Raw genomic sequence first — 217,001 nt, forward strand, 5'->3', positions numbered from 1 at the left:
AACGCCGAAAAGGGTTTTGGCTTCATTGCCCCGGATGACGGGTCGGCCGACGTTTTCGCCCACTACTCGGCAATCGCTTCCAGCGGCTACCGCTCGCTGGACGAGAACCAGAAGGTCGAGTTCGACGTCACCCAGGGCCCGAAGGGCCCGCAGGCTGAGAACATCCGCCCGCTCTAAGCTTTCAGGAAGACCCGGCCTGCCGGAACACTTCTCCTAGAAGTCCGCAGCAGCCCCTCCGGAGTAATTCTCCGGAGGGGCTGCTGTCTTTCTTCTGCATGCTGTCTTTCGTCTGCACGCTTGCACCAGCCGCCGCTACACTTTGATGGCACCAACCCCCACCGGAGGCACCCCCTTGATGGTCGAACAACTGATGGCCTTCGCGCTGACCTGCCTCGTGGTGGTCCTGGTTCCCGGACCGGACTTCGCCCTGGTCCTGAAGAACGCCCACCGCGGCCCCGGGTCGGCCGCATCGACTGCCGCCGGCATCATGGTCGGCAACACCATCCTTGCCCTCCTCGCCGTCCTTGGCGTCACGGCCCTTCTGTCGGCGTCCGAAGTGCTCGGCGCCATCATCCGGATTGCCGGCGCGGCGTACCTTCTTTACCTCGGCGTTGGCGCCCTGCGGGAAGCCTTCGGCCGTGGCCGCCGTGCTCCGGAGCCGGAAGGGGCCCCGGCCGCCGCTGGCGGGCTCCGGTTCCGGGGTGACTCGCCCTTCCTGCAGGGAGTGGTGAGCAACCTGCTCAACCCCAAAGTTGCCGTCTTCTACCTGTCGCTGTTCCCACAGTTCAACCTGGGAGCGCTCCCGCCGCTGGAACAGCACGCGTTGATGGCCGGCATCTTCCTGGCCATCGCCCTGGTCTGGTACGTCGTGCTGGTCCATGCCCTCAAGCGGGTCTCCTCCGTCCTGGCCCGGCCCCGCGTGAAGCGGGCTGTCACCGCCGGATCCGGCGCCGTGCTGGCCGGCGTGGGCGGGACGATCCTGACCAAATCCCTGGTCTCCGCCTAGGCCTACCCCACGTGGACCCAAGGCCGCCTGGTGACATCGGGTTCGGCCTCACGCAGCACCTCGCGGGTGACCGGCGCAATTTCCCCCTCCCCGAACGCGAGGAAGCGCAGCAGGTTGGTCAGCGGGTTTCCCTCGGTCCAGCGGAAGTAGATGTGCGGCATCAGGCCGGTCACGTCCCGGATGTGCAGCAGCACCGACGCGATCGTGTTTGCGACCGCCGGGCCATGCACTTCCAGGATCCGGTAGCCGTGCCTGGTGATGCCGCGGACCTCCAATTCGGTTTCGAAGTCCGAGGAATCGTCGACGACGACCTCCAGGAACACGGCCCGGTAGTCCAGGGGCAGGTGGCTGACCTCAATCGCGGACTCCAGCTTCTGCCGGTATGCCTCCGCGCTGAGCCGCAGCGGCTCGTGGGCCACAATCCGGAGCGGGCCGTCCAGTTCATCGGACATAAACTCAAGCGCCTGCCGGTCCAGGTGGACGTGGGTGGCGTGCAGCTCGAAGGAGCGGCGGGCACGCGAGAGCAGTGAGATCACGATGATCCCGAGGATGAAGATCGACGCGATCCGGAGGCCCTCCGGGCGTTCGATGATGTTGGCCACCGTGGTGTAGATGAAGACGACGGCGATAACGCCGAAGCCGATGGTGCGTTTGCGCTGCCGCTGGCGGCGCGCGGACAGGGTCACGGCGACCGCCGCGGAGGTCATCAGCACCAGCACGCCGGTGGCGTAGGCGCCGCCCTGGGCGTCGACGTCGGCGTTGAACAACCAGGTGATCAGGAACCCGATCAGGGTGAACACCAGGACCAGCGGGCGCACGGCCCGGGCCCAGCCGGGGGCCATCCCGTACCGGGGCAGGTAGCGCGGCACGAGGTTCAGCAGCCCGGCCATGGCGGAGGCGCCGGCGAACCAGAGGATGGCGATCGTGGACAGGTCATAGACGGTGCCGAAGCCCACCCCCAGGTGCTCGTGGGCCAGGAACGCCAGCGCCCGCCCGTTGGCCTGGCCGCCGGGCTGGAACTCCTGCGCCGGGATCAGCACCACGGTGGTGAAACTGCTGACGATCAGGAACGTGCTCATGATCAGCGCGGCCGTGGTCAGCAGCTTCCGTGCGCCCTGGATCCGTCCCGCAGGGTGGTCCTCCGTGTCGTCAGCGTGGCCCTTGATCTGGGGCATCACGGCGACGCCGGTCTCGAACCCGGACAGGCCAAGCGCGAGTTTCGGGAACACCAGCAGGGCGAAGCCGACTGCCAGCAGCGGGTTGCCGTGCGAAGTGGAGATGGCCTGCCACCAGTTGTCCACCGCCACGGGATGGGTCAGGACCTCCCAGAGGGACGCCGCGACCACCACCACGTTCAGTCCCAGATACAGCCCGACGATGACGACGGCGACGCCGATGGCTTCCTTGAAACCGCGCAGGAAGACGGCCGCCAGCAGGGCCAGCAGGATCAGGGTGATGGTCACGTTCTGGCCCTGCAGCCACCCCGGCGCCATCGGGTTCTGGACCAGGTGCGCGGTGGCGTCGGCGGCCGAGAGCGTCATAGTGATCATAAAGTCGGTCGCGGCGAAGCCAAGCAGGACCAGCACAAAGAGCTTCCCGCCCCAGCGCGGCATCAGCCGTTCCAGCATGGCGATGGAGCCTTCGCCGCGGTGGCTCTCCCCGGCCACGCGCCGGTAGACGGGCAGGGCGCCCAGCAGGGTGATCGCCACGAGGACCAGGGTGGCCAGCGGCGAAATGACGCCGGCGGCGAGCGCGGCGATGGCGGGCTGATAGCCGAGGGTGGAGAAGTAGTCCACACCGGTCAGGCACATCACCTGCCACCAGGTGTGCTTCTTCTCCTCGGCCGCGGGGACTCCGCCGGGGCCCTGATGCGAGCCCTTGCTGTCCTGCAGCCCCACCAGCAGCCATTTCCGCAATGCGGTCTTCCGGCCGGGACGCGGCGCCGACGGGTCAGCCGGCGGCCTGCTCAGGGTTGTCATGATCTTCCTTTCCTCGCGGCGCCCCTCACGGGCGGACGCCGCACTGTGGCTCTCAATTGCGAAGCTAGCAGCGGCCCGGCCCGCAACCACCACCCCGGGACGGATCTTGATAATTCCTTGACGCCGCACCCCGGCGCCGGACCAGGGCCGGAATGGAAGAATGACTGCATGGCACGTGGAACGCTGCGCATTTTCCTGGGATACGCCCCGGGCGTCGGCAAGACGTTCGCCATGCTCCGCGAAGGCCACCGGCTCCGCAGCGCCGGCGAGGACGTGGTGGTCGGCATCGCCCGCGACCGCGGCCGCCGCGATACCCGGGACCTGCTGGCGGGCCTTGAGCTGACCGATCCGCGGCGGGTTCCCGCCGGCGGGATCGAGGTCGAGGAACTGGACCTCGACGCCGTCCTGCACCGGGCACCGGCCACCGCCATCGTGGACGAGTACGCCCACTCAAACGCCCCCGGCAGCCGGAACGCGCACCGCTGGGAAGACATCGACGAGCTGCTGGCCGCCGGGACCAACGTCCTCACCACCCTGGACGTCCACCAGCTGGCCTCCCTGGCCGACGTCGTCAGCGGGATCACCCGGGGCCGGCGGGCGGAGACGGTACCCGACGGGATCGTCCGGCGGGCCGACCAGCTCCAGCTGGTGGATCTCTCCCCGGACCTGCTCCGGCAACGGCTCGCTGCGGGAAAGATTGTGCCGGCCGACCGGATCGACTCTGCCCTGTCCAACTACTTCCGTCCCGGGAACCTGGCCGCGCTCCGCGAACTGGCGCTCCTGTGGCTCGCGGACCGCGTGGACGAGGGCCTGGCAGCCTACCGGGAAGGGAACCGGATCGACGCCGGCTGGCCCACCCGCGAGCGGGTGGTGGTGGGACTGGCCGGCGGAGCCGACGGCGAATCCCTGGTCCTGCGCGGCGCCCGGCTGCTCAGCCGGGTCACCGGCAACGACCTGCTGGCCGTCCACGTCAGGGCCGCCGGGACGGTGGCCGCCGAGTCGCCGCAGGCCCTCGATGCCCAGCGCCAGCTGGTCCAGGACCTGGGCGGCAGCTACCACGTGGTGGTCGGTGAAGACCCGGCCGAGGCCCTTCTTGATTTCGCCCGGAGCGTCAACGCCTCCCAGCTGGTGCTGGGATCGGCCCCCAAGAACGCCTGGCACCGTGTGGTGACCGGCCTGCGCGGCGGCGCCCTCGTGGGACGGGTACTCCGCGGGGCCGGCGGGATCGACGTGCACCTGGTGCCGCTGGAAAGCCCGCAACGGGGCCGCCGGCCTGGCCGGCAGGGCGAGCTGGGCAGGCTCCGGGTCATGGTCGGTTTTGGCCTGGCGGTGCTGCTGCCCGTGCTGCTCCAGCTGTTCCTGGAAATCAACCCGGACAAGAACCTGGCCACATCCATGCTGCTCCAGCTCACCGGGTCCGTCGCAGTGGCGCTGGTCGGCGGGCTGTGGCCGGCGATCCTCGCGGCGTTGTGGAGCAGCCTGCTGGTCAACTATTTCTCCACCCCGCCGGTGGGCAATTTCGCCATCAGCGACGCCCAGAACGTCCTCGCCCTGGTGGTGTTCGTCGGGGTGTCCGCGGCCGTCGCCGTGGTGGTGGACCTCGCTGCCCGGCGCTCCAAGGAGGCCGCCCGGGCGCGGGCGGAAGCAACCACCCTGGCCGAGCTGTCGCGCGGCGCGGCCGGATCGGAGGACACTGTCACCGGCCTACTGGAACAGGCCTTGGACGTTTTCCAGGTCCGCGGCGCGGCCTTGTACGGCCTCGCCGGCGGTGAGTCCGACGACGGCCCGGCGGCGACGACGGGGCCGCGGTGGCGGCTGCTGGCCGGCGTCGGGGACGTTCCGCCCGTAACCGCCGACGACGCCGCTGCCGCCTCCGACCCTGCCGCTGCCGGTCCGCACGGGGACACCGCCGTTGCGGGCCCGCACGGAGACAACGTCGAACAGATCAACCCGGCCACGCGGCTGGTCCTTTCCGGCCGCGTGCTCCCCGCCAGTGACCGCCGACTGCTGGGCGCCTTCGGTGTGCACCTGCTGGCCCAGCTCGAGAACCAGCAACTGCTGGCCAGCCGCAGCCAGCTCCGGCGGCTGGCCGAGAGCAACTCCATCCGGACCTCACTGCTCCGCGCGGTCTCCCACGACCTCCGGACCCCGCTGGCCGGCATCAAACTCGCCGTCGGCGGGTTGCGCCAGACCGGCGTCCGCTACACCCGGGAAGAGGAACAGGAACTGCTCGAAACCATCGATGAGTGCTCGGACCGGCTCGATGCCCTGGTGGGCAACCTGCTGGACATGTCCCGGATCACCTCCGACACGGTCACCCCGCTGCTCCGCCCGACGCGCTGGTACGAGGTGGTCAGCGGCGCCCTGCACGGGATTGACGCCGGCCGGGTCCGGGTGGAACTGCCCGCCAACATGCCCGAGGTGGATGCCGACCCCGGGATGCTCGAACGCGTCATCGCGAACATCGTCGAGAACGCCGTCAAATACGCCCCGCACTCGGACATCGTCCTGACGGGCACCGCGGGCGGTCTGGGCGCCGGCGCAGTCGCGGGCCGCCCCTCCGGAGAAATGCGGATCATCGACCACGGCACGGGGGTCCCCGCGGAGCAGGTCGTGGAGATGTTCCGTCCCTTCCAGCGGCTGGACGACGCGAACCGAGCCACCGGCGTCGGCCTCGGGCTGGCCGTCGCGAAGGGGTTCACCGAGGCGATGGGCGGCCGGCTGACCGCGGAAACCACCCCCGGCGGCGGCCTGACGATGGTGGTCAGCCTGCCGCTGTCCGAGGGTGCGCCGGTCGCTGAGCGGCCCGAGCAGGCACCGTTGGAGCCGCAATCCGCCCTGCTGGGACGCCACCACGCGCCGCCGATCCTTTCCTCCCCCACGGACATGCCATGACCGCCGTCCTGGTGGTCGACGACGACCCGTACCTGCTGCGGGCCCTGCGGATCACGCTGCGCGCCCACGGCTACGACGTCACGGCGGCCGAGGACGGGCAGTCCGCGCTGGCGGCCGCGGCCCGGACCCCGCCGTCGCTGGTCATCCTGGACCTGGGCCTGCCGGACATGGACGGCGCCGCCGTCCTGGCGAAACTCCGGGGCTGGAGCCAGGTCCCGGTGCTGGTCCTGTCGGCCCGCCACGGCTCCACGGACAAAGTGCAGGCGCTGGACGCCGGCGCGGATGACTACATCACCAAACCGTTCGGGCTGGACGAACTCCTGGCCCGGCTGCGGGCCCTGCTGCGGCGCAGCGCCGACAGCAAGGAACCGTCCGTCGTCGCCACGGACGCGTTCACCGTGGATCTCGGCAAGCACCGCGTCACGCGCGCCGGCGAAGACATCCGGCTCACCCCGACGGAGTGGAAAATGCTGGAGGTCCTGGTGCGGAACCCCGAGAAACTCGTCACCCAGCAGCAGCTCCTGTCCGAGGTCTGGGGTCCTGCCTACGCGAAGGAAACCAACTACCTTCGGGTGTACATGGCCCAGCTCCGCCGCAAGCTCGAACCCGACGCCGCCGCTCCCCGGCACCTGCTGACCGAGGCCGGGATCGGCTATCGGTTCCTGCCCTGAGCACGGGTAGGATGCCGGGCATGGACCAAAAAGCGATACTGCACCGCTACCTGCGCCTGCGCCGGGAAGAACTGCTGGCCAAGCTGGACGGACTGGACGAATACAGCATCCGCCGCCCGCTGACCCCCACCGGAACCAACCTCCTGGGCCTGGTCAAGCACGTGGCCAGCGTCGAGATCGGCTACTTCGGCGAGGTGTTCGGCCGTCCCCACGGCCAGCCCCTGCCCTGGCTGGACGACGACGCCGACCCGGACGCGGACCTCTGGGTCACCGCCGATGAAACCCGGGACCAGATTGTGGAACTGCACCGCACCTCTGCGGCCCACAGCGACGCCACCATCGAAGCACTTCCCCTCGACGCCCCGGGCGAGGTGCCGTGGTGGCCCGAGGAACGCCGGAACGTGACCCTGCAGCAGATCCTGGTGCACATGTGCGTCGAAACGGCCCAGCACCTGGGCCACGCGGACATCCTGCGCGAACTCATCGACGGGACCGCCGGGAAGGGCCCGGGCGACCCGAACCTCACCCCGCGCACTGCCGGGGACTGGGCCGAACACACCGCCAGGATCGATGCTGCCGCGCAGGCCGCTTCCTCGGTTTCCGGAAGCGCAGCGCCGCAATAGATACTTGGGCAATGAATATTCACAGCGCTCTCGCCCGGGAGAACGCTCGGCAGCCGCCGCTGCCCGAGGTCCCCGCGCAGATGCGGGCCGTTTTGAACGGCATCCCGGCGATGGTCGGCTACTGGGACCTCGACCTGCGCAACCGGCTGGCGAACGACGCCTACCGCGAGTGGTTCGGCGTTTCCCCCGAAGAATTGCACGGCATCCACATCCGGGATCTGCTCAGCGACACCGTCTACGAGGCCAACCAGGGCTACATCCAAAAGGTGCTCGACGGCGAGCCCCAGCTCTTCACGCGCACGCTCACGGACGCCTCCGGCACGGACCGTTTCACCGAGGTCTCCTACATCCCGGACCTGCGCGACGGCGGCAACGGCGGGGTGCAGGGCTTCTTCGTGATGGTCACGGACATCACCGAGCGGGTCCTCGCCGAGCGCCGGCAGCAGCGGGACACCGACCGGTACCGCGCACTGGCGCGCAGCGTCCCCGGCGTCTTTGTACTGCTCTTCGATTCCGACCTGCGCTACCTGATCGCCGAAGGCCAGGAGCTGGAGTCCTTTGGCCACCGTTCCGACGAGCTCGAAGGCCGGCTCATCCACGAGGTCCTCGACGGAGCCCTCGCCAGGGAACTGGAGCCCCGCTACCGCGCCGCCCTGGCCGGCCAGGAGGTCTCCTGGAACCGGAAAATCGGGCCCCGCACCTACCGGCTCAAAGCCGGACCGGTGTATTCGGACAACGACGCCACCGCGGGCATGGTGGTGGCCGTCGACATCACGGACCGGCTCCGGCAGGAACACATGTGGTCCGGCCTGCACGAGATCGCCACCGCCGTCGCCCGCAACGCCGCCCCCGCCGCCATCTCGGAGCGGGTCGCCTTTATTGTCCGGGACCTCTTCAGCGTGGATTCGGCCGCCGTCGTCCGCTTCACCGGTCCGCTGGCGGCCGAAATCGTGGCGATGGCGCCGGCGCTGCCGCCAACGCTGAGCCGCACCCATGTCTTCTCGCCGACCGACATCTCGGCCACCGTCCGGGTGGCCGTGACCGGCAAACCCGCCCTGGTGGTCTACAGCCCGGAAGGCGGACCGGCCGCGGAGCAGATGCGGGCGGGCGGTTTCCAGTCCGGGGCCGGGGCGCCCATCCGGGTCCACGGCAGCCTCTGGGGTGTGTTGAGCCTGACCTCGAAGTCCAGCGCCGGCGTCACCGAGGCCATGCTCGAACGGCTCGCGCAGTTCGCCGAGCTGGTGGAGATCGCGATCGGCAACACCGAGGCCCGCGCCAGCCTGGAGCTGCAGGCCACCACGGACGAACTCAGCGGCCTGCCCAACCGGCGCGCGCTGGAACAGCACCTCTCGCACGAAATCGAACTGGCGGCGTCGCGCGGAACCAGCCTCAGCGCCGTCGTCATCGACATCGACCACTTCAAAAAAGTCAACGACACCCACGGCCACCTGATGGGCGACGTCGTCCTCGCCGCCGTCGCGGACCGGCTGCGCGGCGTCGCCCGCCAGGACGAGATCGTGGCCCGCTTCGGCGGGGAGGAGTTCGTCTGGCTGATGCCCGGGACGGAAGGCGCGGAGGCCCTCATCGCGGCCGAACGGGCCCGTGCCGCCATCGAAACGGAACCGTTCGGGGAGGTCGGATCCATCACAGTCTCGGCAGGGGTATGCGAACTTCGGGACGCCGGCAGCCACAGCCTGCTGGCCTGCGCGGACCGGGCCCTGTACGCGGCCAAGCACGCCGGGCGGAACCGCAGCGAGCGTTACGGCGCGGCCGGCCAGGCTTCCTAGACGAACGCCGACTTCCCGGTCACGGCGCGGGCCACGATCAGCGAATTGATCTCGTAGCTGCCCTCGTACGTGTACAGGATCTCGGCGTCGCCGAAGAGCTTGCCCATCTCGAAGTCGCTGCTGATCCCGTTCCCGCCCATCAGCGAGCGCCCCATCGCGACGGAGGCCCGGGCCAGCCGGGTGGTGGTGGACTTCGCCATGGCCGCCTGCACCATTTCCAGCTTGCCCTCCTGCTGGATCCGGGCCAGCTGGGCCATCAGGGCCAGCGAGACGCTCGCGTTGCCCAGGATCTCGGCCAGCTGCTGCTGGACCAGCTGGAAGCGGGCCAGTTCCTTGCCGAACTGCTTACGCTCCAGCGCGTAGGCCCGGGCGACGTCGAACGCGGCCAGCTGGATACCGGCGCCCTGCCAGCCCACCCAGGCGCGCGAGTCGCGGAGCAGTTTGTTGGCGCGGGAAAAGTCGGTGGCGCCGGGCAGTAGGTTCGCTTCCGGGATCCGGACCTCGTCCAGTACGATGTCCGCGTTTTGCATGATCCGCAGCCCGATTTTGTTGGCGATCTTGGTGGCGGTGTACCCGGGGCGGTCCGTCTCGACGATGAAACCCTTGATCTGCTGGTCGGCGACGTCGCGGGCCCAGACCAGCGCGAAGTCGGCGATGGTTCCGGCGCCGATCCAGCGCTTGGCGCCACTGATCACCCATTCGCCGTCCTCCAGCCGCGCTGTCGTGGACAGGCCGCCGGCGATGTCCGAGCCGTGGTCGGGTTCCGTGAGGGCGAACGCGCCCAGCTGGCTGAAGGCGGTCAGTCCGGGGAGCCAGCGGGCCTTCTGCTCCGCCGAGCCGAGTTCGTCGATCATCCCGACGATCAGTTCGTTGTGGATCCCCACGAGGGCTGACAGGGAGACGTCCGCCCGGGCCACCTCCACGTACATCAGGCCCTTGAAGAGCTTGGAAGTCCCGTCCGTCTGCAGGCCGCCGAGGCCGTACTTGCCCAGCTCCGCCAGCAGCCCGAAGGGGAACTCTTCACGGTTCCAGTAGTCGATGGAGGCCGCGCGGATCCGGGTCTGCAGGAACTCCCGGATCTCCTGGTACCGTGCCCGTTCGTCGGCCGGCAGCAGGTCCACGATGTACATCAGGTCCGCGTCCGGGAACGGGGGTGCTGCGGGGGGTGCGGCGGGCGGTGCGGCCGGTGCCGGCGCCTGCGCCGTCGCCGTGGCCGGACCTTCGGCGGAACGCTCCCCTGTACGCTCCCCGGCGCTGCTGCGGCCGGTGGCCGCCTGGACGGCGGTCTGTCCGCTGGCACTTCCTTGTGACTGCACAGGCACGTATCCCTTCGTAATGTGCGGCGCATTGGCAGCAACATCGGCTCTTCCAAACCCTTGGATGTCCTAGTATATTGCACAGTGACATTGATCACTAGGGATGTGAATCACAAGGCCAGCGGCGGCCGTCACCGGACCGCCCGGCTGAGACCGGCTGCGAAAGGTGCGCCCATGACCGTCACCGAGGAATTCCGCGCTGCGAGGGACCGGCTGCTGGCCCTGCGCGGGGACTACACCGCCGCCCGCGAGGAGTTCCAGTGGCCGCGCTTCCGGGAGTTCAACTTCGCGCTCGACTGGTTCGACACCATCGCCGCCGACCCGGCCAAAGCCGACCGACCGGCCTTGGTGATCGTGGAGCAGGACGGCACGGCCACCCGGCGGAGCTTCGCGGACCTCGCCGCCCGCTCCGCCCAGGTGGCCAACTGGCTCCGCAGCCAGGGCGTGCGCCGCGGGGACCGGATGATCATTATGCTCGGCAACCAGGTGGAGCTCTGGGAGCTGATGCTGGCCGGCATCAAGCTTGGGATCGTGATGATCCCGACCACCACGCTGATGGGCCCGGACGACCTGAAGGACCGGGTGGAACGCGGCGGAGCCAACTGGGCCGCCGTCGGAAGCGCCAACATCGACAAGTTCGCCGGCGTGCCCGGCGACTACACGCTGATCGAGATCGGCGGGAACGACGCCGGCGGGACCGCGCAGGCCCTGCAGTACCGCGGGGCCGACGGCGCGGCGAAGGACTTCGTCCCGGACGCGCCGACACTGGCCGACGAAACCCTGCTGCTCTACTTCACCTCGGGCACCACGTCCAAGGCCAAACTCGTGGAGCACACGCACACGTCCTACCCGGTGGGCCACCTCTCCACCATGTTCTGGATCGGGATGGAACCGGGTGACGTGCACCTGAACGTGGCCTCCCCCGGCTGGGCGAAGCACGCCTGGTCGAACGTCTTTACGCCCTGGATCGCCGAGGCCTGCGTTTTCATCTACAACTACGACCGCTTCGACGCGAAGGCCCTGATGGAGCAGATGGACCGCGAAGGGGTCACCAGTTTCTGCGCCCCGCCCACTGTCTGGCGGATGCTGATCCAGGCCGACCTCACCCTGCTGAAGAACCCGCCCACCAAGGTGGTCTCCGCCGGCGAGCCGCTCAACGCCGAGGTGATCGACCAGGTCAACCGCGCCTGGGGCCAGACCATCCGGGACGGTTTCGGCCAGACCGAGTCCACAGTCCAGATCGCCAACACCCCTGGCCAGCCCATCAAGATCGGCGCCATGGGGAAGCCGCTGCCCGGCTATGACGTTGTGCTGGTGGACCCGGCCACCGGCGCGGAGGGCGACGACGGCGAGCTCTGCCTGCGCCTGGACCCGCGCCCCGTGGGGCTGATGAAGGCCTACTACGGCGACCCGGAGAAGACCGCGGAGGCCTTCCGGGACGGTTACTACCACACGGGTGACATGGCGAGCCGGGACGAACGCGGGATCATCACCTACGTGGGCCGGGGCGACGACGTCTTCAAGTCCTCCGACTACCGACTCTCTCCCTTTGAACTGGAGAGTGTGCTGATCGAGCACCCGGCGGTGGCGGAAGCCGCCGTCGTCCCCTCCCCCGACCCGCTGAAACTCTCCGTCCCCAAGGCCTTCGTGGTCCTCGCCGCCGGACACGAGCCCGGACCGGAGCTCGCCGAGGACATCCTGCGCTACTGCCGCGAGCACCTGGCGCCGTTTAAACGGATCCGCCGGCTGGAGTTCGCGGAACTGCCCAAGACGATTTCCGGCAAAATCCGGCGCGTGGAACTGCGCCACAGCGAGGAACTGCGCCACGGGCCCGGCGGCCTGTCCACCGGCCTCGGCATCGGCATCGAATACTCGGAGGCGGATTTCCCCGCGCTGAAGGGGCAGGGCTAGGCGTGGGCACGCCGCTGCCGCGGGATCCTATCGCCGACGCCCAACGGAACTGGGAACGGCACGGGTGGGCCGACGTCGCCGCCCCGATGGCGGCAATCACGGCGATCATGCGGACCCAGCAGATCCTGCTGGCCCGGATCGAGGCCGCGCTGAAGCCGTTCGGGCTGACGTTCGCGCGCTACGAACTGCTGGCCCTGCTCAGCTTCGCCCGCAGCGGCGCGCTGCCCATGAACAAGGCAAGTGCCCTGCTCCAGGTCCATCCCACCTCGGTGACCAACGCCGTCGACCGCCTGCAGGACGCCGGCCTGGTCCTGCGGTCCCCGCACCCCACCGACGGCCGGACCACCCTGATCGAACTTACTTCGGAGGGCCGCACCCTCGCCAAACGGGCGACGGCGGTGCTCAACGCGGAGGTCTTCGGCCAGTCGGGGTTCGCGGACCCGGACGTGGAGCAGCTGATCCGCATCCTGGGCCGCTTTCGGAGCAATGCCGGGGACTTCAGCGGCTAGGCCATACACTTCCCTTGCGGGGCCCGTCGGCCGGATGGACCCGGAGCTGAGGAGAACGCAATGATTCCCGAGATCAACATCTGGGCGGTACTGCTGGCAACCTTGTCCAGCATGGTGGTCGGGTCCGTCTGGTACACGCCCAAGGTGTTTGGCAACTACTGGATGCGCGTCGCCAAGGTCACGCCCAGCGGAGAGGCCCGGGACGCCGTCAAGCCCATCCTCATCACGCTGCTGGTAAGCCTGGTCAGCGCCTGGGTGCTGGCCGGATCCGCAGCCATTTCGCAGAACTTCTACGGCGGCAACTTCCTGGCCAACACCCTGGTGACCGCCCTGATCCTGTGGGCCGGGTTCACGGCGGCCCGCTTCATCACGCACGACGCCTTCGAGGGGCGCCCCGTGGGCCTGACGGTGCTCAACTGCGCCCACGAATTCGTGACGCTGATGGTGATGGCCCTGATCATCGGCCTGTTCGGGATTTCCGCCACGTAGGTACCCGCGGACTGGCGGGGCTGGTCGCCGGGGCAATGCGCGTCGGCGATACGCATCCGACCCAGCGACGCTCAAATAACCCGGCGCTACGGGTATTTCCGCCTCGGGAGGGCTTTTCCGCGTCGCAAAGGGGTTTGCTGGTCGCCGGGGCAATTGCGCGTCGCGGCGGCGCGGGTCCCCGCCTAGACTGGGTTGGCGGCCGGAGCGGCAGGCGCCCGGCAGTGTGGGACGGCGCCCGGAGGAGAGCTGCACATGGAATTCGACGAATCGTTCTGGGACGAACGGTACCGCGAGCACGGCCTTCACGGGTCAGTGTGGAGCGGGCAACCGAACGCCCAGCTGGTGGCCGAGGCCTCGGATCTTAGGCCGGGTTCCGCGCTCGACGTCGGGGCAGGAGAAGGCGCCGACGCCGCGTGGCTGGCCCGCCGCGGCTGGCGGGTGACGGCGGTCGATATCTCGTCAGTGGCCCTGGCCCGGGCAGCCGCCGCTCTCGACGACGAACCGGAGACCGCCGCCCGGATCACCTGGCTGCACGAGGACCTGACGGCGTCGCCGCCGCCGGCCGGTACTTTCGACCTCGTCTCGGCGCAGTATCTGCATTTGCCGGCACCCCAGCGGGAGGGCGTGTACAGCCGGCTGGCCGCGTCCGTCGCTCCGGGCGGGACACTGCTGATCGTGGGCCACCACCCCGCGGACCTGGAAACGTCAGTGCGCCGGCCCTCCACCCCCGGGTTGCTCTTCACCGCCGAACAGATCGCGGCGGACCTCGACCCGCTGGAGTGGGAAATCCTCACCTGCACGGCCCGGCCGCGCGCCACCAGCGATGCCGACGGCGCCCCGGTGACGGTCCAAGACTCGGTTCTCCGCGCCCGCCGCCGGGCATAACGGGCCGCCCGCGGGCTGGCCAACCCGGGCGGCTACCGGGCCGCGCCCAGCCGCTCGCGCAGGCCGGCCGCGAGCCCGGCGATGGTCAGGAGATCGAACAGGCCGCCGCCGACTTCCACCAGTCGGCGGCGCTTGACCCCGGCGAGCCGGAGCCTCAGGTGAACCCGCGTCCCGGCCACCGCGCCAGCGCTCTTGGCCGCGCCAGCGCTCTTAGCCGCCCCAACCGCGCCCTCCGCCCCATTCTGGAGCGGCACCGGCCGCAGCACAATTGCCCAGCTGATCCGCAGCGCCCCGCGCTGCGACCGGTGGACCAGGGCACGCGGCGGATCCACCGTGACGATTTCAAACGTGGCGCCGGGGCCGCCCCAGTCGGGAATGACGTCGCCGGGCCGGAGCCCCTGCAGCGCCGGGTCAATGGTGCGGAGCGCCCGGCGGCCGGCCGGGAGGACGGCTTCGACCCACCGGGGCAGGTACCAGCCGGACCGCTGCTTACCCAGCTGCACCATCCACGGCCAGACGGTCCCGGGCGGCGCCGGCAGGTCGAACCCCCGGTCCATCACCACATCGGCGTCGGGTACCAGCCCGTCCCCGGGGAGCAGGGCATGGGTCTCGTCCGCTGAGGCCCCGACGCCCAGAAAGCCGGTGTTCACGGCAACCTACCGGTGGTTGAATTCGGGCTGCCGCTTCTCGCTGAACGCGGCCATGCCTTCCTTCTGGTCCTCGGTGGCGAACAGCGAGTGGAACACACGGCGTTCGAACAGCACACCCTGCGCCAGTCCGGTTTCGAAGGCTGCGTTGACCGCTTCCTTGGCCACCATCGCAACGGGTTTGGACTTGGACGCGATGACCTCGGCGGCCTTCACGGCTTCCTCGACGACGTCCGCGGCCGGCACCACGCGGGACACCAGGCCGGCGCGCTCGGCCTCATCGGCGTCCATAAAACGGCCCGTGAGGATCATGTCCATCGCCTTGGCCTTGCCGACGGCGCGGGTGAGCCGCTGCGACCCGCCCATCCCGGGGAGGACCCCTAGGTTGATTTCGGGCTGGCCGAACTTGGCGTTGTCCCCGGCAATGATGAAGTCGCACATCATGGCCAGTTCGCAGCCGCCGCCCAGGGCGAACCCGGAGACGGCAGCGACCACGGGGATGCGCAGCCGGGTGAAGTCCTCCCAGCCGCGGAACCAGTCCGCCGCGTACATCTCCATGTAGCCCTTGGACTGCATCTCCTTGATGTCGGCGCCGGCGGCGAAAGCCTTGGCCGAACCGGTCAGCACTACGGCCCCGATGCCGGGATCGGTGTCCATCGCGGACACTGCGGCCACGAGCTCGTCCATGGTGTCCTTGTTCAGGGCGTTCAGCGCCTGGGGCCGGTTGAGCGTCACGACGCCCACGCGGCCGCGGCGCTCCACCAGGATGTTTGTGTACTCGGTCATGCCTGTCCCCTCGACTGCTGGTCGGTTTTGTCCCGGATGTCGGTGATGATGCCGGAGAAGTCCCGCCCGGCACCGCCTTCCGCGGCAAACGTATCGTAAATTTCCGAGGCCAGCGGTCCCAGCCGGGCGGCGACGCCGGTGCTTTCGAGCGCGTTGAGCGCCAGCTTCAGGTCTTTGGCCATCAGCGCCCCGGCGAAGCCCGGCTGGTAGTCGCGGTTCGCCGGGCTGGTCGGCACCGGTCCGGGGACGGGGCAGTTGGTGGTCAGCGCCCAGCACTGGCCTGAGGCCGCGGAGGCGACGTCGAAAAGGGCTTGGTGCGTCAGGCCAAGCTTCTCGCCGAGGACAAAGGCCTCGCTCACGGCGATCATCGAGACGCCCAGGATCATGTTGTTGCAGATCTTGGCGGCCTGGCCGGCGCCGTGGCTGCCGCAGTGGACCACACGCTTGCCCATAACTTCGAGCATCGGCTTGACGGCGGCGAAGTCCTCCTCCAGCGCGCCGACCATAAACGTCAGGGTCCCCGCTTCGGCGCCCACCACGCCGCCCGAGACCGGAGCGTCGACGGCCCGGTGGCCGGCCTCGACGGCCAGGGCGGAGGCCTCGCGGGCCTCGTCCACGTTGATGGTGGAGCAGTCCAGGAACATGGTTCCGGGTTCCGCCGCGGCCAGCAGGCCCGGTCCGCCGTCAGCGCCGCGGTAGGCGTCAAGCAGGTGTTTGCCACTGGGCAGCATGGTCAGCACGACGGCGGCGCCCGCCACGGCCTCCGCGGCGGTGTCCGCGGTGGTGATCCCGTGGGCACGCGCGGCTTCCAGCGCTGCGGGCACCACGTCAAAGCCGGTAACGGTGTAGCCGGCCTTGACAAGGTTGACGGCCATCGGCCCGCCCATGTGGCCCAGACCAAGGAAGGCGAAGGTTCCTGCCACGGGCGCGGGGGTCTCCGGCGCTGCGGTCTCAGACATTGTTTTTCTCCTTCGGAGCGAGCTGCAGTTCACGGTCACCGAGCGGGGCGAAGTAGGCCTCGACGTCGTCCTGGCGTACCTCGGCGAGGCTGGCCGGCGTCCAGCGCGGGGTGCGGTCCTTATCCACCACCTGCGCGCGGATGCCTTCGCGGAAGTCGGTGCCGGCCAGGAAGCGCAGGCCCACGCGGTACTCCTGTGCCAGGGCGTCCGCCAGGCTCAGGCCGCGCGCGCGCCGCAGCGATGCGAGGGCCACTTTGACCGCCGTCGGGGACTTTGCCTCGATTGTCTCGGCCACGTCCGCGGCTTCCCCGCCGACGGTGCGCAGCCGGCGGAGGATTTCCCCGGCGTCGTCAGCCAAATAGCAGGCGTCGATCCATTCCTGCTGCGCGGCCAGGACCGACGGCGGGGCGTCCTCGGCGAACCGGGCGACGGCGGCGTCCACCGGTTCGGTTTCGAGCGCCTCGGCCAGATCCGCGAGTTGCCCGGCGGGGACAAAGGTGTCCGCGAGTCCCAGGAACAGGGCGTCGGAGCCGCTAAGGTGGGCGCCGGTCAGGGCCGCGTGCGTGCCGGTTTCGCCGGGCGAGCGGGAGAGCAGCAGGGTCCCGCCGACGTCGGGCACAAAACCAATGGTGGTTTCCGGCATGCCCATCCGGGTGCGTTCGGTGACGATCCGGACCGAGCCGTGCGCGGAGATCCCCACCCCGCCGCCGAGGACCAGCCCGTCCATAAAGGCCACATAGGGTTTGGGGTATTCGGAAATCAGCAGGTTCAGCCGGTATTCGACCGCCCAGAAGTCCGCGGTGGCGTCACCGTCGCCGTCCACCATGTCCCGGTAGATGGCCACGATATCCCCGCCGGCGCACAGGCCGCGCTCACCGGCCCCGCGGACCAGGACCGCGGCGACGGCCTCGTCGTCCGCCCAGAGGGTGAGCTGGTCCAGCATTGCCGCAGCCATCCCGGCGGTCAGCGCGTTGACGGCTTTGGGCCGGTTCAGGGTGACGACGCCGAGCCGGCCGCGGCGCTCGAACAGGACTTCTGCGCCGTCGGCCGCCTGCTCCGTCATCAGCTGCCTTCCGGCATCACGAAGCTGGCGCCCTGGCGGATCCCGGAGGGCCAGCGGGTGGTGACGGTCTTGGTCTTCGTGTAGAAGCGGAACGCGTCGGCGCCGTGCTGGTTGAGGTCACCGAAGCCCGAGGCCTTCCAGCCGCCGAAGGTGTAGTACGCGATGGGCACCGGGATGGGGACGTTGATGCCCACCATGCCCACCTGGACGCGGCTGGCGAAGTCGCGGGCGGCGTCGCCGTCGCGGGTGAAGATAGCCACGCCGTTGCCGAACTCGTGCTCGCTGCAGAGCCGGAGCGCCTCATCGTAGTCCTCGGCGCGGAGCACGCTGAGGACCGGGCCGAAGATCTCCTCCTGGTAGATCGTCATGTCCTTGGTGACGTTGTCGAAGAGCGTCGGACCCACCCAGAAGCCGCCGTCGTAGCCGTCGACCTTCAGGCCGCGGCCGTCTTCAAGCAGGGTGGCGCCCTCCTCGACGCCGGCGGCGATGTAGCCCTCGATCCGTTCCTTGGCAGACGCGGCGACCACCGGGCCGAAGTCCGAGTCCTTGGCCAGGCTGTGGCCGACCTTGAGGTCCGCGATGCGTTCCTGCAGCTTGGCCACGAGCGCGTCGCCGGTCTTTTTGCCGACGGGGACGGCGACGGAGATGGCCATGCAGCGTTCCCCGGCGGATCCGAAGCCGGCGCCGATGAGGGCGTCCGCGGCCATGTCCAGATCGGCGTCCGGCATGATGACCATGTGGTTCTTGGCGCCGCCAAAGCACTGGGCGCGCTTGCCGTTCGCGGCGGCCGTGGCGTAGATGTACTGCGCGATCGGGGTGGACCCGACGAAGCCGATGGCCTGCACGCGGGGGTCTTCCAGCAGCGCATCCACGGCTTCCTTGTCGCCGTTGACCACGTTGAACACACCGTCCGGCAGCCCGGCCTCGGTGAACAGCTCGGCCAGCCGCAGCGGCACCGACGGGTCCCGTTCGGAGGGCTTGAGGACAAAGGAGTTGCCGGCGGCCAGGGCCGGCCCGGCCTTCCAGAGCGGGATCATGGCCGGGAAGTTGAACGGTGTGATGCCAGCGACGACGCCGAGCGGCTGGCGCATGGAGTGGACGTCGATGCCGGTGCCGGCGCTGTCGGAGAACTCTCCCTTGAGCAGGTGCGGTGCGCCGGCGGCGAATTCCACCACCTCGATGCCGCGCTGGATGTCACCCTTGGCGTCCAGGAAAGTCTTGCCGTGCTCGGAGGAGAGCAGGGTGGCCAGTTCGTCCATGTTCTGGTTGACCAGGTCCACGAACTTGAGCAGAATCCGGCCGCGGCGCTGCGGGTTCATCGCGGCCCACTCCAGCTGGCCCTTCTCCGCGTTCGAGACCACGTTGCGGACCTCTTCGGCGCTGGCCAGCGGCAGCCGGGCCTGGACCTCGCCGGTGCAGGGATCGTAGACGTCGCTGAAGCGCCCCGAGGTGCCCTCGATGTGCTGTCCGCCGACGTAATGGGAAAGCTCACGAACCATGATGGAATGCTCCTTTGCATGTGACCTAGATCATCTCTGCACCCGAATATACTCGGACTTCCTACTAATTTCCAGAGTGCTCCGCCGCCGCGGACAGCCGCCCCCGCCGGTCCCGGCAGCGCCGCCCCGCGGCCAAGTTCGGTAAGTTAGGACCTGTGAAGATTGCTACCTGGAATGTGAACTCGCTCCGTGCCCGTGCCGACCGCGTGGAGGCATGGCTGCAGCGCACCGACTGTGACGTCCTGGCCATCCAGGAAACCAAGTGCAAGGACGAGAACTTTCCCTGGGAACTCTTCGAGAGCATGGGCTACGAGGTGGCCCACTTCGGCCTGAGCCAGTGGAACGGGGTGGCCATCGCGTCCCGGGTGGGACTCGAGGATGTTGAGCGCACCTTTATGGACCAGCCCTCCTTCGGCAAGGGCGGCAAAGACGAGGTCCAGGAGGCCCGTGCCATCGGGGCCACCTGCGGCGGCATCCGGGTCTGGAGCCTCTACGTCCCGAACGGCCGGGCACTTGATGATGAACACATGCCCTACAAGCTGAGCTGGCTGGACATGCTCCGGGAACACGCCGAGGGCTGGGTCCGGTCCGACCCGGCGGCCCAGATCGCCCTGATGGGTGACTGGAACATCGCCCCGCGCGACGAGGACGTCTGGGACATCGACTACTTCCGCTCCGCGGGCCTGACCCATGTGAGCGAACCCGAACGCGCCGCCTTCCACGCCTTCGAGGCCGCCGGCTTCACCGATGTCGTCCGCCCCCACACTCCGGGCCCCGGGGTCTACACCTACTGGGACTACACCCAGCTGCGCTTCCCGAAGAAGGAAGGCATGCGGATCGACTTCGTCCTCGCCTCCCCCGCCCTCGCCGACCGGGTGACCGGCGCCTCGATTGACCGCGAGGAGCGCAAGGGCAAGGGCGCCTCGGACCACGCCCCGGTGATTGTAGAGCTGGCCGGCTGATGACCGCCCGCCCGGCAAGCGCAGGCCCGCAATGACGGGCAACCTCTACCGGGGCCAGGCCGGGCTGCCGTTTTCCTCCACGCTCCGGGTCTACGAGCCGCTCGAGGCCTTCCCGGCCGAGCAGCAGCGTGCCCTGCGGGACGCCAGCGCCCGGTCGGAATCACGCGCGGCCGTCGAAAACGCGGAGCTGCTGGCCTCCCTGGGCCGCATCACCCGCCCGGGCGGGGACCCTTTCCCCACCGGGCAGACCGACCTGGTGCGGATCCTCGCTGTCAGCGGCCCCACCGGTTCCGGCGCCACCGGGAACCCCGGCTCCCGCAACGACGACGGCGTGGTGCCCGCCGCGCTGCTGTATTGCCCCAGCCAGCTGGTGCTCCGGGCCGGACTGGCCGCCAACGCCCTGATGGAAGGCATCCACGGCCCGCTGGCCCAGCTGCTGATCCCCGAAGAGCAGCGCGATCGCCACCAGGAGCGCATTGACCAGGTCAAGGCCCGGGAAGGGACCGGGCGGGTCCACACCCGTGCCTCCACCTGGGGGATCCCGTTCAGCTGGTTCTGCCTCTTCCAGGAATCGGACCCCACGGATGTGGTGGAGGCGGGCGGCCGGATTCTCACGGTGCGCATCCGGGCCACCCTCGGCGCCGCCCTGCAGCGGGTCCGGCACGCCGTCGCGCACCTGGCCCTCGCGGCGCCGGACCTGGACATGCTGGAGGACCTGACCCAGCTCACGGAGTGGCTGGAACTCTTCCACCCCGGGTCGGTGGTCGAACTCGACTACGGCGCCGTGGCGGACAAGGTCTACCCGGACGATTCGCCGCTGGATGTCAGGCTGGGGATCGAGTGCCTGGCCGAGGGTGACATGACCGGAGCTGCGGCCGCCTACCGCCGGCTTGCCTCCCGCTGGATTCCGATCCGTCAGTTGGCCCGCGCCTCCTGAGCATGGCGTGAGGGCAGCGGCGGGGCCGCCGTCGTATCCCGGACAATCAGCCGGTGCGGCGCCACGGTGGAGTGCACCGACCCGGCGATCCCGTCGAGCTCATCAAGCAGCATCTTGGTGCCGAGCTCGGCTTGTTCATCCGGGCGCTGGCCGACCGTGGTGAGGCCGATGGCGGCGGAGAATTCGTGGTCGTCGATGCCCACCACGGAGAGATCCTCCGGCACACGCACCCCGGCGCGGCGGGCTTCGAAGAGCACGCCCATGGCCATCTCGTCCGAGGCGCAGAAGATCGCCGTCGGCTTGGGCCCGGGCTGGTCCCACAGCCGCTGGAAGGCGTCCTGGCCGCTGCGGACGGTGAAGTCCCCCCACTCGTCCCACTCCGGCCGGACGTCCAGGGCTGCCTCGGCCATCACGTCCTGGAAGGCTTTGATGCGCACCCGGGGAACGTCGAAGTTCAGGTCTGTTTCGTCGTCGCCGTGCAGCAGCGCGATCTCGGTGTGGCCCAGGCCGATGAGGTGCCGGACCGCCGTGGCGGCGGCCTCGTAATCGTCGATCCCGATGTAGGCGCAGCCCTCGACGTGGCCGCCCACCACAACCAGCGGGATGTCGATCTTCTGCAGGTGCTCGAGTTCCTCGCTGCTAAGGGCCATACAGAGGACCAGGAGGGCGTCGATCTGCTTGTAGACCATGGTTTTGCTGAACAGGCGTTCCCGGTGGCTGCCGTGCCCGCCGAGGTTGAAGAGCGAGAGGTTGTACTGGCGGCCGTGCAGTTCCCGGTCGGCGCCCTCGATGGCCTTGGAGAAGAACCAGCGGCTGACGAACGGGGCCAGCACGCCGATGGTCCGGGTCCGGCCGGTGGCCAGCCCGGATGCCGAGGAGGAGGCCACATAGCCCAGGGCCTCGGCCACGGCCAGGATTTTCTCCCGGGTGGCGGGTGAGACCCGGGGCAGGCCGCGGACGGCGCGGGAGACGGTGGCGGTGGAAACGCCGGCCGCGGCTGCGACGTCCTCGATACTGACGCCGGAGTGTCCGCCGCGTTGCGCCCTGTCAGTTGTCCGTGCCACCGTGTCCCCTTGTCGACCGGCAGCAGGTGCGCTGCCGGCGTGCCGCCCCCACGGCGCCCATCGTTCCTAGTCCAGTGCCGCCGCCCTCACCGCCGCCGGGATCCGGTGCGGCCGGGCAAACGCCGCCGCAGCCGGACCATCCCATAGAGGGCCAGCAGGGTTGCGAGCAGTCCCAGCGCCCAGCCGAGGGCCGGCTGGGCGGTCACCTCCATCCAGACGGTGACCGCCAGCAGGACCACGGCCCAGAAGCCCAGGAACCCGATAATGATGTCGAAGTCCTCGCCCGAACGCACCCTGCGGTGCGTCGGGTGGATTTCGCCCTGGCCCTGTCCGGGTGCCATCAAGCTGCCGCCACAGCCATCACTTGACGGCACCGGCGGTCAGGCCCGCGACGATCTTGCGCTGGAAGACCAGCACCAGGATCACGAGCGGGATGGTCACGATGGTGCCGGCCGCCATGATCGCGGTGTACGGGATCTGGTTGGGCTGCGCGCCGGCGAAGCTCGCGATCGCGACGGTGACCGGCTGGGTCGCGTCGGACGAGAGCTGGCTGGCGATCAGGAACTCATTCCACGAGGAAATGAACGCCAGGATGGCCGTGGTGAAGATAGCCGGCGCCGCGAGCGGCATGATCACCTTGCGGAATGCCTGTCCCTGCGTGCAGCCGTCCACCCGGGCCGATTCCTCCAGCTCCCACGGCATTTCGCGGAAGAACGAGGTCATCGTATAGACGGTCAGCGGCAGCACGAACGAGATATTCGGGATGATCAGGGCCTGGTAAGTGCCCATCCAGCCGATGTTGGTGAACAGCTGGAACAGCGGGGTGATGAGGGCGACGCCGGGGAACATGGATGCGCCCAGGATGAAGCCGAGCACCAGGTACTTGAACCGGAAGTTCAGCCGTGCCAGCGCGTAGGCCGCGAAGACGCCGATGAGCAGCGACACCACGGTGACTACAACACCGATGAACACGCTGTTGAGCAGTGCCTGGCCGAAGTGGTTGCCGAACGACGTGTCGAACGCGGTCTTGAAGTTGTCCAGGGTCACGTGCGACGGCAACACCGAGGTGTCGTAGGTGAACCCCACGTCGCGGAACGCCGTCACCACCATCCAGTAGGCCGGCGCCAGGCACCAGATCAGGATGACAACCGCACTGATGTAGGTGCGGCCCTGGGCCCATTTCTCCCGGTTCTGGGCCGTCTTGCGCCCCCGGTCCTGCTGCGCGCGCAGCTCGGTCGCGGCGGTGGTCATTTCTTCCCCTTACTAGCGCCGGTCTGCTGCTCCACAACATTCGCGCCAAGGAAGCGCACGAAGATGAAGGCGACAAGGAAAATGATGATGAACGTGATGGTCGATAGCGCCGCCGCCACGTTGAAGCCTTGCCTGATCTGGTTAATCACCAGGATCGAGAGCGTGGTGGTGTTGTTGGCCCCGCCGGTGAGGATGTACGGGAGGTCGAACATACGTAGCGCATCCAGGGTGCGGAAAAGGATGGCCACCATCAGCGCCGGCTTCACCAGCGGCAGGGTGATCATCCGGAACCGCTGCCAGGCCGATGCGCCGTCAACCTTGGCTGCCTCGTACACCTCAGCGGGAATCATCTGCAGGCCCGCCAGGATGAGCAGCGCCATAAACGGCGTGGTCTTCCAGACGTCGGCAATGATGACCGCCCACTTGGCCGGCCACTCACTGCCGGTCCACAGAATGGAGGTGTTGAAGAGCTTGTTGGCGATGCCCTCGAAGGCGAAGATGAACAGCCACAGCTTGGCCGTCACGGCGGTGGGGATGGCCCACGGCACCAGCACGGCCGCGCGGACCATGCTGCGGCCCTTGAAGGTGCGCGCCATGATGATGGCCATCCAGAAACCGAGCACGGTTTCCAGGGTGACCGTGACGATGGTGAAGAAGAAGGTGGTGGCGGTCGCGGACCAGAACTGGGAGCCGAGGGTGCCCGGCGGGCAGGCCACGCTGCCGCCGTTGGGCGACGTACACTGCTGGCCGAGCCAGTTGACGTAGTTCGTGAAACCGGCCGGGCCGCCTTCGGCGAAGAGGCCGGTGGCCGGGTCCAGCCCGGCGTCGGCCTGGAAGGACATGATGATGGCGCTGACGATCGGGTAAACAATGACGACGGCCAGCGCGATGATGGTGGGGGCGAGCAGCCACGAAGCCCACTTACCCTGGCTCGCGATGGCGTTGTCCTCCCCCACCCCCTTCGGTGCGTGGTGGGGTTCGACCCCGCCCGACGCCGGCTTCTTTACCGGCGTCGGGCCCAATTCGGTTGCCATAAGTGACTACTTTGTCTGGGTTTCGATGGACTTCTGCATATCGGACAGCGCTGCGTCCACTGCCTTCTCACCCTTGATGGCCGAGTATGCGTTGTCCTGGATGGCCTTGGTAACGGCCGGGTAGAACGGGGTCACCGGACGCGGGACGGCGTTCTCAATGGAGGTCTTCAGCACGGGCAGGTACGGCAGCTTGGCGACCAGTTCCTTGTCGTCGTAGAGCTTGCTGAGCACCGGGGCGAGGGAGCCCTGCGTGGCGAAGAACTTCTGCGTTTCTTCGGTGGTGAGGAACTTCAGGAAGTCCAGCGCGGTGGCCTTGTTCTTGGAGTAGACGCTCATGCCGGCGCTGTGGCCGCCCAGGGAGGAGGCGCCGGGGCCGTCCTTGCCCGGGAGGGCGGTCATGCCGAGGACGTCCTTGACCTTGGACGAGCCTTCGGTGGTGGCCAGGTTGTAGACGTACGGCCAGTTGCGCAGGAACAGCAGCTTGCCGTCCTGGAACGCCTGGCGCGATTCCTCTTCCTTGTAGGTGATGGCTTCCTTGGGGATGTTGCCGTCCGCGTAGGCCTTGGCGAGGTTACCCAGGCCGGTCTTGGCTTCCTCGGTGTTCAGGCTCGGCTTGCCGTCCTTGTCGAGCACGGACCCGCCGAAGGAGTTGATCGCCTCGGAGGCGTTCACGGTGAGGCCCTCATACTTCGAGAACTGGCCGGAGTAGCATCCGATGTTCTTGGCCTTGGCGATGGAGCACATGCCCATCATTTCGTCCCACGTCTTGGGCGCGGTGGGGACGAGGTCCTTGCGGTAGTAGAGGATGCCGCCGTCGGAGGACTCCGGTGCGGCGTAGAGGGTGCCCTTGTAGGAGGCGGCCTCGAGGGTCGGCTTGAGCATACCGGCCGTGTCGAGGGCCATCTTGTCCTTCAGCGGCTGGAGCCAGCCCTTGGCCGCGAACTCGGCGGTCCAGACGACGTCCACGCTGACGACGTCGTAGTTGGCGTTCTTGGCCTGGAAGTTCTGTACCAGGTCATCGTGCTGCTGGTCGGCCTGGTCAGTCTGCTCCTTGAACGTCACCTTCTCGTTCGGGTGCGCCGCGTTCCACTTTTCGATCAGTGGCCGCACAACGTTGCTGTTGTCCTTGCCCTGTACGTAGGTGATGGGGCCCCGGCCGTCCAGGTTTGCTGCCGCGTCGCCGCCGCCCGCGGAGGTACCACCGCCGCCTCCACCGCCTGCACAGGCAGAGAGGGAGAGGGCCAAAACACCGGCCGCGGCTACGGGAAGTAGGTATTTACGGGTTTTCATGCAGGTGCTCCTCGCTGAGTACCGGATCGGACCGGTGGTGCAGTTGGTGTGGTGGCAATCACACTAGCGACCCTGCAGCGAGGAATGCAAGCGTTTACATTAAACCTTTATGCAACGGAGACCGGTGCGGGCCGGTCTGGTGCTGGTGTTCCGCGTGGGGCGAATGTTTCCTGAGCCTTGGCGCGGGGGCCGGCAGGGGCGTTGTCAGCGGACGCGCTCGGCGCGGCCGAACCGGGACCGCGCGCCGGCACCGAGGTGGATCAGGACAGGGGTGCGTTTGCCGACGACGGCGTCGAGGGCCTCGACCAGCGCCGACACCTCGGCGGCGAGGGCGTGCGGCGCGACACCCTGGCGGGGCTGGACCCGGATCCGAAGGGCCGGTTCGCCGTCGAACTCATAGGTCCCGACAGTGGCGCCGGCCAAGTCCGGCCGGTCGGCCAGGGCGGCCCGGAGGGCCTGCTCCGCCACACCGCCGCCGATCCGGACGTTGCCGGGGACATCCCCGGCGTCGTCCTCGGCGACCAACAGGTTGGCCCGGCCCTTGCCCTGTTGGGCAAGCCAGGCGACCATGGCCGCGATCACGGCCAGCAGCAGGACCACGATGAGGATCCAGAGCCAGCTTTCAGGGCGGCCGGGGATGCGGGTCTGGTCCACGAGTCCGCGGACCCCGCTCCATGCCCCTGCCGACCAGCCCTGCCACCAGCGGCCGACGGCGGGCACCGCCGCCAGCAGGATCAGCAGCCCGCCGATCACCAGCAGCTTGGCGCCAAGGATGCCGAGCAGTATCCGGTTGAGGATCCTGGGTGTGCTGTTCACGCGCCGATCACCCCTGACGATGCCAGGTTGACCCGGACCTCGGGCCGGGGTGTGAGCGCCATGTCCGTGAGCTCTGCCTCCACGGCGGCCCGGATGTCCGCCCCGCGAAGGGGCACTCCGGAGGTCGGCCGGACGTTGACCAGCACCTGCCGCCTCGAGACCACCACCATCACCTGTTCCTGGGTGACGTTGGCGGCGAGCCGGGCGCGCCGCGCCAGGGCGGAGGCGATCACCTCATCGTCGACCACGACGCCGGCCCGCGGATCGGACAGCACGTGGCGGGCACGCCGGCCGGGCAGCACGGCGTTGAGGAAGAAGAACAGACCGGCGGCCAGCAACACCGCCCCGGTGACGCCCAGCAGCAGCGGCGGGACGCCGGCGGGCAGCTCGGTGACGCGCTCGGCCGCGGTCTGCGGGTCGATGAGCCACGGCGGCTGACCGACCGCGCGGACGGCGGTTTCCAGCAGGGCGTAGCCGCACAGTCCGATGACCAGGATGGCCGCAATGACGGAGGCGGCAGCCCTGGACGAACTGGTTTCCCGGGCCAGGACCTTGGCCATCCCGGGGGCGGGGGTTCCGGCGTCCGGTCCGGACACGGGGTCCGACGCCGGGACGGCCGGCCCGGTTCCTGCGTCGCCGTACTGGCGCTCGGCTGCCTGGCTCACCGGACCCGCCCTCCCTCTGTGATGCTTGCTCCGCTGATGCGGATGTCCACCCGGCTAAGCTGCGCGCCGCTCAATTCGGTGACCCGCCGCAGGATCTCCGCTTTGGCGGCTACGGCACGGTCCCAGATGGGCCCGCCGAAGGCCGTGACGCGGTCCGGATCACGGAGCACCGAGGACAGCGACGGGACGGCGATCGGCGTGACGAGCGAGAGTGCCAGCAGGCCGTCGTCGTCCGTCCAGTCGGCCCGCACGTCGGGTGCCGGCACACCCAGCGCTTCGGCAGCAGCGGCGCGTGCCACGCTGGTCAGCGCCTGGGTGCTGATCCGGTTGTGTCCGGCCAGGCTTCGTCCGGTGCCGTCAGTCATGAGGAGGAACGCCGGCCCGTGATGGCGTCGACGACGCCGCGCAGGTCCAGTTTCCCTTCCGCCGCGCGGCCCAGCAGGGCTCCGATAGCCATAAAGAGCAGGGATCCGAGGAAGCCCCAGACCCCGAACGCGAAGGACATAAAGGCAAGGAAAGCGCCGGCTGCGATGCCGGCTACGGTCAGGTTCACTGCAGGGCCTCCCTCACGGGACGCACGTCTCCGGTGGCCGCCGGCTTGGGCGGTCCGGGGACGAAGACGTCATGGATTTCGATGTTCACTTCAATGACTTGCAGTCCCACAAGTTCCTCCACCGCGGCGTAGACGGCGGCGCGGATCTGGTCCGCGAGAGGGTGCAGCGGGGTGCCGTAGAGGGCCACGAGGTCAATGTCGACGGCCACCTGGGTCTCGCCCACCTCGGCACGGACGCCGGCGGCGTGATCCGGGCTGCCCACGGCGTCGCGGATCGCACCCAGGGCTCGGGAGGGCCCGGTGCCCAGGGAGTACACGCCCGGGACCGAGCGGGCGGCGATGCCGGCCACCTTGGCGACGGCGGCTTCTGAGATCACGGTGCGGCCGGTGGCGGTGGACGCCGCCAAGGGCAGCCCCGGTTCCGGCAGGCGCATCTCCGGCAGGCCTGCCGCCGGACCGGCAGCCGGGTCGGCGGATTGAGGATTCTGGTACTCCATGAGGCACTCCCCCTTCTCTTTGACACCACCCTAGCCCTTGGCGCCCACCGCAGGGCCTCATCTCCGGGATTTCCGGAGCGGCCCGGCCGCGGGAGCGGCCTACTTGCAGTTGGCGCCGATCCAGCCGGTCACTGGGGCCATGGCGGCCTGGAACTTGCCGCTGGAGAAGACTGTCTGGTCGCTCAAGCCGGCCAAGGCCACCTGGTTGAGCTTCGCGAAGGCGGCCTTGAGGCTGTCCGGAACCTGCTCCGCGGTGCGGCTCAGTTCGGCCTTGTGCTGTTCGAGTTCGGCGGTCTTGCCCTGCGCGGCGGAGAGCGGGAGCAAGGACGCCCCCGTGGCCTGCTCGGAGATGGTCTTGCAGGCCTCGGCCGCGGTCGCAAAGTCACCGAAGGGTCCGGAGGTCTTGGTGGGGGTGGCGGTCGCCGTCTGCGCGGGGGCCGACGACGGCGGGGCCGCAGCTTCCGGCGCCGAGCACGCGGTCAGTGCCAGGGCGGCCAGGAGGGCGGTAACGGTCAGCTGGTGTGTAGTTTTCTTCACAATCACTTTTCTGGTCGAGATTGCGCCGCAGGCCGCCAGGGGGCGGTCCGCGGCGGTGGCGTTCTTCCCCAGCGTGCGAGTCTAGCCGTGGCGGCCGGCGTGTCCCCAACCCGGGTGCCGTCGTCGACGGGCCAACATGCGATGCCCGGTCAGGGCTGCGGGAGCCCGGCGGGTGGAGAAAGGCGGGCGGCGAGTCCGGTCAGCAGGATGGTGATTCCCTCGTCCAGTTCGCCGGCGCCGTCGTAGTCGGCCAGGACCGGGGCCAGCGCACGCAGCCGCGGGAACTCCTTGGGCGGTAGCCGGTGCAGGCCCAGGCGGAGCACGGCCTCGTTTTCATCCGGATCCACAATGAATTCCTGCAGTTCGTTGAGGATGTGTCCGTAAAGGTAGCCGTAATAGGCGCGGTAGACGTGCAGCGCATCTGCGGGGGCAAATCCGGCGTGGATCAACAGGGACAGAATCTGTTCGAGCGGCCGCAGCGTTCCCAGCGGCCGCAGCCCCAGCGGCGTCGACAGCGGCCGGGTCACCAGCAGGGGCACCACGTTGGGGTGGCGGAGCGCCAGCAGGCGGAGATCGTGGGCGGTGCTGCGCAGGTGCGCCTGCCAGTCAGCGGCGCCGGCATCGATCACCAGCTCATTCAGGACCAGTTCCGTCACGCCGTCCAGAAGCGCGGCCCGGTTTTCCGCGTACCGGTACAGGCTCATCGGGTCCCGGCCCAGCCGCTGTCCCAGCCGGCGCATCGTCAGTGCTTCCAGCCCCTCGGCGTTCACCAGGGCCAGGGCTGCGGAGATAACGAGTTCGCGGCTAAGCGGCTTCCGCTGGCCGGGTGCCTGGTTCTCGTCGCGCGTCATGGGATTCCGTTTCGAGTGGGTGCGGCAATTCGCCGTTTGGCGAGAACCGCATTGCTTAATGCGTAGTCTACGCCTAGAGTCTACAACGTAGGGTTGTTGTTTCGGCCGGTCTCTCCAGACCGGATGGCAACGCCCACCCCGGGAATTAGCTGCACAGTCAGCGCACCGGGAGCACCACGCCTCAGCGCCGCGTGCACGAAGTTGAGGCTCCCGCTGCTATAGCCACATGGCGGCGCCCAATGCACTCCGAGGAAATGAGCCGATCATGGCAACTTCTCACTACGACCAATTCCTGCAGGAAGCCATCACCCGCGATCCTGCATCCAACCACGCCATGGGCCGGGACCGCCTCTACGGCCTGTACACAAGCTGGTGCGTCCTTGGCGAGACCACCCCTGGCCCCGAAAATGCCTTCTGGGCCGCAATGAAGAAAAAGCGCATCCACCCCACCCGCACCGGCCTACGGATGACTGGCACGGCCGCGGCCGATTACATCCTCACCAGCTACCCGGACATGGTCTGACCCCAAAGACCGCCCGCGAATCGGGTCCATAGGCCGTTACCTCAGGCAACCGGACCGACTATGATCCGGTCATGCTCAATCCTGCAGGTGGCCGCGGCGCGCCTGAAAACCCGACTTCCGGCGCCGGCCCCGTTGTCGCGGATGCCGGGCCGGGGGGCCCCGGCCATGGCTTCCGGCGGCTCTACGACGTTCCGGAGCGGTTGACGCCGCCCCAACGCTTCGAGCACTGGCGCCACTGGTACAGCCAGGCGGTGGAAACGCCCGTGCGGCTGGAAGCTACCGGCCCCGTTTCGCCGCATTTTTCCCCCACCGCCACCAGCTTCAGCGGGCCCGGGTTCAGCTTGATTGAGCTCCGGAACGGGCCTGCCGCGGGTGCGTGGGAGGCCAACGGCGACCTGGATGATCTGCGGCTTGCGTATTTCGTGAAGGCGCCTTCCGGGACCTACAACTTCTCGGGCGAACCGGTCTCCATCCAGTCTCCGCGGGTCCGGTTCCTTGACCTCACCCACGGCGGCAAGTTCCGCGCCCCGGCGGGCATGCACGTTATTCAGCTCAACCTTGCTAAATCCGGCCTGGGCGTGGACGGGGTGAGGGCCACGAGGCTGGCCGAGGTGGAGAACCTCATTCAGCATCCTGTGCTGCGCTCCCTCCTGATGCCCCTGCTCTTGAACTGCAGGGCCGCGGGGATGGAAGCGCATGCGGAGGCCGCCAGCGCCGTCCTGCGCTCCGCGGTGACCGCGCTGACCTCGTCCTTGCTCGGCGTCCCAGCCGCACCGGAATCGCTGGCGCCCTCGCAGCGGCTGGCGGTCAAGAACTACCTGGACAGGAACTACGCCTCGGAAAACATGGGTTCGGAAGCAATAGCGGACCACTTTCACGTGTCCCGGCGCACCCTGTTTACCCTGTTCGAAGGCGAGGACGTGGGGATCGCCGCACGGGTCCGGCTCCTGCGGACCGCACGGGCCCTGGAGTTGCTTCGTGACCCGGAGTGGCGGCTCCAGACCGTGGACCGGATTGCCGCTACGGCAGGTTTCGCCAACACGCAGGCCCTGCGACGGGCGCTCAAGGATGTCACGGGCCTTGGGGTGCGGGAATTGCGGGAAGACCACAAAGCGCTCGAGGAGCGACTTGCCGCGCTCCGGCGAACGCTCGGCGCCTGAAGGCGGCAGCGACCCCGGTCCCCCCAATGACGACCGGGGGCACTCCCTACCCCCGCTGTTGGAAGCCTAAATCAGCCTTCGGGCCGCCGTCCCGGGCAGGGCACAAGGCCGCACGAAGTGATCGAAATTCGGGGAGAAACGCATTATCTGAGCCATCGGGCGTTCAGCGACGACGACGGCGGTGCGCCGGCCGGAACGCGGCCGCACCCGCCGCCTTTGGAAGTTTTTAGGGCGCGAGATGTCGCACCGCTGATCGCCGACATGGCCCAGGAGGGGAAGAGGTGGCCGGGCGACTGCATTGGGGGGTCAATCGCCCGACACATTTTGGATTATTCGCCGTCGCGGCCGGTTTGTCCACGGTGTTTTTCTTCCCACACTCTCGGACCCAGAGTGGCCCTGCCAAGGGTGGTACTGACGGAGACTCCCTCAGCGCCGAATGCGGCCGTAGCGTGGTGGGACGTTGCAATTCCCCGGATAGTGAGAGCAGGCCCGCATGAACATCGAACCCACCAAACCCACCGGCAAGAACCCCCCCGAGCAGTTCGTCGGTGATGTCTGGCTGGATCCCATCGCGCTGCCGCACGAAACCGACCAGCGCATGGTGGTCGCCACGGTCCGCTTCGCTCCCGGCGCCCGGACTGCGTGGCACTCCCACGCCCGCGGGCAGTTCCTCCGTGTCACCCAGGGCATTGCCCGGTTCGGCGGACGCGACGGCACCATCATTGAAGTCCACCCCGGGCAGACGCTGTACACCCCGCCGGGCGAGGAGCACTGGCACGCCGCGGCACCTGGCTGCTTTATGGAGCACATCGCCATGCTGGAGAACGGCGATGACCCCGCCAAGACCACCACCTGGCTTGAGCACATCACGGACGACCAGTACAACGGCACCCGCCCCTGATACCGACCGACCCGCAAGGAGACCAATCATGCACACACGTACCCTCGGACAGGGCCTGACCGTCTCGGCCGTCGGCCTGGGCTGTATGGGCATGTCGCAAAGCTACGGGCCCAACCCGGGCAGCCGTGAGGACATGATCGGCGTCATCCGCTCCGCCGTCGACCTCGGGGTGACCTTCTTCGACACGGCCGAGGTGTACGGACCCTACGTGAACGAAGAACTCGTGGGTGAGGCCCTGGAGCCGATCCGCAGCCACGTCCAGGTGGCCACCAAGTTCGGCTGGCGTATCGAGGGCGGCAAAAGCGTGGGCCTCGACAGCCGGCCGGAACAGGTCCGCCGGGTCGCCGAGGCCTCGCTGCGGCGGCTGCGCACCGACGTCATCGACCTCTTCTACCAGCACCGCGTCGACCCCGCCGTGCCCATCGAGGAGGTCGCCGGCACCGTCGGTGAGCTAATCGCGGAAGGCAAAGTCCGGCACTTCGGGCTCTCAGAGGCGTCGGCAGGAACCATCCGCCGGGCGCACGCGGTGCAGCCGGTGACGGCGGTGCAGAGCGAATACTCGCTCTGGACCCGCGACCCGGAGGCCGAGGTGCTGCCAACGCTCGCCGAGCTGGGCATCGGGTTCGTGCCGTTCAGTCCGCTGGGCAAGGGCTTCCTCACAGGCACCGTCAACACCGCCACTGCCTTCGCCGACGGCGACGTCCGCGCCACCATTCCCCGCTTCACCGAGGAGAACCGGTCCGTCAACGCCGCACTCGTCGGGCACGTCACCGGCCTCGCCAGCAGCAAGGGAACGACGCCGGCGCAGATCGCCCTGGCATGGCTGCTCGCCCAGCACCCATGGATCGTGCCGATTCCGGGCACGCGCAGCACCGCCAGGATCGAGGAAAACGCCGGCGCCACGGCGGTGGCCCTGTCCGCGGACGACGTCGCCGACCTCGACGCCCTCGCCGGGCGGATCGGTGTGCAGGGCGCCCGCTACAACAGCCAGCACCTGAGCTACGTCAACCGCTGACGCCAACAGGCCCGCACCTACCCAGAAACCCCATGACCCAAACACACCCCAGCCCCGCCCGCTCCACCGCCCCCGCCCAAGGCCGCGGCTTCATCGCGGCCACCGTGTCATTTGTTTCCGTGTTCGCTGCGGGGGCCTCGCCAATACCTCTGTACGACGCCTACCGGAAAGCCGACGGCCTGACGAACGACCAGTTCTCGCTGGCCGCCGTCGCCTATTTTGTCTGCGCCGTATTCGCCCTGGTGTTCCTGGGCCGGCTCTCGAACCACTTCGGCCGCCGCCCGGTGTCCCTCGCCGCGCTGCTGATTGCAGTCGCCGGCTGCCTCACGTTGCTGGCGGTCCACAGCTTCCTGCCGCTTCTCGCCGGCCGCGCCCTTCAGGGACTCGCGGCCGGCCTGGCATCCAGTGCCATCGGCGCGTACGTCGTCGACACCGCACCGCGTCGCCCACCATGGCTGGTCGCGGCCGTCACCACCGCCGCTGCGACTATCGGGCTCGCCCTCGGCGTCTTCCTCTCCGGACTGCTCGTCGAGTTCGCAGCGGCTCCGCGTGCACTCACCTATTGTGTGTTTGCGGCGCTGCTGCTCGCCTGCGCCGCAGCCCTTGCCACCCGCCCCGAAACCGTTCCCCGCGCCCCCGGCGCCTGGTCCTCGCTGAAGCCGCACCTGGCGGTGCCGGCCGCGTCCCGCCCCTACCTGCCCCTGGCGTCGGCCATCTTCGTCGCCACCTGGGCCTTCGGCGGCTACTTCACGTCCTTCGGGCCCTCCATCGCCGCGGACAACCTCGGCTCGCACAGCCCCCTGGCCGCAGCCGCCGTGTTCGCCTCCTACATGGCGCCCGGTTTCCTCGGCGGTTTCATCGCCGGCCGCTTCACCCCGGCGGCCGCCCAGCGGACCGGGATGACGCTGGTCGCCGTCGCCGGCGTCGGCCTGACGGTGGCCAGCACCGCCGGAATCCTCGGACTGTTCATCGGGGCAGGCGTCGCCGGCGGCATCGGGATGGGCATCGCCACCTCGGGCAGCATCAACACCCTCCTGCCCGAGGCGCTCCCCCGGGAACGCGCGGGCCTACTCGCCGTGATCTACTCCATTTCGTACACCGGATCGGCAGTCCCCAGCCTCATCGCCGGGCAGGCCAGCCGGGTGATCAGCCTCCCGGTCATCACCGCCGGCTACGCCGTCCTCGCCCTGGTGGTCTGGATCGGAACGCTTGTTGCTGCCCGAAGCCCCCGGGCAATCCCATCCCACAGCAGCTAGGCGGCCGGTCCCCGCACCTGCAGGGGAATTGCCGCCCTTGGACTAGCGTGGGAAAAAATTCGCCGCCGCCTGTCGTTTTGACGGTGTCCCGGGCGTCGTACTGGTGTAGCGACCGCCAAGAAGGAGAGAAATGAAACACCTGCTCTTGATCCCGAACAATGCCGACACCTGGAACGCGCTCCCCGAGGCCCGGATCAACGCGATCATGCAGGCCCACACCACGCTGCAGCAGGAACTCAGGGCCTCGGGCGAATTCGTGACGGCCCATGAGCTTAGCGAGGAGGCGAAGTTTGTCTCCTCGGACGGCGGCCGGCCCACAGTCACCGACGGGCCCTTTGTGGAGACCAAGGAATTCCTGGCCGGGTACTACATCGTGGACTGCGTGGACATGGACCGGGCGGTGGAAATCGCGGCCAAGCTCGGGGAGGCAGAACTGTGGCCGATCGAAATCCGCCGGATCGACGCATAACCACGGCGCCGCCGGCTGACCACACTTTCACCTGCTGTCAGGTGGCTTCGAGGACGAAGAAGATGAAGGACAGGAATGCCGACTTCTCACCGCTCAGGATGCGCGGCGGAAGGAGCTCTTTGGGCGTGTCCGGAACCGGCTCTGGTTCGCTGACGGCGGCCACGCGGTAGCCGGCCGCCGTGAACGCGCTGAACATCGCGTGCAGCGGGCGGTGCCAGAAGGTCAGGACCGCCGGTTCGCCGTCGAACTCGTAGTCCTCGGAGTACTGCCGGATGGCGAAATAGTCTTCGGCCGGTTGGGTGACGACGGTGACCGTGGGGTGGTTGACCGACAGGATCAGGCGGCCGCCGGGCTTCAGCACACGCCGGAGGTCTTCGAGGGGCGCCGACCAGTCCTCGAGGTAATGCAGCACCAGGGAACAGACGACGTCGTCGAAAGAGTTATCGGGGAACGGAAGCGGCCCGCCGAGGTCGGCCACGTGGAGGTCCGCGGCCGCCCCCAACCGCTGCCGCGCAAGCTCGAGCATCGCCGGGCTGGCGTCGAAGCCGGTGACGGCCGCGCCCCTGGCACTGAGGGCAGCCGAGAGGGGCCCGGAGCCGCACCCGGCGTCCAGGATCCGGCGGCCGTCGACATCGCCGGCGAGGGCCAGCATCGCCGGCCGCTCGTAGTAGGCGTTCAGGAGGCTGGAGTCATTCTCGGCCGCGTAGCGCTCGGCGAAGTTGTCGTAGTGGTTGGCCTTCACGGAAACCCGCTCTCAGGAGAACACCGCTGGTCGTTACGGTCAGCCCGATCGTAACAACACGGCCGGCGGCGGCTGGCCCAAGGTGAACGACGTGGCCGCCTTGAAGCACGGGGGCATGCCCGGGCAGCCGGGCCTAAAAAATAGGCGCGGCACGGATTGGCGGGGCATCAGACCCGCTGAGGAGTCGTACCCTTAGCCTCAGGCGGGACTCTTCACCGGGGCCAGCGGTTCCGTGCCAAATTCCTGGCGCGGCCAGCTTCCCCGCTGGTTTTCACTGTGAAGAGATCGGACCATTTGCTGTGGCATGGACTCCGGACCGGAGGTCATTCATTTTGACCGCCGCCGCCCTGGCACTGACCGGCTGCGCCCCTGATCGCCAAGGAACCGGGACGGCCGGACCGGACGTACCCCGCCGGGCGGGACCGCCGCGGGTTGATACCCCGGGCAAGAGAGCCGCGGCCGCGGCCCACATCGGCACTCCCTCCCCAACCGCTGCACCGTCGGATCGGTCTCCGGCGGACCTCCCTGCGCGGCCGGGACCGATGTTGACCCGGAACCAGGTGACGGCGGCGTCCGCCGGCCACGCCGCGACGTACTGGGGACTGGAAGCGCCCGGGGTGCTGACCCGGCTGCCCCCGGCAACCGCCGGGGTGGCGCTGACGTTCGATTTTTGCGGCGGGATAAACGGCACTGGAGCGGACCTGGCCCTCCTGTCCGTCCTGCGGCAGCAGGAGATCCCGGCCACCTTGTTCCTGAACTCCCGGTGGATCACCGCCAACCAGGCGCTGGCCCAGGACCTGGCCGCTGGCCCGCTCTTCGAACTCGCCAACCACGGAACCGCCCACCGCCCCCTGTCCGTCACAGCTAGGAGCGCATACGGGATCCGGGGCACCAGGAACCCCGACGAGGTCTCCGCCGCAATCGTCCGTTCCCTGGGCGTCGTCCCGGTCGGATTCAGCATCAACGGCGACGCCGGCGCCACATTTCCCGCCGCGACGGTCACTCGCGAGATATCCCGGGCACGGGCGGGTGACATTGTCATCGCCCACGGCAACCACCCCGCCGGTGGCACCGCCGCCGGGCTCACGCACGCCCTGGCCCTCATGAAGGACCGAGGCGAGACCTTCCTCCCGCTCCCCCGGACAAGTAGCACCTGATTTCACCGGGGGTTTGTGCGGGAGACAGGACGCGAGACAACGAAAAAACCCCGCCGTTCCCGTGTAAACACTGGGAACTGCGGGGTTCTAGCTGGTGGCTCCGACCGGCGTCGATCCGGTGACCTTTCGATTTTCAGTCGAACGCTCTACCAACTGAGCTACAGAGCCTAGGTGACATGTCACCTTGACGGCCGGAATTTCTTCTGGCAATCAGAGCGACCCTGACGGGACTTGAACCCGCGACCTCCGCCGTGACAGGGCGGCGCGCTAACCAACTGCGCTACAGGGCCTTACTTTTACTACGTTTTCCTGCTGTTTCTTGCATCTTGCGGAATCGCTTCCGCAATTTTTCAAGGCCTTTAGCCTACCAGACTTTTTCATCCGGCTTGACCAGTTTCCTTGCGTACCCCCAACGGGATTCGAACCCGTGCCGCCGCCGTGAAAGGGCGGTGTCCTAGGCCGCTAGACGATGGGGGCCAGGACGCCATCCGGTAAAACCGCGTGAACAAGGGCAAAATGTAGGGCCGAAGCCTGCCGTTTTTGTTCCCTTCGGGTTCCTCCGAACTGGACCTATAAAACTATAGGGCCAAGTTCCGGAATCTCCAAAATCCCTCCCTCCTCCCGGGAATAGGCTCTGGACACAGCCACTGTGGCTGTGCAATTGATGGTCGGATGGACGCCACTGCTGCCCTCAACGAGATCGCCTTCTGGCTCGAACGTGAACGCGCCACCACCTTCAAAGTGCAGGCATTCCGGAAGGCGGCCGAACTCATCGGCGGCCTGGCGCCCGCCGAGTTGGCGGCCCGCACGGCCGACGGCCGGCTGAAGCGGACGAAGGGCATCGGCAACAGGACGTTCGCGGTCATTGCCCAGGCGGTCGACGGCGGCGTCCCCGACTATCTGGCGGACCTGCGCGAGCGCGGCGCCGCTCCCCTGGCCGCGGGCGGCCAGGAGCTGCTGGCGAACCTGCGCGGGGACCTGCATATGCACAGCAACTGGTCCGACGGCGGCTCGCCGGTCGAGGCCATGCTGGACGGGGCCCGGATGTTGGGCCGCGAATACGTGGCCCTGACCGATCATTCCCCCACGCTCCGGATCGCCAACGGCCTGAGCGAAGAGCGGCTCGCCGCGCAATTGGAGCTGATCGCCACCATCGAGGAGCACCGCCAGGCAGCGCCGGCCGGGAGCAAGGCTGCGCCTGCCGGTCCGGCGCAGCCCCGCCTGCTGGCCGGGATCGAGGTGGACATCCTCGAAGACGGGACGCTCGACCAGGCTCCGGAACTACTGGACAGGCTGGACGTGGTGGTGGCCAGCGTCCACTCAAAGCTCCGCTCGGACCGGAAAACCATGACCCGCCGGATGCTGGCCGGGATCGAGAACCCGCACACCAAGGTGCTGGGACACTGCACGGGCCGGCTCCTGAACGGCAGCCGCGGAACCCGGCCGCCGTCGGAGTTCGACGCGAAGCGGGTGTTTGCCGCGTGCGCGGAGCACCACGTGGCCGTGGAGATCAACGCACGGCCGGAGCGGCAGGATCCTCCCGATGAGCTGATCCAGCTGGCCCTCGACGCCGGCTGCCTGTTCAGCATCGACAGCGACGCGCATGCTCCGGGCCAACTGGACTTTCTGCAATACGGGGCGGAGCGGGCCGCCCGGAACGGCGTCCCGGCGGAGCGGATCATTACCACCTGGCCCGTCGACCGGCTCCTCCAGTGGACCCGCGGGGAGCACTGACCCGCCGGCCCGCGGCGGCAGCGGCGCTCAGGTCAGCAGCAGGACGGCGAGGGTAACCATCACCACGGCGATGCCGGCGTCGAGCACCCGCCATGCCGTGCGGCGCCGGAACAGGGCCGTCAGGAACCGCGCCCCCACACCGAGCGCGGTGAACCAGGCGATGCTGCCCAGCCCGGCCCCGGCGGCGAACCACCAGCGCCCCGTCTCGCCCTGCGCGGCCGCGAGGGAACCGAGCAGCAATACGGTGTCGAGGTAGACGTGCGGGTTCAGCCATGTGAAAGCCAGGCAGGTGCCCAGCACGGCGCCCCAGCTGAGGATCTTGTTCCCTTTCTCCGGATCCAGCTGTTCGCCGCGGACCGCGCGCCGTGCCGCCAGCAGCCCGTAGGCCAGCAGGAAGGCCGCGCCGGCCCACCGGATGACCACCAGGGCCGCCGGCGCCCGGTCCAGCAGGACTCCTATCCCGGCGACGCCGAGGACGATCAGCACGAGGTCGGACACGGCGCAGACCGCCACCACCAGGGCCACATGGGAACGCTGGATCCCCTGGCGGAGGACGAAAGCGTTCTGCGCGCCGATGGCAACAATGAGGGACAGGCCGGCGGAGAGGCCGGACAGCAGGGGAACGATCACCAGTCCACGGTAGGTCCCGCACCAAAATGAAACCAGTTAAAGTTTCTCCACATACATAAGATGAGCTAATGATCAATATCGCCCCCGAGCAGGCCCGGACATTGGCGGCCATCGTCGCGCTCGGTAGTTTCGACGCCGCGGCCGAGCACCTCTCCGTCACCCCGTCGGCCGTCAGCCAGCGGATCCGCGCCCTTGTGGCCGCCGTCGGCCGCCCGGTGCTGACGCGGGCGCGTCCGCCCGGCCTCACGGAGTCCGGGCAGGCCGTGGTCCGGTTCGCCCGGCAACTGGAGCTGCTGTCGGCTGACCTCGCCGAGGAGCTGCAGCCGGGCGCCGGGTCGCAGCTGGTCCGCCTGACACTGGTCATTAACAGCGATTCCCTGCACACCTGGGCGCTTCCGGGGCTCGCGGCGGTCGCGGGACGGGTCCAGCTCGAAATCCTCCGCGAGGACCAGGATTACTCCCTGGAACTCCTCCGCAGCGGCGCCGCGGCAGCCGCTGTCACCACCACCGCGAAGGCCGCACCCGGCTGTTCCTCCCGGCGGCTCGGCGTGATGCGCTACCTGCCGGTCTGCACGCCGGACTTCGCCGCCCGGTGGTTTCCCGACGGGGTTTCCGCGCACACCCTGGCCGTGGCTCCCGTGATGGTCTTTGACCGCAAGGACGATCTCCAGGACCGGTACCTGCGGTCGGTGGGCACTCCGGTCCCGCGGCCGCCCCGGCACTTCGTCCCGGCGGCCCATGAGTTTGCCGAAGCCATCCGCTGGGGGATGGGGTGGGGGCTGCTCCCCGAGATTGAAGCCGCCGAGGAACTGCGGGACGGCGCCCTCGTGTCGCTGGATCCTGCAGCCCATGTGGACGTGCCGCTGCATTGGCAGCAGTGGCGGCACGGCTCGGCCGCACTCGACGAAGTCGCGGCGGCGATCCAGGCCGCCGCACGTCCGCTCCGCTGAGCCGGAGGCCCGGCGCCGCGGTTTGGCAGGAACTCGACTAGACCTGACCGATTTCCGCCAGCCCCGGTGTCCGTCCACCGGCTAGATTGGCACCATGGCAACAACCGCCGAGACAGGCACCCCCCACCCGGACCACTCCCAGCCGGACAGCACCCACGAAGCAGCCTCACATGCGGCACCCCCGGCCACATCTCCGGCCCCGATCAAGACCGGACAGATCAGCCGGCTCGGCATCGCAGCCGTTGTGGTGACGGTGGTGCTCTGGGCGTCGGCCTTCGTCGGCATCCGGGCAGTCGGACCCAGCTTCTCCCCCGGGTCCTTGACCCTCGGGCGGCTCGCAGTCGCCGCCGTCATCCTGGGCCTGGTGGTGCTGCCCCAGTTCCGGAAGTCCGCCGTGCTGCCCCGGGGGCGCGAGTGGTGGCCCATCCTGGCCTACGGTGTGATGTGGTTCGGCGGCTACAACCTGGCCCTCAACGCCGCCGAGCACATGCTCGACGCGGGCACCGCGGCCCTCCTGATCAACGTCAACCCCATCCTCGTCGCCGTGATGGCCGGAATCATCCTGAAGGAAGGCTTCCCGCGCTGGCTGATCATCGGCAGCCTGGTGGCCTTCGGCGGAGTGGCGGTTATTGCCCTGGGATCCGGCCAGCGTTCGACGGCGGATGTCGCCGGAGTGCTGCTGTGCCTGCTCGCCGCAGCCCTCGCGGCGGTCAGCGTGATCGTGCAGAAGCCTGTCCTGCGCAAGTTCCCCGCCGCCCAGGCCACCTGGTTGGGGATAATGGTGGGCGCCGTCTGCTGCCTGCCCTTCAGCGGACAGCTCGTCACCGAAGTGCAGGCCGCACCCCTGTCGGCAACGTTGGGGCTGGTCTATTTGGGCGTCTTCCCCACCGCCATCGCCTTCACCACGTGGGCCTACGCCCTCTCGCTGATCGACGCCGGCCGGCTGGCCGCCACCACCTATCTGGTCCCGGGCACCACCATCCTGATCTCCTGGCTGGTGCTCGGCGAAATTCCCACTGTCTGGGGCCTGGTGGGCGGCGTGATCTGCCTCGCCGGCGTCGCCCTGACCCGGCGCCGCTCCCGGCCCGCCGCGGGCTCGCGGAGCAGGGCCTAAAGTGTGGGGATGACCGGCTCCCTGCCTCCCGGCTTGCCCATTGTGCCCGGCGGCGGCGGCCCCACGGACGACGGCGGCGGCCCGTTCCCGATGTCCGAGGACGAGTTCGAGACCGCGGTGGGCGAGGCCCTGGACCGGATTCCGCACGAACTGGCCCGGACCATGACCAACGTGGCCGTCTTCATCGAGGATGACTACACCCCGCAGCCCGGGGAGGATCCGGACACGGTGCTGCTGGGGCTCTATGAGGGGGTGCCCCTGACCGAGCGGGACTCCTGGTGGGACGCCGGCTCGCTGCCGGACCGGATCACCATCTACCGCCGGCCCATCCTGGAGCTCTGCGCCTCCCGCGAGGACGTGGTCGAGGAGGTGACGGTGACCGTGGTCCACGAGGTCGCCCACCATTTCGGCATCAGCGACGAGCGCCTGCACGAACTCGGCTGGGGCTAGCCCCCGGGCTCCTTCTGCAGCCGGATCGGGCGACACGCCCGCCGCAAATCCGACCAAATGACATTCTTGTTGTTTATGTTACTGATGTGACCTTTGTTGCCAAAGTTGCATTTGGCACGTAGCCTCGTGCCTGCTGGGCGATCCGCAGAGGTGGCATTTTTATGTGCCAATTTCAGACCTCGCTCGTTCCAGCCTGACTGCAGCGAGGTTTTCCATGGCTTGGACCCGACCCGGCGGCAGGGCTGCGGCCCTGGGCACCGCCGTCGTACTGCTTGGTACGCTGGCGATACCCGCACAGGCCTCGCCGGCGACGTCCGTTTCCGCCATCCGGGTGCCGGCTACCGAGGATCTCCCCACGCCGGGCGACATCGCTGCCGCGAAATCCAATGAACACGCCACGGCGGACCAGGTGACCCGCATCGACCGCATCCTGGCCGAAGCCTCCGCCGCCAAGGAGACGGGCCTGGCGACCTCGCTCGCTGCCAACAACGCCTACGCGGATGCCCTCGTGGAGCTCGGCGTCCGCCGGGATGCCGCGGCGCTGGCCGAGGCAAAAGCCACCGCCGCCGAAGCCGCGCAGGCCAAGGCACGCAAACTGGTCGGCCAGCTGGCCGGGGACCTCTACCGCAACGGCGGTATGACGCCTGCCCTGGACAGCCTGGTCGGCGGGGACGGCCGGGCCCTCCAGCAGGCCGCAACCCTGGAAGCCCTGGCAGCCAACCGGAGCCGCGCTTTCCAGGAGTCGGAGACGGCTGCGGCCGCGGCACAGTCCGCGCAAGATGCAGCGGCCGACGCTGACCGGGCCGCCGACGACGCCGCCCGTACGGCGGAATCTCGCAAGGCCGACGCCGAACGCGCCGACGCGGACCGGCTGAAGGCGGTCTCCGACGCTGCGGCACAGCGGACGGTCCTGGTCAGCCAACTGGCGACGCTCCGCAACACCACGGTGGCCCTGGAGGCGGCACGGGTGGACGCCCTGGACCGGCAGCGCCAGCAGGCCCAACTGGCCGCACTGACGGCCGCGCCCGCGTCCGGCGGGCAATCCGCCCCGGACGCACCCCCGGCACAGGCCGGTTCCTCGCCGGCAGCCCCGGACCGGCCGGCCGCCCCCGCGCCGCAGCCGCCCGCAGCAATTACCCCGGCCCCCGTGGCGCCCGTGGCCCCCGCGCCTGCACCCGCTCCCGCGCCCGCTCCTGCTCCTGCACCTGTTCCCGCTCCTGCCCCCGCCCCCGCTCCCGCGCCGTCGCCGGGCGGCTCTAACGAGGTGGCCATTTCGTCCGCCCTCGGCAAGGTGGGCGCACCGTACTTCTACCTCTACGGCGGGACCGGCGCCCGTGGTTTTGACTGCTCCGGCCTGGTCCAGAACGCCTTCGCGGCCGCCGGGAAGAGCCTGCCACGCACCGCTGCCGAGCAGTTCGCGCAGGCGCCCGTGAAAGTACCCCTGTCCTCGGCCCAACGCGGGGACCTCCTGGTCTGGGGCTCGGCGCCGGGCTTCTACCACGTCGCCATCTACCTTGGCGGGGGCCGGGTGGTCCAGGCGCTGAATCCGGAGAGCGGGATTACCGTGACGGACCTGGCGTCCATGGCCGGGATGCAGCTGTACCCGTACGCCGCCCGGTACTGACCAGCGCGCCGGGACTTCTTCGACGGCCGTCCTAACCGTGGGCGGGCAGTGCGTCTACGAGAGCACGTCCTTCGTCGCGAAGCGGGCGTAAGCGAGGGAGCCGAACACGGCCAGATATGCCCCCTGCAGCAGTGCGTTGGCCCCGAACGAGTCCCACACGACCGGCAGGCGCAGCAGGTCGCCGAAGTCCAGCCAGCGGTGGCTGAAGAGCCACGGATGCAGCCAGTCCAGCTGCGGCAGGGCGTCCGCGACCTGGGACACAACGGCCAGCACCACCGTGGCGGCCATCGCCCCGACGGGCACGTCGGTGAGGGTGGACATAAACAGGCCGATCGCTGAGAGCCCCACGAGGGACACGGCCAGGTAGGCGGCGATCAGGAGCAGCCGCACGAAGGCGTCGGCGGCGCCGATGGTGTCCCCCGACAGCAGGGTCACGGGCCCCACCGGGAACAGTGCGGCCCCTATCCCGGCTCCGACCAGGGCCACGGTCAACGGCGCGACGACGGCGAACACGACGGCGCCCGCATACTTGACCACCAGCAGCCGGACCCGCCCGGCCGGGGCAGCCAGCAGGTACCGGAGGGTCCCGAGCCCGGCCTCGCCGGCCAGGGTGTCGCCCGCCACCACTCCGATGGTGAGGGGCAGGAACAACGGAACAGCCACCAGCATGGCGGTGACGCCGACGAACAGGCCGTTTTGGCTGATCCGGTCCAGGAAAGCCGGGCCTCGTCCGGGCGGCACGGCTGAGGAAAGCCGGACGGCCAGGGCAATCAGCACGGGGATGGCAGCCAGGGCGAGCAGCATGGCCCAGGTCCGGCGCCGGCGGAAGAGCACGGCCAGCTCGGAGCCGAGCAGCCGCAGCCCCGGCGTGCGGCGGCCAGCCGGTGCCGCTGCTGGCACTGCTGCAGGCGCGGGTGCCGGTAGCGGTTCCGGCAACGGTTCACTGGGCAACGTCGAACCCCTCCCCCGTCAGCTCGACGAAGCGGTCCTCCAGGCTGCCCTGTTCCACGGTGAAGCCGCGCACCCGGACACCGGCCGCCACGAGGGCGGCCACCAGTTCCTCCGGCGCGGGCTGGCCCGCACCGGGCCCGGCCGGCAGCGGCGCCGTCAGCGCCTCGCCGACCGCCCCGGAACCCCCGCCGTCGGGATTCCAACCGTCCGCGGTCAATCCCAGGCCGGCCAGTACCCCGGCAGCAGCGCCGGGGTCGGGGGTGAGCAGGCGGATCCTGGCCCGCCCGGCACGCCGGAGTTCCGGCAGCGGGCCCTGGGCGACCAGCCGGCCGGCGCTCATGATCGCCGCGTGGGTGCAGATCTGTTCCACCTCGGCGAGCAGGTGGCTGGAGACAAAGACAGTGGCCCCGTCCGCGGCGAGGGAACGCACCAGGTGGCGCACCTCGCGAGTGCCCTGCGGGTCCAGGCCGTTGGTTGGCTCGTCCAGCACCAGCAGCTCCCGCGGCGCCAGCAGGGCGTTGGCAATCCCCAGCCGCTGCTTCATGCCCAGCGAATATGCCCGGACTTTTTTGTCCGCCGCGTGGGCCAGGCCCACCCGTTCCAGCGCCGACCGCACCCGGGCCCGGCGCGTCCCCGCCGCGGTTTCCGGGTCAGCGGCGTCGAACCGGGCGAGGTTGGCGGCCCCGGAGAGGAAAGGGTAGAAGGCAGGACCTTCCACCAGCGCCCCGACCCGGGGCAGGACGCTGCGGAGCTGCCGCGGCATGTCCTCGCCCAGGACACGCACTGAGCCGCCCGACGCCGCGGCCAGGCCCAGCATGATCCGGATGGTGGTGGTTTTCCCCGAGCCGTTGGGGCCCAGGAAACCAAAGATGGAACCTTTGGGGACGGCGAGGTCCACGCCGTCGACTGCCAGTTGCCGGCCGAAGCGTTTGCTCAGGCCGCGGGTTTCAATGCTCAGCTCGGTGGATGGCGCGACGGCGGTCACCGGGCGGCGGCCGCGGCCTGGAGCCGATCCAGCGGGACGGACCCGGCGAACACCCGGCCGTCGTCGAGGATCAGCACGTTCACCAGCGCACTGGAGAGCAGCCGGCCGCCGGCTACTGGGACCGCCGCCCTGGCCAGCAGGGATGCAGCCGCGCCCGGTCCGCTGGTTTCCGGGGCGCCCGTCTCAGGACCGCCGGATCCGGGGGCGCCGTTCCCGTTGGCGCCGGCTCCGAGGGCACCGGCCGGCAGTTCGACGACGGATTCCCACCCGGTGCCGGTGACTTTGGCCCGGTTCTTCATCGGTTTGGCGGGCTCTTTGGACATCCTGTTATGGTCCTTCGCGGCCGCGCCGGACCGGTCCTTCGTAGCTCCCGGCTTGTGGTCCGGGACCGGGATCTCCTTGACGGTGGCGCCGGCGGGCGGGCTGAACCGGAAGAGCGCCGGGTCCGGGGTATCCAGGGACAATTTGGTGAAGGCTACGCTGAACGCCGGTTCCGACTGCCCGCGGGAGGTCACCTCGACGCCCAGCGGCATACCGTTTTGGCCGTCCACCGAGATCTCGACGGATTCCAGCAACGTGACCTGTGACCGGGGTTTGAGCTCCAGCTGGTACGCCGCGCGCCCGGCCACCTCGGTGTCCGGCCCGACCGTCACCTCGCTGCTGCGGTCCAGTTTGGCAAGCAGCTTGGCCGCCAGCGCATCGGGGGTGGGCATTGCGTCCTTCCCCGGCGCGTGCCGGGTCCCGGCTCCGGCCGGAAGGACCGCGTGCTCGGCGGTGTTGTCCTTGGAGTTGTAGACCCAGACGTCGTTCCCGTGCCGGACGAGGTCGCGCTCGGCCAGCCGGTCCATCACCTGGATGCGGGCGTTGTCCGCCCCGTCCCGGTAGACCCGTGCGGTGTGCGGTGCGGTCAGCAGCTCCAGCCACGCGGTGTCTGCAGTTGCCGTGCCCGGCCCGGATTGGGGAAGTGCCGGGAGCCCCAGGCTGGAGGTCTGTTCCAGGGTTCCCGAGTAGGACGCATCCCGGTGCTGCGCGATCAGGGCGAGCACCTGCTCCGGCGTCTTGGCGGGCAACGGATCCCCGGCGCTGGCGGGCAGGGACCCGGCGAGCGCTCCGGCGGCGATCACGGCAGGAACGGTTGCGGCCGGCAGCCAGCGCAACCAGGTGCGGGTCATAACGACCGCACTCCAACATGGCAACTCATAAATCAACAGTACGCCCGGAACGGGGGGCTGCGACCGTCAGCGGACAGATTCCTCCGGCGGCCCCGCAGCGGGCCGGCCGGCGGCCGGCGGCGGCTCCGGGACCACGGTTCCGGCGCCGCCGTCGACCGTGACGCGTTGCCCGGTTGTGATCAGCGAGGTGGCGTCGGGGACGCCCACCACGGCCGGGATGCCGTACTCCCGGGCGACGACGGCGCCGTGTGAGTTGGGGCCGCCCATTTCCATCACGAGCCCGCCGGCCGTGAGGAACAACGGGGTCCAGCCGGGGTCGGTGGAGGGGGCCACGAGGATCTCGCCGGGCTCCAGCCGCGCCCCGAGAGGCTCGAGGATCACGCGGGCGGCGCCGCTTACCGTGCCGGCCGAGGCAGGACTGCCCGTCAGCACACCGGGTACTCCTGCCGCTCCCCCGGCAGCGGCGGACTGCACGGCCTCGGGTTCGGTCCCGTCCGAAAGAAGGACCCGGGGGATGTGCCGCCGGCCAAGTTCGTGGTCGTAGGCCTCACGGCGCCGGGCCACCAGCTGGTACAGCACCTCTCCGGCGAGTGCTGCCCGGACCTCCACCAGGTCGAGGAAAAAGACGTCGTCCGTGGCCCCGATACGGCCCGCCGCCGCCAGGTCACTGCCGATGGCCCGCAATTGCGCCCGCACCGCGGCGAGCGCTTCAACAATGTGGTATTTCGGGAGTTCGCGCAGGCCGGCGAACATCCGGACGCGCCGGAGCGCAGCGCGCACCAGTGCACCCCGCAGCCTGCTCCGTTCTCCCGCAGCCGCGGCCAGGCGGTCCACCTGCGCCTCGGCCTCGCGCGCAGCCTTGCTGAACTGCCGGTCCGGGGCCTGGTCCGGGTCCTCCAGCCGCAGGTAGTTGGCCAGGACGCCGAGGATGTGCGCCGGGTCGTCGGACCAGCGGGGCATCCCCAGGTCTATCTCGGCCACGGCCCGGTGCCCGTAACGGCCCAGGAAACCGGCCAGCCCGGACTGCACGACGGCGGGCAGGGAGTGTTCGCGGTAGCGCCGGGCGAGCTCCTGCACCCCGGCGCCGGGAGAAGCCTCGGCGAACACGGCGGCCCCGGCGGCATCCTCCCGGATGGCCATGGCGAGGTGCCAGAGGGCCAGGTCCATCTCCGTGGTGACGTTGTCCGGGAGCCCGCGCAGGACCGGCTGCAGCGCCCCCGGCCCGGCGGCTGAGCCCAGCAGCTTCCCGGCGGCTGCCAGCAGGGCAAAGCCCAGCGCCGGCACCGGCAGGATATTGGGCACCACCGGGAACAATTCACGGCCGAGGATGCGCTCCACGTGGTCCAGCCGCTGCTCCGCCGTCGAACCGGCCGGAACCACCAGGGCGGCGCGGAAGCGTTCACCGAACGCCTCCACCCGGCGCAGCGCGGCATTCGGCCGGAACAGCGCCCGGAGCAGGGACTCCGGGATCCGGGCCCGCGCCGCCACGGGGACCACGTGCCGCAGCAGCCGCCACGGGGACCTGCTGGTCACCGAGAACCGCGGGTCATCGAACAAGCCTCGCAGCACCGTGGCGGAACGGGCCTCCATCACGTCAAAGACCCGCGGAACAATAGCCCGCCCGACGCCGCTGCGCGCCACCGCGGTCAGGTCAAAGAACAGCCGCTGCCCGGCCTGGACGTAGGGTGGCGGACCGTCGTGGGGTACCGGCACCTCAAAGTGCGCGGCCCGTGCCACCGACGCGGCGATCAGCCGGAAGCCCGCCAGTCCCATGGGGGTCAGCGGCCGGGTCAGGCCCTGCGCCAGGCTGAAGCACAAGTAGACGCGGGTCCCGTTGTGGACGGCGGCCCGCTCGGGCAGCGGATACAGGGTGGTGATCGGCCGTGACTGCGTCAGCCACACCCCGCCCGCGTCATCGATTGCCCATTCGATGTCCTGCGGGGCACCGAAGTGCAGTTCCGCACGGCGGCCCAAGAGCTCGAGCGCCAGCAGCCCGGCGTCGTCAATGCACGGTTCCGCGCCGGCGGCCGGCTGGACGATCCGCTCGGTGCCGCCGCCCGGCAGCGCCCGGATGGCCACGCCCTTGCTGCCGATGCGGCGCTCCAGGATCCTGCGGGTCGCACTGTCGACGACGAAGTGGTCCGGGTTGACGGCCCCGGACACCACCGCCTCGCCGAGCCCCGGACTGGCCTCGATCACTGCCTCGTGCCGGCGGCCGGTGACAGGGTTGGCTGTGAACAGGACGCCGGCCACGGTGGCGTCTACCATCGCCTGGACCACCACGGCCAGCGACACCGTGTCCGGGCTGATCCGTTGGGTGGCGCGGTAGCTCACGGCGCGGTCGGTCCAGAGGGAGGCCCAGCACCGCCGCACGGCGGCCAGGACATCGCCGGCCCCGACAACGTTCAGGAACGTGTCCTGCTGCCCGGCGAAACTGGCGAAGGGAAGGTCTTCGGCGGTGGCCGAGGACCGGACGGCGACGGCGGCGTCCGGTCCCAGCGCGGCGTAGGCGTCGCGGACGGCCCCGGCAATATCGGCCGGGATCTCCGCGGCCAGGACCAGGGCGCGGGCGTCGGCGGCCAGTGCGGCGAGCGCCGGGAGGTCGTCCGGGGCGGCCGCGGCCAGTGCGGCGTGGACGGCGTCCAGGCCGGCGGACGACGTCGCCTGCCGGTACGCCCGGGTGGTCAGGCAGAAGCCCGCCGGGACCGGGAGCCCGGCACGGATCATTTCCCCGAGGTTGGCGCCCTTGCCGCCGACCTCCGGCAGCAGTGCGGCCTGCTCCAGGCCGAGGACCAGCCGGGGCTGCGGCCCCGGCCCGCCGGGAACGGGTGACTGGCCCATCTGCCGCTCCTTCCTTCGCTGCGAAAGCGCCTGCCCCGGGGTGCGGGGCTGTTAGTCCCCGAGCATGGGTCCGAAGCTGGGCCTGTCGGCCAGCCGCGGGTCCTCCCGGTCCGGGACCACCATCACGGGGCCCTTGGCGTGGTGCAGGATGCCGTCGGAGGTGGATCCCAGGAGCATCCCGGCGAAGCCGCCGCGGCCGCGGGTGCCCACGACAACCAGCTCGGCGTGCCGGCTGGCCTCGACCAGGATGTCGATCGGGGACCCGTCGACCAGCTGGGTGGTGACCTCCAGCCGCGGGTAGTGGCTCTTGAGCCAGGCGACGCCCGCGTCGAGCTGGACCCGGATATCGGCGAACAGGGCTTCGCGGTCCATTGGGGCCGGAACCCAGGCCAGTGAGCCGCTGTACTGCGGGACGGCGCACACCAGGCGCAGCGGTGCGCTGAGTCGTTCGGCCTGGGCCGCGGCCTCGAGGACCGCCACCCGGGCCTGCTCGGAACCGTCGACGCCCGCCACCACCACGTTTTCAACGAGCTGCCGGCCGGACTTCTCACGCTCGGCCCGGACGTGTTTGTCGTCAGTGGTCTCGCCCAGCCGGTCACCGCAGATCAGCGGCACGGTCACCGTGGGGCATTTGGCGTGGGCGGGCAGTGCGCTGGAGACCGAACCGAGCAGCCGGCCCACAAAACCGCCCCGGCCGCGGGTGCCGAAGACCAGCAGCTCGGCGGTTTCGGTCATCTCCAGCAGGACCCCGGAGGCGTCGCCGTTTTCCACCGAGGCGTCGACTTCAATGTTGTAGCGGGCCACCTTGTCGAGTGCCTGCTTCAGGATGGCTTCTGCGCCCTCGCGGATCACCGAGTCGTCCACCGTGGCGTAGCCGCCGTCCAGGCCGGATGCCGCGAAGACCGGGACGGAGTATGCGGTGACAATGTGCAGCGGCCGCCGGCGCCGCTCGGCTTCGCGGGCAGCCCACACCAGGGCGCAGTGGCTGTGGTCCGAGCCGTCGACGCCGACCACGATTCCCCGGGGCGCGGGGCGCTCGCCGGGGGCATCGCCCACCGGATCCGGATGCACCTGTTCTCGGGCCATGGGGTCCGCCTCCTCGCGATACGTGGCTGTGTTGCGGCTATTCTGCCAGATCAGTCCTGCCGTGCGCGCCACCGGGGGCACGGGCAAGGTTTACCGGGTGTTTACACGGCCGGCTGCCGGCACACATACGCGGGGATACGGGGCCGGAGGGGCTCCGCCGCCCGGCGGGAGGCCGCAAAATCCGCGCGGTTCCGGGGCAAACAAGCACGTCTGATGACCCCCTAGGCACGGCCGACAATCTTGGGTATTCTCTGAGGCATTGCCGAACCGAGATTCGTCTTTCAGATCGCCGACTTCCCCGGGAGCGCGACCGGACGGATTGGCGGAGAAGCGTTCCGGGCACTGGCCCGGGATGACCCATTTTTCGAGGAGGACCCCGGAGTGTCGAGCATGCCTGTGTGCGGCGGAATCGAGCGGACCAACACTGTGGTCATCGGTACGGGTCTGTCCGGTCTGGCGGTCGCCAGTGAGCTGCAACGCCGCGGCGTGGGCGCCATTGTGGTGGACGGGCTGGACCTGCTCGGGGCCGGGAATCCGGCCAACACCTCATCGCTGCAGCGGTGCGACGCCGCGGACGCCGCGTCCCTGCGCGAGCGCAACGAGATCCTCCGGCACCTGCGCAACTACGCTGCCAGCCACAACCTCGATATCCGCAGCAACGTCCGCGCCCTGCAGCTGGACCATCTGGGGGCCGACGGCGGATTCGCCGCGGACGGATTCAGCGGGTTCCAGGGCGCCGGTTTCGACGCGCCCGGGCTGCCGGGCCCGGCCCAGCAGTGGGCCGTGAGCACCCCCAATGGCGTCCTGTACGCGGACCATCTGGTCCTCACCCGCTGCGCGCACAGCCAGTTGCGCCGCATGCTGGCCGAGCTCGGGGTCGCCGCGGGACAAAACCTGATGGCCGCCATGCACGCGCTGGGCATGTACCTCGTGGGGGTCGGCGAGCTGATTACGCCGACGCCGAAGGAAGCCCTGCGCCAGGCCAAGCTGGTGGGGCAGGCGATTTCGGCGAAGGTCCACCCGGAGGGGATGCCGGTGCTGCTGTCCGGCGGGCTGGCCCTGCCGGCCTGAGAGACCGACTCTTCCGACGCCGGCTGGCGCCCGCTGGCGCCAGCTGCTGCTATCGGCGTCCCTGCGCCTCCGTCAGCTTTTGCTGCTGACGTCCGTCCCATCGTCGTCGCCGGCAGCGTCAGCCTCGCCGTCGTCGCCGTCCTTCAGGCGCCGCTTCGCCATCAGCCCCAGCGTCACCAGGATGCCGACCGCCACGGCGACGAACAGCACGATGCTCCAGGGGAAGGGTTGGGAGGCGTCGGGCACTTGCGTGGGCGCGATGGTGGTGCCCGGGGGCGCGGTGCCCAGGGTCGGAACCGACCCGCCCGCAGTTCCGGCTCCCGCCGTCGAACCTCCGGCCGCTGCGGTGGCCGTAAACGTGAAGGTACCGTCGATCGGGTGCCCGTCCGAGCTGGCCACCCGCCACTGCACGGTGTAGGCGCCGGCCGGAGCGCCCGACCTGAGCTTCTGCGAGACCACGTTGTCCACGATCTCCGCCGCGCCGTCGGCCCAGTTGGTTCCGCCGGCGTCGTTGACCTTGATCTGGGTGCCGAGCGCCAGGGGATGGTTGCTGAGCGTCAGCGATACCGCGGCCGGCGGAACGGGAACTGTCGCGTTCGCAGCCGGGCTGGTCGACTCAACGGCGTCGTGGGCCGACGCCGGACCGGCACCCAGCAGTGCGGTGCCCAGCAGGACCACCGCCACCGTAAGGAGGCCCAGCAGGGCGCCCGGAAGTTTTCGGATGAAACGCATGGCAGGCCCGCTCCTCGTGTTGGCTTCCTTACAGACTAGGCGAGTTTGGCGGGTGGGCGCCGTCACGCCTAATAGGATTTAGCTAACACCCCTTTTCCCTCCCGGAGGACCAATGCTTAAGCAGGGCTCTGCACTCGACCGGTATTTCAAGATTTCCGAGCGGGGGTCGAACTTCTCCCGCGAGATCCGCGGCGGGTTCGCCACCTTCTTCGCCATGAGCTACATCGTGGTGCTGAACCCGTTGATCCTCTCCGGGCCGGACTCGTCCGGCGGAACCCTGGGCTTCGCGGCCGTGGCCGCCGTGACCGCCTTTGTGGCCGGCATCCTGACCATCCTCATGGGGGCCTGGGCCAAGCACCCCTTCGCGCTGGCCACCGGCCTGGGCGTCAACGCGTTCGTGGCCGTCACGGTCGCCACCAACCCGGGCCTGACCTGGCCGGACATGATGGGCCTGGTGGTCCTCTCCGGCGTCACCATGCTGATCCTGGTGCTGACCGGTTTCCGGACCGCCGTGTTCAAGGCCGTCCCGGAGGGGCTGAAAACGGCGATCGTGGTGGGCATCGGCCTGTTCATCGCCCTGATCGGCCTGGTCAACGCCGGCTTCGTCCGCCGCATCCCCGACGTCGCGGGCACCACCGTCCCGGTGGGCCTCGGCTTTGACGGCAAGCTCCTGGGCTGGCCCACGCTGGTGTTTGTGGTGGGCCTGATCCTGACCATCGCCCTGGTGGTCCGCAAGGTCAAGGGCGCCATCCTGATCGGCATCATCACCTCGACCATCCTGTCCGTGATCCTTGAATTCACCCTGCACATCGGCCCCAGCTTCGACGGCAAGAACTTCAACCCGCAGGGCTGGTCCCTGGTGGCGCCCAAGTTCACCGAGTGGGCCGCCCCGGACCTCTCCCTGATCGGCAAGGCCAACCCGTTCGGCGCCTTCGAGCACCTCGGTGTGGTGGCCGCGACCCTGCTGGCCTTCGTGATCCTGCTGAGCATCTTCTTCGACGCCATGGGCACCATGGTCGGCCTGGCCACCGAGGCCGGCACCATCGACAAGGACGGCAACATCCCCAACGTGGACCGGGTCCTGCAGATCGACGCCCTCGGCGCGATCGTAGGCGGCGGCGCGTCCGTTTCGTCCAACCAGATCTACGTTGAGTCCGGCGCCGGCATCGGCGAAGGCGCCCGCACCGGCCTGGCTTCGATCGTCACGGGCCTGCTTTTCCTGGTTGCCATGTTCTTCACCCCGCTGATCAACCTCGTGCCGTTCGAGGCCGTGGCCCCGGCGCTCGTCGTCGTCGGTTTTATGATGGTCTCCCAGGTCGGCAAGATCGACTGGCAGGACTGGGGCATCGCGATCCCGGCCTTCCTGACCTTCACCCTGATGCCGTTCACCTACTCGATCGCCAACGGTCTCGGCGCCGGGTTCATCTCCTTCGTCGTCATCCGCCTGGTCCAGGGCCGTGCCCGCGAAGTGCACCCGCTGATGTGGGCCGTGGCCGCCGCCTTCCTGCTGTTCTTCGGCATCGGCACCATCGAGGCTGCGCTCGGTATCCACTAGGACCCGGCTTCCGCCTTCCCGCCCGCCGAGTTGGTACTTCGCAGCAGTGTTTCGCCAAAACATCGCTGCGAAGTGCCGACTCGGCGGCGTTTAAGCGTGGTTTCCGGGATTTCGGACACCCCGACGGCGGCGCTGCTGGCTTTCCGGGCCCGGCTGCGGTGAGCTTGGAGCATGCTTTCCGCCGCCCCCCTCACTGATGTCCCGCCGCAGCCCTGGACAGGCAGGTTCGACGGCGACGGCGCTGAACACCGCCGCTGGTGGCAGGCAGTGTCGCCCTGCACCGCGGACCGGCTCGCCGCGGCGCGGCCGGCCGTCATCCTCGGCTTCGGCAGCGACGCCGGGGTGCGCCGGAACAAGGGCCGGACCGGGGCAGCGGCCGCGCCGGCCGCCATCCGTGCCGCCCTCGGCCCGCTGGCCTTCCACCTGGACCGGGACGTCCTCGACGCCGGCGACGTCACCGTGGACGGGGACGCCCTGGAGGCCGGGCAGGAGCGGGCGGGCCGCGCCATCACGGGGCTGCTCGACGCCGGTGCACTGCCCGTGGTCCTGGGCGGCGGGCACGAGACCGCGTTCGCCAGCTACCTCGGCGTCGCCGGTTCCGCGGCCATCCGCGGCGGCGTCCGGCTGGGCGTGCTCAACCTGGACGCCCACTTCGACCTCCGCGATGAACCGGTGCCCAGCTCGGGAACCCCGTTCCTCCAGATGGCCCGGGCGGAAGCCGCCGCGGGCAGGGAACTGCAGTACGCCGTCGTCGGAATTTCCGAGCCCAACAACACCCCTGCGCTGTTCCGGACGGCCGCGGAACTCGGGGTGGACTACCTGCTGGACGAGGACTGCGCGCCGGACGCTGTGCAGGACTTCGTGGCGGGTTTCCTGGACCGGGTGGACGCCCTGTACCTGACCATCGACCTGGACGTGCTCCCGGCATCCGTGGCGCCCGGCGTCAGCGCCCCGGCCGCGTACGGTGTCCCGCTGCCGGTGATCAGCGCCGTCTGCCGGCAGGTCGCCGCGAGCGGGAAGCTGCTGCACCTTGACGTCGCGGAACTGAACCCGGAGTTCGACGTCGATGGCCGCACCGCCAAGGTCGCAGCCCGGCTGATCAACACCCTCCTGCGCTAACCGCCAGCCCGGGCCAGGCCCGAGAGATCAGGGGATCAGATGGCCGTGTGCGGCGCCTGGCCCTCGTCGCCGTGCTGTTCGACGGCCCGGCGCTGCCGCAGGCGGTCGAGCCGGTTCATCACGGGCGCGGTCGTGGCGCCGTGCAGCACAATCGACAGGGCCACCACCAGCCCCACGAACGCCCAGAGCTGTTCGGCCTGCGCGCTGAAGTTCCCGTGGCCGAGGGCGAAGGCGAGGTAGTAGAGCGAGCCGATGCCGCGGATGCCGAAGAAGGAAATGGCGGTCCGTTCCCGCGGGCCGGTCTTGCCCCGCGCGAGCCCGGCCCAGCCGGCCAGCGGGCGCACCAGCAGCAGGAAGGCCAGCGCCACGAGCACCTCGGCCCAGCCGATGCCGGCCAGCAGGCCGCGGGCGATCGACCCGCCCAGGAGCACCAGGATCACCACGGTCATCAGCCGCTCGAGCTGCTCGACGTAGGAGTGCATCACCCGGTGGAACCCGTGGGTGCGCTCGGCGGCCCGGATGGTGACGGCGCAGACGAAGACCGCCACGAACCCGTAGCCCTCCAGCATCTGCGTCACGCCGTAGGCCAGGAACGTCGCCGCCAGCGCCACGAACCCCTCGGAGTGGTCGGAGAGCCGCACGCTCTCGTGCCGGGCCCCGAAGAAGAGGCGCCCCAGGAGTTTCCCGGTTCCCAGACCCAGCACCACGCCGATCCCGATCCGCCAGAGCACGTCCATGGCGAACCAGTGCCCCAGCCAGTCCGTCGTCCCGGCGCCGGCCAGGCTGATCGCGATGGCCAGGTAGACGAACGGGAACGCCAGGCCGTCGTTCAGGCCGGCCTCGGAGGTCAGACCGAACCGGATCTCGTCCTCGCGCTCGGTTTCCCCTTCCTCGTCGGCCGGCTCCCCCACCTGCACCTCGGAGGCGAGGACCGGGTCGGTCGGGGCGAGCGCGGCGGCCACCAGGAGTGCCGCGCCCAGGCCGAAGCCCAGGAACCAGAGCCCCAGCAGCGTCAGGCCGACGATGCACAGCGGCATGGCCAGGCCGAGCATCCGCCAGGTGGTGGACCACGCCCGGCGGCCGAGCGGACGGTCGAGCGCCAGCCCGGCGCCCATAAGGGAGATGATGACGCACACTTCTGTCAGGTGGGTGACGAATTCCCCGTGTTGCAGCGGGTCGGGGTCCGGCAGTGACGGAATTACGGTGAAGGCCAGCATGCCGGCGCCCAGGAACACCATGGGCATCGAGAGGGGCGCGTTGCGCAGCAGTTTGGGCAGGACAGCCGCGATGAACACGGCAACACCGGCCGCGGCGAAGACAATACTGGGAGCATCGAACATGCGTGCGTTCTCCTTCCGATCCCGGGCGCCGGCCCGGAATGGGTCGGGGCGCCGTTCCAACGGAACGGCGCCCCTCGCCTCAAAACATATACCGCCTTCTGCACACTATCTGCTCAGGGCGGGGACGCCACGCCGGACAGACTAGAATGTAGGGTGGCCAACCGGCCTGATTCTAGGAAAGACCAGTTAATGAACACACACACCATGCAGACCCAGGCCTCTGACGCCACGTCGATCAAGCTCTCGTTTGCCAGCGCCCACGAGGTCCACCACGGCCTCGAGAAGGCCGTCAACACCCTTATCGCGTCGGCCGTCCAGGACCGCCGCTGCGGGATCCGGGTTACCCGCCACGAGCCGGGCGCCTACACGGTAGCGCTCGACGAAACGGTTCCTTTCGGTGAAACCCACGAGGACATCGCCGCCTAGTCTGGCGGCACACGCGAACCAGTTTGGCGGCACACACGAAGGGCCGGTGGGGATACTCCCCCACCGGCCCTTCGTTTTTGCCCGGCCGCGCTGAGCCGCGCTGCTTCGCCGCAGATACCTGCAGGTACCTAGCTGCGCCGCACCTGCACGCCGTCGGACTTCAAAAACAGCTGCGCCTCGGACGGGGTGCCCGGCACCAGCCACAGCACGTTGCCGCTGGATGACACTTCTTCGACTTCCCCGGCCGACAGCACCTGGGCGTGCTTCAGGATTTCCACCCGGTCACCCGCCTTCAGGCTTTTCCAGTCGGAAACCGTGGCGGCGAACGCCGTGCGCCTGGACAGGACAGTCCCGCGTGCTTTCATGAACTTCTACCCCTTTGTAGGTTCCTGCCACAACATCTTTGGTGTGGGCTTACTCATATTTTTACTACACTTCCCGGGCCCCCGCCGACCGTGTCGCCGAACATTTCGGGGGCGCCGGGAAATCCCCGCGTGCCGCGTATTTTCTTTGCCGTCAGGCCAGATTTCCGACGGCGGATTCGGCGGCCGCCCGGACCTTCCCGGAGGCGACCAGCACGTCCGCCGCTTCCAGTTCGGGTGACAGGAACCGGTCCGTGCCCGGGCCCTCCACCACGGAGCGCAGCACGTCGATGACGGCGGCGCCGGCCGGGCCCGGGGTGAGCTCCCCGCCGGAGAGCTGTGTCCGGATGTCCAGCGCGCGGGCCGAGGTCACCAGTTCGATCGCGAGGACCCGGCGCAGGTTCTCCACCGCGCGGCGGAGCTTGCGGGCCGCGTGCCAGCCCATGGAGACGTGGTCCTCCTGCATCGCCGAGCTCGGGATCGAGTCCACTGACGCCGGTACGGCCAGCCGCTTGTTGTCCGAGACCAGCCCGGCCTGCGTGTACTGGGCGATCATCAGGCCGGAATCGACGCCGGGATCGGCGGCGAGGAATGCCGGGAGGCCGTGTGAGCGGGCCGGGTCCAGCATCCGGTCGGTGCGGCGCTCGGCGATGGAGCTCAGGTCCGCGACGGCGATGGCCAGGTAGTCCAGGACATAGGCCACCGGGGCGCCGTGGAAGTTGCCGTTGGAGCTGACCCGGCCGTCCGGGAGCACCACGGGGTTGTCGATGGCGGCGGCGAGCTCGCGGGAGGCCACCAGGGCCGCGTGGTCCACGGTGTCGCGGACTGCGCCGGCCACCTGGGGTGCACAGCGGAGCGAGTAGGCGTCCTGGACCTTGGTGTCGTTGATGCGGTGCGAGGCCACAATCGGAGAGTTGGACAGGACCCGCAGCATGTTATCCGCCGAGGCGGCCTGCCCCGGATGCGGCCGGAGCGCGGCGTGCAGCTCGGGCAGGAACACCTGGTCCGTGCCGAGCAGCGCCTCGACGCTGAGCGCGGCGGTGATGTCCGCCGTCGTCAGCAGCTGGCGGAGATCGGCGATGGCCATCAGCAGCATGCCGAGCATGCCCTCGGTGCCGTTAACCAGCGCCAGGCCTTCCTTCTCGGCCAGGGTGACCGGTTCGATCCCGTGCGCGGCGAGGAGCTCGGCGACCGGGCGGGCACCCTTTACGCCGTACAGTTCCCCGTCCGGGCCAGTGGCTTCGCCTTCACCCATAAGGACCAGCGCGCAGTGCGAGAGCGGGGCGAGGTCGCCGGAGCAGCCGAGGGAGCCGAATTCGCGGACCACGGGGGTGATGCCGGCGTTCAGGACGTCCACCATGGTCTGCAGCACCACGGGACGGACCCCGGTGCGGCCGGAGGCGAGGGTCTTGGCGCGCAGGAACATGATGCCGCGGACCACTTCGCGTTCCACGGCCGGGCCCATACCGGCGGCGTGGCTGCGGATGAGCGACTTTTGCAGCTGGGTGCGCAGTTCGCCGGGGATGTGCCGGTTGGCCAGCGCCCCGAAGCCCGTGGAGATGCCGTAGGCGGGGACGTCGCTGTGGGCGAGGTCGTCGATGTGGGCGCGGACCTTCGCGACGGCGTCGAGGGCGTCCTGGGCGATGGTTACGTGCGCGTCGAGGCGGGCGACGGCGACGACGTCCTCGGGGGTCACGCCGCTGGAGCCGAGGGTGACGGTGAGCGGTGAGTGGGTGGTGAGGGTCATTGCGACCTTCCTAAATTTGAGGGTGGGGGCTGGGTTAGCGGGTTTCCAACATGGGGATGCGGACGCCGCGTTCGTTGGCGACCTCGACGGCGCGGTCGTAGCCGGCGTCGGCGTGGCGGATAACGCCCATGCCGGGGTCGTTGGTGAGGAGGCGTTCGAGCTTCTGCGCGGCGAGGTCGGTGCCGTCGGCGACGGAGACCTGGCCGGCGTGGATGGAGCGGCCGATGCCGACGCCGCCGCCATGGTGCAGGGAGACCCAGGTGGCGCCCGAGGCGGTGTTGAGCAGGGCGTTGAGCAACGGCCAGTCGGCGATCGCGTCGGAGCCGTCGGCCATCGCCTCGGTCTCGCGGTACGGGGAGGCGACGGAGCCGGAGTCCAGGTGGTCGCGGCCGATCACGATAGGGGCCTTGACCTTGCCTTCCTTGACCAGCTGGTTGAACAGCAGGCCGGCCTTGGCGCGTTCGCCGTAGCCGAGCCAGCAGATGCGGGCCGGCAGGCCCTCGAATTCAACGCGCTCGCCGGCGGCGTCGATCCAGCGGTGCAGGTGCTTGTTCTCGGGGAAGAGTTCCTTGATGGCCTTGTCCGTGACGGCGATGTCCTCCGGGTCGCCGGAGAGTGCCACCCAGCGGAACGGGCCGAGCCCCTCGCAGAACAGCGGCCGGATGTAGGCCGGGACGAAGCCGGGGAACTCGAATGCACGGTTGTAGCCCCCCTTGCGGGCCTCGTCGCGGATGGAGTTGCCGTAGTCGAAGACCTCGGCCCCGGCGTCCTGGAATTCGACCATGGCCTGGACGTGCTTGGCCATGGACGCCTGGGCCTTCTTGGTGAAGCCCTCGGGATCGGCGGCGGCCTCGCGGTGCCATTCCTCGACGGTGATGCCCTCCGGCAGGTAGCTCAGGGGGTCATGCGCGGAGGTCTGGTCCGTCACGATGTCCACGGTGAGCTCGCTGGCGTTGTGGCGGCGCAGGATTTCGGGGAAGACCTCGGCGGCGTTGCCGACGTAGCCCACGGACCAGCCGCGGCGTTCTTCCTTGGCTTTGAGGACCTTGGCGATCGCGGTGTCGAGGTCGGTCTCGACCTCGTCGAGGTAGCGCTTGCCGGCCCGGCGGCGCAGGCGGGTCTCATCGACGTCGACGATCAGGCAGGCGCCGTCGTTGAGGGTGACGGCGAGCGGCTGGGCGCCGCCCATGCCGCCGCAGCCGCCGGTGAGGGTCAGGGTGCCCGCGAGCGTGCCGTTCTCGTCCCCGGTGAGTTTCCGGGCGATCGCGGCGAAGGTTTCGAAAGTGCCCTGCAGGATGCCCTGGGTGCCGATGTAGATCCAGGAGCCCGCGGTCATCTGGCCGTACATCATGAGGCCCTCGGCCTCGAGGCGGCGGAATTCGGGCCAGTTGGCCCAGTCGCCGACCAGATTGGAGTTGGCCAGCAGTACGCGGGGCGCCCATTCGTTGGTCCGGAAGACACCGACGGGTTTGCCGGACTGGACCAGCAGGGTCTCGTCCTTCTCCAAGGTTTCCAGGGTGCGGGTGATCGCGTCGAACGCCGCCCACGAGCGGACGGCCCGGCCGGTGCCGCCGTAGACCACGAGGTCGTCCGGGCGTTCTGCCACCTCGGGGTCCAGGTTGTTCATCAGCATCCGCAGCGGGGCCTCGGTCTGCCAGCTCTTGGCGCTGAGCGTGGTGCCGCGGGCTGCTTTGACCGGGCGGGCACCGGTGGTGAAATCGGCGGGTGCCATGGTGGCTCCTTCGTATCTGGTGTTCGGGAAGAGGTTCTGTATCAACTAAAGCCTGTCGGCCGCACCGGAAACAGGGGGTTCAAACGGGTACTGTCCGGAATGCCAGACCCGACCGGCCGCGCTAAAGCGCCGGTTCCCGGACCCGGAACGGAGCCTAGTGCGCGCTGGTGGGGCTGGGGCGGCCGTGGATCCGGACGGAGAGGTCATCGGCGACTTTTTTGACCCGCGCGGCGAGGACCGGCCACTGTTCGGCGGGCAGTTTGTCCTCCAGGAATGTGACGGCGACGGCGGCGGTCGGCCAGCCGGTGTGGTCGGTGACGGCGGCTGCGATCGATCCGAATCCCGGGGTCACCTCGCCGTGCTCGGTGGCGTAGCCCCGCTGCCGGACCTGGTCCAGGTGGGAGGACAGCACCGAGTACTTGGTAATGGGCGTTTCCGTCTCATGCCGGGCACTGAAGGCCGCGGCGTTCGGGTACAGCGCCCGGACCTGGGACTTCGGCAGCGCGGCCAGGATGGCCCGGCCGCTGGCGGTGAGGTGGCTGGGCAGCCGGACGCCGACGTCGGTCACGAGGGAGGGCCGGTTCTTGGCCCGCTCCTCCACGATGTAGAGCACGTCCCGGCCGTGCAGCACCGCCAGGTGGGCGCTCTCGCCGATGACATCCACGAGTGTCGCGAGCATCGGCCGGCCCAGCCGCGAGAGCGGTTCCTGCCGGGAGTACGCGGAGCTGAGCTCGAAGGCGCTGATGCCGAGCCCGTAGCGCTGCTCCTCGTGCAGGTGCAGCACAAAACCGTTGGCCTCCATCACCCCCAGCAGGTGGTAGACGCTGGAGCGCGGCAGCCCCAGGGACGTGGCAATGTTCGACGCCGCCATCGGCCCGCGCTTGGAGGCCAGCAGTTTCAGGATGCGCAGCGTGTTCTCGGCCGCTGGCACCTTGGAGGCGGGCCTGGCGGCTGCCGCCTTAGGCTCGACGGCGGGTGCCTCCGCGGGCAGGGTGGTGGTGGTCATGTGGTCCTCTTCAGCATCGGCCGGTGTCCGGTATCCCGTACTTAAGCATGCCTCCGGATGGTGCCAGCCGGGAGGATCCCGTTCGCACGCGTGTCTGGAATCCCAGACAATCCTGCTGCCTGCTGGGCGGAAGGAAGCTCCGCGGCCGGAGCCTCCGGAGCGGGCGCAGCGTCCAAGTATCCCGCGCCGCCGCCCAAGTGGTGCCGGGCAGGGAAGGGGTAAACGTTACTCGTGTGACTGGTGGGACCGGAGCCTAGGGTGGCTGCACGGGGGCACCGGAACGGCGGCGGTCAGGCTGGGGAGCCCGCATCACCCGGGCCGGGCCCCCGCGAAGGATGTCGGTTCGCGGGCAAGGAGCACTCCCATGGGTCATTCACAGACGGCAGGCACGCGGTCTGCGGGACGGCTCGGCCGGGTCCTTGGCCGCGCCGCACACACTCTTCGCGGCGAGCGGGTCCCGTTCCGGATCGGCCAGGTGGTGGTGGGCGACGACCCCTTCAATGGCCGCCGGCAGGGGACCGTGGTGGCGGTCAGGGCACCGTTCGTGGGGCTGCGCATCCCCGGGACACCGGCCGGAACCCTGATGTTCTTCGATTACCGGGACGTGCGGTCCGCCGAATAGGCGGGCAGGCGGGCCCGCCGGGAGGACCGCAAGGCCACCCGGCCACTCCGGCCGCCCCGGCCTTAAGACGGAAGACCCGCCCGGGCAGGAATGCCCGGGCGGGTCTGCAGCCGATCCCTGTTGCGCAGGGTTAGCGGGCGGACCAGCCGCCGTCCATCGTGTAGCTGGCGCCGGTGACCATACCGGCGTCGTTCGAGGCCAGCCACGCCACCAGGGAGGCGACCTCCTCCGGCTCCACCAGGCGCTTGACGGCGGCCTCGGTAAGCATGATCTTGGTCAGCACCTCGGACTCGGGAATGCCGTGTACCTTGGCCTGGTCGGCGATCTGCGACTCCACCAGCGGGGTGCGGACGTAGCCGGGGTTGATGCAGTTCGAGGTGACCCCGTGGGCGCCGCCTTCCAGGGCCGTGACCTTGCTGAGCCCCTCGAGGCCGTGCTTGGCGGACACGTAGGCCCCCTTGAACGGTGAGGCCCGGAGCCCGTGGACCGAGGAGAGGTTGATGATCCGGCCGAACCCGTTGGCGTACATGTGCGGCAGCGCGGCGCGGATCAGCAGGAACGGCGCTTCCAGCATGAGGGTGATGATGCGGCGGAAGTCGGCCGGATCGAACTCCTCGATCGGGCTGATGCGCTGGATCCCGGCATTGTTGACCAGGATGTCGCAGTCCAGGCTGAGCGTCTGCAGGGCCTCGACGTCGAGCAGGTTGACGGCCCAGGCGGTGCCGCCCACCTCGTCGGCGAGGGCGGTGGCGGCGGCCTCGTCGACGTCGGCGACCACCACCTTCGCTCCCCTTGCCGCGAGGGCGCGGACGCTGGCCGCGCCGATCCCGCCTGCACCGCCGGTGACCAAGGCCTTGCGGCCGTTGAGCGTATTTTCCATTACCCAGCCTTCCAGTTCAGAGATTCAGCGTGATCAGAGTCAAGCACGTCGGGGTGATGCGGGTCAGCGGCTGGCCGCGACGGCCAGGCCTTCGCGTTCGGCGTCGGCCCGGTCAACGTCCTCGAGGGCGACGCCCTTGGTTTCCTTGAGGCTGAGCACGGCCACCGTGGTGATGGCGCACGCGACAACGAGGTAGATGGCGGTGGGCAGCCAGGATCCGGTGTCCTTCAGCCACGCCGTGGCCAGGAGCGGCGCCAGCGAGCCGGCGAAGATCGAGGTGACCTGCGAGCCGAGGGAGACGCCGGCGTAGCGCATCCGGGTGGGGAACAGCTCGGACATCAGGGCGGGCTGGCCGGCGTACATAAAGGCGTGCAGGCACAGGCCGATCGTCACCGCGAGCACGATGATCACCGGGTTGCGGGTGTCGAACATTGGGAACGCGAAGAACGGCCAGGTGGCCCCGGTGATGGCGCCGACCAGGTAGACCGGCTTCCGGCCCCAGCTGTCCACCAGCCGGCCCACCTGCGGGATTACGAGGAAGTGGATGACGTGGGCGATCAGCAGGGCCAGCAGCAGCGAGGAGGTGTCGTACTTGTGGACGGACTTCAGGTAGACGATCGCGAAGCTGACCACGAGGTAGTACATGATGTTCTCGGCGAAGCGCAGGCCCATGGCCTGCAGGATGCCCTTGGGGTACTTGCGGATCACTTCGCGGACGCCGAAGCTCACGGCCTGCTCCTGCTCGAGCTGCGCCTTGGCCTCAAGGAAAATCGGCGACTCGGAGACGTGGGTGCGGATGTAGTAGCCGACGAATACGATCACCGCGGAGAGCCAGAACGCCACGCGCCAGCCCCAGCCGAGGAAGTCGGCGGCGCTCAGGACGTTGGACATGATGAACAGGACCAGGGTGGCCAGCAGGTTGCCGACAGGGACGGCGGCCTGGGGCCAGCTGGACCAGAAACCGCGGGACTCGTTGGGGCTGTGTTCGGCCACGAGCAGCACGGCGCCGCCCCATTCACCGCCGAGCGCAAAGCCCTGGATGAAGCGCAGCGCAACCAGCAGCGCCGGGGCGAGGTAGCCGATGTCGACGAAGCCCGGCAGGCAGCCCATCAGGAAGGTGGAGACACCGATGATGACAATGGTCAGCTGCAGGGTGGGCTTGCGGCCCAGCTTGTCGCCGATCTGTCCGAAGACGACGCCGCCGAGCGGGCGGGCCACGAAACCGACCGCGTAGGTCAGGAAGGCCTGGATGATGCCGTCGAGCTCGTTGCCGGAGGCGGGGAAGAAGTACTTGCCGAACACCAGGGTGGCGGCGGTGGCGTAGAGGAAGAATTCGTACCATTCGACGACGGTGCCAACCATGGATGCGGCGACGATTTTCTTGAGGCCTGCGCCCTTGGGGGCTGCGGCGGGGGGTGTTGCGGAGCGTTGGTCTACGCTCATGTCGATCTCCTTAGTGTCCACGATGACACGCGCTGTGATGCACGGCACTGAAAATGGGCCTCATCGAGTATTGCCGCAGATTTAGTGCGGTTCAATAGCCAAAGCGGCACCATGTATGTGCAGAATTGCAGATATGAACGCTAACCCGGATGACCTGCTGGTCCTGCTGGCCGTCTCCCGTTCGGCAAAATTCACGACGGCAGCCCAGGCCCTGGGCCTGAACCACACCACCGTCTCGCGCCGGATCGCAACCCTTGAAAAGGCCCTTGGCGGCCGGGTGCTGTCCCGGGCCGCCGGCGGCTGGGAGCTGACCGAGCTCGGCGCCGCCGCCGTCGCCGTCGCGGAACAGGTGGAGGGCGCGGTGCGTTCGCTCGAGCAGCCCGGAACGACGCCGGACCCGGTCACCGGCGTCGTCCGCATGACGGCCACCGACGGTTTCAGCGCCTATATCGCCGCCCCGGCGGTGGCCCGGCTCCGCCGGCACCACCCCGGGCTCAGCGTCGAAATCATCACGGTGACGCGGCGGGCGTTGCAGCAGCGCTCCGGGCTGGACATCGAGGTGGTGGTCGGCGAGCCACAGGTGCACCGGGCGGAGGCGGCCCGGCTGGGCGAGTACATGCTGGGTATGTACGCCTCGCGCAGCTACCTGGCCGAGTACGGGACCCCGGCCTCGGTGGAGGAGTTGAAGGCGCATCCGCTGGTGTATTTCGTGGACTCCATGCTGCAGGTTGATGACCTCGACGCGCCGCGGCGGCTGGTGCCGACCATGCGGGACGGGCTGAGCTCCACCAACGTGTTTGTCCATGTTGAAGCGACCCGCGCCGGGGCTGGAATCGGCTTCCTGCCGTGCTTCGCCGCGGACCTGCATCCGGACCTGGTCAGGCTGCTGCCGGACGAGTTCGCGGAGCGGCTCCCCTACTGGATGGTGCTGCGGCCGGACTCGATGCGCCGGCCGGCAGTGGCCGCCGTCGTCCAGGCCCTGCGTGAGCAGACGGACGCCCACCGCGAAGCGCTCATGGGGCGCGGCGGCTACGCATCGATTGCTCCGTAGGCACCGTTTTGGGGCGTAAAAAGGGCAGTTACGGAGCAGTCGGCGACGACGGCGTCGGGCCGGGTGCCGCCGGTGCCGTCGCCGGGGACGCCGGGGCTTCGGGGTCGTGGCGGACGGCGGCACCACCGGCGAAGGCCCGGACCTTGGCGTCGTTCCAGATGTGGGCGGGCACAGCGCCGCCCAGCAGGCGCCGGGCCAGGCCCGGGTCCTCGTCGAACGGCAGGTCGCTGCCGGCGATGATCATGTTGCCGTAGCGCCGGCCCTTGAGCATGGCGGGGTCGGCGATGATCATGGTGTGCGCAAAGGCCGCGGCAATGGTGGCGGCGTCCTCGCGGGCGTTGCGCAGGGCCGGGGCGTCGCCGGAGTTCACCACGTAGATCCCGCCCGGGGCCAGGACGCGCCGGGCGTTGGCGGTGAACTCGCTGGTGGTCAGGGGCCGCGGGGTGACGGAGCCGGCGAAGACGTCCCGGATGATGAGGTCCCGCGTTTGTGGCGTGAGGGCCTCGGTCACTTCCCGCGCCTCGCCCACACGCAGGCGCAGGAGCGGGGCCTTGGGGAGGTCGAACCAGCCGCGGACGTACTCGGCGAGCTTGCCGTCCAGCTCCACCACCACCTGGCGGGCCTCCGGATAGGCAGCATGGAAGTAGCGTGCCAGCGAGCACGCCCCGCCGCCCAGATGCAGGGCGCGCAGCTTGGGCCGCCCCGCCGTCGGCCAGCGCGACTCCACCAGGGCCGCGATCCAGCGCATGTATTCGAAGTCGAGGAACAGCGGATCGGCGAGGTCGATGTGGGAGCTCATCACGCCGTTGATCCGCAGCAGCCACCCGGTGGAATTGTCCTGGTCCGGGATCAGCTCGCAGTCGCCGGTGTCGATGTAGTAGACGCCCGCGGCGGGACCGTCCGGGCGGGTTCCCTTGGGCACATCCACCACTCCCGGCGTCGAGGTTCCGGCGTTGCGGCCGGCCGCCCTGCCCCGCTTTGCCATCAGGCGCCCGCCGTTCCGTCCATGCTTCAACCCTAACCGGCGGGAACCCAGCAATTTCAAAATGGACCTTGCAACCAGATGCCAAGCATGCTTACCATCTAAAGGTAATCATGCTTACTATTCGCGTTCGGCGCTGCCGGTGCTCCTCCCCGGCGGCAGATCTACAAGGAAAGAGAGCGACGATGACAGAGAACCAGTGGCCCCAGGACAGCGGCTACGGCACGCCGGGAGCGCCAGCGGGCACCCAGTTCGGCGCGGAGCCGGAGCTGCGGCCAAGCACAGCTTTCCCGTCGGCCGCAGGGTCGGCCTCCAAGACGGACACCGCCAAGGACGAGGCCGGCGAAGTGAAGCGGCAGGCCGCCGATTCGGCGCAAAACGTGACCGAGACGGCGAAGGCCGAGGCCGCGAACGTGGCCGGCGAAGTCAAGAGCAACGCCAAGGACCTCCTTAACCAGGCCCGGAGCGACCTCACCGCACAGGCCGGGACCCAGCAGCAGAAAGCCGCCGAGGGCCTGCGCTCCATCTCCAACGAACTCCACACGATGGCCGCAGCCTCGGACCAGCCCGGCGTCGCCACCGACCTCATCCGCCAGGCCGCGGAGCGGTCCTCTTCAGTGGCCTCATGGCTGGACAACCGTGACCCTGGGTCGCTGCTGAACGAAGTGAAATCCTTCGCCCGCCAGCGTCCGGGCACCTTCCTGCTGGCCGCCGCCGGCGCCGGCATCCTCGCCGGCCGTCTGAGCCGCAGCCTCAGCGCGGGAGCTCCGGACACGGCCGCGACGGCCTCGTCCCCGTCAACCCGGCCGGCCGCCCCCATCACCCGGGTTCCCGATGCCGGCGTCGCGGTCCCCCCGCCGCCGGTTACCTACCCGGAAACGACGACGGCGGGCGCCGCCGGAACCTACCCGGAGACCACGCCGGCGGGCGCCGAGACCTACCCGCCCAGCCCGCTCGATGGTTCCGGCACCCAGGCGGACCCGTGGGCCAACGACCCGCTGGCCGCCGATCCCTACCGTATTGACCCGGCCATTGATCCCGACCGTAAGGATCCGTTCGACGGAGGCCGTCGATGAGCAGCGAGATGCCTACGGGCGCCCCGATGCCTCCAACCGAGGCCCACGTCAAAGCCGAAACCAACTCCCTGGGCGATCTGCTCGGTGACGTTACGCGGGACATGTCCACCCTGATGCGTCAGGAAGTGGAACTCGCGAAAGCCGAGCTGAAGCAGACCGCCGGCCGGGCCGGCAAGGGCAGCGGCATGTTTGCCGGTGCCGGCATTGCGGGCCACTTCGTCCTGCTGTTCCTCTCCCTYGCCCTGTGGTGGGGACTCGGAACGCTGATGGGGCTGGGATGGTCCGGCGTCATAGTCGCAGTCCTCTGGGGCATCATCGGCGCCGTCCTGGCCTCGGTGGGGCGCAAGGAACTGAAGGCCATCAAGGGTATGCCGCAGACGGCGGAGACCCTCCAGGAGATCCCCCCGACCCTCAAGCCCAGCCACTAGAGCGAGGAAAACACCATGAGTGAGAACCCGGATGCCATCCGCGCAGACATCGAAGCAACCCGCGCCCGGCTCGGCACCAACGTCGATGCCGTCGCGGACAAAGTGACCCCGTCCCACATCGTCCAGCGCCAGACGGACAAGGTAAAGGACGCAGTCTTCGGAGTGAAGGAGAAAGTCATGGGAGCAACCGACCACACGGCCGGCAACGTGCACTCCGCCGGCGGCAGCGCCGCCGCGCACCTGAGCGACGCCGGCTCTGCCGTCGCCGACGCGCCGCACCAGGTAAAGGTAAAGGCCCAAGGCAATCCCCTCGCCGCCGGTCTTATCGCCTTCGGCGCTGGCCTTCTCATGTCCTCGCTGGTCCCTGCCAGCCAAAAGGAACGCGAAGCGGCCGACGCGCTGAAGACGGCCGCCGAGCCGCTCACCACCGAGCTGACCGAAGCCGCGAAGCACGTGGCCGAGGGCCTCAAGGAGCCTGCCCAGGACGCCGTGGAGAACGTCAAGGCCACGGCCACCGACGCCGCCCAGAACGTCAAGGGCGAGGGCCAGGTTGCCGTCGCCGACGTGAAGGACCGCGCGGCCGACGCCAAGGACAACGTCCAGCAGGCCTAGCCAGACCCGGCAGACGGCCGGCTGCCCCGCTGACGCGTGTGGGCAGCCGGCCGCTGCGCTTAACCACGAAAGAAGATTCCGATGGCCAAGAACCACACTCCGGCTCTTACCGGCTCCATGGACGACGCCGAAACCGCCGAGAGCAGCACCGCCAAAGCCCGCACTGCGCCCGCACCGGATGACTCCCGCAAGCCGGAGCGCCCCACGGATGTCAGCAAGCCCTCTTGGAAGTACATCGCCAAGAAGACGCTTCGCGAGTTCACCAAAGACCAGTGCCCCGACCTGGCCGCGTCGCTGACCTATTACTCGGTGCTCTCGATCTTCCCGGCCCTGTTGGCGCTGGTTTCCCTGCTGGGCCTCTTCGGAGACGCCCAGAAAACCACATCGGCGCTGCTGGACATCGTCCAGGGGATCGCGCCGGGCGAGACGGTCAAGACGCTCCGCCCGGTGGTGGAGGAACTGGCCGGCTCATCGGCTGCGGGCCTGACGTTCATCCTGGGCCTCCTCACCGCACTCTGGTCCGCCTCCGGCTATGTCGGGGCGTTCGGCCGGGCCATGAACCGCGTGTACGAGATCGACGAGGGCCGGCCCTTCCTCAAGCTGCGCGGCACCATGCTCGGCGTCACGGTCGTCAACCTGCTGATCGTCGTCGTGCTGGCCGCGATGCTCGTGCTCAGCGGGCCCGTGGCGGAGTCCGTCGGGAACATCATCGGCCTGGGCGCGGCCTTCCTTGCCGTTTGGAACATCGCCAAGTGGCCGGTGATGCTGGTGCTGGTGATTGTGGCGATTGCCATCCTCTACTACGCCACCCCCAACGTGAAGCAGCCGAAATTCCGCTGGATGAGCATGGGATCAGCCATTGCCCTCGTGGTCTTCCTGGTGGCTTCCGTGGCCTTCGGTTTCTACGTGGCCTACTCCAACAGCTACAACAAGACCTACGGGGCCATCGGTGGGGTGATCATCGCGCTGCTCTGGCTGTGGATCCTGAACATGTCGCTGCTGTTCGGCGCCGAGTTCGACGCCGAAACCGAGCGGGGCCGCCAGCTCCAGGCCGGCATCGAGGCCGAGGAGACCATCCAGCTCCCGCCGCGGGACACCAAGCAGAGCGACAAGCTGCAGGCCAAGGAGGAAGAGGACATCCGCCGCGGACGGGAGCTGCGGGAAGAACACAGCGGCCGCAGTCCGCGGGACCAAAGCCCCTAGCCGCCGGGGGCCTCGCCGGTTGTAATAGGCACACGCACCGCTGGGGGTGCTACGTCCGCCTAACCGGGAGGATCCATGCCGGCGCCCGCAGCAGGTTCAGGTAGAGCCGCCGTCGCCGTGGGCTATGACGGCTCCGAATCCTCGCAGCTGGCCGTCCGCTGGGCCGCCGAGTACGCCGCCGCCCATGATCTTCCGGTCCGTGTGGTGCACGCCTGGGTCTGGCCGATGTTCACCAAGGACCTGGGCCCGGTCAAGGGTGTTGCCGGCAGCGGCCTCCGCCACTCGGCGGAGGCCATCCTCGCCGAAGGCGTCGGCCTGGCCTACGGCGTGGACCCGGGCCTCGCCGTCGAGGGCGTGATGGAGGCTGGACTGCCGTCGAAAGTCCTGCGGGAGGCGGCCGACGGCGCGGCCCTTCTGGTGGTGGGCAGCCGCGGGATGGGCGGGGTCCTCGGCCACCTGGCCGGATCGGTGTGCCTGGAGCTCGCCGGCGTCGCCCCGTGCCCGCTGATGGTGGTCCGCCGGCCGCACCTGCCCGGCCGGCCCGTCTTCGCCGGCATCGACGCCGAACCCGGCAGCTCGGCGGTGCTGGCTGCCGCCGCCGGGTTGGCCGCCGCCACCGGCGCCGAACTCAGGCTTATCCACGTGGACCCGGGCCGCGGCGGGGAGGGCACGGACCACGGCCGGCACGCCCCGCTGCACGGCCAGGAGCTGTTGGATTACGCGCTGGGGGCGGCCGAAAAACTTGCCCCGGCCCTGCCCGTCACCGGAACCCTGAAAGAGGGCCACGCCGCGGCCCGGGAACTGGTGGACGCCGCCGAGGACGCGGATGTGCTGGTGCTCGGCACCCACCACCGCGGGCGGGGCATAGGCAACACAGTTTCTGCAGTGCTGCACAAGGCGGCCTGCAATGTCATGATTACCCGCTGATTCCGGGCTCCGGGACACGCGGCCGCCGCACCCGGGATCTGGAGTCGGGCCAGAAAGGGAGGCTCCGTGCGAGCCTGGTGGGTTGCGCAGCCGGGACCTATCGACACCGGTCCGCTGCTGGCCGGCGAGCGCCCCGACCCCGTCCCCGGCCGCGGGGAGGTCCTGGTGCGTGTCCGGGTCTGCGGGGTGTGCCGCACCGACCTGCACTTGGCCGAGGGTGACCTGGCGCCGCGGCGTCCCGGAGTTATCCCCGGGCACGAGGTGGTCGGGGAGGTCATTGGCAACGGCGCGGGCGCCACCCGGTTCCGGCACGGCGAGCGGGTCGGCGTGGCGTGGCTCGGCGGGACGTGCCGTTCCTGCCGTTTTTGCCTGCGGGGCCAGGAAAACCTGTGCTTGTCCCCCACGTTCACCGGCTGGGACCGGGACGGCGGCTACGCCGAGCTCATCACGGTCGCCGAAAACTTCGCCTACCGGGTGCCCGATTCTTTCCGTGATGAGGAGGCGGCGCCGCTGCTGTGCGCCGGCATCATCGGCTACCGGGCCCTGCTCCGTGCCGAGCTGCCCATCGGCGGGCGGCTGGGCATTTACGGCTTCGGCGCCTCCGCCCACCTGGCCGCGCAGCTTGCGCTGAACCAGGGGGCCAGGGTGTACGTGATGACGCGGTCGCCCGCGGCGCAGCGCCTGGCCCTGCAGCTCGGGGCCACCTTCGCCGGCGGCGCCGACGACGACCCCCCGGACCCGCTCGACGCGGCCATCCTGTTCGCCCCGGCCGGCAGCCTGGTGCCGCCCGCGCTGCGGGCCCTGGACCGGGGCGGAACCCTCGCCGTCGCCGGCATCCACCTCAGCGAGATCCCGCCACTGGACTACGCCGCGGACCTGTTCCAGGAGCGGCAGCTGCGCAGCGTCACGGCCAACACCCGGGCCGACGGTGAGGAGTTCTTCCGCCTCGCCGCGGAGATCCCGCTCCGGCCCACCACCGTGGTCTACCCCTTCGACGCCGCCGACCTTGCCCTGCAGGACCTGGCCGGCGACCGGGTGACCGGCGCCGCAGTCATCCGCGTTGCCCCGTGACCGGCTGCGGGAATTCGTGCTGCTCCCCGGCCCGGAGCAGGATCTCGCGGTTCCCCACCCGGACCAGGACGGGGGCCGCGTCCCCCGGGGCGGCGGCCACCAGCAGCCGCCCGGTGTCCAGGTGCACAGCCAACAGCTGGTCGCGGTAACGGACGCTGAAGTCGACGCGGCGGAGCTCGGCCGGGAGCCGCGGCGTGAAGCCGAGGGCGTCGCGGGTGATCCGCAGCCCCGCGAAGCTGCGCTGGACAACGTCGATCGTGCCGGCCATGGCGCCCAGGTGGATGCCCGAGCTGGTGGTGCCGCCCTGGGTGTCGTCCAGGTCCGCGTCCAGGGCCTCCCGGAAGGTGGCCCAGGCGCGTTCCGGATCGCGCTGCGCGAGGACCGAGGCGTGGGCCACCCGGCTCAGGGTGGAGCCGTGCGCGGTGCGGGCAAGGTAGAAGTCCACGGTCGCGGCCATCTGCTGCGGGGTGACCGGGTACCCCAGCCGCCCCAGGAACCCCACCAGCTGGTCCTCGCCCAGGAGGTAGAACAGCATCAGGACGTCCGCCTGTTTGGCCAGCCGGTAGTGGTTGGTGCTGTCCCCCTCCGCCTCCAGGATCAGGTCCAGCCGCTCAATGTTGCGGTACCGGCGGCGGTAGCCGGCCCAGTCCAGTTCCCGGAGCCCGCCGTAGCCGGCGAACTGGCTGATGATGCCCCCGCCGTGGAACGGCACGAACATCCGCCGGCTCAGGGTCGCCCAGCGCGCAATCTCGGCCGCGGTGATGCCCAGCCGCGCCCGGAGGTCCGCCATGTCAAAGCCCTGGACCGACCGCATGATCCACTCCGCCTGGTCGAAGACCCAGGCGGCCATGACGTTGGTGTACGCGTTATCGTCCAGGCCGCCGCCCGGACGGTCCGGCGCACCGGTGTGGTACTCGTCGGGGCCCATAACGCCGCGGAGGTGGAACCTGTCGCCGGCGGCGTCGTAGTCCGCCATGGAGGCGAACAGGCGTGCGACCTCGACAATCAGTTCCGCCCCGTGCCGGGTCAGCCAGCCGCGGTCCTGGGTGGCTTCGAAGTATTGCCATGCGTTTGCTCCGGGCCAACGCCTCGGCGGCTGATATTGAGCTGAGCCAGGAGCAGCTGGACGCAGTCTCGGGGCTGGGCGCCCATTGAGCCGCCACAGTCCGGACGGACAGCCTCAGTTGCCGGCGGCGGCAGGCCTCTGGCGGCCCAGCGAGCGCAGGTACGCGCCGAATCCCTGCGGCGCCCGCGCCTGGGTCCGGCCGGAGGTCACCACCCGCATGGTGTCTGTGGCGAGGACGGTAAACGCGAGGCCGCGCAGGCTCTGGACCAGGGTGCGGTCCTCGTGGGATTCCAGCGGGGAGAAACCGCCCGCGGCGAGGTAGGCCGAGGCGCGGACACCGAAATTTGCCCCGTAGATGTGCGGGTGGTTTTCCTCGAAGGGGTGCCGGTCGAGCCAGCGGCGCAGCAGCTCGGGATCCATCCCGGCGGGATCGGGTTCCACGGATCCCAGCACGGCGTCGGCGCCGGCTTCGGCGAACTCGAGTTGACGCAGCAGCCAGTTCGCCGGGACCTGCGAATCGGCGTCGGTGTTGGCCAGCCACGTCCGCCCGGGCCATGGCAGCGGTGTGGTGCGCTGGCCTGGGGTGCGCCGCGGGGGTTTTAGCACGGCCGCGCGAACACCGGCGGCCCGGCTCGCCCCGGCGCTCCCCAGCCGGACTTCAAGGGCGCTGAAGCGCGGATCGGCGTCGACGTACCGTGCGGCGATAGCCGCGGACCCGTCGGTACAGCTGTCCAGGACCACGGTTACCCGGACGGCGACGTCGGGCCGCCGGCGCTGCAGCTCGTCGGCGGCGCACTGCACCGCCGCAAGCGCGCGCTCAAGATGCTGGTCCTCGTTGTGGGCGGGCATCACCACGGCGATGGCGTCGATGCCGGGCCGGCGTTGCGGGGCCAGGGCGGAGGCCGCCTGGCCGCTCACGGGAGCGGCTCCGGGGCCCGAAAGACCTCCAGCACGAAGTCGCGCTCCCGGTACTGCCCGGCGTCGGCCCACCCAAGGTGCTGGCGGGCAGCGGCGTGGACCGAATCGCCGTCGAGCTCCCAGCCGTCAATCGGGTGCCGCCAGTGGCACAGCGCCAGGGTGCCGCCGGGCAGCAGCGCCGCATCGATCCGCGCGAACAGTCCGGACAGTTCCTCCGGCGAGAGGTAGTAGCCCACCTCGGAGACCACAATCAGGTCAAAGTTGCCCTCCGGCCAGCCGTCCGGCACGGTAAGGTGGCGGGTCCGGGCGTCCGGCAGGTGCGCCAGCCGCCGCGCGGCGTGCGCCAACGCCGCGCTGCTCGCGTCGACGGCCACGAAGCTGCCGCAGCGTTCCGCGAGCTCCACGCTCAGGGTTCCGATCGAGCAGCCGATTTCCAGCCCCGCGGAGTAGTTGCGGCCCGGCAGCGCCGCGAGCGTCAGGGCCCTTTTGCGGTGTTCGTACCAGCTGGTGGTGTACTCCCAAGGGTCCTCGGCGCGGGCGTGGACCGCATCAAATAAGCCCTCCGCGTCCGCTGCGGCGTAGCCCCGGCCGGCTCCTGCGGGCGCCTGCGGGCGCTGCCAGGCGAAGGTCTCCCAGGTCCGGGAGAAGTGCTCCAGGAACGGCGCCGGGAGCAGCACCTCATCTCCCGGCTGCCCGGAGAGCGGCAGAACCTGGGAGGTGTGCGCCGCCATGGCCTGCGCCTTGGCGTGCTGCTCCGCCGGAGTCAGCGGGAGCCGCAGCCAGGTCTGCCAGGCCGGGTCCTGGGCGCCCGCCCACAGCCAGTACCAGACGGGGTACTCCAGCAGCCCGTGGCCTGCGGCGGCGGCCGCTTCCGCCGCGGCCGAACCCAGGGCGTCGTGGTCCGTGTGCCCGTCGTTCCGGTAGGGCGCCACGAGCACGATCCGGTCCGCGGGCAGGCCGGTGGCGGCGGCAGCCTCCCGGACCGCGGCAAGCACCGCCGCCCGGTGGCCGGCGAGTTCCCCGTCCGGGAGCCCGAGGTACCGCCAGCCGGCATCCGGGACCAGGACCCCGAGCGCCCCGGCGAATTCGCGCAGCCGCAGCTGGGCCAGCTCCGCCGGGGTGGTGCTGGGCGAATCGGGGTGCGAGGATTCCCCGGCCGTGCAGAGCACCACCCGTACGTCCGCGCCGAGCCTTCTCAGCCGGGCCATGAGACCGCCGGCACCGAGGGATTCGTCATCCGGATGGGCGGCCAGGACAATAAAGGCCATGCTGGCCAGCCCGGCGTCGTCCAGCGGAAGCTCGGTCAAAGCGGAGAGACCGCTCTGCGCCCACTCGGCCTCGCTGGTTCCGGCGTCCTGGTGCGAAAAGGTCACCATGCGTGGTCCCCCTTGAACGTCAGGGCACCCAGCTGGGCGTCGTCGCGCATCGCGTGGTGCTGCCGGATGTAGAGCGCGAGGTCGGCCATCCGTTTGCCGTAGCGCCGGTCGAACGCCAGCGGCCCCGGCCCGAGGTTCTGGCTGACCAGCGCCTGGATGCGTTCGACGGCGGTGGCCACACTGCCGCGGATGCGCAGCGCCTCACTCCAGGCGCCCGGTCCGGAAAGTTCACCCGCGTCGATCCGGGCCGCCGTCCGGGCGAGGTACTGGGTGAGGCCGGCCAGGGTGCGGTCGATCTCGCCGAGGTGCGCGAGGGCCAGCTGGTCCGGTTCGCGGCCGGCGTCAGCGGACTTCTGCAACGCGTCCAGGTAGCCGCGGGCCACGGCGACGGCGCCGCCCAGCCAGCAGGCGGCGACCCCCATCCCGCCCCAGGCGAAGCCCGGACGCCGGTAGTACCAGCCGTCGCCCCCCAGCGGGACGGCCGGGACTGAAGCAAAGTGCACCGTGCCGCTGGGGATTTCGCGCAGCCCCAGGCTGGTCCATTCGGGGTCCGCGAAGCTGACGCCTGCGTCGTGCAGGTCCACGGCGAAGGCAGCACGGCCGCCGCCGTCCAGGTGCGCGGTCACCACGGCGTGGTCGAGTTGCGCGGCGATGGAGCACCACGGTTTGGAGCCGGTCAGCACGACGCCTGCGGCGTGGTCCTCGGCGTTCAGGGCCAGCCCGGGCCCTTCAGCGGCGAAAACCCCCCAGGTGCCCTCGAATCCGACGACGGCGCATCCGGCGCCTGGTTGTTGTTCGCCCGGCGGGGCAGCCGCCTGGGCGAGGATTGCCCCGGCGTCCAGGTGGGGTTCGAGGATGCGGCCGGCGGCAACGTCGACGGCGGTCACTGAGGCCAGGAGCTCCCAGAGGAAGGCGGTCCGGCCGCCGCCGGGCCGGGGCGCGGCCGCTCCCGCATCCGTGGCAAGGGCCAGAAGGGCAGGCACGTCCCCGACGGCGGCCTCGGCGGCGGCCAGCAGCGGCCCGAGTGCGGCCAGCTCGTCCGGCGCGGAACTGATCCGCACAGGCCCGGGGTGGGGGGCATTCTGGGTCGGGCTCATTCTCTGGCCTGCTCCTTTGCGACGATGGTCCGTGCGGTAAGTGCTGTCAGTGCCGGAACGGCTGCCGCAGCAGTCCGCCGGCGAACTCTAAGCATACTTACCATTGTGCAGGGCCGTGTCGCGGGGAACCTACCGGACCAGGGCGAGGGCAAACCCGTCCCAGCCCTTGGAGCCCACGGTCTGGATGACCGTGGCATCCAGCCGGGGGTCCGAGCCCATCATCTCCAGCGAGGCAACAATCCCCGGGGCGTTGACGGGGTCCAGGGCCGGCTCGAGGACAGCGCCCTCCCACACCACGTTGTCCATGACCACCGTGGTGCCCGGCCGGCCCAGCCGGATGGCCCACTCCAAATACTGCGGGTTGTTTTCCTTGTCCGCGTCGATGAACACAAAATCAAAGGGCCCGGCCCCCTCTTTTTCCAGCGCGGGCAGCGTGTCCAGGGCCGCGCCCACCCGGATGTCAACGAGGTGCCCCAGCCCGGCGTTCTCGAGGTTGGCGCGGGCCACCTCGGCGTGCCTGGGCTCGTATTCGCAGGTGACCAGGCGGCCGCCGTCGGGCAGGCCCTCCGCCATCCAGAGGGTGCTGAACCCCGCCAGCGTTCCGATCTCCAGCACCCGGCGGGCGCCCGAGAGCTGGACCAGCAGCTTCAGCAGCTTGCCGGCGTTCGGGGCGACTTCGATGGGCGGCAATCCGGCGTCGAGGGCCGCCGCGGCGGCATGCCGCAGCGAGTCGTCGGGGCGGATTACGGCACCGGAGAGGTAGTCCTCGACGGCGATCCAGCGGGACGTGGGCTGATGCTCGATCATGCGGCCAGTCTTCCAGCTGGGTCCGCCGGTGGGTAGGCCCCAAAACCACGGGTCGGCCCCATCTGTATAGTTGTATACAAGTATATTTTTTAGCGGGAGAGCACAATGTCAGAGGCACAGGCACGCAACACCGGAGCCCACTACGTATATGGGGAGCTGAAGCGCCGCATCCTGGACCTGGAACTCAAACCCGGGGAGCGCCTGTACGAGCCAGCCATGGCTGCCGCCCTCCGGGTCAGCCGCACACCGCTGCGTGAAGCCATCCGGCGGCTCATCTCGGAAAGCCTCCTTGAGCAGCAGCCCACCGGCGGCGTGGTGGTGCCCGCCCTCGACGAGACGGTCATTTCGGAGCTCTACTCAGTCCGCGCCGCCCTGGAATCCCTGATGGCCCGCGAGGCCTGCGCGAAGGCCACAAAGGCGGACATCGAGGCGCTGGAGGGAATCGTCGAGCGGAACGCCGCCCTGGTGCACTTCGCCGATGAAACCATGAAGCACGGCACGGCCCTCCACGCCAAGATCGCCAGCATCGCGGGCAACTCCTGGGCGCGGCGCTTCCACGACCAGATCAGCAGCCAGATGGAGCGTTACCGGTACTTCACGAACAATGCCCAGCAGCGCAGGGACGTGGCGCTGGCCGAGCATCGCGTCCTGTTGGACGCGATCGCCGGCGGCGACCCTGAGGAAGCCGCCCGGATCGCGTTCAGCCACGTGATCGGCGCGAAGGACGAAGCCCTGCGCGCCATCTCCGGCCGCGACCTCTCATGATCGACAACCTCGGCCGCGGCTCGGCGACTGCACTCCTGATTCATTCGGCCCTGATCCAGGCGGTGACCTTCCTGGTCCGCCCCGCCGCGACATACCGGGCGCTGGAGCTGGACGTTCCGGGTTTTGCCTTGGGCCTGCTAGCGGCCAGTTATGCGGTGTTCCCCCTGCTCCTTGCCGTCCCGACCGGCGGTCTGGTGGACCGGCTGGGCGAGCGACGGCTCATGGCCATTGGCTCCGCCGTCGTCTTGTCCTCGTCCGTGTTTCTGGTGCTCTGGGGTACCTCGGTCCCGGCGCTGGTGGCCGGGACCTCCCTGCTCGGCGCGGGCCAGCTGGCCTGCGTGGTGGGCCAGCAGGCCGTGGTGGCCAACAATGCGTCACCGGCTCGGATGGATTCCGCGTTCGGCTTCCTCACATTCGCCGCCTCGCTGGGGCAGGCGCTTGGTCCCTTGGCCATCTCGCTAGTGGGCGGCGCGTCCATCCGGCCCGACACGCAGGCGATTTTCCTGCTCGCCGCGGGCATGAGCCTGGTGATGTTCGTGACGACGTTTGGTGTGTCCGCGAAGGTCAGCAGCGGAAACCGCAGGGTCAGGGCGGCCGACGGCGGCCCGGGCGGTGTGCGGTCCCTGCTGCGGACCCCCGGGGTGGTCCAGGCGCTGGCGACGAGCGCCGCCGTCCTCGCCGTCGTTGACCTGACCGTGGTGTACCTGCCTGCGCTGGGTACCGAACGCGGCCTCACGGCCGCCACCGTGGGGCTTCTGCTCACGGTCCGGGCCTGCTTCTCCATGGTCTCCCGGCTGGGGCTGGGCGCGGTCTCCCGGGCGCTGGGGCGGACCCGCCTGCTGGTGCTGAGCCTGGTCCTTTCAACGGCAGCCCTCGCGGTCGCCGCCATACCGATGCCCGAATGGCTGCTGTTTGCGGTCATGGCGGCGCTTGGCCTGGGCCTGGGCATCGGCCAGCCCCTGACCATGTCCTGGCTCTCGTCGCGGGCCCCGGACGGGCAGCGCGGACGTGCCCTGGCGCTCCGGCTTGCCGGGAACCGGGTGGGGCAGGTGATCCTGCCCAGCGCCGTTGGTGCCGTCGCGGCGGGGCTGGGCGCGGGCGGGGTGTTCCTGGCGTCGGCCGCCGTGATCGGCGGGACGCTGCCCCTGGTCCGCAGTGTCAGGCTCGACGGCGAGCCGGACTAGGGACTCGCGGCTACTCCCCCAGCGCCTGTTCGAGCCGGTCGAGCTTTCCGGTCAGTTCGCCGGTGTAGCCGGGCCGGATGTCGGCCTTGATCACCAGGGAGACGCGGCTGCCGAAGCGGCCCACGGCCTCGGTGGCCCGCTTCACGACGTCGAACACCTCATCCCAGTCCCCCTCGATGGTGGTGAACATGGAATCGGTGCGGTTCGGCAGCCCGGATTCCCGGACAATCCGCACGGCCTCGGCGACGGCTTCGTGGACCGAGGCGTCATCCGCCCCGGAGCCGGCGGGCGCGTTCGCGGGGAGGCCGGAGGGTGCGACAGAAAATGCAAGCAACATGGCTTTAGTCTGCCACGCAGAACGCGGCGGGCAGGCTCCGAACGGGGACCAGCCCGGCCCGCGACACGTCACAAAGCGCGGTACCGGCCGGTAACAGGTTTCCTCAACCTTTGCGTTGCTAACCTGAGCAAATGAACCGGGGAGTAGACCGCAGGCCGCTCCGAGCGGACGCTGCACGCAACGTGAACAAGATTATTGCCGCGGCCCGCCAGTGTTTCCGCGAGCATGGCCCCGAGGTGCCGTTGCAGACCATCGCCGTCACGGCGGGCGTAGGCCCGGCCACGCTGTTCCGCAATTTCGCGGACAAGGAAGAACTCGTCCTCGCGGCCCTGCACCAGCAACTGAAACTGGTGGTCAACCCGGTGATCGACCAGGCCCTGGCCGGCCCGGATGCCGCCGAGGGCCTGTTCCGGGTGGTCGAGGCGCTGATGGGTGTTGCCAGCAACGAGGCCAACCTGCTGGGCGCGGTGGCCGGCCGGCGCGGTGTGCTCACCGGGATCACCGGCGACCTGATCGAGTCCGTGGCCGTGCTGCTGGGCCGCGGCCAGGGCCAGGGAACGCTGCGCAGCGACATTTCGATGACGGACATGATCCGGCTGATGGCCATGCTGATCGGGGTGGTGGACACCATGGAAGCCGGATCGGATGCGTGGCGCCGTCCGGTGGCCCTGGTGGAGGACGCCATCCGCGCCGAGCGGCCCGACCGTCCGCTGCCGGCCCAGTCGCTGGTGCCCGGCACCACGTACGGGACGGCTTTCGGCGTCGGATTCGGGGCAACCTACGGGACCACGTACCGTTGACCCCATGACGTGGGAAACCGCTGCCGGCGTGCTGGGCGGCCTATTGCTGGTGTATGCCGTGCTGTTGCTGCTGCTGTGGGGGTATGCCCGCCGGCACCCCGAGACGGTCACCATGAAGGATGCCCTGCGGCTCCTCCCGGACCTGCTGCGCCTGATCCGGCGGCTGCTGGCCGATGGCACGGTGGCGGTGGGAGTCCGCGTCCGGCTGGCCCTGCTGCTGGTGTACCTGCTGTCCCCGATCGACCTGGTGCCCGATTTCCTGCCCGTGATCGGCTACGCGGACGACGTCATTATTGTTGCCCTGGTGCTGCGCTCGGTCATTGCCCGGGCCGGCGTGGACGCCGTGGAACAGCACTGGCCCGGCACCCCGGAGGGCCTGCAGCTGATTCTCAAGCTGGCGGGGCTTGGCACGGCCCGGTAGCCGGCCCGGCTAGCCCCGGAAGTCCGCGGGACCGGGCCCGGAGTCGAACCGGTGCAGGATTTCCTCGGCGACGTCGCGCAGTTTGATGTTTCGGTTGTTGGAGGCACGGGTCAGGAGGGCAAAGGCTTCGGCCTGGGAGCACCGGCTTTGGCCCATCAGGATCCCGGACGCGAGGCTGATGATCGAGCGCGACTGCATGGCCTGCAGCAGGTCCCGGTTGGCGGCCTGGGTGGCGGCGATCCGCACCGCGAGGCGCGTCGCCCGCCCGGCCATCTCGGCGAACGCGGTGCAGCGGCTGGCGATGCCGGCGTCGAAAACGCCGGACCCTGCCGCATAAAAGCCCAGGGACGCCTTGGCGTTCTTCTCCAGCCCCAGGCCGATGCCCAGCAGGCTGTGATGGCCCCGCAGTGCCGCCGCCCGGAGGTACTTACTCCACCGCCCGTCCGCGGCGGCGTCCCGGACCACCGCCGAACCGCCGTGTTCCAGCACTTCCAGCCCGGGGCCCTGCAGGAGACGGTCCTGGAGCTGTTCGAGCACCAGCGCCTCGGGGCAGGAGCCGGCCAGGATGGTCGCGTTCCTGGGCCGCCGCAGCCGGACCGAACACCGCACGGGGCCTCCGACAATCTCCTCCGCGAAGTCCGCAGCGGCACCGGACAGGCGCTCGGCGAAGGCCTGGAGGTCGGCGCTTTCCAGCACCAGGTCCTGCAGGCGGTCCGAAAACTGAGGCTGCATCAATCCTCCGCGGGTTTGTCCTTGGCCTCGTGCTGCTGATGGGCCTCCTGGAGGTGCTGCTGCAGTTTCTCCTCGGCGTCGCGGCGTCGGCGGGCCATCTCCCGCAATTCCCGGGTGGATTCGGTGCCGGGGGAAACGAAGTGTTCATGCGGCTTCGAGTGCTGCTCCTTGCCGGAGGCGGCCGCGTCGGCGGGGTCCGGGCCGGGGGCAGCCGGGGTCGGAGCGTCGTTGTCAGTCATCATCAGATGCTCCCACCGGGCATCCGGTCCAGCTAGGGACTAAAGACCGTTGAGGAAATGGATCCGCGTCAGGGCCAGCCGAGCAACCGGAGTCCGGCCGCGGCGCCGGCACCGGCCAGGACCACCACCAGGAACGGGGCACGGAACCAGAGGGCGATCGCCGCGGCGGCGAGGGCACCCAGCCGGGCATCCAGGGCCAGGGACTGTCCTGACGCGACCGTGTTGACCACCGTCAGGGACGCCAGCAGCCCGATTGTCATGGTGCCCGCGACCCGTGACATCCGCGGATTGCGCAGCAGGCTGGCGGGCACAAGGTAGCCCACCAGCTTCCAGGCGTACGCCAGCACGCAGGAGAGCAGGAGCCAGAGCCAGAGCGTCATGACGCCTCCCCCCGGCGGCCGTGGAGGCGCCGGTCAGCCTCGTGCTGCTCGGCGTAGGGGTCGACGTCGGGCTCCAGCCCTTCGTCGCTGCGGCCGTGGCTGAACCAGCCAACCAGTGCCGCGACGAACGCGGCGACCAGGATCGGCACGCCGGCCGGCACGAACGGGAAGGCCAGGACGGTGGCGAGGGCACAGACGACGGCGATCGCGACGGGTTCACGGCCTTTGAGCCGCGGCCACAGGAGGCCAAGGAACGCCGCAACGGCGGCGCCGTCGAGCCCCCACTGTTTCGGGTCCCCGAGCGCACTCCCGGCCAGCGCTCCGATGGCGGTGAACAGATTCCAGAGAACGAAGATGCCGATACCCGCGGTCCAGAAACCGCGGCGCTGCTCCACGGGGTCGGTCTGGCCGGTGCTGGTGGCGGTGGATTCGTCGATGGTGACGTGGGCGGCGGCGAACCGGCGCCAGCCGCGCGGCTGCAGCAGGGCGTTGAGCTGCATACCGTAGATGCCGTTGCGCATCCCCAGCAGGGTGGCCGCGCTCATGGCCGCGACCCCGGAGCCGCCGCCTGCCACGACGCCGATGAACGCGAACTGCGAGCCACCGCTGAAGAGCAGCAGGCTCAGGGCCATGGTCTGCCAGAAATCCAGGCCGGACGTGACCGACAGCGCCCCGAAAGACACCCCGTAGAGCCCGGTGGCGATGCTGATGGAAAGTCCCACGCGCACCGCCGGGGACTGCGTGAACTTCACCGGAGCCGCTTCGGCGCCGGTTTTGTCAGGCTCCAGGCCCAGGCGATGAGGGGTGCCTGCAGCGGTAGGCGGATGCTGTGCACCCGCCGTTGCGTCGGGGTTCCCGCCGGGCCGAAGGCCGTACGGAGCGCGTCGAGGTGCCCGGCGAGGAAGGCCGTAAACATTACGGCCACACCGGAGGCCGCAACGCGGCGGGTCTGCGGGACCAGGAGTCCGGCCGCGGCGCCCGCTTCCGCGAACCCGCTGACGGCCACCCACTCCTCGCGGGACAGCACGGCAAGGGGGCCGTTGGACCGGGTGCCGGAGTCGTCGCGGCAGAGGTACCCGGGAACCACCTGCGCAAAGAACTCCGGGTCGCGGAAGTGTTTTGCCGCACTGGCAAGCAGCAGTCCGCTGAGGGCGGCCGCGGAAAGTGTCTGGGTGGCCCGGGGTGACCAGCGGAAAGGCATGGAACCATGCAACCACAGCCGCGGCGCACCGGGTAACCGGGCCTGTAACCTGCCCGCCGGCGGGCCACCCGCCGCCGGACGGCAGGCGCTGTGACCTGCGAAAATGGGACTTTGCGCAGGGGTCCGCCGGGCCTCAGCCGGAGTACCTTGTTGACTATGAGCAGTGTGGTGGAGCTGACCGGCGTCGTGAAACGGTTCGGGGCCGTGACGGCTCTGAATGGACTGGACTTCGAGGTGGCTGCCGGGGAGGTGCACGGCTTCCTGGGCCCCAACGGTGCCGGCAAATCCACCACGCTGCGCCTGCTGCTGGGAATGCTGCGCGCCAACGCCGGATCCATCCGGGTTTTGGGCCTCGATCCCTGGCGCGACGTGGCCACGCTGCACCGGCGCCTCGCCTACGTTCCCGGCGATGTCTCCCTGTGGCCCAACCTCACCGGCGGTGAGGTCATCGAGCTCCTCGGCCGGCTGCAGGGCGGGCAGGACCGGGCCCGGCGCGACCAACTGCTGGAGTTGTTCGAGCTGGACCCCACGAAGAAAGCCCGGACCTACTCGAAGGGCAACCGGCAGAAAGTGGCCCTGGTGGCCGCACTGGCCACGGACGCCGAGTTGTTCCTGCTGGACGAACCCACCAGCGGCCTGGACCCGCTGATGGAAGACGCCTTCCGCGGGTGCGTCCGCGAGCTCAGGGCGCAGGGCCGGACCGTCCTGCTCAGCAGCCATATCCTCAGCGAGGCCGAGGCGCTCTCCGACAGGGTCAGTATCATCCGGGCCGGCCAGGTGGTGGAATCCGGTCCCCTTGAACAGCTCCGGCACCTGACCCGCACCTCGGTCACGGCCGACGTCGCCGCGGTGCCGCCGGAACTGGACCGTTTGGCGGGGGTGCACGACGTCGTCGTGGCCAACCACCGGATCAGCGCCCAGGTGGATCCGGCCGGCCTGGGGCCGTTCCTGCAGGCCCTGACCGGCGCCGGGCTGCAGGCCCTCACCAGCCGGCCGCCGACGCTCGAGGACCTGTTCCTGCGGCATTACGGCTCGGGCAACGGTGCGGACGTGCCGGGTTCCGGGAACGACGCCGAGCACTCCGCCGCCGCCGGTTCCGGCCGCGCGGCCGCCCGCGGACGGGGAAGCGGAGGGACGGGGGCCGGGGATGCCTGAGACGTTGGCCGGCACCGGGATGCTGGTGCGGCTGGGGCTGCGGCGGGACCGCTGGCTGCTTCCCGTGTGGGTGTTCGGGTTTGCCCTGGTGGCGTTCTCCACCTCGGTGGCCGGCGCGGACCTCTACCCGGACGTGCGCAGCCGGATTGAGGCCGCCAACGCCCTGAACGCCACCGCCTCCATGGTCGCGATGTTCGGACGGATCTACGATCCCGCCTCGCTGGGCGCCCTCTCGCTGATCAAGTACACCGCGTTTATGACCGCCATCCTCGCGGCCCTGATGGTCATCCTCATCATCCGCCACACCCGCGCCGACGAGGAGAGCGGCAGGCTGGAACTGCTCGGGGGCGGCCGGCTGGGACGCGACGCCGCCCTCACCGCGGCGCTTGTCATCGGCCTCGTCGCGAGCCTCGGCGTCGGGTTGCTGTCGGCCGCGGCACTGGCCGCCGGCGGGCTGCCCGCCGCGGGGTCCCTGGCGTTCGGCCTGGGCTGGGCCGCCACCGGGATGGCGTTCAGCGCCGTCGCCGGGGTCGCGGCGCAACTGACCGCGAGCGCACGTGCCGCCACCGGCCTGAGCGTAGGCGTCATCGCCGTCACTTACGGCCTGCGCGCGGTCGGCGACCTCGCAGAACCCGGCCCGTCAGTGTTCTCCTGGCTCTCCCCGATCGGCTGGAACCAGCAGATCCGGGCCTTTGCGGGCGACCAGTGGTGGGTGCTTATCCTGCCGGTCGCGCTCTGCGTGCTGCTGATTCCGGCGGCTTTCGCCCTGCGGGCGCGCCGGGACCTGGGCGCCGGGCTGCGGGACGAGCGCCCGGGGCCGGCCGTCGGCTCATTGACAGGCGTCTTGGCCCTGGCTGTGCGCCTGCAGTACCGGGTGTGGCTGGCGTGGGCCGTCGCGTTCGCCGTGTTCGGGGTGGTGATCGGGTCCCTGGTGGGAAACGTCGAGCAGATGCTGAGCTCCCCGAATGCCCGCGACCTGATCGCGCTGCTCGGGGGCGCCTCGGCGCTCCGCGACGCCTTCCTTGCCGCGGAAATCAGCATCATGGGCCTGCTCGCCGCGGCCTATGGCGTGTCGGCGGCGAACCACCTGCGCGGCGAGGAGTCCGCGGGCCACACCGAGGCGTTGCTCGGCACGGCCGCCACCCGCATCCGCTGGGCGGGCAGCCACTTCGTGTTCGCGCTGGCCGGGGTGGCCGTGCTGATGGCGCTGGCGGGGGTCTGCATCGGTGCGGGCGCGGCGGCCGCCGTCCAGGACTCCGGGCTGGTGGGCCGGTCCGTCGTCGCCTCGCTGGCCCAAATACCGGCGGCGTGGGTGCTGACCGGCGTGGCGCTGGCGGTGTTCGGCTGGGCGCCCCGGTTGGCCGGCGCGGTCTGGGGAGTGCTTCTGGGCTTTGTGGCGCTGGGAGAGTTCGGGGTGCTCTGGAACGCCCCCGGCTGGCTGATGGACCTCTCGCCGTTCCGGCATTCTCCGCTGCTGCCGGTCGGTGCCGATGCGCTGCCGGCCCTGGCGGCCCTGACCGTCACGGCCGCCGGCCTGGCCGCGCTGGGGTTCCTGGGCTGGCGCCGGCGTGACCTGGCCGCCTAGCTGTAAGTGCCGGTGCCGCGACGTCTGCACAGCCACATGGCGACTTTTGGCCGGGAAATACGCCGTCAGGGGTACCTTTGAGGAGTTGCAGAAGGTCTCGGCGATTGATGGGGATGGGATGTGGTCATGGCACCGGTGACTGTCGACGGCGGAAAAGGCAGTGTCGAACTGAGCGACGGCCGCTTCGTCCACCTGCGCTGGCTGCCCAAGATCGACATCCTCGTTGAGGATGCGCGGGCCGCCATGGCGACAGTCAACGAGGTCTGCCAGGGCTCGGAGTACCCGATGCTTGTGGACATGGAAGCGGTGGCGTCGGTGAGCCGGGAGGCCCGCGCCGTTTGGTCCATCCCCTGCAGCGCCTCGCGCATCGCGTTGCTGGGCCGCTCACCTGTGGACCGCGTCCTGGCGAACTTCTTCCTCGGGGTGCACATTCCGCCGTGCCCCACGCGGTTTTTCACCTCCCGCAGCGAGGCATTGGATTGGCTCCATGTCGACCGCTGACCGGCCGGCCGCGCCCGCTACGGGGCGCACGACGGCGGACCGGACCGCCGCCGTCGAACGCTCCTTTCGAAGACGCGACCACTCGCATGGGAGTTGATGACCCGCGGCTTGAGCAGCTGGTCGATGGCATCGTCCGGCTCGCCGCGGGCGAACTGGCCGCACGCATCGAGCCGTCCGAGCTGGGCGACGCGATTGACGCCGTCATCACCGGTATCAACCTCCTGGCCGAGGAGCTCGGCCATATCCACGCGGAGCTGGAAGATCGGGTGGCCGCCCGCACGGCCATGTTGCGCAGGACCCAGGTAAAACTGGAGTTGATGGCCAAGACGGACGCGTTGACCGGGCTCGCCAACCGGCACCTGCTCAGCGAGCGCATCCACGAGGCGATCGTCGGCGCCGGCGACGGCGTCAGCGTTCCGGCGGTGCTGGTCCTGGACCTGGACACCTTCAAGGCCATCAACGACGCCCTGGGACACAGTGCCGGGGACGCGGTGCTGACCGAAGTGGCCAGCCGCCTCAACTCGGTGGTGCGGATCTCCGACACCGTTTCGCGCCTGGGCGGCGACGAATTCGCCGTCCTCATCAAAGCTGCCAGCGAGGAGGAAGTCCTCCACATCGCGCACCGCGCCCGGGACGCGCTGCGGGAGAGCATCAGGATCGGCGCCGAAACCGTGTGGACGTCGGCCAGCATCGGCGTTTGCGTCTTCCGGCCCGGTAACTCACCGGAAGAACTGATCCGCAACGCGGACATTGCCATGTACCAGGCCAAGGCCGCCGGCCGGAACAAGGTCATGCTGTTCCATCCCGACATGCTTAACGCCGTCCAGGAACGGTCCCGGATCACGGCCGAGCTCCGGAGCGCCGCGGCCGGCGGGGAGCTGGCGCTGCTCTATCAGCCGGTGATTGAGCTGGCAACGGGCAAAGTCGCCGGCGTCGAGGCCCTGGTCCGGTGGCATCACCCCGTGCACGGGACCATCATGCCGGACCGTTTTATCGGCATCGCTGAAGAAACCGGCCTGATCCTTGAGCTGGGCCGTTGGGTCCTGAACGAGGGAATCGCTCAGCTTGGCCGCTGGCGGGACGCCGCCCCGGACCTGCCGGACTTTGGCGTGCACATCAACCTGTCCGCCGCCGAGCTCCTGCGCAGCGACCTGGTGGACGACGTCCGGGAAACCCTGGCCAAGTACAGCCTGGACCCGAGCCGGCTGGTCCTGGAGATCACCGAGACCGTGCTGATGTCCCGGGGCGCCGGCGAGGAACAGGTCCTGGACCGGCTGCGGGCCCTGGGCGTGGGCCTGCAGATCGACGACTTCGGAACCGGCTACTCATCCATCAGCTACCTCAGGTCGCTGCCGGCGGACACTGTGAAAGTCGACCAGTCGCTGATCAAGAACCTGGAGTCCGATCCGCAGCAGCAAAAGTTTGTGGCCGCCGTCCTGCAGCTGATCTCCTCCGTTGAGCTCAAAGCCATCGTGGAAGGCATCGAAACGGCCGGGCAGGCTGCCCAGCTGCAGGCCATGGGCTGCCTCTACGGCCAGGGCTACTACTTCGGCCGCCCCATGGCGGCCGACCAGATCCTGGACCTGCTCCGCGGCCCGGGACTGCGCCGATAGAGTTAGGCCATGTCCAAGTTCTGGCACCACGTGCTGATGGTCCCCACCGTGGTGCGCCTCGCCTCGAAGGCACCGAAAGACCCGAACACCGCGTGGGACCGCTACTGGACCGGCATCAGCAGCACCGGCCGCACCGGGGATGTTCTCTGGGACTCCGGTTCCGCGCTCGAGCACAACCAGTACAGCGCTCTGGTCCTTGACCACTTCGACCCGGCCCTGCCGGTGATCGACGTCGGCTGCGGCAACGGCACCCACACCCGCTGGCTGGCCGGGCTCTTCCCCGGCACCCGGGTCCTCGGGATCGACGTGTCGCCGGGCGCCATCGACCGGGCGGTCATGGAGGCCCGGGACGTGCCCAACGCCGAGTTCCTCGTGCTGGACGCCACCGAACCGGGCGCAGGCGAGGCCCTGCTCGAACGGCTGGGACCCGCCAACGTCTTTGTCCGCGGCGTCTTCCACGTCCTGAAAACCGATAAACAGGCGGCCCTGGCCGCCAACCTGCGGACCGCGGTGGGAACCCGGGGGCGGGCGTTCCTGACCGAGACCAACTTCCTGGGCAGCAGCCTCGACTACCTCTCCGAGCTGGGCGCGACACACCACAACGTGCCCCGGCAGCTCCGGCGGGCGCTCGAGAACCTCCCCCGGCCGGGACGGTTCGGCGCGCCGGAGCGGCAGGGTGTGTTCCCGGCGTCGGACTGGCAGCTGATCACGGACGGCCCGGTGAGCATCGACGTCGTCCCGATGAATCCGGGCGGACTGCCGCAACAGGTCCCCGGCTATTTCGCGCTGCTCTCAGGCGCCTGACCAGCGCTGCTGCTCCGGATACCGGCCGGCGCGATGGCCTAGTCGGGCGAGCGGTGCAGGACGAATATCCCGCCGTAGGCGGGCTGGTCCGGCCTCTGCCGGTCGCTGTCCATGTACTCGCTGAGCACGGCGTGGATCCGCGTGGCCACGTCCTCGGCGTCGGCGTCGGAGAGGTGGAGGACAAACCGTGACAGGCTGGCCAGGGCATCCGGGCCAGCCTCGGCCAGCTCCTCCCGGAACGCTTCGAGCGGAGCCAGCGGACCGTCCGGGCCGGCATCGCGCAGTGCAGTGTCCAGGTTCCAGGACCGCCCGGTGGACCGGTAAGGCTTCTCCAGCGCACCGCTCTCCCCCGTGCGGACATCGGCGGGCTCAAGGAATCCGGCCGAGAGCAACTGACGGACGTGGTAGAGCATGGTCCCCGGGTCCTGGCCCAGCCGGTCCGCGAGCTGTTTGTTGGTCAGCTCATGCAGCCCGCACAGGCGCAGGACGCGCAGGCGCAGCGGGTGGGCGAGGGCTTTGATTTCGCGGGCGTTCGCGGTGGGATTCTTGGAGTCCGCTCCCGTTGGCTTGGCGTCCGTCATGGATCGATCCTACAACTGATGCACTAAATTCAACCCCCTTGAATTTTCTCAATCAATAGGGGATGGTTCAGCTATGACAACCGACGCCGTACAGGCCAAGACCCGGGACCGGGCACCGCTCGGCGCTTCTTACTGGAAGCTGTGGACTTCCTCCGGCCTGTCCAACCTGGCGGACGGCGTCTTCAAGATCGCCCTGCCCCTGCTGGCCATCCAGCTGACGCAGTCGCCCACCCTGATTGCCGGATTGAGCGTCGCGGCCACCCTCCCGTGGCTCCTCTTCGCGCTCACCGCCGGTGCCTTGGCCGACCGGCTCGACCGGCGGAAGCTGATGCTGTGGGCCAACCTCAGCCGCGCCGTCCTGCCGGCCCTGCTGATCGCCGCGCTGCTCCTGGGCTTCGGGTCCATCTGGGCGCTGTACGCCGTCGCGTTGCTGGTGGGGGTCGCCGAGACGTTGTACGACACCTCGGCGCAGTCGATCATGCCGCAACTGGTGGGCCGGGATCAGCTCTCGCGCGCCAACGGCCGGCTTTACGCCGTCGAGCTCACCACCAACCAGTTCGTCGGCCCGCCACTGGGCGGACTCCTGGTGGGCCTTGGCGTGGCCGCGGGCTTCGCCGTGCCGGCCGCTCTGTGGCTCGCCGCCGTCGGAGGCCTGTTCCTGGTCCGGGGGACATTCCGGGCTGAACGGGAGCAGAAGACCACCCTGCGGTTCGACATTGCCGAGGGTCTGCGGTTTCTGTGGCACCAGAAAATTCTCCGCACCCTCGCGATCATGACCGGGGTGTTCAACTTCGCCTCAAGTGCGGCGTTCGCGGTCCTCGTGCTGTTCGCCGTGGGGCCGGCGTCGGCCATGCGGCTGTCCGAGGCCGGCTTCGGCCTGCTCCTGACCGCCTCCGCCGTGGGTGCCCTCATCGGCTCGCTTGTTGCCGAGTGGGCCGAGGCCAGGCTCGGCCGGCCGATGTCCCTGGCCCTCACGATCGTCGGCGGCGCGCTCTTCGTGGGCGCCCCCGCCATCACGGACAACCCCTACGTCCTGGCCGTCTTCCTCTTTGTCGGCGGCATGCTGGTGGTGCTCTGGAACGTCATCACCGTGTCCCTGCGCCAGCGCATCACCCCGAACCGCCTCCTCGGCCGGATGAACAGCGCCTACCGGCTGCTCGCCTGGGGCACCATGCCGCTCGGGGCGGGGGCCGGCGGCCTGCTCGCGCAGTGGCTGGGCCTGCAGGCCATGTTCGGCATTATGGGTGCCCTGACCTTGGCGCTGCTCGTGATGATGCCCGTACTCACGGAGAAGGCCATCGCCGCGGCGGAAAGTCCCGCGTGAACGGCACGCCAACGGCCCCTGCAGCTAGGCTCTAGGCCTATGGGGTGAGGGGGAATCATGGGCACCGCTGACGACGGATCGCCGGCAAAGGAGGCGAAGCTGCGCCACTATCCGGCGTTTGTCCGGTTCTGGCTGGCCTCCACCGTGTCCGACTTCGGCACCTACATCACCACCCTGGCCCTCTCCGTCCTGATCCTGGTGACGCTGAACGGCACGCCCATGGACCAGGGCCTGGTGAATGCGGCGCGATGGGCCCCCTACCTTCTCTTCGGCCTGGTCGCCGGCGTCTGGATTGACCGGTTTCCGCGCCGGACGGTCCTGATCGGCGGAGACCTCGGCCGCGGCCTGATCCTCGCCACGGCGTGCGGGGCAGCGCTGACCGGGATCCTCACCATCCCCGCGCTGGTGGTCCTGATGTTCGTTTTCGGAACCCTCGCGCTGACCGGCGATGCCGCGTACCAGAGCTTCATTCCCCAACTGGTCCCCCGGCCGCTGTTGGTCCGGGCGAATGCCCGGCTGCAGCAAAGCGACACCGTGGCACAGACCACCGGAAGCGCGGTGGCCGGCGGCCTGGTGGCCCTGATCACCGCCCCTCTGGCCCTCCTGGTGGATGCGGTCTCCTATTTCTTCTCCGCCGCGGCGCTCTTCACCCTGGAGCAGCCGGCAGGCCGGCTTCGGCCCCGCGGCGGGGAACAGCTCCGGCACAAGATCGCCGAGGGCCTGCGGTGGGTCTACCGCCATCCGCACCTGACGCCCCTGGTGTGGAGCACCCACATCTGGTTCATCGGGTCGGCCATCCTCGGAACCGTCCTGCCCACCCTGGTCCTGCATGACCTCGGGCTGGGGGCACTCGGGCTGGGACTGGTGATGGGCTGCGCCGGGGTCGGCGCCGTCGTGGGGACAACGCTCTCCACCCGCCTTGGGGACCGCTGGGGTACGGGCCGGGCCATCGTGGCCTCGCGCCTGGTCGAGCCACTGGCTATAGCTGTGGTGGCCCTTTCGCCGCTCGTCGCGGGCGCCGCCCCTGCCGGCGGGGCCAACACGCCACCGCCGGACTGGCCCGGAGAACTGTGGGCCGCATTTGTCCTGGCCGGCGCCGGGCAGCTGCTGTTCGGCCTGGCCATGGGGGTCGAAGGGCCGCTGGAGATGGGCTACCAGCAGGCGGTCACCCCGGACCGGCTTATCGCCCGGATGAGCGCCACCAGGCGGTCGGTGAACCGCGGAATGATCGTCGTCGGAGCCCCGCTGGGCGGCCTCATCGCCGCGCGCGCCGGGACGGATGCCGCGCTCTGGGTGGCCACAGCCTTCCTGGTGGCGGCCGTGCTGGTCCTGCTGTTCTCGCCCTTCAGGGACGCCCGGATCGAGGTTCAGCAGCTCACCGACGAGGAAGCCGTGGCACCGTAGCGGCCCGCCTGGCGTCAGCCGGCCATGGCTTCAGCCCGCCCGGCGGACCATCTCGGTAATCCAGACGGGGGCGAACGGCGGGGTGCAGCCTGGCGGCGTCGGATAGTCCTTGAGTACTTCCAGGCGTTCGCCAATTCCGATGGCGCGGCTTCGCTGCCCGGCGTGCTCGATGCCGATCTGCGCCAGGCAGTGGTTCATGGCCCACTGCAGGCGGTCCGGGGCATCCTTCATCTGCGCCTCGATGATGTCCAGGAGCCCGTCCAGGTCGAGGCCGGCGGGGTCCTTCGCGACCCGCTCGGTGGTCAGCGCCCAGCCGGCACTGGCGACCACCGGGTCCGGATCGGAGAACCAGCGCTGCCGCAGCTCCTCGGCGTGCGGGTTCTTCTTCACCACATAGTTCACCAGCCAGTCGTGCACCTTCGGAGCATGCGCGGCCCGCAGCATGCCGTCCAGTTCGTCGGGACCGAACGACGCCGGGCGGCAGACCAGGATGGCCAGGAGCCGGGCGGGCGTTCCGCCGGTTTCCCATAACCGGACGGCGAGTTCCTGCTGCGTCTTCAGCCGCTTGGCGATGGCGCGCAGTTCACTGAGCTTCACGCCGTGATCGTCGCCGTGTTTTTCGTTCACCCGCCGGACCTTCGGGTCCTCGAGCAAAGCCAGCTCGGCCAGCACCGCGTCCACGGACGCCGGGTCCGCTGCTGCCTTGGTCATGCCCGTCTCCTGTCCGGCAGCGGGCGTCGCCCGCCGCCAAGAATCCGCCGCCTCTAGACCCCAAGCCTAATCTCACCCGGCTAGAGCGGCGCCAGCACCCGGGCGAGGACGTCGGCGGGCCGGTTGGTGGTGATCTCCTGGATACCCAGCTCCCGGCACAGGTCGACGTCGGCCGCCGAGTCCACTGTCCAGACCCGGAACCGGCGCCCGGACTCGAGCCAGCGCTTGACGGTGCGGGCATGCCCGCGCACGTAGCTGATGCCGGGCCCGGCCAGTCCCACGCGGCACTCGTCGAGGATCTGTTCGCCCTCGGTCTGCGCAGCCTTGAGGACGTTGGCCACGGCGCCGCCGGTGAGCGCTCCGAGGCCCAGTTCCTCCCGGAGCTCCTCTACGTTTACGTCGTCGATGAGCTGGCAGACGGCCTCGGCCGGAACGGACTGCAGCAGGTGGTTCACCGAGTCGGGGCTGAAACTCATAAAGGACACCCGGATGTTGTCCAGCCGCGACGTGCCGCGGTCCCAGCCCTCGGCCTCGAGGATCTCCAGCACCCGGTCCTCGAGCTTGAGCTGGTAGGGGCTGGGGTGCTTGAGTTCGATTGCCAGCCCGATCTCCCGGCCCGCCAGTCGCAGGATGTCCAGCAGCTCCGGGAGCGTCAGGAACTGCTCGGACCGGGCGCCGTACTCCTCCGGAATCCGGGCGCCCTTCCACGAACTGAAGTCCAGTAGCCGCAGTTCGGCCAGGGTCCGGTCCGCGACAGGGCCGGTGCCGTCCGAGGTGCGGTCGAGGTTGGCGTCGTGGAGCAGCACGGCGTGCTGGTCGCGAGTGAGGTGGACGTCGCATTCGACGCCGTCGGAGCCGTCGGCGATTGCCTGCAGATATGCGGCCCTGGTGTGCTCGGCGAAGGCGCCGCTGGAGCCCCGGTGGGCATAGATCAACGGGCGGGCGGCGGCGGAGTCCTCGGTGCTCATGCTGACACGTTAGCGGACGCCGGTGGCCGGTGCCGGGCTAGGCTGGGCACATGCAGGTGAACACTGAGCGACCCGTCCGCCCCGCTGCCGCCGAAGCGGGCGTCGAACACACGCTGTCCGCCGCGGATGCCGGCAAAGCCTCGGCGCTGCGGAAGATGAAGCTGGTGGCCGTCTCCCTGCTGATCGGCATGGCTGTGATCTTTGTTGTCGCGTTCGCCTTGCAGAAGCAGTACCCGTGGCTTGAGTACGTCCGGGCCGCGGCCGAGGGCGGCATGGTGGGCGCCCTGGCCGACTGGTTCGCCGTCACGGCCCTGTTCAAATACCCGCTGGGCCTGAAGATCCCGCACACCGCCATCATCCCGCGCCGCAAGGACCAGATCGGGGCGTCGCTGGGCGAATTCGTCGAGACCAACTTCCTCTCCGAACAGGTGGTGAAGGAAAAGCTCGCCAGCATGGACATCGCAAGGAAAGTGGGCGGCTGGCTGTCCGGGCCGGGCGGCCCGGAGCGGGTGGCCAAGGAGGGCGCCGCCGTGATCCGCGGTGCGTTCACGGTCCTGAACGACGACGACGTCCAGGCAGTCATCGAGGGCATGGTCCGCAAACACCTGCTGGCTCCGCCGTGGGGGCCGCCGGTGGGCCGGCTCGCCGAGCGGGTGTTCGACGACGGCCACCACCACGCGCTCGTGGACCTGCTGGTGGACCGCACGGTGGACTGGGTGCGGGACAACCACGAGACAGTCAACCGGCTGGTCACGGACCGCTCCCCCACCTGGGTGCCCAACTTCGTCGACGGGCTGGTGGGCGACAAGGTGTATCTGGAGATCCTGAAGTTCACCCGGGCGGTGCAGTCGGACCCGCAGCATCAGGTCCGGGTCTCCATCGACAAGTACCTCCAGGAGCTGGCCCGGGACCTGCAGCACGATCCGGTCATGATCGCCCGCGCCGAAGGGATCAAGGCGCAAGTGCTGGGCGATCCTGAGGTCCGCGAACTGGCCTCGCGCACGTGGGGCACGGTCAAGGCAGCGCTGCTGGCCGCCGTCGACGATCCGCACAGCGAGCTGACCGTCAAGTTCAAGGCCGCAGTGCACGACTTCGGCACCCGCCTGGTGGTCGACCCCGAGCTGGCCGGCAAGGTCAACACGTGGATCGGTGACGCCGCCGGGTATCTCGTAAACAACTACCGCGCGGACATCGCAGGCGTCATCACCGACACCGTCGCCCGCTGGGATGCCGAGGAAACCTCGCAGAAAATCGAACTGCAGGTGGGCAAGGACCTGCAGTTCATCCGGATCAACGGCACCGTGGTGGGCGCCCTGGCCGGGCTCGCCATTTTCACCGTGGCGCACCTGCTCTTCGGCTAGGGTCCGGCACGGGCCAGAAATATTTGGGTGTCTCCTCGCCTTAGCAGCGCAACTGCCGCACCCCTTCGTCTCGAAACCCTAGGGATTCGAGCCACTGAAGTTATGAGACACATGGGTCCAGGCGCCCAGGTATGCAAAGGGGCGCCGTTTCGGGCTGAAAGCCTCGGGACATGAGGAAAGCCCCTCGGGAGGGGCTTTCAATGGGAATGGACGTGCTTGCGTGGATTGGTCAGCGGTGACGCGCTCCTAGGACTCATGTCGTTTGCGGCGGAAGGTGTGCCGCCGCCAATTTGTAGCAAAGCTTTCCGTCCAGTTCCCGCGGTCGGATCCACACTTGGTAGCCTTCCGCTGCGGCGAAAAGTTCTCGTCCGTTCCTGCTGTCGGGAGCCAGCCACAGGGCGGAAGAATCGGGCATGACGTCCTCAACAATCCCTGCCCGGACGACCGAGAAGTCCTTGCGGATTTCCACCGGTGTACCGACCAGCCGACTCCAGTCATGGTAGGGGTATGGGTTAGCAGTCATCTTCGAACCTCGTTTCTCGGGCCTGGCGCCGGGATTTTCGTCGTACGCCCGGATAGACGTAGCGGGGACCGGGCACCACTCCCCTGAGGGCTTGAGGGTTCTTGAAGTCGTGTCCCCCGGCCCTGCAGGCGCAGGGACTTCGTTAGTGGAGGTGGCTCCCACCGTTGATGTCGATAGTGGTGCCGGTGAGATATGCGGAATCCTCGGAGGACAGGAAGGTGATGACTGCGGCCACTTCGTCGGTGGTGGCGTTTCGGCCAAGGGGGATGCCGGCATTGATGGCGGCTTCCTGTTCCTCAGTGCTGCCGACGCGGATGTTGGTGTCCACAGCCCCGGGGGTGATGGCGTTGATGGTGACGCCGGTGGTGCCGAGTTCGCGGGCGAGTGCCTTGGTGAAGCCAAGGATGGCGGCCTTCGCGGCGGAGTAGGGAACCTTGCCGAACACGCCCCCTCCACGCTGGGCAGAGACAGAGGACATGTTCACGATCCGGCCCCAGCGGTTGGCGATCATGTCCGGGAGGAACGCCTTGGTCACCAGGTAGGTGCCGGTGGCGTTGACATCCATGATCTTGTGCCAGAGCTCCAGAGTGGTTTCGAGGAACGGGACCGGGGAGGTAATGCCGGCGATGTTGGCCAGGGCGCCCACCGGGGGAAGATTGCCCTGCTTGACCTCGGCCGCTACTGCGGCCTGGGCGGTGATGACGGAGGCTTCGCTTGCTACGTCGATTTCGTGCCCGAAAGCGGGGACGTCGAATTCGTTGCCGATCTCGGTTGCGACTTTGGCAGACTTCTCGCCATCGAGATCCAAGATCACGACCGCCCACCCCTGACTGGCGTAGCGGCGGGCAGTGGTGATGCCGATGCCGCGCTCGGAGGTGGCCCCGGTCAGGACTGCGGTGCGCTGGTTGGTGTGGCTCATTGTTGCTCCTTGAAAACCTAGGGGGTATTGCGTTCGGCAGACAGAGCGACCCGCCGGTGTGACTCGTCGGCGAGACCGTCCTAATTTGCAGGGTGATGTGAATCACTGTAAGCCAACCGACTGTCAACAGTCAACTCTAGACATTGACTGTTGACAGTGTTCATGACCTGCGTCACTATTGTTCGTGTCAGGTTTGTTAACAGTCGACAGCGTTGGAGCCCCGAGCCCCTCGCTCATCGAAAGGGACGAAACTCCATGAGCAATGAAGCTCTGAAAATGCGGGGCCATGTACACGGCACCAAGGACGCCAAAAGGGTCGCCATTGGCTCCAGCGTCGGCGCAGTGATTGAGACGTATGACTTCATCGGCTTCGGCACCGCAGCGGCGCTGTATTTCGGAACGGCCTTCTTCCCCGGCAGTGACCCGGTGACCGGGACGCTGGCCGCATTCGCCACCCTCGGCGTCGGCTTTGCTGCCCGTCCGATCGGCGGCATCATCGGCGGCCATCTCGGCGACAAGCTCGGCCGCAAGCCGGTGCTGGTCTCCTCCCTTATTCTCATGGGAATTGCCACCTTCGTCATTGGACTGCTCCCCACCTACAGCCAGGTCGGCCTGCTGGCCCCCGCCCTGCTGGTGTTCGTCCGCATCGTCCAGGGCTTGGCCTTCGGCGCGGAATGGGGTGGCGCCATCCTGATGAGCTACGAACACGCGCCTTGGAAGTCGAAGGGCAAGTTCACAGGCATGGTCCAGGCCGGCTTCCCGGTCGGGCTTCTGCTGGCCAACCTGGTTTTCCTCTCGAGCGCACAGCTCGGCGGCGAGCTGACCTGGCGCATCCCGTTCCTCGCCAGCATCGTGCTGGTGATCGTGGGCCTGATCATCCGTTCCAAGGTCCCCGAGTCCCCGGTCTTCGATGAGGTCAAGGACTCCGGCACCATCGTGAAGTCCCCCATCGTGGAGGTCATCAAGACCGACTGGCGGAACATCGTCAAGGGCATCGGGCTGCGCATTGCAGAGACCGCCGGCTACGCCGTGTCTATCACCTACATGATTTCCTACCTGAACACCCAGCACCTGGCGGACAAGACCCAGACCCTGCTGGCCCTGTGCATCGCCTCGGCAATCGGCATCTTCGCCACCCAGGCCTGGGGAGCGCTCACCGACCGGATCGGCCGGCGGCCGCTCTATGTGTGGTCCTGCGCCTTCGCCCTACTGTTCGCGATTCCGATGTTCCTCATGGTCAACACGGGAATGTTCTTCTTCATTATCGCCACCCTCGTGATCTCCTACGCCGTCTGCCAGAACTCACTCGCCGGCGCCCAGGGCGCGTGGTTCCCCGAGCTGTTCCGGGCCAACACCCGCTCCTCCGGGGCTTCGCTGGCCTACCAGATTTCGGCCACCGTCTCCGGTTTCACCCCGTTCATCACCACACTGCTGTTCGTGAGCTTCGGCTGGATGGGCCCGGCGCTGCTGTTCGCCCTCTACGCAGCCATCGGACTCTTGGCCGCCATCAACACCAGGGAAACCTGGGGCAAGCGTGAGCGCGAGTTCGCTGACGAAGCCACCAAAAGCACCCCCAACATGGTGAACGCTTGATCACCGCAACGACCCAGACGAAATCGGAGCTAACAATGCCAACACTTACCGCCGAGCGCGTGGACCAGGACCGCGTGACGAAAATCAGCGCCGCGGCCTACCGGATACGGCACCACGCCCTGAACATGGGGGAGGTGCAGGGACAGGGCTACGTGGGCCAGGCACTCGGCGCAGCGGACATGCTCGCCACCGTCTACGGGGACCAACTGAACTTCCGCGCCGAGGACCCGCACTGGGAAGCCCGCGACCGGTTCCTGCTCTCCACCGGCCACTACGCCATCGGCCACTACGCCGCGTTGGCCGAGGCCGGAATCGTGCCCGTGGAGGAACTGGAGACCTACGGCTCCGATGACTCACGCCTGCCCATGTCCGGGATGTCCACCTACACCCCCGGCATGGAAATCTCGGGCGGCTCCCTGGGCCACGGCCTGACCATCGCCGTCGGCATGGCCCTGGGACTGCGCCACCAGGGCTCGAACGCCCGAGTGTTCAATTTCCTTTCCGACGGGGAACTGGACGAAGGCTCCACATGGGAGGCCGCCATGGGGGCCCACCACCACCAGCTCGGCAAGCTCACCGCGATGGTGGACATCAACGCCCTGCAGGCGGACGGCAAAACAGATACCGTCCTGCGGACCGAACCAGTGACGGAAAAATGGGAAGCGTTCGGCTGGTACACCCAGCGGGTGGACGGGAACGACGTCAGCGCGCTGCTGGCGGCATTCGACAACGCCGCCGCCCAGGCCGCCGCCGTCGGACGCCCCTCAGTAATCCTGTGCGATACGAAGGTCGGCCGCGGCGTTCCGCTGCTGGAGAACCGCGAAAAGGCGCACTTCATGCGCATCGAAGAACACGAATGGCAGACCTGCCGCGAACAACTCACCGCCGGCTACGAAGGAAAGGCTTCAGCATGAACACCACCACCGAGGCCCCCGACACCGCCACAGCGGCCAAGCCGAAGCTGAAGACCTCGGCGATGATCGCGTCCTTCGCGGATGCCGGCCAGAAGACCGATTCCGCACCGTTCGGGCACGCCCTGGTCAAGGCCGCGCAGGAAAACGACAAGATCGTGGGCCTCACCGCCGACCTGGGCAAGTACACCGACATGCACATCTTCGCCCAGGCCTTCCCGGAGCGGTTCTTCCAAATGGGCATGGCCGAACAGCTGCTCTTCGGCGCAGCCGCCGGCTTCGCCGAAACCGGGCTTGTCCCCTTCGCCTCCACCTACTCGGTGTTCGCCGCCCGGCGTGCCTACGACTTCCTCTGCTTGGACAGCGCCGAACCGAACCTGAACGTAAACATCGTAGGCGGCCTTCCCGGACTGACCACAGGGTACGGGCCCAGCCACCAGGCCACCGAGGACATGGCTATCTTCCGTGGTATGCCCAACCTGACCATCGTGGACCCCTGCGACTCGATCGACATTGAACAAGCCGTACCCCAGCTGGCGGCCAGCGACGGCCCGACCTACCTGCGCCTGCTGCGCGGCAACGTCCCTACCGTCCTCGACGAGTACGGCTACACCTTCGAACTTGGCAAGGCCAAGGTTCTGCGTGGCGGCAACGACGTCGTGTTCATCTCCTCCGGCCTGATGACCATGCGTGCCCTTCAGGCCGCCAAGGCACTTGCAGCCCACAACGTTGACGTCGCGGTCGTCCACACCCCGACCATCAAGCCGTTCGACGCCGAAACGGTCCTCGCCGAGATCAACACCGACCGCCTCGCCGTCACGCTGGAAAACCACTCTGTTATCGGCGGCCTGTTCGAAACGGTGGCCTCCGCCGTCGTCACCGCGGGGGTGGGCAAGCGCGTGGTTCCCGTGGCGCTGCCGGACCAGTTCCTCGACGCCGGCGCCCTGCCCACCCTGCATGACCGCTACGGCCTCGCCGTGGACCGCATCGTCGCCAAAGTCCTCGCCGAACTCAGCTGACCGCCCGGGATTGGCTGCTCAGAACTCAGAAAGCACGGCCCCGGCGCCCGCCGGAGCCGTGCTTTCTGCCGTATCATCAAACAACCAACTGTAAACAGTCGACGTATAACACTGAGGACGGGCCATGGCCGGAACGACAGCCCCGCTGCTGGGATTGCAGAAGCAGAACCTGCGCGAGCAGGCGGTTTCAGCACTGCGCACCGCCATCACCAGCGGAGAGCTGGAGCCCGGACGGCACCTGGTCGAAACCGAACTTTCGGAAATGCTGCAAATCAGCCGAGGAACGCTGCGTGAGGCGCTCCGCCAGTTGGAACAGGAAGGTCTGCTGTCCTCGGGCCCGCGCGGCCGACTCTCGGTACGGCACCTGGACGGAAAAGAGATCCGCGACATTTTCGCCGTCCGGGCCGCCCTCGAATCTCTGGCCGCACGCACCCTGTGTGAGCTCGCTGACCGCGAAGCTGCGATCGCCTCCCTGCACCTGACAGTTGACGCAATGGAGGCGGCTCAGAACGCGTCATTGGAAGAGCGGATCGAATCCGACATGGAATTCCACCGGACCCTGTGCCGGCTGACCGGAAATGAAACACTGCTCCACTCCTGGGAATCACTGGAGGGATCCATCCGGATGTCCATCATGTTCGCTGGGCGGGAAAAAGGAGTCAGGAACATGGGCGTGGATCGGCACCGCGAGATCGTCGCGGCCATCGAAACCGGTGACGCCACCTTGGCCCGCAAAACGATCCGCGAGCACATGGACGGAGCCGCGGACAACCTCGTCGCCTAGGTGTACGCAGAGGGCAGTCCCTTCCACCTTCATACGGCGAGCAATGCCGCTACAACCAGCTCTTCACGGTAACGCGGCCACGAATTGCTGTGGGTTGCACCGCACAATCAGAGGCGCTTCAATCTCCGTGCGCCGATCCCCCAGCAGCCGTCCGTCATGCGACTTTCGGCGGTATCGCGGTCTGTTTGCGACCCTATTTGGCGCCGACGCCAAGAATCTAAGGACCCGCTGCCTAGCGGCGCGTGGCGTGTAGCTGAGGCCCGCCAGGCTCCGTGACATGCCTTCCTCCCGGACTGTTTTGATCTCTCTACTCGCCATAGCCGCCGGCTACGCGGTGATCTTCGGAGCCGTGAACCTGCAGCGCCAGACCGAAGGCGGCAGCTTTCATAGGACTGTGGGTCGAATCTGGGTTGTTGCTATGTACGTCGCGGTTCTGACCTCGTTCGGACTCAGGACCATCGAAGGCGGGTCAATTGGCTCCACGCACTCTCGGCGCTGACCGTCTGAACACTGACGGCCAGGACTGCGGGCCATCTCAAAGAAAACATCAAGGCCACCGAAGTTTCATGACCGGAAGCTACTCCGGCCTAATCGGCGCCTTTGTGGGCCTTCTGGCAGTGGCATCGCGCCGCATTTCCCAGCTCGCCATCTATGATCTACCCCTCAGTGGGCTGCTGATCGTGGCCCTCCTCGGCACGGCCGCAATGACACTCTTTGGTATCGCCCAATTCGGCAAGACACAGACGTTCTCAAGCGCCTGAAAAGGGATCCCTAAACGAACGCAAGGGGGACCGCCGGGCCAGATCCGGGTAATACACTCGATGCAAGAAGTCAGCTGAAAGGAAACACGAAATGACCGGAGTTGGTTCGGTATTTAGTCGGGAACCTGGTATCAAGACGTTCTACCTTATTGACGATGCATCTGCCGCAGGGTCCTATGATCTGTTGCAAGATGAAAGGTATTCGACAGTCGTTGATGAACTAATAGCGGGTCGGGATATAAAGGCGATTGAGGTTTACTGCGAGGTTACCGGCGGAAATATCGCCGAGGGCAAGGCTGCGGTAGACGAATTCCGCTACTTACTCAGCGGGAAGTAGTTGGATTGATTCGAGCCCGGGCGCTTTTCGACAGGCGGCCCGCGACCAACATCACGGCAAACGACGGCGCTGTGCTCAAGCCCCGAGACACGGCCGTCGCCTACCTAGTGGCGGTGCCAGGTAGCCGTGCCGCAAGCCGGTCGTCGAAAGCGCAGCCTGGCAGAAATTCTTCCTTCGGCGCTGTTGCTCGCCTTTAAAGGCACGTTTACCCTGCGCTATGAAATGCACGGTGAAGGTGCCCTAACCGCTACCCTCCGGACCGTCTTTCGTCGGAATTTCTTGGGATCCTCCCGACGGGGCGATTCTCATAACTACGTCTCGAAACCTTTTGGCTGAATCGTTGTATCCGACGTCGGTTATGAGACAGCCATCGGGCAGCCATGACAAAACTCATCCGCATGCACGCGTTTCAACGCGGCAGCAGTCGACCGAGCGGCAGCAGGCAGTTCTTCTGGCCTGAGGAGCACTGCCGGCTGGCCCCCTCCGTTGATCGCGGCGCATCCACCCGCCCCTGCCCATCGGCCGGTCGCGGCAAAGGCATGGGGGCAGCCCGGCGGCTGTCAGACTGGCGGCGCGGCTCAGGCGGGCGCGACCGTGGCCCGGGGCCGGCCGTGCAGGGCGAAGACCGTGAAGGCCAGCGCCGCGAGCGCCGTGACCACCAGCAGGAAGAGCCCGATGGAGTAGCTGTGGGTCGCGGCGTCGTACGTGGCCCCCATGACCAGCGGCGGGAAGTACCCGCCCAGGCCGCCGGCGGCGCTGACCACCCCGCTGATGCTGCCCACCTTCCCGGCCGGGGCCAGCACCCCCACCCAGGCGAACACGCCGCCGGTGCCCAGGCCCAGGGCCGCCGCCATGGCCACGAACGTCAGGCCGGCGGGCACATCGCCGTCGGGCTGCAGGTTCACCACCCAGGCCAGCAGGGCGACGCCGGCCAGGGAAAGCACCACCACGGGCTTGGGGCCGAACCTGTCCGCCAGCACCCCGCCGACCGGCCGCGCCAGCACGGCGGCAAGGGCGAACCCCGCCGTCCGGGCACCGGCGGCGCTCGGATCGAAGCTGTACACGTCCCGCAGGTAGGTGGGCAGATACGTCGCAAAGGACACGAAGCCGCCGAAGACCACGGCGTAGAGGAAACACATCTTCCAGGTGACCGGTGTCTTCGCGGCGTCGAGGAGTTTGGGCAGCACCGGGGCGTAGTTCCGGCTCCAGCCCGGCGCCTCCCGCATCAGGAACCATACGAGCGCCGCCATAACGGCCAGGACCCCGGCGATCAGCAGGTGCGTGGGAAAGTAGCCGATCCAGGCCACAAGCCGCGGGTTCAGGAACGCGGCCAGGGCCGTGCCTCCCATCCCGGCACCGAAAACTCCGGTCGCGAAGCCGCGCCGGGAAGGTTCGTACCAGGCGCTGACGAAGGGGATGCCGACGGCGAACACCGTCCCGGCGATGCCGAGGACCAGGCCCGCGCCGAGCACCAGCGCGAAGGAGCGGATGGTGCCGCCGACGGCCACCAGCAGGATCGGGACAATGGCCGCCAGCAGGACGAAGCTGAACAGGACCCGGCCTCCGTACCGGTCCGTCAGGGCCCCGACGACGATCCGCCCGAGCGAGCCGACGAAGACCGGCATCGCGACCAGGATGCCGGTGGTGGCCGGGTTGAGCTGGAGGTTTTGGGTGTAGAAAGCCCCGAGGGTGGCCACGGAGTTCCACGCCCAGAAGCCGGCCACGGAGGCCGCGGTGGCGAGCACGAGGTTGAGCATCCGGCCGTGCGGGACGGCCGCGGCGGGGTTCGCTGTTCCGGCCACGGGGGCCTCCTTTCGGTGGGGCGGGGACTCGGGCGGGTCCGGTTACCGGTTCCTGGTATCCCGGTCCCGGGTTCCGACGGCGGACCAGCCGCGCCGGGCGGCGGTGCCGGAGGGCCGCGGGGCCCCGGCGCTGTTCCGGCCCCGGGTGCCGCCGGCCGCAACTGGGGCGCGGTCCCGGGACCGGTACACGATGTAGGGGCGGAAGAGGTAGTGGAACGGCGCGGTGAAGGCGTGGACCAAGCGGGTGAACGGCCAGATCACAAAGAGCGCCATGCCCACCAGGGTGTGCAGGTGGAAGGAAAACGGGGCTGCCGCCATCGCCCCAATGTCCGGCTGGAAGATGAACAGCGACCGGAACCACGGGGCCACGGTCTCACGGTAGTTGTGGCCGTGCTCGCCCTCGAACACGCTCGCCAAAGTGGTCCACAGCCCGAACACCAGGGCCGCCGTAAGGACGACGTACATGGTTTTGTCGTTGGTGGTGGTGGCCATAAAAACTGGGCCGGTGGTGCGGCGGCGGTAGATCAGCAGGAGGATGCCGCCCAGTGTGCCCACCCCGGCGATGCCGCCCACCAACAGGGCATTCAAGTGGTAGAACTCCTGGCTCATTCCCACGGCCTGGGTCCACGCCATGGGGATGACCAGGCCGAAGAAGTGCCCGGCGATGACGGCGAGCAGGCCGAAGTGGAACAGCGGCGAGGCGATCCGCAGCAGCCGGGATTCGTAGAGTTGCGAGGAGCGGGTGGTCCAGCCGAACTGGTCGTACTTGTAGCGCCAAACCAGGCCTCCCACCAAAACCACCACCATCACGTACGGCAGGACGCCCCAGAGCACAATGTCCAGGGTGGAAAGTGCGGCTGCCGGGTCGGTCCCGGTCTCGGCTGCGAGCATGGTCAGGCCCCTTTCACGGGCAGCAGGCGCGGGTCGTAAGGGTCCAGGCCCACCGACTCGGCGGGGGGTCCGTAGCCGGCCATCCGCATCACAGCCTGTTCATCCGCGGGCGATTTCCCGGGCAGGGTGGCGCAGATGGCCTGCAGGATCCGGGCGTGCGGGAGCTTGTCACGGAGCAGCCCGAGCCGCAGCATCTCCAGGCTGGCCCGGAACCGGCCCAGCAGGCCGCGGCCGGCGTCGAGGTCCACCAGTGCGGCGAACTCGAGCACCATGGGCAGGTAGTCCGGGAGTTCCCCGTGGGTGTCCACCAGGATGTCGCTTTGCCGGTAGGTCTGCTTGAAGTTCCCCAGCACCTCGCCGCGGCGCCGGGTGTCGCCGTCGGTCCAGTAGGACAGGTGCAGGGCGTGCCGCTTGCCGAGGTCGAACTCGCGGACGTAGTGGGCCTGCACCTCCATCAAGGGCCTCGTTTCCAGCAGGTCCAGCACCTCGGCGAAGTCGGCCACCGCCCCGGGAAACTCGGCGAGTGCGGCCCGCATCAGCGGCACCTTCCCGGTCAGGTCCTCGTCCGGGTAGGACAGGCACCAGGCGGCCGCCAGGTAGACCACCTGCTCGCGGCGGCTCATGGCTGGTCCTCCGCCGCTGCCAGGGTGTCCGGCTCCGGTTCCGGGCCTTTCGGCGGGAAAAGCCCCTGAGGTGCACCCGTCCCGTCCCAGTTCAGCAGGTTAACCCGCCCCCGCAGCGTGGTCTCTCCGGGGGCCGCCCCGGAGGTCTGCCGGTCCCGCAGGGCGTGGAAGGTCTCCACCGCGACGGGCACGGGACGGCCGCTGGCTTCCCCGAAGGGCGAGGAGTCCTGCATGCCGGGGCCGCCGTCGAAGTCCAGCGAGCACCCCATTTCCTCAAGGTCGTGGGCCTGTTCCACGTGCGCCTTGGGAATCACGTACCGCTCGTCGTACTTGGCGATCGCCATCAGCCTGTACATCTCGTACATGCTCTGGCTGTCCATCCCCACGGTTTCGGGGATGGCGTCGTCGGGGTCGTTGCCGAGGCTGATGCCACGCATAAAGGAGCGCATCGCCGCGAGTCTCCGGAGTACCGCGGCGACCCGGTCCGTGTCCCCGGCGGTGAACAGCTCGGCAAGGTATTCCACCGGGATGCGCAGGGCGTCGATGGCGCCGAAGAGGTTGCCGGCGTCCTCACCGTCGTGCCCCTGGTCCCGGAGCAGGTCCACCACCGGCGACAGCGGCGGCACGTACCAGACCATGGGCATGGTCCGGTATTCCGGGTGCAGCGGCAGCGCCACCTTGTAGACCTTCGCGAGGGCGTAGACCGGCGAGCGCCGCGCGGCGTCGATCCAGTCCTCGGGGATGCCCTGCGCCCGCGCCTCGGCCTGCACCGCGGGGTCCTCCGGGTCCAGCAGCACGTCCATCTGGGCGTCGTAGAGTTCCTGCGGGTCGGTGACGGCGGCCGCGGCGGTGACGGCGTCGGCGTCGTACAAAAACAGCCCCAAATACCGCAGCCGGCCCACGCAGGTCTCCGAGCACACCGTCGGCAGCCCCACCTCGACCCGCGGGTAGCAGAAGGTGCACTTCTCGGCTTTCCCGGTCTTGTGGTTGAAGTAGATCTTCTTGTACGGGCAGCCGGTGATGCACTGCCGCCAGCCGCGGCACCGGTCCTGGTCCACCAGCACGATCCCGTCCTCGACGCGTTTGTAGATGGCCCCGGACGGGCAGGAGGCCATGCAGGACGGGTTCAGGCAGTGCTCGCAGATCCGCGGCAGGTAGAACATAAACGTCTGCTCGTAGGCGAACTTGATCTTGTCCTCGGACTCGCGCCGGACCTTTTCCACGATGGGGTCCAGGTGGCCGTGCTCGGCGGAGCCGCCGAGGTCGTCATCCCAGTTCGCGGACCAGGTGATCTTGGTATCCTCGCCGGTGATCAGGGACTTCGGCCGGGCCACGGGGAAGTCGTCCCCCAGCGGGGCGTCCACGAGGGTTTTGTAATCGTAGGTCCACGGCTCGTAGTAGTCCTTGAGCTCCGGCTGGACCGGGCTGGCGAAGATCCCGAGCATTTTCTTGACCCGGCCGCCGGCTTTGAGCACCAGTTTGCCGCGTTTGTTCAGCACCCAGCCGCCGTGCCACCGCTCCTGGTCCTCGTAGCGGCGCGGATACCCCTGGCCGGGGCGGGTTTCGACGTTGTTGAACCAGACGTACTCGGTGCCGGCCCGGTTGGTCCAGGCCTGTTTGCAGGTCACGGAGCAGGTGTGGCAGCCAATGCACTTGTCCAGGTTCATGACCATGCCCATCTGGGCCATTACACGCATCAGTACTGCACCTCCTGGGACCGGCGCCGGACGGTGGCCACCATGTCCCGCTGGTTTCCGGTGGGGCCAAGGTAGTTGAACGCGTACGCCAGCTGGGCGTAGCCGCCGATCAGGTGCGAGGGTTTGACCAGCAGCCGGGTGACGGAGTTGTGGATGCCGCCGCGCCGTCCGGTGGCCTCGGATTTGGGGACGTCGATGGTGCGTTCCTGCGCGTGGTGGACGTAAACCACCCCGGCGGGCATCCGGTGGCTGACGATCGCCCGGGCCACGAGGACGCCGTTGATGTTCAGGCACTCCACCCAGTCGTTGTCCTTGACCTCGATCGCGGCSGCGTCGGCCGGGCTCATCCAGACCGTGGGTCCGCCGCGGGAGAGCGAGAGCATCAGCAGGTTGTCCTGGTATTCGGAGTGGATGGACCATTTGGAGTGCGGCGTCAGGTAGCGGACCACCACTTCCATGGACCCGTCGCGGCCCAGTTTGGGTTCGCCGAAGAGCCGGTGCATGTCCAGCGGGGGCCGGTAGATCGGCAGGGCCTCGCCGATATCCCGGATCCAGTCGTGGTCCAGGAAGAAGTGCATCCGCCCGGTCAGGGTGTGGAAGGGCTTGAGCCGCTCGATGTTGATGGTGAAGGGCGCGTAGCGCCGGCCGCCGGTCTCCGAGCCCGACCATTCCGGCGAGGTGATGACCGGGACCGGGCCGGCCTGGGTCTGGGCGAAGGTGATGAACTTTTCCTCGGAGCCTTCGGACAGGTCCGCCAGTTTCCGGCCGGTCCGGACTTCCAGATCCTTGAACCCCTGGACGGACAGGGCACCGTTGGTGGTGCCGGAAAAGGCCAGGATGGCTTCGGCCAGCTTCGCGTCGGTGTCCAGCGCCGGCCGGCCGTCGGCGGCGCCGCCGAGCATCACGCCGTTGGCTCGCCGGAGCCGCTCCAACGGGCCGGCGAGTTTGTAGGTGACGTTCTTGACTGTGAAGCCCAGTTTGTCGGCCAGCGGCCCGACGGCGGCCAGCTTGTCCGCGACGGCGGTGTAGTCCCGCTCCACCACGGAGAAAATGGGCATGTTCTGTCCCGGGACCGCCGGGATGGACCTGTCCCGCCAGTCCCGGACCGTCCCGCCGGGCTGGGCGAGCTGGCCGGGGGTATCGTGCTGCAGGGGCACGCTGACCAGGTCTTTGCGGACGCCCAGGTGGGTTTTGGCCTGCCGGGAGAATTCCTCCGCGAGCAGGTGGAAGGTGTCGAAATCCGTTTTGGTTTCCCACGGCGGGTCGATCGCGGGGGTAAAGGCGTGCACAAACGGGTGCATGTCGGTGGAGGAGAGGTCGTTCTTCTCGTACCAGGTGGCCGCGGGGAAAACGACGTCGGAGAGCAGCGTGGTGGAGGTCATCCGGAAATCGGCGGAGACCAGGAGGTCCAGTTTCCCCTCCGGGGCGTGGGCGTGCCATTTCACGTCGCGGGGTTTAAGGACCTCGGCGTTGTCCTCCCCCAGGACGTTGTGGTGGGTGCCCAGCAGGTTCCGCAGGAAGTATTCGTTGCCTTTGGCGGAGGAGCCGAACAGGTTGGAGCGCCACAGCACCAGGGTCCGGGGCCAGTTTTCCGGGGCGTCCACGTCCTCGATCGCGGGGTTCAGGGTGCGGTTCTTGAGGGCCTCCGCGATGTACCCGGGGGTGTCCGCCGCGGTCCCGGCGGCGACGGCGGCCTCGGCCTCGTCCGCGAGGTCCAGCGGGTTCCGGTCGAACTGCGGGTAGAACGGCATCCAGCCGAGCCGGGCGGACTGGGCCATGGCGTCCGCGGTGTGCATGCCGTCCAGGGCGCCGGTGGAGAGCGGGGACTTCAGCGCATCGGCCGAGTAGCCGTCCTGCCGCCACTGGCCGGTGTGCATGTACCAGTAGCCGGTGCCGATCATGGTCCGCGGCGGCCGGGACCAGTCCAGCGCGTTGGCCAGCGAGACCCAGCCGGTGGCGGGGCGGGCCTTTTCCTGCCCGACGTAGTGCGCCCAGCCGCCGCCGTTGCGGCCCAGGCAGCCGGTCAGCATCACGAGCGCCAGGACGGCCCGGTAGGTGGTGTCGCCGTGGAACCACTGGCAGATGCCGGCGCCCATGATGATCATGGACCGGCCCTTGGATTCCTCGGCGTTGCGGGCGAACTCGCGGGCCACCCGGATGCAGGCCTGCGCGGGGACGGAGGTGATCTCCTCCTGCCACGCCGGCGTGTAGGGGGTCCCGGCGTCGTCGTACCCGGCAGCCCAGTCCCCCGGCAGCCCCTCCCGGCCGACGCCGTACTGCGCCAGCATCAGATCGAAGACGGTGGTGGCCAGTTCCCCTTCGAGTTCGACGACGGGTACCCCGCGGCGGAGGACGCTGCCGTTGCCGCCGGCGTCCTCGAAACAGGGCAGCAGGATCTCGGCGCTTTCCCCGGATACCTCGCGGAGGGACAGTGCCGGTTCGATGCCCTCAAGGTCCAGGTTCCATTTGCCCTCGCCGCTGCCGGAGTAGCGGAACCCCATGGAACCGTTGGGGACGGCGGGGCGTCCGGAGGCTTTGTCGAACACAACGGTGCGGAAGGCCGCGTCCTCGGCAAGCGACTCGGCCGGCAGGTCCTGTGCGGTGAGGAACTTGGCCGGGGTGAGGGTGCCGTCCCCGCGCCGTTCCAGCCGGACCAGGAACGGCAGGTCGGTGTACTGCCGGACGTAATCGGTGAAGAAGGGGACCTCGCGGTCGACGAAGAATTCCTTGAGCATCACGTGCCCCATCGCCATGGCCAGCGCGGCGTCGGTTCCGGCCTGGGCGGGCAGCCACTCGTCGGCGAACTTGGTGTTGTCGGCGTAGTCGGGACTGACCGTCACCACCTTGGTGCCGCGGTACCGCACCTCGGCCATCCAGTGCGCGTCGGGGGTGCGGGTGACCGGGACGTTTGAGCCCCACATCATCAGGTACCGCGCGTCCCACCAGTCCCCGGATTCGGGGACGTCGGTCTGGTCCCCGAACACCTGCGGGCTGGCCACCGGAAGGTCGGCGTACCAGTCGTAGAAGGATGTCATCACCCCGCCGATCAGCTGGATGAAGCGGGTGCCCACTGCGTGCGACACCATGGACATCGCCGGGATGGGCGAGAACCCGGCGCAGCGGTCCGGGCCGTAGGTCTTGATGGTGTTGACGTGGGCTGCGGCGGCGATTTCCACGGCTTCCCGCCAGGAGACGCGGACCAGGCCGCCCTTGCCGCGGGCCTGCTGGTAGCGGCGGCGTTTCTCCGGGTCCCCGGCGACGTCCGCGAAGGCGAGCACGGGGTCGCCCAGCCGGGCTTTGGCCTCCCGGTACATTTCGACGAGCACGCCGCGGGCGTAGGGGAAGCGGACCCGGGTGGGTGAGTAGGTGTACCAGGAGAAGGCCGCCCCTCGAGGGCAACCCCGGGGCTCGTATTCGGGACTGTCTGGGCCGACGGAGGGGTAGTCGGTCTGCTGGGATTCCCAGGTGATGATGCCGTCCTTGACGTACACCTTCCAGGAGCAGGAGCCGGTGCAGTTCACCCCGTGTGTGGAGCGGACCACCTTGTCGTGGCTCCAGCGGTCCCGGTAGAAGATGTCGCCCTTGCGGCCGCCTTCCCGGAACACCGCCCTGCCGTCCGCGGTCTGGTCCCACTTCGTGAAGAAACGGCCCAGCTTCAACATTGCATCCGAGGCGGGTCCGTCCAACCCCGCGGCGCCTTCGGCAGTCATGCCCCCAAGCTAGGGGCCACCTATCGGCTTCGATAGGGCCTTACGGCACTGGGGGTCCCGGGGCGTGCGGGCCGCATGAGACCCGCTGCGAGGGCCTAGGCGAAGGGTTCGAGTTCGACGCCGGCCTTCTCCAGGGCGGCGCGGATCGCGGCGGCCACCTCGACCGACCCGGGGGTGTCCCCGTGCAGGCAGATAGAGTGCGGCGTGCGGGTGACCACGGTGCCGTCGACCGCGAGGACTTCGCCCTTGAGGGCCAGCCGGAGCGCCCGTTCGACGATCTCGTCGGGATCCTCAATGACGGATTCCTCCTCCTGGCGCGGCACGAGGCTGCCGTCCGGGAGGTACGCGCGGTCGGCGAAGGCCTCATGGAACACCGGGTTCCCGGCGTCCCGGGCGATGCCCAGCAGCGCCGAGCCTTCCAGGCCGAGGATGGGCAGTCCCGGGTCGTAGGCCTGGATGGCGGCGACGACGGCGGATGCCTGTTCGGTGTCGTGCGCCGTGCGGTCGTAGAGGCCGCCGTGCACCTTGACGTAGTCCACCGAGGCACCCACGGCATGGGCCACGCCGTCGAGCGCGCCCAGCTGGTAGAGCACGGCGCCGAAGAGGTCGTCGAAAGTCATGTCCAGGGAGCGCATGCCGAAGCCGGCGAGGTCGGGGTAGCCCAAGTGGGCGCCGACCCGAACATCGAGTTCGTAGGCGGAGCGGCAGGTGTCCAGCATCGTCACGGGGTCCCCGGCGTGCAGGCCGCACGCGACGCTGGCGCTGGTGACCAGCCGGAACATCGCGGCGTCGTCGCCCATGGTCCAGGAGCCGAAGGACTCCCCAAGGTCAGCGTTAAGATCCAAGGGTTTCGCCTTCCACTACTGGCCCGGCGTCGGCTGTCCCGGTGCCGGGTTTCAGCTCTCCGGGGATGGTCTCCGGCATGGGGCCGAAGGCTTCCTTGGCGTTCTCGACGACGGCGCGCCCCATCATCCGGTTGCCGACGCCGCCCACCACTGCGCCGACGCCAAAGGGCAGCGCCCGGCCCAGCAGCGCGGTGCCCTGGCGCTTGAGCAGGTTCTGCAGGAAGGCCCGCTGGATCCGCTCCCGGACCGACCCGAACCCGATCATCGGCGCACGGCGGGCGAAGAGGGTTCCCCAGGCCTGGGTGGGTCCGCGGCCCTGGCCGGCAGCCTGCCCGCTGAGCGAACTCAGCAGCGCCGTGCCTTCTTCGCCGAGCATGATGGCCATCACCACGGTGCTGGCCTTTTCCGGGTCGACCATCCGCACCCCGTGCAGCTCGGCCAGCGAGGTGGCGAACAGGGCGGTGGCTTCGAGGAATCCGACGGTGGCGGCAGCGGAGAGGCCAAGGGCGGCCACGGTGCCGACGCCGGGGATCACGGCAGAGCCGCCCACGAGGGCGCCGCCGCCGGTGACGGCGGTCAGGTAGTTGCGTTCCAGGATGGCGGCGAGCTGCGCCGCGGTGGCGTGCGGGTGTTTCCGCTGCAGCCGGCGCAGGTTCGCCAGCACCAGCGGCCGCTGGATTTCTACGGCGCGCAGGAGCATGTTGTGGACGCCGGGCTTGGGCTTGCCGTCGGCGTCGAACATGGCGCTGTGGGCGGTCTTCTGGGCAATTTTCATTGCCGGGTTGCTGCGCTTGGCCATCATCGCCTCTCGTGAACCATAAGGGTGCTGAACATTGTCCAGCATTAACTCTAGGCCACACACCATCCGGCCGCTCCGGGACGGCGGCCCCGGGCCCCCGCCGTCGGGCTACGCCGCTAAAGCACCCAGGATTCGGCGAGGGCCAGGAACGCCGAGGACGACGGGCCCAGCGGGCCCGGGTAGACCGCCGGGGCGCCCGGCCATTCCACCCCGAATTCCACGAGCCGGCCGGTGCTGCAGGGCAGGTAGACGTTGCTGAGGGCGGCGCTGCCGGCCCCGAGCTGGAAGTCCGGCGCCGCGAACTTCCTCCGGTCAAGGACGCCGGTGATGGCCAGTTCCGCCTTGGCCCCTGTGGCGCGGAAGCCGGTGGCGGGATCCACCACCACGGTGAACTCGTCGTGGGTGTGGCTGATCCCGGTCAGCGGAAAGCGGGCCGCCTCCGGGAAGAAGCGGGTGAGCTCGGTGGCCAGGGTTTCCGCGAGGGCTGCGTTGGGGCCGTAGCTGCGCCAGCCCTGCAGGGTGGCCACCAGCAGGGCGTTGCCGGCACCCCAGCGCGACCAGTCGGCCTGCCAGAATGTCGCGAAGCAGCTGGCGGCCTCCCCCGGAAGCTGGGCGCCGCCGGCATCCGCCGGGTGCAGCGCCAGCCCGGCGTTGATCCCCACAAAGGCAAGGCTGCGCCGCGCCGGTGCGGTGGCCGTGTTCTCCATGAGAGGAGCCTAACGGGACGGCGCCGCTCCCACCCGCTGGACACGGACGGCGCCGCCGCGGCGGCTAGTTGACGGCGCGCACCACCGGGATGGACGCCGTCGCCGGCCCCGGGAACACTGTGGGTTCGGGGCTCGCGACGGCGTGCAGGGGCACCGTCACGGGGTCGCTGCCCACCGTGAACCGTTCGCCGCGCACCTCGATCTCGAGCGGGGCACCCTCGCGGGTGGTCAGCCGGATTGCGGCGTGGTCCAGTTCGACCCGCAGCAGGCCGCCGCGGAGCTTGAGGTGGAAGGCTAACCCGTCCCATTCGGCGGGCAGCCTCGGATCGAAGTACGGCACCTCACCCTGGTCTCGCAGGCCCGCGAACCCGCTGACCAGCGAGCTCCAGACCCCGCCGGTGGAGGCGATGTGGACGCCGTCGATCGTGTTGCCGTGGGTGTCGTCCAGGTCGATGAACACGGCGTGGGTGAAGTGGTCCAGCGCGGCCTGGCCGTAGCCGACCTCGGCCGCCATGATGCCCTGCACGCAGGCAGACAGGGTGGAGTCTCCGGTGGTGATGGGGTCGTAGAAGTCGAAGGCTCGGCGCTTCTCCTCGGCCGTGAAGTCCTGCCACTGCAGGAACATCGCCAGGACCGTGTCCGCCTGCTTGAGGACCTGGTGCCGGTAGATCACCAGCGGGTGGAAATGCAGCAGCAGCGGGTACTTGGACCGCGGCGTGTCCCAGTCCCACGGCTCCAGGGTCATGAAGTCGTTGTCCTGGGAGTGGACCTGGAGGTCCTCGTCGAACGGGACGTGCATCCGGTTCGCGGCCTGTTCCCAGAGCTCCCGTTCGGCCGGGTCGATCCCCGGGTGGTCCAGCGCCGCGGCCGTGCGCAGGTTAAAGCGGGCCATAACGTTGGTGTACAGGTTGTCGTTGACGACGGCGGTGTATTCGTCCGGGCCCGTGACGCCATGGATGTGGAACAGCCCGTCCTTGCCAAAGAAGCCCAGGGAGGCCCACATCCGGGCCGTCTCGATCAGCAGGTCGGCGCCGAGGGTTTCCTTGAACTCCGCGTCCCCGCTGGCCCAGATGAAGCGGTTGGTGGCGAAGGCGATGGCGGCAGCGATATGGAACTGTGCCGTGCCGGCGGCGTAGTAGGCGCTGGCTTCCAGGCCGTTGATGGTGCGCCAGGGGAACAGGGCGCCGTCCACACTGAGCTCCTTGGCGCGGACCCTCGCTTCGGGCAGCAGCTCGTGGCGGAACTCAAGGACCTGCCGGGCGTTGCCCGGGTTGGTGTAGGTCAGGTAGGGCAGCAGGTACACCTCCTGGTCCCAGAAGTAGTGCCCGTCATAGCCGGAGCCGGACACGCCCTTGGCCGGGATGCCGGCCACGTCGGCGCACGCCGTGGCCTGGGCCAGCTGGAAGAGGTTCCAGCGGATGGCCTGCTGGAGTTCGTCCTGGCCGCCCACCACAATGTCGCTGGTGGTCCAGTAGTCGCGGTAGTGCGCCGCGCTTTCGGCGAAGATCTCGGCCACCGGCAGCAGGGACCGTTCGGCGGTGTCGGCCAGGTCCTCGTCCGCTGAGCGTCCCACCGCGTAGCTGACGCTCTTCTCCAGGAGGAACGGCACCTCCGGGCTGACGGCCAGGACGTAGCGGACACTGCTGTCGTCCTGGTCCGTCTGGGTGTCGAAGGGCTGCACGCCGGCGGAGGTCCAGTGATCCACGGCCATGCCGAGCCGCTGCTTGGACTCGGCCGCTTCCCAGGCGAGGCGGAGCGAGCCGTCGGAGCCGTCCAGCCGCAGCGGAAGCAGCACGCGGCCGGCGTGGCGGCCTGCGCGGCGGGGATCGTGCGCGGAGTGGTCCTCCACCGGCTGGTCCTGCCGGTTGACCACGGCCGAGGTCACATCCGCGGAGATGTCCCGGTCGGCGGCGACCTCAAGGGAGATGCCCAGGGCGCCGCGGGCCTGATAGCCCACCGCACGCCGTTCCGTGGTGGTCACCGTGGCGCCGGAGCGGCACTGCCAGACGATCCGGCATTCGTAGACGCCGGTGGCAAAGTCCACGCTGCGCCGGTAGTCCAGCACGGTTGATTCCTCGAGGCTGAGCATCTCGCCGTCGATGACCACCACAAAGTTGTTGGCGTCCGGGACGTAGAGGATGCGCTGGCCGGTGCGGGCAAATCCGTACGCGTTTTCCGCGTGCTTGATGTCCCAGATCTCGTGGAAGCCGTTGATGAAGCTGCCCGGAAGTTCGGCGTCGGCGGCGGCCCAGTGGGCGCCGCGGATGCCGAGGTGGCCGTTGCCCAGGCTGAACAGGGTCTCCAGCGTTCCGGCGTTGCCCGGCAGGTGGACGGTTTCCACGAGCTGCCAGGGGTCATTGGGGAACCTGGCGCGGTCCGAGGTGATGAGAGCCATGGTTGGGGTCCTTTGGCGGTGACGGTTGTGCGGGTAGGTGCGGGTGGGTGTTGCCGGTGATCTGGCGGGCTAGAGCAGCTCGGCCAGGTCGTTGACCACGAGGGTGGCGCCGGCGTCGAGCAGGGTCTTCCGCCCGGCTCCGCGGTCCACGCCGATGACCGAGTGGAAGCTCCCCGCGCTTCCAGCCTGGACACCGGAGACGGCATCTTCGACGACGACGCATTCCTCGCTGGGAAGCCCCAGCAGCCGCGCCGCGTACTGGTAGGTGTCCGGCTTCGGCTTGCCGGGCAGGCCTTCGGATACCGCGACGACGCCGTCCACCACCACCGGGAAGTAGTCCGACAGGCCGGCGGCCTTGAGCACCGGGACGGCATTCCGGGAGGAGGAGACGACGGCGAGTTTCAGGCCGCGCTGGAGCGCCGCTTCAATGAAGCGCAGCGAGCCCTCGTAGGGCTGCACTCCGCCGGCGGCAACGATGTCGTTGAAGACCTTGTTCTTGCGGTTGCCAAGGCCGTGCACGGTGTCGTGCGCGGGGTCGTCATCCGTCGGGCCCTCGGGCAGCACAATGCCGCGCGAGGCCAGGAAGTCACGGACGCCATCGAAACGCGGCTTGCCGTCGATGTGGTCGAAGTAGTCGCTTTCGCGGTAGCCCTGCGCTTCCGGGACGGTGGCGAGGAAGCCGTCGAAGAGTTCCTGCCAGGCGCGTTCGTGCACCACCGCGGTGGGGGTCAGGACGCCGTCGAGGTCGAACAGGATGGCGGTGGCGCCGGCCAGCACGTCGGCCGCGCCGGGGGCGCTGTTGGAAATCTCAGTCATGGGGCGGAGGTCCTTTCAGACGGTCGCATGGATCGTGTGTGGGAAATGATGGGCGGGGCCGCCGGGGCGGGGCGGCCGGTGGCCGTGGCGGCTGCGTTGCCGGGCTTGCGGGTTTCTGCCGGGACCGGCTGCGGACGACGGCGGTCCTGCTGCCGGGCCGGGGTCCCGGCCCGGGTCACGGCCGGGGGTCCGGGATGCCGGAGCGGGCCGGCGGTCCGGGCCGGCGGAGATCAGCGTCGGCGTCGGGTACTCCTGCGCTCGATCAGCTTGGTCTCCAGCAGGTGCGTCGCCGGCGGATTCGGCAGCCCGGACCGGTGGAGCCGTTCGATCAGCAGGTTGGCTGCGAAGGCCCCCTGGTCGGCCACCGGCTGCGCGATGGTCGTCAGCCCGAGGAACCAGCTCATTTGATGGTCGTCTATTCCAATGATGGAGACGTTTTTCGGTGCTGACAAACCGAGATCCCGCAGGGCCATGAGCGCGCCAAACGCGGTTTCGTCGCAGCCGGCGAACACCGCGGAGGGCATCCGGCGGTTTTCGATCAACTCCGTCATGGCCCGGCGCCCACCCTCGATGCTGGATCCGGCGTCGAGCACCAGGTCCGGATCCACGGTGAGCTCGTGCTCCGCCAGGGCCCGCTCGAATCCGCGCCGCCGGGCATCGGCGGTGTCCACGGACCGCTCCCCCGGTTCCCGTCCGGCCAGCATCGCCAGGTCCCAGTGCCCCAGCCCGAGCAGGTGCCCGGTGGCCCGGCGCGCCGCTTCTTCGTTGTCGATTCCCACGTTGTCCCACGGGACGCGGTTCATGCCGACGCTCGCGACGGCGAGGCCTGAGGCTTCCAGCGCGGCGATCTCATCGGCGTCGAGGGCCACATTGAGGAGCAGGACACCGTCGACGCGCTGGGCGAGCCCGGCCAGGTCGCCGAAGATCTTGCGCTGCACGCTGGGCCGGTTGCGGAGGCTGATGAGCACGGTGTCGAAGCCGCTGTCCGCGAACACTTCCTCCGCGGCCTCGACGGCCTGCGCGAAGAACCACGCGGTGGCGGTAGGGGCGATGATGGCCACGGCACCGGTGGTTCCCCCGGCGAGCCTTGCAGCGGCGGAGGATGCCTTGTAGCCGAGCTTGGCGGCGGCGTCGGCGACCTTGGCCTGTGCCTGTTCGGACACGTTGGGCAAGTCCCGGAGGGCGCGGGAGACGGTGCAGATGGAAAGCCCGGAGAGGGCGGCGACGTCCTGGATTGTCACGCGTGGAGCCTTAGCCATGCGACACGGGCCTGGACCTTTCTTCCCCCTGGAGTAGTGGGCCGGATCAAAATGGCCAAAGTAAACTGTAAACGCTTATAAATTCGCTTCGCAAGTGGTGGCGGCCGTTCCCGGGGTGAATTCTTTTGGGGCCAGCGGGCCCGGGTTCGCGCGGCCCGCCGGCCCGACTGCTGGGGCGGCGCGGGAGCTCAGACTGCTGGGACGGAGCGGGAGCTCAGCCCAGTACGTAGTGGCGCAGGAACGCGCCGACGTCCACGAGTTCGGCACGGGAGATCGAATGCCCCATCCCGGGGTAGCTGCGGGCCGTGAGCTGGGTGTTCAGGTCCAGCCACTCCTTGGTGTGCGCGGTGGCGTCGTCGTTAATCACCGGATCGTTCTTGTCCCGGCCCCAAAAGAACGGCGGCCGCGTGCTGAACGATTCGCTCATCGCCAGCAGCTCGTTGTCCAGCACAAAGCCGGACAGCCCGACGACGGCGCGGAATCCCTCCGGCCTGAGCCGCAGCAGGGTGCTCGCCATGGCCATGCCCTGGGAATAGCCGAGCAGGGTCACGCTGCTGTGCCGGGCCTTGACGCCGTCGATCCAGCTGAAGACGGAGTTCGTCGCAGTGATGACGTCGGCAAAGTCGTGGGTGAGAAAGTAGTCCAGCAGGAACCAGCCGTAGTCGTCGCCGATCACCTTGGGTCCGCGCAGGGCCGCGCAGGTGAACTGCGGCGGGAGGCTGGGGAAGAGCTCCGCCATCCGGGTTTCGTCCGTGCCGTAACCGTGCAGCATCACCAGCAGCGGGGTCCCCGCACGTTCGGGCTCCGGCTTCGACCAGATGACAGTGTCCATGCGGCAAGCCTAGCCAGCGGCAGGACCGGGCGCCGGAATGCCGGAGCCGGCGGGCCGCCGGGGCTCGAAGCACCCCGTCCCCGTCGCGCCGGCACCCCGATTACGCCCGGTTTTCCGGCGAGGCGGGGCCAAAATCGTTGAAACGACACGTACCGGGCTGTAGCGTGACGCTCGTCAGCATGCTTAGCACCACCTATCGGTCCTGACCGGACATCAAGGAGCAAGTCATGAGAATCGGTTCCTCCATCTTCCTCATCGCCATCGGCGCCATCCTCGCCTGGGCCATCTCGCCAGGATTGATTCCCAATGTGGACCAGACCATGATCGGCTACATCCTTATGGTGGTCGGCGTCATCGGGCTTGTCGCGTCGCTGATCCTCGCTTCGCCGGGCCGCAGCCGCACCCGCCGCGTGAGCGAAACCCGCTCCGTCGTCGATCCCAACACCGGCGAGACCATCACCCGCAACGAGAGCCGCGACGCCGGCATCTGATCCGCCGCGCCTTCACACCAGGCTCGCGGCTCCGGCCGCAAACACACCTCGAACTGACCCGCACGCCGGGCCGGACCACCAAGGTCCGGCCCGGCGTCCGGCGCTTAACGGACCCCGCGAAACCAACCAGCACCTTCCCGCGGCATTGCGAGCTCACGGGCCCGATCCTGTGAGGGACATGCCCATCCCTCGGCACGAAGGTTGGACATAACCCATATATGTCCACTCCCTAGGCCAACCAATGGACATGTCCGTCCCGGCCTGCCTCTAGAAACGGGCATGTGCATCCGGCTGTTCTAAAGAACCGACATGTCCATCGGTCGGCGCGGAGATTGAGCATGTTCATTGCTGCGGGCCGGGAATGCGCATGTCCGCAGGCCAGGGATGCGTATGCCCGAGGAGTGCGCCCAAGGATGGGCATGCCCATCTCTCGTCACGACGGTTGGACATAGCCCATATATGCCCACTCCTCGGGCCAAACAATGGGCATGTCCATCCCGGTTCGCCCCGAGGAATCGACATGTCCATCGGTCGGCGCGGAGAACGGGCATGTCCATTGCTGCGGGCCGAAGAATGGGCACGTCCGCAGCCCAGGATGTGCATGCCCAAGGGGTGGGCTCCACAATGGGCATGTCCGTCCCGGGACCCCAGCGATGGGCATGTCCGTCCGGCCGGGAGGGGCCCGTTCTGTGTTCCTGTTGTTTTTCATTGACAAAGCCACAAGAACACAGATAAAGTCAATCAATTCCACTTAGCTGTGATGGGGGTCACCGAAGCCGGGCGGAAGGAGCAGCATCCGAACCAGCATTCGCAGTAACCGTCGCAATGGAGGGCACGTGTTCGCCGAGGAACGCCAGCAATTGATCGTGGAGCTCGTCGCTGCCAGCGGCCGGGCCAGCGTCACGGACCTCGCCGAGCGTTTTAGCATCACCACGGAGACGGTCCGCCGCGACCTGGCCGCCCTTGAGATCGCCGGCACTGTCCGCCGGGTCCATGGCGGCGCGGTGTCACCCGAGCGGATCAGCACCACCGAGGAAAGCATCACCGAGCGCACCATCCAGCGGCCGTCCGAGAAGACCCGGATCGCCCAGGCCGCCCTCGCGCTTATCCCGCAGGGCCGCTCCGGCAGCATCCTCATCGACGCCGGCTCCACCACCGAAGTCCTCGCGGAACTCCTTGCGGCCCGCACGGCCGGCGGCCGCTCGACAACAGGCACGGCAGCAGCCGCCGGAACCACGGCGCCCGCATCAACCCAGTCCCCCGGCGACGGCGAGCTCGTGGTCATCACCCACGCCCTGCCCATCGCGGGGAAGCTTTCCGGCGAGGCGGGGATCGGGCTGCACCTGTTGGGCGGGAAGGTCCGCGGGCTGACCCAGGCCGCCGTTGGGCAGTCCACCGTGGAAGCCGCCCGCCGGATCCGGCCCGACATCGCCTTCGTCGGCACCAACGGCATCTCCGCAACCTTTGGACTCAGCACACCCGATCCTGAAGAAGCAGCCGTCAAGGCCGCCTTCGTCCAATCAGCCCGCCGCATTGTGGTGCTGGCCGATTCCACCAAGCTGGACGCTGAAACGCTGGTCCAGTTCGCCTCCCTGAAAGATCTGGACACCGTGATTACAGACTCCCAACCGAGCCCGGACCTCGCCGCGGCACTCGCGGACGCCGGAGTGGAGGTGGTGGTCGTATGATCGTCACCTTTACGGCCAACCCCAGCCTGGACCGCACCGTGGCCCTGCCCGGACCGCTGCTCCGGGGCGAAGTCCAGCGCGCCGTTTCCGTCCGGCAGGAGTCCGGCGGCAAGGGCGTCAACGTCTCCCGCGCCCTGGTCGCCTCCGGCCTGAAAACCATCGCCGTGCTTCCGGGCGCGGAGGCGGACCCGGTGCTGGCCGGGCTGCGGGACACAGAGGTACCGTTCGCGGCCCTGCCCATCGGGGAGCCGCTGCGCAGCAACGTGGCCCTCACCGAGCCGGGCGGCGTGACCACCAAGGTCAACGAGCCCGGGCCGGTGCTGAGCGGGGAACAGCAGGAGGCCCTGATCGGGCTGTTGCTGGATTCCTCCCGCGGCGCCAGCTGGGTTGTCCTGGCCGGTTCCCTCCCGCCGGGTGTTCCGGCCGACTTTTACGCCACCGTGACCCGGCGGCTGCGTTCCCTGCACGACGGCTCAGAGGCACCCCTCGTCGCCGTCGACTCCTCCGGCGAACCCCTCGCCGCCGCGGTCTCCGGGGACGCCCCGGGGAAACCGGACCTGCTCAAGCCCAATGCCGAGGAACTGGTGGAACTGGCTGCCGCAGCCGGCTTCGCCACCAATAAGTCCGCCGAGGAACTCGAGGCTGACCCGGAGGCTGCCGCGGCGGCCGCCGGCGCCCTCGTCCGTTCCGGAGTGGGCGCCGTACTCGCAACCCTTGGTTCCAAGGGTGCGGTGCTTGTGACGGCCGACGGTGCGTGGCTCGCCACGCACCCGCCGGTCAAGGCGGTCAGCACGGTCGGCGCCGGCGATTCGTCGCTTGCCGGCTACCTGCTCGCCGCCAGCCAGGGCGCCGCCCCGGCCGATTGCCTGCGTCAGGCGGTGGCCCATGGTGCCGCCGCTGCTTCCCTGCCCGGGTCCACCGTCCCGGCAGTGCACCAAACAAACCCCGCCGCCGTAACCATCACGGCCCTGAAGAAGGATTGACAGTGACCCAGCTCATTACTACCGAACTGGTCGAGCTCGACCAGAATCTGGGCAATACGCCCGAGGACGTGATCCGGCACCTGGCAGGCAGAGTTGCGGCCACCGGACGCGCCACCGAAGTCGAGGGGCTTTTTGCCGACGCCTTCGCCCGCGAGTCCAAGACCGCCACCGGCGTGCCCGGCGGCATCGCAATCCCGCACTGCCGTTCGACGGCGGTCTCCGAGGCCACGCTGGCCATGGCCCGGCTGTCCCGGCCCGTTGATTTCGGCGCCAAGGACGGCCCCGCCGACCTCGTCTTCTTCATCGCGGCCCCGGAAGGCGCGGACCAGGAGCACCTGAAGCTCCTCTCCAAGCTGGCCCGTTCGCTGATCAAGAAGGACTTCACCGGCGCCCTGCGCGCCGCCGGCACGCAGGCCGAGGTGGTGGAACTGGTCGAGGGCGCCCTGGCGGACAAGCCGGCCAGCCACGCCGCCGATGTCCCGGCCGACGCCGCACCCGCCGCCGGTGCAGCAGCCACCGCCGGGGCCTCCGGCACGGCCGCCGCCTCCGGCACTGCTCCGCGTGCCAAGCGCCTGGTCGCCGTCACGGCCTGCCCCACCGGCATCGCGCACACCTACATGGCCGCCGACTCGCTGGTGGCCGCGGCCCGGGAAGCCGGCGTGGACCTGCAGGTCGAAACCCAGGGGTCCTCCGGGGCCAAGGCACTCGACCCCGCCGTCATCGCCGCTGCCGACGCCGTGATCTTCGCCGTCGACGTCGACGTCCGCGGCAAGGAGCGCTTCGCCGGCAAGCCCGTCATCAACGCCCCGGTCAAGCGCGGCATCGACGAGCCCGACAAGATGGTCCAGGAGGCCCTCGCCGCCGCGGACAACCCGCACGCCCGCCGCGTCCCGCACTTCGGCGCGGAGGAACAGGCCGAGCATGAGGCCGAGGAAAAGGGCGAGCACATCGGCCAGAAGCTGAAGAAAGCCCTGCTCACCGGCGTCAGCTACATGATCCCGTTCGTCGCCGGCGGCGGTCTGCTGATCGCCCTCGGCTTCCTGATGGGCGGCTACCTGATCACGAAGTACGCGGACACGATCGTTGTCCAGAACAGCCTCTTCAACCTCCCCACCGAGTTCCCGGACAACGCGTGGGGACCGCTCGGCGCCTACCTCGGCGCCGTGCTGTTCAAGATCGGCGCACTGTCCCTGGGCTTCCTGGTGCCGGCACTGGCCGGCTACATCGCCTACGCGATCGCTGACCGTCCCGGCATTGCTCCCGGCTTCGTCGCCGGTGCGGTCGCAGGGTTCATGGGCGCCGGCTTCCTCGGCGGCATCGTCGGCGGCCTGCTCGCCGGTTACATCGCCCTCGTGATCGGCCGCCTGCAGGTCCCCCGCTGGCTGCGTGGCCTGATGCCTGTCGTCATCATCCCGCTGCTCGCCTCGCTCGTGGCCTCGGGCCTGATGTTCCTGATCCTTGGCGGCCCGATCGTCGCCATCACCAAGGGCCTGAACGCCTGGCTGTCCGGCCTCACCGGCGCCGGCGCGATCGCCCTCGGCGTGATCCTGGGCCTCATGATGTGCTTCGACCTCGGCGGACCCGTCAACAAGGTCGCCTACTCCTTCGCCGTCGCCGGCCTGGGCGCAGCGTCCCTGGACAACCAGGCACCGTGGCAGATCATGGCGGCCGTTATGGCCTCCGGCATGGTGCCGCCGCTGGCCATGGCCCTCGCCTCCACCGTCCTGAACAAGAAGCTCTTCAGCCTCGCCGAACAGGAAAACGGCAAGGCGGCCTGGCTGCTCGGGGCATCGTTCATCTCCGAAGGCGCCATCCCGTTCGCCGCGGCCGACCCGCTGCGCGTTATCCCGGCCAGCATGGTGGGCGGCGCCGTCACCGGGGCCATCTCGATGGCCGCGGGGGTCGGATCCAAGGCCCCGCACGGCGGCATCTTCGTCTTCTTCGCGATCGATAACTTCCTGATGTTCGTCGTCTCGATCGCGGTGGGCACTGTGATCACCGCCCTGTCCGTGATCGCCCTCAAGCGCTGGGCAGTCAAGAAGACCGTTGATACGGTTGAACCGGTTCCAGTAACCGTCTGAGCCGGTCCGCGACAGACCTTCCCAAGCTGATAATCCCAAGCTGAACCCAAGGAGCAACAATGACCGAACGTAACGCCACCATTGCCAGCCGCGTGGGGCTGCACGCCCGCCCGGCCGCCATCTTTGCCGAGGCTGCAGGCGAGTTCGATCTCGACATCACCATCGCCCGGCTCGGCGAGCCGGAAGATGAGGCCATGGACGCCGCCAGCATCCTGTCCCTGATGAGCCTGGGCGCATCGCACGGCGAAGTTGTGGTGTTGCGTGCCGAGGGCGACGGCGCGGACGCCGCCCTGGACCGCCTCGTCCAGATTCTCGAGACGGACCACGACGCCGAATAGCAGCACCGTCCGGCGCCAGCGCCCGGACACCTAACGGTGCACGAAGGCCCGGCCACCCCCGACGAGGGATGGCCGGGCTTTTGCGTTGCTTGTCAGTACCCGGTGGCCCGGCTAGTTTGGAAACGCGCGGCGGCACCGTCCGCCGGCCGTCCAGATGGTCCCCGGCCGAAGGAGATGACAGCAATGCCCACGAAGAAGGGTGAGCCCCAGGGTTCTGAAAGCCCGAGCATCAAGGACCCGGAAGTCTACGAAGCCCTGCTGAAGGACGGCGCATCGAAGCAGAAGGCGGCCCGCATTTCCAATGCCGCCGCTAAACGTGGCCGTTCATCGGTCGGCCGCAAGGGCGGGAAGTCAGGCGACTACGAGGACTGGACGGTCCCGCAGCTGCGGGACAAGGCCAAGGAGATCGGGCTCAAAGGCTACTCGGCCAAGAACAAGAGCGACCTCATCTCCGCCCTGCGGAACTCCTGAGCCGATGACGGCGCGGCCGCGGGCGGACCCGGGTTCAAGCCCCCTTGCGCGCCTCCCCCTTGGCGGTGCTGCTCTTGGCTGCGGCGCCCGCCTTGGCCGTGCTGGTCTTGGTGGCGCTGCTCCTGGCCGTGCCGCTCTTGGCGGCGGCGGTCTTGGTGGCCGGCTTGGCTCCCGCTTCCTTCGGGGCAGCCTTCGCCGTGGCCTTCACGGCGGCCCGCGGGGCAGCCTTGGCCCGGGTCGCTTTAGCCGGCGCAGCCTTCGCCCCGCCGTCGTCCGCAGCGTCAGCAGCGCCGCCGTCGGCGTCGTCGGCAGTCCGGGTGCCGGCGCCCGCCGCACCCCGCTTCCGCTCGATGCTGCGCTTCAGCGCGTCCATCAGGTCGATCACCTCGCCGGATCCGGCCTCCGCGGCCGGTGCGCCGAAGGTCTCCTCGGTGTCCAGCGATTCGCCCTGGTCGATCTTGGCGTCGATCAGCTGCCGCAGCTGCAGCTGGTAGTCGTCGGTGAACTGCTCGGGCTCGAAGTCGGCGGCCATCGAGTCCACCAGCGCTGCGGACATCTCCCGTTCCTGGGCCGAGATCCGCACGCTGGTTTCCAGCGCCGGGAAGTTCGCCTCACGCACCTCGTCGGCCCAGAGCAGGCCCTGCAGCACCAGGACATCGCCGCGGATCCGCAGCGCGCCCAGCCGGGTCTTCTCCCGGAGCGCGAACTGCACGATCGCCACCCGGTCGGTGTCCTCCAGCGCCCGGCGCAGCAGCACGTAGGCCTTGGGCGACTTCGCGTCCGGCTCGAGGTAGTAGCTCTTTTCGAAGGTCATGGGGTCCAGCTGCTCGGCCGGCACGAACTGCACCACCTCGATCTCGTGGCTGTTCTCCGCGGGGATCGATTTGAGCTCCTCGCGGCTGAGGATCACGGTCCGGCCTTCGTCCTCGTAGGCCTTGTCGATGTCCTCGTAGTCAATGATCTTGCTGCAGACCTCGCAGCGCCGCTGGTAACGGATCCGCCCGCCGTCGGCGTTGTGAACCTGATGGAGGCTGATGTCATGGTCCTCGGTGGCGCTGTAGACCTTCACCGGCACGTTGACCAGGCCGAACGCGATGGCGCCTTTCCAGATGGCTCTCATGGCTCAAGTGAACACCAGAGCCGCCCGGAGGTGAAGTCTTTTGGCTGAGGGCAAGCAGCGCGTACGGGTCGAAGGCAGGGAACTGGTCCTCACCAACCTGGACAAGGTGATGTATCCGGAGACCGGAACCACCAAGGCCGATGTGCTCGCATACTACGCCGCCGTGGCGCCGGTGCTGATTCCGGCCGCGGCAAACCGGCCGGCTACCCGGAAGCGCTGGGTCCACGGCGTTGGAACCGCGGCGGCACCGGGCGAGATGTTCTTCCAGAAGAATCTGGATCACTCCGCGCCGGGGTGGGTGCCGCGCGGCTCCATCACGCACAAGGAGCGGACCATCCAGTACCCGCTGGTCAACGACGCCGCCACGCTCACCTGGCTCGCCCAGATCGCGGCGCTGGAAATCCATGTTCCGCAATGGCGGGTGGATTCGCACGGCAACGCCATGCCGCCGGACCGGCTGGTGCTGGACCTGGATCCCGGCGACGGCGCCGGCCTGGCGGAATGCGTGGAAGTGGCCGTCCTGGCCCGGAGCATCCTGCAGGACGTCGGCCTGGATCCGGTCCCCGTCACCAGCGGCAGCAAGGGCATCCACCTCTACGCCGCGCTGGACGGGACCCAGAGCTCGGATCAGGTCTCGGACTTCGCCCACGAGCTCGCCCGCGCCCTGGAAGCGGACCACCCGGACCTAGCCGTGAGCGACATGAAGAAGACCCTGCGCACCGGAAAGGTGCTGGTCGACTGGAGCCAGAACAACGCGGCGAAAACCACCATCGTGCCGTACTCGCTGCGCGGCAGGCTCCGGCCCACGGTCGCCGCGCCCCGGACCTGGCGGGAGCTCCGCTCACCGTCCCTGCACCACCTCGACTACCAGGAGGTGATGAAGCGGCTCAAGGCCGGCAAGGACCCCTTCGCAGCCATCTCGGGCGCCCCGCACGGCCCTTCCCCGACCTCCCCGACGGCGGCCGGCGGCCACCCGGGCATCCCCGCCGGCACCCCCGGCGACTCCGGCGGCGGTGACACCGACCCCCGCCTGGAAACGTACCGCGCCAAGCGGAACGCATCCGCCACCCCGGAACCGTTCACGGCAGAGCAGCACCGCGGCAACGGCGACGGCGGGACGTTGCGGGAGAGCTTCGTTATCCAGGAACACCACGCCAGCCGCCTGCACTTCGACTTCCGGCTGGAGCGCGACGGCGTACTGGTCTCCTGGGCGCTGCCCAAGGGGGTCCCCACCACCAAAGCCAAGAACCACCTGGCCGTCCAGACCGAGGACCACCCGATGGACTACGCCGCCTTCGAGGGGACCATCCCGAAGGGCCAATACGGCGCGGGCACGGTCAGCATCTGGGACAGCGGGTACTACGAGTGCGAGAAATGGATCGCCGGCAAAGAGGTCATCGCCACCCTCACCGGCCGGGAGGACGGCCCGCTGGGCGGCACCCGGCGTTTCGCCCTGATCCACACCGGCCAGGCCAACGACCAATGGCTCATCCATCTCATGGACGCCCCCGGGCACGACCAGCACCCGGCCCCGGCCCGCCCGCAGTCAACGACGGCCCATGCCCAGCCGGCGAGCGCCGCACCGGACCCCGCCGGGCTGGCACCGATGCTGGCCAGCGCCGGAATCCGCGCCGACCTGCCCGGCAAGGACTGGCAGTTTGAACTGAAGTGGGACGGCATCCGGGCGCTGGTCCTGGGCGATGCGGAGCGGATCCGGCTGATCAGCCGCAACGGCAACGACATGACCGCCAGCTACCCGGAACTCACGGACCGTTCCTGCTGGCCGCCGCAGGACTTCGCCGCCGACGGCGAGATCATCGCCGTCGGGCCCGCCGGCAGACCGGACTTCGGACTGCTTCAAGGCCGGATGAAGCTGACCAAGGCCGCCGACGTCGCCAAAGCCCGGGCCGCAACACCGGTGCGCCTGATGCTGTTCGACCTGCTGACCGACGGCGGCAAGGACCTCCGCCGCCTCCCCCTCCGGGACCGGCGGACACACCTCGAGGCTTTCCATACCGGCGTCGGCGGTTCCGGGGACGGCGGAGTCCGGGCCTTCCCGGTGGAGCTGTCCGCGGTGATCGACGCCGACGTCGGGCACCTGCTGGAAAGCGCCGAGGAACTCGGCCTGGAAGGCGTGATGGCCAAGCGCGTCGATGGCCGCTACGTCGGGCAGCGGAGCCGGTCCTGGTTGAAACTGAAGTTTGAAAAGACCCAGGAGGTGGTGGTGGGCGGCTGGCGGCCAGGCAACGGCGGCCGCAGCAATTCGGTCGGGTCGCTGCTGCTGGGCGTGCCCGAGGGCAAGTCGCTGCGCTACGTGGGCCGGGTGGGCAGCGGCTTCAGCACCCGTGAACTCAAGGAACTGCGGCAGCAACTGGACGCGATCCCGCGTAAGACCTCACCCTTCGCCGAGGTTCCCGCGGAAGACGCCGCGGACGCCCGCTGGGTGTCGGCCCGGCTGGTCGGAGAGGTCACCTTCGGCGACTGGACCGGCGGTGGGAAGCTTCGGCACCCGGTCTGGCGCGGCTGGCGCCTCGACAAGGCGCCGGAGGACGTGGTTGTTGAGGAAGCCGCCGCCGAACACGACTGAGGGCCCGCCGTGACGGGCCCTCGCGTCCTAGTTGTGGTGCGGGCTCTGCCTAGTTGTGGTGCGGGATCTGCGGCCGGCTTTGCCGGTGCATGGCCGCGTCGGCCACCTGCTGGCCCTGCTGCCCGCGGGAAACGTCCCGGTCCTTCGGATGGCGGTGCTTGCCGCTGCCGTCCGGCCATTCGTGGCCGTCAGCCGCCGACGGCGGCTCCGGGCGCCTGGACTCGGGCCCGGGTGCCTCGTCCATGGATTCCGCAAGATGACTGGCTACGTCCGGCTCGATCTCTTTCGAGTGATGATCCGCCATGGGCCTTCCTTTCTGCGATGAAATGAAGCGTCCCCCAATCGTAGGTCTGCGCCCGTGAGATGTCTCTAGGCTAGGGGCATGGAATACAGGACCCGCCAGGCCACCCCCGATGACGCCGACGCCCTGGTCCGGATGCACACCGCCGTGCACGAGGAGTGCTACGGGCACCAGCTGCCGGCCCGCTTCTTCGAGGACCGCCGGGCCACCATCGACCTCCGGGTGGAACGCCGCCGCCCCTACCTGGCCAGCGCAGAGCCGCGCATCATCGCCCTGGATGAGAACGACGAGATTGTTGGGTTCGCCGACGCCGGCCCCGGCCGGGACGAAGACCGGCCCGGGCAACTGGAGCTGTACTCCTTCTACACTTTCCGCCGGACCTACGGCTCCGGGCTCGGCTCTGCCCTGCTGGCAGCCGCCATCGGCACCTCCCCTGCGTACCTGTGGGTGCTCGAGGACAACCCCCGGGCGCGGGCGTTTTACGCCAAGCACGGGTTCCGGCCCGACGGCGGACGGAAACTGTTGCCGGCCGAGTGGTCGGCTCTGCCCGAGATGCGCCTGGCCCGGCCTGCCCTGGAGAACTGAAGCGGCGCCCGCACGGCCCCAAAACCGGGCTGGTAGGGGACCGCGGAGGGGCACAAACGGGCCCAAACCGGACCAAAAACTGGCCGCGCCGGAAAAAATTTGCGGGGAAACTAAGCGAACTGCCTACTTCCCAAGAACCACGCGGATAAATCGGCCATTGGCGTGCCCCGAATAGCACCCTCCGGAGCCCCGAAAACGGAGGATCATACGGCACCAAAATCGGAAACTCCAGAGGAATCCCGTAAAATTGAGAGCCTGCCCGGAGCGGGGCAGCTACAAGTCGCAAGCAAATGATCTCCCTAGGAGCTTTCCAAATGCCCACAGACCGAAGCAGGACCGACTCTTCCGCAGGCGTTGTTAACGCCGGCGGGACTAACCAAGGCGCACCACAGGGCGTCAAGAAACCGAAGCTGCGCCGACGTCGGCTCCGCGAGTCCGACGTCAACGTCGTCGACCGCCCGATGCTCAAAAAGGCACTCGGCGGCACCATCGTCGGTAACACCATGGAGTGGTACGACGTCGGTGTGTTCGGTTACCTGATCACCACCATGGGCCCGGTATTCCTGCCGGAGGCGGACAAGTCCGTCCAGACCCTCTTCCTTCTCGGCACCTTCGCCGCCACCTTCATTGCCCGCCCCCTCGGCGGCGTTGTGTTCGGCTGGCTCGGCGACAAGATCGGCCGGCAGAAGGTCCTCGCCGCGACCCTGATGATCATGGCCGCCAGCACCTTCGCCGTCGGTCTCCTGCCCGGCTACGCCCAGATCGGTATCTGGGCCGCCGTCCTGCTGGTTCTCTTCAAGCTCATCCAGGGCTTCTCCACCGGCGGCGAGTACGCCGGTGCCACCACGTTCGTGAGCGAATACGCCCCGGACAAGCGCCGCGGATTCTTCGCCAGCTTCCTGGACATGGGCAGCTACCTCGGCTTCGCCCTCGGCGCCGCCCTGGTGTCGGTCCTGCAGCTGACCCTCGGCCAGGACACCATGGAGCAGTGGGGCTGGAGGATTCCGTTCCTCCTCGCCGGCCCGCTCGGCCTGATCGCCGTCTACTTCCGTAGCAAGATCGAGGAATCGCCGCAGTTCCAAGCCACCCTGGACGCCCAGGAAAGCCTCGCCAAGGACGCCACCGCGTCCGACGCCGCAGCCTCCAAGGGCCCGGTCGGCATCGTCAAGGCCTACTGGCGCTCCATCATCGTCGCGATGATCCTGGTGGCCGCAGCCAACACTGCCGGTTACGCCCTGACCTCCTACATGCCGACCTACCTCACCGAGTCCAAGGGCTACGACGAGGTCCACGGCACCCTGCTGACCATCCCCGTGCTGGTCATCATGAGCCTGTGCATTCCGCTGACCGGTAAGCTCTCGGACCGGATCGGCCGCCGCCCCGTGCTGTGGATCGGCGCCATCAGCACCATCGTGCTGGCCACCCCCGCCTTCCTGCTGATCGGCATCGGCGAAATCTGGTCCACCCTGGCCGGCCTCGCCCTGATCGCCTTCCCGGTGACGTTCTACGTCGCAAACCTGGCCTCGGCCCTGCCGGCCCAGTTCCCGACCGCCAGCCGTTACGGCGCGATGGGTATTGCGTACAACTTCTCCGTGGCGATCTTCGGCGGCACCACCCCGTTCATCGTCGCCGCGCTGATCAACGCGACCGGCAACGACATGATGCCGGCCTACTACCTGATGGCCACCTCGGCGATCGGCACTGTGGCGATCTACTTCCTGAAGGAATCGGCCCAGATGCCGCTGCCGGGCTCGATGCCCAGCGTGGACACGCAGGCGGAGGCCCGCGAACTGGTCAAGACCCAGGACGAGAACCCGCTGATCGACCTGGAGCACATGGACATGCCGCTCAGCACGCCTGAGGGACACAACGGCGACGCCGGAAGGGTCCCGGCGCCGGCCTAATTTCCGGCCTGCCGGTCCCGAACGTGTAGTCCGAGCCCCGCCCACAAAGGTCCGTCCGTACGCTTTCCCCTGGGAAGCGCGCGGGCGGGCCTTTTGGCGTTGGGAGCCCCGCTGGCCTACTTCGCCCGCCGCGGGGGGCCGGCGACCAGCCGGGCCGGCAGGAGGCGGGTCGCCGCGACGAGCACCTTGTAGCGTTTGCTCGGAATGGAGACGGCTTTGCCCTTGTCGTTATCGGCGAGGCCCTCGCGGACCACCTGTTCTGCCTGCAGCCACATCCAGGACGGGGCCACGGTCTTGTCCATACCCATCCGGTCGTGGAATTCGGTGTGCGTGAAGCCGGGGCAGACGGCCGTGACTTTGACCCCGTGCCCGGCGTAGGCCAGATTGGCCCAGCGGCTGAAGCTCAGCAGCCACGCCTTGGCGGCCGAGTATGTTTCGCGCGGCAGGAACGCGGCCACGCTGGCGACGTTGATGACGCGGCCCGACTGACGCTGCAGCATCCCCTGCAAGGCGGCGTGGGTCAGCTCCAGGGCTGTCTCGACGTGCAGCCGGAGGTGCCGCTTCTCCTCGCTCACGTCGTTATCGGCAAAGGAACGCAGCAGGCCCATGCCGGCGTTGTTGACGAGGATTTCGACCGGACGTGCCGGATCGCTCAACCGGGCGACGACAGCGGCCACGCCGCCGTCGTCCACCAGGTCGGCGGCGAGCGCCTCCGCCCGGATCCCGTAGCGGTTCTCCAGCTCGGCGGCGCTGGCCTGCAGCCGGGCGGCGTCGCGGGCCACAAGGACCACGTTGTGTCCCTGCTCGGCGAGCTGGCGGGCAAACTCGGCCCCCAACCCCGCCGTCGCGCCGGTGATCAGGGCGGTGGTTGCCGTGGCGGACGGGCTCGGAGCTGGTGTGTTCATGGCCACAGCCTAGCCCCGCGCCTCCGGGGTGTCAGGCCAGTGCCGGTCCCGCCGCGAGTTCGCCTTCAGCCGGGCCTTCGGGTGCGGCCTCGACGACGGCTTCGAAGGCCGCGACGGGCTCGGCGGACCCGACGGAGCCGTCCGGGTCGACGGAGCCGTCCGCATCGGCCGTCCGGTAGCGCTGCTGCAGCTCTTCGGTGGCAAGTTCATACCAGGTATGCGCGCCGAAGCTGGGGCTCGGGGTGTCCAGGTGCTGGTAGAGGGCGTCGGCGAGCTGCCCGAGGGCCGTATCGGACAGCGCCGCCACAGTGGCAGCCGGGTCCAGCGTCCCCTCGAAGTAGTCGGAGAGCTCCAGGCCGTCGATGAGGCCGGAGGCCGCGGCCGGAAGGGCATCCGCGGGCCCCTGCTCGACGCCATCAAGGCCGTTCACCTCGGTCGGGAGCTGGCCGTGCACGGTCCCGCCGATGTCGCTGTCCAGGCCCGCCAGGACCTCGCCGCCGGAGCCCACATGCAGCAGGCAGATCGGCAGGTCGGCCGGCTCGTTGAGGCTCAGGCGGAAAGATTCGGCGCCGCTCGGCGCAATCCCGACGGCCGCGGCCACGGGGTCACCGCCGGGCACGGGATCCTGGGCGGCGGCGAGCTGCCGGAGGTACAGCAGGATTTCGGGGTCAAGGTGGGAGGCGCCATGCAGATCGATGCAGACGTCCGCTCCGGCGGCCAGGCGGCTGGCACGGCGAACAATGTGCAGCAGGGCGGGGTAGCTTGCCTGGGTCAGGCATCCGGTGACTTCGAGGGTCACTTGTCCGGGATCAACATCCACACGGACAAGCACACGCAGTTTGTGGTTCACGGGGTTCTCCAATGATACGTCCATGAGCCAGCTGCATAACTCAACCCCAACACTACGAGGTTGTCGCTCCGGTCACAAGCTATGCCCCGGCGGGCGCCTGCTCGGGCCAGTCAATGCACTGCTCGTAGGCATCGTGGTGGCGCAGGTACCGGTAGATGTAGGGGCAGTGCGGGATGATCCGCTTCCCGGACGCAACAACGTCGTCCAGGGCGAAGTGCGCCAGCACCCTCGCCAGGCCCTGGCCCGCAAATTTCTCGGCCGTCTCGGTGTGGATGAAGTCCACGTGTCCCGGCCTGTCGATGTAGCGCACCTGGACCGCGAGCTCCCCGCCCACATGCAGCTCATAGCGGTGCAGGGCATCATTTCGGGTGGTGGTGACGTCCGGACTGAACGTGTCTTGCGTTTCTGCCGAGTTCTCCGTCATGGTTCGAGATTGGCACTTAAAGGCGGGTGTGGCAATGGCCGTCCGGCGTCGGAAGCGCCCGCTCCGTGCGCTGTCCGGTCCGGGATGCGGCCCAGCAGCAGGGCTGCCAGGGCGAAGCATGCCGCGCCGCCGCCAAGGAGCCCCAGCGTGAGGCCGTTCAGTGCCGCGTCGGCCACCGGAATGAAGACGACGACGGCGGCAGTCACCACGGCCGCTGCCGGCCGGGCCCGGACGTGGTCCGACGTCGGAAGTTCCTCGAGCCGCCCGAACAGCACCACCACCGGCAGCAGCAAACTGATAACGGCGGCCAGCGCCAGCGGCCGGGTCCACCACCAGGCCGCCGTTCCGCCGGCCGGCTGCCGAAGGTCCGTGAGCAGGAACAGGCCCGACATACCGGCGAGCAACGGCAGGTGCCACAGGTAGACGGTCATGGAGCGCCGTCCCGCCCGGGCAAGGACCATCCGGACCGCGTCCAGCGTCCCGACCCGGGTGATCAGCGGCCGCGCCAGTTGCAGGCAGGCGGCCTGTGAGACGCCGAGAAGGAACAGCGTCAGGTTGGGCGGGTTGAGGTTCACCAGCATGTTTCCGGGGTAGAGCCGCAGTAAGACCAGGACGGCGAGGACCAGGTTGCTTCCCACCGCAAGGGCGACCAACCGCGACGTCGCCAGCCCCTGGAGCGAGCCGTCGGCGACCACAACGCCCAGTTGCTGCACGGCGCACCAGAGGAACACCATGTTGGCGTAGGCCAGCCCGGGCAGGGCTGCGCGGAGGCAGTCCACGGCCACCACCAGGGAAACGAGGGCGGCCAGGGTCAGCCACGGCGCCCGGGCGTGGAGTGCCGAGAGCCAGGGCAGGTTCAGTTGTGCGGCGAGGTAGGCGGCCAGGAACCACAGCGGCATACCCGCGCCGGCGGCGAGCAGTTGGATCACCTGCGGGTCCACGCCGCTGAGCCGCGCCGCCCAGAGGGCCGTGAACATGGCCGCCAGCAGCACAGCGGCCGGGCGGATCAGCCTGAGCAGGCGGCCCTGGACGAACTCGAGGGCGCTGCCCCCGCGGGCGCGCAGCCGCCGCCAGGAATACAGGCCCGTCACGCCGCCGGCCACGAAAAACAGCGGCATCACCTGCAGCACCCAGACGACCGGCTCGAACCAGGGCTGCTCCCCCAGGGTGTTGGCCGAGGTCACGGTGCCGTCGGGATGCAGCACAGGGCTGACCATCAAGGTGTGCCCGGCGACCACCAGCGCAAGGCAGAAGAACCGGACCAGGTCCAGGACCGGGTCCCGCTCCCGGCCGGCCGTGGCCGGGGTGCCTGCGGGCTGCTGCATGGCCCTCCTTGCCCGTGGGGCGCGGTTGCCGCCGGATCAACCGGCCGCTCTCCCTCCATTTTCTGCCTTGCCCGGGGGAACACAAGGGGCCGGGATCAGCAGATCCCGTACGGGCTCAGGCGAGCGAGAGGAAGAGCTTTTCCAGCTCGGCGCGGTCCAGGCTGGGGTCTTCCTGTTGCATGCACTGTTGCAGGCCGGTCGCGATAATCGAGAAACCGGCCTTGTCCAGGGCGCTGGAGACGGCGGCCAGTTGGGTCACGACGCTCTTGCAGTCGCGGCCCTCTTCGATCATGCGCGTGACCGCCGCGAGCTGTCCCTGGGCGCGGCGCAACCGGTTGATAACCGGCTTCATGTCGGCGGGATCGAGTTCCATGGGTGCCTCCGGACGTTGAGTGGATTCATTCCATGATATACCCCCCTTGGTATCCGGCATACCCGGGCGGGTATATCATGGAGTCCTCCAAGGGCCCGCTTGGCCGCGGGATCACCGCTTTTCGGGCCCTAAGTACCTAGTAGTAACAAGCCCGCGGGTGTCATGCTGGGGACGTGAACGCGGCCAGCTTCGGGAATCCGGTGATGGCTCGAAAAGGCGCCTCCGGCGCCCACCCGGGCCCCTGGAAACGCTACGTCGCCCTGGGAGACTCGTTCACCGCCGGCCTCGGCGATCCCGAGCCGCAGAGCCCGGGCGGGATGCGGGGCTGGGCGGACCGGATCGCCGAAGAATTCAGCACCGTGCGGCGCGACTTCTCCTACGCCAACCTGGCGGTCAACGGCCTTGTCCTGCAGCAGATCATCGACCAGCAACTGGCACCGGCGATCGCCCTGAAACCGGACCTCGTCACCCTCTCAGCCGGCGGCAACGACCTCGTCTTCCACCGGCGGGATCCCGATCGGCTCGCCGTGAGCCTGGACGCTGCGGTGGCGGCGCTGGCGTCCACCGGCGCTACCGTGGTCCTGTTCACCGGGCCGGACTGGGGGGACACTCCGGTCTTCGGCCACATCCGGGGCAAAGTGGCCGTCTTCAACGAGAACATCCGGACCATCGCCGCCCGCCACCACGGCGTGATCGCCGATCTCTGGTCCCTCCGGCAGTTGAGCGATCCGCAGATGTGGGATCCGGACCGCCTGCACTTCTCCCCCCTCGGCCACCACACCATCGCCGGAATGGTCCTTGACTCGCTGCAGGTGCCCCACAGCCTCAAGCCCCTGCAGCCCAAACCGCTACCCGCCGGCACTTGGCGCGAGACGCGGGCCGGGGACCTCGCCTGGGCCACGCACTATCTCTTTCCCTGGATGATCCGGCGGGTCCGGCCCCGCGACGGCGAGGCTCCGCCGGCCGCCAAACGCCCCGAGCCCGGGCCGGTTTTTGGTTCCCCCGCCAGCACCGCACGACCCTAGTCCGGCCGCGCCGCGTCAGCTAGTCTGCAGGAACGGCCCGGCCACGGGGCGGAGACCCAGACCAATGACGATCACGAGGAGCCACGTTGTCTAACCACACCTACAGCATTTCTGAAATTGTCGGGACCTCAACCGAGGGCGTCGATGACGCGGTGCGCAACGGCATCGCCGAGGCCGCTAAGACACTCCGCAACCTGGACTGGTTCGAGATCAAGGAAATCCGCGGGCACCTGGACAACGGGCAGGTGGCCGACTGGCAGGTCACCATCAAGCTCGGGTTCCGTCTGGAGCGCTAAGGTCCGGGAGGGCCGGGATGCAGTACACCCAGCTGGGCCGGTCCGGCCTGAAGGTTTCGCGCCTCTGTTTGGGCACCATGAATTTCGGTCCGCAGACCGCGGAGCAGGACGCACACGCGATCCTGGACGCCGCGCTGGATGCCGGAATCAACTTCGTCGACACCGCCAACGTCTACGGCGGGTCCAAGCGCCGCGGCTGGACCGAGGAGATCCTGGGCCGCTGGTTCGCCCGGGGCGGCGGCCGGCGGGAGCGGACCGTACTGGCCACCAAGGTTTTCGGCACCATGGCGGACCGGCCCAACGAATCCCGGCTCTCGGCCCTGCACATCCGCCACGCCCTCGACGCCAGCCTTCGCCGGCTCCAGACGGACCACATCGACCTCTACCAGTTCCACCACGTGGACCGGACCACGCCCTGGGAGGAGATCTGGCAGGCAGTCGACGTCGCAGTGCAGCAGGGCAAGATTGTGTACTCCGGCAGCAGCAACTTCGCCGGCTGGCACCTGGCGCAGGCCCAGGAAGCCGCGGCGCGGCGGCACTCCAACGGCCTGGTCAGCGAGCAGTCCATCTACAACCTGCTCACCCGCAACGCCGAGCTCGAGGTGATACCCGCCGCGCAGCATTACGGCCTCGGGCTCCTGCCATGGTCCCCGCTGCACGGCGGCCTGCTGGGCGGGGTCCTCAAGAAGGAACAAGAAGGCGTCCGCCGGGCCCAGGGCCGCGCCGTTGAGGCCCTCGGCAAACACCGGAACCAGATCCGCCGCTACGAGGACTTCGCGGACGGGCTCGGCTGCGGGCCCGGCGAGCTGGCCCTGGCATGGCTGCTGCACCAGCCGGCAGTCACGGCGCCGGTGATCGGCCCGCGCACCCGGGAGCAGCTGGATGCCGCCCTCGGGTCGCTGGCGCTGGAACTCGACGCCGGCGCCCTGGAGCGGCTCGATGCCATTTTCCCGGGGCACCGGACCGCCCCGGAGGATTACGCCTGGTGAGCTGCGCCGGCCGACCAACGCAGCCCTCCGACGTCGGCCTCCGGACCCGGCCGGGAGGTGTCAGCAGCCAAAATTTCCTGTGAATAGCGGGGTTTTGCGGATTTTTCCCCGTTCCGAGTGGCGTTTTGATAGTAAGCATGATTAGTATTTACTCAGAAGGATGAAGCGCACCCGGCAACCCGGGTGTCTCCTCAATGAAAGAGAAGGGCCAATAAAATGGGTTTTTTCGCATTTCTAATTCTGGGTCTTATTGCCGGAGCAATCGCTAAGGCTATCCTGCCGGGTCGTCAGGGTGGTGGATGGCTCATCACGCTGGTCCTCGGTGTAGTAGGCGCTTTCTTGGGCGGCTGGCTCGGCGGCCTGATTTTCAATCGCCCGCTGGGCGGGTTCTTCGATCTTTACACGTGGATCCTCGCAATCGTCGGCGCGCTGATCGTGCTTGTTGTTTACGGCATGATCACCAGGCGTTCGCACCGCTAAAGCGGTGAGACCGGAAAACCGGTCCCGGGATTAATTCCTGGGGCCGGTTTTTTGGTACTTGGCACGGTTCCAAAAGCAGCAAAAGCACCGATCTCAAGAGCATCAGGAGCAGGAGTACAGCATGAAAGCCAGACTTCTTTTCGGTACCGGCCTCGCGGCTGGGTTCGTCCTCGGATCCCGTTCGGGGCGGGCGGCCTACGAAAAACTCAAGGCCCGGGCCGCAGGCCTGTGGGAAAGCAAACCAGTCCAGGACAAGGTGGCCGCCGCCACGGAAGCAGTCAAGGAGAAGGCCCCCGAGGTTTCCGGCCAGCTCACCGAGGCCGCCCGCCGCGCCGGCACGGTGATCAGCTCCGCCGTCCACCGCGACGATTCGTCCGCAGACGACGGGAACGCCACACCGGCAACCGGCTCGGGCAGCGCGATCCCGGCTCACAGCACCCACCCGGGAACGCCTAACTTGGGCAGCTCCGGCGGCGTCCAAGCCGCCGGCGACCTCAAGGCCGACGACTCCGGGTCCGACACGCCCGCGGAGCCAGGCAAGCACTAAAGGTTTCGCCGAGAGCCCCGGCCCGGGCAGCACCGTCCGGGCCGGGGCTTTGGCGTGCTATCCCGCGGATCCCGCCACCACCCCGGGCCGGGGCTTTGGCGTGCTATCCCGCGGATCCCGCCACCACCGTCGCGTCCCTCCGCCGGGAACTGTAGGCGCGGCCCGTGAGCCCGCAGGCGGCAAATATTTCCAGCGTTAGCGGCGCCTGGCGGCGGCTGGTCTCGACCAGGAGGTGGCCGCCGGGGGCCAGCCATTCGGGCGCCCCTTCCGCGACCCGCCGCTGCAAGTCCAGGCCGTCGGGGCCGCCATCCAGGGAAGCCCGAGGTTCGTGCAGGCGCGCCTCGGGCGGCATGGCCCCGATCATCCCCGAGGGAACGTAAGGCGCATTCACCGCCAGGAGCTCCACCCGGCCGCGGAGGCGGCCCGGCAGGGCACCGTATAGGTCACCCTCGTGGACCTCACCGCCCAGCGGAAGGACATTCCGCCGCGCGCAGGCAACAGCGGCGGGGTCGACGTCGGCCGCGTGCAGTTCCAGGGGCCCCGCCGTAGCCGCGAGCGCCGTCCCGACGGCGCCGGAGCCGCAGCAGAGATCCACCACCACCGGGGCCCCGCTCCCCCGGCGCCCACCCAGCACCCTGGCGGCCCGCCGGACCAGATACTCGGTCCGGCGGCGGGGTACAAAAACCTGCGGATCCACAGCGATACGGAGGCCACAGAACTCCGCCCAGCCCAGGACATGTTCCAGGGGCAGTCCGGCCACCCGCTGCCTGACCAGCGCCTCAAGGTCGCCGGGAGTCGCCGCGGCCGCCGCCAGCAGGGCCGCCTCGTCCTCGGCGAAGACGCAGCCGGCAGCGCGCAGCCGCAGAACCAACTGCGCCTGCGGAACCACGTCCGGCACCGACCTCACCACCCTTCGACGCGGCAGCCGCCGCCGTCTTAGTGGGCCCATTCTCGTGGGCCCACGTCCGTGAGCCCATGCTATCCAAGGGGCTGCAGCAGCGGGGAGCCGTTCTCCCGCGGCACACCGGCCAGCCGGCCGGACCGCCAGCCGGACAGGCGGGAAAACAGCGGGGCCGGCATACGCAGTCTGCGTATGCCGGCCCCGCTGTTTCGGACGGGTTTTGGGTCAGCCCACAAGTCGCAGGGACGGTCCCGGGCGGGTAAGCCTGGTGGCCAGCTTGAGCGCGGCCGCCGCGGCAGGCCGGCCGGCGGGGTCCATGGCAGTCATGGCAGTCAGCAGGGACTTCCAGCCGGAGCCCAGGCTGGCCGGGATCTCCGGAGCCCGCAGCGTGCGCGCCACCAGCGATTCCACGGGCGTCCCCGGGTAGGCCTTTACACCGGTGAGGCACTCAAGCAGCACCAGCCCCAGCGCGTAGATATCCGTGGCGGCGTGGACGGGTTTTCCGGCCGCCTGTTCCGGGCTCATGTAATGCACGGTTCCTGACGAGTCGCCGGGTTCCGGGGCCGTGCCTGCCGGGGTTGCGATCCCGAAGTCGGCGATTCGTACCGAACACCTCCGGAGCGCACTGAGCAGGATATTGGCAGGTTTGATGTCCCGGTGGACCATGCCCCTTGCGTGGACGTGCACCAGCCCGGACAACGCGGCGGCGGCCCAACCGGCCACCTCCGCCGGGTCCGAGGGGCCATTACGGAGCCGTTCGGCGAGGCTGCCGCCGTAGGCGAATTCCTCGACCAGGAACGGCCGGCCGGCCCATGGGTCGCCCGCCGGCACGGTGCCGGCGGCAACAAAGCCGACGACGGCGGGGTGGTCCAGGGAGGCCAGGATGCGCGCTTCAGCGTGGATCCGGTTGGCATGCTTCTCCGCGGGCCCTTCGGCCACCTTGATGGCGACCGTGCGGTTACTGCTGAGGTCCGTGCCGCGGAAGACGGTGGCTGTCGCGCCGCGGCCCAGGAGTTCATGGACCAGGAATCGGCCGGCCGGAGCGCCTGGCATCGGCAGGACCTTGGCATCGAGCCCGGCTCCGGACGCGACGGGGACCGGGACGGGGTGGAGTTCAGCCGGGACGGGGACGGCGAGGATGCTCATGAAAGGGCTGCCAGCGCATGGGGCGTGTGGATGACGCCGTCGAGCTGGAAGCCGCAGGAGCAGCGCCAAACGGGCGGCAGCTGAGCGGTTCCGGCGTCGAACGAATACGCGGACGCGGCGACCAGCGCCGGCTCCGTCCATTCCATCGCCGTCCCGCAGTGGCTGGGCGCATTGTCCGCCGGATTAGCGGGCCCAACGGCGGCCGGTGCGAGCGGTTCTGCCGGGAAGTGCGGCGCGGAGAACGGGGCCGCACCGGCTTCCGGACCGCCGTCGATCGTCAACAACTCAGTCACGACTCCTCCACGCAAACGATTATCTGACACAAGTAGTAAGCATACATATAACTAGCTCAACTAACTAGTTAAGGTGGCTAGCTATTTTGTCAGCGTCCTGCGGCAGGGTCAGTGGCTGGCTGTGTGCTCGTCGAGGGCTTCCGTCATCCGCCGGAGGAAGCCCACCACAATGCGGCTTTCGTCCGGGGTGAGCTCCTCGGCCACAGCCAGCATCCTGCGGTGCATTTCGCCCAGTGTGGCCCGAACCTCGGAGTCCGTTGCCGAGGTGGGGACGATCACCAGGGAGCGGCGGTCGGTGGGGTGCGGTTCGCGGCGCACGTGGCCGCTGCTGACGAGCCGGTCGATCAGGGAGGTGGTGGACGCCGTCGTAATCCCCAGGGTGCGGCTGAGATCCTTGGGGCCGACCCGCTCCCCGGCCGACTGGGCGCGCAACAGGTAGCGCAGGGCCAGCAGGTCGGTCTCGCCCATACCCATGGAGTCGCGGGTGGAGCGCCGGGTCGCAACCTCGGCGGCCCGGTAGCCGCGCAGCGCCTGGAGGACGGCGGTGGGTGGGTCGAGCCGCTCATCCGGCCCATACCAGTACCCTGAGGCTGCAACGCTGTCCGAAGTCATCCTATAATCCTAGCCGAACTTATAACTAGACAGACGTACTTCATCGCGGCCACCTTCCGGCCCGGGACGCAAAAAACCCCCGGCTTCCTGTCGCCAGGATGCCGGGGGTTTTTCCACTCTTCGCTAAAAGAGTGGGCCCTGTGGGGATCGAACCCACGACCCACGGATTAAAAGTCCGATGCTCTACCAGCTGAGCTAAAGGCCCCAGCCGGCAACCCCGACGGCGGGAATTCCTGCCGTCGGCGGGCACGCCGGCCCAGTCCATTTCTGGACGTTAACACTGTACCCCAGAGATCCGTTCGCTTTGTCACCCTGCGCCGCGCGCCGTCGTCGTCCGCTCCCGGTCCTTTGCCCCGGGGGTAGGGGCATGCTCGATTCCCGGAATGCACAGGAGTAGCGTGGTGGCCATGAGCGAGCAAGCAGGAGCCAGCAGCCCGGGACCGCACCGCCACCACAAGCCCAAGCCCTTCGCGCCGATCGATTTCGAGCCGTTCGCCGGCGGCGCCGATCCGGCCCGGGTTTCAGAGGCGGCCCACCTCGCGGCCCAGGCCCTCGTCCGCCGCGGGCGGGACAGTGACGATCCCAAGGTGACGCGGCGGCTGGTCAAACTGGCCGACGAACAAGGCCTCGATTCCATCGCCGAAATGTGGGCGGAAAGTCCGGCACGGTCCCTTCCGGGCGCCCTGTGGCGGCTCTACGCCCTGCGCGCCGCCACCATCCGGGATCCCGAGCGGATCTCCGTCTACTTCAAGGCCGGCAAGGACACCGCCCAGGTGGCCCATGTGGTGGCCGGTGCCGCCGAACCTCCGGGGGCCGATGAAATGAAGTCGATGGCGGACGCCATCCTCTCGGGCGCATTCGACGGCGAATTCGATGTGGCCCTGGAACGCTCCGCCGCTTTCTGCCGGGTGGTGGCACTGGGCCAGGCCACGCTCGCGGACGGCGCCGAGCACAGCAACGCGAACCACGCGAGCAAGCTCACACGCAATTCGCACCTGCTGGTCAAGACCGCCGAGGACCTTGAGCACGCCGCCAACGCCTGGCGCCTGGGCGAGCTGGACTAGTCCCCGGCCGCACCGGCGCGGCGCCGTTTTCCGCGGCTTCGCACTGCTTTGCGCCCGCTTCTACGCCCGCCCAGGATCGGCTGTCAAGACGCACGACGGAGCCCGGCTGTCAATGTTGACTTGGTCCCGCTGACGTAGAAAACTAAAGGCGGTGCCGAGCCGCGAAACCCCCGGGCTTCAACATTTAGCCGCCTAGAGCGGCCTACCGCCGAGAGGCGTATCCGGTTCGGCACCATTTTCATGCCCTCCCCCGGGGCAAGCGGTTCCCGTAGTGCGATTTGCTGGCAGTAAAGTATTTCCCATGCGCGGGTCACGTTCCACGGCCGGCAGTCCATACCCGTGTAAGCGTCGTCCGGAGACCGGTACCCCCACGTGAAGCTGCGCCTTTTCCCCCAGGAGCCCGCCGGGCTGAACCTGCTGTCCCAGATGGCCCACCAGATCGCCGTGGCCACCGGGACCCTCTCGGAGATCCTCGGCGCCCCCGCCACGGAGCACTCCCGCCTCGTAGAGGACATGCACGATCACGAGGCGAAGTCGGCGGAGCTGCACTTTGCCCTCCTGACGCACATGCGGACCAGCTTCCTGAACCCGCTCCCCCGCGAAGACATGTACGCGCTCTCCCGCTACCTCAACGAGGCCATGGAGAAGCTGGACGCTGCGGCGGACCTCGTATTCCTCTACAAACTCGAGCGGTTGCCCAAGCGCGCGGCCGACCAGCTGGAGATCATCAGCCGGCAGGCCGAGCTCACCGTCGAGGCCATGCGCCAGCTGAACAACCTGGACGACCTCGAGGACTACTGGATCGAAGTCCTCCGGCTCACCAAACGCGCGGAGCGGACCCACCGGGTCTGGGTGGCGGACATGCTCAAGGACATGAAGTCGGCCCAGTACGCCCGCAACCGGGATATCGCTGACCAGCTGGTGGAGGTCACCAAGGACATGCGCCGGATCGCCACCCAGGTTGGCAGCATCATCGTCAAGGAATCCTAGAGTGGCGGTGGCCTTCTTTGCCCTGGTGGTTCTCTTCGCCGGGGCATTCGCCTTTCTGAACGGCTTCCGCGACGCCTCGTCCTCGGTTGCCCTTGCCGTCCGGACCCGGGCCCTGACCCCCACCGTCGCCGTGCTCCTGGCCGGGCTGTTCAACTTCATCGGCGCCGGGCTAAGCGCCGCCCTGGCGCTGGAGGTCAGCCGGACGTGGGTGGTCCTCCCTCCGGGCGGGAACGGCCTCACCATCCTCATTGCCGGGCTGCTCAGCGCCGTCCTGTGGGGCATCTACACCTGGTGGCGGGGCATCCCGTCCTCGTCCACGCACGCCCTGGTGGGCGGCCTGGCCGGGGCCGGCGTCGCCAGCGTTGCCGTGGGCGGACACTCGGTGCTGGGGGTGGACCAGTCGCTGCTCGTCCAGGTGGTCCTGCCCCTGCTGCTCTCCCCCGTCATCGCCTTCGCCGGAGCCTACCTCCTGGTCTGGCCGGCCACCTGGGCGGCCCGCTACACCCCGCCGAGCGTGGTGAACAGCCGGTCCCGCCGCGCCCAGGCCATCGCCGCAGGCGCCGTAGCCTTTGGCCACGGACTGCAGGACGGCCAGCGCACCAGCGCCGTGCTGATCCTCGGAATGCTGGGCGCAGGCTTCCCCGTGGGCGACTCCACGCCTGTCTGGGTGGCCCTGGTGACCGCGGGCATGCTGACGGCAGGGACCCTGGCCGGGGGCTGGCGGATCTCGTACACCATCGGCTACCGGCTGGTCCGGGTTGACCCCCTGCACGGCTTCGTGGCGCAGTTCTTCAGCAGCGTCATCCTCCTGGTGGGCGCGATCGGCCTGCACTGGCCGATCTCCACCACCCACACGGTCACCTCGGCCGCGCTCGGGGCCGGGACCAACCAGGGATACGCGGCCACCAACCGGCGGCTGGTGCTCCGGATCCTCGCGTTCTGGGGGCTCACGCCGGTGCTCACGGCCGCGGTGGCCTTCGTCCTGGAACTGGCCCTCTCACCCCTCGCGGGGTTCTAGGGACCTCTCTGGCTTCCAGGACCCCGTCGGTTGCTCCGTAAGTGCCCTTTTGGGGGACCAAAACGGCATCTGCGGAGCAGTCGATGGCGGGGCGGGGTTTATCCGAAGCGGCCGGAAACGTAATCCTCGGTGGCTTTGACGGTGGGGTTGCTGAAGATGGTGTGCGTGTCGCCGTACTCGATCAGCTTGCCGGGCTTGCCGGTGCCGGCGATGTTGAAGAACGCGGTCTTGTCCGAGACGCGGGCGGCCTGCTGCATGTTGTGGGTCACGATCACCACGGTGTATTCGTCCTTGAGCTCGTTGATGAGATCCTCAATGGCGAGCGTGGAGATCGGGTCCAGCGCGGAGCAGGGCTCGTCCATCAGGATCACCTGCGGCTCCACAGCAATGGCGCGGGCGATGCAGAGGCGCTGCTGCTGCCCGCCGGAGAGGCCGGAGCCCGGCTTGGCCAGGCGGTCCTTGACCTCGTTCCAGAGGTTGGCGCCGCGCAGGGACCGCTCCACCAGGGAGTCAGCCTCGCCCTTGGAGATCTTCTGGTTGTTCAGCTTCACGCCGGCCAGGACGTTGTCCCGGATGGACATGGTCGGGAACGGGTTGGGCCGCTGGAAGACCATGCCGATCTGCGAGCGGACCGTCACGGGGTCCACGCCGGGGCCGTAGAGGTTGTCGCCGTCGAGCAGTACTTCGCCCTCCACCCTCGCGCCGGGGATGACTTCGTGCATCCGGTTCAGGGTGCGCAGGAAGGTGGACTTGCCGCAGCCCGAGGGGCCGATGAAGGCGGTGACGGACTTGGCGTCGATGTTGATGTTCACGTCTTCTACGGCCAGGAATTTGCTGTAGTAGACATTCAGGTCTTTGACGTCGATGCGCTTAGACATGCTGTTCCTTCACTTGTGGAGATAGGGACCGGGTGCCGGCCGTGGCCTAGCGGCCGGCCTTCGGGGCGAAGATGCGGGCGACCAAGCGGGCGGCCAGGTTGAGCAGCATCACGAGGATAATGAGGACCAGGGCCGCGCCCCAGGCGCGCTGGTCGGAGGGACCCGGGTTGGACGGCGACGTCGGGTTGAGGATCTGGGTGTAGATAAAGGTCGGCAGCGAGGCCATCCAGCCGCCAAAGACGTTGTTGTTGATGGACGTCGCGAAACCGGCGGTGACCAGGATCGGAGCTGTCTCGCCGATCACACGGGCAATCGCCAGGGTGACGCCGGAGGCGATACCGGAGATCGCCGTCGGGATGACCACCTTGAGGATGGTCCGCCACTTGCGGACGCCGAGGGCGTAGGCGGCCTCGCGCAGTTCGTTCAGGACGATCTTGAGCATTTCCTCGCTGGAGCGGACCACCACCGGGATCATGAGGACGGAGAGCGCGACGGCGGCGACGGCGCCGGTTTTGGTGCCGGGGCCGACGACGACGAAGAAGAACGCTGCGGCGAAGAGGCCGGCCACGATCGAGGGGATGCCGGTCATCACGTCGACGAAGAAGGTGATGGCCCGGGCCAGTGCTCGGTCCTCACCATATTCGACCAGGTAGATCGCGGTCAGCAGGCCCACCGGCACGGAGATGACCGTGGCCAGCAGGGTGATCTGCACGGTGCCGATCAGCGCGTGGTAGATGCCGCCCAGGACCGGGGCGCCTTCTTCGGCGGCCTTGTTGTCGAAGGCGCCGGTGACGCCGTTCATCGACGTGCCCAGGAAGCCGGGGTCGACCAGGCCGGGCAAGCCCTTGACCAGCACGGTCCAGATCACGGAGATCAGCGGGAGCAGGGCGATCAGGAAGGCGCCGACCACCAGGCAGGTGGCCAGCTTGTCCTTGGCCCTGCGGGAGCCTTCGACGACGGCGCTCCAGCCGACGAGGCCGGCGGCGAAGAGCAGCGCTGAGACGATGCCCCAGCCGAAGGCGTTAAAGCCGACCAGTGCCAGGATGGCGGCGCCGATGACCAGGGCGAGGGCCAGGACAATGTAGGGCGCGGCCTTGGGAAGCTGGCCCTTGGTCAGGGCGGAGCGTTTGCGGACCGGAGTCAGGGTGGAGGTCATCTAGTTGGCTCCCGAGAATTCTTTGTGCCGGGTGATGATCCACCGGGCAATCATGTTCACGCCGAGCGTGATGACGAACAGCACCAGGCCGGCGGCGATCAGCGTGCTCACCTTCAGGCCGCTGGCTTCGGGGAAGTTCAGCGCGATTTCGGCGGCGATGGTCTGGTTGCCGGACTGGATCAGGCTTGCGGTCAGCGCACCGGAGGACAGGACCAGGGCGACGGCCATGGTCTCGCCCAGGGCGCGGCCCAGGCCCAGCATCACGGCGCTGACGATTCCGGGGCGGCCGAACGGCAGTACGGCCATTCGGATCATTTCCCAGCGGGTGGCGCCGAGCGCGAGGGCGGCTTCCTCGTGCAGCTTGGGGGTCTGCAGGAAGATTTCGCGTGAGAGCGAGGTGATGATCGGCAGGACCATAACCGCCAGGACGATGCCTGCGGTCAGGATGGTTTTGCCGGTGGCGGAGGCCGGCCCCTGGAAGATGGGCAGCCAGCCGAGGTTCTTGGCGAGCCAGTCGTAGGCGGGCGCGATTTCCTTGGCGAGGAACGCCGCACCCCAGGCGCCGTAGACGACGGAGGGGATGGCGGCCAGAAGGTCCACCACGTAGCCGAGGCCGGAGGCCAGCCGGCGCGGGGCGTAGTGCGAGATGAAGAGCGCGACGCCGATGGATACCGGGGTGGCGATGACCAGGGCGATGACGGCCGCGATGAGCGTGCCGATGACGATCGGCCAGATGTAGGCGAAGAATCCGTTGCCGCCCTGGATGTCGGCGGCGGGTGCGGTGAACGCCGGGATGGCCTGGACGACCAGGAAGAGCGCAACGCCGAACAGCACAGCGAGGATCAGGCAGCCTGCTGCGAGGGTGGCCCCTGAGAAGACTTTGTCCCCGGCACGTCCTGCGCCCTGGGGTTTGGTCAGGGAGGTGGAGGTCATACCCGGCCCTTCGGTGTTGGTGTTGCGGAAGTGCGAAAACTGGAAAACTGCGGGAACGCGGCTAAGTTCCCCGTCCCGCCGGGCGGCGGGGCGGGGAACTCAGCGGTTCAGTTCAAACCTTACGACTTGACCTTGATGGATTCGACAGCCTTCACAGCCTTTTCGGCCAGGGTGGAGGAGATCGGAGCCGACTTGGCGGACTCGGCGGCAGCCTTCTGGCCCTCGGAGGAGAGCACGTACTTCTCGAAGGACTTGACCAGGTCTACGGTTTCCTGCTTGTCGTAGGTGCTGCAGAGCACGTGGTAGGAAACCAGGACAACCGGGTAGGCGCCGGATTCGGTGGTGGTGCGGTTGAGCTTGATGGCGAGGTCGTTGGCGCTACGGCCTTCGACGGGCTTGCCCAGGTCCACGGCCTTGGAAGCGGCTTCCGGGGAGATCTTGACGAACTCGGAGCCGACCTTGATCTCGGCGGTGCCCAGCTTGCCGCTGACGGCAGAGTCGTCGGCGTAGGTGACCGCACCCGGGGTGTCGGTGACCGTCTTGACGACGCCGGAGGTGCCCTTGGCGTTCTCGCCCTTCAGCGAGGACGGCCACACACCATCGGCCTTGTCCTTCCAGACATCGGGAGCCGCGGCGGAAAGGTAGTCGGTGAAGTTCTTGGTGGTGCCGGAGTCATCGGAGCGGTTGACCGGGGTCACCTTGAGGTCCGGGAGCTTGGCGTCCGGGTTCAGGGCGACGATGGCGGGGTCGTTCCACTTGGCGATTTCGCCGCGGAAGATCTTGGCCGCGGTGGGGGCATCGAGCTTGATGTCCTTGACGTCCGGGATGTTGAAGGCGATGGCGATCGGCGAGATGTAGACCGGAACCTCGACGGCGCCGTCGGGGCCGCACTTGTCCTTGGCCTTGGCGAGCTCTTCGTCCTTCAGGTAGGCATCGGAGCCGGCGAACTGGGCCGAGCCGTCGAGGATGGCCTTGCGGCCTGCGCCGGAACCGTCCGGGGAGTACTGCACGTTGACGCCCTGGTTCGCGGAGGCGAAGTTGGTCTTCCACACGTCCATGGCCGCGCCCTGAGCGGAGGAACCAATGCCGGTCAGCGTGCCGGTAACCTTCGGGCCCGACGCCGCAGCGGTGCCTGCCGAGGTGTTGGTTGCGTTGTCCGAACCGCAAGCGGTGAGCGCGAGTGCGCCGGCTGCGATAACAGCGATGGCCGCGTTGCGGCCGAAGCGTGATGCCTTCACTAGATGTACCCCTTCCAGGGTTATTCAGATGCGTGCCGGACCGGAGACGTCCGGGCGATAAAGACGGTGGGTACGGTTTGTACCTCTATCGAAGTTAAGGGCCCCAGGTGAAGGGAAATGTGGCCCAAAGTGAACGACAGGTTAACGACGTCGGACCATTGGTCGACAACTGACGGTTCGCAGTTGCGTCAGCTGCGTCACAGTCGTAGGGGCCGGTGGTGCGCAACCCGGCGGTCCCCGGACTGCAAATAGACTGGGGGCATGGCCGCCGCTACTGGATTCACCGCAAGCGCACGATTCCTGCGCGGCCGGGTCCGCACCGGGTTCATCCGGAGCCGGAAGTCGCTGGTACCGGCCGTCCAAATGACGGCCTGCGCGGTGGGGGCCTACGCCTTCGCCGAGTACGTCCTGGGCCACACCGGGCCGCTGTTCGCCGCCACCTCCTCCCTGATCGCACTGGGCTTCTCCCGCGATCCGCGGCTGCGGCGGGTCGTGGAAGTGGGCCTAGGCTGCACCATTGGCATTGTGGTGGGGGACCTGCTCCTGCACTGGCTGGGCGCCGGAATCTGGCAGGCCGCCGTCGTGCTCCTGTTCTCCATCCTGCTGGCCCGGTTCCTGGACAGCGGGACCATTTTCACCACCCAGCTGGGCCTGCAGTCCCTGCTGGTGGTGCTGCTGCCGGCGCCGGCCGGCGGGCCGTTTACCCGGAGTATCGACGCGGTGGTGGGTGGCGGGTTCGCGCTCCTGGTGACCTTCCTTATCCCCAAGGACCCCCGCCGCGAACCCCGCAACGACGTCAAGAAGCTGCTGCACGAACTGGCGGAGGTGCTCCGAGAGTGCTCCGCCGCCCTCACCAACAGCGATTCCACCCAGGCGTGGCACGCGCTGATCCGGGGCCGGAACTGCCAGCCCATGGTCGACGCGATGCGCCAGACGCTGCGTTCCTCCGGGGAGGTCGCCACACTGGCCCCCGCCTACCGCCGGTACCGGGACGAGCTGGACCGGCTGGCGCAATCGGTGGACTTTATCGATCTGGCCCTCCGTAACAGCAGGGTTTTCGCGCGTCGGCTGACCAGCGCCATCAACCACGCCGCGCTCTCCGACGAGGCCACGGAGAACATTGCCGAGGTCCTCCAGGAGACGGCGGCGGCGATCGATGAACTGGGACTGGGCCTGGCAGAGGTCAACGACAGTGTCCGCCGGGCCCACCTGCGCACGGCCCGGGTGGAACTGAGCGAAACCGCGGGCCGGCTGCACCCCCGGCTGCTGGACGTGCAGCGGCTCGAGGGGGAAACCGTGGTGATGCTGTTCCGCCCCCTGATGGTGGACCTGCTCGAGGCATCCGGCCTGGACCCGGACGACGCCCGGGACCTGCTTCCCGCCCTCTAGGACCGCACCGTGCGGCCGACCCGAACCGCACCGGAATGTCAGCGCCCGCGGCTAGGGTGGAGCAATGGCAACAAAGACTTCCCGGGCCGCCAAGGCACCGGGCTATAAATGCGCGGAATGCGGCTGGACCACAGCCAAGTGGGTTGGCCGCTGCGGCGAGTGCCAGGCCTGGGGCACGGTGGAAGAGACAGGCGCCGCGGTGGCGCGGACGACGGCGGCCACCACCGTCCTGGAGCCGGCCCGCCGGATCGCCGAGGTGGACGCGACGACGGCGGCATTCCTTCCCACCGGGGTGGATGAACTGGACCGGGTGCTGGGCGGTGGCCTGGTTCCCGGTGCCGTGATCCTGCTGGCCGGCGAGCCCGGCGTGGGCAAGTCCACGCTGCTGCTGGACGTCGCGGCCAAGTTCGCCCGGACCGCGCAGGACGTCCTGTATGTCACGGGCGAGGAGTCCGCGGCGCAGGTGAAGCTGCGGGCGGACCGGATCGACGCCGTCGCCGAGTCCTTGTACCTCTCCGCCGAAACGGACCTCGGGCAGGCGCTGGGGCAGGTGGAAAAACTCGAACCCCGGCTGCTGATTGTGGATTCGGTCCAGACACTCAGCAGCGCCGACGTCGAGGGCAGCGCCGGCGGCGTCTCCCAGGTCCGGGAGGTTACGGCCTCGCTGATTGCCGCCGCCAAACGCCGCAATATGACCACCCTGCTCGTGGGGCACGTGACCAAGGACGGTTCGATCGCCGGGCCCCGGCTGCTGGAACATCTGGTGGATGTTGTCTGCCAGTTCGAGGGTGAGCGGCACTCCCGGCTGCGGCTGCTGCGTGCCGTGAAAAACCGGTACGGCCCCACTGACGACGTCGGCTGCTTCGACCTGAACGAGGACGGCATTGTGGGGCTGGCGGATCCCAGCGGCCTGTTCGTCTCGCGCACGAAGGATCCCGTCTCCGGAACGTGCATCACGGTGACGCTGGAGGGCCGCCGGCCGCTGCTGGCCGAGGTCCAGTCCCTGCTCGCCGAAAGCGCCAACGCGCAGCCGCGCCGGGCCACCAGCGGCCTGGACAGCTCCCGGGTGGCGATGCTCCTGGCCGTGCTGCAACAGCGTGCCGGCTGCCTGCTGCATAAGGATGACTCCTACGTCGCGACCGTCGGCGGTGTAAAGCTCAGCGAGCCCGCCACCGATCTTGCCGTGGCCCTGGCGGTGGCGTCCGCGAAGGCCAAGAAACCGCTTCCCCAGCGGCTCATCGCGTTCGGCGAGGTGGGCCTGGCCGGTGAGGTTCGTCCGGTGCCCGGTATCAACCAGCGCATCCAGGAGGCCCACCGGCTGGGGTTCACCCACGCCGTGGTGCCTGCCAGCCCGAACGGCCCCGGCCCCGTCCCGGCCGGGTTCTCCGTCCGCGAGGTGGGCCATCTCGCCGAGGCCCTGGGGTTGCTCATCAGCTGACGGCAACGGACCGCCGGGCCGCTCAACGACGGCGGCGGCCCCTCGCGTGCCGCGGGACGACTTAGGACCCTAGCGCCCACCCCCGCTCCGGCGCACCATGGGAGCAACAGCTTCTCGGAGCGGAGGGACCGGACATGATGTGGGGTTACGGGCAGAACCTGTGGTGGATGTGGCTCTGGGGCATGATGCTCCTGGTCGGAATCGCTGTGCTTGTGCTGCTGGCGGTGCGGGTCTTCGGCGGTACCGGGCACGGCCTGCCTCCGGGCCTGGGGCATCCGGGAGTCCCGGGCCAGCCCGGACACCCCGGCGTCGCCGCCCACCCGGGCCAGCGCGGCCCGGGCCAACCCGGACCGGGTCCGGGGTTCCCGGCCGGCAAAAGCCAGGCCCGGCTGATCCTCGACGAACGCTTCGCACGGGGTGAGCTCACCGTGGAGCAGTACCGGGACCACGTGAAGGAACTCGGCGAGGGCCCGTAGTGGTCCCGACGGTCCAGCCGCACGGACATCACGGGCATGATGCGGAGCAGGCGGGCGGCGACGATGACCATCTGGTCCACAGCCACGGACAGCACGCGGGCCACAGCGTGGCGATGTTCAGGAACAGGTTCTGGCTGACCCTGGCGCTGTCCGTCCCGGTGGTGCTGTTCAGTCCCATGTTCGGTGACCTGCTGGGCTACCGGCCGCCGGAGTTTCCCGGCTCGGCCTGGATTCCGCCGCTGCTGGGCACGGTGGTGTTCCTCTACGGCGGCCAGCCGTTCCTGAAGGGCGGCCTCACCGAGCTGACGTCCCGCCGGCCGGGCATGATGCTACTGATCGGCATGGCCATCACCGTCGCCTTTGCCGCCTCGTGGGCCACCAGCCTGGGCCTTGGCGGCTTTGACCTGGACTTCTGGTGGGAACTGGCACTGCTGGTGACGATCATGCTGCTGGGGCACTGGCTCGAGATGCGTGCGCTCGGCTCGGCGCAGGGTGCGCTGGATGCCCTGGCTGCGCTCCTTCCCGACGAGGCGGAGCGGGTCACAGATACCGGCACGGAGACGGTCAAAGTTTCGGAGTTGGCCGCCGGCGATACGATCCTGGTCCGGCCCGGCGGCAGGATGCCGGCCGACGGCACTGTACTCTATGGCCGTGCCGACTTCGACGAATCCATGATCACCGGTGAATCCAGGACCGTCCTCCGCTCCCCCGGCGACGCCGTGGTGGCGGGAACCGTCGCCACGGATAACAGCGTCCGGGTCCGGGTCTCGGCCATTGGGGCGGACACCGCGCTGGCCGGAATCCAGCGCCTCGTGGCCGAAGCCCAGGCGTCCTCGTCGCGGGCCCAGGCCCTGGCTGACCGGGCCGCGGCCTTCCTGTTCTACTTCGCGGCCGGCGCCGGTGTGGTGACGTTCGCGGTCTGGACCCTGCTGGGCAGCGTGGCCGACGCCGTTGAACGCACCGTGACCGTACTGGTGATCGCCTGCCCGCACGCCCTCGGCCTGGCCATCCCGCTGGTCATCGCGATCTCTACGGAACGGGCGGCCCGCGCCGGGGTGCTGATCAAGAACCGGATGGCGCTGGAACGGATGCGCACGGTCGACGTCGTGCTGTTCGACAAGACCGGAACGCTGACGCAGGGCGCCCCGGAGGTCCGCGCTGTGACCGTCCCCGCAGGGGAGAAAGAGGAGCATATCCTGGCCCTCGCCGCCGCCGTGGAAGCGGACAGTGAGCATCCCGCGGCCCGGGCGATCGTCCGCGCAGCCCGCGGACGCGGCCTTGGAATCCCCGCCGCCACGGACTTCACTTCGCTGACCGGCCGGGGTGTCAGCGCCCTGGTGGAAGGCAGGCGGCTCCACGTGGGCGGCCCGGCGCTGCTGCGGGAACTCGGCGCCGCCGAACCCGCCGAGCTGGCCCCCACCACTGCCGGCTGGGCGGACCGGGGTGCGGCCGTGCTGCACGTCATCGAGGGACGCCGCGTGCTCGGAGCCTTGGGCCTGGAGGACGCGGTCCGTCCGGAGTCCGCGCAGGCCGTGGCCGCGCTGCAGCAGCGCGGCATCAAGGTTGCCATGATCACCGGTGACGCCCGGCAGGTGGCGGCGGCCGTCGCGGCGGAGCTGAACATTGACGAGGTCTTCGCCGAGGTCCTTCCGGCGGACAAGGACCAGAAAGTCGCCGAGCTGCAGGGCCGCGGCCTGAAGGTGGCGATGGTGGGCGATGGCGTCAACGACTCCCCCGCCCTGGCAAGGGCCGAGGTAGGCATCGCCATCGGCGGCGGTACGGATGTGGCCGTGGAGTCCGCGGGGGTGGTCCTGGCCGGCAACGACCCCCGTGCGGTGTTGTCCATGGTGGACCTGTCCCGGGCCAGCTACCGCAAGATGTGGCAAAACCTGGTCTGGGCCACGGGCTACAACGTCATCGCCGTGCCCCTGGCCGCCGGGGCCCTGGCCTTCGCCGGGGTTGTGCTCTCCCCCGCGGCCGGCGCCGTCCTGATGTCCGCCTCGACCATTGGGGTGGCCCTCAACGCCCAGCTCCTGCGGCGCCTGCACCTCAATCCGGCCCGGGTCGGCTAGGCGCCCGCCATGGCTGCCGCCTGCCCCACGCCGCCGTTCGGACGGAACTTCGCCCGGATGGGCCCGCGGATGGACGCGCGCGGGGCCGCGGCCCACCGGCGGCGCCTCGTAGCGGGTGCGCAAGGCGCCGTCGTCGAAATCGGGGCAGGCTACGGCGCCACTTTCCCGCACTATCCGCCCGCGGTCACCGGAGTCATAGCGCTGGAACCGGACCCGACGCTCCGGGCGCTGGCAGTCACGGCCGCGGGGGCCGCGCCGGTGCCGGTGACAGTGCTCGACGGCGTCGCGGAGGCACTGCCGGCGGCGGACGCGTCAGTGGACGTCGTCGTCGCCAGCCTGGTGCTGTGCAGCGTGGCCGAACCGGCGGCCGTCCTGGCCGAGACCGTCCGGGTCCTCAAGCCCGGCGGGCGGTTGCTGTTCTACGAGCATGTCCGCTCCACGCACCGCCTGGCGGCCCTGGCGGAGGACCTGCTGGCACCGCTCTGGAGCCGGCTGGCCGGGGGTTGCCACCCGAACCGGGACACCACGGCCGCCATAGTGCGGGCCGGGCTGGCCGTGGAGGACCTGGAACGGTTCGGGTTCGCGGCGCTGCCCGGCAACCCGCCGCTGGCGCACGTGCTCGGCTCGGCCGTCAAAGGCTGAGCGGCTCGGGACCGCAGGCACCGGGGCCGCGGGTACCGCCTAGGCCTTCTTCGGCGGCAGGGCGAGCTTGAAGATCTTCGCCCAGGTGGACCCGACCTGCTTCCAGATGGGGCCGGTGGTGTAAGGCAGGCCGTAGCGCTGGCAGATTTCCCGCACCCTGGGCGCCACTTCGGCGTAGCGGTTCGAGGGCAGGTCCGGGAAGAGATGGTGCTCGATCTGGTGCGAGAGGTTGCCGGTCATCAGGTGCATGAACTTGGACCCGGAGATGTTAGCGGAGCCGATCATCTGGCGCACGTACCAGTCGCCGCGCGTCTCGCCGTCGACCATTTCCTCGGTGAACGTGTCCGTGCCGTCCGGGAAGTGCCCGCAGAAGATCACCGCGTGCGCCCAGACGTTGCGGACCGCGTTGGCGGTCAGGGTGCCGTACAGCGCCTGCTTGCCCGATCCGCTGAGCATGGCGACGGCGGGGGTGGCGGCATAATCCTTGGTGAACTGCTTGAGGGCCTTGCGGCCCAGCGCCTTGAGGTCCTTAGTGAGGGCCTCCTTGGACTTCCTGCCCTCGCGGTAGTCGACGAGCTCGAGGTCGTAGATGGCGATGCCCCACTCGAAGACCGGCGCGAGCAGCGCGTTGTAGAGCGGGTTGCCCAGGTTGAAGGGCTTCCATTCCTGCTGCGGGTCCATCCGCAGGAGGTTGTAGCCGATGTCGTTGTCCTTGCCCACCACGTTGGTCCAGCGGTGGTGCAGGTCGTTGTGGGTGTGCTGCCAGGAGCGGGCCGGTGTGACGAAGTCCCATTCCCAGGTGGTGGAGTGGATGTCCGGGTCGCGCATCCAGTCCCACTGGCCGTGCAGGATGTTGTGGCCCAGTTCCATGTTTTCCAGGATCTTGGCGAAGCTCAGCAAGGCCGTTCCAGTGGCCCAGGCGGCCTTGTTCTTGCTGACCAGCAGCGCGGCGCGGCCGGAGATCTCGAGTCCGCGCTGGATCTTGATCATCCGGCGGATGTAGGCGGCGTCATCGGAGCCGCGCTTGGCGAGGATCTCGTCCTTGATGGCATCGAGTTCGCGGCCGAGTTCAGCGACCTGCTCGTCGGACAGGTGCGCGGCGGCGGGCGGCCGCAGCAGCGGGCTGCCGGTCTCGGCCAGGGCCCCGGGCCGCTTCTTTACGACGGCGGCGCCTGCAGTTTCAGTGTCCGGCTTGTCAGCAAGTGTGGTCATAGGGTGGTTCTCCTCAGAGGTCGAGGTTAACGGGTCCGGCGGCTGCCGAAACACACGTCTGGATTAGTTGGCCCGGCTCGCCGTGGACTTCGCCGGTGCGCAGGTCCCGGACCTGGCCGGCCCGCAGCGGGATCAGGCAGCTGTGGCAGATACCCATCCGGCAGCCGCTGGGCATCAGCACCCCGGCGTCCTCGCCGACGTCGAGCAGCGGTGTGCTGCCGTCGGCGTCGACTTCGCGGTCCGAGGCCTCGAAGGTGACCAGTCCGCCGTCGTGCCCCGCACCGCCGGCCAGGCTGGTGCTGAAGCGTTCGATCGTCAGGGTTGCGGAAGGGTCGCTGCCGGGCTCGGCCGGGAGTTCCCAGAGGGCCTCGGCGTCGTCCAGGAAGCCCTCCGGGCCGCAGGCGTAGGCGGCACGCTCACGCCAGTCCGGGCACAGGGTGTCCAGTCCGGCAGGGGTGGTGAAGTCCAGCCGCCCCTGTTCGCCGGTAAACCAGTGGATGACCTTGAAGTTCGGGAACTGGTCCGCGAGCTCGGAGAGTTCCTCACGGAAGATGGCATCGGAGGCCGTCCGTGCCGTGTGGATGAGCACGACGTCGGCGTCCGGACGGCGCGGGACCAGGGTCCGGACCATCGACATCACCGGAGTGATGCCGCTGCCGGCCGTCAGCATCAGCAGCGGGCGGGGGTGCTCGGGGAGGACGAAATCGCCCTGCGGCGGCGCCAGGAAGAGGATGTCGCCGGGCTTAGTAGTGCGCACCAGCGTGCCGGAGACGGCACCCATGTCCGTCACGGTGATGGCAGGGTCCTCGCCTGCGGGGGCGCTCAGCGAGTACGAGCGCCAGTGCCTGACGCCGTTAAGCTCGACGCCGATGCGGGCCCACTGGCCTGCGCGGTGCGCTTGCCAGCCTCGGCCGGGACGGAAGAAAATGGTGGCGGAATCGACCGTTTCTGGAACCACCCGGGTGACTACGCCGCGCAACTGGCGGGCAGAGAACACGGGGTTGAACAGCGACAGAATGTCTTCTGGAGCTAGTGGGGTGGTCAGTAGAGATGCGGCGCGCGCCAGCTTACGGAGCCGGATCATTTATTAACCATATGTCAGTCTAAGTCATAATTCTTCACCCAAGGCATACGATCGACTCAGAGAAACTGTTTCCACGCAACAATTTTTGGATTTCCGCCATGGATGCTACGCCCGCCGCCCACCCCGCTTACCCCGCCTATGACCCGCCGTGGCTGGCGCTGCCGCGGGAGGTCAGCGACATGCTGCGCCCGCGAGTTCCCTTCATTGTGGAGGCCATCATCGAGGCGGTCCCCCAGCTGGTTCCCGCTTACGCCAGGCCCATCGAGGGCCGTTTTGGCCGGGGCCTGCGCCGCGGGGTCGCGACGGCGCTGGATCGGTTCCTGCAGCTTCCGGGCACCACCTTGCCGGCGCTGTCCGAGTCGAGCCGGCAGCTGGTGGCCGGACTGGGCAGCGGCGAGTTCCGGCAGGGCCGGAGCATGGATGCGCTGCTGAGCGCCTATCGGATGGGCGCGAGGGTGACGTTCCGCGAAATGTCGAAGGTCTCCGTGGACAAACACCTGGGCCAGAACGTGGTGGTGGACCTCGGGGAGTCGATCCTCGCCTACATCGACGAGCTCTCCGCGGTCAGCGCCGAGGCGTACGCCTTTGAACAGTCCGAACGCGCCGGGGCGGTGGACCGGCGCCGCACCGAACTGCTGGACCTGCTGCTGCTGGGGCAGGCGGACGAGGCGGCGCTGCGGCAGACGGCGGCGATGGCCGACTGGTCCCTTCCCGCCCGGATGGTAGTGGTGACGCTGCCGGTAGACCGCGCGGGCGGCCTGCGGCTCCGGCTCGGTCCCGGAACCCTGGTGATCGAACGCGAGACCGACGCCGTGGCGCTGGTTCCGGCGCGCACCTCGAAGGCCGCCCGGGCTGACCTGGCGAAGGCGCTCCGGGGCCGTGGCGCCGCCGTGGGGCCGGCCGGCGGCTGGGAAAAGGCTCCGGAGTCCCTGCGGCTGGCCGTGCTGGCGGCATCGGTCTTACCGCACCGCGAGGGCCCGGAGGACCCGCCGATCTGGGCGGACGAGCATCTCGCGGCGGTGGTCCTGGGCGCCGAACCCTCCGCCATCACCGAGTTGGCCAACCGACGCCTGGCACCGCTGGAGGGGCTCCGCCCGGCGCAGCGTGAACGGCTGGCCGAAACGCTGCTGTCCTGGCTCCGCCACTGGGGCCAGCGGGCGCCGGTGGCCGCCGAGCTGGGCATCCATCCGCAGACCGTTGGCTACCGGGCGGCGCAGCTGCGTGAGCTGTTCGGCGATGCGCTGGAGGATCCGGTGGCGCGGTTCGAGCTGCAACTCGCGCTGCACGCCGGGAAGCGCTGACCGGCAGACGGGGTCCGAGAAGGCCGTGCACGCGGACGCGGCGGTTGCGGTTAGCTGGCGGTCACCTCGCGGCTCTGCAGCCGCAGGTCGAGGTCGTTCATAACGATCGCGGCCAAGTCCTCGAGGGTGCGCGTGTCCTCCGCGGTGAACTTCCGCGGCTCCCGGTCCAGGATGCAGAACGTGCCGAGGTTGAAGCCGTCCGGGGTGCGCAGCGGCACCCCGGCGTAGAACTGCAGCCCGAAATCCCCGGCAACGAGCGGGTTGGACAGCGTCCGCACATCCCTCGCTGCGTCCTCGACGATCCAGGGGCCGTCCTGCAGGATCGCCGAGGCGCAAAGCCCCGGGTCCCGGCCGATCTCGGTGACCTCCGTTCCGTGGTGGGCCTTGAACCAGATCCGGTCGTGGTCCACAACGCTCACGATGGCGACCGGCACTGAGAACAGCCGGGCCGCGAGCGCCGCTATCCGGTCGAACGCGCCGTCCTGGGGGGTGTCGAGGATCCGGTACCGCTCGACGGCGCGCATCCGGCCCTCCTCGTCGTGCTCCACGGCCGCGCGCTGCTGCCGGTGCCGGCCGGCACCGTTGATGACTTCCTGGCGCAGGGCAAGGGAGACCTCCCTCGCGTGCGGCCGGGCTGCAGGGTCGCGGGACAGCATGGAGGAGAGCAGTGCCACCCACATCGGGGCTAGCTCCTCCGGGATCTGCGGGTCGTGGAGGAGCCGGGCCACCGCGGATTGGATCGGCGCGCCAGGGTACGCCATCTTGCCGGTCAGCCCCTCGAGCAGCACGAGTCCGAGCGAGTAGATGTCGCTGGCCGGGCCGGCCGGGCCGCCGCCGGCCTGCTCCGGACTCAGGTAAGCGGGAGTCCCCGAGGTGCCGCCGTCGTCGTCGGTGCGGTTGTGTCCCAGCATGGCCGCCACACCGAAGTCCGTCAGCTTTGCCCGGGGGCGGCGGTCGTCGTTGCTGTAGTCGACCAGCAGGATATTCGCCGGTTTGATGTCACGGTGCACGATCCCGCGGTGGTGGATGTAGGAGAGACCGTCGGCGAGGTCATAGCCGATGTGGGCCATATGGGCGGCGGAGAGCGGCCCCTGCAGGGACCGGTGGCGCAGGTCCTGGCCGCGGACGAGTTCCATCACGAGGTACGTGAGCCGGGCGTCGGGATTGCTGAGGTCGGCCCCTGCGTCGTACAGCGTCACCAGGGCGTGATGGCTTATCCCCGCGAGGATCCGCACTTCCTGACCCTGGCGGCGGGTGTGTTCGAGGTCGTCCGCACCGTTGCGGAAAAGCTTGACCGCCACCTCGCGCTGCAACAGTTCGTCGTGGGCCCGGTAGACGGTTGATTGGCTTCCCCTGCCAAGGAGGGCTTCGATCCGGTACCGCCCACTGAGCAGAGAGCCGGATTCCATAGTTGCTGTCAACGAGTTTTCTTGTTCCCTCGATACGGGTCCGCACATGGAATCGGACGGTGCAGTTCTTGAAGCCGACAGGATCGCCAGGCGCCCGCGAAATTAGCAAGGTTACTTATGATACCGCGGAATCCATATTCAGGAAGACCTAACCGCGGAAAAGTTTGGGCGCCCCGGCGGCAGTCCGACGGCGCCCTGCCGGTTATTTGGCCGGGTTGTGCGTGCCGATCGGCACAAGCGTCAGGTCGGGAAGGTTCTTCTCGATCCGGCGCAGCGCCCAGACGTCGTTGAAGAGGGCCAGGTATTCGCCGTCGGAACGCAGCAGCACCTCTGCGCCCTGGACGTTGGCCAGTGCGGGCATGGCGTCCGCCGTCGTGATCCGCGCCAGCGAGTAGGGCAGCCGCTCCAGCCGCATCGGGGCGCTGAAGTCGTGCGCCATCCGGTCCTCGACCACTTCGAACTGCATGGGGCCGACGGCGGCCAGCACGGGCGCCTGGTCACCGCGGATGTCCGACCGGAGTACCTGGATCACGCCCTCGTGCTCCAGCTGTTCGATGCCACGGCGGAACTGCTTGAAACGGCTGGGGTCCTTGGAGCGGGCCACCTGGAAGTGCTCCGGGGCGAACAGCGGGATGGCCGGGAACTCCACGGGCTGTTCCAGGAACAGGCTGTCCCCGACGCGCAGCGACGAGGCGTTCACCAGGCCCACGACATCACCGGGGAAGGCCTCGTCAATCACTTCGCGTTCCCGGCCGAACACCTGCTGGGCGTATTTTGTGGCGAACGATTTTCCGGTGCGGCCCTGGGTGACCACCATGCCGCGCTCAAAGACGCCTGAGCAGACCCGGATGAAGGCCACGTGGTCACGGTGCGCCTTGTTCATACCGGCCTGGACCTTGAAGACGAACCCGGCGAACGGGGCGTCCACCGGCCGGGCGGCGCCGTCGACGTCGGGCCGGGGTGCTGCCGGCGGTGCGAAGTCCACCAGGGCGTCGAGGATTTCCTTCACGCCGAAGTTCAGGGCGGCGGAGCTGAACAGAATCGGCGTCGCCTTGCCCGCATGGAAGGCGTCGACGTCGAACGCGAGGTTGGACTCGATCACCAGGCCGGCGTCGTCGAGGGCGTTGGACCAGTCGCCGCCCTGGCTCTCTGCCGCCTCCTCCGGGGTGAAGTACTCGGTGAGGGCAATGTTGGCGCCGGCGTTGTTGCGCTTGAACTGGGCAAACCGGTCGTTGCGCAGGTCCCAGACGCCGCGGAAGTCACCGGAGATGCCGACGGCCCACGTCAGCGGCATGGGCTGCAGTCCGGTGCGTTCGGTGATCTCGTCCATGAGGGCCAGGGCATCGAGTCCGGGCCGGTCCCACTTGTTGATCACGGTGATGATGGGCAGGTTCCGCTGCTTGCAGACCTCGAAAAGCTTCATGGTCTGGGTTTCCAGGCCTTTGGCGGCGTCCACCAGCATCACTGCGCAGTCGACGGCGGCCAGCACGCGGTAGGTGTCTTCGGAGAAGTCAGCGTGTCCGGGAGTGTCCAGGAGGTTGATGACGGTGTCGCGGTAGGCGAACTGCAGGGCCGCCGAGCTGATCGAGATGCCGCGGTCCTTTTCCATCTGCATCCAGTCGGAGACGGTTTCCTTGCGGTTGGCCTTGCCGCTGGAGGCGCCGGCGGTGCCGATCACCTTGGCGTGCAGGGCCAAGGCTTCGGTCAGGGTGGACTTGCCGGCGTCAGGGTGGGAAATGACTGCGAAGGTCCGTCGCCGGGCTGCCTGCTTGTGAATCTCCTGGACTCGGGCGGGGCTGTGGACTTCTTGAGACACGGTGCTACTTTCGCTGCGGCTGTGGACGGGTCACGGCGCGGAGAGCCCGCGGTACACCCAAGGCTCCAAGTTTATCGCAGGCGGCGGCTGGCCCGGGCTGGCCGGCGAAAATGCGGTTTCCGGCGCCGCCCGGAGAGACAGTTCCGCGGCACCTCCGGACGGACCGTGATGGGCCACTTTGGGGCTTGTCCGTGCGGAAACCGGGCCGGGTTGCCCCTATGATGGTCCATACGGGAAACCGGGCATTTTTGTTCTTGCCGGCCTATGATCGAAAACCGATAAAAACCGGCGCACTAGCGGACTGCGTTCCGCACCTTTGAAGGGAAAACCTATGGCTCGGAGTCCCGAAGATGCACTGAAGGCGACGCTGGCCAGGGTTGCACCGGGGACGGCCCTGCGGGATGGCCTGGAGCGTATCCTCCGCGGACGGACCGGAGCCCTGATCGTGCTGGGCATGGATAAGACCATCGAGTCCATCTGCTCCGGCGGCTTCGAAATCGGCATCGATTTCTCCCCCACCCGGTTGCGTGAACTGGCGAAAATGGACGGCGCCATCGTCTGTGACAAGGATGCCGGGAACATCCTGCGCGCCGGTGTCCAGCTGGTGCCGGACTCAAGCATCGAAACCCAGGAAACGGGCACCCGGCACCGGACCGCGGAACGTGTGGCCATCCAGTCCGGTGTCCCGGTGGTTTCGGTGAGCCAGTCGATGCAGATCATCGCGCTCTACGTCAACGGCCTGCGGCACGTCCTGGAGGGCTCCGAAAAGGTCCTGGCCCGCGCCAACCAGGCCCTCGCCACCCTGGAACGGTACCGCTCACGTTTGGACCAGGTGACCAGCTCCCTTTCGGCGCTGGAGATCGAGGCGATGGTGACGGTCCGGGACGTCGCTGTGACCCTGCAGCGCCAGGAAATGGTCCGGCGCATTTCCGAGGAGATCTCCCAGTACGTCCTGGAACTCGGCGAGGACGGCCGCCTGCTCTCGCTCCAGCTGGACGAACTGACGGTGGGCCGCGGCCCCGGCAGCGACGTCATCATCCGTGACTACTCCAGCCCCAGCGCCTCCGCCGCGGACATTGAGGACGCCGTCAAGTCCCTGGTGAACCTGGGCCCCACCGAACTTATCGACCTCGGCAGGATCGCGGGCATCGTCGGTTTCGCCGGCGGCGAGGCCAACCTCGACGCCGTGGTGCAGCCGCGCGGCTACCGTCTGCTCTCGGGCCTGAAGGCCGTGCCGAAGGCTGTGGCCGACCGCCTGGTGGACCACTTCGGCGGACTGCAGTTCCTGATGGCGGCCACAATCGATGATCTGATGACAGTTGACGGCATCGGCGACCAGCGCGCCCGGACGGTCCGTGAAGGGCTGAGCCGGATGGCCGAGGCCAGCCTGCTGGACCGGTTCCTCTAAGGCATTCGGCGTCCGGGGCCTAGCCGAGCTGGAAGACGGCCTTGGGGCTGGTCTTGTTGCCGAGCCGTGCTGTGAAGACGTAGTAGGCGCCGCCGCCGCCGGGCTGGGCGTCGACCACCTTGCAGCCCTCGGTGGAGCGTTTGCGGTTCCACGGGAAGTTCGCAGTCTCGGTCCGGCCGGCGGGGATTTTCTTGACCAGGTCATCGCTCTCCGCCTGGCAGTCCCGGGAGGAGAAAATCCGGTCCGACCCGCTGGTGACCAGATACTCCATCTGTGAAGTGCCGATGTTGACCTCGCACGCCACCCGGTTCTTGTTGGTGACCTTCAAGGTCAGCAGCGGGCTCTCGTCGGGGCCGTAGGCGGCCTTGTCAGTTGACGCGGTGACAGTCAGGAGCTTTTCGTCGCAGCCCGCGCCCGAGGTGGACGTGGGGGTGGCGGACGGGTCGGGGCCGCCAGTAGCGCCCGGGGTCTGCGGGGAATCGGAGGCCGTGGCCGCCGGCGCCGGTCCCTTGAGGGCGGCCGAAATCGCCGCGAAACCTCCAACGGCGAGCGCGATGACCAGCAGCAGGACGGCCCCCACAACCAGCCTGCGCCGGCGGTAGACGGGGCTGAGGGGTTTCCGGGCCGGCCGGCGGCCGGCCCCGGCCTTTGCGCCGGAGGAACCCTTCGGTCCCGAGCCGCGCGTTCCTGAGTTGCCTTGCCTGACCATGCTTCTAGGCTAGAGAACGCTGCGGGTAATGCTGCCCCACCACGCCGCCGGCCGCCTTATGGTGCGCGTCTCTATTAAGCTGGGTCGATCAAAGCATTAGCCGAACCCCCAGCCCTTCCAGCAACCGCGCCCGTGCCGGTCCCGCCTGCCCCGGCCGCGCCAGCCCCACTCATTCCGTTGGCCGAACTGCACACCGCCCTGGCGTCCTGGTTCGCCGGGACGGCCCGGGACCTCCCGTGGCGCGACGCCGGCTGCTCCGCCTGGGGCGTGCTGGTCAGCGAGGTCATGCTTCAGCAAACCCCGGTGGTCCGGGTGCTGCCCGTGTGGGAAGAGTGGCTTCGGCGCTGGCCGGCTCCGGCCGATCTTGCCCGGGAAGCTGCCGGCGAGGCCGTCCGGTCCTGGGGCCGGCTGGGCTATCCGCGGCGTGCCCTCCGGCTGCATGCTGCCGCCACCGCCATCGTGGAAAACCACGGCGGCGAGGTTCCCGGGAATTACCCGGAGCTGCTGGAGCTGCCGGGGGTGGGCAGCTACACGGCGGCCGCCGTCGCCGCGTTCGCGTTTGGCCGCCGGGCGACGGTGGTGGACACCAACATCCGCCGGGTCCACGCACGGCTGTTCGCCGGATCCGCGCTGCCGGCGCCAGCCCTGACGGCCGCTGAAATGCGGCTGGCCGAGCAACTGCTGCCCCACGACGGCGCAGAGTCCGTGCGCTGGAACGCCGCGGTGATGGAGCTGGGTGCGCTGGTCTGCACCGCCCGGGCGCCCAAGTGCGGCAGCTGCCCGGTCCGAGGAGCCTGCGCCTGGCTCGCGGCCGGCGAACCGGCGCCCACCTACACTCCCAAGGGGCAGGCCTGGCATGGCACGGACCGGCAGGTCCGCGGGGCGGTGATGGCGGTCCTGCGGCTGGCCGAGTCCCCCGTTGCCCGCGAACTGTTCTCGGATGCCCCGGCGGACCTGGGCTTCGAAGCGGACGGGATCGGCGTACCGCTCGCAGCGCTGCACCGGCTGAATCCGGCGCCCGAACAGCTGGACCGGGCCATTGCGGGGCTGCTCAGCGACGGCCTCGCCGAACTGCAGCCCGCGGGTTTGCGGCTTCCGGGCTGAGGACGCCCTAGGGTTCGCCGAAGCCGGCCTTGATCAGCCCGCCGAGGTAGTCCACGGCCCGGGCAGCGTCCGCGCCGCTCGCCTCGATGTGCAGCACCGTCCCCTTGCCGGCGCCAAGCATCATCAGCTCCGTCATGGAGGCGCCGTCGACGCCGTTGACGGTCACCTCCGCGTCCATCCCGGCAAGGCCGCCGGCGATTTTCGCAGCGGGCCGGGCGTGCATGCCCGCCTGGTTGATCAGTTCGAAGTCGCCTTGGGCGTCCGGCGGTTGCTGGTGCGGGTGCCCGGCTGCATGCGGATGCGCCGGTGGACGGTAGACAGCTTCAGCCGCCTCCTTGACCGTCGCGGCGTCGGCGCCGGCCTGGGCCGATACCGCGGCCGCCACCAGTCCCTCGATCAGCGGGGCCTCGGCCAGGTGGATCGAGCCCGGGTCGGCGGCGAACTCCACCGCGGACTCCGCCGTCATCACCGCGGAGCCGAGGTCAGTAAGCACCACAACGCCGCTGTCCCCGGCGGCCCGTTCGAGGGCGTCCATGACCTTTTCCAGGCTGGTGCCGATCCGCCCGTCGTCGGTGCCGCCCGCCGCCAGGATCGTCACGTCGGGCGCCATTTGGGCGGCGAGTTCGACGGCGCCGTCGGCGATTTTCTCGCTGTGCGAGACGACGACGAGCGCGACGGTCATCCGGCCGCCCCCGCGGCAGCCCGCAGGATCAGGGCGGTGGAGACGGCGCCCGGGTCGCGGTGGCCGATACTGCGCTCCCCCAGGTAGCTGGCGCGGCCTTTGCGGGCCTGCATGGGATCGGTGGAGACGGCGCCGGCCTCGGCTGCCTCGGCGGCCGCCACCAGGACCTCCCGGACGTCGCCGGCACCGGCTGCTGCGGCGGAGGCGTCCACGGCGGGCGTCCAGGCGTCCACCATCGTCTTGTCCCCGGATTCGGCCTTGCCGCGCGCCACAATTCCGTCGCGGGCGGCCTGCAGGGCTCCCGCGAGGGTGGCGGCGTCGATGTCGGCGGCGTCCCCGAGTGCCGTGGCAGCGCGGAGGAACGCTGTTCCGTAGAGCGGACCGGCCGCGCCGCCCACCTTCGACATCAGGGTCATGGCGGTCAGCTTGAGGGCAGCCCCGGCGGTCTCGGGCGGCGTCTCAGCGAGCTTGTCCATCACAGCTTTGAAGCCGCGGTCCATGTTCTCGCCGTGGTCCGAGTCGCCGATCGGCCGGTCCAGTTCGATTAGTTCCACCCGGTGCTCCGCCATGGCCTCCGCGGACAGTGTCAGCCACCGCACCGCCCAGCCGACATCCAGGCCCATGCTCAGGCTCCCCAGCGCAGGGCGGCGGTGTGCACCGGCGCGTCCCACAGCCCGGTCATCTCGTCATCGAGGCGCAGGACCGTGATGGAGCAGCCCTGCATTTCCAGGGCCGTGATGTAGTTGCCCACCAGTGAGCGGGCCACGGTGACGCCCTGGTCCGCGAGCCGCTGCGCCGCCCGGCGGTAGACGATGTACAGCTCGCTCTGCGGGGTGCCGCCCATTCCGTTGACGAACAGCAGGACCTTATCGCCCGAGGCGAGCCCGAGGTCGCTGACCACCGGGTCCAGCAGGCGGTCCGTGATGCCGTCGGCAGGTTCCATCGCGATTTTCTGCCGGCCGGGCTCGCCATGGATGCCGATGCCGATCTCGATTTCGTTGTCCTCAAGCTCGAAGCTTGGCACCCCGGCGTGCGGAACGGTGCACGCGCTCAGGGCGACGCCCATGCTGCGGACGTTCTGGTTGACGCGGTCACCGATGGCGGCGACGGCGTCCAGGCTGTCGCCGCGCTCGGCGGCGGCGCCGGCGATTTTCTCGATCAGGACGGTGCCTCCGACGCCCCGGCGTCCGGCGGTGTAGAGCGAATCCTGCACGGCGACGTCGTCGTTGACCAGCACGGTGCGGACTTCCACGCCCTCGGCCTGGGCCAGCTCGGCGGCGGTCTCGAAGTTCAGGACGTCGCCGGTGTAGTTCTTGACGATGTGCACGACGCCGGCGCCGGAGTTGACGGCCAGTGTGGCGGGTAGGATCTGGTCCGGGGTAGGCGAGGTGAAGACCGCTCCCGGTACAGCGGCGTCGAGCATGCCCATGCCCACGTAGCCGCCGTGCAGGGGTTCGTGTCCGCTGCCGCCACCGGAGACGAGCCCGACCTTACCGGCCACCGGGGCGTCCTTGCGGACGATGAATTTTGGATCCGGATGGACGGTCACGAGGTCGGCGTGCGCCAGCCCAAACCCCTCCACTGACTCGTCGACCACTGCTTTGGGATCGTTGATGAGTTTCTTCATGGCTGTGCTCCCTGGATGGTTGTCCTGGCTGCTTGTCTCGACCCTACTACCGGGGCCCGACCATTGGTAGGCTCCGGATTCCGCCCCCGCAGGAGCGTTCAGGTGCCTGGTGTGGCCTGTGGTGTAAAGCCCGGCCAGGCGCCGGGACCAAGGGCGGTCCGGGCCTGCAGCCTGCGGGCGGCGGCGTCATCGGCCCCGGCGCCAGGGCCGGAGCCTAAGGCGGGGTCCGTGCCGGATGGATCCGGCTGGACGGGCGCGGCGTCGATCGACATTTGAAATGCGGAGAAATCTGGAAAAACCACGCGATTGTGCAATTTCTGCCTCCGAAGCTGGTGGCCCTCCCCATTGGGCCGCCATCAGTTTATCCACCATGTTGATTTGGCGGAAGGCCCGTTCGGCAGGGGCAGCTGAGGCTTAGATCGTACGGATCATCCGGGTGTTGCCGAGGGTGTTGGGCTTCACCCGGGCGAGGTCCAGGAACTCCGCAACACCCTCGTCATGCGAGCGCAGGAGCTCCGAATACACCACTGGATCCACGGCCGTCTGGTCCGCCATCACGTCAAAGCCGTGTTTCTTGAAGAAGTCCACCTCGAAGGTAAGGCAGAACACCCGGGAGATGCCCAGCGCCTTGCCGTCCTCCAGCAGCCGCTCCACCAGCAGGTGGCCGACGCCCTTGCCGCGCCACGCATCGGAGGTGGCCAGGGTGCGCACCTCCGCAAGGTCCTCCCACATCACGTGCAGTGCCCCGCAGCCGATCACCTCGCCGTCGGCCGCTTCGGCTATCCGGAACTCCTGCAGGCTCTCGTAATAGGCCACCGTTTCCTTGGCCATGAGGATCCGCTGATCGGCCAGGGGTGCCACGAGGGTCTTGATGGCGGCGACGTCGCCGGTGCGGGCCGGGCGGATGCGGATCGAGTCAGTCACAGCCCCAATCCTACGGCGCGGGTTGCGGGAGGCCCGCGCCGGGCCCCGAGCAGGGGCCCGGCGGGGGGTTTAGAGGCCCAGCTCGTCCGGCACGGGCAGGTCCTTGTCCAGCAGGTTCCGGGCCAGGAAGTGCTCGACGACGCCGTACCAGACCTTGGCATGCTGCGGCTGCAGGATCCAGTGGTTTTCGTCCGGGAAGTACAGGAACCGGTGCTCGGTCTCGCCGTTCTCGTCGGCCGCCAGCTGCGATTTGGACAGCAGCTCGTACCAGAGCCGCAGCCCCTCCCCAATGGGCACCCGGTAGTCCTTGTCGCCGTGGATGACCAGCATCGGGGTGCGGATGTTCTCCACGTGCAGGTGGGGCGAGTTCTCCGCGGCCATCTCCACGGTCATTTCCTTGAGCCAGTACTGCGCGGCGTCGGTGGTCGGACCGAACTGGTCCAGGGCCCACAGGCTGGCATGCGTGACGATCGCCTTGAACCGGTCCGTGTGCCCGGCCACCCAGTTGGCCATGTAGCCGCCGAAAGACCCGCCCATGGCCGCGGTGCGCGTCTCGTCGATGTCGGCGCGCTGCTCCACGGCGTCCGTGATGGCCATCAGGTCCTGGAAGGGTGCCTTGCCCCATTCGCCCCAGCCGCGCTGGATGTGAGCCTGGCCGTAGCCGGTGGACAGGGCGGGGTCCGGGAGCAGGACGGCGTAGCCGCGGGCCACCAGCAGCCACGGGTTCCAGCGCCAGGTCCAGGCGTTCCAGGATCCCAGCGGGCCGCCGTGGATCCAGAGCAGCAGCGGGGCCGGGTTGCCGGCCGAGGCGCCTTCCGGCAGTGCGAGGTAGCCGGGAACGCGGTCGCCGGTGGCGGACGTGGTTTCCACCCGCTCCAGCGTGCCGAGGTAGGCCGGGCGGTCGGCGGGCGCCGGCAACCTGGTGACCTCGCCGCTGGCCAGGTCGATCCGGACCGCTTCGGCGGGGAATTCGTAGGAGCTGCGCAGGGCGTAGGCCGCCCTTCCGTCCGGCGAAACCGAAAGATCGGTGTACGCGGCGGCGTCGGCCGTCAGGCGCACCGGGGCCACTTCGCCGGCTGCGTTGCCTGCGTCGTCGGGCACGTCGATCCGGAACACCGGGGACGCGCCGTCGTCGTCCGCGGTCACCAGCAGGGCAGAACCGTCCGGCAGCCAGGCGGCGGGGTGGGGCCAGCGGTCCCAGTTGTGCGCGAGCGGCGTCAGTTCCGCGTCCGGGGTGCCGAGGTCGAGGAGGTGCAGTGACACCCGTGGCGCCTGTTCCGGCGTGGTGTCGGATTCGCTGACCACGGCGAGGGTCCGCCCGTCCGGGCTGACCGGGCCGGGGAAGTAGCTCATGCCTTCGGTGTCCAGCAGGACCTGCCGCGTGCCGGTGGCGACGTCCACGGCCACCAGCATGGTCCGGGAGTCCGCGTTGGCCAGGGGCCGGGTGAAGGAGCTGTAGAGGGTCTTCCCGTCGGGGCTGACCACGGTTTCAGCGTCGCGCAGCGCGTTGCCGGCATCCGGGGTCAGGTTCCGCAGCTTGACCGGGGCCGCGGCGTCCACGGTCGCGGGCTTGCCGGGTTCCGGCTGGTCCCCGGGTTCGACGGCGAAGAGGCGCGGCTGGGCGGGGCCCAGGTCCGCGTCCCAGTACCGCACGGGATAGCCGCTGTGCAGGATCGCGGCCACCTTGTTGTCCTGCCTGGCCTTGCGGCGCTCCTCGTCGTTATCCTCGCCGGTGGACCCGGCGAGGACTGAGGCCGTGACGAACAGTGCGTCCGCCTGTTTAGCGGCCAGCAGGCCGCTAACGCCGCCGGCCCGTGACAGCGCAACCCGGGCCTCGCCGCCGTCGGCAGGAAGGACCCAGAGGGCATTGACCGGATCGGCGTCCGGGCTTTCCGGGTCGGGACGCGCGGAAGTGAAGTAGAGGCTGCCATCGGCGGCGAACACGGCGCCGGCCTCCCCCTTGGCGCTGCGCGTGATCCGCCGGGCCTGCTTCTTCCCGGCCGGATCCAGTTCCCAGAGGGCGGTGCGGTACTCGGTGCCCTTGTCGTTCAGCGTGGCCACGGTGGTGACCAGCCTTCTGCCGTCCGGGCTGAGGGCCAGGCCGCTGACCCTGGGGATCGCGAGGTAGTGGTCCAGGTCGTGGAACGGGGTCTCGGGCTGTTCAGCCGGGGTCTGCGTGTCAGTAGAAGCCATGCCCCGATTCAACACCCCTTGTGCCCCGGATCACACTCCGTTCACTGAGAGTGAAACACTCACTTCAGACTGAAATGCTGCCGAATCGGAGCGGACTTTCAGGGAGTGTTGGCATGATGGGTCCATGAACCCTGAAAAGTCCTTGCCCCGACGCTCCCTACTCCTTGGTGCCGGCGCCCTGGGCGGCAGCGCCTTGGGCCTCTCGGCCTGCGCAGGTTCGCCCGCTGGGCCGCCGTCGTCCTCAGCGGCAGCGGGCCCGTCGGTGCCGGCTGGCACCGCCGTCCGGATCGGCAAGTTGAGCGAGGTGAAGGTCGGCTCCACCGCCACGGGAAACATCAATGGCAAGACGGTGGTGATCTTCCGGCAGGATGACAAGACCGTCGTGGCGTACGACGCGGCCTGCACCCACGCTGGCTGCCCGGTGGCCCCGGCCGGACAGGACTTCCAGTGCCCGTGCCATGGATCCTCCTTCAAGGGCTCCGACGGCAGCGTGGTCAACGGTCCGGCACAGGCGCCGCTGGCGAAGCTGAACGCGGCCATCGACGGCGAGTGGATCACGGTCAAAGCCTGAGGCCTGCCGGGCAGGACCGACACGGGACAGACGGCAGCACAGACGCAGTACAGACGCACAGAGGGCTCCGGCCACTTCCTTGGGGAAGCGGCCGGAGCCCTCTTGCATTCGTAGCTTTTGCGCCTAGACGCTCGGAGCGATCTCCGGGATGCGCGGCTTGGCGTTACCGGCGAAGGTGAACTTCGCCTCGTCGCCTTCGCCCTCGACGTCCACCACCACGATGTCGCCGGAGTGCAGTTCGCCGAAGAGGATCTTCTCGGAGAGCTGGTCCTCGATCTCGCGCTGGATGGTCCGGCGCAGCGGCCGGGCGCCCATCGCGGGATCGTAGCCGCGGGTGGCGAGCAGCACCTTGGCCGCGGGCGTGAGCTCGATGCCCATGTCCTTGTCCTTGAGGCGCTTCTCGAGGCGGTTGACGAACAGGTCCACGATCTCGATGATCTCGTCCTGGGTCAGCTGCGGGAAGACCACGACGTCGTCAACACGGTTCAGGAACTCGGGGCGGAAGTGCTGCTTGAGCTCCTCCGTGACCCGGGCGCGCATCCGGTTGTAGCCGGTCTGCGTGTCCGTGCCGGACTGGAAGCCGGTGGCAACGCTCTTGGAGATGTCCCGGGTGCCGAGGTTCGTGGTCATGATGATCACGGTGTTCTTGAAGTCCACCACCCGGCCCTGGGAGTCGGTCAGGCGGCCGTCTTCGAGAATCTGCAGGAGCGAGTTGAAGAGGTCGGCGTGGGCCTTCTCCACTTCGTCGAACAGGACCACGGAGAACGGACGACGCCGGACCTTCTCGGTCAGCTGGCCGCCTTCCTCGTAGCCCACGTAACCCGGAGGGGCACCGAAGAGCCGGGACACGGTGTGCTTTTCCGAGTACTCGGACATGTCCAGCGTGATGAGGGCGTCTTCCTCGCCGAACAGGAACTCCGCGAGGGCCTTGGCGAGCTCGGTCTTGCCGACGCCGGTGGGGCCGGCGAAAATGAACGAGCCGCCCGGGCGCTTCGGATCCTTGAGGCCCGCACGCGTGCGGCGGATCGCCTGGGACAGGGCCTTGATGGCCTCGTCCTGGCCGACAACACGCTTGTGCAGTTCGTCTTCCATCTTCAGCAGGCGCGAGGACTCTTCCTCGGTCAGCTTGAAGACCGGGATACCGGTGGAGTTCGCCAGCACCTCGGCGATGAGATCCTCATCCACCTCGGAGATGTCGTCCATGCCGCCGGTCTTCCACTGGCGTTCCTTCTCCGCACGCTCGGCAATGAGCTTCTGCTCCTTGTCGCGCAGTGCGGCGGCGCCCTCGAAGTCCTGCGCATCGATCGCGGATTCCTTCTCAAGCTTCATGGCCGAGATCTTCTCGTCCATGACCTTGAGCTCCGGCGGGGCGGTCATGCGGCGGATGCGCAGCCGCGCGCCGGCCTCGTCGATCAGGTCGATGGCCTTGTCCGGCAGGAACCGGTCCGAGATGTAGCGCTCGGACAGGCTGGCCGCCGAAGCGAGTGCGCCGTCGGTGATGGTCACGCGGTGGTGCGCCTCGTAGCGGTCACGCAGGCCCTTGAGGATCTCGATCGCGTCGGCGACGGAGGGCTCCTTGACCTGGATCGGCTGGAAGCGGCGCTCCAGGGCGGCGTCCTTCTCGATGTGCTTGCGGTATTCATCCAGGGTGGTGGCGCCGATGGTCTGGAGTTCGCCACGGGCCAGCATGGGCTTCAGGATCGACGCGGCGTCGATGGCGCCCTCGGCGGCACCGGCACCCACCAGCGTGTGGATCTCGTCGATGAACAGGATGATGTCACCACGGGTGCGGATTTCCTTCAGCACCTTCTTCAGGCGCTCTTCGAAGTCACCGCGGTAGCGGGAGCCGGCCACCAGGGACCCGAGGTCCAGGGTGTAGAGCTGCTTGTCCTTGATGGTCTCGGGGACGTCGCCGCGGACAATCGCCTGGGCGAGGCCTTCGACGACGGCGGTCTTGCCGACGCCGGGCTCACCGATCAGCACCGGGTTGTTCTTGGTGCGGCGGGAAAGGACCTGCATTACGCGTTCCATTTCCTGCTCGCGTCCGATCACCGGGTCAAGCTTGTTCTCCCGGGCGGCCTGGGTCAGGTTGCGGCCGAACTGGTCGAGGACCACCGAGCCGGCCGGGGTGCCTTCAGCCTGGCCGGAGCCGACGCCTGCGCCGGTGGTTTCCTTGCCCTGGTAGCCGGAGAGCAGCTGGATGACCTGCTGGCGGACACGGTTCAGGTCCGCTCCGAGCTTGACCAGCACCTGGGCCGCGACGCCCTCGCCCTCACGGATGAGGCCGAGCAGGATGTGCTCGGTGCCGATGTAGTTGTGGCCCAGCTGCAGGGCCTCGCGCAGCGAGAGTTCCAGCACCTTCTTGGCCCGCGGCGTGAAGGGGATGTGGCCGGACGGGGCCTGCTGGCCCTGGCCGATGATCTCCTGCACCTGTTCGCGGACCCCGTCGAGCGAGATGCTCAGGGATTCGAGGGCTTTGGCGGCAACACCTTCACCCTCATGGATCAGGCCCAAGAGGATGTGTTCGGTACCGATGTAATTGTGGTTCAGCATGCGTGCCTCTTCTTGGGCAAGCACAACTACGCGACGGGCACGGTCCGTAAATCGCTCAAACATTTCGCCACACTCCTAGCTACGACGTACTTTGATGCTACGTGGCGGAGTTCGAGATTTGTGGCTTGTTCGCCACGGGGGAAACCGTGGGTCTCGACGGCGGGGTATCGGGGCCAGAACGCCGCCACCGCGCCGCCTCCGGCGAGGGCCTGCGGCCGCGCCCCTTGGCCTCGGGCCGGGGAGCGGCCTCCGCGGACGGAAAGGCCCGGTGAGGCTGCACCGGCGGGTGGAAATGAGGAAGCCCCCGCCGGAGGGCGGGGGCTTCCTCATATGCAATTGCTCCGGGGTGCTGCACCCGGCATGGCCGCTGCTAGGAATTTGCCTTTTGGTAGGCTTCCTGAATTTCGGCCTGGATACGGCCGCGGCTGTTTACGGCATAACCGTTGTCCCGGGCCCACTGGCGAATCTGCGCCGAGTCCTGGTTACGGCCGCCCGCAGCTTTTGTCCGGGTAGCCCGGCCGCTTGATGTCTTTCGCGCGTGGGACACATACCGCTCGACTGCCGAGCGTAGTTCCGACGCATTGCCCGACGACAAGTCAATTTCATAACTGACGCCATCAAGGCCAAACCGGACAGTTTCGTCCGCGGATCCCCCATCCAGATCATCAACAAGGATGATTTTAACTTTCTGTGCCATAAAGACTCTCTTTTCAAAAGGTCGAGTTTTTAGAAAAGCAGGATGTATCTGAAGAAATTATCCATCTTTATATGGCTCAGAGTCAAAGTGAAAATGGTTGCCCAAAGGAAATCCGGGCAGGAATAGCCCGCCGGTATTACGGCTGTTCGGGGGAATGCCCGGACCCGGCGGCGGGATTTTGCTCCGGACCGCGGGCGTAGGCCTCCGCCTGGGCCCGCGCCTCAGCCTGGCGCTCGGATTTGTCGGCATTAAAAATCGACTTCATGGCGAACCAGAAGAGGAGCCCCACCACAACGGACGGGAGCAGGACGGCAATGTATTCCATAATCAGTTGCCTTCGGGCTTGAGCAGCGGGAAGAGAATGGTCTCGCGGATGCCGGCGCCGGTGAAAAGCATGACCAGCCGGTCGATGCCGAGGCCGATGCCGCCCATCGGCGGGGCACCGTATTCAAGGGCGCGGAGGAAGTCCTCGTCCAGCTGCATCGCTTCGACGTCGCCCGCGGCGGAACGGCGGGACTGCTCGGTGAGCCGTTCACGCTGGATCACCGGGTCGATCAGCTCGGAGAACGCGGTGCCGCGCTCCATGCCGCCGATGATCAGGTCCCAGGCCTCGATCAGCCGGTGGTCCTCGCGGTGCTGGCGGGCCAGCGGCTGCGCGGAGGGCGGGTAGTCGTAGACGAACGTGGGGTTGAGCAGGGTGGGCTCGACCAGCTCGCCGAAGAGCTCCACCACGAGCTTCTCGGCGTCCCAGGCCGCATCCACCTTGACCTCGTGCTTGGCCGCGATGGCCAGCAGTTCCGGAACGGTGGTGTCCGGGGTGATCTCCTGGCCCACGAAGTCGGACAGCCCCGGGTAGACGGCCATCCAGGCCCAGTCGCCGTCGAGGTTGATCTCCCCGGCCTCGGTCTGGAGCACGCGGCCCACGCCGGCGGCGTCGGCCGCGTCAAGGATGAGTTCCTTGATGCGGTCCGCCATCACGAACTGGTCGGCCCAGGCCTCGTAGCTCTCCAGGGTGGTGAATTCGGGGCTGTGGGTGGAGTCGACACCCTCGTTGCGGAAGACCCGGCCCATGTCATAGACGCGGTCGATTCCGCCCACCACGGTGCGCTTGAGGTACAGCTCGGTGGCGATCCGGAGGGTCATTTTCTGGTCGAACGCGTTCATGTGCGTCTCGAACGGGCGGGCCGTGGCGCCGCCGTGCACCAGCTGGAGCATCGGGGTTTCCACCTCCACGTAGCCCTGGCGGTGCAGGGTTTCGCGGATGGAGCGGGTGATCGCGGCGCGGGTGTAGACCATCTCGCGGGCCTCGTCGCGGACGATCAGGTCCACGTAGCGCTGGCGGACGCGGGTTTCCTCGTTCAGTTCGGCGTGCAGCACGGGAAGCGGCCGCAGGGCCTTGGACGCCATGGACCAGGAATCGGCCATCACGGAGAGTTCGCCGCGGCGCGAGGAGATCACCTCGCCCTTGATGAAGACGTGGTCGCCGAGGTCCACCAGGGACTTCCAGTCGGCGAGCGCCTCTTCGCCGACGTTGGCCAGGCTGACCATCACCTGCAGCCGGACGGCTTTCCCGTCGAGGCCGCCCTCCTGCAGGGTGGCGAAGCAGAGCTTGCCGGTGTTGCGGATGAAGACGATGCGGCCGGTCACGCCGACGACGTCGCCGGTGGTTTCATCGGCCACGAGGTGGGCGTACTTTTCGCGGACTTCGGTCAGCGAGTGGGTGCGCTCGACCCCCACCGGGTACGCCTCGACGCCACGCTCGATCAGCTTGGCGCGCTTCTCCATACGGACCAGCGTCTGTTCGCTGGCATCGTGCGGCTCGGCGGCGTTGTTCGGGACGGGGGCGTTTTGGGAAGTCACAATCCCTAAGTTTACCGGGCGTTCAGCCCCCTCCGGTCCGGCGGGCACGGGAATAGACTCGAGGCTGTGGAGACAAGCACGATTCCGACGGACGACGGCGCGGGGCACCTTGAGGTGCACAGCTTCCCGCCCGCGCCGGAAGCGGCCGCCGGGGCCGGCGTCGTGCTGGTGCACGGGACCCTGGTCACCGACGCCCTGTACCGATCCTTCGCCCGGAGCCTGGGCCGGCTGCTCGGCCGTCCGGTGCACAGTTACAACCGCCGCGGCCGCGCCGGTTCCTCGGCCCAGCCCGCGGACTATTCGGCGGCCACGGAAGTGGCTGACCTCGCCGCCGTGCTCCGGCACACCGGTTCAACCGACGTCGTCGCCCACAGTTACGGCGGCTTCGTGGCGCTCCAGGCTGCGCGCACCCTCCCCATCCGCCGCATGGTGACCTACGACGCGGCGGTATCCCTGGCGGGGAACCTGGCCAGCCGCTGGCGGCCGGAACTGGAACGCTCGGTGGCGGCCGGGGAACTTGACCATGCGTGGGCGCTCCTGGTCCAGGGCCTCGAGACCGCGGGTCCGGTGTCGAGGCTGCCGCTGGGTGCCCTGCGGATGCTCAGCATCCTCTCGGCCCGGACCACCCTCGGCGCGGAAATGCGGGAACTGCTGCCCACGGCCGTCGCCGAGATGCGTGCCGTGCTGGCCGCCGACGCCGGGCTTCCGGACTTCGCCGCCATCACCGCGCCGACGCTGATGCTCACCGGCGGGTGGAGCCCGGCCTACTTTGCCGACACGGGGAGGCAGCTCGCGGCGGCCGTCCCCGCCATTGAGTTCGCCTCGGTCCCCGGCCAGCTGCACGAAGGACCGATCCGGCCCGGGAACCGGCGGCTCGCGCTGATAGCGGCCAGGTTCCTGCTGGACGGCGCGGACATCCCGGCGCGGCTCAGGATCCGCCGCCGGCTGCGGCAGGCCCGCTGACTTCTGGCACTAGAATCGGGGGCGACCTATGTCGAAAGGACCCCCTTGGCCAAGCTCTACTTCCGCTACGGCGCGATGAACTCCGGCAAGTCGACGGGCCTGCTGCAGGCCGCCTTCAACTACGAAGAGCGCGGCCAGCGGGTGCTGCTGGCCAAACCGGACATCGATACCAAGGGCGACGCCGACGTCGTGTCCCGGCTGGGGATGACCCGCTCGGTGGACTTCCTGATCCCGGCCGGGGCGTCGGCGAGGCAGCTGTTCTCGGCCCAGGCCCACGGGGACGATCCCGACGCCCTCCTCCAGCACGTGGACACGCCGCCCGTGGCGTGCCTGCTGGTGGACGAGGCGCAGTTCCTGGAGCCGGAGCAGGTTGACGACCTCTTCCGCATCGCCGTGCTGGACAACGTTCCGGTGCTGGCCTACGGCATCCGCACGGATTTCCGCACCCGCGCCTTCCCGGGGTCCCTGCGGCTCCTGGAAATTGCGCACACCCTCGAAGAGCTCAAGACCATCTGCCGGTGCGGTCGGAAGGCCATCTTTAATACCCGCCGGATCGGCGACGACGTGGTGTTCGACGGCGACCAGGTGGCCATCGACGGGCAGGACGCTTGGTACGAGTCGCTCTGCGGCTCGTGCTACCTGGAGATCTCCGGCGGCCGGCTGGGCAGCTGAAGCCATCCCTGCTGTGCGGACCCGGGCGGCTCCGCTAGGCTCGGAGCATGACCCGCGAGAACATCAGAACCCCCGACGGCGGCACCCTTGAGCTTTTCAGCACGGGCGCGGATCTAGCCGCGGCGGGTTCCGGCGTCGTCGTCGTCCCGGCCTCCATGGTGACGGCCGCCGACTACACCCGGTTCGCGCAGAAACTCAGCGCCGCCCTGGGCCGCCCGGTCCATACGTTTAACCGCCGCGGCCGCGGCTCCTCGTCGCCGCAGGCGGAGGACTACACACTGGACGCGGACATCCGCGACCTCGACGCCGTGATGAAGCACACCGCCAGCACGGACGTCTTCGGGCACAGCTTCGGCGGGGCGGTGGCGCTGCACGCCGCCAGGACCCTGCCGGTGGAACGCCTGGCGGTGTACGACCCCGCCGTGTCGGTGAACCACAGCGTGTCCGCCGACTGGATCCCGGAGTACGAGCGCCTGACCGCCGCCGGCGACGACGACCGTGCCCTCGCCGTCCTGGTGCGCGGCCTCGAGACCGGCAGCGCGCTCTCGAGGATGCCGCTGTCCATGCTGACGCTGGCGAACAAACTGACCGCCGGCACGCCCGTCGGCAAGCAGCTGCGCGAACTGATGAAGACCGGCGTCCGCGAGATCAGGGCGATCATCGCAGCGGACATGCCGGCCGAGCCGTTCCTGGAGCTGCCGCTGGAGACGCTGATCGTTGTGGGCGAAAAGAGCCCGGCCTACTTCGGGGTGGCCTGCGGGCAGATCCATGACGTGCTGTCCGGCTCCAGCTACACCATCCTGCCGGGCATGGGCCACGACGGCGTCAACAAGGCCCCGGACAAGCTCATCGCCGAACTCAGCGACTTCTTCGCCGGCTAGGCCCACGCCGGGCCGGCCGGCTGCCGGACCGGCGCCCGCGGACGCCGGCTGCGGTCAGTGCCCGCCCGGTCCGGCGGCGCCTTCGGTCTTGCGCATCAGGGCCGCGAGTACGACGGCGGCGAGCGCGATGGCCGCTGCGGTCAGGAACGCCGCGTGCATACCCGCGACGATGCCCGAGCCGGCCGAGACGACGGCGAAGATGGAGACCAGCAGGGCCGTGCCGGCAGCGCCAGCGACCTGCTGCAGGGTGCTCATAATGGCCGAGCCGTGCGAGTAGAGGTGCGGCGGCAGCGGGTTCAGGCCTGTGGTGAAGGCCGGGGTGAACAGTAGGGCCAGGCCCAGGCTCAGGGTGACGTGCAGCGCGATGATCCAGCCGACCGGGGTCTGGGCGTCCAGCGTCGAGAACTGCCACAGTGACAGCACCATCAGCACGGACCCGGTCACGGTCAACGGCAGCGGACCGAACTTGTCGAACAGCCGGCCGATCACCGGGCCCAGCAGGCCCATTGCGAGTCCGCCCGGGAGCAGGGCGAGTCCGGTTTCCAGTGACTTGAGGCCGCGGACTTCCTGCAGGTACAGGGGCAGCAGGATCACGGCGCCGAACAGGGCGATTATCGCGACCACCAGCAGCAGCACGGACACGGTGAACATCCGGAAGTTGAACGCGCGCAGGTCCAGCAGGGGCGCGTCGGAGCGCTGCAGCCGCACCTGGCGCAGGACAAAAGCCAGGAGTGCGACAACGCCGACGGCCAGCGCTGCGACCGCACCGGTGGCGGCACTCCCCTCGCTGCCGCCGATCTGGCTCAGCCCGTAGACCACACCGCCGAACGCCGGCACGGTCAGGATCACGGAGAGCGCGTCCAGGCGGGTTTTTTCCTTTTCGCCGATGTTGCGCAGGAACCGGGCGCCGATGCCGAACGCGAGCAGGGCGATGGGCAGGACGAACACGAACATAAAGCGCCAGGAGAAGTTCTGCAGGATCAGCCCGGAGACGGTAGGTCCCATGGCCGGTGCGACGGAGATCGCAATGCTGACGTTCCCCATCACGGCGCCGCGCCGGGAGACGGGCACCAGGGTCAGGATGGTGGTCATCAGCAGCGGAAGCATAATCGCGGTGCCGCCGGCCTGGACGATCCTGGCCAGGAGGAGCACCTCAAAGCCCGGGGCGACGGCGGCCAGCAGGGTGCCGCCGGAGAACAGTCCCATGGCGAGCATAAAGACAGCGCGGGTGGAGAGTCGCTGCAGGATGAATCCGGTGGTCGGGATGACCACGGCCATGGTCAGCATAAAGCCCGTGGCCAGCCATTGGACGGTGGGGGCATCAACGTTCAGGTCCACCATCAGCCGCTGCAGGGCAACGTTCATGATGGTTTCGTTGAGGATCACCACGAAGGTCGCCACCAAAAGGGTCGCGATGATGGTGACGGACTCCCGGGACAGTTTCTCCGGCGCGGCCACCCCCGCGGCGGGGCTTACCGTGGTCTGCGCGGGGTCGCTGGGTGCGCTGGGCGAGACATCTGTAGACATGGTGTTCCCTCAGGGAGTTGAGACGGGGGTTCGGCGCGACGGCGCTGCCTCAGTTGCCAACCATTCTATTCGCCCGCTCATTCCCGCCGCGGGTCAGGAATCCAGGGGGACGTTGTCGATCAGCCGCACCGGCCCGACTTTGGCCGCGATGAGGACCAGGCCCTCGCCGCGGAACGGGGTCTCCCGGCAGTTCTCCGCGAGCGGTTCGAGCGTGCGCGGATCCACGACGTCGAAATAGTCCAGTTCCACGAGCGGCTGCGATTCCACCAGGGCCCGGGCGGAGTCTAGGTCCAGCGGCTGGTGGGCGTTGGCACGCTCCTCGACCAGCCGCAGCGCCCGGGACAGGACCAGGGCGGCGTCGCGTTCGGCCGCGGTGAGGAACCGGTTCCGGCTGGAGAGCGCCAGGCCGTCCGGGGAACGGACGATCGGGACGGGCACGATTTCCACAGGGAAGTTCAGGTCCGCCACCATCCGCTGGACCAGGGTCAGCTGCTGGGCGTCTTTCTGGCCGAAGTACGCCCGGTAGGCCGCCTGCCCCGCGCCCGGCAGTCCGTAGTGCAGCAGCTTCGCGACCACCGTCAGGGCGCCGTCGAAGTGCCCAGGCCGTGAGGCGCCCTCCCACTTGTTGGCCAGGGCCCCCGACGTGATGCGCACCATCGGTTCCCCGCCGGGGTAGACCTCCTCGACAGAGGGGGCGAAGGCAAGATCCACGCCCTCCGCCTCGAGCAGGGCCAGGTCCGCGTCAAGGGTCCGCGGGTAGCGCTCAAGGTCCACGGCCTCGCCGAACTGCAGCGGGTTGACGAAGATGCTGGCCACCACCACGTCGTTTTGTTCGACGGCGGTCCTGGCCAGCTGGGCGTGGCCCTCGTGCAGGGCGCCCATGGTGGGGACGAGCCCCTGCGAGCTGCCCCGTTTGGCGGTGAGCAGCCGTGCGCTTTCGGCGCGCAGCTCGGCAGCCGTGGTCACGAGCCGGATAGCCATGTCAGGGTCCTTCCTCGGGGATCGGGCCGCCGGCGCCGGGCGCCTCGAGCGCCCGCTGGATACCGTCGGCCTGTCCTGGCTTCAGCAGGCCGCGGCTTCCGGCCCTGCGGGCCGTTGCCCGGGCCATGGCCAGGTACGCGTCAAGAATATCGCCGCCGGAGCCGCGGTCGAGTTCGCGGAGTGCCTCCGTGTGCGCGGCGACCGTCCCCGCATCCCCGCGGGCCACCGGACCGGTGAGGGCCGACTCCCCCGAGGCGAGGGCGTTTTCGAGGCTGGCGCGCAGCAGGGGGCCCAGCATACGTTCCGGGGCGTCGACGCCCACCTCACGCAGGAGTTCGGAGGCCTGCGCCACCAGGGTGACCATGTGGTTCGAGCCGTGGGCCAGGGCCGCGTGGTACAGGACGCGGTCCCCCTCCGCGATCGCTACCGGCTCCGCCCCCATCTCGACCACCAGGGCCTGCGCGATGGGCAGCATTGCCGGGTCGGCGGTGACACCGAAGCTGCAGTCAAGCAGCCGGGTGAGGTCAAGGCTCATCCCGGTGAATGTCATGGCCGGGTGCAGCGCCAGGGGCACGGCGCCGGCGGCGCGGACCGGACGCAGGATCCCGACGCCGAAGCGGCCCGAGGTGTGGGCCACCAGCTGCCCGGGCTGCCACGCACCCAGCTTCGCGAGACCCTCGACGAGCGGGCCCAGGGCGTCGTCCGGGACGGCCAGGAGCACCAGCTCGGCGCGTTCCACGATGTCCTGCACCTCGAGGATGGGAACGCCGGGCAGCAGGGTTTCCGCGCGTTCGCGGCTCGCTTCCGAGACCGCGGAGACCCCGACGACGGCGTGCTCTGCGGCGCGCAGCGCAGCCCCCAGGACGGCGCCCACCCTGCCGGCTCCGATGATTCCGACGCCGAGGCGTCCTGGCTTAGGCATGCTGCGGCCCTTCCGTTGGTACGTGGTTCTCCGGACCGGGTCCGGGGTGGTTGGTGCCGGCACGCCAGTGTTCACTGGTTTGCCGGCGCCGGGCAGTCCGGGCCCGGGCGGCCTGCGCGTTGAGCAGGTCCCGTGCCTCGTCCAGCCCGGCCTGGATCAGCCGGGGCACCACCGGCCCGGCCGTGGTGTGGAGGACGAGGTCGGCCACCCGGAAGCGCCGCGCCACCGGGCCTTGCTGCAGGGCGATCGACTGGGTCCGCTGGTGCGGAACGAGGACCAGCTGGCGCCACCAGCGGCCGGACCGGAGCAGCAGCGCGGTCTCGGTGGCCGCGAAGCCGTTGCGCCGCCAGCCCAGTGGTGCCAGCAGGCGGGCACGGCGCGGGGTGGTGACAAAACCGCCGTCGTCGGGTGCCCCCGGCACGGCAGGCCGGGCACCGGGCCCGTGCGACCGGCCGGTGCCCGCGAGGCCGGTCAATCCCGCCGTGAACACCCGCGCCGGGTCCGGGGTGCCGGGATCGGGCAGGACTAGGGAGAGCATGGTGAACACCTCAGCGTAGGTGCCGACGGGCAGCAGGGTGGTCCGGGACGAGCCCTCGCCGTTGCCGCCGGAGGTTCCGTACCCGGCCACATTCACCTGGATCCGGTACCAGCCGAACACCCGCCACAGCGGCGGCTGGAGAACCCGCAGGGCCTGGATCCGTCCCGGCGGCAGGGTCTGCGCCAGGGTGTCCAGCAACCCGTAGCGGAGCCGGATGCCGTCGGGGGAAATGGCGGCCGTGAAATTGAACCCTTTGTTGAACGAGTTCCAGTACGCGGCTACCAGGCCGAGGCCGGCCGGGATCAGGTACAGGTAGAAGCCCCTGTTCTCGGTGACGGCGGACAACAGCACCGACGCCGCGGCACCGAGGACAATAGCCACGCTCTGCTCGCTGAGCACCAGGGAGCCCAGCAGGCGTCCCGGCGGCACGGTCAGCACGGTGTGCTCGGGCGCCTCCACCGCGGGGGCCGGCGGGCGGCCCGCGGCCGGTTCCGGGTTCGCGGCAACTTCTGGAGTTCCGGGAGTTCCGGGGATTCCGGCTGCCGCCGGGGCGCCACCGGCGGGTGTGGCGCCGCCGGCGGCGCCGGCGAGGATGGTCGCGCGGAGCTGGCGGGCCTCATCCGCGCGCAGGTACGCCAGGTGTACGGCGGACTGGCCGGCGTCGGCCACTTCGAACCGGAGCTCGGCGAGCCCGAAGATCCGGGCCAGCAGCGGCTGCACGACGTCGATGGCCTGGACCCGGTCCAGCCTGGCCTGGCGCTGCTGCTTGAACAGGAACCCGCTGTTGACCCGGACGTAGCCGTCGGCGACCTGGTAGCGGGTGAAGTACCAGCTCAGCACAAACCCCAGGACGGTCAGCAGCAGTACCCCGCCGCCGCCGAGCAGCAGCCACGGCGCCCGTCCGGCGAACCTGTCGTCAAAGACCGGCCCGCCCTGGAGCAGGCGTTCAAAGGAGTCCCGGCCGAAGAAGACAAACATCGCGGCCAGCGCCACCCAGCCCCGGACAAAGGGCGACGCCGGATGGACGCGCCGCCAGTCCTCGCCGTCGGCGGTCACAGTCCGGCCAGACGGGCCTCGCCGCGGGCGGAGAGCTGTTCGCGCAGCCGCGCGCCCTCGGCCGCCGGCAGGCCAGGGATCTGGGCGCTGGTACCCGCAGAGGCGGTGTGGAGCTTGACGGTGCACAGGCCCAAGGCGCGTTCCACCGGACCGGCCCCGATGTCGACGTACTGCATCCGTCCGTAGGGCACCACCAGCACCCGCTGGAAGAAAATGCCGCGCCGGATCAGGAGATCGTCCTCGCGTTCGGCATAACCGATGGACCGCACCTGGCGCGGGATAAGCACCAGCCGCCAGATGGCAACCAGGAGGGCGGCGGCCGGCACGGCGATGGCGAGCCACAGCGGGGGCCAGTCCCAGGCACCGCCCAGGACCAGGATCAGGGGCAGGGACAGGAGGACGACGGCGGCTAGGTTGCCCAGCGCCCACCCCGCCACCCGGACCGGGACGTACCGCGGCGACACCCGCCGCCAGTCCACCCCGGGCGGGTCAATCGCCTCGGTACGCATATTCGCCCTCAGCCTTGGGTTTGCCGCGTTTGCCCTGCACCCCGGGGGTTCCCTCGGCGTCGCCGTCCTCGGGGGGAATCCGGCAGAAGCGCTCCACGAGCAGGCCGACCACCACCATGGCCAGTCCGCCGCCGGCCATCGCCAGCGTTTCCCAGGTGATGGACTGGCCGCTGCGCACGTTCCAGAGCCTCAGGTGGTCGAAGAAGATTCCCGCGTGCCAGCCCAGCAGGACCGTTCCGGTGTAGGCGCAGGCCTGGGCGAGGACCAGCGTCCATGCGGCCAGGATCGGGTTGAGCAGTTTCTTTTTCTTGCCGTTGCGCCAGCGGAGGACGCGGATGCCCAGGATCAGGGTGGCGGCCACGATCACACCCATGGTGACCAGGGCTGTCAGCGGGAGCACTGGTGTGTCCAGGCTGTAGCGGGCGGCAATCAGGGCCGCCAGCCAGCCGAAGACGGCCACCGAGACACCAATGACCAGCAGCAGGAGCGGGTTGATGAGCTTCACGAGGCCTCCGCCGCGCCGGCTGCACCGGCCACGCCGCTGGGGTCCTCGAAGCCGTCGAACGGTTCGAGGTCGGGGAAGTCGGGGGCCTTCACGGCGAGGTCCCCCACCCGTTCACCGTTGAGCTCGGCCGCGGGGTCGATCAGGGACCAGGGGTACAGCACGAAGGCCCGCTGCGCCACGCGTGGGTGCGGGAGCGTCAGGTCGGGGTCGGAGCTCACCACGTCGCCGTAGGTGATGATGTCCACGTCCAGGGTGCGCGGGCCCCAGTGGACCTCACGGACGCGCAGGTGCTTCTGCTCCACCGCGTGGCAGTGCTCCAGGAGCTCTTCCGGGGACAGCGAGGTTTCGACGGCGATGACCATGTTCAGGAAATCCGGCTGGTTCGGCGGCCCGCCCACGGCCTTGGTCTGCACGATCGGGGAGATCGCGAGCAGCCGCACTTCCGGCGGATCGACGAGGTCGGCGACGGCGGCGGAGAGGGTGTCGTTGCGTGCCCCCAGGTTGCTGCCGAGGGCGATCACGGCGCGGGTGTAGCACGCAGTGGGCAGGCTCATGGCCGTCCCCTGTGCACGCTGACGGACACGTCGCCGAAGTCGACCTCGATGGGCGCCTTCGGCTTGTGCACGGTGATGTCGACGGCGGCTACCGGGAAGCGGCGGAGAACGTCGTCGGCGATCCGGATGGCGAGGGCCTCGATCAGGTTCAGCGGCGTCCCGGTGATCCACCCCTTGATGCACTCGGCCACCTCGCCGTAGTGCGCGGTGTCGAGGACGTCATCGCTCGCGGCCGCCGGGCCGAAGTCCAGGTGCAGCACGGCGTCGACGACGAACGGCTGGCCGTCGCGGCGTTCGAAATCGAACACCCCGTGATGTCCGACGGCGGTGACGCCGCTCAGTGTGATCCGGTCCATGGTGTGCCCGGCCTAGCTGTTGCCGGGCACGGCCGGTACCGGCGCGGGGGCGATGCGGGCGGCGACCTTGACGGCGTCGAGGCTGGGGCCGACGTCGTGCACGCGGACAGCCCACGCACCGCGGTAGGCGCTGATCGCTGTGACCGCTGCGGTGGCGGCGTCCCGCTCTTCGGGCTGGGCGGCCTTGCCGGCGACGGTCAGGAGGCTGCCCAGGAAGCGCTTCCGGGACGCGGCGACCAGGACCTTGTGGCCCATGGCCTGCAGCACGTCGATGTTCTGCAGCAGTTCCCAGTTCTGCGCCTCGTTCTTGGCGAAGCCCAGGCCCGGGTCCAGGATGAGCTGCTCCGGGGTGGCTCCGGCGGCATACAGTTTGTCGCGGATGCCGGCGAGCTCGGCGGCGACCTCTTCGGCGACGTTGCCGTACTCGGCCAGCGAGTCCATGGTTCCGGCGTCGCCGCGGCGGTGCGTGAGGACGTAGGGCGCGTTGCTGCGGGCCACCAGCTCCAGCATTGCCGGTTCGATGGTCAGGCCGGAGACGTCGTTAATGATTGTGGCGCCGGCGGCGAGGGCGGCCTCGGCGGTGGCCGCGTGGGTGGTGTCGATGCTGACCAGCGCACCGGCCTTGGCCAGCGCCTCGATCACGGGCAGGACCCGTTGCTGTTCCTCCTCGACGCTGACCTCGGCGGCACCGGGCCGGGTGGACTCCCCGCCGACGTCGATGATGTCCGCGCCGGCGTAGCACATCCGCAGGCCGGCGGCGATGGCGGTGTCCGGGGTCGCGTGCCGGCCGCCGTCGCTGAAGGAATCCGGGGTGACGTTGAGGATCCCCATCACGAGCGTCCGGTCCGTGGGCAGGTCCTTGAAGCTGGCGGCCGGGCGCGGCTTGCGCAGCACGGGCAGCGGCGAGGTGGCAGGTCCGGTTCCAGGGGCTGCGGCGAGGGAGTCCATAGTCTGTTTTTGTTACCTTCCGAGAATGAGGCTCATGGCTTCGGCGCGGGTGGCCGGGTCATGCAGCTGCCCGCGGACCGCGCTGGTGACGGTCTTCGCACCGGGCTTGCGGATGCCGCGCATGGACATGCAGAGGTGTTCGCATTCGACGACGACGATCGCGCCGCGCGGCTTGAGGTGGGTGACGAGGGCTTCGACGATCTGGGTGGTCAGCCGCTCCTGGACCTGCGGGCGGCGGGCGAACATGTCCACCAGCCGGGCCAGCTTGCTCAGCCCGGTGACCTTGCCGTCGTGGGAGGGAATGTAGCCGACGTGGGCCACCCCGTGGAACGGCACCAAGTGGTGCTCGCAGGTCGAGTAGAACGGGATGTCCTTGACCAGCACCAGTTCCTCATGGTCGAGGTCGAAGGTGGTGGCGAGGATTTCCGCCGGGTCGTGGTGCAGTCCGGCGAACATCTCCGCGTAGGCCTTGGCCACCCGCTTCGGGGTGTCCTGCAGGCCGCTGCGGTCCGGGTCCTCGCCGATGGCCAGCAGGATCTCGCGGACCGCCGCCTGGATCCGCGGGCGGTCCACCTTGGAGCCGTGCTGGTCGGAGGCCTCCGCCGGCCCTCCCACGGGGAGGGAACCGGCGGTGGCGGGAACGTCGTCGTCGTCGAAGTAAGAAGTCACAGAAGAAGCCTAGCCGGGATGGCCGTCAGGCCCCAGATCCGTAACGCCGCCCTCGAAAGGCTCCTGCCCGGGCACTCCCTGGGCGTGCGGCGGCCGGGCGTCGAGGGGTTCCTCGAGCCGGGCCTCCTTGGCTTCTTCCTGCGCCTCGCGCTCGGCCTTTTCCCGGCGGGACTCGACCGGTCCGACCGCCTGGATGGGGCGGCTCTCCTTGGACAGCCAGATCTCGCGGAAGTCGCGCTTCCGGATGTCCGCGAACACCTGGGCGATCTCGGCCTGGTTGAGGGTCTCCCGTTCCAGCAGCTCCACGGCCAGCTGGTCCAGGACGTCGCGGTTCTCGACCAGGATCGCGTAGGCCTCGTCGTGGGCGTTCTCGATCAGGCGGCGCACCTCCTCGTCCACCACATAGGCGATCTGGTCCGAGTAGTTGCGTTCGTGGCCGGCGTCGCGGCCCAGGAACGGCTCGCCGCCGCCCTGGCCGAGGCGCACGGCACCAACACGCTCACTCATACCGAATTCGGTGACCATCTTGCGGGCGATCCCGGTGGCCTTCTCGATGTCGTTCGAGGCGCCCGTGGACGGGTCGTGGAAGACGAGTTCCTCGGCCACACGGCCGCCCATGGCGTAGGCCATCTGGTCCAGGAGCTCGTTGCGGGTCACGGAGTACTTGTCGTTTTCCGGGACCACCATCGTGTAGCCCAGGGCGCGGCCGCGGGGCAGGATGGTGATCTTGGTGACCGGGGCGGAGTTCCGCAGTGCCGCCGCCACCAGGGCGTGGCCGCCTTCGTGGTAGGCGGTGACCTTGCGTTCATGTTCCTTCATGACCCGGCTGCGCTTCTGCGGGCCGGCCATCACCCGGTCGATTGCCTCGTCGAGGGCGCGGTCGTCGATCAGGTTGGCGTTCGAGCGGGCCGTGAGGAGCGCCGCCTCGTTGAGCACGTTCGCGAGGTCCGCACCGGTGTAGCCGGGGGTCTTCTTCGCAACGGCCTTGAGGTCGACGCCGGGCGCCATCGGCTTGCCCTTGGCGTGGACCTTCAGGATCTGGTCGCGGCCGATCAGGTCCGGGGCCTCAACCGAGATCTGCCGGTCGAAGCGGCCCGGGCGGAGCAGGGCCGGGTCGAGCACGTCGGGCCGGTTGGTGGCCGCGATGAGGATGACGTTGGTCTTGACGTCAAAGCCGTCCATTTCAACCAGCAGCTGGTTGAGGGTCTGCTCGCGCTCGTCGTTGCCGCCGCCGATGCCGGCACCACGGTGCCGGCCGACGGCGTCGATCTCGTCGACGAAGATGATGGCCGGCGAGTTGGACTTGGCCTGTTCGAACAGGTCGCGGACACGGGAGGCGCCCACGCCGACGAACATTTCGACGAAGTCGGAACCGGAGATCGAGAAGAACGGCACGCCTGCCTCGCCGGCGACGGCGCGGGCCAGCAGGGTCTTACCGGTGCCGGGAGGACCGTAGAGCAGCACGCCCTTCGGGATCTTGGCGCCCACGGCCTGGAACTTGGCCGGTTCCTGCAGGAATTCCTTGATCTCCTGGAGTTCCTCCACGGCCTCGTCGGCGCCGGCGACGTCGCTGAAGGTCACCTGCGGCATGTCCTTGTTGACCATCTTGGCCTTGGACTTGCCGAACTGCATGACCTTGGAGCCGCCGCCCTGCATCCTGGAGAGCAGGAACCAGAAGAGCACGCCCAGCAGCAGGACGGGCACCAGCAGGGAGAACAGTCCGGAGAACCAGTTGCTCTCGACGGGCTGGTCGGTGAAGCCGCTCGGCGGTTTCGCGGCCGTCACGGCCTTGACGACGTCGGTCGCGCGGGCGTTGACGAAGTAGAACTGGACGTTCTTGCCCTTGTTCTGCCCGTCCGCCTGGTAGTCGTCCCGCAGCACCAGGTCCACGCGGTTCTCGGCGTCGAAAATTTTGGCCTGTTCCACCTTGCCGGTGGACAACATTTCCAGTCCCTTGTCGGTATCGACACGGGCGGAGCCGCCCGGGGCCAGGGTTGCAAAGGCCAGCAGGAGCATGCCGATAACGACGACAATCCAGATGCCCGGGCCCTTGAAGAAACTCTTAGCTTTCATCTGATCGGGGGCTGGCCCCGTCCCTCCTGGTAGTGCTGCACGGCGACCGAATTGCGCGCGTGTGGTGCTGCGTCAGGTTCTAGCTATACACCGTCGCAGTAAGTCACGCACGGTCACGGCCAAAAGTTCCCTGTCGGCGTAGCGGAGGGCTGTGCGGGGGCCGGACAGACCCGGCGGCGGGCCGGCGGGAACCGCCGGGGCTTACTCGTAGACGTGCGGCGCCAGGGTGCCGACGAAGTCCAGGTTGCGGTACTTCTCGGCGTAGTCCAGGCCATAGCCGACGACGAATTCGTTCGGGATGTCATAGCCGACGTACTTGACGTCGATCTGGACCTTCGCGGCGGTGGGCTTGCGGAAGGCGGTGCAGATTTCCACCGAGGCCGGTCCGCGGGATTCCAGGTTGGTCTTGAGCCAGGAGAGGGTGAGGCCGGAATCGATGATGTCCTCGACGATCAGGACGTCTTTGCCCATGAGGTCGGTATCGAGGTCCTTGAGGATGCGGACGACGCCGGAAGACTGGGTGCCGGAGCCGTAGGAGGAGACGGCCATCCAGTCCATCGACACGTGGCTGTGCAGGGCGCGGGCAAGGTCAGCCATGACCATCACGGCGCCCTTGAGCACACCGACGATCAGCAGATCGCGGCCTTCGTAGTCCTTGTCGATCTGGGCAGCGAGTTCTGTGATCCTGGTCTGGATCTGCTCCTTGGAGTACAGAACGTGCTTGAGGTCTGCCTGGACGTCGTTTGAATCCACCAATGGCTCCTGTGTAGATGCGGGGGTGCGACTATTTGTGCGGCGGTTTTTGAGGCCGGAATACAAGCTTCCCACAGCGGGCGCCCTCGCGGGGACCGGCGGCGGGACCGGACTGCCCGGCCGCGGTCAGCTGGGCCAGCGAGAGCCGGTACACGCTCACACCGCCGGGCAGCTCCACCGGCCCGGCGGAGCCGTGCCGGCGCAGCAGTGCCTCGGCCGCCAGCAGCCGCTGGTAGCTGGGCTGTTGGCCGCCGACGGCGGCAGCCGCTTTCGCGATCACCCGGAACCTGATCGCCGGGGCGAGTTCGCCCAGCTCGGCTTCGGGCAGGGCGATCTCCCCGCCGGTCCGTTCCTGCAGGCGGACGAAGGTGTCATTCGCCACAGCCTCGAGGTAGTCGGCGTCCAGCTGCAGGATGGACGCCGTCCGGGCCAGCGACTCGGCGACTCCCGGGCCGAGTTTGTCCTCCAGCATGGGCAGCACCTCAACCCGGGTCCGGGACCGGGCAAAGGCCGGGTTCTCGTTGCTCGGGTCATGCCACGGGTCCAGTCCCTCCACGGCACAGATCTCGAGGGTGTCGTCGCGGCGCAGGCCCAGGAACGGCCGCAATAGGTGCCCCCGGGCGGGCCGCATACCGGCGAGCGAGCGGGTTCCGGACCCGCGTGCCAAACCCAGGAGGACCTGTTCGGCCTGGTCGTCGAGGGTGTGGCCGAGCAGGATGGCGGTGGCGCCGGCGTCGTCCGCGGCGGCTTCGAGGGCAGCGTGCCGGGCATCCCGCGCGGCGGCTTCCGGCCCAATCCCGGATGAGGCGACGTCAACTGTCCGGACCTGGACCGGGGAGAGCTCCAGCTCGCGCAGCACCGCGGCGGCCGCGGCGGCAACGTCAGCGGACCCGGGCTGGAGCTGGTGGTCCACCACGACGGCGCCGACCGATACGGGGTGGCCGTCCACGTGGCCGCGGCGGCCGAAGTACGCGGCGACGGCGGCGAGGGCGAGAGAGTCCGGGCCGCCGCTGCAGGCCACGAGGACGCGTGCGGGGTAGCCGGCGTCGGCGAGGGCGTCCTGCAGCATTTTCCGGGCTTTGCCGACGACGGGCGCCAGCCTGCCGGGCCGGCGTCGTTCCCCGGATGCGGCGGGGAGGTCCGGTGGGGTGTGGGAGGGCACGTGGATTAGAGCCCCATCCGGTCGAGCCAGAGCTTGGAGTCGTGGATCTCCGGCTCGGTGGGGAGGTGGTCCGCTGACTCCCAGACCCGGTTGAAGCCCTGCATTCCGGCGGCGTCCACTACTTCCCGGACGAACTTGGAGCCGTCGCTGTACTGCCGCATCTTCGCGTCCAGGCCCAGCAGGCTGCGGATGAATTTCTCGATGGCGCCCCGGTCCTGGCCGCGGGCGTTGAAGCGCTGGCGGATCGTCTTGACGGAGGGGACGATGCTTGCGTCCACGGCGTCCATCACCACGTTCGCGTGGCCCTCGAGCAGGCTCATCACGGCCGTCAGGTGCGAGATCGCCGCGCGTTCCGCCGGGTCCTGCAGCAGGTCCAGGATCGCCCCGCGGCCCGGTGCCGAGCCGGTGGCGGAGCGGTCCTTGAGCGCCTTCGCGGCCGCGGCGGCGCGCTCCATGATGGAGTCGACGTTGCCCAGCAGGTGGACGCTGAGGTCCTCGATTTGTTCGAGCATGTGGTGCCGCAGCCACGGGGCGGCGGCGAACTGCACGCGGTGGGTCTGCTCGTGCAGGCATACCCAGAGCCGGAAGTCCTCGGGCGCGACGTTGAGCTCGCGCTCCACGGCGACGATGTTCGGCGCCACCAGCAGGAGCCGTCCCGCGGCAGGGGCGGTGGAGTTCGGGGCGAGGGCGGAGAAGGGGTCGTACTGGCCCAGGACCTTGCTGGAGAGGAAGGCCAGGATCGCGCCCAGCTGGCTGCCGGTGATGGCGCCGCTGACGCTTGCCGCGCCCGGGCTCACCGCGCCGCGGCGGCTCTCGAGCATTTTCTCGATGGCCGGCTGCAGCATCACGGCGAAGCTCTGCGTGTTCGCCTTGGCCCAGGATGCGCGGTCCACCACCAGGACCGAGGAGTCACGGAGGTCGCGGGCGGCCTCGAGGCCGGTGATGTCGTGCACATGCGGAACCGAGATATCCGCCATCAGGCGCAGGTTCTCCACCGCGGCCCCGATCTCGGCGGACTTCAGCGGCGGTCCGGCCGGGGTGAGCCGCGCGGCCGTGGACGCGGCGAGGTCCCAGTTGATAAGGGCCTGGGCCCGGGCTGATGTCTCGGTTGATGTCTCGCGCGAAGAGGACTCCATAGCCCCCATCAGATCACAGGGGGCCGACGATCCGCCTTAAATTCGTCGGGCGGCGAACGCACCCAGCCGCCGGCCGGCCCCGGCCCGCGGCCCGTTTCGACGGTTCCCTGCCGATTAGACGTCTCCAGGCGCCGGATACGCGGGGAACCGTCGAAACGGCGCCCGTCAGCGGCAGCCGCAGGCCGCCAGCACCGAGGCGGTCCGGTCCAGGGCCACCTTGTTTCCGGCCGCGCCGGGGGTGAGACCGTTGCCAATGAAGGAGAAGACCAGGAGCCGGCCGTCCGCGTCCACGACGTAGCCGCTGAGTGCGATCACAGTGTTCAGCGTCCCGGTTTTGGCCCGGACCAGGCCGGCGCCGCGGGCGGTGCTGGTGTCCGTGTAGCGGCTGCCCAGTGTCCCGGTCAGGCCGGCCACCGGAAACCCGGCCAGGGCGGCGCGGAGGCGGGTGTCGGGTCCGGAGGTCATGGCGCGGACGACGGCGGAAAGCTGCCGGGCGGAGACGTGGTTGTCCAGGGTCAGCCCGGCCAGGTCCGCGGCCCGCAGCGTGGCGTCGGGGATTTTCAGGTCGTCGACCTGCTGCAGCACGGCGGCGATTGCACCCTCGAACGTGGCCGGCTTGTTGCTCGCCGCCGCGACCATCCGGCCCATCACCTCGGTGAGGTAGTTATCCGACGTCCGCAGCAGGAGGTCAACCTGCTGGCTGACGGTCGCGGACTGGACCTCGGCCAGGACGGCCCCTGCCTGTGCGCCGGCCTGGCCGGTGGCTGCGGGTTTTGGCGCCGCGGCCACCCGGGCGACGCCGGGCTTCACGGTGATCCCGGCAGCGGCCCCGTTGGCCGAGAGCCGGTCAGTGAACGCCGCGGCGGCCGTCATGGCGGCGTCCCGCGGGCGCGGCCCGGTGGTGACGGCGGGATCGAAGCGCGCCGAGTTGAGCGCGAGCGGGAACAGCGGCGCGATCTCGCCGGCCGCGACGTCGTCCGGGCTCCAGGCCGGGCTGAGCGAGGGACCCTTGAACAGGGTGTCGTCCAGCAGCACGGAAACCGGGCCGGAAACCCCGGCCTTGCGCAGCGCGGCAACTGTCGAGGCCGCTAGCGTGTCCAGGCCGGCATGACCCAGGACCGCGTCCGGCGCCGACTTGCCGGCGCCCAGCAGGACGTCTCCCCCACCGGTCAGGACCACGGTACCGGGCGTCGGGCCGGCCACCACGGTGGTGCTGAAACGCCGGTCGGGGCCCAGTGTGCGGAGCGCGGCGGAGGCCGTCAGGAGCTTGATGTTGGAGGCGGGGGCACGGAGCTCGTCGCCGGAACGGTCAAAGAGGACGTTGCCGGTTATAGCGTCCTGCACCACCCCGCTGAAAGAACCGGCGCCGTCGGCCTTCAGGGTGGCTGCGAGATGGGTGGCGAGGACCTTGGCGTCGGGCACAGGGGCCCCGTCCGTGAGCGGACGCCGCCCGCCGACCGAGGACGATCCGCTGCCGCCGGCAGCGCTGAGGGTCGCGGGTACCTGCTGCCAGGAGCCCGCCGGGGCCGGCTCCGGCGGCAGGGCGGGGCCGGTGAACCCGGGGCTGACGGCGATGCCCGCCGGGATGCCGAGGGCCACCACCAGGAGGACCAGGAGCAGCATCGGGACCGTGCGCCCCAGCCTTCCGGGCGCCGGAGGCGTGCCGTCATGGCCCTGTGTGCGTTTCATGCTGCTGCTGGTCCTTTAGTCCCGAAATGTCCCCACTAGTTCCTGAAACCTGGGCCTGTCGCTATATCCTCAATAGTAGTCGGCGGCACCGGCACTGATTTTTTCGGATGCCATGTGTGCCGCGCACCCCCTGAATCCGTCAAGGAGCATTCCATGAAGCATGACGTGACCATCGAGATCCCCAAGGGATCGCGCGTCAAGTACGAAGTCGACCACGAGACCGGCCGCGTCCGCCTGGACCGCGTCCTGTTCACCTCCATGCAGTACCCGACGCACTACGGTTTCTTCGAGAACACCCTCGGTGAGGACGGCGACCCGCTGGACGCGCTGGTGCTGCTGCAGGACTTCGACCTGCACCCCGGGGTGATCGTCGAATCCCGCCCCATCGGCGTTTTCAACATGACCGACGACGGCGGCGGCGACGCCAAGGTTCTCTGCGTGCCGGCGGACGCCCGCTTCGACCACATCAACGAGATCAGCGATGTCAGCGAATTCTTGATCAAGGAAATCGAGCACTTCTTCACCCGTTACAAGGACCTGGAGCCCGGCAAGTGGGTCAAGGCCGAGGGCTGGGGCGACCGCGCCGCCGCCGAGGCCGAGCTCGAAGCCTCCATCAAGCGTTTCGTTCCGCACACGCACTAACGCGTCCTCATCAGGAACGCGGGGTACCCTCCGGCCGTATGGCCCGGGCCGGGGCCCCGCGTTGCTGTTTAACGCAGCCACTTTGCGCTGCCAGCCGCGGGTCAGGATTGTGTGAAATTGTTGGTTCATGAGTGCCGAGCCCGTTTTTAGCCCGCCCTGCGGCCCGGTGACCGGATGGCGCGACGGCGACGTCGTCCGCGCCACCGGGATTCCCTATGCCACCGCCGCACGGTTCCAGCCGCCGTCGGCCGCCCCGGACTGGGCGGAACCCCTGGCGGCCACCTCACCCGCCCCTGCCTGCCCGCAGGCGCCGGTCCCGTTCCTGGACGAGATCCTCGGAACCCGCTACGGCGAACTCCCGGGCAGTGAGGACTGCCAGCGCCTCTCGATCACCATGCCCGCCGGACTCACCGACGGCGGCCTCGACGGCGGCGAACGGTTGCCGGTTATGGTGTGGCTGCACGGCGGTTCCTACACGTCGGGCTCGGGCGACCTCGCGATCTTTGATCCCACCGCCCTGGTCGCCGAGAACCGCGTGATCGTGGTGTCCGTAACGTACCGCCTGGGCCTGTTCGGCTACCTGGCCGCGGGGACCGGCCGGCCCGCCAACCTCGGCCTGCTCGACCAGCTCGAGGCCTTCCGCTGGGTCCAGCGCAACATCGGCGCTTTTGGCGGCGATCCGGCAAACGTGACGGCGTTCGGCCAGTCCGCCGGCGGCGACGCCGTCGCCCACCTGATGGCTACGCCGGAGGCCCCCGCCCTGTTCCGCCGCGCGATCATTCAAAGCGCCCCGCTGGGCATCACCCGCGGCCGGGAGAAAATGAGCCGCGCCATGGGCATCGCCGCCACGGCCGTCACCGCAGAGACCCCGGCCATGGATGTTGTGGAAATCGAGGGGCACGTCTCCCAGGTGGCCCGGAAGTACGGGCTGATTGCGGCCATGCCGTTCGGCACCCAGTACGGGCATGACCCGCTGCCAGCAGAGGCCGGTATCGAGGACGCCTGGAACACCACGGCTCCCGGAATCGAGGTCCTCATCGGGCACACCTCCGAGGAAGCCAGGATGTTCCTTCCGCGCAACAGGGCCATCGGGCGCCTCGCAAAGGTCCCGCTGCTCGGGAACGCCGCGCTCAAGGCCATCAACTGGGCCGTGACCGAGGCGGTCTACGGCAGGGCCTCCCGGAAGTTCGCCCGGCGCCACGCCCGCGCCGGCGGCAGGGCCTACAGCTACGTCCTGTCGTGGGCCGCGCCGGGCAACTTCTACGGGGCCTCGCACACCGTGGACTTGCCCCTGCTGTTCGGCAACCGGCGGACGTGGGAAGGCGCCGGGCTGGTCGAGGGCGCAAGCTGGGAGGACATCAACGCTGCGGGCCGGCAACTCCGGGCCGTGTGGGCGCGCTTCGCGTCCGGGAAGGGCCTGGAGCCCAGCGGCGGGATTCCCGGCGCATTTCGGTACCGGGCGATCTGAGCCGGAACGGGACGGGACCTGTGCGAACTCCCCTGAGCGCGGCCGGCGGACGGCAGTGAGGACACTCGGCGTCGACCTCGCCGCGTCGACCAAGAAGACGGCGGCCGCCGTCGTGGAATGGAGTGGCGGGTCCGCCCGGCTTCTGTCTGTCAGCCTCGACGTCGACGACGCCGGGATTGTGCGCCTCTTCGGCGCCACCGATATGGCCGGGATCGACTGCCCCGTGGGCTGGCCGGACGCGTTCCTGCCCTTTATTGCCGGGCATCTTGCCGGCACCCCGCGCCCGGTCCTGGATCATGACGGAATCGAGGGCCGGCGGCTCCTGGCCTACCGGGACACGGACCGCTTCGTCACGGCCCGGACCGGGCTGATCCCGCTCAGCGTCTCAGCAGACCGGCTGGCGCACCCGGCCATGCGCTGCGCCGTGATCCAGGCCAAGATCGCGGCGGAGTTCGGCGCCCAGGCCAGGGACGGGAGCGGTCGGCTGGCCGAGGTCTACCCGGCGGCGTCCCTGAAGCTCTGGGGCCTGCTGGCGCGGGGCTACAAGGGCCGCGGCGCACCGGAAACAGAGCGCCTGGGCAGCCTCCTGGCCGGACTTCGGGACGCCGCCCCCTGGCTGGACCTGGCCGGGCACGAGGAGCAACTGGCCGGCTCGGACGACATGTTCGATGCCCTGGTCGCGGCCCTGACCGCCCGGGCCGTGGCCGTTGGCGCGAGCATCCGTCCCGACGCCGCCCACGCCGGGGCCGCCCGGTCCGAGGGCTGGATCCATCTGCCCACCGGCGGCCTGGAGGCACTCACCGCGCCCCGGGCCTGACCCGCCGCGATCGCGCCATGACTACCGTCTCCCCTAGCCGCCGAGGCTCCAGCCGCTGATCTCCTTCGCGTCCTCGCCGTGGGCCCGTGTGTGGTTGTGGGCCACGATGCGCTGGTCCTGCAACGACTGGCGCAGCAGCGAGTGCCGTTCCGCCAGGCCCGGCACCCGGTCGATCGCGTCGATGGCCAGCTGGAACCGGTCGATGCCGTTGAGCATGGCCATATCGAACGGTGTGGTGGTGGTCCCCTCTTCCTTGTAACCGCGCACGTGCAGCCCCTCCTGGTTGGTGCGGCGGTAGGCCAGCCGGTGGATCAGGGACGGGTAGCCGTGGTAGGCGAAGATGATGGGCTTGTCGGCCGTGAAGATGCCGTCAAAGTCCCGCGACGAGAGTCCGTGCGGGTGCTCGGCGGCGTCCTGCAACCGCATCAGGTCCACCACGTTGACCACCCGGATCTTCAGTCCGGGTGCACCGGCCTTGAGCAGTTCCGCGGCCGCGACCGTCTCCACGGTGGGGACGTCGCCCGCGCAGGCCAGCACGACGTCGGGCTCCTCGCCGGGAACCTCGGACCCGGCAAACTCCCAGATCCCCAGGCCCCGCTGGCAGTGGTGCGCCGCGTCGGCGGGCCCGAGCCAGGTGGGAGATGGCTGCTTTCCGCTGACCACGATGTTGACGTAGTCCCGGGACCCCAGGCAGTGCTCCATCACGGAGAGCAGCGTGTTGGCGTCCGGCGGCAGGTAGACGCGGATGACCTCGGCCTTCTTGTTCACCGCGTGGTCGATGAATCCCGGGTCCTGGTGCGAGAAACCGTTGTGGTCCTGCTGCCAGACATGCGAGGAGAGCACGTAGTTCAGGGAGGCCACGGGCTGGCGCCACGGGAGGTCCCGGTGGACCTTCAGCCACTTGGCATGCTGGTTGAACATCGAGTCGACAATGTGGATGAAGGCCTCGTAGCAGCTGAAAACGCCGTGCCTGCCGGTCAGCAGGTAGCCCTCGAGCCACCCCTGGCACAGGTGCTCGCTGAGGACTTCCATCACCCGGCCGGCGCGGGCAAGGTGTTCGTCCACCTCCTCGATCCGGTACTGCCAGACCTTGTCCGTCACCTCATAGACATCCTGCAGCCGGTTGGACGCGGTCTCGTCCGGGCCGAACAGGCGGAAGGTCTCCGGGTTCAGGGCGATGACGTCGCGGAGCCAGGAGCCGAGGGTGATCATGGCGCTGACCCGGTCCCTGCCCGGCTGGGCGACCTCCACGGCGTGGTCCGAGTAGCCGGGCAGCTTTAGGTCCCTGAGCAGGATGCCGCCGTTGGCGTGCGGGGTGGCGCTCATCCGCAGTTCCCCGGCGGGGGCGTTGGCAGCGACGGCGGGGCGGAGCCGGCCCTCGGCGTCGAACAGTTCGTCCGGCCGGTAGGACTCCAGCCACCGGCCGAGCTGCGCGAGGTGCTCGGAGTTGGTGCGGACCTCGGCGAGCGGCACCTGGTGGCTCCGCCACGTCCCTTCCACCTGCAGCCCGTCCACGGTTTTCGGCCCGGTCCAGCCCTTCGGCGAGCGCAGCACGATCATCGGCCACACGGCGGCCGGGACCGACCCGTCGCCTTGTCCCCCGGTCCGCCGCCCGGCCTGGATCTCCCGGATGTCGGCCAGGCAGCGGTCCAGCACGGCGGCGAAGTCCCGGTGCGCGGCCGCGGTGTCGTCCGGGTCCGTGACGGTCACGAAGTGCGGCTCGTGCCCGTAGCCGCGCAGCAGCTGCTCCAGCTGGGCTTCGGGCATACGCGCCAGGATGGTCGGGTTGGCGATCTTGTAGCCGTTCAGGTGCAGGATCGGCAGGACGGCCCCGTCCGACGCCGGGTCCAGGAAGTTGTGGGAGTGCCAGCTTGCAGCGAGCGGCCCGGTCTCGGCCTCGCCGTCACCGATGACGACGGCGGTGATCAGCTGTGGGTTATCAAAGACAGTGCCGTACGCGTGGGCCAGCGAGTACCCGAGTTCGCCACCCTCGTTGATGGAGCCCGGGGTTTCCGGTGCAGCGTGGCTGGGGATGCCGCCGGGGTACGAGAACTGCCGGAACAGCTCCGCCAGGCCGTCTTCGTCCGGGCCAACGTTGCTGTAGATCTCCGAGTACGTCCCTTCCAGCCAGGCGTTGGCCACCACGGCGGGTCCGCCGTGGCCTGGACCGGCGACGAACAGCATCTCCTGGGCGTCCCGGCGGATGACCCGGTTCAGGTGCGCGTAGATGAAGTTCAATCCCGGGGTGGTGCCCCAATGGCCGAGCAGGCGGGATTTGGTGTCTTCGGCGCTGATTGGCCGGCGCAGCAGCGGATTGGCCCGCAGGTAGATCTGCCCCACCGAAAGGTAGTTCGCGGCCCGCCACCACCTGTCGACTAGGCCCAGGTCCGCGGCGTTGTCCCCGTCCGGCGTTGCTTGCACTGTCCGCTCTTCGACCTCATCAGCCACCGTTGTACTCCGCTCCGGTCCGTGCCGCCGTCGGCGGCGCCTGACCCCATCGCAACATCTTCCGTGCGCCCGGCACAAGCCCGGTGCCAGGGGCCGGGCGGGCCGGCGGGCGGCCCGGGGCGGGTCTGTTACGGGGCCGGCACCTCGTGCTTGCCTCCGGTTTACCACGCGGTAGTGTGGCATCCAGAATGTTCACGCTGACCATCAACCAGACCGACAGCCGGCGCGACGGCGACCGTGTGCCGCAGCTCCTCAAGGACCTGCGGCACATTCCGGCGCGCCTCGATTTCGACCGCTCCGTCGAGGACGAAGTCCAGGGAATCGTTGACTGCCCGCGGCAGGCCGTCGAGGCCGCGCTGATCGCGCTGCGGACCGGCGCCTGGTATGTCGGGATCGGCGTGGGCCCGGTCAATGAACCGCTGCCGAACCAGATCAAGGACGCGTCCGGCCACGGGCTGGTGTACGCCCGCCGCGCCGTGGACCGGCTCCGGAACGGCAAGGACCGTATCCCGGTGGCGGTGGAGGGCCCCTTCGCGGACCTGGCCGCCGAGGCCGAGGCCGTCCTGCGGCTCCTGGGCCACATTGTCCACGACCGCAGCGCCGCCGAATGGCGGGTGCTGGACCTGCTCACTCCCGGGGTGCGCGGCCAGCAAAAAGCCGTGGCGGAGGAGCTCGGCATCACCACGCAGGCAGTCAGCAAGGCGGTGGCGCGGGCGCAGTGGAACGAGGAGCACGCGGCCCGGCCGGCGGCCGCCCGGCTGCTCGCCCTGATCCTCGAGGTCCGCTAGGCCCCCTCGGCGGGCTCCCGGGGTCCGCTAGGACCCGAGGAGGATGCTGCGCAAAACGTGCGCGGCGCCGTCGTCGTACACCGAGTGGGTGACCTCGTCGGCGGCGGCAATGACTTCGGCGGGTGCCTGGCCCATGGCCACGCCGCGGCGCGCCCAGGTGAGCATCTCGATGTCGTTCCGGCCGTCGCCGACCGCCACCGTGCGGTGCGCGTCGATGCTGAGCCGTGAGCGCAGCTGTTCCAGGGCGCTGGCCTTGGTGACCCCGGCCGCCGCGATGTCCAGCCACGCCGTCCAGCCGACGGAGTAGGTGACGCCGGCGAGGCCGACGTGGCGGATGGCTGCGTTGAACTCCTCCGGTGTGTTCTCCGAGCTGAACACCACAACGCGCACGGCCGTGGCCTCAAGCATGGTCTGGAAGTCGACGCCGATCGCCTCGACGCCGAAGCTGGCGTCCTGGAAGCGCTCGGTGGAGAGGAAGTTGCCGTCGGCGTCCTCGAGGGCGTACTTGGCGGAGGGCAGCCGCTTGCGGAGCGCCCGGAGGGCGGGGCCGGGATCGAAGGTAGCTTTGTGGAGCACTTCGTAGCCGTCCGGCAGCCCGGAATCAACCCGCAGGGTCACGCCGCCGTTGGAGCAGACCGCGTACCCGTTGTCGATGCCGATGTGCTCGATGATCGGCAGGGTGGCGTTGAGCGAGCGGCCGGTCGCGATCATCACTTTGTGCCCGGCGGCCACGACGGCCTGGGCGGCTTCCCGGACGGGAGCGGACATGTGGCCGTCGTGGTCGACGAGGGTTCCGTCGACGTCGAGGGCGATCATCATTTTGTCATTTGCATCTCGCTGGTCATCGTTGCCAGCGACTGAGGCTTCAGTCAATGTAGTCATCTAACAAGTAGACCAGACACCGCCGACAGCTGGTAGGACGCGCGCCACAGCAGGGTGTGAAGCGTTGGTGAACAGCTGCCGACGGCGGGTGGCTAGAGGACGGGGAGGACCGTCATGCCGCCGAGGTACGTCTGCAGGGCGGCCGGAACGTTGACCGAACCGTCCGGGTTCTGGTGGTGCTCCAGGATCGCGACAATCCAGCGGGTGGTGGCCAGGGTGCCGTTGAGGGTGGCCACGGCACGGGTGCCCTTGGGTGCGCCGTCCTCGTTCAGGACGCGTTCGCGGATGTTGAGCCGGCGTGCCTGGAAGGTGGTGCAGTTGGAGGTGGAAGTCAGCTCGCGGTAGGCGCCCTGGGTGGGGACCCAGGCTTCGCAGTCGAACTTGCGGGCCGCGGAGGTGCCGAGGTCGCCGGCAGCGGTGTCGATCACCCGGTAGGGCAGCTCGCACTTGGCCAGCATCTCCTCTTCCCAGGCCAGCAGCCGCGCGTGCTCGGCGGGCGCCTCTTCAACGGTGGTGTAGATGAACATTTCCACCTTGTTGAACTGGTGGACCCGGATGATGCCGCGGGTGTCCTTGCCGTGCGATCCGGCCTCGCGGCGGTAGCAGGAGCTCTGCCCGGCGTAGCGGATCGGTCCGCCGCTCAGGTCCAGGATTTCGTCGGCGTGGTAGCCGGCGAGGGCCACCTCCGAGGTCCCGACCAGGTAAAGGTCGTCCTCCGCCAGCCGGTAGATCTCGGCGTCGTGCTTGACGTCGAATCCGGTGCCCTGCATGGTTTCCGGGCGCACCAGGGTGGGGGTGATCATGGGGACGAAGCCGGCGTCGATGGCCTGCTCCATGGCCATCTGCAGCAAGGCCATTTCCAGCCGGGCCCCGACGCCGCGCAGGAAGTAGAAGCGCGATCCGGAGACCTTGGCGCCGCGCTCCATGTCAATGGCGCCGATCAGCTCGCCGATTTCCAGATGGTCTTTGGGCTCGAAGTCGGGGAACTCGCGGGGCGTCCCGACCGTCTTGACCACCACGTAGTCGTCTTCACCGCCGGCGGGGACGCCGTCCTCGACGAGGTTGGGGATGCCGCGGAGCAGTTCCTCCTGCGCGGACTGGGCGACGTCGGCCTCCGCGGACGCCTCCTTGACCGATGCTGCGAGCACCTTGACCTCGGCCAGCAGGGCCTGCTTTTCCTCGCCCTTGGCCTGGGCCACCTTCTTGCCGAAGGCGTTCTGCTCGGCCCGCAGGTTCTCGAAGCGGATCAGCGCCGCGCGCCTGGCGGCGTCCGCCGCGATGATCGCGTCCACCACGGATTCGTCGGCGCCGCGGGCGCGCTGGCTGGCACGGAACTTGTCCGGATTGTCGCTGAGGTCTTTTACGTCGATCACCGGATAAGACTATCGAACCCGGGGGCCGTCCTCCGGCAGTCCTGCCGCAGGGTACACGCGGGATAGTGTTGGACCAACATGCGCGACTGGCTGCTTTACCTCGTCATCGCTGGAGCCCTGGTATTCGCGGTCTCCAGCTGGTGGGGCGTGCGCCGGCTCAAGGCCAAGCACATCCGCAGCGCCGTCTGGGAAGAAACGCACAATCCGGACCTGGCCACCCAAAAGGTCGCCGTGGTGCTGAACCCGATCAAGTCCCGGTCCGCGGAGGCCCGTGCCCTGGTGGAAAGCGCCTGCCTCGCGGCCGGCTGGGAGGCGCCGCGGTTTTTTGAAACCACCGCGGAGGACCCCGGCTTCTCGCAGGCGCGCGCCGCCGTCGAGTACGGGGCCGACGTCGTCCTGGTGGGCGGCGGCGACGGCACCGTCCGTGTGGTGGCCGACGCCCTCGCGCACACCGACATCGCCATGGGGCTGCTTCCGCTGGGCACCGGCAACCTGCTGGCGCGCAACGTGCACCTCGATATCGGGGACCTGCGCGGCTGCGTCGAAATCGCCCTGTTCGGGCACCAGCGCTTCATTGATACGGCCCGGCTGAAAGTGGAGAACGCCCTGACCGGGCAATCCGCGGAGCACGCGTTCCTGGTGATTGCCGGGATCGGCATGGACGCCGAAGTGGTGGGTGACACCAACGACGGGCTGAAGAAGGCCGTGGGCTGGCTGGCCTACACCGAGGCCGGGGTGCGTCACCTGCCCGGCCGGCGCAAACGGGTTTCCATTGCCCTGGACGACCAGCCGGAGCAGTCCAGGAAGATCCGGAGTGTGCTGTTCGCCAACTGCGGGCTGATTCCGGGCGGGATCGATTTCATTCCGCAGGCCATGATCGACGACGGCATGCTGGACGTGGTGGTCATGAGCCCGCGGAGCGCGATCGGCTGGGTGGCGATGTACTGGAAAATTGTGCTGAAGCACAAGCGGACCCTGCCGGTGATGACGTATTACCGCTCCGGAAAGATTGTCATCAAGTGCGCCGAGCCGATGCCGACGCAGATCGACGGCGATCCCTCGGGCGAAGCCACGTCGGTCACGGTCCAGGTGGAGCCCCGGTCCCTGCTGGTCAGGGTTAAAGAAGACGCCGCACGCCAGGTTTCCCTGAACGGCGGCGCGGCGGCAGGAGCGTCGGGGGCCGGGTAGGCCCCGCACCCGCCGGGCGGTATCCGGCCTAGCTTGCTTCCTTCTTGGCTTCGGCTTCCTTCTTTGCCTCTTCCGCTGCCTTCGCGGCGCGCGCCTCGGACTGCTCGCGAATCATCGCCTGCTCCTCCTCGAAGCGCAGCCGGTCCGCGCGGTCCGCGTCGTCGCCGTCCCAGTCCTGGTTGTCGGCCGTCGGCTTGGGATTGACAATCATTCCCTGGCCGTCATTTTCTGTGGTGTCTGACATGACCCGCTCCCTCCGGTAGAGGACTTCCCCAATATGGATCAGGCAAGCATACGCACAGTTTTCAAGTGGTGGAAGTGCCGCGTGGGGCGTTTGTCTACGCTGTGGGCGAAGCCTCCGCGTTATATTCCTGAACCACGGATGCCCCGGCAAGTATATCTTTGACCCATGCATGGGCCGCCCGGAATGCCTGGTCCGAGGTGTGGGGTGCCACCTCCGCGCGCTGTCCGTCGGCCCGGCCGTAGGAGCCCAGGAACCGCGTGGCGGGGCTGATCCGGTGGAGCCCGGCGAGGGCGTCGGCCACCCGGGCGTCACTCGCGTGCCCGTCGGCGTCGATGCTGAAGAAGTAGTGCCCTAGATACTGGCCGGTGGGCCGGGATTCAATCCGGCTGAGGTTCACGCCGCGGGTGGCGAACTGGTCCAGGATTTCCATCAATGCACCGGGTCGGTCCTCGGGCAGCGGCACCACCACGGTGGTCTTGTCAGCGCCGGTCCGCTCGGGGAGTTCGCCGGGCCGGCCCACCAGCACAAAGCGGGTGACAGCGCCCGGGTTGTCGCCGATATTCTCGGCCAGGACAGCCAGGCCCGGCTGTTCCGCGGCGACAATCGGCGCGCAAATGGCGGCGTCGTAGTGCGGATCGCCGTCCAGCAGGCCCATGGCGGCGGCCGCCGTGGACGATCCCGGAATGTATTCCGCATTGGGCATATGAGCGTCAACCCAGAGCCTGCACTGCGCCCACGCGTGGCCATGGGTGGAGACCCTTCGGACGTCCTCAAGGCGGACGCCGGGCCGTGCCACCAGCACGAAGCTAATGGGCACAAGGGCTTCTCGCAGGATCCGGAGTTCCTGGCCCGTGGCAATCGCGTCCAGGGTGGCCGTCACCCCGCCCTCGACGGAGTTTTCGATCGGAACCATCGCCGCGTCCGCGGACCCGTTACGGACCTTGTCCAGCGCCGTGTTGACGTTGGAGGAGGGAATCCGGACGGCCTCGGCGGCGCCGGGCACCTGCATCAACGCCGCCTCGGTAAAGGTTCCCTCGGGGCCGAGGAACGTGTAGGTGACGGGCGACGCGGGCATGGTTTCTTCTTTCGCTTACAGGATGACGGGCTTGAGGCCGTTGTCGGACACGAGCGGCAGGCCGTTCTCGAGCCACTGGTCCATTCCCCCGGCGACGTTCATGGCGGAGTAGCCGTGGCCCACCAGCCACTGCGCGGCCCGGAAGGAACGCCCGCCGGTGCGGCAGATGACGTAGAGGTCCTCGTCCGGGTCCAGTTCCTCGAGCCGGCCCGGGAGCTGGTCCAGGGGGATGTGCACAGCACGTTCGGCGTGGCCGGCCGCCCACTCGTAGTCCTCGCGGACGTCCAGGATCCGGGCCGCTTCGGGAATGTCGGACACGGTCACGGTGTCGATGTCGCTCATGGTGGTCCTCTCCGCTGAAATACAAAACAAAGTCCGCCCCCAGCGTATCGCCAGCGGTCGCAGCCGGGTCCAACCGGAGGGCACGTTACGCTTCTGCAGAGAGCAAAGGAGACCTATGCCAGCCCTTCGGCCCACTACGCGCAGCACCGGAACGGCCCGGATTGACGGCGCCCTCCGGCGGGTGTGGGCACGTGGCTGACCTCCATGACCTCTCCGCTGTGGCCTTGCGCGACGCCCTGCGCTCCGGCGAGCTGTCCGCGCGGCAGGCCGCGGCCCATTTTCTCGAACGGATAGAGGCCGCGAACCCCGGCCTCGGGGCGTTCATCACCGTCACGGCGGACGACGCCCTCCGGGACGCAGACGCCGCGGACCGCCGGTACGCCCGCGAGGCAGCCCCCGGCGGCGACGGCACGGCTGCCCTCCCGCTGCTGCACGGCATGCCCACCGCCTTCAAGGACCTGACCGACGTCGCCGGCGTCGTCACCACCCACGGCAGTGCCGCCCTGGACCACAAGCCGGCCCCGGCTGACGGCGCCCTCGCCGCGGCGTTGAAGGATGCGGGTGTAGTCTCCCTGGGCAAGACGCAGGTGCCGGAATTCGGGTTGACCGCCTACAGCGAGAACCGGATCGCCCCACCCTCACGCAACCCGTACGCCCTCGGCCGGAGCTCCGGCGGCTCCTCCGGCGGCAGCGCGGCCGCCGTCGCAGCGGGCCTCGTGCCGTTCGCCCCGGGATCCGACGGCGGCGGCTCCATCCGGATCCCGGCCGCAGCCTGCGGCCTCGTGGGCCTGAAACCCGGACGGGGACTGATTCCGGCCGGGGAAAGTACGGGTGACCCGGCCCGGCTGGTGGTCGCAGGTCCGTTGGCCCACTCCGCCGCCGATGCCGCCCTGCTGCTGGACGCCCTCGTCCCGCCGCCGGCGTCGGCGCCAACCGGAGGAGCACTCCCCGGCTACCTGCGGCAGTCCGCCCAGGATCCACCCCCGCTGCGGATCGGCGTCAGCCTGGACAGCCCGTGGCAGGCGGCCTATCCCTTCACACCGGACCCCGAGGCCCTCGACGCGCTCCGTGCAGGGATCCGGCTGCTCGAAGCGGCCGGGCACCAGACCGGCGAGGCAGCCATCCGCTACGACAACCGCTACCCCGGCGCGTTCACCACCGCCTGGACCGCCGGCGTCGGGAACGCCCGCATCGCCCCGCAACGCGAAGCCCTCCTGGCGCCGCTGACCCGGACGTTCCGCCGCAGGGCCCAGCAGCGCAGCGCGTCGAAGCTGAACGAGGCCCTCGCGTTCCTGCGCCAGTTCGAGCGGGACACCGTGGCGCAGTTCTCAGCCTGGGACCTGGTCCTGAGTCCGGCCCTGGCGCAGACGCCCCGGCCCGTCGGCTGGTTTACCGGCGCGGCGCACGGTGACGGTTACTGGCCTGCCGCCGAATGGCCGGGCGACGCGGACGAGGACTACCGGAAGCAGTGCGAATTCGCTCCGTGGTCCTCGCTGGTGAACGTGTGCGGGCTGCCCGCCATCAGCATCCCGGTGCACTGGACCGGCCCCACACCCGGCACGGGCCTGCCGATGGGCATCCAGCTGGTGGGACCCGCAGGGTCCGAGGCGCTGCTGCTCCAGGTGGCCGTCCAGCTGGGTTTCTGACCCGCCGGCACCGGGAATAACCCAGGAATTACCTGCCAGTGGCGGCGTGGGGTTTACTGGTGCCAACGCCGTTACCAACCAATGCCGTTAGCAACAGGAGAGGGATCGATGAAGATCACCGGTGCAGTACTTGAGGAAATCGGGCGGCCCCGCCCCTTCGCGGAGTCCGCCCCGATCAGCATCGCCGAGCTGGAACTCTCCGCTCCCGGCCCGACGGAAATCCTGGTCCGGCTTGAGGCCGCGGGGATCTGCCACTCGGACCTGAGCGTCGTTGACGGCAACCGGGTACGCCCGGTGCCCATGCTGCTGGGCCATGAGGCCGCCGGCCGGGTGGTCGAGGTCGGAGCGGACGTCACCGATTTGGAGCCCGGCCAGCGCGTGGTGATGTCCTTCCTGCCGCGTTGCGAGCAGTGCGAGAACTGCGCGGCGGACGGTCGCCTCCCCTGCACCGCCGGGTCCAAGAGCAACGGCGAAGGAACGCTCCTGCACGGCTCCATGCACCTGAGCCGGGACGGCGAGCCGGTCTTCCACCACCTCGGCGTGTCCGGGTTCGCCAGCCACGCCGTCGTGGACCGGGCCTCGGCGGTACCGGTGGGCGATGACATCCCGCCGGACATCGCCGCCGTGCTGGGCTGCGCGGTGCTGACCGGCGGCGGCGCCGTGCTGAACGCCGCCAAACCCCGGCCTGAGGACAGCATCATGATCGTCGGGCTCGGCGGGGTAGGAATGGCCGCCCTGATTACCGCGGTCTCCCAGGGCGTCTCGAGGATTGTCGCCGTGGACACCCTCGACGAAAAACTTGAGCACGCCCGCCGGCTCGGCGCCCACGAGGCCTACACCCCGCAGGAACTGGCGGACCAGGGCATCAAGGCCAGGTTCGTGGTCGAATGCGCCGGCAGCGCCCGGGCGTTCGAGACAGCATTCGCCGCCACCGACGTCGGCGGCACCACCATCACGGCGGGGCTTCCGTCCCCCGACGCCCGCGCCCAGCTCTCTCCCCTGACCATCACGGCGGAAGCCCGCACCGTCGTCGGCAGCTACCTCGGGTCGGCGGTGCCGGCCAGGGACATCCCCAAGTACGCCCAGCTGTGGCGGGACGGGAAACTTCCGGTCGAGGAGCTCATTTCATCGCGGATTGCTCTGGCCGACATCAACGAGGCCATGGACCAGCTGGCCGACGGCAAGGCAGTGCGCCAGGTGATCATGTTCGACGCCGAATAGCGAGGCCGCGGGGGCGACACGGAGAGGAAACACACCCGTATTGACTTGATCCGCGCCGCCGCGGATGTGACAATCGCGCGCCGCGGTGTCAGCATTAAGTAAATGAGCACAACTCATTTAGATAATCCCCCCGCTACAACGCCGGGCGATACCTCGTTTTTTGGCCACCCAAAGATGCTGGCCAGCCTCTTCTCAGTAGAGATGTGGGAGCGCTTCTCCTTCTACGGAATGCAGGGCATCCTCCTCTACTACATGTACTTCACGGCCGATCAAGGCGGCCTTGAAATCAACAAGGCCCTCGCCGCCAGCCTGGTCGGCGCCTACGGTGGCGGTGTCTACCTCTCCACCATTCTGGGCGCCTGGCTCGCGGACCGGCTCTTCGGCTCCGAGCGGGTCCTCTTCGGCGCCGCCATCATGATCATGGCCGGCCACATCGCCCTCGCCCTGATCCCCGGGGTTCCCGGCCTCATCGCCGGCCTGGTGCTGGTGGGCGTCGGCTCCGGCGGACTGAAAGCCAACGCGACCGCCCTCGTCGGCAGCCTGTACCGCGAAAAGGACGAACGCCGCGACGCCGGGTTCTCCATCTTCTACATGGGCATCAACGCCGGCGCCCTGATCGGTCCGCTGATCACCGGCTGGCTGCAGGAAAGCCAGGGCTTCCACTGGGGCTTTGGCGCCGCCGCCGTCGGTATGGCAATCGGCTTGTGCATCTACGCCCTGGGCCGCAACAAGCTGCCGGAAGACGCACACCGCGTGCCGAACCCGCTGCCTGCCGCCCAGCGCACCCGGTACGGGCTGGTCTTCGCCGGCATCGCCGTTGTGATCGCCGCCCTGCTCGCCACCGGCACCGTCAACGCGGACAACCTCGCCATGTCCATGGCCTACGCCGCCATCGGCGCGTCCGCCCTGTACTTCGTGCTCATCTTCACCAGCAAGAAGGTCAACGCCACCGAGCGCAGCCGGGTCACGGCCTTCATCCCGCTGTACATCGCCTCGGCTGCATTCTGGGCCCTGTTCCAGCAGCAGTTCACCTTCATCGCCGTGTACTCGGAGGAGAAGCTGGACCGGAACCTGTTCGGCTGGGAAATGCCGGCGGCATGGGTCCAGTCCATCAACCCGGTCTTCATCATCGTCTTCGCCGGTGTTATGGCCGCCATGTGGACCCGCCTCGGCCGCAAACAGCCCGGCTCGGCGCTGAAGTTCTCGATTGGCCTGTTCGTGATGGGCCTGGCATTCCTGGCGTTCATCCCGCTGGCCGGCGACGGCAAGACGCCGCTCCTGGCGCTGGTGGGCATCCTGCTGCTGTTCACGCTGGCGGAGCTGTTCCTGTCCCCGATCGGCCTGTCCGTGACCACCAAGCTGGCACCGAAGGCCTTCCACACCCAGATGGTCGCCCTGTTCTTCCTTTCGATCTCGCTGGGCACCACCCTGGCCGGCATGCTGTCCGGGCTCTACAACCCCCACGACGAGCTGCCGTACTTCATCGGCGTCGGCGGAACGGCCATGATCCTGGCCGTCGGCCTGGCCGCAGCCTCGCCTGCCATCAAGAAGCTCATGGGCGGCGTACGCTGACCTGAATGAAACCCCGAGATCGCCCGCCGGTAGAGTCGCGCGTCTACGTCCCCGCCCTTGGCGAGGCGTCCGACGTCGAACTTATGCCGGCGGGCGATGTCACTGAAGGCGTGGTGCGGATCGGCGGGACCATCCGGCGGCCACATCAGCCGCAGAGTTTCGCCGTCGCCGCGTACCTCGACTGGCTGGAGGATGCGGGCTTCGACGGTTCACCGCGGTTCCTGGGCCGGGACGCCGAGGGCCGGGACGTTCTGACTTTCCTCGCCGGGCAATGCGCCGGTGCCGATCCGGAGGCCTGGGTGCAGTCCGAGGAACTCCTGGCCTCCGTCGCCCGGCTGGTCCGCCGGCTGCACACGGCGTCGGCAGGTTTCGTCCCGGCCGCCCATCCGTTTCCGCCCCGCTTCCTCCCGTCGGGCGCAGCCGGCCAGGATCCGGCCGAACTGGTCTGCCACCTCGACGTCACCGCGCAAAACGTGGTGGTCCGGGACGGCGTTGCCATCGGTCTGGTGGACTTCGACCTCGCCGGCCCCACCACGGCCTTCAAGGATTCCTTCAACGCGGCGTCGCACTGGGCACCCCTCCGGGACCCCGCCGATGCCTGGCCGGGCTGGGAAGACACCGACCCCTTCCGGCGGCTCCGGATCTTCGCCGACGCCTACGGCTGGGGCGATCAGGAACGCCGGGCGCTGCCGGCGTTCGGGGTGGAGGCGGCCACGCTGAGCTACCAGCGGATGGAACACAACGCCAAGGCTCTTGGCGGCGGCTGGGCCCGGATGTGGGACGACGGGGTCGGCGGGCTCATTCTGCGCCGGCGCGACTGGCTCCACGCCAACGCCCAGCGCTTGGTGGACGCACTTACCGGGCGGAGATGAACTCCGCGTTCGTGAACACGACGCCGAGCGTCACAACCACCAGCAGCGTGATGGCAATCGCGACGTAGCCGAGGACCAGGCCGGCGATGGCCAGGCCCCTGCCCCCGGGCTCACGGTGCAGGGCGAGGTGACCGAGGACGACGGCGGCCAGCTGCGGGAGCAGGAAGAAACCGAGTCCGAGGAAAGCCGCGATGCCGCAGCACAAACTCGCAATACTCAGGCCCTTCGAGGCCGGCGCGACGCCGTAATAGTACGGCTGTCCGTAGGCATCGGCGTACGGGGGCGCCGGCTGGCCGTAGGCATCGTACGTCCCGGCCGGCTGGCCCAGCTGCGGGGCGGCGGCGGGCATCGGCGGAACGTGGCCGTCGGTGTACGACGGGCCGTACGACGGCGGCTGGTAGTCCCGCTGTGGCTCGCCTGACCCGGGCCCGGGCTGCTCCGTCATGAAAATCCCTCCGCTGTGTGTACGTCAAGATTATCCCCGCACAGGGTCCCCGGCGGGGCGGCCGGCGTCACAGCCGGACGATTCAGGCCAAAGCATGTTCCGCGACCACCTCGTCTGGCATGCTGGAGCCATGGCTAGCCGCGCGGGCACAGTTGCCCAACCCCAAGACCTTGTTGACCTCACTGCGCTCCTGGATGCGTACTACGACGTTTCTCCGGACCTGGGTGACCCGGGACAACGCGTCGCCTTCGGCACCTCCGGGCACCGGGGCTCGAGCCTGAAGGCGTCGTTCAACGAACCCCATATCGTCGCGATCACGCAGGCCATTGTGGAGTACCGCGCCGGGCAGGGCATCACCGGCCCGCTGTACCTCGCCAAGGACACCCACGCCCTGAGCGAGCCGGCGCAGAACTCGGCGCTGGAGGTGCTGGCTGCCAACGGTGTGAACGTCCTGATCGACGCCCGCCACGGCTACACGCCCACCCCTGCCCTGAGCCACGCCATCCTGACCCACAACAACAACTCCCCCGCCGGTGCACCGCAGGCCGATGGCATTGTGGTGACCCCCAGCCACAACCCGCCCGGCGACGGCGGGTTCAAGTACAACCCGCCGCACGGCGGACCGGCGGACACCGACGCCACCGGCTGGATTGCCAACCGCGCCAATGAACTGCTCGAAAACGGCCTGCGCGGGGTCAAGCGGGTACCGATAGCGGACGCCCTGGCCGCCGACACGACCGGGAAGTTCGACTTCCTGTCCAGCTACGTTGATGACCTGCCATCGGTGCTGGACCTGAACGCTATCCGCGACGCCGGCGTCCGGATCGGCGCCGATCCCATGGGCGGCGCGTCAGTGGACTACTGGGGTGAAATCGGCGAGCGCCACCACCTGAACCTCACCGTCGTGAATCCGACCGTCGACCCGCAGTGGGCCTTTATGACCCTGGACTGGGACGAGAAGATCCGGATGGACTGCTCCTCGCCGTCGGCCATGGCGTCCCTGATCAACCGGATGGCGGCCGGTGCGGACGGGTCCGCACCGTTCGACATCGCCACCGGCAACGACGCCGACGCCGACCGGCACGGCATTGTGACTCCGTTTGTCGACGGGCAGGGCGGGTTGATGAACCCCAACCACTACCTCGCCGTCGCCATCGATTACCTGTACCGGCACCGCAGCGGGTGGAACCCGCAGTCCGTGATCGGCAAGACCCTGGTGTCCTCCTCGATCATCGACCGGGTGGCCGGGAGCCTGGGCCGGAAGCTGGTCGAAGTGCCGGTGGGCTTCAAATGGTTCGTCCCCGGGCTGCTGTCCGGCGAGGGCGCCTTCGGCGGCGAGGAATCCGCCGGCGCTTCCTTCAACAAGATGGACGGCAGCGTCTGGACCACGGACAAGGACGGCATCCTGCTGGCCCTGCTGGCCTCCGAAATCACGGCGGTCACCGGCACGTCGCCCTCGCAGCTGTACAAGGGCCTCACCGACCAGTTCGGCGACCCTGTCTACGCCCGCATCGACGCGGCCGCGACGCGGGAGCAGAAAGCCGCCCTGGGCAAGCTGTCGCCGTCGGACGTCACGGCCACGGAACTCGCGGGCGAGACCATCACCGCGAAGCTGACTGAGGCGCCCGGCAACGGAGCGGCCATCGGCGGACTGAAGGTGGTCACCGAGAACGCCTGGTTCGCGGCCCGCCCGTCGGGCACCGAGGACGTCTACAAGATCTACGCGGAGTCCTTCAAGGGCGCCGAGCACCTCAAGCAAGTCCAGGCTGAGGCCAAGGCCCTGGTGGACGGGGTTATTTCCTAGCGGGAAGGGATGTGGGCGCCGGCCGCGGGTGCGGCCGACGCGCCAGCGGCTGGCGCACCGGTGGCTGGCTGGCGCCCGACGGGCCGGCCCGCTGTGTCGGCCTAGGCCCGCTGGCCGTCGCGGAGGTTTGCGGCAAGCACTGACTGGTCACGGCCCAGCGTCTTCGCCCGGTACAGGGCGGCATCAGCCGAGGAGATCAGCGCCTGCAGGTCCACGCGGGCCGGGCCGGTGGAAGCTATTCCGTAGCTCACAGTCGGCAGCTGCGGCTCCACGGATGGCTGTGCTTCCTGCAGCCGCCGGCTGATGGTGGCTGCCATCTCTTCGGCGCGTTCCGGGCTGACACCCGGCAGGAGGAGGACGAATTCCTCGCCGCCGTAGCGTCCCACGAGGTCGGTGGACCGGACGGATGCGGTGCAGGCAGCGGCGAAGGTCTGCAGGGCCACATCCCCGGCCGCGTGGCCGTACCGGTCGTTGACGGACTTAAAGTGGTCGAGGTCGGCGAGGATCAGCGACGCCGTTGTCCTCGCGTTGCCCAGGCGGCGGAGTTCGTTCTGCGCGAGGTCAAGAAAGGCGCTGCGGTTCAGAAGTCCGGTGAGGCCGTCGAAGGTGGCGCGGGCACGGAGGTCCCGGGTCAGCTGTTCGTTGCTCAACTCCGCCATGGCGAAGGAGGCGATCACCAGGACCATCGAGGTGAGGAGCGTCGTCGCCACCGAGCCGAAGTAGGTTACGAACACGGGACCGTTGGGACCCTCGAGGATGAAGGCGGTGAGCCGGCCGGCGTAGTAGACGGCAAGAAGCGCGGCGCCGAAGGCGAGGGGGCGGTGGACCCGGGAGTAGTCCACATCGAGCAGGAACAGTTCGCGGGAACAGAGCCCCAGCATCAGCCCCATGATGCCCAGCAGCGCTATTCCGCCGGACCAGTTATTGGTGGCCGGATGGTCCAGCACCGACAGAATGCCCGTTACCGCGGGCCCGGCCAGGAGAGCCCACAGTGGCGGGTTTCCGCAGCGCAGCGACCGGCCGCCGGCCCACATGGCCCCGGCCCCGCCCACCAGCAGGATGTTGCCCAGCGGGTTCCCCCACACCTGGTGGACGGTGCCGTCCAGCAAGTAGGAGGAGGATCCGGTCAGGAAGAGCAGCAGTGCTGAGCACCACCAGCCGCTGAAGGGCGAGCGGGTCCGCCGGAAGGTAATGAAGTAGAAAAGACAGAGCAGGGTCAGGGTGACCACGGCCAGCGACACACGCAGCGTCGAGGTGTCGAGCATCATCCTGTGACTCCCCCAGCGCGCACCCAGTGACCCCAGAATCCGTCGGTGTCAGTCTTAATTTGCCCCAAGTATTGCACCTCGGACGAAAAATGAAGAGGCCCACTCATAATGTGGCGTCCCACAGCGTCACCACCCGCCGCGTGGTGTGGCCGCCGTCCGGTGCCATGTCCACGAGCGCGATCCGGTCCAGCGCCAGTTGGGCCCCAGGCGCCGGCGAAAGGGTGCCCCGGTGGGAGACATGCGGACGGTATCCCGTCAAGGTGTAGTCGGGGGTGGCGACCCGGCCCGGCAGCGCCCCCACTGCACCCACAAGGGCCTCGTGGAGGGCCTGGAGCGCGGCACTGGGCTCGATCAGGCTGACTGGTACCGAGCCGTCGCGGCCGAATCCCGCGTGGCCGCCAACGGTGACGAAAGTCCCCAACGCTGCCCGCACGGGTGCATCCATCAGCCTGGCCATGCGGGCACAGAGGAGGTCCCCGCCGTCGTCGTTGCCGCCGCCGGTTCCCGGGGGAAGCTCGACGACGTCGAACTTCACCAGCGTGATGTGCAGCGGCCACGCGTCGCGCGGGAATACCATCCCGGTGGTGACCGGTTCGAGGAAGGCAACCACGATCAGGTTCCGCATGGGGCTAGTCTGCCACTGCCCTCCGACACGGCGGTCCGCCGGGCGATTAGACGGTGCGGACCACGTCGTCGTAAGCGAACTTGGGCTTCGGTGCGCCCCAGGCTTCCTCGGCGGCCTGGCCGATGTTGACCACCATAAAGCTCTTCTGGCTGCCGTCGGGGAAGAAATCGGCGTCGATCTTGCCGAAGTCTGCGCCGGTCATGGGTCCGGCGGAGAGGCCGAGGGAACGGACGGCGAGGATGAAGTAGCCGGCCTGCAGGTGCGCGTTGTTGTTGCCGGTGGCTGCAGCGAGGTCCGGGGCGGCGTCGTACATGGCCTTGGGGGCGTTGTAGCCGGGGAGGAAGGTGTCCCACTGCTCGTGCCAGGCGGTGTCGACGCTGAGGACGGCGACCAGCGGGGCGGACGCGGTCTTGGCGCGGTTCCCGGCGGAGAGGGCCTCGACCAGGGTGGCGCGGGCCTCGTCCGAGCGGACGTAGGTGACGCGCAGTGGCTGCGAGTTGAAGGCGGTGGGACCGAACTTGGTCAGCTCGTAGATGGCGCGGGCCTGCTCGTCGGTGACTTCCCCGGTGAAGGCGTTCGCCGTGCGTGCCTGGGCAAAGATGGCATCCACCGCTGCGGCGTCGATTACTGCTTCTTCATGGGCGATGGTCATTCGCGTCCCTTTCGGTGGGCTTCGGCCCCGGTCGGGGCGCTGGTGCGTTCCCTAAGTGCAACGGAGCCGCCGGGCGGCTGCTTCCCGGCGGGAACAGTGAGGTCGGCCACAACCGGCGGCCGGTGTGGTCACTGCTGTGCGGCAAGGAGCAGCATCCGGGCACTGTCGCGCCGGTACATGGCGGCGTGGTCGTTGAGTTCCGGGCGGCCGGTTTCGGCGGCCCGGTTGTCGGAGTACTCGGCGAGTTCGCCCAGCCTGTCGCTTAGCGTTTCCAGCACGTCCCGGCGCTCGAAGGGGTAGCCGTAGGCCTCGATCAGTGTGTCGAGGCAGGCGATTTTTTGGGACGACGACGGCGCCCCGGCACCTTGCTGCCCGCAGTCGTCGTTCGTTGCACCGTCACCCTTGCCGTCGCCGAGCCCTTCGATCAACGGCACCAGCTGGTACGCCAGATAGGCGAAGTCCCAGATCCTGGGCCCGGGCGACGCCGCGTCAAAGTCGAAGACACCGGCGAACCGCTGGTTTCGGAACACCATGTTGTACGGGGCGAAGTCGTTGTGGCAGATCACCTCAACCGGGTGATGGGTTGGCAGCTGCCAGGTCAGGGACGCACGGGCCAGCTCGGAGCTGGCGTCGTGGATCCGGCGGAGCAGGGCGGCCGCCTCCTGCAGGATGGAAGGGTGCCAGATCCAGGGCGGCAGCGGGTACTGGACAACGTCCCCCGGCAGGAACGAGAGGATTTCGCGGCCCTGCGGATCCATGCCGAGAGCCGCCGGGACACAGTCGATTCCTTGGGTCCGGAGTGCCTCGAGCAGGGCGTGGACGGCGGGTGTCCAGGGACCCGAATTTCTGCGCACGGTATCCCCCACGCGCACCACCACGCTTGAATTTCCGCCAGCAAGGACCTCTTCGTGCACCACCGAACCAATCTAGACGACCGTGGGGCCGGGGCTTGGCAGCGTGCGAGGATAAATTATGGCAAGCACCCGCCCCGGAACGGCCCCGCTGTTTGATTCCGGCCGCATGTTTTACGGGAAGACGCCGCGCTGGATCTTCGCTGGTGTTGGCCTGCTCCTGGTTGCCAGCTTCGTTGGCGCGCTGGTCTCCGGCGCTGGCCGCAGCCCGGGTGGGCTCGCGGCCCTGGCCGCCGCGATGGTCTTCATTGCCGTGTTCTCCTTCGGCTATTCCCGGATCCGCCTCACGGAGGACACGATCATCCTCACCTGGCTGCCGCTGTACCGCGCCCGCATCCCGCTCTCGCAGGTCCGGTCCGCATCACCACAAACCATCACGGGTCTGCAGTATGGGTTCGGGCTGCGGCTCGGCGGTTTCGGACTTGGACTGATCCAGGACACCGGACCCGCCATCCGGCTTGAGGCCAACCACGGCTACATCCTGAGCCTCGGCACCGACGAACGACGCACCCAACTGCTCACCGCACTTGCCGACGCCGGAGTGCCCACGACTCTGTAGTCGGGCTGGAGGTTGGGTTTTGGGCGGGGGTCCGACGGCGGCGGGTGTTGGTAGCGCTGCCCGACGCATCGGATGACGCTGCCACATTGCCACGCGACGGGTCGGGACTTTCTTCCCTGTCTAGGGGTGGTTGTCTTCGGGTGTCTCTTTGAGGCGGTCGCTATTTTGTCGTACCCCCTTGGGAGACTTGGTTTATGGGAAGCGGTGCAGCTCTCGCGTTTCGTCCGGCTGGTGGGCCGGACGGTGATCAGCGCGGTGCGCAGCCGGGCTGTGAGCTTGCCGGCGGTGCGGTGTTGGGTGGTGTGCTGGAGGACTTGCGGGGGTTCAGTGCGACGGCGGTCGCGGACGCGGCGTTGTTCGGGGTCCGTGAGGCCGCGGAGTTCGCGGCCCGGGTCGAGGAGATCTCCCGGACCGTGGAGTACCTGCAACTCATCGCTGCGTCAGCGGTCGAACGCACCCGCACCGACGCCGCTGCCACCAATGACCCGGTCCTGGATGACGGGTACCGGCGCCCCGGGGATTTCCTCCGCGCCCGCCTGCATATCAGCGCCACCGAAGCGCACCGCCGGCTGGCCCTGGCCGGGGACGTGCTGCCCCGCACCGGGACCACCGGCCAGCCCCTGGCACCCCGGCACGAGGAACTCGGCGCCGCCCTCGCCGCCGGAACCCTCGGTTCCCGGTCCGCCACGATCACCAGCCAGGCCCTGGACCGGGTCCGGCCCGTCACCGACCCCGACACCACCACCCGGATGGAACACGCCCTGACCGCCACCGCCACCGAGTACGACCCGGACTTCCTCACCCGCATCGCCCGCCGCTGGATCGACGCCCTCGACCAGGACGGCACCGAACCCTCCGAAGAAGTCCTCCGCCAACTCCAGGGCGCCTTCATCCGCCGCCCCCGCCACGGCCTCCACCACATCGAA

General features: G+C 68.9%; 213 protein-coding genes and 4 tRNA genes. 95 read left to right on the plus strand and 122 right to left on the minus strand.

From position 1 onward, the window contains the following. Together AC1DBE_RS07330 and AC1DBE_RS07335 are read left to right on the plus strand one after the other, a co-directional pair. Positions 1 to 177 (plus strand): cold-shock protein (locus tag AC1DBE_RS07330; RefSeq protein WP_476970218.1); only part of this gene is annotated, 177 nt, incomplete at its 5' end. A 145-nt stretch (positions 178 to 322) separates the two neighbouring features. Next, entirely contained in the window at positions 323 to 1,006 is a 684-nt protein-coding gene (locus tag AC1DBE_RS07335; RefSeq protein WP_476970106.1) for a LysE family translocator, read from the plus strand. Between the two features lie 2 nt (positions 1,007 to 1,008). Here AC1DBE_RS07335 and AC1DBE_RS07340 read toward each other — a convergent pair whose 3' ends face one another. Then, positions 1,009 to 2,985, minus strand: coding sequence for an APC family permease (locus AC1DBE_RS07340; protein ID WP_476970107.1), 1,977 nt, complete (start codon positions 2,983 to 2,985; stop codon positions 1,009 to 1,011). A gap of 168 nt (positions 2,986 to 3,153) precedes the next feature. Between AC1DBE_RS07340 and AC1DBE_RS07345 the strand changes: the two genes are divergently transcribed. The 4 genes from AC1DBE_RS07345 to AC1DBE_RS07360 are packed head-to-tail and all read left to right on the plus strand — an operon-like array spanning position 3,154 to position 8,961. Beyond that, positions 3,154 to 5,880, plus strand: coding sequence for a DUF4118 domain-containing protein (locus tag AC1DBE_RS07345; protein WP_476970108.1), 2,727 nt, complete (start codon positions 3,154 to 3,156; stop codon positions 5,878 to 5,880). Continuing rightward, the gene (locus tag AC1DBE_RS07350; protein ID WP_476970109.1) at positions 5,877 to 6,551 is read left to right on the plus strand and encodes a response regulator; all 675 of its coding nucleotides are present in this window, start codon (positions 5,877 to 5,879) and stop codon (positions 6,549 to 6,551) included. The genes AC1DBE_RS07345 and AC1DBE_RS07350 overlap by 4 nt, the downstream gene beginning before the upstream one ends. 20 nt (positions 6,552 to 6,571) lie before the next feature. After that, a complete protein-coding gene (locus AC1DBE_RS07355) occupies positions 6,572 to 7,174 on the plus strand; it encodes a DinB family protein (RefSeq protein ID WP_476970110.1) in 603 nt (200 codons plus the stop codon). A gap of 11 nt (positions 7,175 to 7,185) precedes the next feature. Next, positions 7,186 to 8,961, plus strand: coding sequence for a sensor domain-containing diguanylate cyclase (locus AC1DBE_RS07360; protein ID WP_476970111.1), 1,776 nt, complete (start codon positions 7,186 to 7,188; stop codon positions 8,959 to 8,961). On the opposite strand, the gene AC1DBE_RS07365 is transcribed toward AC1DBE_RS07360, so the two are convergent. Beyond that, positions 8,958 to 10,091, minus strand: coding sequence for an acyl-CoA dehydrogenase family protein (locus tag AC1DBE_RS07365; RefSeq protein WP_476970219.1), 1,134 nt, complete (start codon positions 10,089 to 10,091; stop codon positions 8,958 to 8,960). The genes AC1DBE_RS07360 and AC1DBE_RS07365 overlap by 4 nt on opposite strands. Positions 10,092 to 10,451: 360 nt before the next feature. On the opposite strand from AC1DBE_RS07365, the gene AC1DBE_RS07370 reads away from it, so the two are divergent. From AC1DBE_RS07370 to AC1DBE_RS07385, 4 genes are all read left to right on the plus strand, one after another. Then, positions 10,452 to 12,188 carry an AMP-binding protein gene (locus AC1DBE_RS07370; RefSeq protein ID WP_476970112.1) on the plus strand — a complete coding sequence of 579 codons (1,737 nt, stop codon included), beginning with the start codon at positions 10,452 to 10,454 and terminating at the stop codon, positions 12,186 to 12,188. 2 nt (positions 12,189 to 12,190) lie between these two features. Further along, positions 12,191 to 12,697: a MarR family winged helix-turn-helix transcriptional regulator gene (locus AC1DBE_RS07375; RefSeq protein ID WP_476878110.1), complete on the plus strand. Its 507-nt coding sequence runs from the start codon at positions 12,191 to 12,193 to the stop codon at positions 12,695 to 12,697. Between the two features lie 60 nt (positions 12,698 to 12,757). Continuing rightward, positions 12,758 to 13,186, plus strand: a complete 429-nt coding sequence (locus AC1DBE_RS07380) for a DUF1761 domain-containing protein (RefSeq protein WP_476878109.1) — start codon at positions 12,758 to 12,760, stop codon at positions 13,184 to 13,186. A gap of 252 nt (positions 13,187 to 13,438) precedes the next feature. Further along, the gene (locus AC1DBE_RS07385; protein ID WP_476970113.1) at positions 13,439 to 14,071 is read left to right on the plus strand and encodes a class I SAM-dependent methyltransferase; all 633 of its coding nucleotides are present in this window, start codon (positions 13,439 to 13,441) and stop codon (positions 14,069 to 14,071) included. 32 nt (positions 14,072 to 14,103) lie between these two features. Here the strand turns inward: AC1DBE_RS07385 and AC1DBE_RS07390 are convergent, their stop codons facing one another. From AC1DBE_RS07390 to AC1DBE_RS07410, 5 genes are read right to left on the minus strand one after another with little or no spacing between them, the layout of a single operon-like run. Then, positions 14,104 to 14,721, minus strand: coding sequence for a hypothetical protein (locus AC1DBE_RS07390; RefSeq protein WP_476970114.1), 618 nt, complete (start codon positions 14,719 to 14,721; stop codon positions 14,104 to 14,106). Positions 14,722 to 14,727: 6 nt separating this feature from the next. Beyond that, positions 14,728 to 15,504, minus strand: coding sequence for an enoyl-CoA hydratase (locus AC1DBE_RS07395; protein WP_476970115.1), 777 nt, complete (start codon positions 15,502 to 15,504; stop codon positions 14,728 to 14,730). Next, entirely contained in the window at positions 15,501 to 16,463 is a 963-nt protein-coding gene (mmsB, locus tag AC1DBE_RS07400) for a 3-hydroxyisobutyrate dehydrogenase (protein ID WP_476970116.1), read from the minus strand. Before mmsB ends, AC1DBE_RS07395 begins: the two co-directional genes overlap by 4 nt. Further along, complete coding sequence (locus AC1DBE_RS07405; protein WP_476970117.1) at positions 16,456 to 17,526, minus strand: enoyl-CoA hydratase/isomerase family protein; 1,071 nt, start codon at positions 17,524 to 17,526, stop codon at positions 16,456 to 16,458. The genes mmsB and AC1DBE_RS07405 overlap by 8 nt, the downstream gene beginning before the upstream one ends. Further along, the gene (locus tag AC1DBE_RS07410) at positions 17,526 to 19,025 is read right to left on the minus strand and encodes a CoA-acylating methylmalonate-semialdehyde dehydrogenase (RefSeq protein ID WP_476878103.1); all 1,500 of its coding nucleotides are present in this window, start codon (positions 19,023 to 19,025) and stop codon (positions 17,526 to 17,528) included. The genes AC1DBE_RS07405 and AC1DBE_RS07410 overlap by 1 nt, the downstream gene beginning before the upstream one ends. Positions 19,026 to 19,180: 155 nt before the next feature. Here AC1DBE_RS07410 and AC1DBE_RS07415 point away from each other — a divergent pair, with 155 nt between their 5' ends. Further along, entirely contained in the window at positions 19,181 to 19,987 is an 807-nt protein-coding gene (locus AC1DBE_RS07415) for an exodeoxyribonuclease III (RefSeq protein ID WP_476878102.1), read from the plus strand. Positions 19,988 to 20,018: 31 nt separating this feature from the next. Next, positions 20,019 to 20,924, plus strand: a complete 906-nt coding sequence (locus AC1DBE_RS07420) for a DUF8083 family protein (RefSeq protein ID WP_476970118.1) — start codon at positions 20,019 to 20,021, stop codon at positions 20,922 to 20,924. On the opposite strand, the gene AC1DBE_RS07425 is transcribed toward AC1DBE_RS07420, so the two are convergent. The 12 genes from AC1DBE_RS07425 to AC1DBE_RS07480 form a co-directional block, all read right to left on the minus strand. Further along, on the minus strand, positions 20,903 to 21,988 hold the full coding sequence (locus tag AC1DBE_RS07425) for a LacI family DNA-binding transcriptional regulator (protein WP_476878100.1): 1,086 nt from the start codon (positions 21,986 to 21,988) through the stop codon (positions 20,903 to 20,905). The two genes, AC1DBE_RS07420 and AC1DBE_RS07425, sit on opposite strands and share 22 nt — an antisense overlap. A gap of 86 nt (positions 21,989 to 22,074) precedes the next feature. Continuing rightward, on the minus strand, positions 22,075 to 22,329 hold the full coding sequence (locus tag AC1DBE_RS07430) for a hypothetical protein (RefSeq protein ID WP_476970119.1): 255 nt from the start codon (positions 22,327 to 22,329) through the stop codon (positions 22,075 to 22,077). Between the two features lie 19 nt (positions 22,330 to 22,348). Beyond that, positions 22,349 to 23,239 carry a carbohydrate ABC transporter permease gene (locus AC1DBE_RS07435; protein ID WP_476878098.1) on the minus strand — a complete coding sequence of 297 codons (891 nt, stop codon included), beginning with the start codon at positions 23,237 to 23,239 and terminating at the stop codon, positions 22,349 to 22,351. Beyond that, positions 23,236 to 24,273 (minus strand): carbohydrate ABC transporter permease, encoded by a 1,038-nt coding sequence (locus tag AC1DBE_RS07440; RefSeq protein ID WP_476970120.1) that lies wholly within the window; start codon positions 24,271 to 24,273, stop codon positions 23,236 to 23,238. The genes AC1DBE_RS07435 and AC1DBE_RS07440 overlap by 4 nt, the downstream gene beginning before the upstream one ends. A gap of 6 nt (positions 24,274 to 24,279) precedes the next feature. Next, positions 24,280 to 25,563: an ABC transporter substrate-binding protein gene (locus tag AC1DBE_RS07445; RefSeq protein WP_476970121.1), complete on the minus strand. Its 1,284-nt coding sequence runs from the start codon at positions 25,561 to 25,563 to the stop codon at positions 24,280 to 24,282. 204 nt (positions 25,564 to 25,767) lie between these two features. Then, positions 25,768 to 26,379, minus strand: a complete 612-nt coding sequence (locus AC1DBE_RS07450) for a hypothetical protein (RefSeq protein WP_476970122.1) — start codon at positions 26,377 to 26,379, stop codon at positions 25,768 to 25,770. Beyond that, entirely contained in the window at positions 26,376 to 27,044 is a 669-nt protein-coding gene (locus tag AC1DBE_RS07455) for a hypothetical protein (protein WP_476970123.1), read from the minus strand. Before AC1DBE_RS07455 ends, AC1DBE_RS07450 begins: the two co-directional genes overlap by 4 nt. After that, entirely contained in the window at positions 27,041 to 27,409 is a 369-nt protein-coding gene (locus tag AC1DBE_RS07460) for a hypothetical protein (RefSeq protein WP_476970124.1), read from the minus strand. The genes AC1DBE_RS07455 and AC1DBE_RS07460 overlap by 4 nt, the downstream gene beginning before the upstream one ends. Continuing rightward, entirely contained in the window at positions 27,406 to 27,597 is a 192-nt protein-coding gene (locus AC1DBE_RS07465) for a hypothetical protein (RefSeq protein ID WP_476878092.1), read from the minus strand. The genes AC1DBE_RS07460 and AC1DBE_RS07465 overlap by 4 nt, the downstream gene beginning before the upstream one ends. Beyond that, positions 27,594 to 28,094, minus strand: coding sequence for an Asp23/Gls24 family envelope stress response protein (locus AC1DBE_RS07470; protein ID WP_476970125.1), 501 nt, complete (start codon positions 28,092 to 28,094; stop codon positions 27,594 to 27,596). Before AC1DBE_RS07470 ends, AC1DBE_RS07465 begins: the two co-directional genes overlap by 4 nt. A 99-nt stretch (positions 28,095 to 28,193) precedes the next feature. After that, on the minus strand, positions 28,194 to 28,631 hold the full coding sequence (locus AC1DBE_RS07475) for a hypothetical protein (protein WP_476970126.1): 438 nt from the start codon (positions 28,629 to 28,631) through the stop codon (positions 28,194 to 28,196). Between the two features lie 149 nt (positions 28,632 to 28,780). Further along, positions 28,781 to 29,482, minus strand: a complete 702-nt coding sequence (locus tag AC1DBE_RS07480) for a TetR/AcrR family transcriptional regulator C-terminal domain-containing protein (protein ID WP_476970127.1) — start codon at positions 29,480 to 29,482, stop codon at positions 28,781 to 28,783. Positions 29,483 to 29,747: 265 nt separating this feature from the next. Between AC1DBE_RS07480 and AC1DBE_RS07485 the strand changes: the two genes are divergently transcribed. The 6 genes from AC1DBE_RS07485 (at position 29,748) to AC1DBE_RS07510 (ending at position 34,806) form a co-directional block, all read left to right on the plus strand. Then, complete coding sequence (locus tag AC1DBE_RS07485; protein ID WP_476878088.1) at positions 29,748 to 30,005, plus strand: hypothetical protein; 258 nt, start codon at positions 29,748 to 29,750, stop codon at positions 30,003 to 30,005. A 71-nt stretch (positions 30,006 to 30,076) separates the two neighbouring features. Next, positions 30,077 to 31,165 (plus strand): helix-turn-helix domain-containing protein, encoded by a 1,089-nt coding sequence (locus tag AC1DBE_RS07490; protein WP_476970128.1) that lies wholly within the window; start codon positions 30,077 to 30,079, stop codon positions 31,163 to 31,165. Positions 31,166 to 31,658: 493 nt separating this feature from the next. Continuing rightward, positions 31,659 to 32,066, plus strand: coding sequence for a (R)-mandelonitrile lyase (locus tag AC1DBE_RS07495; protein WP_476970129.1), 408 nt, complete (start codon positions 31,659 to 31,661; stop codon positions 32,064 to 32,066). A 28-nt stretch (positions 32,067 to 32,094) separates the two neighbouring features. Next, positions 32,095 to 33,081 carry an aldo/keto reductase gene (locus AC1DBE_RS07500; RefSeq protein WP_476970130.1) on the plus strand — a complete coding sequence of 329 codons (987 nt, stop codon included), beginning with the start codon at positions 32,095 to 32,097 and terminating at the stop codon, positions 33,079 to 33,081. A 32-nt stretch (positions 33,082 to 33,113) separates the two neighbouring features. Next, positions 33,114 to 34,337, plus strand: coding sequence for an MFS transporter (locus AC1DBE_RS07505; RefSeq protein ID WP_476970131.1), 1,224 nt, complete (start codon positions 33,114 to 33,116; stop codon positions 34,335 to 34,337). A gap of 130 nt (positions 34,338 to 34,467) precedes the next feature. Next, entirely contained in the window at positions 34,468 to 34,806 is a 339-nt protein-coding gene (locus tag AC1DBE_RS07510; RefSeq protein WP_476970132.1) for a YciI family protein, read from the plus strand. Between the two features lie 37 nt (positions 34,807 to 34,843). Here AC1DBE_RS07510 and AC1DBE_RS07515 read toward each other — a convergent pair whose 3' ends face one another. After that, positions 34,844 to 35,548: a class I SAM-dependent methyltransferase gene (locus AC1DBE_RS07515; protein ID WP_476880287.1), complete on the minus strand. Its 705-nt coding sequence runs from the start codon at positions 35,546 to 35,548 to the stop codon at positions 34,844 to 34,846. A 545-nt stretch (positions 35,549 to 36,093) separates the two neighbouring features. Between AC1DBE_RS07515 and AC1DBE_RS07520 the strand changes: the two genes are divergently transcribed. Then, a complete protein-coding gene (locus tag AC1DBE_RS07520; RefSeq protein ID WP_476970133.1) occupies positions 36,094 to 36,705 on the plus strand; it encodes a polysaccharide deacetylase family protein in 612 nt (203 codons plus the stop codon). A gap of 92 nt (positions 36,706 to 36,797) precedes the next feature. Here AC1DBE_RS07520 and AC1DBE_RS07525 read toward each other — a convergent pair. The 3 genes from AC1DBE_RS07525 to AC1DBE_RS07535 all read right to left on the minus strand — a co-directional run bounded on the left by AC1DBE_RS07525 (position 36,798) and on the right by AC1DBE_RS07535 (position 37,182). Next, positions 36,798 to 36,873 (minus strand) — tRNA-Phe (locus tag AC1DBE_RS07525). A 48-nt stretch (positions 36,874 to 36,921) separates the two neighbouring features. Continuing rightward, a tRNA-Asp gene (locus tag AC1DBE_RS07530) sits at positions 36,922 to 36,995 on the minus strand. A gap of 114 nt (positions 36,996 to 37,109) precedes the next feature. Further along, positions 37,110 to 37,182, minus strand: a tRNA-Glu gene (locus AC1DBE_RS07535). A 195-nt stretch (positions 37,183 to 37,377) separates the two neighbouring features. On the opposite strand from AC1DBE_RS07535, the gene AC1DBE_RS07540 reads away from it, so the two are divergent. Then, on the plus strand, positions 37,378 to 38,439 hold the full coding sequence (locus AC1DBE_RS07540; protein ID WP_476970134.1) for a PHP domain-containing protein: 1,062 nt from the start codon (positions 37,378 to 37,380) through the stop codon (positions 38,437 to 38,439). A 27-nt stretch (positions 38,440 to 38,466) separates the two neighbouring features. On the opposite strand, the gene AC1DBE_RS07545 is transcribed toward AC1DBE_RS07540, so the two are convergent. Then, positions 38,467 to 39,069 (minus strand): LysE/ArgO family amino acid transporter, encoded by a 603-nt coding sequence (locus AC1DBE_RS07545; RefSeq protein WP_476970135.1) that lies wholly within the window; start codon positions 39,067 to 39,069, stop codon positions 38,467 to 38,469. Positions 39,070 to 39,137: 68 nt separating this feature from the next. On the opposite strand from AC1DBE_RS07545, the gene AC1DBE_RS07550 reads away from it, so the two are divergent. The 4 genes from AC1DBE_RS07550 to AC1DBE_RS07565 all read left to right on the plus strand — a co-directional run bounded on the left by AC1DBE_RS07550 (position 39,138) and on the right by AC1DBE_RS07565 (position 43,207). Continuing rightward, positions 39,138 to 40,019, plus strand: coding sequence for an ArgP/LysG family DNA-binding transcriptional regulator (locus tag AC1DBE_RS07550; RefSeq protein WP_476970136.1), 882 nt, complete (start codon positions 39,138 to 39,140; stop codon positions 40,017 to 40,019). A gap of 94 nt (positions 40,020 to 40,113) precedes the next feature. Next, entirely contained in the window at positions 40,114 to 41,133 is a 1,020-nt protein-coding gene (locus tag AC1DBE_RS07555) for a DMT family transporter (RefSeq protein WP_476970137.1), read from the plus strand. Positions 41,134 to 41,142: 9 nt separating this feature from the next. After that, positions 41,143 to 41,583 carry a metallopeptidase family protein gene (locus AC1DBE_RS07560; protein ID WP_476970138.1) on the plus strand — a complete coding sequence of 147 codons (441 nt, stop codon included), beginning with the start codon at positions 41,143 to 41,145 and terminating at the stop codon, positions 41,581 to 41,583. 214 nt (positions 41,584 to 41,797) lie between these two features. Continuing rightward, positions 41,798 to 43,207 (plus strand): C40 family peptidase, encoded by a 1,410-nt coding sequence (locus tag AC1DBE_RS07565; RefSeq protein WP_476970139.1) that lies wholly within the window; start codon positions 41,798 to 41,800, stop codon positions 43,205 to 43,207. 54 nt (positions 43,208 to 43,261) lie between these two features. Here AC1DBE_RS07565 and AC1DBE_RS07570 read toward each other — a convergent pair whose 3' ends face one another. The 5 genes from AC1DBE_RS07570 to AC1DBE_RS07590 form a co-directional block, all read right to left on the minus strand. Next, positions 43,262 to 44,107, minus strand: coding sequence for an ABC transporter permease (locus AC1DBE_RS07570; RefSeq protein WP_476878141.1), 846 nt, complete (start codon positions 44,105 to 44,107; stop codon positions 43,262 to 43,264). Positions 44,108 to 44,147: 40 nt separating this feature from the next. Beyond that, positions 44,148 to 45,143, minus strand: a complete 996-nt coding sequence (locus tag AC1DBE_RS07575; protein WP_476970140.1) for an ABC transporter ATP-binding protein — start codon at positions 45,141 to 45,143, stop codon at positions 44,148 to 44,150. Next, positions 45,140 to 46,315 carry a LolA family protein gene (locus tag AC1DBE_RS07580; RefSeq protein ID WP_476970141.1) on the minus strand — a complete coding sequence of 392 codons (1,176 nt, stop codon included), beginning with the start codon at positions 46,313 to 46,315 and terminating at the stop codon, positions 45,140 to 45,142. The genes AC1DBE_RS07575 and AC1DBE_RS07580 overlap by 4 nt, the downstream gene beginning before the upstream one ends. Positions 46,316 to 46,381: 66 nt before the next feature. Then, entirely contained in the window at positions 46,382 to 49,156 is a 2,775-nt protein-coding gene (locus AC1DBE_RS07585) for a PEP/pyruvate-binding domain-containing protein (protein WP_476970142.1), read from the minus strand. A gap of 51 nt (positions 49,157 to 49,207) precedes the next feature. Then, positions 49,208 to 50,242 carry a universal stress protein gene (locus AC1DBE_RS07590; RefSeq protein WP_476970143.1) on the minus strand — a complete coding sequence of 345 codons (1,035 nt, stop codon included), beginning with the start codon at positions 50,240 to 50,242 and terminating at the stop codon, positions 49,208 to 49,210. 390 nt (positions 50,243 to 50,632) lie between these two features. Here AC1DBE_RS07590 and AC1DBE_RS07595 point away from each other — a divergent pair, with 390 nt between their 5' ends. After that, complete coding sequence (locus AC1DBE_RS07595) at positions 50,633 to 51,313, plus strand: FAD-binding protein (RefSeq protein ID WP_476970220.1); 681 nt, start codon at positions 50,633 to 50,635, stop codon at positions 51,311 to 51,313. 72 nt (positions 51,314 to 51,385) lie between these two features. On the opposite strand, the gene AC1DBE_RS07600 is transcribed toward AC1DBE_RS07595, so the two are convergent. Further along, positions 51,386 to 52,045 carry a copper resistance CopC family protein gene (locus tag AC1DBE_RS07600; protein ID WP_476970144.1) on the minus strand — a complete coding sequence of 220 codons (660 nt, stop codon included), beginning with the start codon at positions 52,043 to 52,045 and terminating at the stop codon, positions 51,386 to 51,388. A 112-nt stretch (positions 52,046 to 52,157) separates the two neighbouring features. Here AC1DBE_RS07600 and AC1DBE_RS07605 point away from each other — a divergent pair, with 112 nt between their 5' ends. Together AC1DBE_RS07605 and hutG are read left to right on the plus strand one after the other, a co-directional pair. After that, a complete protein-coding gene (locus AC1DBE_RS07605; protein ID WP_476903527.1) occupies positions 52,158 to 53,600 on the plus strand; it encodes an NCS2 family permease in 1,443 nt (480 codons plus the stop codon). Between the two features lie 171 nt (positions 53,601 to 53,771). Continuing rightward, positions 53,772 to 54,719: a formimidoylglutamase gene (gene hutG / locus AC1DBE_RS07610; RefSeq protein WP_476970145.1), complete on the plus strand. Its 948-nt coding sequence runs from the start codon at positions 53,772 to 53,774 to the stop codon at positions 54,717 to 54,719. A gap of 35 nt (positions 54,720 to 54,754) precedes the next feature. Here the strand turns inward: hutG and AC1DBE_RS07615 are convergent, their stop codons facing one another. Next, positions 54,755 to 56,059: a cation:proton antiporter gene (locus AC1DBE_RS07615; protein WP_476878149.1), complete on the minus strand. Its 1,305-nt coding sequence runs from the start codon at positions 56,057 to 56,059 to the stop codon at positions 54,755 to 54,757. A 189-nt stretch (positions 56,060 to 56,248) separates the two neighbouring features. Between AC1DBE_RS07615 and AC1DBE_RS07620 the strand changes: the two genes are divergently transcribed. After that, a complete protein-coding gene (locus AC1DBE_RS07620) occupies positions 56,249 to 56,485 on the plus strand; it encodes a hypothetical protein (protein WP_476878150.1) in 237 nt (78 codons plus the stop codon). A 128-nt stretch (positions 56,486 to 56,613) separates the two neighbouring features. On the opposite strand, the gene AC1DBE_RS07625 is transcribed toward AC1DBE_RS07620, so the two are convergent. The 4 genes from AC1DBE_RS07625 to AC1DBE_RS07640 form a co-directional block, all read right to left on the minus strand. Then, positions 56,614 to 56,850, minus strand: coding sequence for a hypothetical protein (locus tag AC1DBE_RS07625; protein ID WP_476878151.1), 237 nt, complete (start codon positions 56,848 to 56,850; stop codon positions 56,614 to 56,616). Positions 56,851 to 57,001: 151 nt separating this feature from the next. Beyond that, positions 57,002 to 58,594 carry a histidine ammonia-lyase gene (hutH, locus tag AC1DBE_RS07630; protein WP_476903526.1) on the minus strand — a complete coding sequence of 531 codons (1,593 nt, stop codon included), beginning with the start codon at positions 58,592 to 58,594 and terminating at the stop codon, positions 57,002 to 57,004. A 34-nt stretch (positions 58,595 to 58,628) separates the two neighbouring features. Continuing rightward, entirely contained in the window at positions 58,629 to 60,326 is a 1,698-nt protein-coding gene (locus tag AC1DBE_RS07635; protein ID WP_476878153.1) for a urocanate hydratase, read from the minus strand. 154 nt (positions 60,327 to 60,480) lie between these two features. Next, positions 60,481 to 61,332 carry an IclR family transcriptional regulator gene (locus tag AC1DBE_RS07640; RefSeq protein WP_476878154.1) on the minus strand — a complete coding sequence of 284 codons (852 nt, stop codon included), beginning with the start codon at positions 61,330 to 61,332 and terminating at the stop codon, positions 60,481 to 60,483. Positions 61,333 to 61,696: 364 nt separating this feature from the next. On the opposite strand from AC1DBE_RS07640, the gene AC1DBE_RS07645 reads away from it, so the two are divergent. Beyond that, positions 61,697 to 61,954 carry a hypothetical protein gene (locus AC1DBE_RS07645; protein WP_476903525.1) on the plus strand — a complete coding sequence of 86 codons (258 nt, stop codon included), beginning with the start codon at positions 61,697 to 61,699 and terminating at the stop codon, positions 61,952 to 61,954. Positions 61,955 to 62,084: 130 nt separating this feature from the next. Here AC1DBE_RS07645 and AC1DBE_RS07650 read toward each other — a convergent pair whose 3' ends face one another. Both AC1DBE_RS07650 and AC1DBE_RS07655 read right to left on the minus strand, forming a co-directional pair. Continuing rightward, positions 62,085 to 62,834 (minus strand): 3-hydroxybutyrate dehydrogenase, encoded by a 750-nt coding sequence (locus AC1DBE_RS07650; RefSeq protein WP_476903524.1) that lies wholly within the window; start codon positions 62,832 to 62,834, stop codon positions 62,085 to 62,087. Between the two features lie 63 nt (positions 62,835 to 62,897). Next, positions 62,898 to 64,277, minus strand: coding sequence for an MFS transporter (locus AC1DBE_RS07655; protein ID WP_476878157.1), 1,380 nt, complete (start codon positions 64,275 to 64,277; stop codon positions 62,898 to 62,900). A gap of 133 nt (positions 64,278 to 64,410) precedes the next feature. Here AC1DBE_RS07655 and AC1DBE_RS07660 point away from each other — a divergent pair, with 133 nt between their 5' ends. Next, positions 64,411 to 65,328, plus strand: coding sequence for a LysR family transcriptional regulator (locus AC1DBE_RS07660; RefSeq protein ID WP_476878158.1), 918 nt, complete (start codon positions 64,411 to 64,413; stop codon positions 65,326 to 65,328). A 28-nt stretch (positions 65,329 to 65,356) separates the two neighbouring features. Here the strand turns inward: AC1DBE_RS07660 and AC1DBE_RS07665 are convergent, their stop codons facing one another. After that, complete coding sequence (locus AC1DBE_RS07665; RefSeq protein WP_476970146.1) at positions 65,357 to 66,313, minus strand: spermidine synthase; 957 nt, start codon at positions 66,311 to 66,313, stop codon at positions 65,357 to 65,359. A gap of 182 nt (positions 66,314 to 66,495) precedes the next feature. Between AC1DBE_RS07665 and AC1DBE_RS07670 the strand changes: the two genes are divergently transcribed. The 6 genes from AC1DBE_RS07670 (at position 66,496) to AC1DBE_RS07695 (ending at position 71,627) form a co-directional block, all read left to right on the plus strand. Next, positions 66,496 to 67,386, plus strand: coding sequence for a hypothetical protein (locus AC1DBE_RS07670; RefSeq protein ID WP_476970147.1), 891 nt, complete (start codon positions 66,496 to 66,498; stop codon positions 67,384 to 67,386). Next, on the plus strand, positions 67,383 to 67,814 hold the full coding sequence (locus AC1DBE_RS07675; RefSeq protein WP_476877874.1) for a phage holin family protein: 432 nt from the start codon (positions 67,383 to 67,385) through the stop codon (positions 67,812 to 67,814). The genes AC1DBE_RS07670 and AC1DBE_RS07675 overlap by 4 nt, the downstream gene beginning before the upstream one ends. A gap of 15 nt (positions 67,815 to 67,829) precedes the next feature. Then, the gene (locus tag AC1DBE_RS07680) at positions 67,830 to 68,426 is read left to right on the plus strand and encodes a DUF3618 domain-containing protein (protein WP_476970148.1); all 597 of its coding nucleotides are present in this window, start codon (positions 67,830 to 67,832) and stop codon (positions 68,424 to 68,426) included. An 81-nt stretch (positions 68,427 to 68,507) separates the two neighbouring features. Continuing rightward, the gene (locus tag AC1DBE_RS07685; RefSeq protein ID WP_476970149.1) at positions 68,508 to 69,629 is read left to right on the plus strand and encodes a YihY/virulence factor BrkB family protein; all 1,122 of its coding nucleotides are present in this window, start codon (positions 68,508 to 68,510) and stop codon (positions 69,627 to 69,629) included. A gap of 75 nt (positions 69,630 to 69,704) precedes the next feature. Further along, on the plus strand, positions 69,705 to 70,556 hold the full coding sequence (locus tag AC1DBE_RS07690) for a universal stress protein (protein WP_476970150.1): 852 nt from the start codon (positions 69,705 to 69,707) through the stop codon (positions 70,554 to 70,556). 66 nt (positions 70,557 to 70,622) lie between these two features. Next, complete coding sequence (locus AC1DBE_RS07695) at positions 70,623 to 71,627, plus strand: zinc-dependent alcohol dehydrogenase family protein (RefSeq protein ID WP_476970151.1); 1,005 nt, start codon at positions 70,623 to 70,625, stop codon at positions 71,625 to 71,627. Here the strand turns inward: AC1DBE_RS07695 and AC1DBE_RS07700 are convergent. The 5 genes from AC1DBE_RS07700 to AC1DBE_RS07720 form a co-directional block, all read right to left on the minus strand. Beyond that, positions 71,608 to 72,657: a glycosyl hydrolase family 65 domain-containing protein gene (locus AC1DBE_RS07700; RefSeq protein ID WP_476970221.1), complete on the minus strand. Its 1,050-nt coding sequence runs from the start codon at positions 72,655 to 72,657 to the stop codon at positions 71,608 to 71,610. The two genes, AC1DBE_RS07695 and AC1DBE_RS07700, sit on opposite strands and share 20 nt — an antisense overlap. 150 nt (positions 72,658 to 72,807) lie before the next feature. Continuing rightward, positions 72,808 to 73,611, minus strand: a complete 804-nt coding sequence (locus tag AC1DBE_RS07705) for a glycosyltransferase family 2 protein (protein WP_476970152.1) — start codon at positions 73,609 to 73,611, stop codon at positions 72,808 to 72,810. Further along, positions 73,608 to 74,987 (minus strand): PIG-L family deacetylase, encoded by a 1,380-nt coding sequence (locus tag AC1DBE_RS07710; RefSeq protein ID WP_476970153.1) that lies wholly within the window; start codon positions 74,985 to 74,987, stop codon positions 73,608 to 73,610. Before AC1DBE_RS07710 ends, AC1DBE_RS07705 begins: the two co-directional genes overlap by 4 nt. Beyond that, positions 74,981 to 76,084: a hypothetical protein gene (locus AC1DBE_RS07715; protein ID WP_476877888.1), complete on the minus strand. Its 1,104-nt coding sequence runs from the start codon at positions 76,082 to 76,084 to the stop codon at positions 74,981 to 74,983. Before AC1DBE_RS07715 ends, AC1DBE_RS07710 begins: the two co-directional genes overlap by 7 nt. Before the next feature lie 129 nt (positions 76,085 to 76,213). Further along, complete coding sequence (locus tag AC1DBE_RS07720) at positions 76,214 to 76,891, minus strand: O-methyltransferase (protein WP_476877889.1); 678 nt, start codon at positions 76,889 to 76,891, stop codon at positions 76,214 to 76,216. Between the two features lie 105 nt (positions 76,892 to 76,996). Here AC1DBE_RS07720 and AC1DBE_RS07725 point away from each other — a divergent pair, with 105 nt between their 5' ends. Together AC1DBE_RS07725 and AC1DBE_RS07730 are read left to right on the plus strand one after the other, a co-directional pair. Further along, complete coding sequence (locus tag AC1DBE_RS07725; protein WP_476877890.1) at positions 76,997 to 77,656, plus strand: GntR family transcriptional regulator; 660 nt, start codon at positions 76,997 to 76,999, stop codon at positions 77,654 to 77,656. Beyond that, a complete protein-coding gene (locus AC1DBE_RS07730; RefSeq protein ID WP_476903518.1) occupies positions 77,653 to 78,840 on the plus strand; it encodes an MFS transporter in 1,188 nt (395 codons plus the stop codon). The genes AC1DBE_RS07725 and AC1DBE_RS07730 overlap by 4 nt, the downstream gene beginning before the upstream one ends. Positions 78,841 to 78,850: 10 nt before the next feature. Here AC1DBE_RS07730 and AC1DBE_RS07735 read toward each other — a convergent pair whose 3' ends face one another. Next, on the minus strand, positions 78,851 to 79,177 hold the full coding sequence (locus AC1DBE_RS07735) for a thiamine-binding protein (RefSeq protein WP_476877892.1): 327 nt from the start codon (positions 79,175 to 79,177) through the stop codon (positions 78,851 to 78,853). Positions 79,178 to 79,308: 131 nt separating this feature from the next. Here AC1DBE_RS07735 and AC1DBE_RS07740 point away from each other — a divergent pair, with 131 nt between their 5' ends. Next, a complete protein-coding gene (locus AC1DBE_RS07740; protein WP_476877893.1) occupies positions 79,309 to 79,977 on the plus strand; it encodes a TetR/AcrR family transcriptional regulator in 669 nt (222 codons plus the stop codon). A 4-nt stretch (positions 79,978 to 79,981) separates the two neighbouring features. Beyond that, positions 79,982 to 80,398 carry a YkvA family protein gene (locus AC1DBE_RS07745; RefSeq protein WP_476877894.1) on the plus strand — a complete coding sequence of 139 codons (417 nt, stop codon included), beginning with the start codon at positions 79,982 to 79,984 and terminating at the stop codon, positions 80,396 to 80,398. A gap of 9 nt (positions 80,399 to 80,407) precedes the next feature. Here the strand turns inward: AC1DBE_RS07745 and AC1DBE_RS07750 are convergent, their stop codons facing one another. From AC1DBE_RS07750 to AC1DBE_RS07770, 5 genes are all read right to left on the minus strand, one after another. Further along, a complete protein-coding gene (locus tag AC1DBE_RS07750) occupies positions 80,408 to 81,130 on the minus strand; it encodes an ANTAR domain-containing protein (protein WP_476970154.1) in 723 nt (240 codons plus the stop codon). Then, positions 81,130 to 81,369: a hypothetical protein gene (locus tag AC1DBE_RS07755; RefSeq protein ID WP_476970155.1), complete on the minus strand. Its 240-nt coding sequence runs from the start codon at positions 81,367 to 81,369 to the stop codon at positions 81,130 to 81,132. The genes AC1DBE_RS07750 and AC1DBE_RS07755 overlap by 1 nt, the downstream gene beginning before the upstream one ends. Before the next feature lie 68 nt (positions 81,370 to 81,437). Next, positions 81,438 to 81,749 (minus strand): AzlD domain-containing protein, encoded by a 312-nt coding sequence (locus AC1DBE_RS07760; protein WP_476877897.1) that lies wholly within the window; start codon positions 81,747 to 81,749, stop codon positions 81,438 to 81,440. Then, positions 81,746 to 82,501, minus strand: coding sequence for an AzlC family ABC transporter permease (locus AC1DBE_RS07765; RefSeq protein ID WP_476970156.1), 756 nt, complete (start codon positions 82,499 to 82,501; stop codon positions 81,746 to 81,748). The genes AC1DBE_RS07760 and AC1DBE_RS07765 overlap by 4 nt, the downstream gene beginning before the upstream one ends. Continuing rightward, positions 82,498 to 82,950 carry a DoxX family protein gene (locus AC1DBE_RS07770; protein WP_476970157.1) on the minus strand — a complete coding sequence of 151 codons (453 nt, stop codon included), beginning with the start codon at positions 82,948 to 82,950 and terminating at the stop codon, positions 82,498 to 82,500. Before AC1DBE_RS07770 ends, AC1DBE_RS07765 begins: the two co-directional genes overlap by 4 nt. A gap of 156 nt (positions 82,951 to 83,106) precedes the next feature. Between AC1DBE_RS07770 and AC1DBE_RS07775 the strand changes: the two genes are divergently transcribed. The 5 genes from AC1DBE_RS07775 to AC1DBE_RS07795 all read left to right on the plus strand — a co-directional run bounded on the left by AC1DBE_RS07775 (position 83,107) and on the right by AC1DBE_RS07795 (position 88,608). Then, positions 83,107 to 84,105, plus strand: coding sequence for an ABC transporter ATP-binding protein (locus tag AC1DBE_RS07775; RefSeq protein WP_476970158.1), 999 nt, complete (start codon positions 83,107 to 83,109; stop codon positions 84,103 to 84,105). Then, positions 84,098 to 85,690, plus strand: a complete 1,593-nt coding sequence (locus AC1DBE_RS07780; protein ID WP_476970159.1) for an ABC transporter permease — start codon at positions 84,098 to 84,100, stop codon at positions 85,688 to 85,690. Before AC1DBE_RS07775 ends, AC1DBE_RS07780 begins: the two co-directional genes overlap by 8 nt. Before the next feature lie 126 nt (positions 85,691 to 85,816). After that, positions 85,817 to 86,191 carry a DUF7793 family protein gene (locus tag AC1DBE_RS07785; protein WP_476970160.1) on the plus strand — a complete coding sequence of 125 codons (375 nt, stop codon included), beginning with the start codon at positions 85,817 to 85,819 and terminating at the stop codon, positions 86,189 to 86,191. Between the two features lie 86 nt (positions 86,192 to 86,277). Next, on the plus strand, positions 86,278 to 87,804 hold the full coding sequence (locus tag AC1DBE_RS07790; protein ID WP_476970161.1) for a putative bifunctional diguanylate cyclase/phosphodiesterase: 1,527 nt from the start codon (positions 86,278 to 86,280) through the stop codon (positions 87,802 to 87,804). A gap of 9 nt (positions 87,805 to 87,813) precedes the next feature. Then, a complete protein-coding gene (locus AC1DBE_RS07795) occupies positions 87,814 to 88,608 on the plus strand; it encodes a class I SAM-dependent methyltransferase (protein WP_476970162.1) in 795 nt (264 codons plus the stop codon). Positions 88,609 to 88,646: 38 nt separating this feature from the next. On the opposite strand, the gene AC1DBE_RS07800 is transcribed toward AC1DBE_RS07795, so the two are convergent. Beyond that, positions 88,647 to 89,189: an ArsR/SmtB family transcription factor gene (locus AC1DBE_RS07800; RefSeq protein WP_476970163.1), complete on the minus strand. Its 543-nt coding sequence runs from the start codon at positions 89,187 to 89,189 to the stop codon at positions 88,647 to 88,649. 73 nt (positions 89,190 to 89,262) lie between these two features. On the opposite strand from AC1DBE_RS07800, the gene AC1DBE_RS07805 reads away from it, so the two are divergent. Beyond that, entirely contained in the window at positions 89,263 to 90,513 is a 1,251-nt protein-coding gene (locus AC1DBE_RS07805) for an MFS transporter (protein WP_476970164.1), read from the plus strand. Between the two features lie 57 nt (positions 90,514 to 90,570). Continuing rightward, positions 90,571 to 91,917: an MFS transporter gene (locus tag AC1DBE_RS07810; RefSeq protein WP_476970165.1), complete on the plus strand. Its 1,347-nt coding sequence runs from the start codon at positions 90,571 to 90,573 to the stop codon at positions 91,915 to 91,917. A gap of 30 nt (positions 91,918 to 91,947) precedes the next feature. On the opposite strand, the gene AC1DBE_RS07815 is transcribed toward AC1DBE_RS07810, so the two are convergent. After that, positions 91,948 to 92,628 carry a DNA alkylation repair protein gene (locus AC1DBE_RS07815; protein WP_476970166.1) on the minus strand — a complete coding sequence of 227 codons (681 nt, stop codon included), beginning with the start codon at positions 92,626 to 92,628 and terminating at the stop codon, positions 91,948 to 91,950. 80 nt (positions 92,629 to 92,708) lie between these two features. Then, positions 92,709 to 93,596: a glycerophosphodiester phosphodiesterase gene (locus tag AC1DBE_RS07820; protein ID WP_476970167.1), complete on the minus strand. Its 888-nt coding sequence runs from the start codon at positions 93,594 to 93,596 to the stop codon at positions 92,709 to 92,711. A gap of 50 nt (positions 93,597 to 93,646) precedes the next feature. Here AC1DBE_RS07820 and AC1DBE_RS07825 point away from each other — a divergent pair, with 50 nt between their 5' ends. Continuing rightward, a complete protein-coding gene (locus AC1DBE_RS07825; RefSeq protein ID WP_476970168.1) occupies positions 93,647 to 94,957 on the plus strand; it encodes a DUF445 domain-containing protein in 1,311 nt (436 codons plus the stop codon). A 253-nt stretch (positions 94,958 to 95,210) separates the two neighbouring features. On the opposite strand, the gene AC1DBE_RS07830 is transcribed toward AC1DBE_RS07825, so the two are convergent. Together AC1DBE_RS07830 and AC1DBE_RS07835 are read right to left on the minus strand one after the other, a co-directional pair. Beyond that, the gene (locus AC1DBE_RS07830; protein WP_476970169.1) at positions 95,211 to 95,480 is read right to left on the minus strand and encodes a hypothetical protein; all 270 of its coding nucleotides are present in this window, start codon (positions 95,478 to 95,480) and stop codon (positions 95,211 to 95,213) included. 142 nt (positions 95,481 to 95,622) lie between these two features. Beyond that, entirely contained in the window at positions 95,623 to 96,399 is a 777-nt protein-coding gene (locus tag AC1DBE_RS07835; protein ID WP_476903516.1) for an SDR family NAD(P)-dependent oxidoreductase, read from the minus strand. A gap of 255 nt (positions 96,400 to 96,654) precedes the next feature. Here AC1DBE_RS07835 and AC1DBE_RS07840 point away from each other — a divergent pair, with 255 nt between their 5' ends. The 6 genes from AC1DBE_RS07840 (at position 96,655) to AC1DBE_RS07865 (ending at position 101,804) form a co-directional block, all read left to right on the plus strand. Beyond that, the gene (locus tag AC1DBE_RS07840) at positions 96,655 to 97,992 is read left to right on the plus strand and encodes an MFS transporter (RefSeq protein WP_476970170.1); all 1,338 of its coding nucleotides are present in this window, start codon (positions 96,655 to 96,657) and stop codon (positions 97,990 to 97,992) included. Positions 97,993 to 98,027: 35 nt separating this feature from the next. Next, a complete protein-coding gene (locus AC1DBE_RS07845) occupies positions 98,028 to 98,906 on the plus strand; it encodes a transketolase (RefSeq protein WP_476970171.1) in 879 nt (292 codons plus the stop codon). Then, positions 98,903 to 99,922 (plus strand): transketolase family protein, encoded by a 1,020-nt coding sequence (locus AC1DBE_RS07850; RefSeq protein ID WP_476970172.1) that lies wholly within the window; start codon positions 98,903 to 98,905, stop codon positions 99,920 to 99,922. The genes AC1DBE_RS07845 and AC1DBE_RS07850 overlap by 4 nt, the downstream gene beginning before the upstream one ends. A gap of 124 nt (positions 99,923 to 100,046) precedes the next feature. After that, positions 100,047 to 100,706: a GntR family transcriptional regulator gene (locus AC1DBE_RS07855; protein WP_476903514.1), complete on the plus strand. Its 660-nt coding sequence runs from the start codon at positions 100,047 to 100,049 to the stop codon at positions 100,704 to 100,706. A 566-nt stretch (positions 100,707 to 101,272) separates the two neighbouring features. Continuing rightward, the gene (locus tag AC1DBE_RS07860) at positions 101,273 to 101,467 is read left to right on the plus strand and encodes a hypothetical protein (protein WP_476878162.1); all 195 of its coding nucleotides are present in this window, start codon (positions 101,273 to 101,275) and stop codon (positions 101,465 to 101,467) included. A 91-nt stretch (positions 101,468 to 101,558) separates the two neighbouring features. Next, a complete protein-coding gene (locus tag AC1DBE_RS07865) occupies positions 101,559 to 101,804 on the plus strand; it encodes a hypothetical protein (protein ID WP_476903513.1) in 246 nt (81 codons plus the stop codon). 578 nt (positions 101,805 to 102,382) lie between these two features. Here the strand turns inward: AC1DBE_RS07865 and AC1DBE_RS07870 are convergent. The 12 genes from AC1DBE_RS07870 to AC1DBE_RS07925 form a co-directional block, all read right to left on the minus strand. Beyond that, complete coding sequence (locus AC1DBE_RS07870) at positions 102,383 to 103,606, minus strand: MFS transporter (RefSeq protein WP_476903512.1); 1,224 nt, start codon at positions 103,604 to 103,606, stop codon at positions 102,383 to 102,385. A 42-nt stretch (positions 103,607 to 103,648) separates the two neighbouring features. Then, positions 103,649 to 104,497 (minus strand): respiratory nitrate reductase subunit gamma, encoded by an 849-nt coding sequence (gene narI, locus AC1DBE_RS07875; RefSeq protein ID WP_476878164.1) that lies wholly within the window; start codon positions 104,495 to 104,497, stop codon positions 103,649 to 103,651. A gap of 2 nt (positions 104,498 to 104,499) precedes the next feature. Continuing rightward, entirely contained in the window at positions 104,500 to 105,120 is a 621-nt protein-coding gene (narJ, locus tag AC1DBE_RS07880) for a nitrate reductase molybdenum cofactor assembly chaperone (protein WP_476970173.1), read from the minus strand. Then, positions 105,117 to 106,817: a nitrate reductase subunit beta gene (gene narH / locus AC1DBE_RS07885; protein WP_476970174.1), complete on the minus strand. Its 1,701-nt coding sequence runs from the start codon at positions 106,815 to 106,817 to the stop codon at positions 105,117 to 105,119. The genes narJ and narH overlap by 4 nt, the downstream gene beginning before the upstream one ends. Beyond that, positions 106,817 to 110,527 (minus strand): nitrate reductase subunit alpha, encoded by a 3,711-nt coding sequence (locus AC1DBE_RS07890; RefSeq protein ID WP_476903511.1) that lies wholly within the window; start codon positions 110,525 to 110,527, stop codon positions 106,817 to 106,819. The genes narH and AC1DBE_RS07890 overlap by 1 nt, the downstream gene beginning before the upstream one ends. Positions 110,528 to 110,622: 95 nt before the next feature. Beyond that, positions 110,623 to 111,372: a LamB/YcsF family protein gene (locus tag AC1DBE_RS07895; protein WP_476878168.1), complete on the minus strand. Its 750-nt coding sequence runs from the start codon at positions 111,370 to 111,372 to the stop codon at positions 110,623 to 110,625. Beyond that, positions 111,362 to 112,171 carry a hypothetical protein gene (locus tag AC1DBE_RS07900; RefSeq protein ID WP_476878180.1) on the minus strand — a complete coding sequence of 270 codons (810 nt, stop codon included), beginning with the start codon at positions 112,169 to 112,171 and terminating at the stop codon, positions 111,362 to 111,364. The genes AC1DBE_RS07895 and AC1DBE_RS07900 overlap by 11 nt, the downstream gene beginning before the upstream one ends. A 116-nt stretch (positions 112,172 to 112,287) precedes the next feature. Beyond that, positions 112,288 to 112,878, minus strand: a complete 591-nt coding sequence (locus AC1DBE_RS07905) for a hypothetical protein (protein WP_476970175.1) — start codon at positions 112,876 to 112,878, stop codon at positions 112,288 to 112,290. Between the two features lie 64 nt (positions 112,879 to 112,942). Further along, complete coding sequence (locus tag AC1DBE_RS07910; RefSeq protein ID WP_476970176.1) at positions 112,943 to 115,273, minus strand: glycoside hydrolase family 65 protein; 2,331 nt, start codon at positions 115,271 to 115,273, stop codon at positions 112,943 to 112,945. A 69-nt stretch (positions 115,274 to 115,342) separates the two neighbouring features. Continuing rightward, positions 115,343 to 116,089 (minus strand): HAD family hydrolase, encoded by a 747-nt coding sequence (locus AC1DBE_RS07915; RefSeq protein WP_476970177.1) that lies wholly within the window; start codon positions 116,087 to 116,089, stop codon positions 115,343 to 115,345. Between the two features lie 230 nt (positions 116,090 to 116,319). Then, a complete protein-coding gene (locus AC1DBE_RS07920) occupies positions 116,320 to 117,330 on the minus strand; it encodes a LacI family DNA-binding transcriptional regulator (protein ID WP_476970178.1) in 1,011 nt (336 codons plus the stop codon). A gap of 232 nt (positions 117,331 to 117,562) precedes the next feature. Further along, the gene (locus tag AC1DBE_RS07925) at positions 117,563 to 118,180 is read right to left on the minus strand and encodes an alpha/beta hydrolase (RefSeq protein ID WP_476878173.1); all 618 of its coding nucleotides are present in this window, start codon (positions 118,178 to 118,180) and stop codon (positions 117,563 to 117,565) included. 227 nt (positions 118,181 to 118,407) lie between these two features. On the opposite strand from AC1DBE_RS07925, the gene AC1DBE_RS07930 reads away from it, so the two are divergent. From AC1DBE_RS07930 to AC1DBE_RS07955, 6 genes are all read left to right on the plus strand, one after another. Further along, a complete protein-coding gene (locus AC1DBE_RS07930) occupies positions 118,408 to 118,671 on the plus strand; it encodes a DUF6458 family protein (protein WP_476878174.1) in 264 nt (87 codons plus the stop codon). An 836-nt stretch (positions 118,672 to 119,507) separates the two neighbouring features. Beyond that, positions 119,508 to 120,359, plus strand: a complete 852-nt coding sequence (locus AC1DBE_RS07935) for a DeoR/GlpR family DNA-binding transcription regulator (protein ID WP_476878175.1) — start codon at positions 119,508 to 119,510, stop codon at positions 120,357 to 120,359. Continuing rightward, the gene (locus AC1DBE_RS07940; RefSeq protein WP_476878176.1) at positions 120,356 to 121,342 is read left to right on the plus strand and encodes a 1-phosphofructokinase family hexose kinase; all 987 of its coding nucleotides are present in this window, start codon (positions 120,356 to 120,358) and stop codon (positions 121,340 to 121,342) included. The genes AC1DBE_RS07935 and AC1DBE_RS07940 overlap by 4 nt, the downstream gene beginning before the upstream one ends. A 2-nt stretch (positions 121,343 to 121,344) precedes the next feature. Further along, the gene (locus AC1DBE_RS07945; protein WP_476878177.1) at positions 121,345 to 123,423 is read left to right on the plus strand and encodes a PTS fructose transporter subunit IIABC; all 2,079 of its coding nucleotides are present in this window, start codon (positions 121,345 to 121,347) and stop codon (positions 123,421 to 123,423) included. 59 nt (positions 123,424 to 123,482) lie between these two features. Continuing rightward, on the plus strand, positions 123,483 to 123,761 hold the full coding sequence (locus tag AC1DBE_RS07950) for an HPr family phosphocarrier protein (RefSeq protein ID WP_441402245.1): 279 nt from the start codon (positions 123,483 to 123,485) through the stop codon (positions 123,759 to 123,761). 183 nt (positions 123,762 to 123,944) lie between these two features. After that, positions 123,945 to 124,232, plus strand: a complete 288-nt coding sequence (locus tag AC1DBE_RS07955; protein WP_476970179.1) for a DUF7218 family protein — start codon at positions 123,945 to 123,947, stop codon at positions 124,230 to 124,232. A gap of 34 nt (positions 124,233 to 124,266) precedes the next feature. Here the strand turns inward: AC1DBE_RS07955 and ku are convergent, their stop codons facing one another. Further along, positions 124,267 to 125,352, minus strand: a complete 1,086-nt coding sequence (gene ku / locus AC1DBE_RS07960) for a non-homologous end joining protein Ku (RefSeq protein ID WP_476970180.1) — start codon at positions 125,350 to 125,352, stop codon at positions 124,267 to 124,269. Positions 125,353 to 125,392: 40 nt separating this feature from the next. On the opposite strand from ku, the gene AC1DBE_RS07965 reads away from it, so the two are divergent. Beyond that, positions 125,393 to 127,939 carry an ATP-dependent DNA ligase gene (locus AC1DBE_RS07965; RefSeq protein WP_476970181.1) on the plus strand — a complete coding sequence of 849 codons (2,547 nt, stop codon included), beginning with the start codon at positions 125,393 to 125,395 and terminating at the stop codon, positions 127,937 to 127,939. A gap of 49 nt (positions 127,940 to 127,988) precedes the next feature. Here the strand turns inward: AC1DBE_RS07965 and AC1DBE_RS07970 are convergent, their stop codons facing one another. Further along, on the minus strand, positions 127,989 to 128,243 hold the full coding sequence (locus AC1DBE_RS07970) for a hypothetical protein (RefSeq protein WP_476970182.1): 255 nt from the start codon (positions 128,241 to 128,243) through the stop codon (positions 127,989 to 127,991). A gap of 78 nt (positions 128,244 to 128,321) precedes the next feature. Here AC1DBE_RS07970 and AC1DBE_RS07975 point away from each other — a divergent pair, with 78 nt between their 5' ends. Continuing rightward, positions 128,322 to 128,825, plus strand: coding sequence for an N-acetyltransferase family protein (locus tag AC1DBE_RS07975; protein WP_476970183.1), 504 nt, complete (start codon positions 128,322 to 128,324; stop codon positions 128,823 to 128,825). A gap of 314 nt (positions 128,826 to 129,139) precedes the next feature. Beyond that, positions 129,140 to 130,729 (plus strand): MFS transporter, encoded by a 1,590-nt coding sequence (locus tag AC1DBE_RS07980; RefSeq protein WP_476903509.1) that lies wholly within the window; start codon positions 129,140 to 129,142, stop codon positions 130,727 to 130,729. A gap of 116 nt (positions 130,730 to 130,845) precedes the next feature. On the opposite strand, the gene AC1DBE_RS07985 is transcribed toward AC1DBE_RS07980, so the two are convergent. From AC1DBE_RS07985 to AC1DBE_RS08005, 5 genes are all read right to left on the minus strand, one after another. After that, the gene (locus tag AC1DBE_RS07985) at positions 130,846 to 131,634 is read right to left on the minus strand and encodes an SDR family NAD(P)-dependent oxidoreductase (RefSeq protein WP_476880045.1); all 789 of its coding nucleotides are present in this window, start codon (positions 131,632 to 131,634) and stop codon (positions 130,846 to 130,848) included. A 31-nt stretch (positions 131,635 to 131,665) separates the two neighbouring features. After that, a complete protein-coding gene (locus AC1DBE_RS07990; protein WP_476970184.1) occupies positions 131,666 to 132,508 on the minus strand; it encodes a hypothetical protein in 843 nt (280 codons plus the stop codon). Positions 132,509 to 132,563: 55 nt separating this feature from the next. Beyond that, complete coding sequence (locus AC1DBE_RS07995) at positions 132,564 to 132,908, minus strand: GNAT family N-acetyltransferase (protein WP_476880043.1); 345 nt, start codon at positions 132,906 to 132,908, stop codon at positions 132,564 to 132,566. Further along, a complete protein-coding gene (locus AC1DBE_RS08000) occupies positions 132,905 to 134,233 on the minus strand; it encodes an acyltransferase family protein (protein ID WP_476970185.1) in 1,329 nt (442 codons plus the stop codon). Before AC1DBE_RS08000 ends, AC1DBE_RS07995 begins: the two co-directional genes overlap by 4 nt. Before the next feature lie 115 nt (positions 134,234 to 134,348). Then, positions 134,349 to 134,606: a metal-sensitive transcriptional regulator gene (locus tag AC1DBE_RS08005; RefSeq protein WP_069950339.1), complete on the minus strand. Its 258-nt coding sequence runs from the start codon at positions 134,604 to 134,606 to the stop codon at positions 134,349 to 134,351. A 203-nt stretch (positions 134,607 to 134,809) separates the two neighbouring features. Between AC1DBE_RS08005 and AC1DBE_RS08010 the strand changes: the two genes are divergently transcribed. The 5 genes from AC1DBE_RS08010 (at position 134,810) to AC1DBE_RS08030 (ending at position 137,943) form a co-directional block, all read left to right on the plus strand. Then, on the plus strand, positions 134,810 to 135,631 hold the full coding sequence (locus AC1DBE_RS08010; protein WP_476970222.1) for an SGNH/GDSL hydrolase family protein: 822 nt from the start codon (positions 134,810 to 134,812) through the stop codon (positions 135,629 to 135,631). Positions 135,632 to 135,717: 86 nt separating this feature from the next. Next, a complete protein-coding gene (locus AC1DBE_RS08015) occupies positions 135,718 to 135,927 on the plus strand; it encodes a dodecin (RefSeq protein ID WP_476970186.1) in 210 nt (69 codons plus the stop codon). A gap of 17 nt (positions 135,928 to 135,944) precedes the next feature. Continuing rightward, positions 135,945 to 136,916, plus strand: a complete 972-nt coding sequence (locus AC1DBE_RS08020) for an aldo/keto reductase (protein ID WP_476970187.1) — start codon at positions 135,945 to 135,947, stop codon at positions 136,914 to 136,916. A 216-nt stretch (positions 136,917 to 137,132) separates the two neighbouring features. Beyond that, positions 137,133 to 137,396 (plus strand): GlsB/YeaQ/YmgE family stress response membrane protein, encoded by a 264-nt coding sequence (locus AC1DBE_RS08025; protein WP_476970188.1) that lies wholly within the window; start codon positions 137,133 to 137,135, stop codon positions 137,394 to 137,396. Positions 137,397 to 137,517: 121 nt separating this feature from the next. After that, positions 137,518 to 137,943: a YtxH domain-containing protein gene (locus AC1DBE_RS08030; protein ID WP_476970189.1), complete on the plus strand. Its 426-nt coding sequence runs from the start codon at positions 137,518 to 137,520 to the stop codon at positions 137,941 to 137,943. 103 nt (positions 137,944 to 138,046) lie between these two features. Here AC1DBE_RS08030 and AC1DBE_RS08035 read toward each other — a convergent pair whose 3' ends face one another. The 5 genes from AC1DBE_RS08035 to AC1DBE_RS08055 all read right to left on the minus strand — a co-directional run bounded on the left by AC1DBE_RS08035 (position 138,047) and on the right by AC1DBE_RS08055 (position 141,100). Continuing rightward, complete coding sequence (locus AC1DBE_RS08035; protein ID WP_476970223.1) at positions 138,047 to 138,850, minus strand: putative protein N(5)-glutamine methyltransferase; 804 nt, start codon at positions 138,848 to 138,850, stop codon at positions 138,047 to 138,049. Positions 138,851 to 139,069: 219 nt separating this feature from the next. Then, positions 139,070 to 139,990, minus strand: a complete 921-nt coding sequence (locus tag AC1DBE_RS08040) for a serine/threonine-protein kinase (protein ID WP_476970190.1) — start codon at positions 139,988 to 139,990, stop codon at positions 139,070 to 139,072. Beyond that, positions 139,987 to 140,283, minus strand: coding sequence for a hypothetical protein (locus AC1DBE_RS08045; RefSeq protein ID WP_476970191.1), 297 nt, complete (start codon positions 140,281 to 140,283; stop codon positions 139,987 to 139,989). Before AC1DBE_RS08045 ends, AC1DBE_RS08040 begins: the two co-directional genes overlap by 4 nt. Positions 140,284 to 140,391: 108 nt before the next feature. Next, positions 140,392 to 140,895 carry a MarR family winged helix-turn-helix transcriptional regulator gene (locus AC1DBE_RS08050; RefSeq protein ID WP_476877844.1) on the minus strand — a complete coding sequence of 168 codons (504 nt, stop codon included), beginning with the start codon at positions 140,893 to 140,895 and terminating at the stop codon, positions 140,392 to 140,394. A gap of 132 nt (positions 140,896 to 141,027) precedes the next feature. Next, positions 141,028 to 141,100, minus strand: a tRNA-Lys gene (locus tag AC1DBE_RS08055). A 202-nt stretch (positions 141,101 to 141,302) separates the two neighbouring features. On the opposite strand from AC1DBE_RS08055, the gene AC1DBE_RS08060 reads away from it, so the two are divergent. The 3 genes from AC1DBE_RS08060 to AC1DBE_RS08070 all read left to right on the plus strand — a co-directional run bounded on the left by AC1DBE_RS08060 (position 141,303) and on the right by AC1DBE_RS08070 (position 143,967). Further along, a complete protein-coding gene (locus AC1DBE_RS08060; RefSeq protein ID WP_476970192.1) occupies positions 141,303 to 141,959 on the plus strand; it encodes a hypothetical protein in 657 nt (218 codons plus the stop codon). 372 nt (positions 141,960 to 142,331) lie between these two features. Then, a complete protein-coding gene (locus AC1DBE_RS08065) occupies positions 142,332 to 142,949 on the plus strand; it encodes a DUF47 domain-containing protein (protein WP_476877846.1) in 618 nt (205 codons plus the stop codon). Position 142,950: 1 nt separating this feature from the next. Beyond that, entirely contained in the window at positions 142,951 to 143,967 is a 1,017-nt protein-coding gene (locus AC1DBE_RS08070) for an inorganic phosphate transporter (protein WP_476970193.1), read from the plus strand. 98 nt (positions 143,968 to 144,065) lie between these two features. Here AC1DBE_RS08070 and pstB read toward each other — a convergent pair whose 3' ends face one another. From pstB to pstS, 4 genes are all read right to left on the minus strand, one after another. Then, positions 144,066 to 144,845 (minus strand): phosphate ABC transporter ATP-binding protein PstB, encoded by a 780-nt coding sequence (gene pstB, locus AC1DBE_RS08075; protein ID WP_476970194.1) that lies wholly within the window; start codon positions 144,843 to 144,845, stop codon positions 144,066 to 144,068. Positions 144,846 to 144,891: 46 nt separating this feature from the next. Further along, entirely contained in the window at positions 144,892 to 146,001 is a 1,110-nt protein-coding gene (gene pstA, locus AC1DBE_RS08080; protein ID WP_476970195.1) for a phosphate ABC transporter permease PstA, read from the minus strand. Further along, positions 146,002 to 146,934, minus strand: coding sequence for a phosphate ABC transporter permease subunit PstC (gene pstC, locus AC1DBE_RS08085; protein WP_476877850.1), 933 nt, complete (start codon positions 146,932 to 146,934; stop codon positions 146,002 to 146,004). Between the two features lie 119 nt (positions 146,935 to 147,053). Then, a complete protein-coding gene (gene pstS, locus AC1DBE_RS08090; RefSeq protein ID WP_476970196.1) occupies positions 147,054 to 148,172 on the minus strand; it encodes a phosphate ABC transporter substrate-binding protein PstS in 1,119 nt (372 codons plus the stop codon). A gap of 261 nt (positions 148,173 to 148,433) precedes the next feature. On the opposite strand from pstS, the gene AC1DBE_RS08095 reads away from it, so the two are divergent. From AC1DBE_RS08095 to AC1DBE_RS08115, 5 genes are all read left to right on the plus strand, one after another. After that, positions 148,434 to 149,561: an FUSC family protein gene (locus AC1DBE_RS08095; RefSeq protein ID WP_476877852.1), complete on the plus strand. Its 1,128-nt coding sequence runs from the start codon at positions 148,434 to 148,436 to the stop codon at positions 149,559 to 149,561. A 64-nt stretch (positions 149,562 to 149,625) separates the two neighbouring features. Continuing rightward, complete coding sequence (gene radA / locus AC1DBE_RS08100) at positions 149,626 to 150,999, plus strand: DNA repair protein RadA (RefSeq protein ID WP_476877853.1); 1,374 nt, start codon at positions 149,626 to 149,628, stop codon at positions 150,997 to 150,999. 134 nt (positions 151,000 to 151,133) lie between these two features. Then, on the plus strand, positions 151,134 to 151,475 hold the full coding sequence (locus tag AC1DBE_RS08105) for an SHOCT domain-containing protein (protein WP_476970197.1): 342 nt from the start codon (positions 151,134 to 151,136) through the stop codon (positions 151,473 to 151,475). Next, positions 151,475 to 153,547: a heavy metal translocating P-type ATPase gene (locus tag AC1DBE_RS08110; RefSeq protein WP_476970198.1), complete on the plus strand. Its 2,073-nt coding sequence runs from the start codon at positions 151,475 to 151,477 to the stop codon at positions 153,545 to 153,547. Before AC1DBE_RS08105 ends, AC1DBE_RS08110 begins: the two co-directional genes overlap by 1 nt. A 9-nt stretch (positions 153,548 to 153,556) precedes the next feature. Then, a complete protein-coding gene (locus tag AC1DBE_RS08115; protein WP_476970199.1) occupies positions 153,557 to 154,189 on the plus strand; it encodes a class I SAM-dependent methyltransferase in 633 nt (210 codons plus the stop codon). A 39-nt stretch (positions 154,190 to 154,228) separates the two neighbouring features. Here the strand turns inward: AC1DBE_RS08115 and AC1DBE_RS08120 are convergent, their stop codons facing one another. Together AC1DBE_RS08120 and AC1DBE_RS08125 are read right to left on the minus strand one after the other, a co-directional pair. Further along, on the minus strand, positions 154,229 to 155,401 hold the full coding sequence (locus AC1DBE_RS08120) for a fatty acid desaturase family protein (RefSeq protein ID WP_476877857.1): 1,173 nt from the start codon (positions 155,399 to 155,401) through the stop codon (positions 154,229 to 154,231). Positions 155,402 to 155,414: 13 nt separating this feature from the next. Further along, on the minus strand, positions 155,415 to 156,485 hold the full coding sequence (locus AC1DBE_RS08125) for a ferredoxin reductase (RefSeq protein ID WP_476877858.1): 1,071 nt from the start codon (positions 156,483 to 156,485) through the stop codon (positions 155,415 to 155,417). Positions 156,486 to 156,583: 98 nt separating this feature from the next. Between AC1DBE_RS08125 and AC1DBE_RS08130 the strand changes: the two genes are divergently transcribed. Further along, the gene (locus tag AC1DBE_RS08130; protein WP_476877859.1) at positions 156,584 to 157,786 is read left to right on the plus strand and encodes a PucR family transcriptional regulator; all 1,203 of its coding nucleotides are present in this window, start codon (positions 156,584 to 156,586) and stop codon (positions 157,784 to 157,786) included. 50 nt (positions 157,787 to 157,836) lie between these two features. On the opposite strand, the gene AC1DBE_RS08135 is transcribed toward AC1DBE_RS08130, so the two are convergent. Together AC1DBE_RS08135 and AC1DBE_RS08140 are read right to left on the minus strand one after the other, a co-directional pair. Continuing rightward, entirely contained in the window at positions 157,837 to 159,195 is a 1,359-nt protein-coding gene (locus AC1DBE_RS08135) for a protein kinase domain-containing protein (protein WP_476903506.1), read from the minus strand. Positions 159,196 to 159,397: 202 nt separating this feature from the next. Continuing rightward, positions 159,398 to 161,011, minus strand: a complete 1,614-nt coding sequence (locus AC1DBE_RS08140) for a peptide chain release factor 3 (RefSeq protein ID WP_476877861.1) — start codon at positions 161,009 to 161,011, stop codon at positions 159,398 to 159,400. Between the two features lie 331 nt (positions 161,012 to 161,342). On the opposite strand from AC1DBE_RS08140, the gene disA reads away from it, so the two are divergent. Then, positions 161,343 to 162,419 (plus strand): DNA integrity scanning diadenylate cyclase DisA, encoded by a 1,077-nt coding sequence (gene disA / locus AC1DBE_RS08145; RefSeq protein WP_476877862.1) that lies wholly within the window; start codon positions 161,343 to 161,345, stop codon positions 162,417 to 162,419. A 19-nt stretch (positions 162,420 to 162,438) separates the two neighbouring features. Here the strand turns inward: disA and AC1DBE_RS08150 are convergent, their stop codons facing one another. Next, positions 162,439 to 163,128 (minus strand): hypothetical protein, encoded by a 690-nt coding sequence (locus AC1DBE_RS08150; protein WP_476877863.1) that lies wholly within the window; start codon positions 163,126 to 163,128, stop codon positions 162,439 to 162,441. Positions 163,129 to 163,395: 267 nt separating this feature from the next. On the opposite strand from AC1DBE_RS08150, the gene AC1DBE_RS08155 reads away from it, so the two are divergent. Next, complete coding sequence (locus tag AC1DBE_RS08155; protein ID WP_476877873.1) at positions 163,396 to 164,232, plus strand: HhH-GPD family protein; 837 nt, start codon at positions 163,396 to 163,398, stop codon at positions 164,230 to 164,232. Positions 164,233 to 164,239: 7 nt separating this feature from the next. Here AC1DBE_RS08155 and dhaM read toward each other — a convergent pair whose 3' ends face one another. The 5 genes from dhaM to AC1DBE_RS08180 all read right to left on the minus strand — a co-directional run bounded on the left by dhaM (position 164,240) and on the right by AC1DBE_RS08180 (position 169,658). Next, on the minus strand, positions 164,240 to 164,914 hold the full coding sequence (gene dhaM / locus AC1DBE_RS08160) for a dihydroxyacetone kinase phosphoryl donor subunit DhaM (protein WP_476877864.1): 675 nt from the start codon (positions 164,912 to 164,914) through the stop codon (positions 164,240 to 164,242). Continuing rightward, positions 164,911 to 165,537, minus strand: a complete 627-nt coding sequence (gene dhaL / locus AC1DBE_RS08165; protein WP_476877865.1) for a dihydroxyacetone kinase subunit DhaL — start codon at positions 165,535 to 165,537, stop codon at positions 164,911 to 164,913. Before dhaL ends, dhaM begins: the two co-directional genes overlap by 4 nt. A gap of 2 nt (positions 165,538 to 165,539) precedes the next feature. Next, the gene (gene dhaK, locus AC1DBE_RS08170) at positions 165,540 to 166,541 is read right to left on the minus strand and encodes a dihydroxyacetone kinase subunit DhaK (protein ID WP_476877866.1); all 1,002 of its coding nucleotides are present in this window, start codon (positions 166,539 to 166,541) and stop codon (positions 165,540 to 165,542) included. Positions 166,542 to 166,955: 414 nt separating this feature from the next. Further along, complete coding sequence (locus AC1DBE_RS08175) at positions 166,956 to 167,465, minus strand: amino-acid N-acetyltransferase (RefSeq protein WP_476877867.1); 510 nt, start codon at positions 167,463 to 167,465, stop codon at positions 166,956 to 166,958. Between the two features lie 69 nt (positions 167,466 to 167,534). Continuing rightward, a complete protein-coding gene (locus AC1DBE_RS08180; RefSeq protein ID WP_476970200.1) occupies positions 167,535 to 169,658 on the minus strand; it encodes a S9 family peptidase in 2,124 nt (707 codons plus the stop codon). Positions 169,659 to 169,782: 124 nt separating this feature from the next. Here AC1DBE_RS08180 and AC1DBE_RS08185 point away from each other — a divergent pair, with 124 nt between their 5' ends. Then, entirely contained in the window at positions 169,783 to 170,229 is a 447-nt protein-coding gene (locus AC1DBE_RS08185) for a Rieske (2Fe-2S) protein (RefSeq protein ID WP_476877869.1), read from the plus strand. 123 nt (positions 170,230 to 170,352) lie between these two features. Here AC1DBE_RS08185 and AC1DBE_RS08190 read toward each other — a convergent pair whose 3' ends face one another. The 4 genes from AC1DBE_RS08190 to lysS form a co-directional block, all read right to left on the minus strand. After that, positions 170,353 to 172,845 carry an ATP-dependent Clp protease ATP-binding subunit gene (locus tag AC1DBE_RS08190; protein WP_476903505.1) on the minus strand — a complete coding sequence of 831 codons (2,493 nt, stop codon included), beginning with the start codon at positions 172,843 to 172,845 and terminating at the stop codon, positions 170,353 to 170,355. A gap of 307 nt (positions 172,846 to 173,152) precedes the next feature. After that, complete coding sequence (locus AC1DBE_RS08195; RefSeq protein ID WP_476903504.1) at positions 173,153 to 173,479, minus strand: histone-like nucleoid-structuring protein Lsr2; 327 nt, start codon at positions 173,477 to 173,479, stop codon at positions 173,153 to 173,155. Between the two features lie 136 nt (positions 173,480 to 173,615). Beyond that, positions 173,616 to 173,804: a hypothetical protein gene (locus AC1DBE_RS08200; protein WP_476970201.1), complete on the minus strand. Its 189-nt coding sequence runs from the start codon at positions 173,802 to 173,804 to the stop codon at positions 173,616 to 173,618. A gap of 2 nt (positions 173,805 to 173,806) precedes the next feature. Beyond that, positions 173,807 to 175,339, minus strand: a complete 1,533-nt coding sequence (lysS, locus tag AC1DBE_RS08205; RefSeq protein WP_476970202.1) for a lysine--tRNA ligase — start codon at positions 175,337 to 175,339, stop codon at positions 173,807 to 173,809. Between the two features lie 66 nt (positions 175,340 to 175,405). Here lysS and AC1DBE_RS08210 point away from each other — a divergent pair, with 66 nt between their 5' ends. The 3 genes from AC1DBE_RS08210 to AC1DBE_RS08220 are packed head-to-tail and all read left to right on the plus strand — an operon-like array spanning position 175,406 to position 177,855. Then, a complete protein-coding gene (locus tag AC1DBE_RS08210; RefSeq protein ID WP_476970203.1) occupies positions 175,406 to 176,302 on the plus strand; it encodes an alpha/beta fold hydrolase in 897 nt (298 codons plus the stop codon). 45 nt (positions 176,303 to 176,347) lie between these two features. Next, on the plus strand, positions 176,348 to 176,974 hold the full coding sequence (locus tag AC1DBE_RS08215; RefSeq protein WP_476970204.1) for a thymidine kinase: 627 nt from the start codon (positions 176,348 to 176,350) through the stop codon (positions 176,972 to 176,974). A gap of 47 nt (positions 176,975 to 177,021) precedes the next feature. After that, entirely contained in the window at positions 177,022 to 177,855 is an 834-nt protein-coding gene (locus AC1DBE_RS08220) for an alpha/beta fold hydrolase (RefSeq protein WP_476970205.1), read from the plus strand. Between the two features lie 54 nt (positions 177,856 to 177,909). Here the strand turns inward: AC1DBE_RS08220 and AC1DBE_RS08225 are convergent, their stop codons facing one another. From AC1DBE_RS08225 to dacB, 15 genes are all read right to left on the minus strand, one after another. Beyond that, positions 177,910 to 179,382 carry an MDR family MFS transporter gene (locus AC1DBE_RS08225; RefSeq protein ID WP_476970206.1) on the minus strand — a complete coding sequence of 491 codons (1,473 nt, stop codon included), beginning with the start codon at positions 179,380 to 179,382 and terminating at the stop codon, positions 177,910 to 177,912. A 93-nt stretch (positions 179,383 to 179,475) separates the two neighbouring features. Further along, the gene (gene panC / locus AC1DBE_RS08230; protein ID WP_476903500.1) at positions 179,476 to 180,363 is read right to left on the minus strand and encodes a pantoate--beta-alanine ligase; all 888 of its coding nucleotides are present in this window, start codon (positions 180,361 to 180,363) and stop codon (positions 179,476 to 179,478) included. A 1-nt stretch (position 180,364) separates the two neighbouring features. Next, on the minus strand, positions 180,365 to 181,285 hold the full coding sequence (locus tag AC1DBE_RS08235) for a Rossmann-like and DUF2520 domain-containing protein (protein WP_476878544.1): 921 nt from the start codon (positions 181,283 to 181,285) through the stop codon (positions 180,365 to 180,367). Further along, positions 181,278 to 182,801, minus strand: a complete 1,524-nt coding sequence (locus AC1DBE_RS08240; protein WP_476878554.1) for a PH domain-containing protein — start codon at positions 182,799 to 182,801, stop codon at positions 181,278 to 181,280. The genes AC1DBE_RS08235 and AC1DBE_RS08240 overlap by 8 nt, the downstream gene beginning before the upstream one ends. A 74-nt stretch (positions 182,802 to 182,875) precedes the next feature. Next, a complete protein-coding gene (locus AC1DBE_RS08245; RefSeq protein ID WP_476878543.1) occupies positions 182,876 to 183,388 on the minus strand; it encodes a PH domain-containing protein in 513 nt (170 codons plus the stop codon). Beyond that, positions 183,369 to 183,893, minus strand: coding sequence for a DUF3180 domain-containing protein (locus AC1DBE_RS08250; RefSeq protein ID WP_476903499.1), 525 nt, complete (start codon positions 183,891 to 183,893; stop codon positions 183,369 to 183,371). The genes AC1DBE_RS08245 and AC1DBE_RS08250 overlap by 20 nt, the downstream gene beginning before the upstream one ends. Beyond that, positions 183,890 to 184,447, minus strand: coding sequence for a 2-amino-4-hydroxy-6-hydroxymethyldihydropteridine diphosphokinase (gene folK, locus AC1DBE_RS08255; protein ID WP_476878541.1), 558 nt, complete (start codon positions 184,445 to 184,447; stop codon positions 183,890 to 183,892). Before folK ends, AC1DBE_RS08250 begins: the two co-directional genes overlap by 4 nt. After that, positions 184,444 to 184,803: a dihydroneopterin aldolase gene (folB, locus tag AC1DBE_RS08260; protein ID WP_476970207.1), complete on the minus strand. Its 360-nt coding sequence runs from the start codon at positions 184,801 to 184,803 to the stop codon at positions 184,444 to 184,446. The genes folK and folB overlap by 4 nt, the downstream gene beginning before the upstream one ends. Before the next feature lie 12 nt (positions 184,804 to 184,815). Then, on the minus strand, positions 184,816 to 185,751 hold the full coding sequence (gene folP / locus AC1DBE_RS08265; protein WP_476878539.1) for a dihydropteroate synthase: 936 nt from the start codon (positions 185,749 to 185,751) through the stop codon (positions 184,816 to 184,818). A gap of 12 nt (positions 185,752 to 185,763) precedes the next feature. Continuing rightward, on the minus strand, positions 185,764 to 186,366 hold the full coding sequence (gene folE, locus AC1DBE_RS08270) for a GTP cyclohydrolase I FolE (protein WP_476903566.1): 603 nt from the start codon (positions 186,364 to 186,366) through the stop codon (positions 185,764 to 185,766). Positions 186,367 to 186,429: 63 nt separating this feature from the next. Next, the gene (gene ftsH, locus AC1DBE_RS08275; RefSeq protein WP_476878538.1) at positions 186,430 to 188,493 is read right to left on the minus strand and encodes an ATP-dependent zinc metalloprotease FtsH; all 2,064 of its coding nucleotides are present in this window, start codon (positions 188,491 to 188,493) and stop codon (positions 186,430 to 186,432) included. Between the two features lie 201 nt (positions 188,494 to 188,694). After that, a complete protein-coding gene (hpt, locus tag AC1DBE_RS08280; RefSeq protein WP_146336115.1) occupies positions 188,695 to 189,246 on the minus strand; it encodes a hypoxanthine phosphoribosyltransferase in 552 nt (183 codons plus the stop codon). Positions 189,247 to 189,277: 31 nt separating this feature from the next. Next, on the minus strand, positions 189,278 to 190,315 hold the full coding sequence (gene tilS / locus AC1DBE_RS08285) for a tRNA lysidine(34) synthetase TilS (protein WP_476878552.1): 1,038 nt from the start codon (positions 190,313 to 190,315) through the stop codon (positions 189,278 to 189,280). 98 nt (positions 190,316 to 190,413) lie between these two features. Then, positions 190,414 to 191,544 (minus strand): zinc-dependent metalloprotease, encoded by a 1,131-nt coding sequence (locus tag AC1DBE_RS08290; protein ID WP_476878537.1) that lies wholly within the window; start codon positions 191,542 to 191,544, stop codon positions 190,414 to 190,416. 165 nt (positions 191,545 to 191,709) lie between these two features. Next, positions 191,710 to 193,233: a D-alanyl-D-alanine carboxypeptidase/D-alanyl-D-alanine endopeptidase gene (gene dacB, locus AC1DBE_RS08295; protein ID WP_476970208.1), complete on the minus strand. Its 1,524-nt coding sequence runs from the start codon at positions 193,231 to 193,233 to the stop codon at positions 191,710 to 191,712. 153 nt (positions 193,234 to 193,386) lie between these two features. Here dacB and AC1DBE_RS08300 point away from each other — a divergent pair, with 153 nt between their 5' ends. From AC1DBE_RS08300 to AC1DBE_RS08310, 3 genes are all read left to right on the plus strand, one after another. Next, positions 193,387 to 193,875, plus strand: a complete 489-nt coding sequence (locus AC1DBE_RS08300; RefSeq protein ID WP_441406094.1) for an inorganic diphosphatase — start codon at positions 193,387 to 193,389, stop codon at positions 193,873 to 193,875. A 127-nt stretch (positions 193,876 to 194,002) separates the two neighbouring features. Further along, positions 194,003 to 195,343: a carboxylesterase family protein gene (locus tag AC1DBE_RS08305; protein ID WP_476903498.1), complete on the plus strand. Its 1,341-nt coding sequence runs from the start codon at positions 194,003 to 194,005 to the stop codon at positions 195,341 to 195,343. A 55-nt stretch (positions 195,344 to 195,398) separates the two neighbouring features. Next, a complete protein-coding gene (locus AC1DBE_RS08310; RefSeq protein WP_476970209.1) occupies positions 195,399 to 196,160 on the plus strand; it encodes a DUF429 domain-containing protein in 762 nt (253 codons plus the stop codon). Between the two features lie 33 nt (positions 196,161 to 196,193). On the opposite strand, the gene AC1DBE_RS08315 is transcribed toward AC1DBE_RS08310, so the two are convergent. Then, positions 196,194 to 198,581: a phosphoketolase family protein gene (locus tag AC1DBE_RS08315; RefSeq protein ID WP_476970210.1), complete on the minus strand. Its 2,388-nt coding sequence runs from the start codon at positions 198,579 to 198,581 to the stop codon at positions 196,194 to 196,196. Between the two features lie 215 nt (positions 198,582 to 198,796). On the opposite strand from AC1DBE_RS08315, the gene AC1DBE_RS08320 reads away from it, so the two are divergent. Further along, positions 198,797 to 199,396 carry a hypothetical protein gene (locus AC1DBE_RS08320; protein ID WP_476970211.1) on the plus strand — a complete coding sequence of 200 codons (600 nt, stop codon included), beginning with the start codon at positions 198,797 to 198,799 and terminating at the stop codon, positions 199,394 to 199,396. A gap of 27 nt (positions 199,397 to 199,423) precedes the next feature. Here AC1DBE_RS08320 and AC1DBE_RS08325 read toward each other — a convergent pair whose 3' ends face one another. Then, a complete protein-coding gene (locus AC1DBE_RS08325) occupies positions 199,424 to 200,278 on the minus strand; it encodes an HAD family hydrolase (protein ID WP_476879342.1) in 855 nt (284 codons plus the stop codon). Positions 200,279 to 200,370: 92 nt separating this feature from the next. Next, the gene (gene serS, locus AC1DBE_RS08330) at positions 200,371 to 201,651 is read right to left on the minus strand and encodes a serine--tRNA ligase (protein WP_476879343.1); all 1,281 of its coding nucleotides are present in this window, start codon (positions 201,649 to 201,651) and stop codon (positions 200,371 to 200,373) included. Between the two features lie 78 nt (positions 201,652 to 201,729). On the opposite strand from serS, the gene AC1DBE_RS08335 reads away from it, so the two are divergent. Continuing rightward, the gene (locus tag AC1DBE_RS08335; RefSeq protein ID WP_476879344.1) at positions 201,730 to 202,839 is read left to right on the plus strand and encodes a diacylglycerol/lipid kinase family protein; all 1,110 of its coding nucleotides are present in this window, start codon (positions 201,730 to 201,732) and stop codon (positions 202,837 to 202,839) included. Positions 202,840 to 202,867: 28 nt separating this feature from the next. Here AC1DBE_RS08335 and AC1DBE_RS08340 read toward each other — a convergent pair whose 3' ends face one another. From AC1DBE_RS08340 to AC1DBE_RS08350, 3 genes are all read right to left on the minus strand, one after another. Continuing rightward, positions 202,868 to 203,083 (minus strand): hypothetical protein, encoded by a 216-nt coding sequence (locus tag AC1DBE_RS08340; protein ID WP_476879345.1) that lies wholly within the window; start codon positions 203,081 to 203,083, stop codon positions 202,868 to 202,870. A gap of 94 nt (positions 203,084 to 203,177) precedes the next feature. Further along, positions 203,178 to 204,158: a prephenate dehydratase gene (gene pheA / locus AC1DBE_RS08345; RefSeq protein ID WP_476903494.1), complete on the minus strand. Its 981-nt coding sequence runs from the start codon at positions 204,156 to 204,158 to the stop codon at positions 203,178 to 203,180. Positions 204,159 to 204,173: 15 nt separating this feature from the next. Further along, positions 204,174 to 204,500: a rhodanese-like domain-containing protein gene (locus AC1DBE_RS08350; RefSeq protein ID WP_476903493.1), complete on the minus strand. Its 327-nt coding sequence runs from the start codon at positions 204,498 to 204,500 to the stop codon at positions 204,174 to 204,176. 191 nt (positions 204,501 to 204,691) lie between these two features. Here AC1DBE_RS08350 and AC1DBE_RS08355 point away from each other — a divergent pair, with 191 nt between their 5' ends. From AC1DBE_RS08355 to AC1DBE_RS08370, 4 genes are all read left to right on the plus strand, one after another. Then, positions 204,692 to 206,146, plus strand: a complete 1,455-nt coding sequence (locus AC1DBE_RS08355) for an amidase (RefSeq protein ID WP_476903492.1) — start codon at positions 204,692 to 204,694, stop codon at positions 206,144 to 206,146. Between the two features lie 108 nt (positions 206,147 to 206,254). Continuing rightward, on the plus strand, positions 206,255 to 207,367 hold the full coding sequence (locus AC1DBE_RS08360) for an alcohol dehydrogenase catalytic domain-containing protein (RefSeq protein WP_476903491.1): 1,113 nt from the start codon (positions 206,255 to 206,257) through the stop codon (positions 207,365 to 207,367). Between the two features lie 102 nt (positions 207,368 to 207,469). Then, the gene (locus AC1DBE_RS08365; RefSeq protein WP_476879575.1) at positions 207,470 to 208,939 is read left to right on the plus strand and encodes a peptide MFS transporter; all 1,470 of its coding nucleotides are present in this window, start codon (positions 207,470 to 207,472) and stop codon (positions 208,937 to 208,939) included. A 5-nt stretch (positions 208,940 to 208,944) separates the two neighbouring features. Beyond that, entirely contained in the window at positions 208,945 to 209,811 is an 867-nt protein-coding gene (locus AC1DBE_RS08370; protein ID WP_476879574.1) for an aminoglycoside phosphotransferase/kinase family protein, read from the plus strand. On the opposite strand, the gene AC1DBE_RS08375 is transcribed toward AC1DBE_RS08370, so the two are convergent. After that, complete coding sequence (locus AC1DBE_RS08375; RefSeq protein WP_476970212.1) at positions 209,795 to 210,256, minus strand: DUF4190 domain-containing protein; 462 nt, start codon at positions 210,254 to 210,256, stop codon at positions 209,795 to 209,797. The two genes, AC1DBE_RS08370 and AC1DBE_RS08375, sit on opposite strands and share 17 nt — an antisense overlap. Positions 210,257 to 210,386: 130 nt before the next feature. Between AC1DBE_RS08375 and pgm the strand changes: the two genes are divergently transcribed. Next, positions 210,387 to 212,060 (plus strand): phosphoglucomutase (alpha-D-glucose-1,6-bisphosphate-dependent), encoded by a 1,674-nt coding sequence (gene pgm / locus AC1DBE_RS08380; protein ID WP_476879572.1) that lies wholly within the window; start codon positions 210,387 to 210,389, stop codon positions 212,058 to 212,060. A gap of 101 nt (positions 212,061 to 212,161) precedes the next feature. On the opposite strand, the gene AC1DBE_RS08385 is transcribed toward pgm, so the two are convergent. The 4 genes from AC1DBE_RS08385 to AC1DBE_RS08400 all read right to left on the minus strand — a co-directional run bounded on the left by AC1DBE_RS08385 (position 212,162) and on the right by AC1DBE_RS08400 (position 215,522). Beyond that, on the minus strand, positions 212,162 to 213,328 hold the full coding sequence (locus tag AC1DBE_RS08385; RefSeq protein WP_476970213.1) for a GGDEF domain-containing protein: 1,167 nt from the start codon (positions 213,326 to 213,328) through the stop codon (positions 212,162 to 212,164). Between the two features lie 103 nt (positions 213,329 to 213,431). Then, on the minus strand, positions 213,432 to 213,953 hold the full coding sequence (locus AC1DBE_RS08390; protein WP_476970214.1) for a 2'-5' RNA ligase family protein: 522 nt from the start codon (positions 213,951 to 213,953) through the stop codon (positions 213,432 to 213,434). Between the two features lie 46 nt (positions 213,954 to 213,999). Continuing rightward, the gene (locus AC1DBE_RS08395; protein WP_476970215.1) at positions 214,000 to 214,605 is read right to left on the minus strand and encodes a malonic semialdehyde reductase; all 606 of its coding nucleotides are present in this window, start codon (positions 214,603 to 214,605) and stop codon (positions 214,000 to 214,002) included. Between the two features lie 128 nt (positions 214,606 to 214,733). Then, positions 214,734 to 215,522, minus strand: a complete 789-nt coding sequence (locus tag AC1DBE_RS08400) for an aminoglycoside phosphotransferase family protein (RefSeq protein WP_476970216.1) — start codon at positions 215,520 to 215,522, stop codon at positions 214,734 to 214,736. Positions 215,523 to 215,577: 55 nt separating this feature from the next. On the opposite strand from AC1DBE_RS08400, the gene AC1DBE_RS08405 reads away from it, so the two are divergent. Then, positions 215,578 to 216,075, plus strand: a complete 498-nt coding sequence (locus AC1DBE_RS08405; protein ID WP_476879567.1) for a hypothetical protein — start codon at positions 215,578 to 215,580, stop codon at positions 216,073 to 216,075. A gap of 302 nt (positions 216,076 to 216,377) precedes the next feature. Further along, on the plus strand, positions 216,378 to 217,001 hold a 624-nt coding region (locus AC1DBE_RS08410; protein ID WP_476970217.1), incomplete at its 3' end, for a DUF222 domain-containing protein.

Source organism: Arthrobacter sp. 10T416 (genome assembly GCF_056394165.1).

Coding starts and splice junctions, on each gene's coding strand:
- AC1DBE_RS08340 (WP_476879345.1), bottom strand. CDS start 203,083: ATGTCAGACACCACAGAAAATGACGGCCAGGGAATGATTGTCAATCCC.
- AC1DBE_RS08320 (WP_476970211.1), top strand. CDS start 198,797: ATGTTCACGCTGACCATCAACCAGACCGACAGCCGGCGCGACGGCGAC.
- AC1DBE_RS08125 (WP_476877858.1), bottom strand. CDS start 156,485: ATGATCCGGCTCCGTAAGCTGGCGCGCGCCGCATCTCTACTGACCACC.
- AC1DBE_RS07775 (WP_476970158.1), top strand. CDS start 83,107: ATGAGCAGTGTGGTGGAGCTGACCGGCGTCGTGAAACGGTTCGGGGCC.
- AC1DBE_RS07620 (WP_476878150.1), top strand. CDS start 56,249: ATGAACACACACACCATGCAGACCCAGGCCTCTGACGCCACGTCGATC.
- AC1DBE_RS08190 (WP_476903505.1), bottom strand. CDS start 172,845: ATGTTTGAGCGATTTACGGACCGTGCCCGTCGCGTAGTTGTGCTTGCC.
- AC1DBE_RS07470 (WP_476970125.1), bottom strand. CDS start 28,094: ATGGAGTACCAGAATCCTCAATCCGCCGACCCGGCTGCCGGTCCGGCG.
- AC1DBE_RS07950 (WP_441402245.1), top strand. CDS start 123,483: ATGACCGAACGTAACGCCACCATTGCCAGCCGCGTGGGGCTGCACGCC.
- AC1DBE_RS07980 (WP_476903509.1), top strand. CDS start 129,140: ATGCCCACAGACCGAAGCAGGACCGACTCTTCCGCAGGCGTTGTTAAC.
- folP (WP_476878539.1), bottom strand. CDS start 185,751: ATGGACTCCCTCGCCGCAGCCCCTGGAACCGGACCTGCCACCTCGCCG.
- AC1DBE_RS07405 (WP_476970117.1), bottom strand. CDS start 17,526: ATGACGGAGCAGGCGGCCGACGGCGCAGAAGTCCTGTTCGAGCGCCGC.
- AC1DBE_RS08245 (WP_476878543.1), bottom strand. CDS start 183,388: ATGCGTACCGAGGCGATTGACCCGCCCGGGGTGGACTGGCGGCGGGTG.
- AC1DBE_RS07625 (WP_476878151.1), bottom strand. CDS start 56,850: ATGAAAGCACGCGGGACTGTCCTGTCCAGGCGCACGGCGTTCGCCGCC.
- AC1DBE_RS07615 (WP_476878149.1), bottom strand. CDS start 56,059: ATGTTCGATGCTCCCAGTATTGTCTTCGCCGCGGCCGGTGTTGCCGTG.
- AC1DBE_RS07835 (WP_476903516.1), bottom strand. CDS start 96,399: ATGAGCCACACCAACCAGCGCACCGCAGTCCTGACCGGGGCCACCTCC.
- AC1DBE_RS07735 (WP_476877892.1), bottom strand. CDS start 79,177: ATGTTGCTTGCATTTTCTGTCGCACCCTCCGGCCTCCCCGCGAACGCG.
- dhaL (WP_476877865.1), bottom strand. CDS start 165,537: ATGGGCCTGGATGTCGGCTGGGCGGTGCGGTGGCTGACACTGTCCGCG.
- AC1DBE_RS07925 (WP_476878173.1), bottom strand. CDS start 118,180: ATGGACACTGTCATCTGGTCGAAGCCGGAGCCCGAACGTGCGGGGACC.
- AC1DBE_RS07460 (WP_476970124.1), bottom strand. CDS start 27,409: ATGACTGACGGCACCGGACGAAGCCTGGCCGGACACAACCGGATCAGC.
- AC1DBE_RS07480 (WP_476970127.1), bottom strand. CDS start 29,482: ATGACGCGCGACGAGAACCAGGCACCCGGCCAGCGGAAGCCGCTTAGC.
- AC1DBE_RS07690 (WP_476970150.1), top strand. CDS start 69,705: ATGCCGGCGCCCGCAGCAGGTTCAGGTAGAGCCGCCGTCGCCGTGGGC.
- AC1DBE_RS08370 (WP_476879574.1), top strand. CDS start 208,945: ATGAAACCCCGAGATCGCCCGCCGGTAGAGTCGCGCGTCTACGTCCCC.
- AC1DBE_RS07360 (WP_476970111.1), top strand. CDS start 7,186: ATGAATATTCACAGCGCTCTCGCCCGGGAGAACGCTCGGCAGCCGCCG.
- AC1DBE_RS07940 (WP_476878176.1), top strand. CDS start 120,356: ATGATCGTCACCTTTACGGCCAACCCCAGCCTGGACCGCACCGTGGCC.
- AC1DBE_RS08030 (WP_476970189.1), top strand. CDS start 137,518: ATGAAAGCCAGACTTCTTTTCGGTACCGGCCTCGCGGCTGGGTTCGTC.
- AC1DBE_RS07805 (WP_476970164.1), top strand. CDS start 89,263: ATGACAACCGACGCCGTACAGGCCAAGACCCGGGACCGGGCACCGCTC.
- AC1DBE_RS07350 (WP_476970109.1), top strand. CDS start 5,877: ATGACCGCCGTCCTGGTGGTCGACGACGACCCGTACCTGCTGCGGGCC.
- AC1DBE_RS08060 (WP_476970192.1), top strand. CDS start 141,303: ATGAGCGAGCAAGCAGGAGCCAGCAGCCCGGGACCGCACCGCCACCAC.
- AC1DBE_RS07680 (WP_476970148.1), top strand. CDS start 67,830: ATGAGTGAGAACCCGGATGCCATCCGCGCAGACATCGAAGCAACCCGC.
- AC1DBE_RS08130 (WP_476877859.1), top strand. CDS start 156,584: ATGGATGCTACGCCCGCCGCCCACCCCGCTTACCCCGCCTATGACCCG.
- AC1DBE_RS07590 (WP_476970143.1), bottom strand. CDS start 50,242: ATGGCCCGAGAACAGGTGCATCCGGATCCGGTGGGCGATGCCCCCGGC.
- AC1DBE_RS07605 (WP_476903527.1), top strand. CDS start 52,158: ATGCTTAAGCAGGGCTCTGCACTCGACCGGTATTTCAAGATTTCCGAG.
- AC1DBE_RS07410 (WP_476878103.1), bottom strand. CDS start 19,025: ATGGTTCGTGAGCTTTCCCATTACGTCGGCGGACAGCACATCGAGGGC.
- AC1DBE_RS07800 (WP_476970163.1), bottom strand. CDS start 89,189: ATGACGGACGCCAAGCCAACGGGAGCGGACTCCAAGAATCCCACCGCG.
- AC1DBE_RS07385 (WP_476970113.1), top strand. CDS start 13,439: ATGGAATTCGACGAATCGTTCTGGGACGAACGGTACCGCGAGCACGGC.
- dacB (WP_476970208.1), bottom strand. CDS start 193,233: ATGAAACGCACACAGGGCCATGACGGCACGCCTCCGGCGCCCGGAAGG.
- AC1DBE_RS07380 (WP_476878109.1), top strand. CDS start 12,758: ATGATTCCCGAGATCAACATCTGGGCGGTACTGCTGGCAACCTTGTCC.
- narJ (WP_476970173.1), bottom strand. CDS start 105,120: ATGAGCCGCCGCGAGCAGGTGGTCTACCTGGCGGCCGCCTGGTGCCTG.
- AC1DBE_RS07855 (WP_476903514.1), top strand. CDS start 100,047: ATGGCCGGAACGACAGCCCCGCTGCTGGGATTGCAGAAGCAGAACCTG.
- AC1DBE_RS07825 (WP_476970168.1), top strand. CDS start 93,647: ATGCAGGTGAACACTGAGCGACCCGTCCGCCCCGCTGCCGCCGAAGCG.
- radA (WP_476877853.1), top strand. CDS start 149,626: ATGGCAACAAAGACTTCCCGGGCCGCCAAGGCACCGGGCTATAAATGC.
- AC1DBE_RS07540 (WP_476970134.1), top strand. CDS start 37,378: ATGGACGCCACTGCTGCCCTCAACGAGATCGCCTTCTGGCTCGAACGT.
- AC1DBE_RS08360 (WP_476903491.1), top strand. CDS start 206,255: ATGAAGATCACCGGTGCAGTACTTGAGGAAATCGGGCGGCCCCGCCCC.
- AC1DBE_RS08240 (WP_476878554.1), bottom strand. CDS start 182,801: ATGTTTGTCTTCTTCGGCCGGGACTCCTTTGAACGCCTGCTCCAGGGC.
- AC1DBE_RS07770 (WP_476970157.1), bottom strand. CDS start 82,950: ATGCCTTTCCGCTGGTCACCCCGGGCCACCCAGACACTTTCCGCGGCC.
- AC1DBE_RS07580 (WP_476970141.1), bottom strand. CDS start 46,315: ATGACCCGCACCTGGTTGCGCTGGCTGCCGGCCGCAACCGTTCCTGCC.
- AC1DBE_RS08005 (WP_069950339.1), bottom strand. CDS start 134,606: ATGGAACTCGATCCCGCCGACATGAAGCCGGTTATCAACCGGTTGCGC.
- AC1DBE_RS07670 (WP_476970147.1), top strand. CDS start 66,496: ATGACAGAGAACCAGTGGCCCCAGGACAGCGGCTACGGCACGCCGGGA.
- disA (WP_476877862.1), top strand. CDS start 161,343: ATGGCTCGGAGTCCCGAAGATGCACTGAAGGCGACGCTGGCCAGGGTT.
- AC1DBE_RS07660 (WP_476878158.1), top strand. CDS start 64,411: ATGAACGCTAACCCGGATGACCTGCTGGTCCTGCTGGCCGTCTCCCGT.
- AC1DBE_RS07635 (WP_476878153.1), bottom strand. CDS start 60,326: ATGGCACCCGCCGATTTCACCACCGGTGCCCGCCCGGTCAAAGCAGCC.
- AC1DBE_RS07970 (WP_476970182.1), bottom strand. CDS start 128,243: ATGGCGGATCATCACTCGAAAGAGATCGAGCCGGACGTAGCCAGTCAT.
- AC1DBE_RS07565 (WP_476970139.1), top strand. CDS start 41,798: ATGGCTTGGACCCGACCCGGCGGCAGGGCTGCGGCCCTGGGCACCGCC.
- AC1DBE_RS07860 (WP_476878162.1), top strand. CDS start 101,273: ATGACCGGAAGCTACTCCGGCCTAATCGGCGCCTTTGTGGGCCTTCTG.
- dhaM (WP_476877864.1), bottom strand. CDS start 164,914: ATGACCGTCGCGCTCGTCGTCGTCTCGCACAGCGAGAAAATCGCCGAC.
- AC1DBE_RS07340 (WP_476970107.1), bottom strand. CDS start 2,985: ATGACAACCCTGAGCAGGCCGCCGGCTGACCCGTCGGCGCCGCGTCCC.
- AC1DBE_RS08150 (WP_476877863.1), bottom strand. CDS start 163,128: ATGGTCAGGCAAGGCAACTCAGGAACGCGCGGCTCGGGACCGAAGGGT.
- AC1DBE_RS08095 (WP_476877852.1), top strand. CDS start 148,434: ATGGCCGCCGCTACTGGATTCACCGCAAGCGCACGATTCCTGCGCGGC.
- AC1DBE_RS08220 (WP_476970205.1), top strand. CDS start 177,022: ATGACCCGCGAGAACATCAGAACCCCCGACGGCGGCACCCTTGAGCTT.
- AC1DBE_RS07760 (WP_476877897.1), bottom strand. CDS start 81,749: ATGACGCTCTGGCTCTGGCTCCTGCTCTCCTGCGTGCTGGCGTACGCC.
- AC1DBE_RS07560 (WP_476970138.1), top strand. CDS start 41,143: ATGACCGGCTCCCTGCCTCCCGGCTTGCCCATTGTGCCCGGCGGCGGC.
- AC1DBE_RS08300 (WP_441406094.1), top strand. CDS start 193,387: ATGAAGCATGACGTGACCATCGAGATCCCCAAGGGATCGCGCGTCAAG.
- AC1DBE_RS07810 (WP_476970165.1), top strand. CDS start 90,571: ATGGGCACCGCTGACGACGGATCGCCGGCAAAGGAGGCGAAGCTGCGC.
- narH (WP_476970174.1), bottom strand. CDS start 106,817: ATGCGTGTAATGGCCCAGATGGGCATGGTCATGAACCTGGACAAGTGC.
- AC1DBE_RS08020 (WP_476970187.1), top strand. CDS start 135,945: ATGCAGTACACCCAGCTGGGCCGGTCCGGCCTGAAGGTTTCGCGCCTC.
- pstA (WP_476970195.1), bottom strand. CDS start 146,001: ATGACCTCCACCCTGACTCCGGTCCGCAAACGCTCCGCCCTGACCAAG.
- AC1DBE_RS07550 (WP_476970136.1), top strand. CDS start 39,138: ATGATCAATATCGCCCCCGAGCAGGCCCGGACATTGGCGGCCATCGTC.
- pstB (WP_476970194.1), bottom strand. CDS start 144,845: ATGTCTAAGCGCATCGACGTCAAAGACCTGAATGTCTACTACAGCAAA.
- AC1DBE_RS07845 (WP_476970171.1), top strand. CDS start 98,028: ATGCCAACACTTACCGCCGAGCGCGTGGACCAGGACCGCGTGACGAAA.
- folK (WP_476878541.1), bottom strand. CDS start 184,447: ATGAGCCTGCCCACTGCGTGCTACACCCGCGCCGTGATCGCCCTCGGC.
- AC1DBE_RS07915 (WP_476970177.1), bottom strand. CDS start 116,089: ATGACTGAGATTTCCAACAGCGCCCCCGGCGCGGCCGACGTGCTGGCC.
- AC1DBE_RS07990 (WP_476970184.1), bottom strand. CDS start 132,508: ATGGACGTATCATTGGAGAACCCCGTGAACCACAAACTGCGTGTGCTT.
- AC1DBE_RS07585 (WP_476970142.1), bottom strand. CDS start 49,156: ATGGGCCAGTCACCCGTTCCCGGCGGGCCGGGGCCGCAGCCCCGGCTG.
- AC1DBE_RS08010 (WP_476970222.1), top strand. CDS start 134,810: ATGGCTCGAAAAGGCGCCTCCGGCGCCCACCCGGGCCCCTGGAAACGC.
- AC1DBE_RS07750 (WP_476970154.1), bottom strand. CDS start 81,130: ATGCAGCCTCAGTTTTCGGACCGCCTGCAGGACCTGGTGCTGGAAAGC.
- AC1DBE_RS07975 (WP_476970183.1), top strand. CDS start 128,322: ATGGAATACAGGACCCGCCAGGCCACCCCCGATGACGCCGACGCCCTG.
- AC1DBE_RS07370 (WP_476970112.1), top strand. CDS start 10,452: ATGACCGTCACCGAGGAATTCCGCGCTGCGAGGGACCGGCTGCTGGCC.
- AC1DBE_RS07555 (WP_476970137.1), top strand. CDS start 40,114: ATGGCAACAACCGCCGAGACAGGCACCCCCCACCCGGACCACTCCCAG.
- AC1DBE_RS07850 (WP_476970172.1), top strand. CDS start 98,903: ATGAACACCACCACCGAGGCCCCCGACACCGCCACAGCGGCCAAGCCG.
- AC1DBE_RS08365 (WP_476879575.1), top strand. CDS start 207,470: ATGAGCACAACTCATTTAGATAATCCCCCCGCTACAACGCCGGGCGAT.
- AC1DBE_RS08040 (WP_476970190.1), bottom strand. CDS start 139,990: ATGAGCATCCTCGCCGTCCCCGTCCCGGCTGAACTCCACCCCGTCCCG.
- AC1DBE_RS07840 (WP_476970170.1), top strand. CDS start 96,655: ATGAGCAATGAAGCTCTGAAAATGCGGGGCCATGTACACGGCACCAAG.
- AC1DBE_RS08225 (WP_476970206.1), bottom strand. CDS start 179,382: ATGTCTACAGATGTCTCGCCCAGCGCACCCAGCGACCCCGCGCAGACC.
- AC1DBE_RS08305 (WP_476903498.1), top strand. CDS start 194,003: ATGAGTGCCGAGCCCGTTTTTAGCCCGCCCTGCGGCCCGGTGACCGGA.
- AC1DBE_RS07985 (WP_476880045.1), bottom strand. CDS start 131,634: ATGAACACACCAGCTCCGAGCCCGTCCGCCACGGCAACCACCGCCCTG.
- pgm (WP_476879572.1), top strand. CDS start 210,387: ATGGCTAGCCGCGCGGGCACAGTTGCCCAACCCCAAGACCTTGTTGAC.
- AC1DBE_RS08350 (WP_476903493.1), bottom strand. CDS start 204,500: ATGAGCGACATCGACACCGTGACCGTGTCCGACATTCCCGAAGCGGCC.
- AC1DBE_RS07440 (WP_476970120.1), bottom strand. CDS start 24,273: ATGGCAACCGAATTGGGCCCGACGCCGGTAAAGAAGCCGGCGTCGGGC.
- AC1DBE_RS07335 (WP_476970106.1), top strand. CDS start 323: ATGGCACCAACCCCCACCGGAGGCACCCCCTTGATGGTCGAACAACTG.
- AC1DBE_RS08195 (WP_476903504.1), bottom strand. CDS start 173,479: ATGGCACAGAAAGTTAAAATCATCCTTGTTGATGATCTGGATGGGGGA.
- AC1DBE_RS07685 (WP_476970149.1), top strand. CDS start 68,508: ATGGCCAAGAACCACACTCCGGCTCTTACCGGCTCCATGGACGACGCC.
- AC1DBE_RS07420 (WP_476970118.1), top strand. CDS start 20,019: ATGACGGGCAACCTCTACCGGGGCCAGGCCGGGCTGCCGTTTTCCTCC.
- AC1DBE_RS07640 (WP_476878154.1), bottom strand. CDS start 61,332: ATGACCACCACCACCCTGCCCGCGGAGGCACCCGCCGTCGAGCCTAAG.
- AC1DBE_RS08105 (WP_476970197.1), top strand. CDS start 151,134: ATGATGTGGGGTTACGGGCAGAACCTGTGGTGGATGTGGCTCTGGGGC.
- AC1DBE_RS07665 (WP_476970146.1), bottom strand. CDS start 66,313: ATGGCAAAGCGGGGCAGGGCGGCCGGCCGCAACGCCGGAACCTCGACG.
- AC1DBE_RS07430 (WP_476970119.1), bottom strand. CDS start 22,329: ATGGCACCCGGACAGGGCCAGGGCGAAATCCACCCGACGCACCGCAGG.
- AC1DBE_RS07445 (WP_476970121.1), bottom strand. CDS start 25,563: ATGAAAACCCGTAAATACCTACTTCCCGTAGCCGCGGCCGGTGTTTTG.
- narI (WP_476878164.1), bottom strand. CDS start 104,497: ATGCTCGCAGCCGAGACCGGGACCGACCCGGCAGCCGCACTTTCCACC.
- AC1DBE_RS08235 (WP_476878544.1), bottom strand. CDS start 181,285: ATGCCTAAGCCAGGACGCCTCGGCGTCGGAATCATCGGAGCCGGCAGG.
- AC1DBE_RS08395 (WP_476970215.1), bottom strand. CDS start 214,605: ATGACCATCGCCCATGAAGAAGCAGTAATCGACGCCGCAGCGGTGGAT.
- AC1DBE_RS08050 (WP_476877844.1), bottom strand. CDS start 140,895: ATGACTTCGGACAGCGTTGCAGCCTCAGGGTACTGGTATGGGCCGGAT.
- pheA (WP_476903494.1), bottom strand. CDS start 204,158: ATGCCCGCGTCGCCCGTCACCTACACGTTCCTCGGCCCCGAGGGAACC.
- AC1DBE_RS07650 (WP_476903524.1), bottom strand. CDS start 62,834: ATGGAAAATACGCTCAACGGCCGCAAGGCCTTGGTCACCGGCGGTGCA.
- AC1DBE_RS07495 (WP_476970129.1), top strand. CDS start 31,659: ATGAACATCGAACCCACCAAACCCACCGGCAAGAACCCCCCCGAGCAG.
- AC1DBE_RS08135 (WP_476903506.1), bottom strand. CDS start 159,195: ATGGAATCCGGCTCTCTGCTCAGTGGGCGGTACCGGATCGAAGCCCTC.
- AC1DBE_RS07955 (WP_476970179.1), top strand. CDS start 123,945: ATGCCCACGAAGAAGGGTGAGCCCCAGGGTTCTGAAAGCCCGAGCATC.
- AC1DBE_RS07645 (WP_476903525.1), top strand. CDS start 61,697: ATGGGTCATTCACAGACGGCAGGCACGCGGTCTGCGGGACGGCTCGGC.
- AC1DBE_RS07600 (WP_476970144.1), bottom strand. CDS start 52,045: ATGCGTTTCATCCGAAAACTTCCGGGCGCCCTGCTGGGCCTCCTTACG.
- AC1DBE_RS07595 (WP_476970220.1), top strand. CDS start 50,633: ATGCCTGTGTGCGGCGGAATCGAGCGGACCAACACTGTGGTCATCGGT.
- AC1DBE_RS07740 (WP_476877893.1), top strand. CDS start 79,309: ATGAACCGGGGAGTAGACCGCAGGCCGCTCCGAGCGGACGCTGCACGC.
- dhaK (WP_476877866.1), bottom strand. CDS start 166,541: ATGAAGAAACTCATCAACGATCCCAAAGCAGTGGTCGACGAGTCAGTG.
- AC1DBE_RS07910 (WP_476970176.1), bottom strand. CDS start 115,273: ATGGCTCTCATCACCTCGGACCGCGCCAGGTTCCCCAATGACCCCTGG.
- AC1DBE_RS07820 (WP_476970167.1), bottom strand. CDS start 93,596: ATGAGCACCGAGGACTCCGCCGCCGCCCGCCCGTTGATCTATGCCCAC.
- AC1DBE_RS07730 (WP_476903518.1), top strand. CDS start 77,653: ATGATCGACAACCTCGGCCGCGGCTCGGCGACTGCACTCCTGATTCAT.
- AC1DBE_RS08325 (WP_476879342.1), bottom strand. CDS start 200,278: ATGACTACATTGACTGAAGCCTCAGTCGCTGGCAACGATGACCAGCGA.
- AC1DBE_RS07745 (WP_476877894.1), top strand. CDS start 79,982: ATGACGTGGGAAACCGCTGCCGGCGTGCTGGGCGGCCTATTGCTGGTG.
- AC1DBE_RS08115 (WP_476970199.1), top strand. CDS start 153,557: ATGGCTGCCGCCTGCCCCACGCCGCCGTTCGGACGGAACTTCGCCCGG.
- AC1DBE_RS07510 (WP_476970132.1), top strand. CDS start 34,468: ATGAAACACCTGCTCTTGATCCCGAACAATGCCGACACCTGGAACGCG.
- AC1DBE_RS07505 (WP_476970131.1), top strand. CDS start 33,114: ATGACCCAAACACACCCCAGCCCCGCCCGCTCCACCGCCCCCGCCCAA.
- folB (WP_476970207.1), bottom strand. CDS start 184,803: ATGGACCGGATCACACTGAGCGGCGTCACCGCCGTCGGACATCACGGG.
- AC1DBE_RS08025 (WP_476970188.1), top strand. CDS start 137,133: ATGGGTTTTTTCGCATTTCTAATTCTGGGTCTTATTGCCGGAGCAATC.
- ku (WP_476970180.1), bottom strand. CDS start 125,352: ATGAGAGCCATCTGGAAAGGCGCCATCGCGTTCGGCCTGGTCAACGTG.
- AC1DBE_RS07930 (WP_476878174.1), top strand. CDS start 118,408: ATGAGAATCGGTTCCTCCATCTTCCTCATCGCCATCGGCGCCATCCTC.
- AC1DBE_RS07780 (WP_476970159.1), top strand. CDS start 84,098: ATGCCTGAGACGTTGGCCGGCACCGGGATGCTGGTGCGGCTGGGGCTG.
- AC1DBE_RS08200 (WP_476970201.1), bottom strand. CDS start 173,804: ATGGAATACATTGCCGTCCTGCTCCCGTCCGTTGTGGTGGGGCTCCTC.
- AC1DBE_RS08405 (WP_476879567.1), top strand. CDS start 215,578: ATGGCAAGCACCCGCCCCGGAACGGCCCCGCTGTTTGATTCCGGCCGC.
- mmsB (WP_476970116.1), bottom strand. CDS start 16,463: ATGTCTGAGACCGCAGCGCCGGAGACCCCCGCGCCCGTGGCAGGAACC.
- AC1DBE_RS07790 (WP_476970161.1), top strand. CDS start 86,278: ATGGGAGTTGATGACCCGCGGCTTGAGCAGCTGGTCGATGGCATCGTC.
- hutH (WP_476903526.1), bottom strand. CDS start 58,594: ATGACCCTCACCACCCACTCACCGCTCACCGTCACCCTCGGCTCCAGC.
- AC1DBE_RS08385 (WP_476970213.1), bottom strand. CDS start 213,328: ATGATGCTCGACACCTCGACGCTGCGTGTGTCGCTGGCCGTGGTCACC.
- AC1DBE_RS08000 (WP_476970185.1), bottom strand. CDS start 134,233: ATGCAGCAGCCCGCAGGCACCCCGGCCACGGCCGGCCGGGAGCGGGAC.
- pstC (WP_476877850.1), bottom strand. CDS start 146,934: ATGACCTCCACCTCCCTGACCAAACCCCAGGGCGCAGGACGTGCCGGG.
- AC1DBE_RS07435 (WP_476878098.1), bottom strand. CDS start 23,239: ATGACCACCGCCGCGACCGAGCTGCGCGCGCAGCAGGACCGGGGGCGC.
- AC1DBE_RS07865 (WP_476903513.1), top strand. CDS start 101,559: ATGACCGGAGTTGGTTCGGTATTTAGTCGGGAACCTGGTATCAAGACG.
- AC1DBE_RS07815 (WP_476970166.1), bottom strand. CDS start 92,628: ATGACCAAGGCAGCAGCGGACCCGGCGTCCGTGGACGCGGTGCTGGCC.
- tilS (WP_476878552.1), bottom strand. CDS start 190,315: ATGCTGCAGGACGCCCTCGCCGACGCCGGCTACCCCGCACGCGTCCTC.
- hutG (WP_476970145.1), top strand. CDS start 53,772: ATGCTTTCCGCCGCCCCCCTCACTGATGTCCCGCCGCAGCCCTGGACA.
- AC1DBE_RS07485 (WP_476878088.1), top strand. CDS start 29,748: ATGGCAACTTCTCACTACGACCAATTCCTGCAGGAAGCCATCACCCGC.
- AC1DBE_RS07795 (WP_476970162.1), top strand. CDS start 87,814: ATGTCCAAGTTCTGGCACCACGTGCTGATGGTCCCCACCGTGGTGCGC.
- AC1DBE_RS07785 (WP_476970160.1), top strand. CDS start 85,817: ATGGCACCGGTGACTGTCGACGGCGGAAAAGGCAGTGTCGAACTGAGC.
- AC1DBE_RS07395 (WP_476970115.1), bottom strand. CDS start 15,504: ATGACCGAGTACACAAACATCCTGGTGGAGCGCCGCGGCCGCGTGGGC.
- AC1DBE_RS07365 (WP_476970219.1), bottom strand. CDS start 10,091: ATGTACATCGTGGACCTGCTGCCGGCCGACGAACGGGCACGGTACCAG.
- AC1DBE_RS07995 (WP_476880043.1), bottom strand. CDS start 132,908: ATGACGGAGAACTCGGCAGAAACGCAAGACACGTTCAGTCCGGACGTC.
- AC1DBE_RS07905 (WP_476970175.1), bottom strand. CDS start 112,878: ATGGAGAACACGGCCACCGCACCGGCGCGGCGCAGCCTTGCCTTTGTG.
- AC1DBE_RS08375 (WP_476970212.1), bottom strand. CDS start 210,256: ATGACGGAGCAGCCCGGGCCCGGGTCAGGCGAGCCACAGCGGGACTAC.
- AC1DBE_RS08390 (WP_476970214.1), bottom strand. CDS start 213,953: ATGCGGAACCTGATCGTGGTTGCCTTCCTCGAACCGGTCACCACCGGG.
- AC1DBE_RS08185 (WP_476877869.1), top strand. CDS start 169,783: ATGAACCCTGAAAAGTCCTTGCCCCGACGCTCCCTACTCCTTGGTGCC.
- AC1DBE_RS07830 (WP_476970169.1), bottom strand. CDS start 95,480: ATGACTGCTAACCCATACCCCTACCATGACTGGAGTCGGCTGGTCGGT.
- AC1DBE_RS07345 (WP_476970108.1), top strand. CDS start 3,154: ATGGCACGTGGAACGCTGCGCATTTTCCTGGGATACGCCCCGGGCGTC.
- AC1DBE_RS07720 (WP_476877889.1), bottom strand. CDS start 76,891: ATGATCGAGCATCAGCCCACGTCCCGCTGGATCGCCGTCGAGGACTAC.
- AC1DBE_RS07500 (WP_476970130.1), top strand. CDS start 32,095: ATGCACACACGTACCCTCGGACAGGGCCTGACCGTCTCGGCCGTCGGC.
- AC1DBE_RS08290 (WP_476878537.1), bottom strand. CDS start 191,544: ATGGAGTCCTCTTCGCGCGAGACATCAACCGAGACATCAGCCCGGGCC.
- AC1DBE_RS07900 (WP_476878180.1), bottom strand. CDS start 112,171: ATGGCCAAGCGCAGCAACCCGGCAATGAAAATTGCCCAGAAGACCGCC.
- ftsH (WP_476878538.1), bottom strand. CDS start 188,493: ATGAAAGCTAAGAGTTTCTTCAAGGGCCCGGGCATCTGGATTGTCGTC.
- AC1DBE_RS07715 (WP_476877888.1), bottom strand. CDS start 76,084: ATGAGCCCGACCCAGAATGCCCCCCACCCCGGGCCTGTGCGGATCAGT.
- AC1DBE_RS08120 (WP_476877857.1), bottom strand. CDS start 155,401: ATGACCACACTTGCTGACAAGCCGGACACTGAAACTGCAGGCGCCGCC.
- AC1DBE_RS07355 (WP_476970110.1), top strand. CDS start 6,572: ATGGACCAAAAAGCGATACTGCACCGCTACCTGCGCCTGCGCCGGGAA.
- AC1DBE_RS07655 (WP_476878157.1), bottom strand. CDS start 64,277: ATGAGCGTAGACCAACGCTCCGCAACACCCCCCGCCGCAGCCCCCAAG.
- AC1DBE_RS08180 (WP_476970200.1), bottom strand. CDS start 169,658: ATGGCTTCTACTGACACGCAGACCCCGGCTGAACAGCCCGAGACCCCG.
- AC1DBE_RS07490 (WP_476970128.1), top strand. CDS start 30,077: ATGCTCAATCCTGCAGGTGGCCGCGGCGCGCCTGAAAACCCGACTTCC.
- panC (WP_476903500.1), bottom strand. CDS start 180,363: ATGGCTATCCGGCTCGTGACCACGGCTGCCGAGCTGCGCGCCGAAAGC.
- AC1DBE_RS07755 (WP_476970155.1), bottom strand. CDS start 81,369: ATGACTGACAACGACGCTCCGACCCCGGCTGCCCCCGGCCCGGACCCC.
- AC1DBE_RS07710 (WP_476970153.1), bottom strand. CDS start 74,987: ATGGTGACCTTTTCGCACCAGGACGCCGGAACCAGCGAGGCCGAGTGG.
- AC1DBE_RS07725 (WP_476877890.1), top strand. CDS start 76,997: ATGTCAGAGGCACAGGCACGCAACACCGGAGCCCACTACGTATATGGG.
- AC1DBE_RS08335 (WP_476879344.1), top strand. CDS start 201,730: ATGCGCGACTGGCTGCTTTACCTCGTCATCGCTGGAGCCCTGGTATTC.